The sequence below is a fragment of the Kitasatospora sp. NBC_00374 genome, assembly GCF_041434935.1.
Taxonomy (GTDB): Bacteria; Actinomycetota; Actinomycetes; order Streptomycetales; family Streptomycetaceae; genus Kitasatospora.
In genome coordinates this window covers 8,776,038-8,973,977 of record NZ_CP107964.1, presented here as the reverse complement: position 1 = coordinate 8,973,977, position 197,940 = coordinate 8,776,038, and the positions used below count along the sequence as shown (strand labels likewise).

General features: G+C 71.3%; 160 protein-coding genes, 4 tRNA genes and 23 pseudogenes (1 of these 187 cut by a window edge). 91 read left to right on the top strand and 96 right to left on the bottom strand.

What is annotated here, in order from left to right; all coding sequences use genetic code 11:
* The first annotated feature begins 1,006 nt into the window (after positions 1 to 1,006).
* The gene (locus OG871_RS39430) at positions 1,007 to 1,309 is read left to right on the top strand and encodes a hypothetical protein (protein ID WP_371493397.1); all 303 of its coding nucleotides are present in this window, start codon (positions 1,007 to 1,009) and stop codon (positions 1,307 to 1,309) included.
* A gap of 590 nt (positions 1,310 to 1,899) precedes the next feature.
* Here the strand turns inward: OG871_RS39430 and OG871_RS39425 are convergent.
* On the bottom strand, positions 1,900 to 2,097 hold the full coding sequence (locus OG871_RS39425) for a hypothetical protein (RefSeq protein WP_371493399.1): 198 nt from the start codon (positions 2,095 to 2,097) through the stop codon (positions 1,900 to 1,902).
* A 318-nt stretch (positions 2,098 to 2,415) separates the two neighbouring features.
* On the opposite strand from OG871_RS39425, the gene OG871_RS39420 reads away from it, so the two are divergent.
* The 3 genes and pseudogenes from OG871_RS39420 to OG871_RS39410 all read left to right on the top strand — a co-directional run bounded on the left by OG871_RS39420 (position 2,416) and on the right by OG871_RS39410 (position 7,094).
* Complete coding sequence (locus tag OG871_RS39420; protein ID WP_371493400.1) at positions 2,416 to 5,202, top strand: tetratricopeptide repeat protein; 2,787 nt, start codon at positions 2,416 to 2,418, stop codon at positions 5,200 to 5,202.
* Between the two features lie 613 nt (positions 5,203 to 5,815).
* Positions 5,816 to 6,466, top strand: a pseudogene (locus tag OG871_RS39415) (serine/threonine-protein kinase); the annotation flags it as partial.
* Between the two features lie 286 nt (positions 6,467 to 6,752).
* Complete coding sequence (locus OG871_RS39410; RefSeq protein WP_371493402.1) at positions 6,753 to 7,094, top strand: WD40 repeat domain-containing protein; 342 nt, start codon at positions 6,753 to 6,755, stop codon at positions 7,092 to 7,094.
* A gap of 132 nt (positions 7,095 to 7,226) precedes the next feature.
* On the opposite strand, the gene OG871_RS39405 is transcribed toward OG871_RS39410, so the two are convergent.
* The 4 genes from OG871_RS39405 to OG871_RS39390 all read right to left on the bottom strand — a co-directional run bounded on the left by OG871_RS39405 (position 7,227) and on the right by OG871_RS39390 (position 10,440).
* On the bottom strand, positions 7,227 to 7,496 hold the full coding sequence (locus OG871_RS39405; RefSeq protein WP_371493403.1) for a type II toxin-antitoxin system RelE/ParE family toxin: 270 nt from the start codon (positions 7,494 to 7,496) through the stop codon (positions 7,227 to 7,229).
* A complete protein-coding gene (locus tag OG871_RS39400) occupies positions 7,493 to 7,762 on the bottom strand; it encodes a type II toxin-antitoxin system Phd/YefM family antitoxin (RefSeq protein WP_371493404.1) in 270 nt (89 codons plus the stop codon). The genes OG871_RS39405 and OG871_RS39400 overlap by 4 nt, the downstream gene beginning before the upstream one ends.
* A 138-nt stretch (positions 7,763 to 7,900) precedes the next feature.
* Complete coding sequence (locus OG871_RS39395; RefSeq protein WP_371493405.1) at positions 7,901 to 8,491, bottom strand: transcriptional regulator; 591 nt, start codon at positions 8,489 to 8,491, stop codon at positions 7,901 to 7,903.
* Positions 8,491 to 10,440: a hypothetical protein gene (locus tag OG871_RS39390; protein ID WP_371493406.1), complete on the bottom strand. Its 1,950-nt coding sequence runs from the start codon at positions 10,438 to 10,440 to the stop codon at positions 8,491 to 8,493. The genes OG871_RS39395 and OG871_RS39390 overlap by 1 nt, the downstream gene beginning before the upstream one ends.
* A gap of 843 nt (positions 10,441 to 11,283) precedes the next feature.
* Between OG871_RS39390 and OG871_RS39385 the strand changes: the two genes are divergently transcribed.
* Positions 11,284 to 11,994 carry a hypothetical protein gene (locus OG871_RS39385; RefSeq protein ID WP_371493407.1) on the top strand — a complete coding sequence of 237 codons (711 nt, stop codon included), beginning with the start codon at positions 11,284 to 11,286 and terminating at the stop codon, positions 11,992 to 11,994.
* 1,006 nt (positions 11,995 to 13,000) lie between these two features.
* Here the strand turns inward: OG871_RS39385 and OG871_RS39380 are convergent.
* Positions 13,001 to 15,676: a tetratricopeptide repeat protein gene (locus tag OG871_RS39380; RefSeq protein ID WP_371493408.1), complete on the bottom strand. Its 2,676-nt coding sequence runs from the start codon at positions 15,674 to 15,676 to the stop codon at positions 13,001 to 13,003.
* A 291-nt stretch (positions 15,677 to 15,967) separates the two neighbouring features.
* On the opposite strand from OG871_RS39380, the gene OG871_RS39375 reads away from it, so the two are divergent.
* Positions 15,968 to 16,171: a hypothetical protein gene (locus OG871_RS39375; RefSeq protein ID WP_371493410.1), complete on the top strand. Its 204-nt coding sequence runs from the start codon at positions 15,968 to 15,970 to the stop codon at positions 16,169 to 16,171.
* A gap of 749 nt (positions 16,172 to 16,920) precedes the next feature.
* Here the strand turns inward: OG871_RS39375 and OG871_RS39370 are convergent.
* Positions 16,921 to 17,198 (bottom strand): annotated as a pseudogene (locus tag OG871_RS39370) (WhiB family transcriptional regulator); the annotation flags it as partial.
* A gap of 948 nt (positions 17,199 to 18,146) precedes the next feature.
* On the opposite strand from OG871_RS39370, the gene OG871_RS39365 reads away from it, so the two are divergent.
* Both OG871_RS39365 and OG871_RS39360 read left to right on the top strand, forming a co-directional pair.
* Positions 18,147 to 20,372 carry a trypsin-like serine protease gene (locus OG871_RS39365; RefSeq protein WP_371493411.1) on the top strand — a complete coding sequence of 742 codons (2,226 nt, stop codon included), beginning with the start codon at positions 18,147 to 18,149 and terminating at the stop codon, positions 20,370 to 20,372.
* Between the two features lie 439 nt (positions 20,373 to 20,811).
* Positions 20,812 to 21,381: a hypothetical protein gene (locus OG871_RS39360; RefSeq protein WP_371493413.1), complete on the top strand. Its 570-nt coding sequence runs from the start codon at positions 20,812 to 20,814 to the stop codon at positions 21,379 to 21,381.
* Positions 21,382 to 21,991: 610 nt separating this feature from the next.
* Here OG871_RS39360 and OG871_RS39355 read toward each other — a convergent pair.
* Complete coding sequence (locus OG871_RS39355) at positions 21,992 to 22,234, bottom strand: hypothetical protein (protein WP_371493414.1); 243 nt, start codon at positions 22,232 to 22,234, stop codon at positions 21,992 to 21,994.
* A gap of 557 nt (positions 22,235 to 22,791) precedes the next feature.
* On the bottom strand, positions 22,792 to 24,135 hold the full coding sequence (locus tag OG871_RS39350) for a tetratricopeptide repeat protein (RefSeq protein WP_371493415.1): 1,344 nt from the start codon (positions 24,133 to 24,135) through the stop codon (positions 22,792 to 22,794).
* A gap of 159 nt (positions 24,136 to 24,294) precedes the next feature.
* Between OG871_RS39350 and OG871_RS39345 the strand changes: the two genes are divergently transcribed.
* The 5 genes from OG871_RS39345 to OG871_RS39325 all read left to right on the top strand — a co-directional run bounded on the left by OG871_RS39345 (position 24,295) and on the right by OG871_RS39325 (position 28,395).
* Positions 24,295 to 24,933 carry a hypothetical protein gene (locus OG871_RS39345; protein WP_371493416.1) on the top strand — a complete coding sequence of 213 codons (639 nt, stop codon included), beginning with the start codon at positions 24,295 to 24,297 and terminating at the stop codon, positions 24,931 to 24,933.
* Complete coding sequence (locus tag OG871_RS39340) at positions 24,933 to 25,550, top strand: hypothetical protein (protein ID WP_371493418.1); 618 nt, start codon at positions 24,933 to 24,935, stop codon at positions 25,548 to 25,550. The genes OG871_RS39345 and OG871_RS39340 overlap by 1 nt, the downstream gene beginning before the upstream one ends.
* Positions 25,551 to 25,578: 28 nt before the next feature.
* Positions 25,579 to 25,737, top strand: coding sequence for a hypothetical protein (locus tag OG871_RS39335; RefSeq protein WP_371493419.1), 159 nt, complete (start codon positions 25,579 to 25,581; stop codon positions 25,735 to 25,737).
* Between the two features lie 385 nt (positions 25,738 to 26,122).
* Entirely contained in the window at positions 26,123 to 27,016 is an 894-nt protein-coding gene (locus OG871_RS39330) for a YcaO-like family protein (RefSeq protein WP_371493420.1), read from the top strand.
* Complete coding sequence (locus OG871_RS39325; protein WP_371493421.1) at positions 27,013 to 28,395, top strand: TfuA-like protein; 1,383 nt, start codon at positions 27,013 to 27,015, stop codon at positions 28,393 to 28,395. Before OG871_RS39330 ends, OG871_RS39325 begins: the two co-directional genes overlap by 4 nt.
* Here OG871_RS39325 and OG871_RS39320 read toward each other — a convergent pair.
* Positions 28,308 to 29,633, bottom strand: coding sequence for an MFS transporter (locus OG871_RS39320; protein WP_371503182.1), 1,326 nt, complete (start codon positions 29,631 to 29,633; stop codon positions 28,308 to 28,310). The two genes, OG871_RS39325 and OG871_RS39320, sit on opposite strands and share 88 nt — an antisense overlap.
* A gap of 960 nt (positions 29,634 to 30,593) precedes the next feature.
* Here OG871_RS39320 and OG871_RS39315 point away from each other — a divergent pair.
* On the top strand, positions 30,594 to 32,102 hold the full coding sequence (locus OG871_RS39315; RefSeq protein ID WP_371493423.1) for a carbohydrate binding domain-containing protein: 1,509 nt from the start codon (positions 30,594 to 30,596) through the stop codon (positions 32,100 to 32,102).
* Positions 32,103 to 32,888: 786 nt separating this feature from the next.
* Here OG871_RS39315 and OG871_RS39310 read toward each other — a convergent pair.
* Positions 32,889 to 33,170 carry a MerR family transcriptional regulator gene (locus OG871_RS39310; RefSeq protein WP_371503183.1) on the bottom strand — a complete coding sequence of 94 codons (282 nt, stop codon included), beginning with the start codon at positions 33,168 to 33,170 and terminating at the stop codon, positions 32,889 to 32,891.
* Positions 33,171 to 34,300: 1,130 nt separating this feature from the next.
* Here OG871_RS39310 and OG871_RS39305 point away from each other — a divergent pair.
* Positions 34,301 to 34,516, top strand: a complete 216-nt coding sequence (locus OG871_RS39305) for a hypothetical protein (protein WP_371493424.1) — start codon at positions 34,301 to 34,303, stop codon at positions 34,514 to 34,516.
* A gap of 166 nt (positions 34,517 to 34,682) precedes the next feature.
* Positions 34,683 to 35,243, top strand: a pseudogene (locus OG871_RS39300) (competence protein CoiA family protein); the annotation flags it as partial.
* Positions 35,244 to 35,851: 608 nt separating this feature from the next.
* Here OG871_RS39300 and OG871_RS39295 read toward each other — a convergent pair.
* Positions 35,852 to 36,253 (bottom strand): hypothetical protein, encoded by a 402-nt coding sequence (locus tag OG871_RS39295; RefSeq protein WP_371503526.1) that lies wholly within the window; start codon positions 36,251 to 36,253, stop codon positions 35,852 to 35,854.
* A gap of 552 nt (positions 36,254 to 36,805) precedes the next feature.
* On the opposite strand from OG871_RS39295, the gene OG871_RS39290 reads away from it, so the two are divergent.
* Positions 36,806 to 37,549, top strand: a complete 744-nt coding sequence (locus OG871_RS39290; protein WP_371493425.1) for a helicase associated domain-containing protein — start codon at positions 36,806 to 36,808, stop codon at positions 37,547 to 37,549.
* 145 nt (positions 37,550 to 37,694) lie between these two features.
* On the opposite strand, the gene OG871_RS39285 is transcribed toward OG871_RS39290, so the two are convergent.
* Together OG871_RS39285 and OG871_RS39280 are read right to left on the bottom strand one after the other, a co-directional pair.
* Positions 37,695 to 41,738: a trypsin-like peptidase domain-containing protein gene (locus tag OG871_RS39285; protein WP_371493426.1), complete on the bottom strand. Its 4,044-nt coding sequence runs from the start codon at positions 41,736 to 41,738 to the stop codon at positions 37,695 to 37,697.
* An 85-nt stretch (positions 41,739 to 41,823) separates the two neighbouring features.
* Entirely contained in the window at positions 41,824 to 42,186 is a 363-nt protein-coding gene (locus tag OG871_RS39280; RefSeq protein WP_371493427.1) for a CU044_2847 family protein, read from the bottom strand.
* Between the two features lie 198 nt (positions 42,187 to 42,384).
* Between OG871_RS39280 and OG871_RS39275 the strand changes: the two genes are divergently transcribed.
* Both OG871_RS39275 and OG871_RS39270 read left to right on the top strand, forming a co-directional pair.
* Positions 42,385 to 42,639, top strand: a complete 255-nt coding sequence (locus tag OG871_RS39275) for a hypothetical protein (RefSeq protein WP_371493429.1) — start codon at positions 42,385 to 42,387, stop codon at positions 42,637 to 42,639.
* Positions 42,636 to 42,791 (top strand): hypothetical protein, encoded by a 156-nt coding sequence (locus OG871_RS39270; protein WP_371493430.1) that lies wholly within the window; start codon positions 42,636 to 42,638, stop codon positions 42,789 to 42,791. Before OG871_RS39275 ends, OG871_RS39270 begins: the two co-directional genes overlap by 4 nt.
* 181 nt (positions 42,792 to 42,972) lie before the next feature.
* Here the strand turns inward: OG871_RS39270 and OG871_RS39265 are convergent, their stop codons facing one another.
* The gene (locus OG871_RS39265) at positions 42,973 to 44,334 is read right to left on the bottom strand and encodes a hypothetical protein (protein ID WP_371493431.1); all 1,362 of its coding nucleotides are present in this window, start codon (positions 44,332 to 44,334) and stop codon (positions 42,973 to 42,975) included.
* Positions 44,335 to 44,724: 390 nt separating this feature from the next.
* Here OG871_RS39265 and OG871_RS39260 point away from each other — a divergent pair, with 390 nt between their 5' ends.
* The 4 genes from OG871_RS39260 (at position 44,725) to OG871_RS39245 (ending at position 53,244) form a co-directional block, all read left to right on the top strand.
* Positions 44,725 to 46,851 (top strand): NACHT domain-containing NTPase, encoded by a 2,127-nt coding sequence (locus OG871_RS39260; RefSeq protein ID WP_371493433.1) that lies wholly within the window; start codon positions 44,725 to 44,727, stop codon positions 46,849 to 46,851.
* A gap of 1,032 nt (positions 46,852 to 47,883) precedes the next feature.
* A complete protein-coding gene (locus OG871_RS39255; RefSeq protein WP_371493434.1) occupies positions 47,884 to 48,645 on the top strand; it encodes a hypothetical protein in 762 nt (253 codons plus the stop codon).
* A gap of 76 nt (positions 48,646 to 48,721) precedes the next feature.
* Positions 48,722 to 50,134 carry a lanthionine synthetase C family protein gene (locus OG871_RS39250; RefSeq protein WP_371493435.1) on the top strand — a complete coding sequence of 471 codons (1,413 nt, stop codon included), beginning with the start codon at positions 48,722 to 48,724 and terminating at the stop codon, positions 50,132 to 50,134.
* Positions 50,131 to 53,244 (top strand): lantibiotic dehydratase, encoded by a 3,114-nt coding sequence (locus OG871_RS39245; RefSeq protein WP_371493436.1) that lies wholly within the window; start codon positions 50,131 to 50,133, stop codon positions 53,242 to 53,244. Before OG871_RS39250 ends, OG871_RS39245 begins: the two co-directional genes overlap by 4 nt.
* A 396-nt stretch (positions 53,245 to 53,640) precedes the next feature.
* Here the strand turns inward: OG871_RS39245 and OG871_RS39240 are convergent.
* A pseudogene (locus OG871_RS39240) lies at positions 53,641 to 53,909 on the bottom strand (type II toxin-antitoxin system RelE/ParE family toxin).
* A 129-nt stretch (positions 53,910 to 54,038) separates the two neighbouring features.
* A complete protein-coding gene (locus OG871_RS39235; RefSeq protein WP_371493437.1) occupies positions 54,039 to 54,824 on the bottom strand; it encodes an MATE family efflux transporter in 786 nt (261 codons plus the stop codon).
* A 137-nt stretch (positions 54,825 to 54,961) separates the two neighbouring features.
* On the opposite strand from OG871_RS39235, the gene OG871_RS39230 reads away from it, so the two are divergent.
* Positions 54,962 to 55,087: a hypothetical protein gene (locus OG871_RS39230; protein WP_371493439.1), complete on the top strand. Its 126-nt coding sequence runs from the start codon at positions 54,962 to 54,964 to the stop codon at positions 55,085 to 55,087.
* A 792-nt stretch (positions 55,088 to 55,879) separates the two neighbouring features.
* Here OG871_RS39230 and OG871_RS39225 read toward each other — a convergent pair.
* Positions 55,880 to 57,181, bottom strand: coding sequence for a hypothetical protein (locus tag OG871_RS39225; RefSeq protein ID WP_371493440.1), 1,302 nt, complete (start codon positions 57,179 to 57,181; stop codon positions 55,880 to 55,882).
* 781 nt (positions 57,182 to 57,962) lie between these two features.
* On the opposite strand from OG871_RS39225, the gene mscL reads away from it, so the two are divergent.
* On the top strand, positions 57,963 to 58,355 hold the full coding sequence (mscL, locus tag OG871_RS39220; RefSeq protein ID WP_371493442.1) for a large conductance mechanosensitive channel protein MscL: 393 nt from the start codon (positions 57,963 to 57,965) through the stop codon (positions 58,353 to 58,355).
* 607 nt (positions 58,356 to 58,962) lie between these two features.
* On the opposite strand, the pseudogene OG871_RS39215 reads toward mscL, so the two are convergent.
* A pseudogene (locus OG871_RS39215) lies at positions 58,963 to 59,354 on the bottom strand (hypothetical protein).
* 91 nt (positions 59,355 to 59,445) lie between these two features.
* On the opposite strand from OG871_RS39215, the gene OG871_RS39210 reads away from it, so the two are divergent.
* Both OG871_RS39210 and OG871_RS39205 read left to right on the top strand, forming a co-directional pair.
* Entirely contained in the window at positions 59,446 to 59,724 is a 279-nt protein-coding gene (locus OG871_RS39210) for a hypothetical protein (protein WP_371493443.1), read from the top strand.
* 581 nt (positions 59,725 to 60,305) lie between these two features.
* The gene (locus OG871_RS39205) at positions 60,306 to 60,848 is read left to right on the top strand and encodes a hypothetical protein (protein ID WP_371493445.1); all 543 of its coding nucleotides are present in this window, start codon (positions 60,306 to 60,308) and stop codon (positions 60,846 to 60,848) included.
* A 328-nt stretch (positions 60,849 to 61,176) separates the two neighbouring features.
* Here the strand turns inward: OG871_RS39205 and OG871_RS39200 are convergent, their stop codons facing one another.
* Both OG871_RS39200 and OG871_RS39195 read right to left on the bottom strand, forming a co-directional pair.
* Positions 61,177 to 62,193 (bottom strand): S8 family peptidase, encoded by a 1,017-nt coding sequence (locus OG871_RS39200; RefSeq protein WP_371493446.1) that lies wholly within the window; start codon positions 62,191 to 62,193, stop codon positions 61,177 to 61,179.
* A gap of 610 nt (positions 62,194 to 62,803) precedes the next feature.
* Positions 62,804 to 64,141 (bottom strand): hypothetical protein, encoded by a 1,338-nt coding sequence (locus OG871_RS39195; RefSeq protein ID WP_371493447.1) that lies wholly within the window; start codon positions 64,139 to 64,141, stop codon positions 62,804 to 62,806.
* A gap of 149 nt (positions 64,142 to 64,290) precedes the next feature.
* On the opposite strand from OG871_RS39195, the gene OG871_RS39190 reads away from it, so the two are divergent.
* Positions 64,291 to 64,884, top strand: a complete 594-nt coding sequence (locus OG871_RS39190) for a hypothetical protein (RefSeq protein WP_371493448.1) — start codon at positions 64,291 to 64,293, stop codon at positions 64,882 to 64,884.
* Between the two features lie 1,068 nt (positions 64,885 to 65,952).
* Here OG871_RS39190 and OG871_RS39185 read toward each other — a convergent pair.
* The gene (locus tag OG871_RS39185) at positions 65,953 to 66,546 is read right to left on the bottom strand and encodes a peroxiredoxin-like family protein (protein WP_371493449.1); all 594 of its coding nucleotides are present in this window, start codon (positions 66,544 to 66,546) and stop codon (positions 65,953 to 65,955) included.
* Between the two features lie 63 nt (positions 66,547 to 66,609).
* Here OG871_RS39185 and OG871_RS39180 point away from each other — a divergent pair, with 63 nt between their 5' ends.
* Together OG871_RS39180 and OG871_RS39175 are read left to right on the top strand one after the other, a co-directional pair.
* A complete protein-coding gene (locus OG871_RS39180) occupies positions 66,610 to 67,230 on the top strand; it encodes a TetR/AcrR family transcriptional regulator (protein ID WP_371493450.1) in 621 nt (206 codons plus the stop codon).
* 212 nt (positions 67,231 to 67,442) lie between these two features.
* Positions 67,443 to 68,018 (top strand): hypothetical protein, encoded by a 576-nt coding sequence (locus OG871_RS39175; RefSeq protein ID WP_371493451.1) that lies wholly within the window; start codon positions 67,443 to 67,445, stop codon positions 68,016 to 68,018.
* A gap of 135 nt (positions 68,019 to 68,153) precedes the next feature.
* Here the strand turns inward: OG871_RS39175 and OG871_RS39170 are convergent.
* A pseudogene (locus tag OG871_RS39170) lies at positions 68,154 to 69,274 on the bottom strand (IS630 family transposase).
* 168 nt (positions 69,275 to 69,442) lie between these two features.
* On the opposite strand from OG871_RS39170, the pseudogene OG871_RS39165 reads away from it, so the two are divergent.
* The 4 genes and pseudogenes from OG871_RS39165 to OG871_RS39150 form a co-directional block, all read left to right on the top strand.
* Positions 69,443 to 69,637 (top strand): annotated as a pseudogene (locus tag OG871_RS39165) (transposase); the annotation flags it as partial.
* A 56-nt stretch (positions 69,638 to 69,693) separates the two neighbouring features.
* Complete coding sequence (locus OG871_RS39160) at positions 69,694 to 70,035, top strand: hypothetical protein (RefSeq protein WP_371503527.1); 342 nt, start codon at positions 69,694 to 69,696, stop codon at positions 70,033 to 70,035.
* A 74-nt stretch (positions 70,036 to 70,109) separates the two neighbouring features.
* Positions 70,110 to 71,104: pseudogene (locus tag OG871_RS39155) on the top strand (IS5 family transposase).
* Positions 71,105 to 71,383: 279 nt separating this feature from the next.
* Positions 71,384 to 71,654, top strand: a pseudogene (locus tag OG871_RS39150) (transposase); the annotation flags it as partial.
* A gap of 631 nt (positions 71,655 to 72,285) precedes the next feature.
* Here the strand turns inward: OG871_RS39150 and OG871_RS39145 are convergent.
* On the bottom strand, positions 72,286 to 78,783 hold the full coding sequence (locus OG871_RS39145; RefSeq protein WP_371493453.1) for an RHS repeat-associated core domain-containing protein: 6,498 nt from the start codon (positions 78,781 to 78,783) through the stop codon (positions 72,286 to 72,288).
* A gap of 634 nt (positions 78,784 to 79,417) precedes the next feature.
* On the opposite strand from OG871_RS39145, the gene OG871_RS39140 reads away from it, so the two are divergent.
* Positions 79,418 to 83,359, top strand: coding sequence for a hypothetical protein (locus tag OG871_RS39140; RefSeq protein WP_371493454.1), 3,942 nt, complete (start codon positions 79,418 to 79,420; stop codon positions 83,357 to 83,359).
* Positions 83,360 to 83,688: 329 nt separating this feature from the next.
* Positions 83,689 to 83,979 carry a transposase gene (locus OG871_RS39135; protein WP_371493456.1) on the top strand — a complete coding sequence of 97 codons (291 nt, stop codon included), beginning with the start codon at positions 83,689 to 83,691 and terminating at the stop codon, positions 83,977 to 83,979.
* Between the two features lie 642 nt (positions 83,980 to 84,621).
* Here OG871_RS39135 and OG871_RS39130 read toward each other — a convergent pair.
* Positions 84,622 to 85,628, bottom strand: a pseudogene (locus OG871_RS39130) (IS5 family transposase).
* Between the two features lie 81 nt (positions 85,629 to 85,709).
* Here OG871_RS39130 and OG871_RS39125 point away from each other — a divergent pair.
* On the top strand, positions 85,710 to 86,813 hold the full coding sequence (locus OG871_RS39125; protein WP_371493457.1) for an acyltransferase family protein: 1,104 nt from the start codon (positions 85,710 to 85,712) through the stop codon (positions 86,811 to 86,813).
* A gap of 56 nt (positions 86,814 to 86,869) precedes the next feature.
* Here OG871_RS39125 and OG871_RS39120 read toward each other — a convergent pair whose 3' ends face one another.
* Positions 86,870 to 87,484: a transposase gene (locus tag OG871_RS39120; protein ID WP_371503525.1), complete on the bottom strand. Its 615-nt coding sequence runs from the start codon at positions 87,482 to 87,484 to the stop codon at positions 86,870 to 86,872.
* On the opposite strand from OG871_RS39120, the gene OG871_RS39115 reads away from it, so the two are divergent.
* Positions 87,464 to 87,643 (top strand): hypothetical protein, encoded by a 180-nt coding sequence (locus OG871_RS39115; RefSeq protein WP_371503534.1) that lies wholly within the window; start codon positions 87,464 to 87,466, stop codon positions 87,641 to 87,643. The genes OG871_RS39120 and OG871_RS39115 overlap by 21 nt on opposite strands.
* Positions 87,644 to 87,837: 194 nt before the next feature.
* Positions 87,838 to 88,413, top strand: coding sequence for a helicase associated domain-containing protein (locus OG871_RS39110; RefSeq protein ID WP_371493460.1), 576 nt, complete (start codon positions 87,838 to 87,840; stop codon positions 88,411 to 88,413).
* 26 nt (positions 88,414 to 88,439) lie between these two features.
* Here OG871_RS39110 and OG871_RS39105 read toward each other — a convergent pair.
* A pseudogene (locus OG871_RS39105) lies at positions 88,440 to 88,550 on the bottom strand (IS630 family transposase); the annotation flags it as partial.
* A 145-nt stretch (positions 88,551 to 88,695) separates the two neighbouring features.
* Positions 88,696 to 90,147 (bottom strand): hypothetical protein, encoded by a 1,452-nt coding sequence (locus tag OG871_RS39100; protein ID WP_371493461.1) that lies wholly within the window; start codon positions 90,145 to 90,147, stop codon positions 88,696 to 88,698.
* Positions 90,148 to 90,285: 138 nt separating this feature from the next.
* Between OG871_RS39100 and OG871_RS39095 the strand changes: the two genes are divergently transcribed.
* On the top strand, positions 90,286 to 90,537 hold the full coding sequence (locus OG871_RS39095; protein WP_371493463.1) for a hypothetical protein: 252 nt from the start codon (positions 90,286 to 90,288) through the stop codon (positions 90,535 to 90,537).
* Positions 90,538 to 90,591: 54 nt separating this feature from the next.
* A pseudogene (locus OG871_RS39090) lies at positions 90,592 to 90,727 on the top strand (transposase); the annotation flags it as partial.
* 323 nt (positions 90,728 to 91,050) lie between these two features.
* On the opposite strand, the gene OG871_RS39085 reads toward OG871_RS39090, so the two are convergent.
* Positions 91,051 to 92,004, bottom strand: a complete 954-nt coding sequence (locus OG871_RS39085; protein ID WP_371493465.1) for a PleD family two-component system response regulator — start codon at positions 92,002 to 92,004, stop codon at positions 91,051 to 91,053.
* Between the two features lie 268 nt (positions 92,005 to 92,272).
* Complete coding sequence (locus OG871_RS39080) at positions 92,273 to 92,482, bottom strand: hypothetical protein (protein ID WP_371493466.1); 210 nt, start codon at positions 92,480 to 92,482, stop codon at positions 92,273 to 92,275.
* Positions 92,483 to 93,120: 638 nt separating this feature from the next.
* Here OG871_RS39080 and OG871_RS39075 point away from each other — a divergent pair.
* The 4 genes from OG871_RS39075 to OG871_RS39060 all read left to right on the top strand — a co-directional run bounded on the left by OG871_RS39075 (position 93,121) and on the right by OG871_RS39060 (position 95,961).
* Positions 93,121 to 93,363, top strand: coding sequence for a hypothetical protein (locus OG871_RS39075; RefSeq protein WP_371493468.1), 243 nt, complete (start codon positions 93,121 to 93,123; stop codon positions 93,361 to 93,363).
* 530 nt (positions 93,364 to 93,893) lie between these two features.
* The gene (locus OG871_RS39070; protein WP_371493469.1) at positions 93,894 to 94,610 is read left to right on the top strand and encodes a transglycosylase family protein; all 717 of its coding nucleotides are present in this window, start codon (positions 93,894 to 93,896) and stop codon (positions 94,608 to 94,610) included.
* 326 nt (positions 94,611 to 94,936) lie between these two features.
* The gene (locus OG871_RS39065; RefSeq protein ID WP_371493471.1) at positions 94,937 to 95,101 is read left to right on the top strand and encodes a hypothetical protein; all 165 of its coding nucleotides are present in this window, start codon (positions 94,937 to 94,939) and stop codon (positions 95,099 to 95,101) included.
* Between the two features lie 95 nt (positions 95,102 to 95,196).
* Positions 95,197 to 95,961: an SDR family NAD(P)-dependent oxidoreductase gene (locus OG871_RS39060; protein ID WP_371503184.1), complete on the top strand. Its 765-nt coding sequence runs from the start codon at positions 95,197 to 95,199 to the stop codon at positions 95,959 to 95,961.
* A gap of 570 nt (positions 95,962 to 96,531) precedes the next feature.
* Here the strand turns inward: OG871_RS39060 and OG871_RS39055 are convergent.
* From OG871_RS39055 to OG871_RS39040, 4 genes and pseudogenes are all read right to left on the bottom strand, one after another.
* Positions 96,532 to 96,918: pseudogene (locus tag OG871_RS39055) on the bottom strand (transposase domain-containing protein); the annotation flags it as partial.
* Positions 96,919 to 97,059: 141 nt separating this feature from the next.
* Positions 97,060 to 97,917, bottom strand: a pseudogene (locus OG871_RS39050) (transposase); the annotation flags it as partial.
* A gap of 185 nt (positions 97,918 to 98,102) precedes the next feature.
* Positions 98,103 to 99,659 (bottom strand): phosphatidylinositol-specific phospholipase C domain-containing protein, encoded by a 1,557-nt coding sequence (locus tag OG871_RS39045; protein WP_371493472.1) that lies wholly within the window; start codon positions 99,657 to 99,659, stop codon positions 98,103 to 98,105.
* A gap of 116 nt (positions 99,660 to 99,775) precedes the next feature.
* Complete coding sequence (locus OG871_RS39040) at positions 99,776 to 100,066, bottom strand: hypothetical protein (RefSeq protein ID WP_371493473.1); 291 nt, start codon at positions 100,064 to 100,066, stop codon at positions 99,776 to 99,778.
* A gap of 27 nt (positions 100,067 to 100,093) precedes the next feature.
* Here OG871_RS39040 and OG871_RS39035 point away from each other — a divergent pair, with 27 nt between their 5' ends.
* A complete protein-coding gene (locus OG871_RS39035; protein ID WP_371493474.1) occupies positions 100,094 to 100,654 on the top strand; it encodes a TetR/AcrR family transcriptional regulator C-terminal domain-containing protein in 561 nt (186 codons plus the stop codon).
* A 256-nt stretch (positions 100,655 to 100,910) separates the two neighbouring features.
* A complete protein-coding gene (locus OG871_RS39030) occupies positions 100,911 to 101,372 on the top strand; it encodes a hypothetical protein (protein WP_371493475.1) in 462 nt (153 codons plus the stop codon).
* 325 nt (positions 101,373 to 101,697) lie between these two features.
* Here the strand turns inward: OG871_RS39030 and OG871_RS39025 are convergent, their stop codons facing one another.
* The 3 genes from OG871_RS39025 to rho all read right to left on the bottom strand — a co-directional run bounded on the left by OG871_RS39025 (position 101,698) and on the right by rho (position 104,664).
* Positions 101,698 to 102,030, bottom strand: coding sequence for a hypothetical protein (locus OG871_RS39025; protein WP_371493476.1), 333 nt, complete (start codon positions 102,028 to 102,030; stop codon positions 101,698 to 101,700).
* Between the two features lie 720 nt (positions 102,031 to 102,750).
* On the bottom strand, positions 102,751 to 102,957 hold the full coding sequence (locus OG871_RS39020) for a hypothetical protein (protein WP_371493478.1): 207 nt from the start codon (positions 102,955 to 102,957) through the stop codon (positions 102,751 to 102,753).
* A 177-nt stretch (positions 102,958 to 103,134) separates the two neighbouring features.
* The gene (gene rho / locus OG871_RS39015) at positions 103,135 to 104,664 is read right to left on the bottom strand and encodes a transcription termination factor Rho (RefSeq protein WP_371493479.1); all 1,530 of its coding nucleotides are present in this window, start codon (positions 104,662 to 104,664) and stop codon (positions 103,135 to 103,137) included.
* A gap of 392 nt (positions 104,665 to 105,056) precedes the next feature.
* Between rho and OG871_RS39010 the strand changes: the two are divergent.
* Positions 105,057 to 105,293: pseudogene (locus OG871_RS39010) on the top strand (transposase); the annotation flags it as partial.
* Between the two features lie 43 nt (positions 105,294 to 105,336).
* Here the strand turns inward: OG871_RS39010 and OG871_RS39005 are convergent.
* Together OG871_RS39005 and OG871_RS39000 are read right to left on the bottom strand one after the other, a co-directional pair.
* A complete protein-coding gene (locus tag OG871_RS39005) occupies positions 105,337 to 106,152 on the bottom strand; it encodes a hypothetical protein (RefSeq protein WP_371493480.1) in 816 nt (271 codons plus the stop codon).
* Between the two features lie 110 nt (positions 106,153 to 106,262).
* On the bottom strand, positions 106,263 to 106,457 hold the full coding sequence (locus OG871_RS39000) for a hypothetical protein (protein WP_371493481.1): 195 nt from the start codon (positions 106,455 to 106,457) through the stop codon (positions 106,263 to 106,265).
* Between OG871_RS39000 and OG871_RS38995 the strand changes: the two genes are divergently transcribed.
* Positions 106,456 to 107,451, top strand: coding sequence for a hypothetical protein (locus OG871_RS38995; RefSeq protein ID WP_371493482.1), 996 nt, complete (start codon positions 106,456 to 106,458; stop codon positions 107,449 to 107,451). The two genes, OG871_RS39000 and OG871_RS38995, sit on opposite strands and share 2 nt — an antisense overlap.
* 592 nt (positions 107,452 to 108,043) lie before the next feature.
* Here the strand turns inward: OG871_RS38995 and OG871_RS38990 are convergent.
* A pseudogene (locus OG871_RS38990) lies at positions 108,044 to 108,196 on the bottom strand (transposase); the annotation flags it as partial.
* A 125-nt stretch (positions 108,197 to 108,321) separates the two neighbouring features.
* Positions 108,322 to 109,542 carry an alpha/beta fold hydrolase gene (locus OG871_RS38985; protein ID WP_371493483.1) on the bottom strand — a complete coding sequence of 407 codons (1,221 nt, stop codon included), beginning with the start codon at positions 109,540 to 109,542 and terminating at the stop codon, positions 108,322 to 108,324.
* Between the two features lie 100 nt (positions 109,543 to 109,642).
* Here OG871_RS38985 and OG871_RS38980 point away from each other — a divergent pair, with 100 nt between their 5' ends.
* Complete coding sequence (locus OG871_RS38980; RefSeq protein WP_371493484.1) at positions 109,643 to 110,239, top strand: TetR-like C-terminal domain-containing protein; 597 nt, start codon at positions 109,643 to 109,645, stop codon at positions 110,237 to 110,239.
* Positions 110,240 to 110,363: 124 nt separating this feature from the next.
* On the top strand, positions 110,364 to 111,281 hold the full coding sequence (locus OG871_RS38975; RefSeq protein WP_371493485.1) for a hypothetical protein: 918 nt from the start codon (positions 110,364 to 110,366) through the stop codon (positions 111,279 to 111,281).
* 278 nt (positions 111,282 to 111,559) lie between these two features.
* Here OG871_RS38975 and OG871_RS38970 read toward each other — a convergent pair whose 3' ends face one another.
* Both OG871_RS38970 and OG871_RS38965 read right to left on the bottom strand, forming a co-directional pair.
* The gene (locus OG871_RS38970; RefSeq protein WP_371493487.1) at positions 111,560 to 111,913 is read right to left on the bottom strand and encodes a DUF1772 domain-containing protein; all 354 of its coding nucleotides are present in this window, start codon (positions 111,911 to 111,913) and stop codon (positions 111,560 to 111,562) included.
* Between the two features lie 45 nt (positions 111,914 to 111,958).
* On the bottom strand, positions 111,959 to 113,158 hold the full coding sequence (locus OG871_RS38965) for an RNA-guided endonuclease InsQ/TnpB family protein (RefSeq protein ID WP_371493488.1): 1,200 nt from the start codon (positions 113,156 to 113,158) through the stop codon (positions 111,959 to 111,961).
* A 50-nt stretch (positions 113,159 to 113,208) separates the two neighbouring features.
* Here OG871_RS38965 and tnpA point away from each other — a divergent pair, with 50 nt between their 5' ends.
* Positions 113,209 to 113,637 carry an IS200/IS605 family transposase gene (gene tnpA / locus OG871_RS38960; protein ID WP_371493489.1) on the top strand — a complete coding sequence of 143 codons (429 nt, stop codon included), beginning with the start codon at positions 113,209 to 113,211 and terminating at the stop codon, positions 113,635 to 113,637.
* 97 nt (positions 113,638 to 113,734) lie between these two features.
* On the opposite strand, the gene OG871_RS38955 is transcribed toward tnpA, so the two are convergent.
* Positions 113,735 to 113,872, bottom strand: a complete 138-nt coding sequence (locus OG871_RS38955) for a hypothetical protein (RefSeq protein ID WP_371493490.1) — start codon at positions 113,870 to 113,872, stop codon at positions 113,735 to 113,737.
* A gap of 38 nt (positions 113,873 to 113,910) precedes the next feature.
* Entirely contained in the window at positions 113,911 to 114,513 is a 603-nt protein-coding gene (locus tag OG871_RS38950; protein WP_371493491.1) for a maleylpyruvate isomerase family mycothiol-dependent enzyme, read from the bottom strand.
* Positions 114,514 to 114,633: 120 nt separating this feature from the next.
* Between OG871_RS38950 and OG871_RS38945 the strand changes: the two genes are divergently transcribed.
* Positions 114,634 to 115,551 (top strand): LysR family transcriptional regulator, encoded by a 918-nt coding sequence (locus tag OG871_RS38945; protein ID WP_371493492.1) that lies wholly within the window; start codon positions 114,634 to 114,636, stop codon positions 115,549 to 115,551.
* Positions 115,552 to 115,777: 226 nt separating this feature from the next.
* Complete coding sequence (locus tag OG871_RS38940; RefSeq protein WP_371493493.1) at positions 115,778 to 117,013, top strand: serine hydrolase domain-containing protein; 1,236 nt, start codon at positions 115,778 to 115,780, stop codon at positions 117,011 to 117,013.
* A 698-nt stretch (positions 117,014 to 117,711) separates the two neighbouring features.
* Here OG871_RS38940 and OG871_RS38935 read toward each other — a convergent pair.
* Positions 117,712 to 118,149 (bottom strand): hypothetical protein, encoded by a 438-nt coding sequence (locus OG871_RS38935; protein ID WP_371493494.1) that lies wholly within the window; start codon positions 118,147 to 118,149, stop codon positions 117,712 to 117,714.
* 213 nt (positions 118,150 to 118,362) lie between these two features.
* On the opposite strand from OG871_RS38935, the gene OG871_RS38930 reads away from it, so the two are divergent.
* On the top strand, positions 118,363 to 119,940 hold the full coding sequence (locus OG871_RS38930) for a hypothetical protein (RefSeq protein WP_371493495.1): 1,578 nt from the start codon (positions 118,363 to 118,365) through the stop codon (positions 119,938 to 119,940).
* Between the two features lie 279 nt (positions 119,941 to 120,219).
* Here OG871_RS38930 and OG871_RS38925 read toward each other — a convergent pair.
* From OG871_RS38925 to OG871_RS38885, 9 genes and pseudogenes are all read right to left on the bottom strand, one after another.
* Positions 120,220 to 120,393: pseudogene (locus OG871_RS38925) on the bottom strand (transposase); the annotation flags it as partial.
* Positions 120,394 to 121,019: 626 nt separating this feature from the next.
* Positions 121,020 to 121,601, bottom strand: coding sequence for an SMI1/KNR4 family protein (locus OG871_RS38920; RefSeq protein WP_371493496.1), 582 nt, complete (start codon positions 121,599 to 121,601; stop codon positions 121,020 to 121,022).
* A gap of 10 nt (positions 121,602 to 121,611) precedes the next feature.
* Positions 121,612 to 123,465 (bottom strand): DNA/RNA non-specific endonuclease, encoded by a 1,854-nt coding sequence (locus tag OG871_RS38915; protein WP_371493498.1) that lies wholly within the window; start codon positions 123,463 to 123,465, stop codon positions 121,612 to 121,614.
* Positions 123,462 to 124,376 carry a sensor domain-containing protein gene (locus OG871_RS38910; RefSeq protein WP_371493499.1) on the bottom strand — a complete coding sequence of 305 codons (915 nt, stop codon included), beginning with the start codon at positions 124,374 to 124,376 and terminating at the stop codon, positions 123,462 to 123,464. The genes OG871_RS38915 and OG871_RS38910 overlap by 4 nt, the downstream gene beginning before the upstream one ends.
* Positions 124,377 to 124,532: 156 nt before the next feature.
* Positions 124,533 to 125,084 carry a hypothetical protein gene (locus OG871_RS38905; RefSeq protein WP_371493500.1) on the bottom strand — a complete coding sequence of 184 codons (552 nt, stop codon included), beginning with the start codon at positions 125,082 to 125,084 and terminating at the stop codon, positions 124,533 to 124,535.
* A gap of 55 nt (positions 125,085 to 125,139) precedes the next feature.
* Positions 125,140 to 125,367, bottom strand: coding sequence for a hypothetical protein (locus tag OG871_RS38900; RefSeq protein WP_371493501.1), 228 nt, complete (start codon positions 125,365 to 125,367; stop codon positions 125,140 to 125,142).
* A gap of 59 nt (positions 125,368 to 125,426) precedes the next feature.
* Positions 125,427 to 127,364, bottom strand: a complete 1,938-nt coding sequence (locus OG871_RS38895) for a hypothetical protein (RefSeq protein ID WP_371493502.1) — start codon at positions 127,362 to 127,364, stop codon at positions 125,427 to 125,429.
* On the bottom strand, positions 127,361 to 128,206 hold the full coding sequence (locus OG871_RS38890) for a protein phosphatase 2C domain-containing protein (RefSeq protein WP_371493503.1): 846 nt from the start codon (positions 128,204 to 128,206) through the stop codon (positions 127,361 to 127,363). Before OG871_RS38890 ends, OG871_RS38895 begins: the two co-directional genes overlap by 4 nt.
* A 149-nt stretch (positions 128,207 to 128,355) precedes the next feature.
* Positions 128,356 to 129,039, bottom strand: coding sequence for a hypothetical protein (locus OG871_RS38885; RefSeq protein ID WP_371493504.1), 684 nt, complete (start codon positions 129,037 to 129,039; stop codon positions 128,356 to 128,358).
* Positions 129,040 to 129,192: 153 nt separating this feature from the next.
* On the opposite strand from OG871_RS38885, the gene OG871_RS38880 reads away from it, so the two are divergent.
* The gene (locus OG871_RS38880) at positions 129,193 to 131,601 is read left to right on the top strand and encodes a helix-turn-helix transcriptional regulator (protein ID WP_371493505.1); all 2,409 of its coding nucleotides are present in this window, start codon (positions 129,193 to 129,195) and stop codon (positions 131,599 to 131,601) included.
* Positions 131,602 to 131,677: 76 nt separating this feature from the next.
* Complete coding sequence (locus OG871_RS38875) at positions 131,678 to 132,691, top strand: DUF6801 domain-containing protein (RefSeq protein ID WP_371493506.1); 1,014 nt, start codon at positions 131,678 to 131,680, stop codon at positions 132,689 to 132,691.
* 120 nt (positions 132,692 to 132,811) lie between these two features.
* Here the strand turns inward: OG871_RS38875 and OG871_RS38870 are convergent, their stop codons facing one another.
* Complete coding sequence (locus tag OG871_RS38870) at positions 132,812 to 133,417, bottom strand: dihydrofolate reductase family protein (protein ID WP_371493507.1); 606 nt, start codon at positions 133,415 to 133,417, stop codon at positions 132,812 to 132,814.
* Between the two features lie 468 nt (positions 133,418 to 133,885).
* Here OG871_RS38870 and OG871_RS38865 point away from each other — a divergent pair, with 468 nt between their 5' ends.
* The 4 genes from OG871_RS38865 (at position 133,886) to OG871_RS38850 (ending at position 136,740) form a co-directional block, all read left to right on the top strand.
* A complete protein-coding gene (locus tag OG871_RS38865) occupies positions 133,886 to 134,437 on the top strand; it encodes a YceI family protein (RefSeq protein ID WP_371493508.1) in 552 nt (183 codons plus the stop codon).
* Positions 134,438 to 134,676: 239 nt separating this feature from the next.
* On the top strand, positions 134,677 to 134,859 hold the full coding sequence (locus OG871_RS38860) for a transposase domain-containing protein (RefSeq protein ID WP_371493509.1): 183 nt from the start codon (positions 134,677 to 134,679) through the stop codon (positions 134,857 to 134,859).
* 270 nt (positions 134,860 to 135,129) lie between these two features.
* Positions 135,130 to 135,834: a type 1 glutamine amidotransferase domain-containing protein gene (locus OG871_RS38855; protein ID WP_371493511.1), complete on the top strand. Its 705-nt coding sequence runs from the start codon at positions 135,130 to 135,132 to the stop codon at positions 135,832 to 135,834.
* Between the two features lie 153 nt (positions 135,835 to 135,987).
* Positions 135,988 to 136,740, top strand: coding sequence for a nitronate monooxygenase (locus OG871_RS38850; RefSeq protein WP_371503185.1), 753 nt, complete (start codon positions 135,988 to 135,990; stop codon positions 136,738 to 136,740).
* Positions 136,741 to 137,412: 672 nt separating this feature from the next.
* On the opposite strand, the gene OG871_RS38845 is transcribed toward OG871_RS38850, so the two are convergent.
* Complete coding sequence (locus tag OG871_RS38845; protein WP_371493512.1) at positions 137,413 to 138,612, bottom strand: YbfB/YjiJ family MFS transporter; 1,200 nt, start codon at positions 138,610 to 138,612, stop codon at positions 137,413 to 137,415.
* A gap of 125 nt (positions 138,613 to 138,737) precedes the next feature.
* Between OG871_RS38845 and OG871_RS38840 the strand changes: the two genes are divergently transcribed.
* The 3 genes from OG871_RS38840 (at position 138,738) to OG871_RS38830 (ending at position 141,055) form a co-directional block, all read left to right on the top strand.
* Entirely contained in the window at positions 138,738 to 139,682 is a 945-nt protein-coding gene (locus tag OG871_RS38840; protein ID WP_371493514.1) for a LysR family transcriptional regulator, read from the top strand.
* A gap of 129 nt (positions 139,683 to 139,811) precedes the next feature.
* Complete coding sequence (locus tag OG871_RS38835; RefSeq protein ID WP_371493515.1) at positions 139,812 to 140,621, top strand: MBL fold metallo-hydrolase; 810 nt, start codon at positions 139,812 to 139,814, stop codon at positions 140,619 to 140,621.
* 29 nt (positions 140,622 to 140,650) lie between these two features.
* The gene (locus OG871_RS38830) at positions 140,651 to 141,055 is read left to right on the top strand and encodes a tautomerase family protein (protein WP_371493516.1); all 405 of its coding nucleotides are present in this window, start codon (positions 140,651 to 140,653) and stop codon (positions 141,053 to 141,055) included.
* A gap of 94 nt (positions 141,056 to 141,149) precedes the next feature.
* Here OG871_RS38830 and OG871_RS38825 read toward each other — a convergent pair whose 3' ends face one another.
* Complete coding sequence (locus OG871_RS38825) at positions 141,150 to 141,317, bottom strand: hypothetical protein (RefSeq protein WP_371493518.1); 168 nt, start codon at positions 141,315 to 141,317, stop codon at positions 141,150 to 141,152.
* A gap of 467 nt (positions 141,318 to 141,784) precedes the next feature.
* Complete coding sequence (locus OG871_RS38820; protein WP_371493519.1) at positions 141,785 to 142,138, bottom strand: SgcJ/EcaC family oxidoreductase; 354 nt, start codon at positions 142,136 to 142,138, stop codon at positions 141,785 to 141,787.
* 145 nt (positions 142,139 to 142,283) lie between these two features.
* Between OG871_RS38820 and OG871_RS38815 the strand changes: the two genes are divergently transcribed.
* Positions 142,284 to 142,904: a TetR/AcrR family transcriptional regulator gene (locus OG871_RS38815; RefSeq protein ID WP_371493520.1), complete on the top strand. Its 621-nt coding sequence runs from the start codon at positions 142,284 to 142,286 to the stop codon at positions 142,902 to 142,904.
* A gap of 109 nt (positions 142,905 to 143,013) precedes the next feature.
* On the opposite strand, the gene OG871_RS38810 is transcribed toward OG871_RS38815, so the two are convergent.
* Positions 143,014 to 144,045: a nitronate monooxygenase gene (locus tag OG871_RS38810; RefSeq protein ID WP_371493521.1), complete on the bottom strand. Its 1,032-nt coding sequence runs from the start codon at positions 144,043 to 144,045 to the stop codon at positions 143,014 to 143,016.
* A 51-nt stretch (positions 144,046 to 144,096) separates the two neighbouring features.
* Positions 144,097 to 144,810 (bottom strand): SDR family NAD(P)-dependent oxidoreductase, encoded by a 714-nt coding sequence (locus OG871_RS38805; RefSeq protein WP_371493522.1) that lies wholly within the window; start codon positions 144,808 to 144,810, stop codon positions 144,097 to 144,099.
* A 189-nt stretch (positions 144,811 to 144,999) separates the two neighbouring features.
* Here OG871_RS38805 and OG871_RS38800 point away from each other — a divergent pair, with 189 nt between their 5' ends.
* From OG871_RS38800 to OG871_RS38785, 4 genes are all read left to right on the top strand, one after another.
* Positions 145,000 to 145,302 (top strand): muconolactone Delta-isomerase family protein, encoded by a 303-nt coding sequence (locus OG871_RS38800; protein WP_371493523.1) that lies wholly within the window; start codon positions 145,000 to 145,002, stop codon positions 145,300 to 145,302.
* Between the two features lie 164 nt (positions 145,303 to 145,466).
* Positions 145,467 to 146,075 carry an NAD(P)H:quinone oxidoreductase gene (gene wrbA / locus OG871_RS38795; RefSeq protein ID WP_371493525.1) on the top strand — a complete coding sequence of 203 codons (609 nt, stop codon included), beginning with the start codon at positions 145,467 to 145,469 and terminating at the stop codon, positions 146,073 to 146,075.
* Positions 146,076 to 146,151: 76 nt separating this feature from the next.
* Entirely contained in the window at positions 146,152 to 146,628 is a 477-nt protein-coding gene (locus OG871_RS38790; RefSeq protein ID WP_371493526.1) for an ATP-binding protein, read from the top strand.
* Positions 146,629 to 146,668: 40 nt separating this feature from the next.
* A complete protein-coding gene (locus OG871_RS38785) occupies positions 146,669 to 147,208 on the top strand; it encodes a hypothetical protein (protein ID WP_371493527.1) in 540 nt (179 codons plus the stop codon).
* A 23-nt stretch (positions 147,209 to 147,231) separates the two neighbouring features.
* Here OG871_RS38785 and OG871_RS38780 read toward each other — a convergent pair whose 3' ends face one another.
* Positions 147,232 to 148,341, bottom strand: coding sequence for a mechanosensitive ion channel family protein (locus tag OG871_RS38780; protein ID WP_371493528.1), 1,110 nt, complete (start codon positions 148,339 to 148,341; stop codon positions 147,232 to 147,234).
* A 642-nt stretch (positions 148,342 to 148,983) separates the two neighbouring features.
* Positions 148,984 to 151,017: an NAD-dependent DNA ligase LigA gene (gene ligA / locus OG871_RS38775; protein ID WP_371493530.1), complete on the bottom strand. Its 2,034-nt coding sequence runs from the start codon at positions 151,015 to 151,017 to the stop codon at positions 148,984 to 148,986.
* A gap of 449 nt (positions 151,018 to 151,466) precedes the next feature.
* Here ligA and OG871_RS38770 point away from each other — a divergent pair, with 449 nt between their 5' ends.
* Entirely contained in the window at positions 151,467 to 152,123 is a 657-nt protein-coding gene (locus OG871_RS38770) for a DUF4232 domain-containing protein (RefSeq protein WP_371493531.1), read from the top strand.
* A gap of 492 nt (positions 152,124 to 152,615) precedes the next feature.
* Here the strand turns inward: OG871_RS38770 and OG871_RS38765 are convergent, their stop codons facing one another.
* Entirely contained in the window at positions 152,616 to 153,581 is a 966-nt protein-coding gene (locus tag OG871_RS38765; protein ID WP_371493533.1) for an alpha/beta hydrolase family protein, read from the bottom strand.
* Positions 153,582 to 153,747: 166 nt separating this feature from the next.
* On the opposite strand from OG871_RS38765, the gene OG871_RS38760 reads away from it, so the two are divergent.
* From OG871_RS38760 to OG871_RS38750, 3 genes are all read left to right on the top strand, one after another.
* Positions 153,748 to 154,341, top strand: a complete 594-nt coding sequence (locus OG871_RS38760) for a TetR/AcrR family transcriptional regulator (protein WP_371493534.1) — start codon at positions 153,748 to 153,750, stop codon at positions 154,339 to 154,341.
* Positions 154,342 to 154,480: 139 nt separating this feature from the next.
* A complete protein-coding gene (locus OG871_RS38755) occupies positions 154,481 to 154,807 on the top strand; it encodes a hypothetical protein (RefSeq protein WP_371493535.1) in 327 nt (108 codons plus the stop codon).
* 186 nt (positions 154,808 to 154,993) lie between these two features.
* Positions 154,994 to 155,797 carry a hypothetical protein gene (locus tag OG871_RS38750; protein WP_371493537.1) on the top strand — a complete coding sequence of 268 codons (804 nt, stop codon included), beginning with the start codon at positions 154,994 to 154,996 and terminating at the stop codon, positions 155,795 to 155,797.
* A 447-nt stretch (positions 155,798 to 156,244) separates the two neighbouring features.
* On the opposite strand, the gene OG871_RS38745 is transcribed toward OG871_RS38750, so the two are convergent.
* The 13 genes and pseudogenes from OG871_RS38745 to OG871_RS38685 all read right to left on the bottom strand — a co-directional run bounded on the left by OG871_RS38745 (position 156,245) and on the right by OG871_RS38685 (position 170,297).
* Positions 156,245 to 157,261 (bottom strand): hypothetical protein, encoded by a 1,017-nt coding sequence (locus OG871_RS38745; protein ID WP_371493538.1) that lies wholly within the window; start codon positions 157,259 to 157,261, stop codon positions 156,245 to 156,247.
* Between the two features lie 712 nt (positions 157,262 to 157,973).
* Positions 157,974 to 158,069: transfer RNA gene (locus tag OG871_RS38740), tRNA-Ala, on the bottom strand.
* Positions 158,070 to 158,347: 278 nt separating this feature from the next.
* Positions 158,348 to 161,833: a hypothetical protein gene (locus tag OG871_RS38735; RefSeq protein WP_371493540.1), complete on the bottom strand. Its 3,486-nt coding sequence runs from the start codon at positions 161,831 to 161,833 to the stop codon at positions 158,348 to 158,350.
* Between the two features lie 2 nt (positions 161,834 to 161,835).
* Positions 161,836 to 162,456 carry a hypothetical protein gene (locus tag OG871_RS38730; protein WP_371493542.1) on the bottom strand — a complete coding sequence of 207 codons (621 nt, stop codon included), beginning with the start codon at positions 162,454 to 162,456 and terminating at the stop codon, positions 161,836 to 161,838.
* Between the two features lie 298 nt (positions 162,457 to 162,754).
* On the bottom strand, positions 162,755 to 164,602 hold the full coding sequence (locus OG871_RS38725; protein ID WP_371493543.1) for a hypothetical protein: 1,848 nt from the start codon (positions 164,600 to 164,602) through the stop codon (positions 162,755 to 162,757).
* 130 nt (positions 164,603 to 164,732) lie between these two features.
* Complete coding sequence (locus tag OG871_RS38720; RefSeq protein ID WP_371493544.1) at positions 164,733 to 165,200, bottom strand: hypothetical protein; 468 nt, start codon at positions 165,198 to 165,200, stop codon at positions 164,733 to 164,735.
* A gap of 223 nt (positions 165,201 to 165,423) precedes the next feature.
* Positions 165,424 to 165,576 carry a GNAT family N-acetyltransferase gene (locus OG871_RS38715; protein ID WP_371493546.1) on the bottom strand — a complete coding sequence of 51 codons (153 nt, stop codon included), beginning with the start codon at positions 165,574 to 165,576 and terminating at the stop codon, positions 165,424 to 165,426.
* 643 nt (positions 165,577 to 166,219) lie between these two features.
* A pseudogene (locus OG871_RS38710) lies at positions 166,220 to 166,641 on the bottom strand (hypothetical protein).
* Positions 166,642 to 166,669: 28 nt separating this feature from the next.
* Positions 166,670 to 167,676 (bottom strand): annotated as a pseudogene (locus tag OG871_RS38705) (IS5 family transposase).
* Between the two features lie 234 nt (positions 167,677 to 167,910).
* On the bottom strand, positions 167,911 to 168,477 hold the full coding sequence (locus OG871_RS38700) for an RICIN domain-containing protein (protein ID WP_371493548.1): 567 nt from the start codon (positions 168,475 to 168,477) through the stop codon (positions 167,911 to 167,913).
* A 450-nt stretch (positions 168,478 to 168,927) separates the two neighbouring features.
* Positions 168,928 to 169,038 (bottom strand): annotated as a pseudogene (locus OG871_RS38695) (IS5/IS1182 family transposase); the annotation flags it as partial.
* Between the two features lie 212 nt (positions 169,039 to 169,250).
* Positions 169,251 to 169,347 (bottom strand) — tRNA-His (locus OG871_RS38690).
* Positions 169,348 to 169,694: 347 nt separating this feature from the next.
* Positions 169,695 to 170,297 carry a hypothetical protein gene (locus OG871_RS38685; RefSeq protein ID WP_371493549.1) on the bottom strand — a complete coding sequence of 201 codons (603 nt, stop codon included), beginning with the start codon at positions 170,295 to 170,297 and terminating at the stop codon, positions 169,695 to 169,697.
* Between the two features lie 71 nt (positions 170,298 to 170,368).
* Here OG871_RS38685 and OG871_RS38680 point away from each other — a divergent pair, with 71 nt between their 5' ends.
* A complete protein-coding gene (locus OG871_RS38680) occupies positions 170,369 to 170,938 on the top strand; it encodes a GNAT family N-acetyltransferase (RefSeq protein WP_371493551.1) in 570 nt (189 codons plus the stop codon).
* A gap of 76 nt (positions 170,939 to 171,014) precedes the next feature.
* Positions 171,015 to 171,992, top strand: a complete 978-nt coding sequence (locus OG871_RS38675) for a transposase family protein (protein WP_371493552.1) — start codon at positions 171,015 to 171,017, stop codon at positions 171,990 to 171,992.
* A 546-nt stretch (positions 171,993 to 172,538) separates the two neighbouring features.
* Here OG871_RS38675 and OG871_RS38670 read toward each other — a convergent pair.
* The gene (locus OG871_RS38670; RefSeq protein ID WP_371493553.1) at positions 172,539 to 173,027 is read right to left on the bottom strand and encodes an SRPBCC family protein; all 489 of its coding nucleotides are present in this window, start codon (positions 173,025 to 173,027) and stop codon (positions 172,539 to 172,541) included.
* A gap of 54 nt (positions 173,028 to 173,081) precedes the next feature.
* Positions 173,082 to 173,888, bottom strand: a complete 807-nt coding sequence (locus tag OG871_RS38665) for a thioesterase family protein (RefSeq protein WP_371493554.1) — start codon at positions 173,886 to 173,888, stop codon at positions 173,082 to 173,084.
* 109 nt (positions 173,889 to 173,997) lie between these two features.
* Between OG871_RS38665 and OG871_RS38660 the strand changes: the two are divergent.
* The 3 genes and pseudogenes from OG871_RS38660 to OG871_RS38650 form a co-directional block, all read left to right on the top strand.
* A pseudogene (locus tag OG871_RS38660) lies at positions 173,998 to 174,966 on the top strand (protein-L-isoaspartate O-methyltransferase); the annotation flags it as partial.
* A 151-nt stretch (positions 174,967 to 175,117) separates the two neighbouring features.
* Entirely contained in the window at positions 175,118 to 175,579 is a 462-nt protein-coding gene (locus OG871_RS38655; RefSeq protein WP_371493555.1) for a hypothetical protein, read from the top strand.
* 316 nt (positions 175,580 to 175,895) lie between these two features.
* Positions 175,896 to 176,456 carry a hypothetical protein gene (locus OG871_RS38650; protein WP_371493556.1) on the top strand — a complete coding sequence of 187 codons (561 nt, stop codon included), beginning with the start codon at positions 175,896 to 175,898 and terminating at the stop codon, positions 176,454 to 176,456.
* Between the two features lie 114 nt (positions 176,457 to 176,570).
* On the opposite strand, the gene OG871_RS38645 is transcribed toward OG871_RS38650, so the two are convergent.
* Positions 176,571 to 176,663 (bottom strand) — tRNA-Ala (locus OG871_RS38645).
* Between the two features lie 213 nt (positions 176,664 to 176,876).
* Between OG871_RS38645 and OG871_RS38640 the strand changes: the two genes are divergently transcribed.
* Both OG871_RS38640 and OG871_RS38635 read left to right on the top strand, forming a co-directional pair.
* A complete protein-coding gene (locus OG871_RS38640) occupies positions 176,877 to 177,338 on the top strand; it encodes a hypothetical protein (RefSeq protein ID WP_371493557.1) in 462 nt (153 codons plus the stop codon).
* 166 nt (positions 177,339 to 177,504) lie between these two features.
* Positions 177,505 to 177,651: pseudogene (locus OG871_RS38635) on the top strand (alkanesulfonate monooxygenase); the annotation flags it as partial.
* A 528-nt stretch (positions 177,652 to 178,179) separates the two neighbouring features.
* Here the strand turns inward: OG871_RS38635 and thpR are convergent.
* The gene (gene thpR, locus OG871_RS38630; RefSeq protein WP_371493558.1) at positions 178,180 to 178,797 is read right to left on the bottom strand and encodes an RNA 2',3'-cyclic phosphodiesterase; all 618 of its coding nucleotides are present in this window, start codon (positions 178,795 to 178,797) and stop codon (positions 178,180 to 178,182) included.
* 225 nt (positions 178,798 to 179,022) lie between these two features.
* Positions 179,023 to 179,670 (bottom strand): glyoxalase, encoded by a 648-nt coding sequence (locus OG871_RS38625; protein ID WP_371493559.1) that lies wholly within the window; start codon positions 179,668 to 179,670, stop codon positions 179,023 to 179,025.
* 85 nt (positions 179,671 to 179,755) lie between these two features.
* On the opposite strand from OG871_RS38625, the gene OG871_RS38620 reads away from it, so the two are divergent.
* The 3 genes from OG871_RS38620 to OG871_RS38610 all read left to right on the top strand — a co-directional run bounded on the left by OG871_RS38620 (position 179,756) and on the right by OG871_RS38610 (position 181,091).
* Positions 179,756 to 179,920, top strand: coding sequence for a hypothetical protein (locus OG871_RS38620; RefSeq protein ID WP_371493560.1), 165 nt, complete (start codon positions 179,756 to 179,758; stop codon positions 179,918 to 179,920).
* Positions 179,921 to 180,154: 234 nt separating this feature from the next.
* A complete protein-coding gene (locus OG871_RS38615) occupies positions 180,155 to 180,331 on the top strand; it encodes a hypothetical protein (protein ID WP_371493561.1) in 177 nt (58 codons plus the stop codon).
* 157 nt (positions 180,332 to 180,488) lie between these two features.
* On the top strand, positions 180,489 to 181,091 hold the full coding sequence (locus tag OG871_RS38610) for a hypothetical protein (RefSeq protein WP_371493562.1): 603 nt from the start codon (positions 180,489 to 180,491) through the stop codon (positions 181,089 to 181,091).
* A gap of 355 nt (positions 181,092 to 181,446) precedes the next feature.
* Here the strand turns inward: OG871_RS38610 and OG871_RS38605 are convergent, their stop codons facing one another.
* Both OG871_RS38605 and OG871_RS38600 read right to left on the bottom strand, forming a co-directional pair.
* Positions 181,447 to 181,962: a GNAT family N-acetyltransferase gene (locus tag OG871_RS38605; RefSeq protein ID WP_371493564.1), complete on the bottom strand. Its 516-nt coding sequence runs from the start codon at positions 181,960 to 181,962 to the stop codon at positions 181,447 to 181,449.
* 290 nt (positions 181,963 to 182,252) lie between these two features.
* The gene (locus OG871_RS38600; RefSeq protein ID WP_371493565.1) at positions 182,253 to 182,432 is read right to left on the bottom strand and encodes an IS3 family transposase; all 180 of its coding nucleotides are present in this window, start codon (positions 182,430 to 182,432) and stop codon (positions 182,253 to 182,255) included.
* A 74-nt stretch (positions 182,433 to 182,506) separates the two neighbouring features.
* On the opposite strand from OG871_RS38600, the gene OG871_RS38595 reads away from it, so the two are divergent.
* The gene (locus OG871_RS38595; RefSeq protein WP_371493566.1) at positions 182,507 to 182,950 is read left to right on the top strand and encodes a hypothetical protein; all 444 of its coding nucleotides are present in this window, start codon (positions 182,507 to 182,509) and stop codon (positions 182,948 to 182,950) included.
* Between the two features lie 269 nt (positions 182,951 to 183,219).
* Here OG871_RS38595 and OG871_RS38590 read toward each other — a convergent pair.
* A tRNA-Cys gene (locus tag OG871_RS38590) sits at positions 183,220 to 183,314 on the bottom strand.
* 438 nt (positions 183,315 to 183,752) lie between these two features.
* Here OG871_RS38590 and OG871_RS38585 point away from each other — a divergent pair.
* Entirely contained in the window at positions 183,753 to 184,346 is a 594-nt protein-coding gene (locus OG871_RS38585) for an HU family DNA-binding protein (protein ID WP_371493567.1), read from the top strand.
* Positions 184,347 to 184,906: 560 nt separating this feature from the next.
* Here the strand turns inward: OG871_RS38585 and OG871_RS38580 are convergent.
* The 3 genes from OG871_RS38580 to OG871_RS38570 form a co-directional block, all read right to left on the bottom strand.
* Positions 184,907 to 185,167 (bottom strand): hypothetical protein, encoded by a 261-nt coding sequence (locus tag OG871_RS38580; RefSeq protein ID WP_371493568.1) that lies wholly within the window; start codon positions 185,165 to 185,167, stop codon positions 184,907 to 184,909.
* Positions 185,164 to 185,475, bottom strand: a complete 312-nt coding sequence (locus tag OG871_RS38575; RefSeq protein ID WP_371493569.1) for a DUF6247 family protein — start codon at positions 185,473 to 185,475, stop codon at positions 185,164 to 185,166. The genes OG871_RS38580 and OG871_RS38575 overlap by 4 nt, the downstream gene beginning before the upstream one ends.
* Before the next feature lie 311 nt (positions 185,476 to 185,786).
* Positions 185,787 to 186,407, bottom strand: coding sequence for a hypothetical protein (locus tag OG871_RS38570; protein ID WP_371493571.1), 621 nt, complete (start codon positions 186,405 to 186,407; stop codon positions 185,787 to 185,789).
* Between the two features lie 414 nt (positions 186,408 to 186,821).
* On the opposite strand from OG871_RS38570, the gene OG871_RS38565 reads away from it, so the two are divergent.
* Entirely contained in the window at positions 186,822 to 187,517 is a 696-nt protein-coding gene (locus tag OG871_RS38565; protein WP_371493573.1) for an alpha/beta hydrolase, read from the top strand.
* 47 nt (positions 187,518 to 187,564) lie between these two features.
* On the opposite strand, the gene OG871_RS38560 is transcribed toward OG871_RS38565, so the two are convergent.
* Positions 187,565 to 188,161, bottom strand: coding sequence for a TetR/AcrR family transcriptional regulator (locus OG871_RS38560; protein WP_371493574.1), 597 nt, complete (start codon positions 188,159 to 188,161; stop codon positions 187,565 to 187,567).
* Between the two features lie 64 nt (positions 188,162 to 188,225).
* On the opposite strand from OG871_RS38560, the gene OG871_RS38555 reads away from it, so the two are divergent.
* A complete protein-coding gene (locus OG871_RS38555; RefSeq protein WP_371493575.1) occupies positions 188,226 to 188,720 on the top strand; it encodes an SRPBCC family protein in 495 nt (164 codons plus the stop codon).
* A gap of 158 nt (positions 188,721 to 188,878) precedes the next feature.
* On the opposite strand, the gene OG871_RS38550 is transcribed toward OG871_RS38555, so the two are convergent.
* The 4 genes from OG871_RS38550 to OG871_RS38535 all read right to left on the bottom strand — a co-directional run bounded on the left by OG871_RS38550 (position 188,879) and on the right by OG871_RS38535 (position 192,625).
* Positions 188,879 to 189,835, bottom strand: coding sequence for a hypothetical protein (locus tag OG871_RS38550; protein WP_371493576.1), 957 nt, complete (start codon positions 189,833 to 189,835; stop codon positions 188,879 to 188,881).
* On the bottom strand, positions 189,832 to 190,374 hold the full coding sequence (locus OG871_RS38545) for an RNA polymerase sigma factor (RefSeq protein ID WP_371493577.1): 543 nt from the start codon (positions 190,372 to 190,374) through the stop codon (positions 189,832 to 189,834). Before OG871_RS38545 ends, OG871_RS38550 begins: the two co-directional genes overlap by 4 nt.
* Positions 190,375 to 190,493: 119 nt before the next feature.
* Positions 190,494 to 192,032, bottom strand: coding sequence for an MFS transporter (locus OG871_RS38540; RefSeq protein WP_371493578.1), 1,539 nt, complete (start codon positions 192,030 to 192,032; stop codon positions 190,494 to 190,496).
* Between the two features lie 53 nt (positions 192,033 to 192,085).
* Positions 192,086 to 192,625 (bottom strand): YbhB/YbcL family Raf kinase inhibitor-like protein, encoded by a 540-nt coding sequence (locus tag OG871_RS38535; protein WP_371493579.1) that lies wholly within the window; start codon positions 192,623 to 192,625, stop codon positions 192,086 to 192,088.
* Positions 192,626 to 192,788: 163 nt separating this feature from the next.
* Between OG871_RS38535 and OG871_RS38530 the strand changes: the two genes are divergently transcribed.
* Positions 192,789 to 193,493: a GntR family transcriptional regulator gene (locus OG871_RS38530; RefSeq protein ID WP_371493580.1), complete on the top strand. Its 705-nt coding sequence runs from the start codon at positions 192,789 to 192,791 to the stop codon at positions 193,491 to 193,493.
* Positions 193,494 to 193,768: 275 nt separating this feature from the next.
* Here OG871_RS38530 and OG871_RS38525 read toward each other — a convergent pair whose 3' ends face one another.
* Positions 193,769 to 194,491, bottom strand: a complete 723-nt coding sequence (locus OG871_RS38525) for a VOC family protein (protein ID WP_371493581.1) — start codon at positions 194,489 to 194,491, stop codon at positions 193,769 to 193,771.
* A 241-nt stretch (positions 194,492 to 194,732) separates the two neighbouring features.
* Between OG871_RS38525 and OG871_RS38520 the strand changes: the two are divergent.
* A pseudogene (locus OG871_RS38520) lies at positions 194,733 to 195,557 on the top strand (IS110 family transposase); the annotation flags it as partial.
* Positions 195,558 to 195,637: 80 nt separating this feature from the next.
* On the opposite strand, the gene OG871_RS38515 reads toward OG871_RS38520, so the two are convergent.
* Positions 195,638 to 195,946 (bottom strand): hypothetical protein, encoded by a 309-nt coding sequence (locus tag OG871_RS38515; RefSeq protein ID WP_371493582.1) that lies wholly within the window; start codon positions 195,944 to 195,946, stop codon positions 195,638 to 195,640.
* Positions 195,947 to 196,050: 104 nt separating this feature from the next.
* On the opposite strand from OG871_RS38515, the gene OG871_RS38510 reads away from it, so the two are divergent.
* Both OG871_RS38510 and OG871_RS38505 read left to right on the top strand, forming a co-directional pair.
* Positions 196,051 to 196,623 carry a TetR/AcrR family transcriptional regulator gene (locus OG871_RS38510; protein WP_371493584.1) on the top strand — a complete coding sequence of 191 codons (573 nt, stop codon included), beginning with the start codon at positions 196,051 to 196,053 and terminating at the stop codon, positions 196,621 to 196,623.
* An 87-nt stretch (positions 196,624 to 196,710) separates the two neighbouring features.
* Positions 196,711 to 197,634, top strand: coding sequence for a transposase family protein (locus OG871_RS38505; RefSeq protein ID WP_371493585.1), 924 nt, complete (start codon positions 196,711 to 196,713; stop codon positions 197,632 to 197,634).
* A gap of 65 nt (positions 197,635 to 197,699) precedes the next feature.
* Here OG871_RS38505 and OG871_RS38500 read toward each other — a convergent pair whose 3' ends face one another.
* Positions 197,700 to 197,940, bottom strand: partial view of an FAD-dependent oxidoreductase gene (locus OG871_RS38500; protein ID WP_371503186.1) — the final stretch only. Its footprint extends 875 nt past the window's final position; the window shows 241 of its 1,116 coding nt (coding positions 876-1,116); its start codon lies beyond the right edge, outside the window — the gene reads right to left on this strand; it ends in the stop codon at positions 197,700 to 197,702.

The following is a 197,940-nucleotide window of genomic DNA, read 5'->3' as shown; positions in this document are numbered from 1 at the left end:
GACGCGCCGCCGCTACGCGGCGGCCTGACGCTCCGCGCTCCGCGCCGGAGGCGTGGCGGCCCGCCCCTCCGGGGCGGTGGCCGACTGTGAGGGCGGTAAGGTTGCTGACTGTACGTTGTTTCTGCTGGTCAACGGTGTACTTCGCGCGGTTTCACGGGCCGCTCCTCCCTGATCTATCGCCAAGAGAGCAAGGGGCCGGCTTTCTCCGATTGAGAACCAGGGCGCTCTGTCAGATCTGACGATCCGTCATAACATCGATGATCTTCCCTTAGATGGTCTAGACCCATCTGGGCCATTTTAGGCCGTAAAGACGCTGGGAATCCGACCCAAAACCGTATCAGAATGCACCCGTCAGGGAATCCCGCCGCAAAGCCCATGCCCACCCATTGACGATGCGACGCGTTTCTTCGGTAGCAGTCACTTACCCCGGAGAATCACCTCCGTTTTTCGGTCTCCCTGCTCCGCAGTGACACCGAAACATGCCCTCCGAACGCTAATGCAAAAGCAGCATACCAGGACAGCGGGGCGGCCCCATGCGAAATCTGCAAACCCCAGGAAACGCCATGCGAAAAACCCATACCCACACCGCCCGGCAGCCCGGCAGCCCGGCAGCCCGGCCGAGCCTCGCCCCCACGGGACAACACCGCCCCGCCGTACTGAACCGCCGGCCTCGGCGCCGCCAGCGAGCACGCGGAACGTTCCAGGGCGACTGGAATTCGGATGCCCGACCGCACAGGCGTGACGGGTGAACTGCCGGGACGGGGACGGGCACTCCGAGCCTGTACAGCCGCCGCGCGCAACTGACAAGCTGTCAGCTTTCCGGTCCGGTCCACCACGAAATGAAGGAAGTGCCCACATGCGTCCGGAGACCCGCCCTCGTCCGGCCCTGCGCGGTGCACTCGCCCTAGCCGCCGCAGCCCTGCTGTCCGTCGGGCTGACCAGCTGTTCCGATGACCCGGACACCATGGCGAGCTGATCCGCCAAGGGCGGCAAGGAGCACACCCGGGTGATCGGCGAGGACATCCGCACGCTGATCCAGTTCTCCGGCGTGTCGGCCGGCAGCGCGCAGCGCTGCCAACTGGTCCTCGACCACGTCAAATCGGCAAAGGCGTACCGCCCCCTACCCGACGAGATCGCCCTCCGCCGCTGGGAGAAGACACTCGACAAGGTGCAGACCGCCGCCACGAACTGCGTACAGAACACGGACGCCGTCACCGGCGGCCCGAAGCTCTCCGAGGCCGGCGACGCCCAAAGCTCGTACAGCCTGCGGGCCGACCGGATCTCGACACTCGCCGGATCCACACCCTGACATCCCGGCACTCGGCAGCCCTCCGCCCTCCAGATCAGGACAGCAGACCACGAACTGCGAATCTGCATGCGACCGTCACCGGAAACCATCACCAAAACGTCACAGGAAATCGGCACCGAAAACGACCCTAAATACTCCCAGCTACCCTCCAGGTCCAGTAGCCCTGCTCCCCACTCCGGTGACAACAAACCGCGGATTCGCACGTTCAGAACGGCCATGCGAAAACACGATACAAACCCCATATGCACAAAACCCATATCCATCAAGGGGGCCTCAACCACTGCCAGGCGCGACCCCAGACATCCGAACAGCCGGCCCGCCACACCTGTCCCTCGAATAGCCCGGTGCGTCGGGCCGCTTCGACAACAGACCGGTGACAGGTGTGCGCCGGCCTGCAGCCACAGGGGCAGCCGTGCGCGCCGTGCCCCCTATTTTGATCACGGGGCTGATCACCACCTCCACGACCCTGGTTGCCCGTTCACCGTCGCTCGCGCGAACAGGGGAGTCGGTGTTCCGTTCGGCTGAGTGGGGCAGCAGCTCGTCTGTGGGGCCCGGCTGCCGGTGGTGGGTGCCAGGCCCCCGAGCGGGGGTCAGCTGAAGTGCTCGCTGACCCGCTGGATGATCCAGTCGGTGACCGAGCGGACGGCGCCGGAGGCGGCGCCCCGGGCAATCTGCCCGGTGAGGTGCTCGCCGGCGTCCGGGGCCTGGTGGGGCGCGGCCGGCTGCTCGGGGACCACCGCGGTGAGGGGGGTCTTCTCGCCTCGGGTGCGCTGCTGCTTGCGGGACATCAGGTCCTCCCCTTGCGGGTCGTGGTGAGTACGGGTCAGCCGGCCGGCATGACCACCACGATCCCGGGACACCAAGCCCAGGAGTCGATCTGCGGACGCACGCGGACCATCCCGGAAACCGCCCCCATCCACGCAGGTGAGCACTAGGGTGAGAAGCCGGTCCAGCGGACGATCACGGACCACCGCGGACGACTGCGGACGACTGTGGACGACTGCCGGTCGCCGGTCCGTGAACAAGGGGAAGCCACCCGGCTCGGCACGTGGAGCTCGCTCCCATGCGGCTGCCGGCGCAGCAGAGCGACAAGGCAGGGGGCCTCTATGCCGCCAGGACACAGCACACAGGCGCAGCAGGCCCTGCGTGACTTTGCGCGCCAGCTGAAGGGGCTGCGGATCGATGCTGGCAACCCCACTGGCCCGCAGCTGGTCAAGACGGCCGGTGGGGTCCTGAACACCAGCGTCATCAGCGAGCTTCTGGAGGGCAAGAACGGCACCTTCAGGGTCCCTTCCTGGGACAAGGTGGCTGCCTTCTTCAGTGCTTGTAAGGCTCATTCAGAAGGCGAAGGTTTTCCCCTGGAAGAGCCACTGGGGGATATTCGCCATTGGCGAAAGTTGCACGGCGTTCTTGTCAAGAAGGTCGATAAATTCGACGACACCAGCGAAAGGGCTACGGCTGGGCTTTCGAGTGGTCCTGCCTCGGCGGGCCAGGTGCCGGAGCCTGCTGGGCCGGTGCTGCCGCCGATCGCACCGCCGCGTGCGGTTCCTGCCGGGTTCACAGGCCGGGACGAAGACATGGAAGACCTGCTCGCCCTGCTGGACCCCTCGTCCGGTGCCGGCGCGTCGCCTGCGGGGGCCGTGGTGGTGGCATCGGTGCTCGGGATGGGCGGCATGGGGAAGACCACGCTCGGTCTGGCCGCCGGCTATCAGGCAGTCAAGCGGGGTCTGTTCACCGGTGTGCTCTTCCTCGACCTGCACGGCTACGACGAGACCAGCCTCGATGCGGGCCAGGCCCTTGACACCGCCCTGCGCGGCCTCGGCACCGACCCCGAGCAGATCCCGCCCGACACCGACCAGCGGGCCGCCCTCTACCGTGCGCAGCTGGCGGCGCGTACCCGGGCCGGGGAGCGGGTCCTCGTCCTCGCCGACAACGCCTCCAGTGCCGGGCAGGTCGAGCACCTATTGCCGGCGGGCGGTCCGCACCGGCTGCTGGTGACTTCCCGCGACGATTTCGCCGCCGTCCTGGGCGCGCGCCTGGTCGACCTCGATGTCCTCGCCCCCGAGCGGGCCGTCGAGCTGATGGACACGGCGCTGCACATCACTCTGTCCAAGGACGGGAGGATCGGTGCTGATCCCGTCGGGGCGGCCAGGGTCGCCGAGCTCTGCGGGTATCTGCCGCTCGCCCTGCAGATCGCCACCGCCCAGCTCGTCGCCGAGCGGAGCCTCAAGCCGGGTCGGCTCGCCGAGTACTTGGAGGACCTCGGCGAGCGGCTCGATCTCCTGGACGACGGGGAGCGAGCTGTGCGGACTGTCCTCGAGCGCTCGTACGGGCGCTTGGCTCCCACTCTCGCCGAGCTGTTCCGTCTCCTGGCCGTCAACCCCGGCCCCGACCTGTCCACCGAGACCGCCGCCGCGTTCACCGGCGTCACCAAGCTCAAGGATGTCCGCGCCCGGCTGATCGCCCTGTCCAAGGCCAGCCTGATCCGCCAGGACCCCGACACCGGCCGCTGGCGCATGCACGACCTCGTCCGCGCCTACGCCGGCGAGCAGGCCAGTCGGCACCCCGCCCACACCGCTATCGCCCTACGTCGGCTCCTGGACCACTACACCCTCGCCGCACAAGACGCGGCCACACATGTGGACCCGAGGACTGCGAACGATTCCCCAGCACGGCGTTTCTCAGGCCGCGCGGACGCGGTGGCCTGGCTGGACGCAGAACACGCCAACCTCGTCGCCGCCGTCCGCACCGCCTACGTCGCCGGCCACCACGACATCGCCCAGGACCTTCCCTCCTGTATCGGCACTTACCTTGGTCTGCGCCGACGGCTCGAAAACCACGTGGAAGTCGCCGAGATCGCCCTCAGGGCATCACGCGATAGCCGTGACCTGGGCGGGGAGGCCGACGCTTGGAACAACCTCGGCGCCGCGCTGGCGGACCTGCGGCGCTTCGAGGAGGCCGAGAACGCCCACCGCACCGCACTCACCCAGTACCAGGACCTCGGCGACCACCACGGCACAGCCACCGCCTGGAACAATCTCGGTAGCGCGCTGCAGGCGCTGCGGCGTTACGAGGAGGCCGAGAAGGCCCACCGCACCGCACTCACCCAGTACCAGGACCTCGGCGACCACCACCACGAAGCCATCGCCCGAGACAACCTCGGCCTCGTGCTGGGAGAACTGCGGCGCTTCGAGGAGGCCGAGAAGGCCCACCGCACCGCACTCACCCAGTACCAGGACCTCGGCAGCCACCACAGCGCAGCAATCGCCCGAGACAACCTCGGCGGCGCGCTGCGGAAGCTGCGGCGTTACGAGGAGGCCGAGAAGGCCCACCGCACCGCACTCACCCAATTCCAGGACCTCGGCGACCACCACAGCGCAGCAATCGTCCGGGACAACCTCGGCGGCGCGCTGCGGAAGCTGGGACGCTTCGAGGAGGCCGAGAAGGCCCACCGCACCGCACTCACCCAATTCCAGGACCTCGGCGACCACCACAGCGCAGCAATCGTCTGGACCAACCTCGGCTTCGTGCTGCAGGAGCTGGAACGCTTCGAGGAAGCGGAGCAGGCCCACCGCACCGCACTCACCCAGCATCAGGCCCTTGGCGACCACCACGGCGAAGCCATGGCGTGGAACAACCTTGGCACCACGCTGCGAAAGGCGGGTGAAGCCGTGCGCGCGGTGGAGGCCGGGGAGCGTGCTGTTGCCCTGTTCGAGGGCCTGGACGACCAGCGCCGCCTGGGGGAGGCACTGGATGAGCTCGCGGACTCCCTGCTCGCCGCCGGGCGTCCGGCGGTCGAGGTGCGGGCTGCGCGTGAGGTGTCGGCTGCGGCGTACCGCAGGGCTGGCGCCGAAGACGAAGCGATGAAGGTACTGGAGAAGGCGAACGAGTAGCCGACCTGGGAAGGGCGCCGTGCCGCCTCGCCTCCCGGAACACGGCTGAGGCGGCATTTTGGCACCTTGCTGAGTCTCCTACCGGTTTAGGTACCTTTCGGCGTGGATCAGGCGGATCTCCCAGTACGGGTTGTCCGGCCTCTCCTTCCGGGCCCGACGTAGCTGTCGGGGGTGGGTTTGGTGACGATGATCGGGTCGCGGCCGGACATGCGACGTCGGCTGTCACAGGGAGGGCACTCTACGGCGTCGACGGGGGCTTCCTCGCGGCCTTCCTCGGCGCGTACCTGCGCTCACACGGTTCCTGGAAGATGGGCTGGCCGTAGGCCTCGCCTCGCTGAATCTGCGGGCGGTCGATGCCGTCCAGGTCGGCGTCCCGGGGCCTGCCCCCGCGACCGGAGTATCGGCGGCCGCTGCGGCAGCGACGGTTCTATTTCGTGCTCAGGGCCCGTCGGTCAGGGGCACACTGGACCAGCGGCCGAGGATCGGATGGCCTGCTCTTGGGCTGACGGGTGATCAAGATGCCTTTGGGGAAGTAGTGGTGGAGCAGCTCAGGCTCGGCGATCCGATTTCGATCGGCGCCTACCGGCTGGAGGGTTTCCTGGGTGCGGGCGGGATGGGTGAGGTGTTCCTTGGCCGTTCGCCTGGCGGACGCCGGTTCGCGATCAAGGTGGTGCGTGCGGATATCGCCGCGGACGCGCAGTTCCGGCAGCGCTTCCGGCAGGAGGTCGAGGCGGCTCGGCGGATCGGCGGCTTCTGGACCGCCCCCGTCGTCGATGCCGACCCCGACGCCGTGCGGCCCTGGGTGGCCAGTGCCTACCTCGACGCTCCCAACCTCACCACCGTGATCCAGCGCTCCGGCCCACTCGGCGAACCGGACGTCAGGGAGCTCGGCGCCGGTCTGGCGGAGGCCCTCGCCTCCGTCCACCAGGCGGGTGTGGTTCACCGCGATCTGAAGCCCTCCAACATCTTGATCACCGGCGATGGCCCGCGCATCATCGACTTCGGCATCGCCAAGGCCGTCGGAGGTACTACTCTCACCGCTGCCGGCAGCGTCTTGGGTACCCCGGGATTCATGTCGCCCGAACAAGTCACCGGCACCGCCGTCGCCGAACCCAGCGACGTCTTCTCCCTCGGCGCGGTGCTCATCTACGCCACCACCGGTCGCGGCCCCTTCGGCGAGGGCACCGTCCACACACTCCTCTACCGCATAGTCCACGACCAGCCCGACCTCACACGCGTCCCCGCAGGCCTTCGCCCCGCCCTCACGGCCTGTCTCAGCAAGCACCCGCAGGACCGCCCCACCACCGGCGAACTGCTCGAACTTCTGCTTGGTGAAGGGCTGATGCCCCTCGACAGCCACACGCCCCCCCACTCCGACAGCACCCGCCACCCAGCCGGCCCCACCACCTCCGCCGCCACACCCAGGAGCCACCACCGAGCCGGTGCCGTCACCCCCGCCAGCACGGACGCCAGCCTCCGGCCAAGCATCCGGCCCGCCGAAGCTGAGCCGCCGCCGGCTCGTCCTCGGTACCCTCAGCGCAGTCGTAACAATGGCGTCCGGCGTGCTCGCGGTGAGGGCCGGCTTCCTCAGCGACGATCCACCGAACCTGCTGTTTACCCTCACCGGCCACACCAAGGACGTGAAGTCGGTGGCGTTCAGTCCCGACGGCAAGACCCTCGCCAGCGCCGACATCGGCGCCGTCCGTCTGTGGGACATCGCCAGCCGCACGGTCACGGGCACCCTCGACAGTGAGGACGTAAGCGCGCTCTCGGTGGCATTCAGCCCTGACGGCAGGACCCTGGCCAGCGGCGGAGGCTACCCAGGGGCCATCGACGTGTGGAAACCCTACGAGGGGCCGGTGTCCGAAGCGGCGTTCGTAGCCAGGAAGTAGTGCTCTCAGGCGGTTCGATCGGTTGGCCCGGGTGGCCCGGGTGGCTTACCTCAGGCCGCCGGTACCGTGCTGGTCACCTGGTGCGGGCGTCGGCGCGTCGCGTCGCGTGCGTGGCGTGCGTGGCGTGCGTGGTCAGTCGCGGTAGACGGTGGAGCGGTGGCCGACGTGGACGACCAGGACGAGCAGCTGGCCGCCGTCGACGGTGTAGATGACCCGGTAGTCGCCCACGCGCAGCCGGCGGGTCTCGGGTGAGCCGACGAGGGCGGTCGTGCTGTAGCCGTACGGGTCCTGCTCGAGGTCGGAGAGCTTGCGCAGGATGGTGATGGCGGTGGCGCGGGGGAGTTTGCGGAGCTCGCCGCGGGCGGATTCGGTGAACCGCGTCGCGTACTTGCGCTCGCTCACTCGGGCCTGGCCAGCGTCTCGGCCATCACGTCCTCCAGTGAGAAGGTCGGCTCGCCGCGCCGCTCGGCCACCAGGCGCAGGAGCTCGCGTTCCTCCCACTGTCGGTACTCGCGCAGGAGCTCTATCGGCACCACTGCCGCGACTTCCCGGCCGCGGCGGGTGATGACGGTGGGCTCGTCGCGTTCGGCGCGGTCGACGACGTCGGCGAAGCGTTCTCTGGCTTCCCGGACGGACACGGTCGGGGGCTCGATCGGTTGCTCGCTCATGTATCAAGCGTATGGAGTGTCCCGTGTGTACACAAGGCGGGTGACCGAGTTCGCCCGGTCGTCGTCGGCGCCCTTCCTCAGGCTGAGCCGCCGCCCGTCGGGCGCCGCACCGGCCGGTGCGGCGCCTGGGCGCCATGCTCAGGCGGCGAATCCGATGTGGGTGACGTAGGTGTAGGCGTCGTAGTCGGAGCCGAGGTCGGTGATGACCTCGTCCCAGATGATGTCGAGCATCTGGACGGCCGCGGGGTCGGTGGGGCCCTTGTGCCAGGCGTCGACCATGTCGTCCCAGGCGCCGCGGACGTTGATGGCGCGGTGCCGGATGTCGCGGCGGCGCTTGGCGGCGACGCCGCTCTGGTCGACGGGGTAGATCTCCACCCGGGTGCCGGCGCCGTTGTTGTTGAGGCGACGCTTGAGGTCGGTGACGATGTTGTGCCGCCGCAGGACCCAGTACGCGGCGTCCAGCATGTCCCGGTTGGCGGCGTTCGGCTTCTGCTTGCCGGCGATCCAGGCCCTGATGGTGCGCGGGGCGGCGGTGATGCCGGCGCGGGCCATCGCCTCGTAGCCGGCCCGGCTGCGGGTGAGGTAGCGCAGGCGGGCGTTCAGGCCGCGCCTGCTGGTGACGGGTGAGGCGATGCCGGTGACCAGTTCGTCCAGGCCCCTCGCGATGGCGAGCCAGCCGGGGATTCCGTTCGCGCCGTACTTCCCGAAGTCGGCCCAGCGTCCAGCCATTACTTCCCGCCCCCGATGGTGTAGGTGTCCTTCAGCTTCACTTCGGTGACCTTCCGGCCCTCCGGAAAGACGGTCCGCCAGTCACCGGTCAGGTGCAGTTCGTCGGTGCCCGTCATCTGCACCAGGGTGAGTCCGGCATCGCGGGCCTTCATGCCCTTCCACCAGAGATTGGCGAACGCCTGCGCCCGGATGATGTGCATCCAGTCGGGGCGCTTCATCTTGTGGTTGGCGGTGGACAGGCCGATCGTGGACACGAACTTCGAGTACATCGCCTTCACGTACTCCAGCGTGACGGTGTCGTTCTCGGCGATCGCGGTGTCGCGGGCGAAGGCGAGGGCGCGGCGGAAGTTCTCCAGGATGTTCTCCGTGGAGTAGGCGGTCCAGGCCTCGTGGATGACCGGAGCCTCGCACAGGGCGAGCTTGGGGCCGGCCAGACGCTGCAGCATCCGCATCGTGGAGCTGGTGAGCCACAGCGGGCCGGGCTCGTCCCGGTTGCCGATGGGATTCGGCAGGTCGGGGTGGTTCCAGGCGGGCGGGGTGACGAGGTAGAGGCCGGCCTGCTTCGGGTCCCACTCCCCCGACGTGTGGTGCTTCAGCTGCCCGATCGGCAGATGCGACTTCAGCGCGGACAGATAGGCGCCGTTCATGTCCAGCGCCGCCACCGTCAGCTCAGATTCGGCGCTCTTGATGAGCGCGGTGTTCTTCCACTTCGGACGCGCCTCCCACACCTGATCCGCCGACGCCTTCGACGCCTTCCTCAAAATGTCCGGCAGCGGCGGATGATCGGTGTGCTCATACCGCGCGCCGACCCGGGACGCTGCCAGCAGCGCCATCGCATCCGGGATCGCCTTCTTGATCAGCGCGGCGGTCGCGGCGTCCACGTCGCCGCCGTGCCGGGCGAGTTCCCGCTCCACCGGGCGGCGGATCAGGTCCAGCAGCTCCGCCAGCGACACCGACTCGGAGCTCTCGCCGCCCGACCGGGCCCGGGGCGCAGCAGGGGCCGATGGCGCCGGAGCGGAGACCGACGGGGCAGGGGCCGGCTGCTGCTCGGGTTCGGCGGCCGGGGCGGGAGTGGGCTCGGGCGGCGATGCCGCGTGCGGGGGCTGTGGGGCCTGCTGGGCGTCCTCGGCGGGGGCGACCGATGTCTTGGGTGTGGGGTCCTGTGCGGGCGGCTGGGTCGGGACGGGGGTGGTGGGGAGTTCGCAGAATCCGCCGACGTGGGTGGCGACGCCGGCCACGCGGTGGCGGACCGGGCGACCGCAGCGCACGCACGGGGCGGGAGCGAACTGGGCGATCTCGCCGGTGGGGCCGCGGTCGAAGTCCGGGACCGGGACGGCCTCGCTCAAGGTGGTGGTGCCGGCGGGGGTGAGCTGGGTGGCGGGGGTCTGCTGGTCGTAGCCGACGATCTCCTGCACACCATGCTCGCGGCAGCGCCCGACGGTGGACATCGGCGGGAACCTGCTGGTGATGACATCGCCGCAGGCGAGCTGCTGCCAGTACGTCGCCGGCACGAACAACGGCTCCGGCACCCCGGCATCAACCGCGGCCTCGGGAACCACCTCGGGAGCAGCCTTGGGAGCAGCAGCGGCAGCCTTGGGGGCCACAGGGGCAGCGGTCGCAGGGCGCGGGGGCCGCTCCGCACGCACCGGCTCCGACTCCGCGGCGGCCGGGGCGAACGTCGCCGACACAGGGCCGGCACCGGACTGCCGGGCAATGTAGGCCTCCGTGGCGCGAGTCGGCCCCGCCAGCAACTCCAGCACGTCCAAACCCCAGTGCGCCGCCAGGGCATCCACATCGTCCAGCGTCCACGCCGACGCCCCGGACTGACGACGCGACACCTTGTCCTGGGTCAGACTGATACCCGCGGCCAGCTGCGCCTGGGTCTCCTCAGTGACCTGACGCAGCGCCGCGACGGTGATGCGCAGCGTCTGCAGCGTACTCAATGACATAGGCCCACCCTACCCCACAATGATGCGAATTTTACATGAGGCATGAGAAATACGACTTCTCATTGTGATGCCTGCCCGCCCGGGCGGCGGGCACGGAGCGGACGCGGTTCTGGCTGCGGGCCCTCCAGACGGGTCCGCAGCCGTCGCAGGACAGCGGCCCGCCGGCGCACTTCCGCAGCGCCGGCCTCCTGCCAGCGTCCGGGTCACCGCCCGAGTCCAGCAGGGCCTGTGCTTCCCGCCGGGCGGACGGCGGGGTGCTCACGGCCGGTTCAACGAGTGTGGTCCGCTGCGGTGGCGGCAGCGCTGCTCGCCGGGCGGAGCGGCCGGCACCGCGGCACGCTCACCAACCAACAGCCCGGCAGGGTGAAAGCCCCCTGCCGTCCGGACCATCACCCGAACCGCACCCATCACACCACCAGCAACCAGGGAGCGGGACACCCCGGCAGTCTGGAGCAGTTCGTCCTCGAGACCTCCGAGTCCATGTACGCGCGACCAGCACAGTTCCCCGGCTGCGAGGCGAAGGCTCTGCCCACCCCTTCCGGGGGCCGAACCACGCCGCCACCCGAACGGAGCAGACCCGGGGCCGGTGAGAACGACCCAGGCCCCGTTCTAACCGGCCTCTGACCTGGGCATCTTGGCGAAACTCACCGGTTTTTGCCCGTCTGGCCGGGCAAACTCACCGGGCCCGGGAGCCACACTCACCGCCCCTGTTCAGGAAGCTCACCGGCCGGACCGCAAAACTCCCCACTGCAGACACCTCACGGTGCCAAGCCGTCAAGTTGATGTCCAGGTAGTTCATGGGGCGGTCGAACGGACCGGATCTTCGTGCGCCAGAATCGCGGCATGGCGATGGCGCGGCACTGGTACTCCTCGGCTCCCGTTGTGGACGGCCTCCCGTTGCTGGGCGAGCCCGGTTTCTGGGCCGCGCACCTGGTCGACCTGTGCGAGGGCGTGCGGCCGGAGGCCTTCGGCGTGGACGCCGCCGATGCCGGCGCCATGCTGGAGCACCTGCACGACAAGTCGGCCTGGCCTACGTTCACGGTCCCGCTGGAGGGCGGGTTCGCGATCGTCGTGCACTACAACAGCGGCGAGGAGTACACGAGCACGGACTATTTCCTGGTCAGCCCGGGCAGCACCGATGCGGTCCTGGCCAGCACGGATCAGGACCGCATCGGTCCCGGCCTATGCTGGCCGGAGCTCGCCGCGATCCTCCACGCCCCTGACGGGGCGGTCGGTGTGACCGATCCCCATGCCCGTCTGCTGCTGCTCATTCCGGCGCTGGGCGACGCCGGGGCACCTGCGGGGGCCGTGGACGTGGTCGTCGAGGCACTGATCGCCCGGGGTGCCCCGGATGGGTGCGAGCCGCTGGCCCGGCGCCTGCTCGCAGGACACCCGATGTGGGGCGCTCAGCCGTGGTCGTTCGACGCGGACGAGCGGAGCTGGATCTGCGACGGCGAGCACAGCCCGCGACAGACCCCGCTCGGCGACCACCTGCCGCCCGGCCGGCGAGCCGCGTTGGAGGCCTGCCTCGACTCCGCCGTGCCGGACGCTTGAACCCGTCAGGCAGCGGCGGCCACGACCGGGGCCGGGAACGCCGTCTGCTCGTCGAACAGGCGGCGGTTCTTGAGGCAGTGGTAGAGCTGGCCGAGCATGCGGTGCAACCGGCCGGTGTCGTCGACCAGGGCGACGTCGTGTGTCCGCTCGGCCCAGTCGATGCCGCAGTGGAGCCGGATGACCAGGAGCAGCGGACGCCCCGGCGGACAGGGCCCGCCCGCAGCTCCAACCCGCCAAGAAGCCGGGCGCTACCTCGTCAGGGGCACAGCCACCGCCCTCGGAGGTGCCATCGTCTCGTACGGGGCGCTGTGGATCCGGATGCACAGCTGAATCTCCGACCGTCGGGGCAGCCAGAGCCGGCTGCCCCGACGGTCGGATGGCGCGGGAGAACCGCAGCATGCACAGAATTTGGGACCGCCCGGGAGCTGCAGGACGGCATCGGCCCGGAGCTGGCCGCCGAGGTGCGGGAGCGGGTGGAGTCGATGGACGGCGAGCAGCTCACCCAGGCCATCCGGCACGCCCAGGGCGGCACCCGACCCCGCCACCCACCACCCCGCAGCTCCCTCCCACCGCACGCGGCCGCCACCAGGCAGGAGCGAAGAAGAGGCACAGCGCAGCGTCCCACCCGAGCGAACAGCCAGACCGTCCGGGGCAACGGGAATCCGGGCAACGGCCAGCACGAGCAACCAGGACGGCCAGCCCGGACCGAAACGGGATTCCGTCACCGGCAGCCGGTCACGCAACCACCCCGGCCCAGACCCAGCAGGCCGACGGCCGGACAGCAGGCACCGGCGAGCACCAGTCCTCGGACCGGGAAGGCCCCGGCGCGGGCAGCAGCAGCCCGGCGGGGCGGCAGCCGGTCTCCGGGACCTGACCACCGGTCGGTGCGACCCAGTCCGCCGGATCAGCTTTCGTCTCTTGAGACAGGGCCAGGCGCGGCAGGGTGATGACCGGAGCGAACGGGCACCCGCACCACCACGGCCGGACCAGCTGGGGCACGCGGGGCTTACTCCTCCGTCTGTCGGACGCCTTCAGCTTCAGCCGCCGACCTGTAGGCGTGCGCGAGGTTGTTGCGGGCCTTGTGGGTGTCGGGATGGTTCTCCCCAAGTACGTGTATCCGGTTGGCGAGGGTCTGCTCGAGCAGGGGGATCGCATGGTTCAGATCGCCCACTGACTGGTAGACGTAGGTGAGGTTGTGCCGGGCCAGGAGGGTCTCAGGGTGGTCCTCCCCCTGTACACGTATCCGGTCAGCGAGGGTCTGCTCAAGCAGGAGGATTGCGCGGCTGAGGTCACCCGCCTGCGCGTAGACGTAGGCGAGGTTGTTGCGGGCGGTGAAGGTGTTGGGATGGTTCTCGCCCAGGACCTGAACCATACCGTCGAGGGTTCGCTCATACAGGGGGACAGCCCGGTCCAGGTCACCCGCGCTGTCGTAGGTGTAAGCGAGGTTGTTGCGGGCTCCGAGAGTGTCGGGATGATCATCACCCAGTACCCGCACCATGTCGTCGAGGGTCTGCTCAAGCAGCGGGATCGCGCGGCCGAAGTCACCTGCCGCCTCGTAGGCGTGGGCGAGGTTGTTGCGGGAGCCGAGAGTGTCGGGATGATCATCACCCAGTACCCGCACGGTGTCATCGAGGGTCTGCTCAAGCAGCGGGATCGCGCGGCCGAGGTCGCCCGCCTGCCCGTAGGTATGGGCCAGGTTGTTGCGGGTGGCGAGCGTGGCCGGGTGGTCGGCGCCCAGTACCCGCGTACGGGCGGCGAGAGTCTGCTCGTACAGGGGGATCGCACGGCCGAAGTCGCCCGCCGATGTGTAGGCGACGGCGAGGTTGTTGAGGAAAGCGAGCGTGAGCGGATGGCGTACGCCCAGGACCCGCAGCATGTCGGAGAGGGTCTGCTCGTACAAGGGGATCGCACGGCGGAGGTCACCCGCCGCCTGGTAAGCGCTGGCGAGGTTGTGCCGGGACAGGAGGGTGTCGTGATGCTTCTCCCCCAGAACTCGCACCCGGTCGGCGAGGGTCCGCTCGTACAAGGGGATCGCGCGACCGATGCCGCCCGCCGCCTCGTAGGTGTAGGCAAGGTTGCTACGAGAGCTGAGGGTGTCGGGGTGGTCATCGCCCAGTACCCGTAACGAGTCCGCGAGGGTCTGCTCGATCAGGGGGATCGCGCGGCCGAAAGCCCCCGCCGAGACGTAGGCCCGCCCGAGGTAGTTGCGGGAGGCCAACGTGGCGGAGTCATCCTCACCCAGTGCCCTCAGCCGGCCGGCGAGTGAGCGTTCGAGATGGACGGTGGCACGGCTGACCTGCCCCTGGACATGGAGGAAAAGCCCGGCGTCACTGAGGAGCGCGGCGGTGGCGGCTGTGTCGGAGGACGGCGGCGCGTGGTGGCTCAGGGCATCGACGTGTGGCAGCAGAACGCGCCACCTGGCCCAGGCCCCCGGGTCCTCCGGGCTACCCGGGCGGGCCTCGTCCAGGAGGCGGGTGGCGTCGAGGAGCGCGGCGTTGATGGCCGTGTCCTGCCGGTGCGGGTCATGAGGGTCAGGCGTGCGGGTCAGGGCCTGGAGGAGTCGGTGGACGCTGAGGGTCCCGTCGCCCACGATGGTGATCATGCTGTAGGCGGATAGATGGCCGATCGCCCGAAGGACAGCGGGGGCAGAGCCGAGAGGGGAGAGAAGATTACGGGGGATACCGTCGGGTGCCCACCAGGCCAGGACACGCAGGAGATGCCCGGCGAGCGGCACGTCAGTGAGACGGTCGAGCGTGATACTCCAGACGCGGGCGACAGCGCGCTCGCTGTCCCGGCCCGCGGCCGTCTCCTGGTACATGTCAGCCGGATCGTCGGCGAGCAGGCTCAGGTAGGTGCGGGCAGTGATGCCGGTTTCGGCGATGTAAGCGCCCGCCTGTTCGATGGCCAGTGGCAGGCCGCCGAGTTCGTGACAGAGCTCGGCCGCACCGTCGAGGTCGGCGGTTCCGGTCCCGCCCCGGGTGAGGATGCGGGTGAGGAGCTCCAAGGCTTCCTCTGAAGCGAGGACGTCGAGGGGGACGGGAACGGCCGTGTCGTGCCAGCCGGTCGACCGGCGACTGGTGATCAGAATCCGGCCCGTGGTGGCACGGGCGAGCAGCGGGGCCAGGTGATCAGGATTGTCGACGTTGTCGAGGACCAGGAGCCAGCCGCTGTGGGTGGCCAGCCATTGCTTGGCCCGTTCGGCGAGCTGCTCGGCCGGGAGTTGCGCGAGCGCCGGCTGCAGCGTAGCGGCAAGTTCCGCCAGGCCTGTGTCGATACTGGCCGGACTGTCGGCGGTGATCCACCAGACCGGGTTGTCGACGCCGGTGCGGGTGGCGGCCCAATGCGCGGCCAGCGCGGTCTTGCCGACACCGCCCAGGCCGTGCAGCGCCTGCACAACCACGGTGCCCCCACCATCGAGGGCCGCGTCGAGCAAGGCAAGTTCGCGAGCGCGGCCGACAAACGAGGCATGCCGAACCTGCAGGCTCACCAACTTTGGCGGGGCATCGACCTTCGCAGCCGGGCGCAGCTCCTCCTGCGGCACGTAGATGATGGTCGTGTTGTCGCCGGTGCTGGCGATGCCGGTGAACGGCGCCCCCAGGGTGTTGATCGCGATCGCCCGGACGCCCGAGGCGATGGCATCGCCCGATCCCGGCCCGGTGCCCGGTGCCTGCTGCTCGGTCATGAGAGTGATCCACCCCCCTGGTTGCCGGTGGTGATGTCGCCCTCGAAGCCGTCACTCAGGGCAACAGCCCGCTCCCCCGGGGCCGTCACCGCTCCCGGTACCGTCAGTGCGCCCGGATCGGCGGGTGTCCGCCCGGCCGTCGAGGGCGCCGCAGTCCCCTGGTCGCCAGTGGTGATGTTCCCCTTCACCGGGCCCTTGACCGCCACAGAGCGAGTACCGGATGCGACAACCGTCGCCGGCGTCGGCGTCGAAGGAGCGGCGGTGAAGCTCTGGCCCCAAAGAACGGCAAGGGTGGCCAGAGCAGCACCCAGCGCCGACGCGACCGCCCACCGCGTACCCGCCTCCTCGATCAGCGAAGGCAGCACCCACAACCCGCACGCCACCGCCGGTACCGCGAACGCCGCCACAACCACCCCGGCAGCAACGAACCAACGCCACGAACGCCCCACCCTGCTCACCCCGAGCCTTCCGGTCTCGACCTTCCCCGTGATCTGACCTACCGTCACTTCACAGTCGCGAAACCACCGCTACTCGAGCACCAGTGGAACTCCTGACGGTATTCGGCCGGGCAGGCCCAGAGCGCACACGCCTGGACGGACGACACCAGGAACGGCCGGGCCCGGGCCGACCGGGCACCGAGGACCGGATCGGCACGGCCGCCCGGCAGACCCAGTAGCGGGAGCAACCGGCCCGGCGCAGCCAGGCCCGGAGCACCAGGACCAGCCAGGACAGGACGTTGGCCGTCCCCTGCCCGATCAGCCTGCTGAAGTCGGTACAGGGTAGAACCCCACTCGCTCCGTCCCGGAGACGCTGAATGGGTGCAGCGTTGCGTGCTCCCCGAGGCCCTCAGGGAGCTTGACGTTCTCCGCCACGATGACCTGCACGCCGAAGTCACTGTGGAGCGACTGGAAGAAGTGGCCTGCGACGTTGCGGGGCATCACGAAGTCCTCATCGGGCTCGCGGTAGGCGAGAAGCGGGGAGTCGAGGACGACAAAGCCGGGGTGGGGTAGGTCGCGTTCTGCTGTGTATCGCGCGAGGGCCATTGTGAATGCTGCGTGGATGACCGAGCGCATGCCCCTGCCACGGCTACCGCGGGCGCTGCCGTCCACGGAGATCTCAGCGGTCTTCTGATCGTAGGTAACGCGACTGGTCCCGGGAAGCTGCCAGGAGGTCAGGATCTCGTGCATGGCCCGCTCGAAGTCGGCGACGTCCGCTGCGGGAATCCCGTCCGGCCGGGCGGGCTCGGTTCGCCGCTCGTGTTCGGCGCGGGCCGCCTCCAGCAGATTTCGCCAGGACCCCACAGTGGGCCTGCGCTTGAGCAGGGCCCGGCGTTCCCGTTCCGTCATACCGCCCCAGATACCGTGCTCGATACGGGAATCTAGGGCCTGGGCGAGGCATTCGGTACGCACGGGGCAGCCGGCGCATACGGCCTTGGCGCGGTTCTGGCCGGCGCCATCCGTGACAGCTCGTCCGGGTCCGCACTCCGGCACGCCCCCCGGCGGGTCCAATCGGTCTCCAGCATCGCCTTGTCGCCGCCCTCTCCCCTGTCCCGGCCTCGCTCTCCACCCTACGCACTGCCCGGAACGCGACAGTACGGCCCGCCGGCGCACGGCGACAGGCCGTTGTCACCCTTTGAGTGACATCGGCACTGACGGGCCGTCAGGCTGTCGCTGTCGTGCTATCTGGCCAAGACCATGCGGTCGCCGGGCCCGACGGTCCCCGGGACACGTTCGACCCGACCGCGGGCCGAGTTGCTCCCCCGGGCCGACAGTTCCAGCCCTGCGCTGGCCGCACTTCCCGATCAGAGCGTGGCGTACGTCGAATGTGCCGGCCCGCCATGCTGGTATCTCGTCCGGACCACCCGCGGCAACGGGTGGGTCGCCCCCGCTCCCTCGAGATCGGCGCGGGGACCGAGTTCGCTCCGGTGTGCAACGCCAGTAGGATCACACCCCCAGGACGTCAGGAGCACGAGCGCAGGTGACCGTCGGCCGCCACCCAGGGGCCGACCCCTCGTTCCGCGTCACTGCGGGAGGCCAACAACCGGCCGGTTGAAGGTCCTGACACCGCCGCACCGCGCGCACTCACCCGCCCGCCACCTGACACCGGAGGTGGCTGACTTCGGAGTCCGCATCCGAGGATTCCCGGCACTCGGACCACAACGAGCCCACCAGCCACAGGTTCGGAACTGAGGATTCCCGGCATTCCGGGAGTTGACGAGCACGTCCTCCGGGGTGGCCGCACCTCCATTCCTTGGTGCACGTGCCCGCCCCCGGGACGGATCGGCCACCGGCCCGAGTGGTTGACCCATCTTGTCGGTTACATGTCGAAATGGCGTAATTCCGGACAGTCTGGCCAAGTACCGGTTACTCGCAGTCCTCGCGGATATGACGCAGTTGTCGAGATTGCTCGGTGCCGGACGCACAGGCGGTCGGGACGGGGGCGGGCAGCACTCTTCACGGTGGGGGTGGACGTGCGAAAGTACCTGGGTGCCCGGTGCCTTCTGGCCGGGGTGGTGGCGGTGTACGGGTTGGTGGCCGGGGGGAGCCAGGCCTCAGCGATCATCGGCGGCCGCGCCGCCCCGGAAGCGGCGGTGAAGGCCGCGGTGCCGCGGGTGGAAAGCGACCCGCTGTTGGCCAATCACTATCCCACCACCTGTACAGGCGCACTGATCGCGCCCGAGTGGGTCCTGACCGCGCAGCACTGCACCAACAAGAACGAGATTCAAGGGGACCCGTACGCTCCCCAGGGCATGCACGTGAAGTTCTCCGCGGCCGGGGGCCGGGCGGCCTTCACCGACGAGGTGCAGGCGATCATCCGGATGGACGGGTATCAGTGGAGCCCGGGGGTCCAGGATGTGGCCCTGCTCCGGCTGAAGACCCGGGTGGACCACATCCAGCCTTTGCCGATCCTGGCCGGTGGCTCCCTGGACCGGATGTCGACGGTCCGCCGGTACGGATACGGGCGGACGGCCGGGACCAGCGACAAGCCGTCGAGCACCTTGAACGTCTCGGTCGAGGGCCTACACACCTGGGCCTCCTACAAGTCCGTGCTCTCCCGGTGCGGGGTCGACGCCGGGAGCGGAGCTGACGCCTGGGTCCCGTCGACGGGTCTGTTCACCTTCGACATCGGCCAGGGCCGCTCCGCGCAGGGCGACAGCGGCGGCCCGGTGCTGGCCGACGTAGGCGGCGGAACGCTCGGGATCGCGGGGGTGACCAGCGCGACGATCGGCATCGACCCGTGCGGCGCGAAGACCGACACCGAACCCGCGGAGTACTTCGGCATCAGCAACCGCGTCGACGGGGGCAGCCGCGCCCTCGCCTTCATCCAGCAGACCACGGGACTGAACCTGCCGACCGTCGGTCTGCCGCCGGCCCCGCCGCAGAACCGGGCGCCGCTGGCGTCCTTCACCTGGACCCGGCTGGCGGGCGCGGGCAACCGTGTCACCCTCGACGGCAGCGCCTCCTCGGACCCGGACGGCCAGGTGACCGGCTGGCAGTGGTTCAAGGGCGGCACCCAGATCGCGGCAGGCGCACGGCCCACGCTGTCCCTGGGCGCAGGGACGACGCAGTCGGTGACCCTGGTGGTCACCGACAACCAGGGCGCGACCGCCAGCACCGCCCGGACGCTGAGTCTGCCCAACCGCAGCCCCGTCATCACTGCGGTGGCACCGCAGCAGGGATCCGTCACGGGCTCCAACACCCCGACGCTGTCCGCGACGGCCCACGACGACGACGGCGAGGCACTGCAGTTCTCCTACCGGGTGACCGGCCCGTCCGTCGACGTCTCCTCCGGCTGGGTGGCCGGCTCCTGGACTGTGCCCGCGCACAGGCTCGACCCCGGAACCGGCTACCAGTGGACCGTGACCGCCAAGGACCCCGTCGGCGCCACCACGAGCCGCACGACGTCGTTCACGGTCGCGATGCTGCCCACCGCGGCCGACATCGTGCAGACCTCCACCGGCGGCGGATACTGGCAGGTCGACACCTACGGAGCGGTGACCGCCCGCGGCGACGCCCAGGTGTTCGGTTCACTGCCCGGCCTCGGCATCAAGGTGAACAACATCATCGGCCTGGCCCGCACCCCCACCAACCACGGGTACTGGCTGGTCGGCCGCGACGGCGGCGTCTTCGCGTTCGGCGACGCCGGCTTCTACGGCTCACTGCCCGGCCTCAACATCCGGGTGGGCAACATCGTCGGCATGGCACCCAGCCGCACCGGCCAGGGGTACTGGCTGGCAGGAAGCGACGGCGGCGTGTTCGCGTTCGGCGACGCCGGCTTCTACGGCTCCATGGGCGGCAAACCCCTCAACGCACCGGTCAGCGCGATCGTCGCCACCCCCGTCAACGCCGGATACCTCCTCGCCGCCCGCGACGGCGGCGTGTTCGCCTTCGGCGACGCCGGCTTCTACGGCTCCATGGGCGGCAAACCCCTCAACGCACCGGTCGTGGACATCGACTCCACTCCCGACGGCCACGGCTACTGGATGACCGCCGAGGACGGCGGCGTGTTCGCCTTCGGCAACGCCGGCTTCTACGGCTCCATGGCCGGCAAACCCCTCAACGGGCACGTCACCTCCATGTCCGCGACACCCACCGGCAGCGGATACCTCCTCAGCGCCTGCGACGGCGGCATCTTCGCCTTCGGCGACGCCGTGTTCCGCGGATCCAGCCCGACCTACCAGTGCCGCGGAACATGACCACAGCGCTCCCCCGGGCCCGGCCGTCACGGCGTACCTGCTGATCGCCCACCAACCTCTGCCACCGCCCTGCGTTCCGGCCACTGTGAGGCGCCAGGGCCATTCCGTGGTCGTTCACCCGATTCGAGGCGACCAGGCGCAGCCGCAGGCGGGTCACCTGGTTGAAGCCGCGGGCCTTCGGCGAGCGCGACGGCGTCCTTGGCCTCGCGCTGCGAGAGGCGCAGCCCGGCGATCCCGTGGTAGCCGCCGGACGCTGCATGGTGCTGGCGAACCTGGGTGGTGGCGCGGTGCAGGAGTGCGTGCGGAGCGGTTCGTCGTCGCTACGCGAAGCGTGCGCCCCGCCGATCGTCGTATTTCCGGTCGCTGGTGATGGTGGATCAGCCGGGCACGAGTGCAGCGGCTGCGGCACGGGAAGCCCAGGACAGGAAGGGGGACACACATGGCAACATCAGCAACATCCGGCGGAAGCGGCCTGGCGCCCGGGTGGTGGGTGGCGATCGTGGTCGCGGTGATCACCGCCATCGGCGTCATCGTGGCAGCCGTCATCAACCACAACAACTCGTCCAAGAACCCGTCACCGCCGCCAGCGTCGAACTCCGCGTTCCCGCCGTGTGGCGAATCTGACCTCGGCGTCGACATTCAGCCGCCGGGGCCGCTCAGCGTCCACACAGTCACAACGCTGACAGCACACGTGAGGTGCACCCTGGCCAGCGGTGATCACCTCGCGTGGCTGATCACCCGCGATGGGATGGGATCGCCCGCCCCACACACGAACTACTACGGGCAGGGCGAGCTGACGGGCAGCACGGAGCCGCAGGAGCTGCCCATCGACTTGTCCAGCGCCGACGTCGGTTCCGTCCGTACGTACAGTCTCGTCAAGATGGACGACGCCGCGTGGCGGCAGTTCAACGACGCACGGGCCAAGAGGACGGACCACTCGGTCCTTAGCCAAGAAATGCCGAAAGGCTACCGCCGAGTGTCCCAGCTGGTCCAAGTCACCCGTGACTGAAAAGACCAGGCCGCCAACGCCAGCTCCGGGTCCAAGCAGGGCAAGGGCAACCTCGTCGGTTCGTCCAGGCGGCGCGGGCAGTCTGGCTGCCCGGCCGGAGGGCCGTCACCCAAGGCGGCGACCTCGGCCCGGATGCGCTCGCGTCCTTCCCCGCGGAGGTCTCCGGCGTCCGCGAGGTCCGCGGCCGCGCCGGCACGGTCACCTCGTCTCGTCAGCGTTGGGCGAGAGGATGGACACGAGTCGGCGCCGGGGCGGCCGGTGTGTACGTCCGGCCGCCCCGAGGTCGGCCCGCCGCGTATCGGCCCGGTTCGTGGGGGGGGTCGTTGCGGTCCGGTGCGCGAGCGGTTCCGTGCCGCGCCCGGCCGGATCAACGAGCGGTGCGTTGTAAGGGCACGGCCTGGGCCCTGGGACGGCGTCCGCAGGCGGTGACACGGGAACAGGGTGGTCCGGGAACGGTCTTCACGCCGCGGACCGGGCGGCTGGGCAGGCACCGCAGCCGGGCAGTGCAGGTCTACACGGCGGCCGGGGCGGCCTCGTGGTCGATGTGGCCGAGCTGAGTACGGGCCGCGACCCGGTCTTCGGCCGGGACCGTCGCCCAGTACGGGTCGGCTCACACCACGTGAGCGGCCCGGCGCTCGGCTTCCTCCAGCCGGCCCAACTCCGTGCGCAGTTCCTCTCCCACCCCGACGGCGGTGACCTCCAGGTCTCCCCTCCAGACCGGCAGGGTGGCAAGGAACGCGGCACGCTCCGCACGGGCGGCGGCGAGCACGCGCTGCGCGTCCTTCAGACCGGTGGGGAGCTCGAACGTCTTCTGCTTCTTGGCGACCCGGTGATCGTACGCGCGGGCGAACACATCCCCCGGGCAGCGCGGCCAGGCACGGCCCGCAGGTGCCCAACAGACCCACGAGCAGCAAGTGACCGGTCGTGAGGGCTCGCACCCCCGGATACGCCGCGGCCCGGCCGCCGGACGCCGGGACGCCGGGACGGTGAGCAGCACCGCGGCGCCGTCGGTCGTATCAGGCCGTTGCCGTGATGGGACGGGTCTGCGGCCCGGGCTGGTGCGGGGGCGGCGCACTGCCCGGACCCCCGCAGGGCTCGTGCGCCGCCTGGCCGTCATCGGCCCGTGCCCCAGATCTCGCAGCGCGGATCGTGGGTGGTGGTCACCATCACGGTACCGCCGATGGAGATGCGCCGGGTCCGGGTGACCGCGGAGTCTCTTCGGTAGGCCGGAAGCTTGGACGCCGTCCACCGGCTCGTGCACGGGTGACGGCGAGCCGGGCGGTGCGAACTCGACGGCTGCGGCGGGGTCCTCGACGTTGCATCGCCTCAGGATGCCCGCCTGGGGCGCCCGGTGGGGCGGGCCTTCACCCGCCTCGGCTACCGGGTGGTCCAGATGGCGCCGGATGGCGCTCAGCTGGGGCGGCGGTAAGCGACGGGTGCCAGCGTGCGGGCCCGCTCGCCCAGCGTCCGGGCGATCCTGTTGCCGGGGTGCTGGGCCACGCAGTGTCGCAGGGTGGCGAAGTGGTCGTCGCAGCGCGCGGAGCTGACGTGCTGGTAGTCGTCCAGGAAGGTGCCCCAGGTCGCGCAGGCGGCTTCGAGGTGGCCGAAGGCGAACTGGCGTTCCGCGAGGAGGGCGGTGGAGCGGGCTCGCGCGCGGCGCTCGGTGGGCGGGCGGTGGCGGTTGGACTCCTGCATGGCGGTGATGGAGCCGCCGAGGTCGCGCAGCTCGAACAGGACGTGGCTGGCGTGGTAGTGCAGGGCGGCGGGGTGGTAGCCGGCGACGTACGCCGATCCGGACGTCGCCTTGTCGAGCGCTGCTTCGGCTTCGGCGAGTTGGCGAAGGGCGGTGTGGCGCTCGCCGACGGCGGCTGAGGCGTGGGCCTGCTGGCCGACGAGGAAGGCCCGCATCCTCGGGCCGGCCGCCGGGGCTGCCTCCGCTGCCGCATCGGCGTACTGCCGGGCCTTGCGGCCGTGGCCGAGCCCGATCGCCTGGACGCTCATGCCGCGCAGGACCGTGCAGTACGTCAGGTGGTCCTCGGCGGCGCCGGCGAGGTTCAGGGCCTGGGTGTAGTACTGCTGTGCGAGACCGTGCTGCCCCTCGTCGACGGCCATCCAGCCGGTCAGGTAGGCCAGGTCGGCGGCGGCCGAGCACATCGCCTTCCTCGTGGCCTCGGAGGCGTCGCACTGCAGGTAGCGGGCGACGGTGCTGCCCAGGAACGCGGCCGCGAGCGGGCGAGCAAGGCGACCGCCGAACTCGTCGTCCATCTGGGAGAGGCGCTCGGCCATCGCGGTGACGGTGTCGACCTCGTTTGCCCCGATGCGGGTGCGGGCCTGGCGGGCGTGCTGGGCACGGCCTATGACGTCTGGCCAGCCGGGGACGGCCAGGGCGACGGAGTAGAGGCCGACGGCGCCGAGCACCGTCCTGCGGGAGGGGTCCATGTCTGCTCTCCAGAGCTCGATGAGGGCGGTCGCGGTGTCCGGCCGGTCGGGCACCTCGGCGCCCGGTCCGAAGCCGGCGGCGGCGCTCGTGACGGTCTGGTCGAGCTTGCGGCTGAGGGCTTCGAGGATCGCCGGCCGGACTCTGGCCCGCGGGGTGGTGCCGGTCAGCCAGTGGCAGACCGCGGTGTCGTCGTACTTGAGCCCCAGGCGCATCTCGGTGCCCACCGCGTTGACCGCGCGGGCGAACTGGCCGTTGTTCCAGCCCGTCTCACGGATGAGGTTCTGGAGGGCTGTGTTGCGGGTGTGGTCGGACATGCGTCGCCTTCCCCCGGAATTCAAGGATTTCAACCGTAGCCCCTGCGCGAGCCGTAGATGCGGGTTGTGACGGGTTGTTGACTCATCGTCAGCCGCCCGGGGCGATCGGGAATCACCAGGCCCTGGGCGGCTGTCGAGACGAGAGATCCGGAGGGGACGATGGACACCGAAGCGCTCGCGGAACGGCTCCCGGCTCGCGCGGCCTGGGAGGAGACGGGGACGGCCCTGCTGCCCGGCGTGCTGGCGCCGGACCGCTTCCAGGCCCTGGCCGCGGAGGCACGCGGGCGGCTCGACCTGGTCACCGCGCACGTGCACGACCACACCAGCTCGCACCGCGACGGCTCGTTCGCCTCGCCGGTCCACTGCGGCTTCGTCCCGCCCGGGCCGGTGCTGGAAGCGTTGGCCTACGACAAGGTGCTGCTGGCCCGGCTGCGCGAGGCGACCGGCATCGCGCGCCTGGTGCCGCGCGGCGGCGCGGTGGTCCTCTACCGGAAGGGCGACTTCCAGGGCATCCACACCGACTCGGTGAAGTCCACGGTCACGGTGGGGATCGCGCTCACCGAGGACCTGCCGGCGATGGGCTGGGCGCCGCGCCTGCGCAACGCCCACCCCGACCACCTGGGGGAGGTCGTGGCCAAGCACGGCATCTTCCCCGAAGGCGAGGGCTTCACGACGCTCGCGCACCCGTACGGCGACGGCAGCGTGCGGGCGTTCGCCGGCTACCACGTCCCGCACTGGCGCCCCCGGCTCACGCTGCCGGTTGGTCTGCTGGTCACCATGTCGTTCATGGACCTGTGATGGCGACGACGCTGCGTCAGACCTGGCTGGCGGAAGGCCAGGCCCCGGTGCCGGACGACCTGGTGGACGCGGGGCTGTGGGAGGAGATCGCGGCCGAGGCGAAGCGGTGCGAGCCGTACGCGGTGGTGCGGCACAACCAGCGCCCCGGGCTGCTGTCGATGCGCGACGGATCGATCACCTCCCCGCAGCGCTGCAGGGTCCACACCGGCGGGGCCGCGCTCAGCGCGCTGGCCATGTCGAAGGCGCTGGCGGAGGTGGCCGGGGAGGCGACCGGCCACCGTCGGATGACGGCGATCCGCTTCGGCCTGAAGTACTACGCGCCCGGCGACTACATGCACGTCCACCGGGACGACGGGAAGTGCGAGATCACCTTCAGCTGCGGCCTCACCCCGGGGCTGGGCGCGATGGGCTGGCTGCCGAACCTGCGGTATCTGACCACCGAGCAGGTCGCCGGCCGTCTCGCCGACACCCCTTACCCGGAAGGCGAGAAGTTCCCGATCCGCCACCGGGTCCTGACCGGATTCGACGGACGTCGGATCCCCCACTGGCGTACCCCGCTCGACACCGCGTCGCGCGAGGTGCTGATCACCATCTGCTTCACCGACCTCTCGGTGTAGCAGTCCGTCCAGCTCAAGGAGGAACACAGTGCCCGACATCACCACGCCCGGGGTCGTCGTCGACCCGGCGGACTTCGTGGCCGAGCTCCACGCCGAGGGCAACATGCCGCAGAACTCCGGCGGCGACCCGGCTGTGCCCGACTCCGCCTTCCCCGACACCCACACCTACGACCTGCCCACCGTCTGAGGCGGCCGGCAGCCGGTAGTTGAGTAGCTGACCGCCCGGCCGCCGGGCACCGCCCATGACCTGGGTGTCCGGCGGCCGGGCTTCGCCACCCCGAGGAGGAAAGGCAGCATGCGCAAGGCGTTCTTCGACGGCACCCACCGCACCCGTCACCCCGCCGAGACCTGGGCCGCCATCCGGCCGCTGCTGGCGACGTACGGGATCACCCGCGTCGCGGACGTGACCGGCCTGGACGACCTCGGCATCCCGGTGACCATGGCCGTGCGGCCCCTGGCCCGGACCCTGTCCGTCGCCCAGGGCAAGGGCGCGACGCTGGACGCGGCCCGGGTGTCCGGGGCGATGGAGGCGATCGAGATGGCACGGCGAACGCGCCGTTCCCGCGCCGTCGGTGCGCGCGCCGGCCCGGGAGATGGGGCTGCCCTACCCGGTGACCGCGCTGGAGTCGCACGCCGGCTCGCTGCTGACCTCCCGCACCGTCCTGGACTGGATCACCGCCCGATCGGCCGTGGACGACACCCCCGTGCCGGTCCCGGCCGCGTGCATACGTCTGGGCAGGGAGGTCCACGACCAGTGGCGCCTGCACCTGCCCAGCGCCTCGACCAACGGCCTGGCCTCCGGCAACACCCGCGCCGAGGCCGTCGTGCACGGCCTGTGCGAGGTGATCGAACGGGACACGATCAGCGACCTCACCACGCCCGGCCAGCCGTGGCTGCCGCAGCTCATCGACCCGGTAACCGTCGAGGACCCGCACTGCGCGGACCTGATCGCCCGGGTACGGGCGGCCCGGGCCTGGCTGGAGCTGTGGCACCTGCCGAACCGGTTCGGCGTCCCCGTCATGGCCTGCTACCTGTGGCGCGAGGACCAGCCCGCGCTGCTGGTCTCCGGCTCCGGCGCCCACTTGGACCCGCACGTCGCCCTCTCCCGGGCGATCACCGAGGCCGCGCAGTCCAGGCTTACCCAGATCACCGGCAGCCGCGAGGACATCCACCCGGCTGCCTACCGCGACACCGTTCACCGCGGCCCCGCCCCCGCCCCGGCCGCCGGGGCGGACTGGGCGACCATCGCCCGCCGGTACGTCGCCGGCTTCGCCACCGATGACGGGGAGGCCGGGCACCTGGCCGCGCTCGTCGCCCACACCACCGGCACCCACCCCCTGGTCGTCGACCTGACCTGGGGACCACACGCCTGCGAGGAGTTCGCGGTGGTCAAGGTCCTGGCGCCGCACCTGCGCTACGACGCCCGCCACACCATCCCCCGACCCACCCAGGAGGTCGCCGCGTGAGAGTCCACGTCTTCGCCGGCCCCACCCTGCCGACTGCCCGCGTCCGCGAGCTCGTCCCGGGCGCGGTGTGCCATCCACCGGTCCGGCACGGCGACCTGCTGCGGCTCGACACCGCCCCCGGCGACACCGTGGTGGTCATCGACGGACTGTGGCACCAGAGCGCCCCGGTGCGGCACAAGGAGATCCTGCTGCTGCTGGCCGAGGGCGTGCGCGTGGTCGGCGCCGCGAGCATGGGCGCCCTTCGCGCCGCCGAGCTCGCCCCCTACGGCATGACCGGCGTCGGCCAGATCTTCGACCAGCTGCGGACCGGGGTCCTGGACGCCGACGACGAGGTGGCCGTCCTGCACACCCCCGACGGCCGGCCGCTGGCCGAGGCGCTGGTGAACCTGCGGACCGCGTTCACCCGCTGCTCGGCGGCCGCTCTGATCAGCACGGACGACGCGCGCAACCTCGAATACCTCGCCCGGGCCCTGCCCTACACCCGCCGCTCCTGGGCGGCGCTCGGCCGCGGTGCCCGCGCGGCCGGCGCCACCGAGGCGTTCGAGACCGTCGACGCCTGGCGCCGCACCCACCCGTACGACCTCAAGCGCGAGGACGCCGAGCTCGCGCTCGCCCTGGTCGCGGCCGGCCTGGCGCCGGTGACCGGCGCCGGGCCGTGGGCGCAGGAGCCGTGGCGGACCAGCTTCGTACGGTACTGGGCCGCGACTTTCCGCCCCGACGCCGCCGCGGTGCCGTTCCTCGCCGTGCTCCAGCACCAGCAGCTCTACGACCCCCGGTTCGCGGCCCGGTGGCGGGCGCGGGTCCTGGCCGCCGTCGCCCGACGTCCGCCGACCAGGGCGACGCCGGATCTGGAGAGCGCCGCGTTGCGGGTCGCCGCCGCCGAGGGAGTGGACACCGCGGGGATGTCGGGACGGCAGCTGGCGTTCTGGCTCACTCCCGAGGAGATCCGGGACCTGGTCCCCGCCGAGTCACTGCTGAGGATGATGGTCCGTTCGGCCCGGCTGGACGGCGCCTGGTCGGCGTGGCCGTCCACCCGCGCCGAGGCCGGGGAACTGCTCGAGGCGGGCTTGGCGACCACCGAGGCGGTCGCCGCCGCGTTCGCGCTGAACGCGGCCGTCGAAGCCGCCGATGCCCGCCGCAGCACCGCCCACCTGGACCCGGACCGGATCGCTCGCCACCTGGCGGCCCGCTGGCACCTGGCGGCGGACGCCGACCGGGCGGTGCTGGACGCGGCGGCCCGCGACCGGGCGTTTCGGGACTTCGCGGGCGCCGTCGAGGTCGCCCGCGCCTTCTACCTCGGGGCCCGGGCCGCGGAGACGAGCTCGCCGCCGGTCGCCGTCGCCTCTTCGTCGGTGGTCAGGGAGAGCCAGCGCACCTGACGGAGCGCCAGTGGCACGACGGCGGCCGCCGCGATCACCAGGGCGCCTGCGGCGAGGGTGGAGTGGACCCCGAAGGCGTGGGAGGCCGGTCCCGCAAGGAGGTAGCCGAGGGGGACCGGCAGGATCTGACCGAGCGTCGAGTACGACATGGTGCGGCTGAGGCGATCGGCGGGGATGCGCTCCTGCACTAGGGAGGCCCACACGGTCATGCTGATCGCCAGCCCCGTGCCGGCCGCCGCGGTCGCGACGATGAGAACCGGCAGCGGGGCGGCCGCGGCCATCGCGCCCAGCGGCAGCGCCATCGACCCGATGCCCAGGCACACCACCCGCCCGACCCAGCGCGGCTTCCACAGCAGCGCGACGGCGGCGCCGGCCACCAGCCCGGCCGTGAACCCGGACACCACCGCACCCCACAGCGCCGCACCGCCCAGGAACCGGGCCCCGTAGACCGGGCCGAGCAGCTGATAGCCAGCCAGCCAAACCGGCACGACCAGGGCGGACTGGCAGACCATCACCCACAGCCAGCGCCGCGAACGGAAGTCGTCCCAGCCCTCGCGCAAGTCGGCGGTGAACCGCGCCTTCAGCTTCACCGGCCCGGCGCTCAGGTCGATCCGCGCGAAGAGCACCGCGGAGGCGGCAAAGGTGAGCGCGTCCCACCCGATCACCCAGCTCGGCCCAAACGCCGCGACCAGCACCCCGCCCAGCGCGGGACCGGCCACCTTCACCGTGTTCTGCCCGATCTTGAGCAGCGCGTTCGCCGCGTGCCGCATCTCGGCGGGCACGACCTCCACCACGATGCCACCGGCCGCCGGGGTGAAGAACGCCGACGCCGCCCCGCAGGCCGCCGACATCGCCACCAGGTGCCACACCCGGGCGGCCCCGGCCCACAGCAGCACCACCGCCAGCCCCTCCGCGACGGCGCAGACGATGTTGGACCACACCATGACCCGGGCCCGGGAGAGCCGATCCGCCACGACACCGCCCACCAGCAGCAGCAGGATCTGCGGCGCCACACTGGCCGCGAGCACCAGGCCGAGCGCGCTGGCGCTCCCACCGATGTGCAGCACCGCGAACGCCAGGCCGATCGGGGAAACCGCCGATCCGGTCCAGGACAGCAGGCGGGCAGTGACGTGCAGCCGGTAGGGGCGGATCGCCAGCGGCGCCCCCGCCTCCCGGACGCGGGCCCCCCAGCCGATCCGTGGGACAGATCCTGGCGCTTCCCGGTCCAGCAGCCGCACGTTTCGCAAGATCCAACTCCGCCCAGAGAACACGAAGTCCCGGCAGCGCTGGGCGCCACCGGGAAGCTCGCACCGACTCTAGAGCAACCCGAAGATCGTCTGTCGCAGACGCACCAGGACGCGCCTCGAAGCGATAACTTCCCCACCACGAACAGCCGTTGAGGACTGCCACGGACTCGGTCGGATCCGGCCCCCGACCCTACGCGGCCGCGTCGCCGGCACACGCACCCGCGGGGCCGGCCGCGGCGGCGAGCGGGTTACGCCCGAAGAGTGAGTACAGCTCCGCGCAGGCCGCACCTGGACGGCGACCTCCAGGCCGCGTCGGCCCGCGCGCACCGAGGCGGCGTTGCGTGATGTCAGCGCGTCGTACCCGGCGGTACGGCCCGGTTTCCCGACGCGTGTGCGGGCCGGGGCGAGGAGGGCGGTCTGGCGGGCGAGGACGCGACGCAGGCCGTCGGCGGCCAGGGTGACCTGGGGGTCGAAGCCGAGCTCGGCCCGGGAGCGGGTCAGGTCCGGGCGCCGGTTGGGGCGCGGTGGTTCGGGAAGGGCGTCAGTGGACGGGCTTGCGGATGTCGCCGCGGTCCCGGGCGGTGAAACCATCCCCTGAGAACATGCGCCGGGCGGACGCCGCCGCAGGCTTCCCACGGGCTGCCGGACCGGCAGTCTTAAGGCGGGCTCAACGCCGCGAGGGCGATCTCCTTAAGGCAGGCTCAAGGCGCGGACGACCTCCTTGACCTGGCACTTGGCCCAGTCCACCTTGTTGTCGACAGCACACGGGAGACCCGACCCCACGCGGGACTCCCGTGTGCTGCACGCCGCCGCAGCCCAGCCTCTGCGTGCGTCCAACCGAGAGTTGCGGCGGCAGATCAACTCACATTTCTAGACCGTATCTCACGGACCATCAGGAGTCGTCCGCACTTCGCGGACGCTCACTCCCCCGCACCCAGGAAACGGACTCCGATGTCATCCTCACAGCACCGCCGACGTGCCTCCCGCAAGACGATTGCCCTGGTCAGCGCCGCCACAGTCGCTCTGGGCGCAGGCACCCTGGTCGCGCTCGGGACCGGGGCCAACGCGGCAGACACCAATCTGACGGCCAATGGCGGCTTCGAGACCGGAGACCTGTCCCACTGGTCATGCTCGGCCGGCACCGGCGCAGTCGTCACCAGCCCGGCCCACGCCGGGTCCTACGCACTCGAGGCCACCCCGACGGCCAGTGACACCGCACAATGCAGCCAGACCGTCAACGTGCAGCCCGGCACCGCCTACACTCTCAGCGGCTGGGTCCAGGGCCAGAACGCCTACCTCGGGGCGAGCGGAACCGGCAGCAATGACCCGAGCACGTGGAACAGCTCATCCGGCTGGAGCCAACTCACCACGAGCTTCACCACCGGAGCCAATACCAACAGCATCACGCTCTACACCCACGGCTGGTACGGCACGGGCGCGTACCACGCCGACGACATCACTCTCAGCGGCCCCGCAGGCAACGGGACTCCCACCCCGACCCCGACTTCCGCCTCCCCCACCCCGACCCCGACCCCCACGCCCACGCCCACAGGCAGCCCGAGCAGCGGCTTCAAGTTCGCCCCGTATCTCGATGCCAGCTTCGGCAAGGATCTCAGCCAGATCGCCGGCGCGTCCGGGCAGAAGTACTTCACCCTGGCATTCCTCAACTCCAACGGCGGCTGCCAGGCCACGATGGCGGGCGGCGACGCCAGCTCCAACATCACCGGCCTGCGCAACGCGGGTGGCGACGCCCTGGTCTCCACCGGCGGCTGGAACGCGAACGACCTGGCGCGACAGTGCGGGACCGCAGACAGTCTCGCCGCCGCCTACCAATCGGTCATCGACGCCTACGGACTCACAGCAATCGACTTCGACATCGAGAAGGGCGACCAGCAGGACAACCTCACCGACCACTCGATGGCCGACCGCCGATCCCAGGCCATCAAGATCCTGCAGCAGAACGCAGCCAACGCGGGAAAGACCCTCACGGTCTCCCTCACCCTCGGGGTGCTGCCGGAGTCGGGGCTCAACGCCGACAACCTCTACATCGTCAAGTCCGCGATCAACGCTGGCGTCCGCGTCGACCTGGTGAACATCATGACCATGGACTACTACGAGAACAACGGCGGCGCCATGGGCGACCGCGCGGCCCAGGCCGCCCAGAAGCTGCACGACCAGCTCGCACAGCTGCTCCCCGGCAAGTCCGACGCGGAGCTTTGGTCACTCATCGGCATCACTCCGATGATCGGCCAGAACGACGACCCCAACGAGGTGTTCACGGTCGCCGACGCCCGCACCGTCCTGGCCTTCGCCCGGCAGCACCACGTCGGGCGACTGGCCTTCTGGTCCGTCGGCCGTGACCAGCAGGGCTGCACGGGCGGCGGCGCCTCCGCCAGCTGCAGCGGGATCGACTCACAGCCGTACGAGTTCACCAAGGTCTTCGAGCAGTACACCGGCTGATCACTGCCCTACCGCTACCCGCGGCGTGCCCCTTCACCAGCCTCGGACAGTCGGACCTGACTGTCCGAGGCACGGGTCGGCCAGCGCGACCCCCGGGGACCTGCTGGACATGCCGGCAGAACGGCGGTGTCGGCGTCCGGGGTCTCCATCCACCGGTACCTGCCATCTTCACCGCTTTCGGTGTCCGCCATGGTGACGTGGCCGACGACGACGCCCGCCACGAGAAGTTCGTCGTCGCTGTCTGCGTCGCGTACACCGTGACGGGCGTGGCGGTCCGCCGTCCGCTTCGTCTCCACGGACAGGCTGGTGCAATGCCCGCCTCGTCCGATCGGGGCCCTCTCCACGGCGGCGTCCAGCAGCGGACCGGTGTCCTGGTCGAGGTCGCCCACCACGTGTCCACGCCTCAGGCACTCGCGCGGCGCGGGCGGTCGCGGAGCGACCATCGGGCGGGTATTGCCCGCCGTGCGAGCGTGGGCACTGTCCGGTCAACGGCAAGAAGAAGGCCGGGCCCGTCCCACGCCGCGGGGCACGCGTCATGACCTGGTCAGACCGGCAGCAGATGAACGCCCCCAGGCGTCAACTCCACTGGGGCAACGAGCCATCGTTCCGGGCGGCCCCGAACTGCTCCCCGCCAGTCCGGCCGGTTACCGGGCCTCCGCGGCGGTGGAGGGCGGCCGACCCGCGATCGGCGGCGGGCGGCTCTTGTCGTCGGCGCCCCGGGGCGGCCTGCGGTGAGCGCCTGTCGCTCACCGCGGACCGGTCTCGTCGGCCGGGCGGGTAAGCGGGTCAGGTGTCGGCTGCGGGCTTCTGGCCGTGCTGGGAGCCGCGGAGCTGCTCGTTGATGCGCAGGGCTTCCTCGAGTTGGTCTTCGAGGATGACGATGCGGCAGGCGGCGTCGATCGGGGTGCCCTGGTCGACGAGGTCGCGAGCGCGCATCGCGATGCGCAGCTGGTAGCGGGAGTAGCGGCGGTGTCCGCCCTCCGAGCGTAGTGGGGTGATGAGGCCGTGTTCGCCGAGGGCGCGTAGGAAGCCGGGGGTGGTGCCGGTCATCTCGGCGGCGCGGCCCATGGTGTAGGCGGGGTAGTCGTCGTCGTCGAAGGAGTCGGGGGTGTCGGGGGTGTGGGGCCTGTCGGTCGTCGTAGTCACTGCACCTCTCTTGGTTCCTGGGGAACGCGTCGAGGGGCCCCGGCGCCGTAGTGGCTCCGGGGCCCCGAAGGGGAACAACACCATCTACCGGCCTGGGCCGGGTTTCGTGTTCCGCACTGCCCCGGGGGTGGGGGTGTGCGGGGATCGCGTATGCGTGACCGGAAACCACCGTCCTCGTACTCAAAAGGGGGTCTGCGGTGTCCGCCCGGGCGATTACCTACCTCACGGGCCGGGCGATCCTGATGGCGCTCTGTCCCTCCGTTTCATCCTCTGTACTGATCGGGATGTGCGAACTGCTCGGTACTGCTCACACGGGTACTTCTCGGTACTGCTGAACTTCAACCACCTGGTACTGCTGTGGCGGCCCTGACGGGCCGTCCGGTCCGGCAGTCAGCCCCGTCGCCCGTCCTGCTCACCTGCTTGGCTTGGAACCCCACTGCCGAACTCCCAGCACGCGCGCCCGCAGCCCTGGCGCCTTTGCTGAGATACCGCGTACCGCGACTGCCGGTACCGCTCAACTCGACTTCACCTACTGGTACTGCATCTGCACTTGCCGCGGTACCGCTCGCCGGTGGCCCCTGATACCTGCGGGCCACCCGGCCCGGCCGCCAGTCCCGTCGCCGTCCTGCACCTGCTCTGGCTCCGGAACTCCGCTGCCGTGCCGTTGTTCGCGTCACTGCTTCACGCCCACCAGCCCGGCGTGTCCTGCGTCCTGCTGAACTGCGGTACCGCTTCGTGGCAGGCCCCTGATACCTGCGGGCCGCCCGGCCCGGCCGTCGGTCCTGTCGCCTTACTGCACCAACCTGGCTTCGGGACCCCACAACCGTGCCGACCTGCGAAATTCGGTACTGCGTCCCGCCAGTTCGTGTCTGGCGGGTACCGCTTGACTGCGTCTGCGAGAGAAACACTAACCACAGCCCCGGGCAATGTCTACTCTGGCCAGCACAGATTTTTCGGTTCGCCAGGGGAAGGTAGTCTTCGCCCCGCAACGGCGCGGACCAAGCACCCCGCGGCCCGCAACGATGAGCGGCACCACGAAGGAGAGGCGACCGGTGGAAGGGCCACAGGCCGAGCCCGCGGTGCGCGCAGCTGCGCCGCACACCCAGGCGTCGCTGCTGGCCGCCATCACCGAAGCCGTCCGCGACCGGGACCAGCGGGGCCTTCGCCGGCTACTGGCCCGCTTCGCCGAACAGGCCACCATCACCGAGCTACGCGCCCTGCGCGACGCGCTCGACCCCCGCCGCAGCCGACGGCCGGGCCCCCGGTAGCCGGCACGGGCACAACCCCGCCGCCACGGCGTACCGGGTGTCAGGTGGCGCGGACGGCGGCGTCCCAGGTAAGCAGCGCTCCGCCGAAGCCCTCGACGGCGACATCCTCATGGGTCGCCCCGGATGAACGCCGCCACTGGTGTGACGGTTTCCGGGCGCGGGGTGTGTGGCGCCGTACCTGGTGGGGTGGACCGGGTGCAGGCAGGGGAAGGGACTGGGGGCGGGCTCGGGAGGGCCGGGGGCGCGTCGGCCGTTCAGGTTGTACGGGGAGGGGGAGGGTGTGGCGTTCACCGCGGTGCACGCGGAGCGGGGCCGGCTGGATGCCAGCCGGGACGATCTCGGGTGCGGCTGGGCCTGGGCGTTGGTGCACCGGGCGCGGCCACGCGTGCCGCTGGCCTGCCCGGAGTGCGGGCACGGCATGCACGCCAAGCTCTCCCCCACCCGGATGCGGTTCTTCGCCCACGACCCCGGGGCGCCGCGCTGCGCGCTCGCCGGGGAGTCGATGGAACACCACCTGCTCAAGCTGCAGCTCGCCACCGCGATCCGGGAAGCCGGCTGGTTCGCCGAGCTGGAAGTCCGCGCACCGCACGGCACCTGGCGGGCGGACGTGATGGCCTCCTCCCCCGACGGCGCCCGCCGCATCGCATGGGAGGCGCAGCTGTCGGCGATCACCGAGGACGAGATACGGGCGCGCACCGAACGCTTCGCGCGTGACGGTGTAGCGGTGTGCTGGGTGGCCACCCGGCCCCGGCGGTGGCTGGGATCGGTGCCCTCGATCCGGGTCACCGCGCCCGGCACCGCGCCTGACGGCGGGCCGGACGGTTGGGAGGTCGCCGCGGGTCTCGCCCGGTTCTCGGTGCAGGCGTGCAGGCGGTGGTGTGCGTGCTCGCGGGGGCACGGCGACTGGGAGAGCGTCACGGCGCCGCTGGGTGACTTCGTGTCCTGGGTCCTTGCGGGCCGCGTCGCGCCGTACCGGGCGCCCGCGGCCGGACGGTACCGGCTGCGCGCGGACGGGCGGCCGTGGCAGGGGCACTGGAGCGCCCCCGCCTACGCGGCGACGGCCGCCGAGCACGACCAGGCGGACCGCGAGGCGCTGGGGGTCGGTGCCTGGGTCGTGTCCATGCGGCCGACGGCCTCCCTGCAGGAGGTCGAGGACGGCGCAGCTGGCGCCGGACAAGCGCTGGCGGCTGGAGGAGATCGATCCCTGGTGGAACCCGGCCTGGCCGGTCACCTGGCAGCGCGCGTACGTCGCGGCCAGGGCGTGGTGGCTGGAGTCGGTTGGGGGGCCTCGTGTCACGGGCGTCCCCGGGGACGGCGTCGCACGCTCCGGCCTGATCAGTCCGGGGCCGATCCGAAAGGACTTCCGTGGCCCTCCTGCCAAGCGACCGCCCGCATCACCTGCTCCTCGTCGAGGCCGGTGATCGCGACGACCTGCTCGTACATCTGCTCCCCCTCCAGCGGGTCGAGCAGGCGCACCGCCCGGGTGATCTGCCCGGACCACAGCTCCTCCGGCACGAACGGGCGGCGCAGGTAGCCGACGGCGAGCTCGATCAGGTGCGGCTCGCAGCACGCGCGCAGCAGTCGCTGGCCGTCGAGGCGGGCGTCCATCGACACCGCCGAGGAGTCCGGCGCCCGCGAGACCACCAGCTGCCGGGCGGGCACCATCCGGCCGCAGCCGTCGCACAGCTCCGGCGCGTCGCCGGAGCCGACCCCCTCGGCGGCGTCGGAGTGGTCCATGTCTCCGGTGTACGCCCCCGCCCCGGCCGGCGCGAGCCACAGCCAGCGAGAGGCGACGCGCCGCGGCACAGCTGGGCAGGTGGCTCGCCGGCAGGGGCTGCGCGCTGAGGCCCGGCCGCCGGGGGGGGTGGACGGCCGGGCCGGGATCGGCGACGGGAGTGGACACCGTCCTCCGACCCCGACCGTACGACACACTCCCCCGCGGCGGCCGCAGGCGCGCGGCCGGCCCACGGTAGCCGCCGACCGGTCAGAAAGCCGCCAGATCCCACCCGGAGTGCATCCGATCCCGCACAGGAACCGAGACACCGCCCGAACGCACTCAGCGGCCACGCTCGTCCGGGAGCAGCACCTCGACGCGGCGGCCGATGCCCAGGCCGCTGCGCCCGGTGGAGGTGGCGACGATCCGGCGTTCGCGCAGCTGTCCCCAGCCCTGGCCCAGGCCGATCCAGGAGCTTGTCGTGACCTCGATCCGCGCTGCGGACCCGGGCCAGTGGGACGGGGTGAGGATGACGCGGGAGTATCAGGAAGGGAATCCTGATAGTCCCGGGCCTGATGGCCGCGCGCGCCGACCCGCCCGGGGAGGACGGGTTGGCCTGGGCGCGGGTATGGGCGAAGGGGCATGGTGGGTCGTTAGCGGCGCCGGCGCGGGCGCCGGTCGGCGGGTACGCGATCGGGACGTGGCTGTCGGAGCTGCGGGCGTCGGCCCAGGTGCCGGCGGGCGAGCAGGGGGCGCTGTCGCCCGAGCGGCGGCGGGCGCTGGAGGTGATCGACCCGTGGTGGTGCCCGGCCTGGCCGATCACCTGGCAGCGCACCTATGCGACCGCCCGGCTGTGGTGGCTGGAGTCCGACGGCCTGGTCGACTGGACCACCCTGCCGGCGGACACCGTGTACGAGGGTGAGCAGCTCGGCCGCTGGGTGCAGGCACCGAGGGCCGGCTGGCCCGGTCTGGAGGGGGACCAGCGGGACCTGCTCGCCGCGAGAGGCATCGAGGAGGACCAGGAGCTGGTGGCCGCGAAGGCCGCTGCCGAAGCGAAGCCGACGGTGTCCCGCACGGACCGGTTCGCCCAGGGCCTGGCGGCGCTGGCGGCCTTCGTCGAGCGGGAGCGGCACGCCAACGTCCGGCGCCCGCACAAGGAGCCGCTGGAGAGCGTGGAGGCCGGCCCCGGCGGTGAGGAGCAGGTCGTGGTGTCGCACTTCGCCTTGGGTACGTGGCTCAACAACCAGAAGGCCCGCCGGGCGAAGCTGACCCCGGGCCAGCTCGCGCAGCTCGCCGAACACGGCGTGGAGTGGGCGTGAGCGGGCCGTCCCGGAAGGGCCGGGCGGGTGGCCGGCTGGTGAATCTGTTTGGCGCCCGTGCGGCCGGGGGCACTGTTCGCGGCCCGGCCCGGCGCTCCTCCACCGCCAGGGCCGGGCCAGGACGGATGTCGGCGTGCTGGTGGGGTCATGCGGGGCAGATAGGTCCGACGGACTGTCCGGGCAGGTATAGCGCCTTTTCGTCAGGGGTGAGGTCACGGGCGACGGCCTCGCAGATTGTGCTGATCGCGGCCTCCGGCGCGGCGTAGGTCCACAGCCGGGCGGTGTGGTCCCTGCTAGCTGTGACGAGGGTGCGGCCGTCGGGGCTGAACGCCACCGAAGACACCCAGCCGGTATGGCCGGTGAGGGTGGTGATGGCCTTGCCCGTCGCCACCTCCCACAACCGCGCCGTGCTGTCCCTGCTGGCGGTGGCGAGGGTGCGGCCGTCGGGACTGAACGCCACCGAGTCCACGGAATCGGTGTGGCCGGTGAGGGTGGTGAGTTCCTTGCCCGTCGCCACCTCCCACAACGTGGCGTCGTCGCCGTCGGCGGTGGCGAGGATGCGGCCGTCGGGACTGAACGCCACCGAGTCCATGGAGTAGGTGTGGCCGGTGAGGGTGGTGACGGCCTTGCCGGTCGCCACCTCCCAGAGTGTGGTGTAGTCGCCGTCGGCGGTGGCGAGGGTGCGACCGTCGGGACTGAACGCCACCGAGGACACTGCGCTGGTGTGGCCGGTGAGGGTGGTGACGACCTTGCCCGTCGCCACCTCCCACAACGTGGCGTCGTCGCCGTCGGCGGTGGCGAGGATGCGGCCGTCGGGACTGAACGCCACCGAGTCCACGGAATCGGTGTGGCCGGTGAGGGTGGTGACGGCCTTGCCGGTCGCCACCTCCCAGAGTGTGGTGTAGTCGCCGTCGGCGGTGGCGAGGGTGCGACCGTCGGGACTGAACGCCACCGAGTCCATGGAGAGGGTGTGGCCGGTGAGGGTGGTGACGACCTTGCCCGTCGCCACCTCCCACAGCCGCACCGTGCTGTCCCTGGCGGCGGTGGCGAGGGTGCGACCGTCGGGACTGAACGCCACCGAGTCCACGGAGTCGGTGTGGCCGGTGAGGGTGGTGATGGTCTTGCCCGTCGCCACCTCCCACAACCGCACCGTCCCCTCGTTGCCAGCAGTGGCAAGGGTGTGCCCGTCGGGGCTGAACGCCACCGAGAGCACGGAGTAGGTGTGGCCGGTGAGGATAGTGACGTCCTTGCCCGTCGCCACCTCCCACAGCCGCACCGTCCTGTCCTCGGCGGCGGTGGCGAGGGTATGGCCGTCGGGGCTGAACGCCACCGAGTACACGGAGTCGGTGTGGCCGGAGAAAGTCATAAGTTCCTTGCCCGTCGCCACCTCCCACAACCGCACCATGCTGTCCCCGGCGGCGGTGGCAAGGGTGCGACCGTCGGGACTGAACGCCACCGAGGCCACTGCGCCGGTATGGCCGGTGAGGGTGGTGATGGTCTTGCCCGTCGCCACCTCCCACAGCCGCACCGTGCTGTCCCTGCCGGCGGTGGCGAGGGTGCGCCCGTCGGGGCTGAACGCCACCGAGTACACGGAGTCGGTGTGGCCGGTGAAGGTGGTGATGGTCTTGCCCGTCGCCACCTCCCACAGCCGCACCGTGCTGTCCCTGGCGGCGGTGGCGAGGGTGCGCCCGTCGGGGCTGAACGCCACCGAGTACACGGAGTCGGTGTGGCCGGAGAAAGTCATAAGTTCCTTGCCCGTCGCCACCTCCCACAACCGCGCTGTGCTGTCCCTGCCGGCGGTGGCGAGGGTGCGCCCGTCGGGACTGAACGCCACCGAGGCCATCCAGTCGGTGTGGCCGGAGAAAGTCATGAGTTCCTTGCCCGTCGCCACCTCCCACAACCGCACCATGCTGTCCCTGCCGACGGTGGCAAGGGTGCGGCCGTCGGGACTGAACGCCACCGAGTCCATGGAGCCGGCGTGGCCGGTGAGGCGGTGGCGCAGGGGAAGGTTCGCGGCGGCGTTGAGGCTGGTGGCGGCTTCCCCGGTCGGGCTGACGCGGTAGGCGGCGACCGCGAGGAGGGCGGCGAGATCGGGGTTGGTGCTGATCAGGGAGTCGGACTGGGCGGCGAGCTGCCGGGACTGGGCGGCGTGCTGGGCGGTGACCGCTGTCTGCCGCTGCCAGAAAGCCACCCCCGAGGCGATCAAGGCGAGGGCGAGGAGGGTGGCCAGGACGGTGTTGAGGCGCCTGCTGCGCCGGATGGCGGCCTGCTGGCGGCGGCGTCCGGCATCGAGGAAGGCTTCGAGTTCAGCCGGCAGGCGGCGGAGTGCCGACCAGTCGGTGCCCTCCGCGAGGACGGTTCCGGCGGGTAGGTCCTGAGGGTCGCGGTGTTCCTGCCAGCGGGCGTGCTGGATGCGGGCGCGGTGGAGCCAGTCGTGGAACCGGGCGTCCTGCTCGACCCAGCGGCGCAGGGTGTCCCAGTCGCGGATGAGCGCGTCGTGGATCAGCTCGGCCACCGGGGTTCCCTCCGCGTCGCCCGCCGGCTCGGGCTCGCGTACCCGGTCGGTGGTGACGATGCGGTGGCGGGAGAGTACGGCCAGGACCTCCTCGACGGCCTGTAGCGCCTGGGGTGTGCCGTCGGCGGCGGCCAGGTCGCGTAGCTCGTCGAGCGGGAGCTGCTGGCGTACCGCCGGGATGTGCAGGGCCTCGTTGGCGGGGCGGACCAGGGCCGTCAGGATCCTCTGTGCGACGTCCCGCTGTCGCTGGTCGAGTTCGCGGAGGGCGGCGTTGTACCAGTCGGCCAGGGCGCCGGTGACGGCGCCGATGCGGCGGTAGGCCTCGTGGGTGAGGCGGCCGTCGTGGTCGAGGCGGCGTTCCCACAGGCGGGTGAGGGCGACTTCGAGCAGGGGCAGCGCGGTGACCGGCGCCGCGAAGTCCGCGGCCGTGCGGGGGTTCAGGGCCAGGACGTCGGCGATGATCCGCTGTGCCAGTCCCGGCTCGAAGCTCACCTCCAGGTCGTGGGCGGGCCCGGTGACGATCGCGTCCAGTTCGCTGCTGGTGAGCGTGGCGGGCACGTTGAGCACGCCCCGCGTCTGCAGTGCGGCTTGCAGCAGTTCGGGGGCCAGCGCGGACAGCCGGGAGTAGAAGTCGTCGCGCATCACGAGGACCACGCTGAGCGTGGCGTCGGACCCGATCGCCTCGGTGATCCCGGCGAGGGTCTGAAGGGCCTGTGGTCCGGCGGTGGGCGCGAGGAGTTCCTCGAACTGGTCGACGACCAGCACCACGCGGTCGTGGGTCGCATCGGCGGCCAGCAGTCCGGTGACGGCCGCCCCGATCCCCGCTGTGGCGGCCCCCGGGAGGCCGGCCTGTTCGAGGGCGGCCGGCAGGTCCGGGCCCGGCCGCGCGAGCACCTGGCGCCAGCGGTCACTGCCCGGCAGCCGTCCGGCCGCCAGCGCCGGCAGCACCCCCGCCTGGACCAGGGAGGACTTGCCCGACCCGGAGGGTCCGAGCAGCAGCACCACCCGCCGCCCGCCCGCCAGGCCCGCCAGAACCTGGCGCACCGCCTCCTCGCGGCCCCGGAACCAGCGGGCGTGCTCGGCGGTGAACGGCTCCAGCGCCCGGTACGGCGACACGTCGCGCACGGCCAGTGCGGGCCACGCTTCGCGCAGCACCGCGGTCGGGGTGGCGTAGGCGATGCCCTGGCCGCGGTCGTGACTGTCGGGCGCGGTGATGGCGGTGAGCATGCCGACCACCAGACCGGTCGTCTCGTCGAGGATCGGCCCGCCGCTGAACCCGGTGGTCAGATCGTTGGCACCGGTCAGCTGCAGCAGATCACCGGCGTCGTCGGCGGCCAGCAGCAGCCCGCCGGCCGTGGCGGACCCGAAGTGACCGCCCGGCGGTGCCTGCGTGGGAAAGCCGAGCGAGCGCACCCGGTGCCCGCGGCAGCCCGCCGCAGACCCCAGCGGCAGCGGGGCCGTACCCGCCGGCACGTGTTCCAGTCGCACGAGGGCGATGTCCTGCTCCTGCGGGTCGCGCCACCCGTCCTCCAGCACCCGGCCCCTCACCGACGGGGCACCGGGCGCGCGCGGGAAGACCAGCGACACCGCGTCACCGGGACCGTAGCCGCCGTCCACCAGAACGTGCGCGCAGCTGATCAGCAGGTCCTCGGCGACCAGAAAGCCGGTCCCCACCACCGCCCCGTCCCCATCGCGGACCTGGGCGACAGCGGCAGTCAGAGCATCAGCTGCGGGGGCCTCGTGCCCGGCGTTCACAGGATCAGCCCGACGCCGGGTCGCCCGTCGTAAGGGCGGGCCCGGTGTCGGTGTCGTCCTTGCGCCACACCATCGTCACCGTCAGATGGCAGTTGGCCGCAGTCTTGGTGATCACCACCCCGGCCTCCGTGGAGAGATCGACCCCGAACTCGACCTCCACCTCCGCCGGCCCCGCGTCACGCAACCGCCTCAGCACAGTGCGCGCCAGGTCGGTGACCGGCTCCAGGGCCGCGCTCAGCCCCACCGGCAGATCACGGATCGCGTCCCCGACCCGGCCCGCCTTCACCGGCCCGGCCGCACCGTCCGCGGCCTCGACAAGGATCGAGCCCCCGCCGTCCAACGGCACCCGCGCCAACTGCTGCCCCACGTCGTCCCTCCCCCTGCCGCCGCCCCCACGACGACCGCACCCACACCGTACAAGCGCGGACACCCCGGAAAACGGCGAACTCCCCAACGGACCCGGGACATCGGGCCGGCCGACTGCAAGTGCGCCTACGCCACCACCCGGCAGAGGTGGCTGAAGTCCGACGGCCAGGTCGACTGGACCACCCTGCCGCTGGACACCGTGTTCGAGGGTGAGCAGCTCGGCCGCTGGGCGTGGGCGCAGCGGGCCGGGTGGCCCGGCCTGGAGGCTGACCAGCGGGACCTGCTGACGGCGAGGCATCGAGGCCGACGCCGAGCTGGTGGCCGCAAGGCCGCCGCCGAGGCGAAGCCGAAGGTGTCCCGCACCGACAGGCTCCAGCAGGGCCTGGCGGCGCTGGCGCAGTTCGTGGAGCGGGAGCGGCACGCCAACGTCAGGCGCCGCACAGGGAGCCGGTGAAGGCCGTCGAGGCCGGCCCCGGAGGTGAGGAGCAGGTGGTCGTATCGCACTTCGCGCTGGGCACCTGGCTGAACAACCAGAAGGCCCGCCGGGCGAAGCTGACCCCGGGCCAGCTCGCACAGCTCGCCGAACACGGCGTCGAATGGGCCTGACCGTTGCAGCGGGATTCTCGGGACACCCACGCGAATCCGGTGCACTGACGGGGTTGGCTGGTCAGTGACGGTCGAGCTTCCCTCGTAGATGGGAGCCCGACCAGGACGAGCAGCTCACACCCTCAACGGACCAGCCAGACGTTTCCCACTCGACTCACGAAATGTCCTGGTCAAAGCCCGCTCAGACCTCGGTCCAGAACCCAGAACTCACAGTGTGGTGCTTGAGCTGGCCGATCGGCAGGTGCGACTTCAGTGCGGACAGGTAGGCGCCGTTCATGTCGAGCGCCGCCACCGTCAGCTCCGATTCGGTGCTCTTGATGAGAGCGGTGTTCTTCCACTTCGGGCGCGCTTCCCACACCTGATCGGGCGACGCCTTGGACGCCTTCCTCAGGATGTCCGGCAGCGGCGGGTGGTCGGTGTGCTCATACCGCGCGCCGACCCGGGAAGCGGCGAGGAGCGCCATCGCGTCCGGGATCGCCTTCTTGATCAGGGCGGCGGTTGCGGCGTCCACGTCGCCGCCGTGGCGGGCGAGTTCCCGCTCGACGGGGCGGCGGATCAGGTCCAGGAGCTCCGCCAGCGACACCGACTCGGAGCTCTCGCCGCCCGACCGGGCGCGGGGCGCAGCAGGGGCCGATGGCGCCGGAGCGGAGTCCGGCGGGGCCGGGGCCGGCTGCTGCTCGGGTTCGGCGGTCGGGGCGGGAGTGGGCTCGGGCGGCGATGCCGCGTGCGGGGTCTGGGGGGCCTGCTGGGCTTCCTCGACGGGGGCGGCCGAAGTCTGGGTTGTGGGTGCCTGTACGGGGGTGGTGGTGAGTTCGCAGAAGCCGCCGACGTGGGTGGCGACGCCGGCCACACGGTGGCGCACCGGGCGACCGCAGCGCACGCACGGGGCGGGCGCGAACATCGCGATCTCGCCGCCCGGGCCGCGGTCGAAGTCCGGGACCGGCACGGCCTCGCTCAAGGTGGCGGTGCCGGCGCCGGTGAGCTGGGTGGCGGGGGTCTGCTGGTCGTAGCCGACGATCTCCTGCACACCGTGCTCACGACACCGCCCGACGGTCGACATCGGCGGGAACCCGCTGGTGATGACGTCGCCGCAGGCCAGCTGCTGCCAGTACGTCGACGGCGTGAACAACGGCTCCGGCACCCCGGCCTCAGCCGCGGCAGGCACCGCCGAGGCCTCAGAGACCACCTTGGGAGCAGCAGGGGCGGCCTTGGCGGGGCTCGGGGGCCACTCCGCACGCACCGGCTCCGGCTCCGGGGCAGCCGGGGCGAACGTCGCCGGCACAGGGCCGACGCCTGACTGCCGGGCGGTGTAGGCCTCCGTGGCGCGAGTCGGCCCGGCCAACAACTCCAGCACGTCCAGTCCCCAGTGCGCCGCCAGGGCATCCACATCGTCCAGCGTCCACGCCGACGCCCCGGACTGACGACGCGACACCTTGTCCTGGGTCAGACTGATACCCGCGGCCAGCTGCGCCTGAGTCTCCTCGGTGACCTGACGCAGCGCCGCGACAGTGATGCGCAGCGTCTGCAGCGTACTCAATGACATGGGTCCGACCCTACCCTGCCCAATGCGAATTTTCCATGCAGCATGAGAAATATGACTTTCTGTCGTGATGGTCGAGCGACGGTGCGAGGACCGATCGTTGTCCGGACGCCGGGCGGACCGTGACCGGGGACCGCGCGTTGATCTCCGCCGCCGCGGCTGGCGGCACCCGGCGGATCCGGATCCGGCCGGGGCGCCTCCGACCGGTGCGCGGTCACAGGCGACCGCCGAAGTCGAGAGAACGACCGCCAGCCCCCAGCACCCCCCGCGCGGCCTGGCGCCCGGATTGGGACCGACCTGGCGGGCGAGTGGTGCTGCCGGATTCGAGCCCGACACCTGTGCGCCGATCAGGTGGGAGTAGCAGCGTCATGTATGCAAGACGCGGGCCCAGCGGTGATCATCTTTGACATGGGCTCCACAAGAGGGAAGGACCGGTACCGGCGAGCGGCAGGCGTGGTTGCGGCCGTGGTGTGTGTGACGGGGGGCGTCTGGGCACTGGTGAAGCTGGGCACTGCGGAGCTGAGTACGTCCGAGCAAGTCGGGGTGTTGGGCCTCCTGCTGGGTCTGGTGCCGATCGGGGCCGGGGCGGTGCGGCTCCTCAAGCCCGTGGGCGAAGTCGATGTAGAAGGAGCCGCTGCCAGCCTGGCCGGGGCCGTGGAAGCCAGCGAGCTGGCGCAGCGCCTGCAGCTGCTCGGCGGGGACGATCATCCGATCGACGTCGGCTTCTCCTTCCGCAGTGCTCCTTCGCGTGTTGCCGAGCACGCCGGAGCGGCTGGGAGTCTGAGTGAGATCACCGACTACTACCGGCAGCTGCGGCCCCGGCGCCTGGTGATCACCGGTGCGCCCGGGGCAGGCAAGACCGTGCTGGCACTCGAGCTGATGCTTGGTCTGCTCGAGGGCCGCGGGCCCCATGACCCGGTGCCGGTGCGCCTTGCCCTGGCCAGTTGGGATACCACTGTGACGCTGGAGGAGTGGCTGACCGGCGAACTGGTCGACATCTACCGGCTCAGCCGTGGAACCGCTCGGGCGCTGGTCGAGCAGCGGCGGGTGCTGCCGGTTCTGGACGGTCTGGACGAGATGGACGCCGTCGGCGCCCCTCGCGGATCCTCGCGAGCAGCTGCGGCGCTGGCGGCCCTGAACGCGTACCAGGCCGGTCGCAGCAAGGCGCCGATGGTGTTGACCTGCCGCACGGCGCAGTACGAGGCGCTGGCCGGGAGGGCCCGGCTGCTGGACTCGGCCCGCGTGGAGGTCGAAACCGTCACTCCCCGGCAGGCTCATGCCTTCCTGGCAACCCGAGTGTGGGATCCACAGCTGTGGGGCCCAGTGCTGGACACCCTCGACCGTGATCCCAACGGCGCGGTGGCCCAGACGCTCTCCACCCCGTGGGTGCTGACGCTGGCCATCATCGTGTACGAGGCTGACGGCGACCCCGCCGGGTTACTCGACCTGGCTGAGCCGCATGACATTCGGCAGTACCTGCTCGACCGATTCGTACCGGCCGCGACTGACCTGCACGTGCGCGCGGGGAACACCGCCTACGAACCCGGGGACGTCGAACGCTGGCTGACCGTCCTGGCCGACTACCTGAACGACAACGCCCGCACCGGCCGCACCGTGGGCGGACAACGGCTCTCCGCCGCCGACTTGGTACTGCATCGGCTCTGGCCGATCACGGCTGGCCGAGTCAGAACTCTGGACACGGTCATGTGCGCGGCAACCGGGCTCGTGCTCCTGGTCTGGCTCGGCGCCGCCACCTTCGAGACGACGGAGATCGTCGCAGGCACCGTCCTGGCGCTGCTCGTAGGGTCCTGGATCGTCGTGGCCAGCAGGATCACCTGGCCCACCCCGAAGGGCATCGATCTACGGAGGCTGCGCACTCGTGCCGGGCGTCGTGCAACCACCGTTCCTCTCGCGGTCGCACTCTCGGTAGCGCTCGTATGCTCGCTGGCATTGGCCCTTCTCGCGGCTTACCCTGCGGACTACCCGCTGCCTGGCTACCCGCTGATGGATGCGCTGGCGAACGTGCTCACTGTGGCTCTCCCGATGGGGCTCATCGGCGGGCTTGCGTTCGGACTCAGAACCAATCTGGAGACAAGTGCGCCGCGCGGCGCAGTTGATGGCCCGAGGGACCTGGTCCGTGCCGACGCCCGGGCAGGGCTCACGGTCGGGCTCGGCGCCGGGCTTGCGGCAGAGCTCGCGCAGCTGGCCCAGGCCGGGTTGACGGACGGGGGCCTTTCGCTGCAGAACGCATTCGGGGGTATCGACGTTCTTGTCGTAACCCTGGCATTCGTGTGTCTCGCAGGCCTGCTGATCTGGGCCGGCGCGTGGCGCCGGTACGTGGCGACGCTGCTGTGCACACGAGGCCGCCTGCCATGGCAGCTCGGCCGTTTCCTCGACTGGGCATACGGTGCCGGCCTTGTCCGGGTGTCCGGGACGGCATATCAGTTCCGACATCGAGAGCTGCAGGACCACCTGGCCGGCAGAGTCAGGACGTCGCGACATGCGCCTGCGGTGACTTGACCACCCGCCCTGGTACACCAGCGCACCACAGGAGACGTACGACCAGCACCCACGGGTGGTCCAGCACGAGCTCCGCCATCACGGTGGTCGTTCCTGGTGAGACACCACAGCTTGCGGCCGTGCGCTTGGCCGTCCTGGCGTACCCTCCCCGTGTCGCGTAGGTCCATGAGCGCGTCCCGGAGCGCCCGGTCCGGTTGCTGTCCGGGGAGGACCAGATGCCAAGGCTCCCGCGGGGCGGCGTGCTGGAAGAGGGCGAGCGCCACCAGCACAGGGCCGGCCTCGTCGATCCCCGCTTCCACAGCCCACCAGAATCAGCACCGGAGGCAGGGGGAGGCTGGGGGGACCCGGTGCTCGGGTTCGACACCCAGTCGTGCCGCATGAACAAGGGTCGGGTCAGGACGGCGTCGCCGAGCCGCTGCGCGCGCAGCACGAGCCCCAGCTTCTGCGAGCCCGGATCGGCCGCATGCGTGTAGAGCACGCCGCCCTCCCGTGTGCCGCGGTCGAGCAGCCACTGCTCCAGCTCAGAAGGCACTTGTGCCCGACCAGCGGGGTGTCCTCCAGCGTGGCCTGGGGGCCGCACCTCGCGTCGACGGCGAGAAGGGCCACGGCGGTTCGTTGGCGGCGCTGGCGCGGCGCGGGCCTCGGTCGGCGGATACGCGATCGGACGTGGCTCTCGGAGCTGCGGGCCGCGGCCCAGGTGCCGGCGGGCGAGCCGGGCTCGCTGTCGCCCGAGCGGCGGTGTCGGGGAATGTCAGCAGGACGGCGTTGTGCTGCTCGCTCATCGCACTCCGATCGGGCCGGGACCGGCGGTGGCCGGGCTTCCATCGTGACCCTGGGTGCAGGGCGCTGCCACAGGAATGGCATTCGAACCCCGGACGGGGTTCGCCCGCCGCAACGGTCGGAGGCCACCCCGCCGCAACCGCCCACCGCTCGGCCGGAGGTCACCCTGTGTCATGGAAACCCGTCGAGTTGTCAGGTTGCGACCCGGGTGAAAGCATGAGAAGGCCCCTCTTCCATCGAGGGAGGTCCACGATGACCACCCCAACGAACAGCGGCGGATCCGACAACGGCCCAAGCGACAAGCCGGACCGGACCAAGGACATCCACGGTCCGCAGGATCCGCTGGTCGACAGATTCCGCCCGGACCCGGCCCACGCGCCCGTCCGAGGACTCACCCTCAAAGGCTTCCTCGGCGACAGCGACCGCGAAGGACACCGGCGGCTGTACCTGACGAAGAACCTCGACTACTACGTCGAATTCGCCACCGACGACGTCCTAGACAGCGCCGGTATTCCGCCGGACCGGCCTCCTTTCGTCGGAACGGAGGCAACCGAGGTCACGCTGAAGGAGGGAGCCCATGTCAGCTACACCCACAGCGCCCCGGTCCGCCCGTCGGACGACTTCGACCTCGACGTCCGCCGGGTGAGCCGGGCGGGCCCGAGGGGCCCGCAGCGCGGCCGAGGGCTAACACCACGGGGGTCACCAGCCGCCCTGGCGCGTCGTGCGGCCGGCCGCTTCGCTCCGCAGGAGGGCTGCACGTGCGGCGCCCCCTGTGGCCAGCAGACAATCGAGTTCGTCTCCTGCGCTTCGTGCGACGACACCTGCGTCTCGTGCGACGGGACCTGCGACCAGACCTGTCCGCAGTCCTGCAACGGCACCTGTGACGACACCTGCCAGTTCACCTGCGCTCCCACGTGCGCTCCCACGTGCGAGACCTGCTTCACCTGCAACACCTGCGGGGAAACCAGGTGCACCGTGTGCTGTGAAATTCTGACCGGCGTGGCCTGCGGCTGACGGTCGCCCGCCCGGCGTGTCACCACGCCGGCCGCCTTGCCGTTCGTAGCCGGTCCGCTGCTCCGAGGGAGACCACATGACGCGACGCGAACTCGCCGACGCGACAAGCACTTTCGGCGCGAGAAGCAGTTTCGGGTCGCCGACGGCCGACGGGCGAGACCCGGAGCCGCGCCCGTGGCGCAGCGTGCTCGACGGCGACCGGCGGGCGGCCGCGCTCGCCGCCGCCGATACCGCCGCCGAGCGCTGCGTGGATCGCGCCCGCATCTGCGAGGCGCTGGCCGGTGCCGCCCGTCAGACCCGCCTCCCCCGGACGATCGACTGGCTCTCCCCCGGGGTGGCCAGGGGAGACGCCGGAATCGCGCTGCTCTGCGCGTACATCGACCAGTGTCGGCCCGGACAGGGGTGGGACGAGACCGGCCACCACTTCCTCGTCACCGGGCTCGAAGGCATCGGGCAGAATGCCGCGCGGATCGGCTCCGGCCTCTACAGCGGGCTCGGCGGCACGGCGTTCGCCGTCGCCGCGCTCAGCCGCGACGGCACGCGCTACCGCCGTGCGCTCGGCGCCCTCGACGACGAACTGGTGCCCCGCGCACAGCTCATGGCCGCGCGGCTCGCCGAGGGCCGCCACGGTCGGCCGGTGAGCGACTTCGACCTGGTCTCCGGGGCGAGCGGACTGGCCGCCGGCCTGCTGCCGCGCGATCCGCACGGCTCGCTCGCAGACCTGCTCGGCGCGCTGGTCCACCTGGCCTCGCCGAACGGCGCGACGCCGCACTGGGCCACGCCGGAGGACCAGCTCGGTGACCCCGCGACGCGGCCCATCTACCCGTACGGCAACCTCAACTGCGGGCTGGCGCACGGGATTCCCGGGCCCCTGGCGATCCTCGCCCTCGCCCTGCGGGCCGGCCGTGAGGCACCCGGCCAGGCGGCGGCGGTCCGCTACCTGGCCGACTGGCTGACCGCGCACCGCCTCGACGACGCGTGGGGCGTCAACTGGCCGTCGGCCATCCCGCTGCCAGCGGCGCCCGGACGACCCCCGCCGCCGGACCCCGGCCCGGCGCGCAGCTCCTGGTGCTACGGCAGCCCCGGGATCGCGCGGGCACTCTGGCACGCCGGCGAGGCCCTGGACGACGGACAGCTGCGCGACTTCGCCGTCGAGGCCGTCACCCGCGTGCTGCAGCGGCCCGACGCCGCCCGCCAGCTCGCCTCGCCCACGTTCTGCCACGGCGTCGCCGGACTGCTCCAGGTGGTACTGCGCTTCGCCCACGACACCGGCCTGCCACAGTTCACCGCCGGGGCCGAGCAGTTGGTCGACCAGCTGCTCGATCACTTCGATCCCGACCGTCCGCTCGGGTACGCCGCGGTGGAACCGGCCGGCAACCGGGTGGACTCGCCCGGCCTGCTCGACGGAGCCCCCGGCGTCGTCATGGTCCTGCTGGCCGCCGCAACCGACACCGAGCCCACCTGGGACCGGTTCTTCCTGCTGTCATGACGGTCAACGACCCTGAGCACCGCCGCCGCGCGCAGCCGATCTACCGGCCGCTGGGCTGGGCGGTGGTGCGGGCACCGCTGCTCCCGGTGGACGCGCTCGCCACCGCCGGCGCGGCCACCGGCGGCGACACCCTGATGCCCGACGCGCCGCAGGTCCGCCTCGCCGTCGAGGTGGCCAGCCGTGACCTCGCCGCAGCCCTGCACCGCACCCGCCCCGACGACCCGGAAGCTCGGCGGGTGCGCCGCAAACTGACGCGCTACCTGATCCGCATGTGCACCCGGCCGACGCCCTTCGGTGTCTTCGCCGGCGTCGGCCTGGCCCGCTGGAGCGACCACACTGATCTGGCGCTCGGGCCGTACCCGCCGCGCACCCGCACCCGGCCGGACATGGCGTGGCTGCTCGGGCTCATCCACCGTCTGGAGGAGGAGCCGGAGATCCGCGCCGGCCTGCGGCTGGTCACCAACGCGGCGGTCGTCCTGCGCGGCGAGCACGCCCTGCTCCGCGACGCCGAAGCCGACGGCGCGGCGGACACCGTCTCGGTCCGGCTGACCCCGGCCGTACGGCAGGTGCTGGAGACGGCGCGACACCCGGTCGCGGCGGACGACCTGGCGGCCGGGCTCGCCGGGCTGGCGGGCGCGACCCCCGACAAGGCGGCCAGGCTGGTCGAACGGCTGCGGGCCCAGGGCTTCCTCCAGACCGATCTCCGACCGCCCCTCACCAACGGCGACCCCGCCACCCACGTCCGCGAGCGGCTGGCCGCCGTCCCCGGTGCGCGGGAGCTGGCCGCCGGGCTCGACCACCTGTCCCGGGACCTCGCCCGGTGGGACGCCCTCCCGCTCGACGCACGGGTCCGACCCTGGGCTGACCTGCTGGAACGCGCCGACGGGCTGCACCCGGCGGCGCCCGGAGACCCCGTCCTCCAGACCGACCTGGCCCTTCCCCTGGCCGGCCGGGGCCTGCACGCCGAGGTGGCGGCGGAGGCGGCCCGCGCCGCCGAGCTGCTGCTCCGGCTGAGTCCCCTCCCGGCCGGCCCGCCCCGCCTGGAGTCCTACCGGCGGGCGTTCCTGAGCCGTTACGGGGCGGAGCGCCGGGTTCCCCTGTTGGACCTGCTAGACCCGGACGTGGGGCTCGGACCCCCGACCGACTCGTCGGCCCACCAGCGCTCGACCCCGCAGCCGCCGCAGCGCAACCGGCTGCTGCTCGGCCTCGCCCTCGCCGCCAACCGGGAGCACCGCCAGAGCGTCGACCTGACCGACGAGCAGATCGAGGCACTCACCGTGTCCCGGCCCGATCCGGCCGCCTGCCCGCTCTCACTGGAGCTCGCGCTGTTCCTCACCGCCGCTTCGCCCGCCGCCCTGGACGCGGGTGAGTTCCGGCTGGTCGTCGGCCCCAACCTCGGCGCCCCGGCCGCCGGCCGTCACCTCGGCCGGTTCGCCGACCTGCTCGGCCCGGAGGCCCGTACCGCCCTCGACGAGATCGCCCGGGCCGAGCAGGAGGCCAGCCCCGACACGCTGTTCGCCGAGGTCGTCTACCTGCCGCACCGGGCGCGCTCCGCCAACGTCGCGATCCGGCCGGCGGTCCGGACCCACGAGATCGTGCTCGGCACCGGGCCCGGGGTGCCGCACCGGGACGCCATCCCGCTGCGCGAGCTGGTCGTGGGCCTGCACGAGGGCCGGTTCAGCGTCGAGTGGCCCGCCGCCGACGCCCGGATCACCGGGGTGCAGGGCCACATGCTCAACAGCATGGGCGCACCCGCCCCGGTCCGCTTCCTGCTGGACGCCGCCGCCGACGGGCGCTGCCAGCCCTCGCTGTTCTCCTGGGGCCCGGCGAACGGCTTCCCGTTCCTGCCCCGGGTCCAGTACGGCCGCACCGTGCTCGCCCTCGCGCAGTGGCGGCTCGACGCGGCCGACCTGCCCACCGGCGCGGGCGAGGAGTTCGCGGCCGCGCTGTCGGCCTGGCGGCAGCGGTGGGCCGTCCCGCATCTGGTCTACCTGTGCGTCGGCGACAACCGCCTGCTGCTCGACCTCGCCGACCCCGACCAGGTCGAGGTGGCGCGCGAGGAACTGCGGGCCCTGCGCGGCACGCAGGCGCTGCAGCTCCAGGAGGCGTTGCCGCAGCCGCAGGACGCCTGGCTGCCCGGGCCGGACGGCCGCCACGTCTGCGAGCTCGTCGTTCCGCTGGTGCGCGCGCGGGCCGCGGCCGTGGACCCGGCAGGGCTCGACGGGCACCCGGCCGGTCACGCGCACGCGGCCGCCGACACCGTGGCGGCGGGCACCCGGTTCCGGCCGCCCGGAAGTGACTGGCTGTACCTCAAGCTCTACGGCAGCCCCTGGCAGCAGGACGAGCTGATCGCGGGACCGCTGCGCACCTTCGCCGAGTTCGCCACCGCCGCCGGACTGGCCGACAACTGGTTCTTCATCCGCTACTCGGACACGGACAGCCACCTGCGGATCCGCTTCCACGGCGAGCGGTCCGCCCTGCTCGGCCCGCTGATGGACCAGGCCTGCCGCTGGGCGGAAGACCTGCTGGCGACCGGGGCCGCCACCAGGCTCGCCTTCGACACCTACGAGCGGGAGGTCGAACGCTACGGCGGCAACGACGGGGTACGGGCGGCCGAGGAGGTCTTCGGCGCGGACAGCACCTCGGTCGCCTGGCTGCTCCAGGCGGGCGAGGAGGAGGAAATCCCGCTCGACCGCACGGCGTTGGCGGTGAGCAGCGTCGACGACCTGCTCGACACCCTGGGCCTGTCCGAGCCGGAACGGCTGGCGTTCCTGCGCGGCGCCGCCGAGACCACACGCGAGGGCGGCGACGAGTACCGCCGCCGCGGCAACGACCTGCGCCTGGCCCTCGCCGGTCCGGACCGGCCCGACACCGAGGTCCTGCGCCTGCTGCTGGCCCAGCGCCGCACCGCCCTCGCCCCTGCGGCCGCCCTGCTCGCCGCACTGCGCCAGGACGGCAGGCTCCGGCGCAGCCACGGCGCGCTGTGCCGCAGCTACGTCCACATGCACCTCAACCGGCTCGGCCTGGGCCCGGCGGGCGACGGCGAAGGGCTGGTCCTCGAACTGCTGCGCCGCACCCGCGAGGGCCTGGCCAAAGCACCCGTCACTTGACGGCCGGGCGGTCGCCGTGGGTCAGTTCCCGGTGCGTGCCGCGTCGCGCAGCCTGCGCCAGGTGCGGGCCGCGCGTGAGGCGTCGGCCGCGGCGTACCGCAGGGCCGGTGCCGAAGACGAAGCGGTGAAGGTGCTGGAGAAAGCACGGCGCGTGGCCCACGCCGAGATCGAAGCCCTCGCCGAACTGGTAGGCACTCAGGTGCTCGGCGATCTCGCGCGGCGCCAGGCTGATATGTCCGTCGCAGTCGCTACCTGCTGGCCGGTATGTCGCCCTGTCCGCGTGGGTCAGGCGGATCTCCCCGTACTTGGGGGCGCAGCCGGTATCACCCGACGCCCTGTCGAAGGTCGGGGCACCGATACGGTGCTGGGCGCCTGGTGGGGGCGTCGGCGCGTGGGTCAGTCGCGGTAGATGGTGGAGCGGTGGCCGACGTGGACGACCAGGACGAGCAGTTGGCCGCCGTCGACGGTGTAGATGACCCGGTAGTCGCCCACGCGCAGCCAGCGGGTCTCGGGGGATCCGACGAGGGCGGTCGTGCTGCAGCCGTAGGGGTCCCGTTCGAGGTCGGAGAGCTTGCGCAGGATGGTGATGGCGGTGGCTCGGGGAGCTTGCGAAGCTCGCCGCAGGCGGACTCGGTGAACCGCGTCGCGTATTTGCGGTCGCTCACTCGGGTCTGGTCAGCGTCTCGGTCATCACGTCCTGAAGGCGGCGGCGGTGCCTGGTTGAAGTCGGAACCCCCTCCGCCCTGCCCGGCCGAGCCCGCCCCGCCGAACGGGGCAGCCCCGGCCCGCCACGGTCAGTTGCTTCTCCTCCGCGTGCCCGCCTGCGGCACGGTGGTCCCGGTCGGCTCTTGGCCGGGCTCAGCGCCGCGGCGGACTTGTGGGCAGCCAGCGGTGGAAGGTGGCGGCCAGACCGAGCGCGATGGTGCAGCTGGTGGCGAGCCAGGCCGCGCCGACGCCGGTGAGCCCGTACCGGGCATGAGCACGAGGACGAGGACCAGGAGCAGGCCGGCGAAGGCGAGCTGCAGCCCGGCCAGGAGCAGCAGGGAGCGGCGGACGCGGGCGACGTGGACGGCGGTGCCGAAGAGGATGTTGGGCAGGGCGGACAGTGCCATGAGGCGCATGACGGTGGTGCCGTGTTCGGCGTAGTCGGTGCCGAACAGTTGGAGGATCCAGGGTGCGGCGGCGACGGTGACGGCGGTGGCGGGGGCGATGAGGATGGTGGTGTGGCGGAGCATGTGGCGGGCGTGTTCGGCGAGTTTGTCGGGTTCGGCGGCGCCTTCGACGGTGAGGGACTGGCCCATGCTGTAGGCGGCTTGGTAGAGGGTGTCGGTGATGAGGTAGGCGAGGGAGTAGTAGGCGGTCTGTTCGGCTCCGAGGTGGGCGAGGATGAGCAGGGGCAGGGATTTGGAGACGGCGACTTGGCCGAGTTGGCCGATGTAGTCGGCTGCGGCGTAGGCCGCCATGTGCCGGCGCGGTACGCCGTGGGGGTGGGTGGTGTGCCGGGCGGCGGGCAGGGCCCGGACGAACAGCGCCGTGTTCGCCACGGTGACGGCGAGTACGAGGCCTACCGCCCAGGCCACCAGGATGCCGGCGGCGATGGCCAGGGCCGCGCAGACGGCCAGGGCGAAAGAAGATCAGGTTTTCGGCCAGGACCCAGCCCGGGCTGCGCAGACCGGTCAGCGCACCGTCCTGCAGGACGAAGATCGCATATGCCGCGGTGGCGAGGACGAAGAGCAGCGCCGGCAGCGGGCTGCGCAGTTCGGTCAGCCCGGGTGTGATGTGGGAGGCCAGCAGGACGAAGCCGGCGGCCACCGCTGCGCTGGAGGCGGCGGCGACGATGTAGCAGCGGATGACGAGGCGTCCCCCGCGGGGCCCGGCGGTGGGCAGGAAACGGATCAGGACGTCGCCGAGGTTGAGCGAGCCGAGCGTGGCCAGCAGCGTGGCCACCGACAGCAGGGCGTAGCTGCGGCCGACGGCTTCGGTACTGAACCACCTGGCCGCCAGGAGCCAGTACAGGCGCCGAGAGCGGCGGCCACCACCGAGCTGGCCGCCAGGATCCGCCCGTTGCGCAGCAGCACGCCGGGACCCGGCCCGGGCCCGCTGGCCGGCCGCATCCGCTCCCGCAACCGAACGAGAGGCGCGCCCTCCCTCACGCGGACCTCCCCGCTTCCACTCGGGACCGTGCTGGGGAGGCCCGCTCGCGTCCCGGCGCCGCGATCAACTCCGGGGCAGCGGCGGCGCATGCGGCCCGCGGGCGGCGCCGGCCGAGCACCGCAACCGCCACCCCGTCGTCGGACCCGTCGGGAGGGCGAGCGGTCGGCACCCGCCGCATCGCTCGAGAACCAGAGCAGCGCACCGTGCCGCCCGGTTCCGCCCTGGCGCCCTGATGGCGGTACCCGCACCTCCCACACAGCGCCAGGGCAAAGACCGGGAGCGGCAGAGTGCAGAGCGGAAACATGGACAAACCGTGCCAGGAAGACACGCATCGGGACGGAACCCACGCCCAAGCAGATCTCCCCACCGCCGAAACGGCGGCCCCCACGCGCCGGTGGAGCGGGGTGAGTTCCTCCGGGGCCGCCCCGACGGCCTCTGCGCCGCCGGCCGTGCAAGCACGGTGCAGGCCCGGCTGTCTGGATCAGGCGACGGAGTGGGTCACGGTGCCCGTGTAGGTGCCGGCCACCGCGGCCGCGGGGATCGTGATCACCACCGTGGGGCTCCAGCTCGTGGAGCTGTTCCCGTTGCCGGTGGAGGCGAAGGCGGATCTCGAACTGCCGAGCGTCTGTCTGGCCGAGGCGTCGCTCTGACCCGGCGAGGCCGTCACAGTGCCGTTCGTGCTGGTCGCCGGCCCGGACCAGTAGGAGACGTTCGAGGTGGTGATCGTCTCGGCGGCGGTGCCACCGCCGGTGGTGAAACTCGTGGCGGACACCGTCGCCGTCCACGTGCTGGTGGCCAGTCCTCGCCCGTCCGAGACGGTCACCGAGCCGACGGCCGCGCTGACGGTGCCGCCGGGTGCCGCGCTGCCGAGGGCCGCGGTGGACGGCAGGCTGATCGACGGCGTGCCCGTGGTTGGGATGACGCTGATCTGGGTGCTGTTGCTGCCGCTGGTCTCGACGGTGTCCACGACCGCGCGGGTGAAGCTGGCCTTGCCTCCGGATGCGGCCGCCAGCTTCCCCGAGGCGGTGTAGATCGCGCCGCCGCCGGTGATCTGCGTGCCGTTTCCCGAGACCGTGACCGCCGCGGTGTTGTTGCGGTCGGCGATGAACGAGAAACCGGAGAAGGCCCCCGTGGTCGGTGCGCTGAGGGTGGTCTTGCCCCCGGTCTGGTCGAGGAAGAACGCGCCGACGGTGGCCACCGGGCAGGCCACCGGGTAGGTCGGGCAGGCGAGGTAGATCGTCACGCCGGTGCCGTTCAGCTTCCCGCCGGAGATCGTCATGCCGGTGGTGACGACATAGGTGCCGGGATTGAGCGTCAGTGTGCCGGCCAAGTTCGCGATGCTGGTGTACACGCCGGGGCTGATCGTCTGGTTCCCGGAGATGTGGTTGACACTCGGGTACGGCGCGGCGGGTGTCGTGGGGCAGGCCGAGGCGGCCGGGCACTGAGCGAGGGCGGCGTACGGGTCGGTGACGGCGCTCTGGTTGGTGGGGGCCGGGCTGTACGAGCCGCCGCTCGCCGTGGCGAAGCCGGCCGGCGCGGCCGGGCCGCCGATGGTGCCGCCGGTCGCGGTGACCGTGGTGCCGCTGACGAGCGCGGCCTGACTGTTCGTCGAGTTGACCAGGATGCCGCCGGTGACGTGCATGCTGCCGGGGTGGGCGTACAGGGCGTTCGCGGCGCTCGGGTTGAGGACGCACAGGCTCGCCGTACACGCGGTCGCGGCCCGGGCGGTGCCGGACGGACCGGTCACGACCCAGGCCAGCGCGCAGGTGAGGGCAAGGACCATGGCGCAGACCGCGCGTGGCAGGCGGCACCGCCCCCGGTTGCGGACGTGTCCGCCCGTGACCGGACGGCCGGGACCCGGGTCTCGGGGCGCAGAGCGGCACACCGGCGCATCGCCCGGCCCCTGACCGCCGCCGACACGTCGACCATCGCCCGCCCGGGCCATGCCGACGAATCCGGCGGCGAGCCTCGCCGCCATACCCACCATCCTCAACATGACTCAAAACGTACCAAGTGCTCCATATTGGACAGCTGTCTTGCGCGAGGTGATGCCCGTTCAGCGTGTCGGGGCCCTGGCCGGACGTGCTGGCGCGCCACCAGGACAGTGGTCAGGACCTCCCCGCCGACGTCCGCACCGCTTCTGCCGAAAGCGGGACGAGATAGCGATAGCCAGGCAGAGTCCGACGGGCTGGTCGACTGGCCCGCGCTGCCGGTGGACACCGTGTTCGAAGGTGAGCAGCCAGGGCGCTGGGTGCAGGCGCAGCGGGCCATCTGGGCCGGTCTGGAGGAGGGCCAGCGCGACCTGCTCGCCGCGATCGGCATCGAGGCCGACCCCGAGCGGGTGCGGGCGGCCGCCGGGTGGGCGCGCCCCAGGGACGGGAGTGGACGGGGGTGGTGGCGGCGAACGCCACGACGGCTGCGGTGTGCCCGCAGGGGGAAGGAGGAACTGCGCGGCCGGGTGCCCGGCCGGTACGGCGCCCCGTCACCCGGGCGGCCCGCCGGCTGTGCCGGAGCCCGCCCGGCGCCACAGGCTGGGAGAAGGTACGACTCCGAGGAGGCCGCGGGTGCTGCACGGGTTCAAGAAGTTCATCATGCGCGGGAACGTGATCGACCTGGCCGTCGCCTTCGTGATGGGCGCCGCATTCGTCGCGGTGGTGAACAGCCTGGTGAGCGACCTGCTGACCCCCCTGATCGCGGCCATCTTCGGCAACCAGGACTTCTCGGCGCTCACCTTCACGATCAACGGCAGCGTCTTCCGCTACGGCGCGTTCATCAACGCGCTGATCTCGTTCGTGTTGATCGCCGCCGCGCTGTACTTCTTCGTCGTCGCACCGCTCAACACCCTCGCCGATCGCCGCCGCCGCAAGGCCGGTCTCCCAATCCTGGACGAGCCGCCGACCGAGCTCGAGCTGCTGACCCAGATGCGGGACCTGCTGCGCGAAGCGCAGCGTCGCTGAGCCTGCGTGACGGATCCTCCCCGGGCGAGCCGCACCCCGGGGAGGCTCTGTCCGTGCTACTCGGGCCGGCTGCACCGGATGGATGGCGTGGTGGTGTATGTGCCGCGTCAGCTGAGCGCGTGCCAATGTCCCAAGATGTGGATCACGTCGTGGTCCAAGACCTCGCGGAAGTCGCCGTACCAGGGGCCGATGGCGTGGAGCCAGAGGCGTCGCTGGAGGCAGACGAGGTCGTCGGCTTCCGCTTCGAGCTCGTCGCCGCCCCCGCAGGATCAGTCGCGGTCGAATGGCGGCCCAGCCCCGACCTGACCGCTCTGGGCGACGGGCCGAGGCAGGTGATGCCGTCGACCACTTCGCCCAGTCCGTGGCCGAGACCCCTACGGCTCTCGCCGCCGTTCTGCACAAGGCCGGCCTGCACGTCCTTACCCAGTTCGGCGGTTCATCATCGCGAATACCAGGCCCGTGGACCCTCTCGCCGCTCTCGGGCTCTGAACGCCCACCGGAACCTGGCGGTGAGGCACAGAAAGGTTGTCGCCACTGCGCTTGCCCCTTGTCCGGTGGGGGTCGGTGTGGGCCGACGGTTCGGCTCGAGTGCGCTGGTGATCCCCGGTCAGCGGCGGCTGGTGGCCAGGATGACGAGGAACTGGCCGCCGCCCGCCTCGATGTCGGCGGTCACCGGGAGTCCCGGCACCAGTCGGGAGAACCGGTCCACCATCTCGCGGCACCCCTTGCGCTCCAGTCTCCCGGCGACGGTGATTCAGCGGCGCGGGTTCGACCACGTACAGCCGGACCGCCGACCGGAAGGCGATGGCCACCTTGACCGCGCCCTTGCGGGTGTTGCACCCGCGGTGCGCGAGCCGCGACCTTGGCCTTCCGGTCGGCGGTCCGGCTGTCGACGCTGGGCCCCCGCGGGTCGTTCACCGACTTGTCGGGGTCGACCGCCTCGTCGCACACCCAGCACCGCCAGCCGTCGCGCTCGGCCACATCATCGAGAAGACTCACCCGAGCAAACAAGCCTGCCCGGCCGCCGTTGCGTCCCGCTTGGGTGCGGTTGCGTTGCGGTGTGCTGGGGACCGGCCGGACGATCGTCCGCATGACAACTGCACTTGACCGTGGCGAGCGTGACCAGCTCGCAGCCCTCGTCGAGGCTCTGTCGGCGGTGCCTGGCAACGATTCGAAGAGCGTGCGGGTGGACGAGACCCTGCTGGAGACCGCCGTCGCGCTGCTCGGGCAGCTCTCGGCCGCGTTCCGGGACGAGCCAATCAGCCGGGCCGCCGGCACCGTCGCGGACCGACTGCAGCTCAGCGTGCCGATGACAGCGATCCTGGCGATGAAGACCAAACTGGAAGCGGGCAACCTGGACCTCCGATAGGCCGGACTGCCGACCTCGGGGCGTCCCCGCGTCCGCCACCGCAGTCGCCTCTCGGTGGCGGACGCTCAGGCCAGGGAGGCGACGCCCCGCCCCGTGGTGGCCTGCGCGAGGCGGAGGCCGGTGACCGGGCCGGCGTTCAGGCGATCTGCTGGTCCAGGGCGGCCCGGAGCAGGGAGACCGCGTACTGCGTGTCCTTGGAGAGCCAGGGCTCACCGTCGGCGGCGTCGATGACCGACCGCCCTTCTGGCTCTCCCATCACCGGCCGGCGGCAGGGCGAGGGCCGCAGTGCGGGTGCGCTCCAGCCAGCCCATCACCTGGCGCAGCGTGGTGGGGTCGAGGTGGCGGGTGAGGTCGTGGACGGCCTGGTGGTCGGCGTCAGGAGGTGGAGGCCGGCGCGGGCGAGCTGTGGACGTCTGACGGCCCGGGTGGGTCGTGGCCGCGTCGGGTTCATCCTTCCGTGGCCACGTCCGGCACGGCAGCACGGTGCGTGCACGTTCCGGTCGGTAGCGTGCGGCGCAGCGCTGCCCGGCAGCGTGTCCGCGTCGCCCGGCGCGGACTGGCCCATGCTCGGAGGCATTCCTATGACCATCCTCGGTGGTGTACTCCCCCAGGTCGGGCAGGAGATTCCCTGCTCCAGCTACGCGGTCAACGTGCCGCTGCAGATCAATGTGCTTGGCCTCGTCACCCTGGACATCAAGGGCGGCATCAGGTTTCGCGTCGAGGAGAGTATCCCCGGCGACCTGGGCGGCGTGAAGATGAGGATCATCGGTGAGGAGTACAGTGCCGACTCCCCCATCCTGGGACGGGTCGTCCTTTCGCGGGCGGACGTCGACACCACCCCGCTCAGCCTGCTCGAAGTCACCAGCGCCATGCCGCCGGTCTTGCGCCACACTCTCTTCCACGACTTCACGCTCACCATCGAGAAGCCCCCGGGGGGCGGCGGCCCGGCGGTCCTGTCCAACTCCCGGCCGATGACCACCCAGTGCGACAGGCTCACCGTCTTCCCCCCGCAGGGCTCCGTCTACCAGCTGCAGCAGGCGGTCGACTTCGCCCCGGTCGGCGCCCCCGGGCAGGTCGTCGCACAGCTCCTGCCGTTCCCCATGATCAGGTCCCACAACCCCTGACCGGCATCCCCGCACGGCCGGCCACCGCATTGCGGCGGCCGGCCCGATCGCACAGACGGCGCGGCCTCGGCGCCCACACCCGCAGCCTCACCCGACGCGGCCGCCGACGGGGCCGGACCCGGGCGTGAGAACCGGACGGCGGCAACGCGCCGACGCCGGGAGTACCGTCCTCACCCGCATCCCCGATCGGCCGCTCCACGGCGCCCGTCACATCCGCAGCCCGGCGGCCTCCTCACCCTCGCGCCGGCCCAGCCCGGCGGCGCAGCGCGGCCGCCCGGCGATCGGCCCGCCGGTGTGTGGACAGTTGCCGTCCTCGGTTGTGTCGAGGTCAGGGCGTGGCGTTGTTGAACGCCAGGAGGTTGCTGGTTGGCGTCGGGACGGCAGTCAGCAGGTCACGTGTGGCCAGTTGCGTGATGGCGTCTCGGACGGTGGTGGTGGTCAGTCCGTCAGTCGTCGACAGTAGATAGGCGGCCAGGCCGGCGATGTGGGCGGCTGCCTGCGCCGTGCCGGACATGATGTTGGCAGTGTTCGGGCCGCCGATGAAGGCGGAGGGGATGTTGAATCCGGGGGCGAAGACGTCGATGCCCGGCCCGTGGTTGGACCAGAAGGCGCGCTCGTCTCGGATGTTGGAGGCGCCCACGGTGAAGGCCCCGGAGGCGCCGGATGGCGAGTAGTTGAGGGCGTCCTTGTTATCGTCGCCGGCCGGCACGACGACGAAGAGCCCTTGGCGGGCGGCGTCATTGACTTGTTCGTCGAGTGCGAGGTTTCGCGACTGGCAGGAACCGATCAGGGCGATGGACGGTCGTCCGGACGACTGGGCCTGTTCCGTCGTCCAGGCCAGGCCCTCGGCGATGTTCCCGGGGTTCGCGAGCATGTTGTCCGTCACCTTCACGGCGATGACCGACGCGTTCTTCGCGACACCGTACTTCGAGCCGGCGGCCGTGCCGGCCAGGTGGGTTCCGTGCCCGACGGTGTCGTCGTTTCCGCCGCCCGTCACGTTGACGCCCTGCCGGGCACGCCCTCCGAACCCGAGGTGGGCGGTGTGGACGCCGGTGTCCAGGACGTAGATGTCCACCCCTTCGCCGGCCCGCTCGTCGTACACGTACCTTTCGAACGTGACGGATGTCGGCTTCGGACGGTAGGAGATCCGGGCGATCCCCCACGGCGCGCCTGTCTGGGTGTTGATGGCCACCTGTCTGCTCCTGGCTCGATCGAAACGGCGGGACGGCCGGCGCCCATTGCCCGTCGGCAGCCACCGGTTCTGCGGACTGCGACTGCCCCGAGGGCCACTCAGCTGCGGAACCAGCACATCGCGACGACGAAAACGCCAGAGACCGTCCGACACACTACGCGTTCCTGCGACTACTCAATGCAATGACATGTCGCATCGAGTCCGGCTCGGTGCGACGACACCACTCTCACGTGTTCACGAGCAAGGGACGTCAACCACCGACCACGTCCGTGCTGGCGCCGCGCGGCGCCAGCCCTCCGACCTGGGTTCGCCCCCTCCCCCCGGACGGGGCGAGCCCGACCGCGGCCGCTCTCGTCGGGCACCAGGACCTCCAACCCGTCGCCACCGTGCCCAGAGCGTCAACCCTGCTCGGCCCCGTCGTCGGCCAGCTACCCGCAGCGACAGGCGCCCTGCCCGTGGCAGGCCGGCTGCTCCCGGCAACCGTCGGACTGCCCGCCCTCGGCCAGCTCCCCCTCATCGGCGGACTGCAACCGGCCGCGGGCGGCCTGGAGCAGCAGGCGGCGCGGGCACGGCGGGGACCAGTGCGAGCGGGAGCACCGGGCGGCCACCGTCCCGGCCCCGCCCCGGGCACAGCACCAGGGACCGGGGCGCAGCAGCCCGAGGAGGCGCAGGCTCCGGCGGTGGTCTCTGGGAGACTGCCGGGGGCGGTGCGCGCCGTCCTTCATTGCCTGCGGCGCGCACCGCCTTTGACGTCGTGGCGGGTTCAGGGTGTGAGGCGGGCCTGGCGGACGGTGCGGGCCGCGAGCTCCGGGCTGGTGTGGAACAGGGGCTCGCCGGTGGTGGTGTCGGTGAGGAAGAGTCCGTCGGTGATGGCGGCCCAGCGTGGGACGGCGCCGATGCCGATCTCGACCCAGCCGACGATCTCGCCGTTCTCCACCACGTAGTAGGCGAGCCGGTTGTTCTTCCAGCCGGCGAGCTCCCACCCAGGGCCGAGCTGTGGCAGTGCCAGAAGGACGTCGCAGTCCCCGAAGCCGCGCGCGTACGGGGACGGGGGTGCGGTCAGCACCCGGCTGGCGGCCTGCGACGGCCGCACACCACCGCCGGGCGCAGCAGAAGCAGGCGCGGGTGCGGGGGCGGGGGCGGGCCGCCGGCCAGCCGCGGGGACGGGAGCGGCGGCCGGGGCGGTGCGGTCCCGCAGATGCGGCGAGACGCGGGAGCGTACCTGCGGACTGTCCAGCACCCGCCGCGCCTCCTCCAGCTCTGCCGCCGACGGCCGACTTCCGAAGCGCCGATTCGAAACGGGCGGACTATCAAGGCGCTCGGCAGCGTCCGGCGCAGCCGGGCCGGGAGCGGCCGAAGGCTCATTGGTTGTCCCGTTCGCGGGGGCGGGGACAACCGTGTCCGGCCGCGTCTCGGGGGCCGGGTTTTCGAAGCGGCGATTCGAAAAGGACGGGCCGTCAATGCTTCGGGCCGGGCTGGCGGCGGCCGGGTCGGGCGCCTGCGCGGACGGCGGCGTTGGCCCGTCGGCAGGGGCTGGGACAACAGCGGTTGTCCCGCTTCCCGGGCCGGGGGTTTCGAAGCGACGCTTCGTAAAGACGGAGTCCTCGCGGTCCGCCGAGCCACCGCCGGGGGTCGGCGCGGCGGCGGCCTGGGCGTCGTCGTACGCAGCCTGCGCCTGCTCCAGGAGCTCGGCGGTGAACAGCGGAACGGTGCGGCGCAGCGTGGCGAGGGCGCGGGCCTGGTCGCCGTCGTCGAGGGTGCGCACGAAGTGGTAGGCGATGCCGGCGAGGGATTCGGCGAGTTCCAGGACGCGGCCGCGCGGGCCGGGCGCCTGGCCGTCGGTGGCGGCGGCCAGCAGATCCAGACCGGGCGGCGCCGGCGGCGCTGCGGCGGCGGTGGGCGACGGGGCGGCCGGCTTGGGGCGCTGGGCGATGCGATGGCGGGCGGCCTTGGACTTGCACGACAGATCGCAGTACGCCCGCGGCCGGCCCCTCGGCGCGGGAGGCAGCAGGGCGCCGCAGTGCCCGCAGGCGGCGCCTACCGGCTCCGGGGCGGGGGATTCTGAGGGGTCGTCTTTTCGTAGCGGCGCTTCGGAAGTCACGAGTGGATCTTAGCCACTTTCGAAGCGCGCTTCGTAAACCACTGCGCAGCGGCAGCGCGGATTGCAGCAGCGGGCAGCGCGGGCGGCGCTCCCGGTGGTTGAATCCGTGGTCATACCGTCACGTGAGGTAGCCGGAGGGGAAGTCGGGGATGGAGACGAGCGGCCACAAGGCGCCCCTGGCAGTGCCGTGCCCGCAGTGCAAGGCCCGGCCGGGGGTCATGTGCGGCAACCGCAGCGAGGTCCACCCGGTACGACACGGCGCAGCCCGGATCGGCCCCCCGGGCCCGCGAGCCATCGCACCGCGACCGACTCCCGCACCGGCCCCCCGCGCGCCGTGGGACGGCTACTACGACAGTGACGAGCCGCTGTGGGACGACGACTTCAGGCGGCCCGGGCCAACCGAGCTCCACATCGCCACCCTGGGACCCGGCGGCCCCGAGATCATGTGCTGCGCCGCACTGCGGACCGAGGACGGCTGCCCGGTCTGCGACCGCGCGTGCTGGCTGTGCGACGCGCCCGCGGGCCGGGCCTGCCACCGCCTGCCGACGGCAAGACGGCTTGCCGGCGTCGCCCATGCCGCCCGCCTGTGGAACCTCGACTCGGACGAGCGGGACGAGTACCTCGACGCGATCACCCGCCGCTGCCCGCACTGCCAGGCGCAGCCCGGGCTGCTGTGCCACACCATCCCGCAGGCCGCTACCCGCACCCACCTCGCCAGGCGCCCCCATCAACGACGTCGGTGAGCCCGCCCCGCCCGGCCACGGTGGGTGTCACGTTGGTGCGCCCGGCTACGGCGTACCGGTCCCGGAGGAACCCCCGGGGCCGAGCCGCCGACGCCCCACGGGCCCCGCCTGGCACCGCTGCGCCTCGTCCTCCTCGGCGGGGGCCGTCGGCTCCCGGAACGGGGCGCGCTCCACGGGCAGCAGCCGATCCCTCGCGGCGGGCAGCGGAGCATCGGCAGGGGACTCGGAGAAGGCCGCCACAGCGGGCGACGCTCAACAGACATACCGTCAGTGTCCCAGCCACAGCCGACCCGCCGTCACACAGCGCCGGACGCGCCGAGCTCGACCAACGGCATGGTCCGGAGCAACTGATCTCCTAGGGAGGCTGGCCCGGTCCACCGTCTCGTGGGCGGGGCCGGCCTCGTGTCACTTGCCGGTCATTCGTGGCCGACGAAAGCCCTCATCACCGTGACGTCCGAGGTCCGGGCAGATTCCCACCCCTGCAAGCGGTACTCCTTTGGTGGCTCCCCCATCGGATGGTGATGCCGAAGGGCGCCGACCAACAGTCCGTCTTCCCTGGGGTGCAGCGGCCAGTCTTCTGGCGGTCCTGGCTCTTCGATAGGGAACGGGTTCTTCGCGACAACACCGACGACCCAGCCGCGCCCCGACGGGCTCCACCCGTCCGTGGTGATCAACCCCACGACATCCAGGACAGTGCCCGGCCACTGAGCGAGTCTCGGCCCGATGGACTTCTCGGTGAGCGGCCGAAGGTAACCGCGTCGGGGTACCTCGAACCGCGCGTACAGGTGCTGCAGGGGCGTCGGATCGAGGGGGACCCCCTCAAGCTGGAACGAGATGCTGCAACGGATGACGCGCGAGCGACACGTCCGCGGTGATCGTGTAGAACCCGCCGTCGCAATGAGTGGTTTTCATCCTCGAAATTGCAGGTCACGGGGCCTGGTGTGGGGTGATGGTGGGGCGCTCGGGCTGGTCGGCGGCGTGATCGGTAGCAGGTGATCGTCTGCCGCGTGGCCGCTTCGTCGGAATCGCTCTGCCGGGCCGATCGCTGTCGGCACTCCGGCGGCAGGATCAGCCGTCGATCGCCGGCTCGCCGACCGGCGCCGTACGGTGTCCTGCGGCGAGCGCGAGGACCTGCTCCACGGACCAGTGGTCCGCGGCGTGGGCGCCGTAGTGCGCGGCTAGGACCCGGCCGTCGGCCGAGACCAGGAAGTCGGCGGGGAGGCCGTAGCGTCCGCCGAGGGGGCGGGCCGCCGGGAGTCGTTCGCGGCCGCGGAGGACGGCGACGAGGCTTCGGGCCGCTGCCCGGACGATCGTGGGCCAGACCCGCGGGTCCAGGAGGGCGCGGGCGCCGCGTTCGACGCCGTAGGCGCGGTAGATGGCCTGTCCGGGGTCGGCGACGAGCGGGAACGGCAGGCCGTCGACGTACGGCGCCAGCTCGGAGGCGGGGGAGTGGAAGACGGCCACCTCCAGCACCCTGGCGGCGCGCAGCTCCCCGTGTCGCACGGCGAACCTGCGGAGGTGGAGGTTGCAGACGGGGCAGCCGGCGAACCGGCGGAACTGCAGGTGGACGAGCCCGTCGGGGTACGGAAGCGGTACGGACGCGCCGGTCACGTCGGTCAGGGTGAGGTCCGGGGCGGTGATGCCGATCTGAAGGCGAGGCACGGGACTCCTTAGGTTTAGACCGTACGCCTAAAACTGTAGGCGTATGCCGTACGCTGTCAAGTCGTGCCACGACCACGCTCCCTGACAACACAGGCGATCGCCGCCGCCGCGATCACGGTGATCGACCGTGACGGCCTGGCGGCCCTGTCCATGCGCACCGTCGCCGACGAGCTCGACCGCCGGACCATGGCGCTCTACCGCTACGTGGAGGACCGCGAGGAACTCGAGTGCCTCGTGGTGGAACTCGCCCTCGGGACCGTCCTGGACCGCGCCCGGGCGGCCCCGGAGGCGACCCCGCCGCGCGAGCGGCTGCTGGCGCTCATGGGGCTGATGCGCGAGGCGGTGGGCGCCCATCCCGGTGTCCTCCCGCTGGCCGTCCGCCACCACGCGGGCTGCCTGCCGGCCCTCCGCTGGGCGGAGCACGTCCTGGAAGCCCTCCGGCGGGCGGGGTTCGACGGCGCCGGGAGCCGGAGTGCGCTTCGGACCCTGACGTCCTACGTGATCGGTGCCCTGGAGACCGAGCACCGGAGCGGCCCGCACACCGACATGGCCAGTCGCACGGCACTGCCGGCCCCCGACGCCTTCCCCCTGCTGGCAGCCGCGCTCACCGGGCAGCAGCCCGACCCCGGACACGAGTTCCTCGCCGGTGCGGAGGTGGTGCTCCGCGGTCTGGGCATCGATTGAGCGGTTTCCAACCTGAAGTTGCTGGCCACGGGGCTGGTATGGGGTGAGCGTGAGGTGCTCCGGCTGTTCAGGATCGTGATCGCTAGTGCTGTGACCGAGAAGGTTCACCGGGTTCGCGTCGACGCATGCCGACCTGGTCGCGGACCTGGTGAGGTCGGAGTAGTCCATACCGGCATCGGGCGGTGTCGGATGGCGTGGCTACCATGCCCGGCATGGGCTACACCACGACATTCACTGGTCAGATCGCCGTCGAGCCGCCGCTCAACGAGCAGGAGAACGCCTACCTGCGGAAGTTCGCCGGCACCCGGCGAATGAACCGTGACAACGGCCCCTACTTCGTCGACGGCACCGGCCACGCGGGACAGGGCCGCGACGCCGACATCCGCGAGTACAGCAAGCCCCCGGAGGGCCAGCCCGGCCTGTGGTGCCAGTGGGAGCCGACGGATGACGGGGCAGCGATCGAATGGAATCGGACCGAGAAGTTCTACGACTCACCCGAGTGGATGGCATACCTGATCGATCACTTCCTCAAGCCGGGCGCCCACGCCCAAGGCAAGCCGGGGTTCGAGAGCTTCACCTTCGACCACGTACTCAACGGTGTGATCGACGCGCAGGGCGAGGAGCACTGGGACACTTGGCAGCTAACGGTGCGTGACAACGAGGTGTCCGCGTCCGGGCCCGTGGAGCCCGAAACGGTGTGGCTCTGCGGAGGCTGCATCAAGGTGATTGCTGATGAGGACACCATCTGCTGCCCAGGGGCGGAACCGATGCTGTCGTACGTCGTGTAAGAAGCGACCCCGAAAGCGGACGTAGTGTCAAGTTTTTGCAGGTCAGCACGACCGATCCGGCGCATCCCGTGGTCTGGTTTTCCAGCAACGACCTGTGACCACTTCCGCCAATGCATCGCTCAACGAGGTGCTTGATCACGCGGCAAGAACGGCTCGTCCGCCCCAACGGAGGCCCTTCTCGCTGCGGACGCGGGCGCGTTCGCGGCGCTGTGCAGCCAGGACGTCTGGGTGTCGGGCGTTGGTGTTGCGCCAGCGCAGGTAGCCGTGCAGGGCTCGGGTCTGGACCGTGTGGTTCGGGTGGTTCGAGTTCGCCAGGGTGAACTGCCGCAGCGGTCCGAAGTGCGCCTCGATCGGGTTCGCCCAGGATGCGTTGGTCGGGGCGAAGCAGAGGTGAACGTTGTTGTTCTTCGCCCAGCGCAGGATCTTCTTGCCGTTGTGGGCGGAGAGGTTGTCCAGGATCACGTAGACCGGGGCGCCGTCGGGGCGCGTGGCCCGGATCGAGCGGAGGGCTGCCAGGGTGTTCGCGGTGCCCTTGCGGCGGCGGTTGACGCCCCAGAGGGTGTCGTCGCCGATGGAGTAGCAGCCGTGGAAGTAGGTGACGCCGTGGGTACGGTGGTAGGTCGCGGGCAGGCGGTCGGGCCGGCCCTGCTCGGCCCAGCCGCTGCCCGCGGTGGGGGGCGGATGCCGAGCGGACCGAACTCGTCGAACGCGAACGTGCGGTCCGGGAAGTGCTCCAGGACGTGCTCGATCCGGTCGAGCTTGGCGTCCCGCTCGGGGTCGGTGGACTCCTTCCACGTCTTGGTGCGCTGGAAGGTGACGCCTCGTCGGGCGAGCAGGCAGCGCAGGGCCTCGCGGCCTATGCGGATCACCCGGCCGTGGACCCGGCGCAGGTAGGCGAGCAGTTTGCGGATGGACCAGCGGGTGAAGGGCTGCCCTAGCTTGGCCGGGCGAGTGGTGGCCGTCTGGACGACGAAGTCTTCGTCGTCAGGACTGAGCAGGCGGGGACGGCCTCCCGCCCATCGAGGGTCCAGAGCGGCCAGGCCGATCTCGTTGAACCGGTGGATCACATCCCGCACCGTGTCCTCGTCCGCCTGCACGAGCTGGGCGATCACTGGCACCCGGTTGCCGCCGGCTGATGCCAACAGCATCATCGCCCGCCGGTAGCGCACGGTGTTCGTGCTGCCCCGACGCACGATCCTCTGTAACTGCTGGCCCTCTTGGTCCGTCAGTCTCCTGACCTTGACCGGCTCCGCCACCACGCCTCCCCGCACCGGTTCGATGTCGCCAACATCCAACCGCTACCTGCCTCGCAAGCGCCAACCCGGTGAACCTTCTCGGCCAGAGCACTAGGGCCTGTCTGGAGTTGAAATCTTTGTGGGCTGATTCGGCTATCGAACTGGTGCTTGGCTGCTGGAACCGCCGGTGTGACGCGACGCCAGCTGGGCGACAGTGAGTGGGAGTTGATCGAGCCGTTTCTGCCGGTCGGACAGTACGGCCCGTACCCGCAGCGGCTACGTGAGCAGTTCGAGGGCGTGGGGTGGCGGTTCCGGACCGGCAGCCAGTGGCGGGAGATGCCGCGGGAGGAGTTCGGGGCCGGGCAGACAGCCTACGAGCGCTTTGCCTACTGGCCCAGAGTGTCGCCTCTGGCAGAGCTGCAGGGCATTATGCTCCTTCCATGTGGAGTGAGTCGAACAACTATGGCTTCGAGGACGAGCAGGACTACCTGCGGTCGATCAAGCAGGACGACAGTTACACGTTCACGTACCCGTTCGAGTACATCGCTAAGAACCACGGGAACGACAACTACGACATCGGCACAGCGGACATGGTGGTCCGGCTCCAGTGGACCGACATGGAGGCCGGGTACACGATGGCCTACGACGTCCCCGAGATGTACAAGATCGACCCCGCTGAGGGGAACGGCGATGCAGCGAGCTTCTACGAGACCGACGTTTACTGGAGGCTAGACAGCGACCTCGACGGCATGGGGATCGGCGTCGACCTTCGTGCCTTCTAGAGGGCCTGTTTGGAGTCGTGATCAATTGCCCGGTTCGCCCACCGCGGGCCGGGCGGGGCTGGTAGAAAGCTTCCGTGACGCGACGCGAACTGAACGACAGTGAGTGGGAGTTGGTCGAGCCATTCCTGCCCGTCGGCCGGTATGGCCCGTATCCGAAGCATCTGCGTGAACAGTTCGAGGGCGTCATTTGGAAGTTCCGCAGCGGCGGCCAGTGGCGGGAGATGCCCCAGGAGTTCGGGGCCTGGCAGACGGTCTACGACCGCTTCGCCCAGTGGCGTGACGGCGGCGTGTTCGCCGTGCTGATGGAGGCGATGATCGCCGAGGCCGCCAGCCGTGGACAGGCGGACATGTCGCTGGTCAGCGTGGACTCCACGGTCGCCCGCGCGCACCATGATGCGGCCGGGATGGTGGCGGACCCCGAGGTGCTGGCGGCCCTGGAGGAGGCGGCAGCGGAGGAAAAGGGGCAGCGGAAACCGGGCAAACCGCCCCGGTGACCGTCGAGTCGGCGTCGCTTGCGGCGGATCGCGCCGAGCGTCGACGGCTGCGGCGGCGCCGCCGGGCCCGGCTCAAAGCCGCGGAGCTCGGGCGCTCGCGCGGCGGTCTCACCAGCAAGGTCCACCTCGCGGCGGACCGGCGCTGCCGCCCGCTGGCCTTCGTTCTCACGCCGGGGCAGGCCGCCGACAGCCCGCGGTTCGTCGCGGTGCTGGAGAAGGTCAAGGTGCGAGGTCCGCTCGGCCGTCCGCGCACCCGGCCCGCCGCGGTCGCCGCCGATAAGGCGTACTCTTCGCGGGCCAACCGCGCCTACCTGCGCAGACGCGGGATCAAGGCGGTGATACCGGAGAAAGTCGACCAGGCCGCGAACCGCAAGAAGCGCGGCAGCGCCGGCGGCCGACCCGTCTCCCACGACGCCGAGCATTACAAGGAGCGCAACACAGTGGAACGTTGCATCAACAAGATCCGGGCCTGGCGGGGCTTGGCCACCCGATACGACAAGACTCCCGAGAGCTACATGGCGGGGCTACAACTGCGCGGATCCATCATCTGGATGCGCAGCCTCGGTCCCGCCTAATGATCACGACTCCAAACAGGCCCTAGACGGGATCTGGCGGGGTGCGTGCTTCCGGTGGGAGGGCGGTGGCGGGTTGCCTGGTGGTCGGCGCGGCGCCCGGGCTCGTTCCCGCCGGTGACGGCGAAGGTGCCCCGGTGCGCGCCGTTCGGTGCGGGTGAGTGAGAGAGCCGGGATGGGCATGGCGAAGGGGGTCACGCGCAAGGCCGTGGGGTCGGTGGCGGCCCGGCGGCGGGCGCGGGAGTTGCGCAGTAAGTACGAGGCCCGTGATCTGGCGCTGCTGGCTACAAGAACGCCGTCGTCGAACATGGAGCCACGCAGGGCATCGACGTCGAAATCGTCCGCCGCGACCCCGCCACCAGGGGATTCGTCGTCCAGCCCCGCCGCTGGGTCGTCGAGCGCCACCTTCGGCTGGCTCATGAACCACCGCCGCCTCGCCCGCGACTACGAAGCCCTCCCGGCCCGCTCCGAAGCCATGGTTCACATCGCGATGATCAGCCTCATGACTCGCCGACTCACCAGCGAATCCACCCCGACCTGGCGCGGAACCTGAGCCCCGAAGTCAGGGACGAAACGCCCAGTCAGAGATGGTGACCAGCGCAGTGATGCTCCCGCCTCACATGGTTGGGCGGGAGCATCACTACTTCGACTCAAACCGCCGGTTCAAGGATCCGGCCCATTAGAGCTGAGGCATTCGAAGCTGGCACTACCTTTCAATCAGTCCTTGACTTTTTCGAATACGACGCCAGCGCACCAATCATCGGGATCACCGAGAGTACACAGGTCCGTCTCGGCCGTAGATTGGTTTCGAACTGAGACTAGCTTGGTAATGCTCCCCGCTACCAAATCCGCATACTTCGAATCAAATTCGAGCGCTACGCCCGTATTGGCGGCGCCTCCCGAATCCGATATCACCCATTTCCCATCCCCAGATATGAGATGGTCCATCCTGCCCGGGCTTCCGTCATAGGGGAAGTTGCTCACAGAGAACCTGCCGTCAGATTCAAAGGTGATCCTCGAGCCGACTGGAGACTCCCACGTTCCCGCCACGGTGGAGCCACTGAGGGCTGGGCCACTCGCACGGGGATCACTGGCGCAAGAAGTGAGGAGCGCCGCGCTTGCCAGTGTCGCAGCGATAACTATGATTCCATTCCCGGGGGCCGAGCGGTACAGTCTGCCCGATTTCATCGCTCGCCATGCTCCTTTACGTCAAATGAGATGGTCTGAGTCCAATTGTAGTGCTGGACGATCGTGGCACCGACACCGGAGGTCGAGTCATGCGTTTCCCCGCAGGCGTGGTCATGGCAGAATGACACCCAGGTTGTGGAATTCGATGCCCTAATATTAACAGTGACCGTTCGATTCTTGGAATCCACCTGGAGGACTTGATATTCCTCAGTGTATGAGCCAAGTATCGCATCGGCATCATTGGTTCCAATTGCGCCATTCGTAAGCAACGAAATCCCATCCATCCAGCTTCCGGGCCGACTTGCCGAAATCCACGGGGCGTCGGGGTCGAAGTGGGATGGCTTCGACTTATACTGCTTGGCTATTTTATAGAGCAGGGAAATGTTGTGGTCGTCGGTCGCGAGCTGGCGCACAATGTTTGAATTTGGGCCGAAGTAGAGGTCATGGTATGCGCCGCCGACCTCCAGCGCCCACATGTTTGCGAGATCGTATGGATCGAGCCTATTGAGGGCATCAGAAAACCCTGCCGGATAGTTGGGCGCGCTCAGCTGACCATAGTAGTGGGCGAGTGGTGCGCAATTTCCTTCGATCAGGCTAAAACCCTTGCAGCTTGATATCGCCGAGTCGCCCTTGATTTGTTTTGCGAGAGAGAGCTTGAGTTTCGACTTGACCGCTCCGACCTGAGCTTTCTTCTCCTCATTCCTGGCTTCCTCGGATAGACCAGACTGCATGCGCGGGCGATCCACGGCGTTGCAGGTATCGAGGCAGTGTGAAGTTGTAGCTATTAGTCCGGTGGGGTCGCTCTTGCCGATGGGGTTGCTGCCGGCGTAGTTGTAGCCGCCGAGCTGTTGGGCATCAGCGGCATCGAAGAGCGGGTCGGGGCTGATGAAGCGGCCGGTGACCGGGTCGTACTGGCGGGCGCCGAGGGTGGTGAGGTTGCTGGCGGCGGAGGTGGGGGCGTTGAGGAAGCCGCGGTTGTCGGGCCAGGTGGCCGGTGTGCCGCGGGGTGCGCCGTAGGGGGTGAACTGGCGCCAGGTCGGCGTCTGGCAGGTGTAGTCGAGGACGAGGCCGGCGCTGCCGTGGGGGTCGGCTATTTCGAAGCGGTAGTTGGTGCCGGTGCCGGTGCGGACGGTGGTGCCGCCGCCGGGCAGCGGGTAGTACCGCGTGCCGGTGAGGGTGCTGGTGGTGGTGTTGAGGGTGATCTGCTGGCCGGGCAGGTAGAGGGTGGTGGTGCCGGTGTCCTTCTGGAGGAGGACCTGGCCGTCGGCGCCGTAGACGTAGGAGGAGTTGCCGGTGGTGCCGCCGGTGATCGTGGTGAGGCGGCCGGCGTCGTCCCAGGTGAGGGTCTGGGTGCCGGTGGCGGGGGTGGTGCGGGTGGTGGTGTTGCCCGCGGTGTCGTACTGGTAGATGCTGTTGGCGCTGGTGGAGGTCAGGGTGTGCGCCTGGCCGGTGCCGTTTCCGTTGTAGGTGTAGGCGGTGGAGGTGTCGGCTCCACCGGTGGTGGAGTGCTCGGTCTGGCTGGTGCGGTTGCCCAGCGCGTCGAACGCCCAGTCCGTCCAGTAGGCGCCGCCGCTGATCGCGTCACCGACCTGGGAGTGCGCGGCACCAGTCGGGGCGGTGGCGCAGGAGTCGGTGGCGGTCCAGGCCTGGGTGAGACGGTCGAGCTGGTCGTAGCCGTAGCACTGGGTCTCGGAGGTCGCACCGAGCCGGGTGGAGACCTGGCGGGTGATGTTGCCGGCCTTGTCGTAGTCGTAGTGCTGCTTGTCGACGTCGCTGGCGGGGCTTCCGGTGGTGGCGCGGGAGACGAGCTGGTCGGTCAGGCGGCCGGTGTGGTCGTCGTAGGTGTTGGTGATGAAGCCGAGGTTGCCCAGCGCGCCGAGGGTGGTCTGGTTGACCCGGCCGTAGGCGTCGTAGGTGGTGCCCTGCGCGTAGCCGTAGCTGGCAGTCGCAAGCCCGTTCGGGAGGTCGAGGGCGGTGGCGTAGGAGTGCAGGACGGTCTCGGCCGGCAGGCCCGCTCCGAGGGGGGAGACGTCGCTGTAGGGCAGGCCGGTGTTGGTGGTGTAGTCGTGCTTGAACGTGTAGTTCTTGCCGAGCTGCGTGCCCTCGGTCGCGGACGGGATGGTGATGGTGTCGCCGAGGGATTCGCCGAACTTGTTGAAGCCGAGGGACTGGGTCACGTAGGCGGCGCCGCCGCTGTACGACGTCGTCGTGGTGGCGTGGCCGATCGGGTAGCCCATCGAGGCGACCGCGTTGTTGTCGTTGTCGTAAACCCAGGCGGCGATCTTGTTCGCGTCCGTCTGGCCGGTCACCGGTGCCGTGTAGGTGGCGGTCTTGCGGTTGAGGACGTCGTAGGTGGAGCTGACGGTCTTGCCGCGGGAGTCGGTGGTCTGGATCAGGTTGCCGGCGGGGTCGTACTGCATGGTGCTGTTGCCGGCGTCGGGGTCGTTCTTGGCGGTGGCCTGGCCGAGCAGGTTGTAGGTGGTGGTCCAGGTGGAGCCGTTGGCGGCGACGGTGTTCTGCTTGCCGTGGCCGTCGAAGCCGTAGGTGATGGCCTGGCTGGTGCCACCGGAGAGGGTGTAGGTGCCGGTGAACGTGTCGGCGGGCGGGGTGAGGGTCGGGCGCGCGGTGTAGTCGTCGAGCTCAGTAGTGCGGCCCAGCGGATCGGTGACGGTGGTCTTCACGGTGCCGCCGGCCGGCGGCACCACGGTGGTGCGGTCACCCCCGTAGACGGTGGTCGTGGTCTCCTGCACCGCCGCGTACTTCAGGGAGTCGGTCCTGACCGCGCGGCCGAGGCCGTCGTACGTGGTGACCTGCTGGTTGGGGATCTGCGAGTCCTGCACCGAGGCCAGCGCAAGGTTGGGCAGCGTCCCGGAGTCCCAGTAGGCGTTGTTCTGCTTGCGGACCCAGCCGCGGGAGTCGTAGAACGACTCGGTGACCATCCGGCCGCCCTGCGGCGTCGGCGTCTGCGTCTGCCGCACCCGGCCCAGCGAGTCGTAGACCGTCACCGACGTCGCATAACCGAGCTGCTCGTTCAGCTTGTCAGTGGTGACACCGGACAGGCCCGTGCTGGAGACGGTGTAGGTGTACTTGATGTTGGCCGGCGCCGGGCTGGTGCGGCTGTTGGTCCACACGGCGGTGAGTCGGCCGAGTGCGTCGGACTGGCCGGTCGCGGTGACGCCGTTGGCATCGGTTGCGGCGATGGTGAGTCTGCGGGCCGGTGCCAGGGCCGTCCTGACGCTCTGGTTCCTGGCGTTGGTGACCGTGCTGCCGGTGGTCAGGCCGACGGTGTCGACCGTGTAGGCGGTGGTGGTCGCGTTCCCGTTGGCGTCGTAGGCGACCAGCGGTCGACCGTAGGTGTCGTAGGTGGTGCGCTTGCTGGTCACCCAGCTGTAGGCGCCTCCACTGTGGTCGACGGCCGTGCGCACCATGGTGGGGTTGCCGACGGTCGGTGGCGCGCTCTGCGGGAAGGCGGTGTTGAAGGTGGGGTCGTCGTAGGAGGTGCGGGTCGCGGTGATCACCTGCGACGGGCGGTTGACCGTGGCAGGTGCGGTCAGGGTGTTGTATCCGGCCGGGACGGAGGCGATGGCGCCCTGGGTGAAGCCGCCGCAGGCCACGGACACGCTCTCCTGGGAGGCCACCAGGCCGATCAGGTTGAGGGCGGTGTTCGCTGGGGCGTAGGTGGAGGTGGTGCAGCGGTCGTAGGCGGCGACGGCCGGGACGGTGTGGCTGTAGCTCGCCGTCGGCAGGCCGAAGTTCACGTCGGCCGGGTCGGTGATGTAGGTGTTGTCCGTCTCGCCGACACGCCAGGTGGTGGCTCCGCCGGAGGTGACGGCCTGCCGGGTGTAGGTCTCGGCGTCCTTGACGGTGGTGGCCTTCAGGGCAGGCAGGCCGGTGCGGTTGCGGGTCGCGGTGGCCGGTGAGATCCAGTAGGACGTGATGGTCAGGTTCTCGACGGCGCCGGTGTCGCCCTTGTAGGCGGTGGATTCCAGCTGGCTGCCGGACAGCTGGTCGCTGTCGGTGTGCGTGCCCCCCTGGGAGTCGGTGAGGGTGACGGTGCGGGTGGAGGTCGGGGTCAGATAGTCCCCGTCCATGCCGCGGTGGTAGCTGGCGGTGTTCTTGGTCTTGCGGTCGTTGGCTCCGTCACCGGCGTAGGTGGTGACGGTGGCGTAGCCGCGGAACTGCCCCCAGGTGCGGTACTTGGGCTGGACGACCTCGTTGTCGTCGTAGTGCCAGGCCGCGCCGCCGCCGTAGCTGTAGGTGGTGGCCTTGGTGGTGGCGCCGCCGGTCTGGTCGGCTTCGAGGACCTGGGTGACGGCGTACTTCTGGAACCAGTCGGTGATCGGTGCGCTGTAGAACGGCGGCGTCCAGTTCACCGGATAGCAGGAGGCAGTGTTGGTGGACGGGTTCGCGGAGGCGATGGAGGCGGGGGTGCAGGGGTTGGGCAGGCCGTAGGAGATGCCGGTGACCGTGCCGAGCTCTCCGGTGATGGAGGTGAGGCGGTAGCGGAACATTCCGGGGAAGTTGGTGGTGTCGACCCGGTTCTGCATCGTGGTGCCGCCGAAGACGGTGGGCGGCAGGGCGATCGGGCTGCCGGAGCCGCCGCCGGTGGTGTCCTTGCCGGTGCGGACGACGGAGGCCAGCCACAGGGTGGGCGAGGTGCCGTCACCGGTCGGCGGTTCGGACTGCGTCAGGTCGTAGGTGTCCACCGGCAGGTACGTGCCCGCCGGGACGGAGTACTGGCTGGTGGTGATCTGCTTGAGTCGCACGGTGGAGAAGAAGGCCGGCGAGTGCGAGGTGCAGGTCGCCCCGCTGTTGCAGATCAGGTCGAACGGCACGTCCGGGTACTGGGTGCCCGCGTTCGACGCCGAGATCGGATCGCAGGTCGCCGCGGTGCAGCGCGCGCCGGTGGTGAACGCCACCTGGTCGGGGACGGTGCCGAAGGCGCCGCCGTCGTTGAACCCGTAGTCGATCCGCGCCAGGTAGGAGTCGCGGACGTACTTGGTGTTGGAGGCGCCGTTGTTCTGGCCGTAGTAGTTGGTGTCCTGGTTGTACCAGTAGGACATGGCCTGGCCGTGGACGTCCTTGGCGTAGTCCAGGTGCCACTTGTAGGCCATCGTGCACACCGACGACGTGAAGCCCGCGGCGTTGTAGCAGGGGTCGCCCGGGTGCGCGGAGTACACCGGCATGGAGTCGACCGAGTTAGTCACCGGCTTGCCGGCGCTCCAGCCGGGCAGCTGGTTGAGGCCGAAGGAGTACACCGTGCCGGAGCGGTCGGCGACCGTCCAGTAGTCGGTGTTGTACGTGCCGGTGCCGTTGTTGGCGCCGGTGACGTGGGTGATCTTCTCGCCGTGGTCGTTGACCGGCTTCCACACGGACTGCGCCGCGTCCCATACGAGCGCCGACGACGCGCCGTTGAGCGACAGGCTCAGAATCGGGCCGGCGTAGCACTCGTCGTTGGTCTCGGACGGGGACGCGGTGCCTTCCGGCTTGTCGGCGCAGGAGGTGAAGGTCTGCTCGATGTAGGAGTCCGGGGAGGACCAGCCGTCGCCGATCCAGGAGGCCTGGGCCTGGGTGGAGGCGGTCTTGCCGTCCACGGTGGCCGAGTCGTAGCCCAGTGAGACCTTCGGCGTCAGCGAGGTCGAGGCGCCGGGGGTCCCGATGGGGTAGGAGTAGGTGAACGAGCCACTGTTCCCACCACCCGTCCAGCTGCCGCTCGGCGCGAGAGGGGTGGCGGCGTAGCTGCCGGTCGCGCCGCCCTCCTGGCCGGTGGAGTCCGTGGCGGCCAGCACCTGCGGTGCTTGCGTGGTGGACGCCTTCAGAGCGGTCGTGCTCTCGGCGGACCAGGTGGCGGAAATTGCCCGGCTCGAGTCCTCCGTGGTGGAGGTCTTGGTGGCAGTGGTGGGGGCGGCGCCGAGGTCGACCTCGGCCGACACGGATGCCGTCTTCGCGTCCCGCTGGGTGGTGAGCGGTGTCTGGACCCGGCAGGCGGGTACCTCGGGCGTGGTCAGTGCGCAGGCCGGCAGTGAGACCAGGTGGAGGCGGGAGGCGTAGTTGCCTCCGTAGGCCTCTGCGAAGGTGGAGTAGTCGACGCCGACCCTGACGCTGCCCTGCCCTGCGGTGGTGGGCTTGACGGTGAAGAGCACGCCGGAGATGCCGAGGTCGGCCGACTTCTGACGGTCCAGCACGCTGATGCCGACCTCACCGGGCCCCTGGTAGGCGCCGGCAGCGGGCTTGGCGGCCTGGACCCACACCGGGGTACCACTCGCCGTCTGCTTCGCGCCGTCGGACTTATCCGTGGGGGCGGCGAGGTGCACACTGCCGCTGGTGGCCTTGGGCCAGGCGGTGGCGTGCGGGGTGTAGGTCTTGCGGGCTTCCCCGCCCGGCGCCTGGCCCGGTTTCGGGTTGAGGTTGCGAACGCCCTTGACCGCCTTGGCGGACGGCGCCGCGGGTAGCGGCCCTCCGCTCGCGGGGACGGCGTAGGCGGGCGCTGCCACCAGCGCCGACAGAAGAGCCGTGACGGATATGAAGGGCAACCAGGAGCGCCCTGATATGGACGATTTACGGGATCCATGTGGTCGACGGGCGTCGACGGGTATGCGCATGGCGCGTGGGCACCTCTGTCGTCAGCTGCGCGCGGGCAGCACGGAACACCGGCGTGATCACCGCCGGTGCGTTGACTATGGCAAGCCACCTGACTGCGAGTCACCACCTGATGGGCCCCCACCTGCCACTTTGACAAAACCTTTACCGAGGACTTCTGTCTCATATCGGACATAGGGTCTGCAATCCTGCGTGCCGAGTCGACCGGCGGACATCGCCGGATTGTCGCCGAGCCTTCGCCCTCCCCGCGGAGGCCGTTTCGGCCCTGGGCCGTCACCATCGGCTTGGCAAAGGCTTTATCAAGTTTTCAAACGGCATCTCCGACATAGTGTCAGGAATCCCCTCAAGGCGTGATCGCAGTGCAGGGAAGCGCGTTCGGAAGCAGGGGCTCTGACGTGCAACTCTTCCCGCGAGGCTGCCGCAGGCAGCACCGACACGACTCTGTGAGAGGCGGGGCTCATTCCCGTGCCAGCACCCACACCACGCAGCCGCATCCTCGCGGCGGCCCTCGCCGGGGCACTAACCGCGATGACGCTCACCGCCCTGGCCGCACCCGCACACGCCGACCCCGCGACAGCCGCCCCGGAGGCTGCTCCGACCGCCGCGCTGACGGCCGACCAGGCCTCCGCCAAAGCCCGCGCCACCGGCAAGGCCGTCCCCGTCGACGCCTCGACCACCGCAACAGATCAGCTGACCGCCAACCCTGACGGCAGCCTCACCCTCAATCAGGCCCTCGCCCCCGTCCGCAAACGCAAGGACGGCGCCTGGAAGCCACTCGACACCACACTCGTCAAGCGCGCCGACGGCTCCATAGCGCCGGCCCTGACCACCAGCGACCTCACCCTCTCCAAGGGTGGCAACGGCCCCCTCGCCGTCATGAAGTCCGGCACCCGGTCCTTGTCGATCACCCTGCCGGACGCGCTCACCAAGAGCCTTCCCTCCCCGGCACTCGACGGGCCCACCGCCACCTACAGTGTGCTCGCGGGCGTGGACCTGAAGGTCACCGCCGACCCGCAGGGCGGCTTCTCCGAAGTCCTCGTGGTCAAGGACGCCGCCGCCGCCGCGAACCCGGCTCTCAAGTCGCTCGCCTTCACCACCAGGACCAGCGGCATCGGCCTCACCGCGGATGCGGCCGGCAACATCGCCGCCAAGGACCCGCACGGCAAGGTGGTCTTCTCCGCTCCCGCCCCCGTGCGCGGCGTGTGGGACTCCGCCGTCGACACCGCGGCCCCCACCGTCACCGACCCGACCACCGGCACCACCCTCGACGCCCGCAGCGGCAGCCCCGCGCGCTCCAGCGCCGCCGCCCCGGGCGCCACCGCCCACACCGCACCCATCGCCGCGACCGTCACCGCCGGGTCGATCACCCTCACCCCCGACCCCGCGCTGCTGTCCGGCCAGAACACCGTCTGGCCGCTGTACATCGACCCGACGTACTCCAGCGCCGGCAGCCCGCTGTACGACTGGACCTACGTCAACTCCACTTTCCAGACCACCAGCTACTGGCACACCTCCGACGCCACCGGACTTCGCGTCGGCTACAACGGCTGGGAATCCCCCAACTACGTCGGCCGCGCCTACGCCCGGATGGGTGTCCCCAGCAGCATCTACGGCGCCCAGGTCACCTCCTCCCGGTTCTACGCCACCGAGACCTGGTCCCCCTCCTGCACCGCCACCCCGGTCGAACTGTGGTGGACCGGCGGCATCACAGGCTCCACCACCTGGAACAACCAGCCGAACTGGACCGGCAAGAGCGACACCCAGACCGTAGCCAACGGATACTCCAGCAGCTGCCCCACCGCCTCCGTCGGCTTCGACACCACTTCACTGATGCAGTCCGCGGCCAACGGAAACTGGGGAGACGTCACCCTCGGTCTCAAGGCCTCCAACGAGTCCGACAAGTACGCGTGGAAGAAGTTCCAGCCGTCCACGATGTACATGTCCACCACCTACAACCACACCCCCACCACGCCGGCTCCCCTCACCACCTCGCCCCAGACCTCCTGCGGCGGAACCCCGACCGTGATCGGCAACGGCGACGTCAGCCTCTACGCCGGCGTCAGCGACCCCGACGGCGGAACCCTCGGCGTCGCGTTCACCGCGGTCAAGAGCTCCACCGGCGCCGTCATCGCCTCCAGCACCACTGGTTCGCTGTCGGCGACCTCCGGTACCACCGCCTCGCTGATCATTCCCAGAGCCACCCTCGCCGCAGCAGCTGGCGGCGCCCTGACCAACTTTTCCTGGAACGTCGTCGCCAGCGACGGCATCGCCAACAGCCCCACAAGTGCCACCTGCACTTTCACCTTCGACCCGACCGTCCCCGGCGCCCCGAGCATCTCGCAGCCCGCCACCTCCTACACGGTCGGGACCACTGCCAACTTCAGCGTCACGGCGAACCCCACCGGCATCGTGCCCTCCAGCTACCTCTACCAGCTCAACGGCGCCGCCCCCGCCACCGTCGCCGCCGTCTCCGGCAACGCGACGGTGACCATCAAGCCCACCCGGCGGGTCAACACTCTGACGGTGACGGCGATCTCGGCCGGGGGGAATGTCGGTGACTCTGCCAGCATCGTTCTCAATGCCACCGCGCCCGCAACCGCGGCGGAGAACGACCTGACCGGCGACACGCACCCCGACCTCGCGGTCGTAGGCAACCGGGCCAACCTTCCGGCGGGCCTGTGGATGTCCTCCGGTACGACAGTGAACACACTCAATGCCGCCGCAGACAACATCGGCGCACAAGGCACTGCGGTCAACACCAACGGCAACCCGAGTGATTGGAACGGTCTCCAGGCTGTCGTTGGCCACTTCGCCTCCGGCGACGGGTTCAACGACGTCCTCGCCTACAACCCCACCACCGGCACCGGCACCGTTCTTTTCGGCAGCGGCGACGGCTCCGCTCTCTCCCCCGCGACCGGTGCCGCGGTCAACGTCATCGACAAGGCCTTTACCACCGGCTCCGGATCCAAGGCCACCCGGATCGCCAGCGCCGGCTCCCTCTACAACACTCTCAACGACGAGCCCGTCAACGGCTTCCCCGGGCTGCTCCTCATCCTCGACGGCTCCCTCCAGGTCGAACAGGCCGCCGTCACCACGGGGACCTTTACGGGCACCGGCGGAGCCATCGACGTCTCCGACACCAACCCCACCGGCACCGGCAACTGGACCGGCTGGACCATCACCACCACCCTGGTCAACGGTCTTCCCGCCCTCTTCGCCCGCTCCGACGCCGGCGGCCAGCTCTACTACTACAGCCCCCAGAACCTCCTCGACCTGCCCATGGGCAACCCCGTCACCCCCCTCCAGGTCGCCTCCAGCGGCTGGGACGCCACCAGCAAGCCCGCCTTCCAGGCCGCCGACATCGACCGCAACGGCACCGCCGACCTCTGGGCCGTCGACGCCAACGGCAAGGCCTCCCCCTACCTCTTCAACGGCACCACCCTCACCCCCACCGCCAACCAGACCCTCGTCACACCCACCCACACCTGGGCCCTCAACGACAACACCACCAACGGCGCAGCCGTCACGACCGCCAAGGACACCACCGGCACCACCCCGCTCACCGGGCAGGCCGGCGCCACCTGGAGCACCAAGGACATCTTCAACCCCGACGTGCGCCTGAGCGGCACCAGCACCGGCGTCATGAGCAGCAGCTCCGCCGCCCTGTCGCCTTCGGCGGACTTCACAGCCTCGGCGTGGGTGAAGGCGGACGCGACGGGCGGTGTGCTGCTCTCGCAGGACGGCACCCAGTCGGCGGGCTTCATCGTGTACGCGGACAGTGCGAGCAAGCAGTGGTACTTCTGTATGTCGCAGGCCGACAGCAGTGCCTGGGCGTATGACTGCGTCCACGCCGGCGCGGGCGGTGGTCTCGTGCAGATCGGCACGTGGACGCACCTGACCGTCAGCTACAACCGCACGTCCAACGTCATGGCGCTGTACCTGAACGGCATCGAGACCGTCTCCGGGCTGCACAGCCCCGTGGCCGGGTTCACCGGCGGCTTCCGGGTCGGCGACTACATGTACCAGGGCAGCCACGTCAGCCCCTTCAAGGGAGCCGTCTCCAACGTCCAGGTCTGGGCCGGCACGACCCTCAACCCCAGCCAGGTCGCACTGCTGTCCGGTACTCCCGGCTACGTCCTGTTCCCCAGCGACGACACCAACTACTCCAGCGGCAGTACCTGGACCACGAACCGCGCCGGCATGACCTTCACCAACGGTCTCCTCACCATCACCAAAGCCGCCGGCGGCACCTGGACCCAAGGCGCAAGCGGCTACCCCAACGCCGTCCTGACCCTCCAGTCGGACGGCAACCTCGGCATCTACCAGCAACCTGCCCACACACCCGGCACGGCCCTGTGGGCCGTCGGAACGGCCTCCCCCGGCGACAGCATGTTCCTCCAACCCGACGGCAACCTCGTCATCTACCGCTACGACGGATGGCCCATCTGGGCCTCCGGCACCGTCAACTAACCACCCCCCGCACAAGCACCCGTTCATAGCTGCCCGGGCCGACACGGCCCGGGCAGCCGGGTGTGGGACTCCAAGGGCGGCGGAGGGAAACTGGGGGTCCAGTTCCGTCACCCGGTGCCTCAAATACCAAGCGGCCCCTTAGCTTGACTCTGTCGGTGATCTTGGTGGTCCCCGGCTGAGCAGGGTGATCAGTGGGCAGGTTCGTGGCTGTGGTGCAGGTCGACCCAGTGGCGAGGTGCGCGTTGTCCGTCCGTCCCCGTTCCGGCGAAGAGGTTCCCGCTCTGACTGTGCAGGTCGCACGGGCGAGCAATCCGAAGGGGACGACGGCGATGTGGGTACGGGACCGGCTGGACGGGCTGTGGCACGACGAGGACTTCGCCGGCTGGTACCCGCGCGACGGCCGTCCCGGTCTCTCGCCCGCCCAGCTGGGCACCGTCTGCGTGCTGCAGTTCCTGCTCGGACTGTCGGACCGTCAGGCAGCCGAAGCGGTCCGCTGCCGCATCGACTTCAAGTACTCCCTGGCCATGGATCTGAACGATCCCGGCTTCCACCACAGCGTGCTGACCGACTTCCGCGAGCGCCTCACCCAGGACGACGGAATCCTGATAGTCCCGCCATGATCGGCGCGTGAGCGAGTACTCGTGACCGGGGCCGGGCGAGGCCGGGAGGCTACGCCAGGTGGGGTGGATGGGTGCCGGTTGGCTGTTCTGCGCTGCTGCGCAGAACAGCCAACCGGCGCCCCGCCTGTCGTCGCCGTAGTGGTTGAGCTTGCTGGTGGCGCCTGCCCAGGTGCCGTCGGCCTGCTTCTTGGCGGTGGTGAAGGCGGTCAGGCGGTGGGCCGGGTCAAGGGCCCATTCCTGCTTGGTGTCTCCCTTCTCCTGGGCGGCGACCTTGTCGTTGGCCCAGTAGGTGTTGGTGGCGCCGGTGCCGGTCTTGGTGGTGCGGCCGAAGGCGTCGTAGGTGAAGCCGGTGTCGGTCAGACGGTCGGCGCTGTCGTAGGTGTGGTTCTCGACGACGGCGCCGTCGGTGGTGCAGGCGGGTTCGGTTCGTTCCGGAACGGGGCGGGCGGGGTGGCAGGGTGGCCGGGGCCCGCTCTGTGTACGGATGTGGTCCTTGTTAACATGCCCTGCTTGGCACAGCGCCCATCTAATCCTTGGATCATTGATGTCACTGCCTCTCAGCCCCACGCAACGAACTCAGCGGCTGGACTCCCTCACCGGCCTCCGATGGTTCGCGGCGCTAGGGACTGTTCTGAATTCAGATCATGGTGTGGGCTTCAGGCTGCGGAGCCAAATGATGGAGCCGCGCAGGTGGAGACCTGCTTCGAAGCTGGCGGGCGTCTTGTCGTAGCGGGTGGCGAGGCCCCGCCAGTCCTTGATCTTGTTGATGGCTCGTTCGACGGTGTTGCGATCGCGGTACAGATCGGCGTCGTGGCTGACGGGCCGTCCGCCGCCTCGGCCTCTCTTCTTGCGGTTGGCGGCCTGGTCGTCCTTCTCCGGGATGACTGCCTTGATCTGGCGTCGGCGCAGGTAGGCCCGGGTGGTGCGAGCGGAGTAGGCCTTATCGGCGGCCACCGCGTCGGGGCGCGTTCGGGGCCGGCCGATCGGGCCGCGTACCTTGATCTTGTCCATGACGGCGGTGAACCGCGGGTTGTCCGCGCTCTGGCCCGGGGTGAGTACGAGGGACAGTGGGCGGCAGCGCCGCTCGGCAGCCAGGTGGGTCTTCGTGGTCAGCCCGCCGCGCGATCGCCCCAGCGCGGCCGCCTTGAGCCGGGCCCGGTGGCGTCGGCGTAGTTGGCGCTTCGCCTCCCGCCGGGATTCCTCCGCCTCGTCGGTGTCGTCGCCCCGGCCCGCTATCGCTCCGGTTCGTCCCTTCGCAACAGCCCCTTTTCCTCCGCGACGGCTTTCTCCAGCTCCTCCAGCAACTCGGCGTCCACGACCATCCCGGCGGCGTGATGGTGCGCACGAGAGACGGTGGAGTCCACGCTGACCAGTGACAAGTCGACCTGGCCGCGCGCGGCGGCCTCGGCGATCATCCCCTCCATCAGCGTCTGGAAGACTCCCGTGCGCGCCCAGGTGCCGAACTGGCCGTAGATCGTCGACCAGTTGCCGTACCGCTCGGGGACATCCCGCCAGGGACTGCCCACCCGGAACCGCCACATGATCGCGTCGAACTGCCGCCGCAGGTCCGGGATCGGCCCCGTCGCCGCCATCGGCAGGAACGGCTCAACCAGCTCCCACTCACTGTCCGTCAGATCGCCGCGCGTCATGGACTCGTTCTACCAGCCACCACACCACCGAGGAGCACGAACCGGCGCAATCATGATCTGAATTCAGAACAGTCCCTAGCGGTGTTCATCTACCACAGCGGGCAGATATGCCGGGTCCCCTATCTCGGTGACTACACCCTCTACGGAGACTCCGGGGTGGCGTTCTTCTTCGTACTGTCGGGCTTCGTGCTGGCCTGGTCGTTCTCCGACGAGACCAGGATGCGGGTGTTCTACTGGCGCCGGCTGGTGCGCATCTGGCCCGCCCTGGTGGTGAGCGTGGCCTTCGCCTATGTGGCGCTGCACCAGGTGTGGTCGGTCGCCCACCAGGACGTGTTCCTCGCCGTGAGCCTGCTGCAGGCATGGCACCCCAACGTGCTGCTGACCGGCAACCCGGTGTCCTGGTCGCTGTCGGCGGAGGCGTTCTTCTATCTGATCTTCCCCTTCGTCATCCGCCCGATCATCAAGGCCAAGCCGGTCGTCCTGGCCGCGCTGGCCGCGCTGCTGGTCGGTCTGGACCTGGGTTTCCGCAAGTGGGCGTTCGACTACTACCTCCCGCACCACAACGACACCTTCCACCTCCTGGTGGTGCTGCGCATTCCGCCGTACCGGGCCCTGGAGTTCCTGCTCGGCATCGTGGTGGCAGCCGCGATGCTCAGGGGCTGGCGGCCGCGCATTCCGATGAGCGTCGCGCTGCTGCTGGTCGCGGCCGACGTCTACGCCATCAAGTGGGCCATGGACCAGCAACTGCTCGGAATGTTCTGGTGGAACCAGCTGATGACCCCGGCCTTCGCGGTGCTCATCATCTCCGCCGCGGGGCGGGACCTCGCCGGGAAGCGCTCCGTGTTCCGTTCCCGCTCGCTGGTGGCACTGGGGACCTGGTCGTACGCCTTCTACCTGATCCACCTCACCGTGATGAAGTGGCTGGAGCCCCACGTCAAGATGGTGCAGGGCGAGCGCTGGCAGAACCTGGTGCCCCTGTGGACCTTCCTGTCCGTGGCGGTCGTGCTGTCGTGGCTCTGCTACCGCTTCATCGAGCATCCCGCGGACAAGTGGCTGCGGCGGATCGGCCCGAAGAACCCCCGCCGGCCTGCCGTGCACGCGGTGCGCGTGCCGGCCCCGGGCCCGCTGCCCGAACCCGCGGCCGCCACCCCGGTGGCCCAGGGGGCAGCCGCGGGCGGCCAGTAGACCGTCGGCGGGCCGCGCGCCCTGCACCACGGCGGCCGGCCGGCCGGGTACGGCGGTCACAAGAATCCAGGGAGGACAGGCGCCGCGGACAGCCGCGCCAGGAGCGCCCACCGGCTCACCGGGCAGCCCAGGCCATCCACGGCCTGAGCTGCCCGTGCCCTTCGGCGTTCCGCCCTTTTCGGGTCACCGGCGCCGGTCCTGCCCCGCCCGCACCCCGGGGGCACGGCCGCCGCAGGACCGGCGCGACACTTCCTCCATGAAGTCCACCACCGCCTGCCGGCACGTGAGCACGTGCTGGCAGGCGGTGGCGTGTGGGCGGGGCCGCCGAGGCTGCCACGGTAGCGGCAGCGGCGCATGCCATGGCCGTGGGCGAACTCGTTGATGGTGCCTTCCACTCCGGAGCGGACCGCGTAGCGGGCCTTCCAGTGGGGCGTCTGCTGCTCGGCGCGGACGCGGACTTGCAGGTCGCGGAGTTCTCGTGGGGGAAAGCCCACGTTGCGGGCTCGGGAGTTCGTGCAGCGGGGCCGGTCCGGACACGGCTGGCACTGGCTCGTGGTGAACCGCGCCACGATCAAGGGTGCCGCGGTGGGTGAGGAGGTCGGGTAGGGGCCGTGCCAGCCGGCGCTGACCTGGCCGTTCGGGCAGGTGACTTGTCGGCGGTCGAAGTCGATGTGGAAGTCGTCCCGGTCGAAGCCCTCGTTCCGGCGATGTTGGCTGGTGGGGTTGTCCGGGAGTGGTCTGCTGACGGTGACCTGGTGTTCGCGGGCGGCTCGCTCCAGGTGGACCAGGGAGGTGTAGCCGCCATCGACCAGGTGCTCGGCGGGCAGTAGTCCGCGACGCTCCCAGCGGCTGTGGATGCCGGGCAGGGCCTGGGCATCGTTGGTGGCGGCGGAGGTAGTGGCCACGTCCGTGATCACGTTGACGCTGTCGGAGGCGCACGTCTCGGTGAGGTGGGCGGCGAACCCCTTCCAACGGCAACCAGCTGCTCACCTCCCGGGCCTACGACGGGCTGGCCAAGCTGCTCATGGCGCTGCGCGCACACGACGCGGCCGCCGTCGAGCGCCTGGCCCTGCCCCAGTCCGAGACCCGGCCCCCGCGTGAGCCGAAGCACGCCGGGGAGCCGGACGAGTTCCGCTCCGCCGGCGGAGAGGCGCAGCTGCTCCAGTTCTCCACCCAGCGGGATCCGGCGGTGATCGCGGCGTTCGTGCGGACCCGGGTGCTGGAGCCGGAGCGGGCCGAGTTCCGGCGGGGCCTGGAAGAGCTCCTCGCCTACAAGGAGAAGTTCGACGACGTCCGGGTGCCCTACGCCTACGTCGCGCCGTCCGGGCACCGGCTCGGGGTGTGGGTGGCCGACCAGCGCCGCTACAAGGCCGCCGACGTCCTCGACTCGGAGCGCGTCAAGGAACTGGACGCGCTCGGGATGGTGTGGTCTGCATTCGACACCGCCTTCACCGACAACCTCGCCGCGGTGGCCGGGTACTCGGCCGAGCACGGGCACGCCTGCCCGCCGAACGAGGCCGTCTGGAGTGGCAGGCCGGTCGGGGTCATCATGAAGAACGCCCGCACCGCGCAGCGCCGCACCGAGGCCCTAGTGCTGTGACCGCATAGGTTCGCCGGGGTGCTCGATCAAGCGGCGAGTAGTGGGCGTCCGCCCCAGCGGATGCCCTTCTCGCTGCGGATTCGAGCGCGTTCTCGGCGCTTGGCGGCCAGGACGTCGGGGTGGCGGGCGTTGGCGTTTGGGGTTGACCCGCGCATCAGGCGGTGTAGGGTGCGCAGTTTTCTCGCCCGCAGGCGGGCGGCGAGCAACTGGATGGTGGCTGTTGGGGGCTTGACCGGCGCCTCCAATCGCCTACAGTCCGGCGTCACGCCCTCGGGCGCCGTGTCAGATCCCGGTCCAGTAGGGGACGTCCTCGCTGTCGGACGCCTGAAGGTCGCCGTATCGGTCGATGAGTGCGGAGAGAAGGAAGCCCATGCCGATCACACAGACGAGCACGCCGGTGGCGACCATCGCCGTACCGGTGCCACTCAGAGTCTTGGTGGCGGGGTCGGCAGCGGTACCACGGGCGAAAGCGGTGAAGGCGTAGGAGATCAGGCCGATGCCGGCCAGGAGCCCCAGGATGCCGGTGATCACCGCCCGTCGGGGCCGACGTTCTCGGGCGCCGTCCGAGGCGACCGGGCCGGACACCACCGCGAGGCCGGGAGGCGGAGAGTGCGGAGTCGCGGAAGGTTCGGAGCGCGCCGCCGTCACGGCTGCTTCCCCGGCCCGTTGTTCCGCCAGCGCGCGGACCTCCGGCCGGCGTGCGACGTCAGGTGTCCGGACACCCGACAAGGTCACGGCCGTCTCGGGACCTGGCCCCAGGATGCCGTCCGAATCAGCGAAGCCGACGCTGGTGTCCACGCTGTCCACGCGGACAACGCGGCCGGGCACGACACCGGACCCCGCGGCCGGAGACACCGGGTCGGCGGCATCCGGCAGACCCATCCGCCGGCGCAGCGCCGCGAGGTTGGTGGCGTGGGCGTCGAGTTCGGCGTCGGCTGTTTCGAGGAGGTGGTCGTACTGCCACAGGGGTGGTGTGGGCGGTGAGGTGTCGTCGGGGGTGGCGGTGCCGGTGGTGGTGGTGTCGTCGTGTGGGTGCGGGTCGCGTGGGAGCCGGCGGTTCTGCCAGGCCCGGTAGTGGGCCGCGGCCAGTTGCTGGGCCTCGATGCGCAGCTGTTCGGCCTGGTCGCGTTCGTGGCGGGCTTTGGCGAGGAGTGTCTCGCTGTGCTCGAGGCGTTGGCGGGTGTCGGCGAGTTCGGCCTGGACGGCGGTGAGTTCGCGCTGGTCGTGGGTGCCGGTGGCGGCGCGGTCGCGTTGGTCTTCGAGGTGTCGGCATCGTTCGCCGAGGGTGGCGACGGCGGTCAGGAGCATGAAGATGATCCGGGTGGTGTCATGGACCATCTGGACGGCCTGGAGTTGTCCCTGGCGGGCGTCGTCGAGTCTGAGCTGGATCTCGGCCGCGGAGTCGGTCGCCGCGGTGGGCGGTGCCGCGGTGGCGGCGAGGGCCGCTTCCTCCGCCGCGGCGAGCAGTTCTTGGCCTCGCACCAGGGCCAGGTGCCGTTTGACCGGGTCCTTGACGAGGGCGGTGACGAGTTCCTCGAGGAGCCAGCTGGGGATCAGCCGGTGGCCGGAGCGGAAGTCGCCCCAGCGGGTGTGGCCGTAGCGGAAGCGCTTGGCGAGCTCACGCAGGCTCAGCCCCGTGGTCAGATCGCGCAGCCAGCCGGCCAGCGCCTCGGCCGGCGGCGTGTCGCCGTCCAGGCCGTCGAACGGTTCGCCGCCACTGTCCGCCTGCGCCATCGCCAGTCTCCCCGTGTCCGCACTGTCCACGACTTTCCCCGGGCCGACCAGGCACTCTCCGCTGCGGCCGAGACGGACAATCAGACCACGAGCGCATGCTGGCCTTCACCCCAACGCCGAAACCCGATGGAGGAATTCATGCGCTCGCGCAACAAGCGCAGGCTGGACGCGATCGTCTTCTTCGCCGTCCTCGCGGCCGCCGTACTGATGACCGTCGCGGGGGTGCGCACCGGGGACCTGGCCACCGTCTGCGTCGCCGTCGGGGGCCTGTACGGCGCCTGGACCGGCAACCACCGCACCCCACCCACCCCCGACACCGAACCACCAGCAGCAGACCCCGGCACACCACCGACCACCCACCACACCGCGCCCGACACCGACCAGCCCTGACCACTGGTAAGCCACGGGCGGCCAGACGGCTCGCCCCCTCCTCGGCTTCGACACGAGATCCGGAAGATCATCTGCACCACCAGCGGCCGTCGAAAGCCCCAACTCCCGATACCGCAGAGCCGCCAGCCCCTGCGGCCACTTCCCCAACGAGCACGAGCAGGCTGCACTCAAACAGCTCTACCTGGCCACCTCGCCCGTACGCCAGCGACGCAGCTGGCCGGCAGGGTGAGGAGAAGCAGACCGACGCAATCGGCGAAGGCTTGGCCGCTGTCGCGTACGCGCTGCCGGACGTTGCCGCCGCGATCCGCGAGCAGACCGAGGCGCAGCGGTAGTCGACGCGGGGAAGGGGTGCCCGGCCGTCGCTGGCCTGGCACCCCTTCGAGATCGGCTCCGGGATCGCTTCGGACGCAAGTGCACGTGGTCCATGTGCCGCCATTCGCCGGCGGATGCCGGGGGCAACGGTCGACAAGGCGGACAACCCCGACACGGCACCGGTGCGTTCCTCGGAGGTCGCTATCGGGGTAGGGCGTAGAGGCGGCGCTCCAGGTAGATCTCCACGAAGACCGCGACCTTCGCGCGCAGGGCCCAGGGGTCGAAGGGTTTGACGATGAAGTCGACAGCGCCGGCGGCGTAGCCGCGCATGGAGTACTCGGGGTCGTTGCCGATGGCGGTGAGGAAGATGATCGGGATGTCGCGGGTGCGGGCGCGGCGTTTGATGTGGGCGGCGGTCTCGTAGCCGTCCATCTCGGGCATCTGGATGTCAAGGATGATGACGGCGAAGTCGTCGGACTCCAGGAGGGCTTTGAGGGCTTCCGGGCCGGAGGAGGCGGAGACGACTTCGTGGTCGTGGGTGCCGAGGACGGCTTCGAGGGCCAGGAGGTTGGGGTGCTGGTCGTCGACCAGGAGCACCTTGGGCTGGCCGGTCAGCGTCGGCCTGGTGGCGGGGTCGACCAGCTGGACCAGTTCGGGCTCGGGTAGGAGGGTGCCCTGCTGGTTCTCGACCACGGCGAGCTGGCGCTCCAGCAGGTTGCAGCGGACCTCGGCGAAGGCGGCGCGCTGGCGGGTCTCCTCCAGTTCGCGGCTGAGCCGGGTGACTTCCATGGCGAGGATCTGCCGTTCGGTGAGGATCTTCGCCATGTCCTCGTCGGGCACGATCGGGAGCGCCTCCGCGGTCGGCACAGGATCCTGGTCCGTCTCCAGCCGCTTCAGGCGCAGGTCAAGGTCGGCGATGAGGTGGTGGTAGTCGTCCAGGGCGTGGTCGAGTTCGTCCTTACGGGCGCTGGTGCGCCTGGCTTCCTGGTCGGCGGCCTTCAGCTGGCCTTCGAGTTGCTGGACGGCCTGGCTGATGGAGGCGCTGGTGCGCAGGGCCGCCAGGCGCAGGCCGCGAAGGCGGTCGTGGGTGGCGGGGTCGATCTGGGTGCCACGCTCCTCGGCGACGTGGCGGAAGAGGTCTCGATGAAGTCCCACTGGGGGATGCGGGTGCCGCCTAAGTAGCGGGAGAGGGTGCCGGGGCTGATGTAGCAGCGGGTCGCGTAGCGGCGGGCGGACAGGGCCAGTTCCAGGAACAACTCGCGTAGGGCTTCGGCGAAGGCCCGGCACTCGCTGTTGAGTTTGTCGTCCAGCGGCTGAAGCCCGCCCATTCCCACCCCTTTGACCGGCCCGTCCGGTACCGGTTCGCCTTCAAGCCCCGCCACCCGCTCGGGCGGCCACCCCATGCCCCCCCGGTGCGCAGCGGTCACGGGGACGATTCCTCGCACTCGGTCTCCGGGCCGGCGACGAGCCGGTCGAAGAACGGGACCGCGACGCCGAACGCTCCGGCCCCGTACAGGACGCACTGCGCGGTCGGCGAGCCGGACAGCCGGCACAGCACCCCCGCCCCGATCCCGGTGAGCATGGCCAGCAGCAAGACCAGCGCCGACCTCATGGACAGCAGCGAACGCCGCACTTCATACCTCCGCACAAGCCAGCCCGAGCCACCTCGGCGCGGACCCAAAGACTCGATCAGCAGAACGAGTTGGCAGAAGCATCTCGGAGGCCTGGAGTGTTGCGCGCCCTGCAACACCCCCGCAACAGCGGACGACAACACACCGGCAACAGCCAGCGTCGGCGTGCCTGCATAGTTCCGGGACTCCGTGATCCGGCAGTCCCGTCGGTGCCCGGGGCGGGCGCCCGGCGGGACGCGCAGGGCGCCCGCGCCGTGGGCCTCGCGGTCACCTGCTGCGGAGGGGGCGCCCGCCTGGCTGCCGTTGGGATTTCCGGCCGCGCCGATACAGTTCCTCGGCGACCACGGCACAGACCACAGCGGTACCAACGAGGACGAGCGGCGCTGGCGACGTTAATGGGGCGCGACTGTTGGAGGCGCTCGCCGGGTGGGAGCCGTGGACGCCGGCGGTCGCGGCGCTCCTGCCGGCGGTGGTCGCGGTGCGCGGACTGGTGGGGCTGCGGCGGTCGGCGTCCTCGGAGGTGCCGGCGGCCGTACCCGGCAGGGTGGGCACCGTGGCTGACGGAGGGTCGGGGGCGGGGTCCGGCAGGCACTCGGCGCGAGGCGTCGCGGGGACGTTCCTGCGGTTCAGGGACCTGACGATGGTCAACCCGACGACGGCGCTGTACTTCGCCGCGATGGTGACGGGAGGGGGCGCCCGGGTACGCGGCGGCGGGGCCGCGTTGCGGCCGGGGGTGTGCGCGGCCTCGCTGACGTGGCAGCTGTTCCTGGCGGTGGTGGGGGTGTCGATGGGCGCATGCCTCTCGCCGAAGGCGCCGCGACTGGCCTACTGCGCCGGGTACGGGCTGGTGGGCCATTACGCTGTGCGACCATCCTGGGCGTGATGGGTGACGGCTGTGGCTGGTGCCACCAAGACAGGCGGCGGAAGCGGGAACTCCGCTTGATTCGGTGACGGATCGTCATATGACGATCACTTCGGGTGGAGCTCGCGGGCGGCTTCGATGGGCATTGGTGTGATCGGGGGCGCGTTGCCGGCCTCTTCGATCATGAAAAACCCCCTCAAAAGCTGTCATTTCCGGCGAGACTTCTTGATCCTTACCGCCGGTAACAGTCAACTGGCCTGCGCCGTAATGGAATTACTTGATGACTGGCCACAACCGCCCGTAGCTTCTTGGGCGGTGCAACGAGCACCACCCGGGTTCACCCCGAAGCACGGCCCGCCGGCTGACCCCGGTGCGAGGGCCGTGCCCGCCGACCGGCCGAGCTCGGAACGGGCCGGCGGTGAGCGGGGAGACCGGGCGGCACGGGCACGTCGGACACGTGCCCGGCCGTCCAACGAATGAGGTGAACGAAACATGGGCCCCACCGGGGCCTGGTTCCGCATGCCTGCCTGGGGCTTGTCGAGAGGATGTTCATGACTTCCGGTCACGAGACCATCGCTGCCACCACCTCCACCAAGGCCCCCACCAAGCGCAACCGAGTCCGCGTGGCCGTCGTGGCCGGCGCCGCCGTCGCGGCTCTGCCGGTGGCCGGCCTCGTCTCGGCCCCCTCGGCCTCGGCCGCCTCCGCCTCGACCTGGGACGCCGTCGCCCGGTGCGAGAGCGGTGGCAACTGGTCGATCAACACCGGCAACGGCTTCTACGGCGGTCTGCAGTTCACCGCCGGCACCTGGCGGGCGTACGGCGGCACCGCGTACGCGCCGCAGGCGAACCGGGCCAGCAGGGCGCAGCAGATCACCGTCGCCGAGAAGGTGCTCGCCTCGCAGGGCCCCGGTGCCTGGCCGGTCTGCTCCAGGAAGGCCGGTCTGACCAGGGGCGGCGCGCCGGCCCAGGTCGACACCGCCACCGAGGCCAAGCCCGCTCCCAAGTCCAAGCCCGCCCAGGCCCGGCCGGCCCAGAAGCCCGACCGGAGCTCCACCGACGCCACGCGATCGGCGCGGACCCCGACCCCGTCGTCCCCGGTCAACTCCCCCGGCGCCCCCACCGGCACCTACACCGTCAAGAGCGGCGACACCCTCAGCGAGATCGCGGTCAAGTTCGGCACCGACGTGTGGAGCCTGTACACGAGGAACATCCGGACCATCGGTGGCGACCCCGACCTGATCTTCCCGGACCAGGTGCTGGACCTCTGACTCCGGGTCGGACCACGGCCGGCCACCCCTCCGAGGGGCGGCCGGCTCCGGCGCGTGGGCCCTGGTGTCCGGCGCCGTGCCCGGGCCCCCGGCGGGCGACCGGGCTGGAGGGCCCCGGTGTCCGCGTCAGTAGGCTCGCAGGGCGGCGAAGCTGATCAGCGGCCCCGAGTTGACCGGCTCCCCCGTCGTCGACACAACACCATGAACCGCGAGCGCGGGCTGAGCGGCGTCAACAGCTACGCCCGCGAACTGGGCTTCGACCCGGCGGTCCGGCCGGCGCGGACGCCGCCTGGCTCGACCTGTGCAGCGGCGCGGGCCGGGCACAGGTGGAGGCCGCGCGGGCGCTGCCCGGAGCGGCCGAGTTCACCGGCGTCGACCTGGTCGGCCCGCTCGCCACCCCGCCCGACCTGGCCGCGCTGCCTGCGCTGCGCCTGGCGACCGCGGCGCTCGCGGGAATCGCCGTGAAGGACTGGCGTCCGATCGATTGTTGAACGTTGAACGCGATGTCCGAATACCGCCGGACTCGTGATCGCCGGCGTCCGATCATCGAGTCATGTCCGAGAACACGACAGCGAGTTCGGGGAAGATGACGATGAGCACGACCATGGTGGCCGCACGGCTGGCGGGCAAGGTGGCGCTGGTGACCGGCGGCAGCCGGGGAATCGGCGAGGCGGTCGCGCTGCGGCTGGCCGAGGAAGGCGCCGACGTGGCGCTCACCTACCGGGAAGGTGCCGAGCGCGCCGAGGCGGTCACGGCCAAGATCGAGGGAATGGGCCGCCGCGCCTGGGCCGTACGGGCGGACAGCGCCGACCCCCGGGCGATCCGGGAGGCCGTGGACGCGGTGGCGACGCGGTTCGGCCGACTCGACATCCTGGTGAACAACGCGGGCGTCGGCGTGGTCGGCCCGATCGAGGAGATCGACGAGGCCGACATCGACCGGGTGCTGGACGTCAACGTCCGGGGGTCGCTGCTGGCCTCCAAGGCGGCCATCGCCCACCTGGGCGAGGGCGGACGGATCGTCACCATCGGCAGCTGCATGGCCGAGCGGGTCGCCTTCCCCGGTGGCTCGGTGTACGCGACCAGCAAGGCGGCACTGTCCGGGCTGACCAAGGCGCTGGCACGGGAGCTCGGGCCGCGCGGCATCACCGCCAACCTGGTGCACCCCGGTCCGACCGACACCGACATGAACCCGGCCGACGGGCCGGGCGCCGACTTCCAGGCCAGCTTCACCGCGCTGGGCTCGTTCGGCACCCCCGCGGACGTGGCCGGCACCATCGCCCACCTGGTGGGCCCGGAGGGCCGGTACATCACCGGTGCCGCGATCGCAGTGGACGGCGGCTTCGCGGCCTGAGACCGGCGGGCCCCTCTGGGGCGCGGCCCCGCCCGGGCGGTGAACCGCCATCCGGGCCGGGCTGCGCGGTGGTCCGCGCTCCGCGCACGCCCGCGGGTCATCATCGACGGGGGCCGCGAAGGACCCCGGGAAACCGAGCGCAGCTCGAAGTCCGGCAGGCCCCAGGTAGCAGCGGCCGCGTGTGTGGCCATCTCGGCCCCAGTGCCCTGCTCGACATCGGCCGGCAACGCAGAGCATCAGGTATTCGGCGCATGAACCGACCAAGGGCGGTGTCCACGATCAAAGTGAGTTCCGCGCCGCCCTTGACGGAGCGCCAGCTGACCTGCGACGACTGCGTCTCTTCCACCCCGACTATTAGACGCCCCGACCCCGGAAGATCACCCACCCCGTTCACGAAATCTCAGCAGCCATCCGCGCCACAGCCCACACCCACCAGCAAGCCACCCACCGACAGGGCTATCACCGAACCCGCCACATGCAGGAGACCCCTCAAAGGAACAGCACCACTCTCACCACACCCACGAAACCCCCAGCCCAAAGACCGCCGGCCAACTCGCCAACACCATCAACCCGCCAGTGCCGGTAGCACACGCCCGGTGTTGAAGGTCGCGCCAGCGGCACCGCGAGCACGTGGAAGAGCATCTCCAGCGGCTTCGGTCCCAGTCGTCTGCGCAGGTGGCGCAGGGCAGTCTCCGAAGGGGCATGTACGTCGAGGCCCGCAAGGCCGGCGACGAGCTTGTCCCACACGCGTTGGTAACCAAGCCCTGGAAACAGTCCCAACGCCAGTACGAAGTAGATCCCGACGCGGGACGGTAAGGCTCGAACGCGCTGCTGGACGGTTCCGGTCTGCTCCAGCACGTCGTCGACGAGCTCGAACGGCAGGAACTGGGTCAACCCGCCGAGGTGGCCGGGAGCGAAGGCGCCCTCGGCACGATCGTGGTGCGTGTCAATGTGCAGGTGGCAGGCTGGCTCGACAACGGGATCCTCTGAACGGGACAAGTCTTGGTCGGCTCTCCTCCTACCAGGGGATTCCGCCCCATGTGCCCATCTTGCGAACGCACTTGACAGTGCGGCAACAGGCCTAACTTCGTGGCATTGCCGGTTGTAGAGGTTGCGCTGGGCGGAGCTGTGGCGGTCGCCGGCCTTGCGCGGGCGGTTGTAGTGGGCCCGGGCACCAGGCGAGGCGGTGAGCGAGGCGAAGGCCCAGACGTAGCCGACCGCGGCCAGGCGCTGGTTCTTGACCCGGCGGACCATGACCGCGTGGCTCTTGCCGGAGGCGCGGGTGACGGGCGCCGATCCGGCGTGGGCCTTGAGCGCCTTGGCGTCGGCGAAGCGGCTGCGGTCGTCGCCGATCTCGGCGAGGACCCGGGCGCCGCTGAGCGCCCCGAGGCCGGGGAAGCTGGTGATGACTGCGGCGTCGGGGTGCTGCTCGAACAGCTCGACGGAGGCTTCGGCGAGGTCGTCTGCGGCGGTGCAGACGGTCTCGAACTTGCCCAGCAGGGCCAGGGTCTGGCGGCCCATCGCGGTCTCGACCAGCGGGAGCTGGCGCATTTTCGGGACGCGGAGGGCGGCGTGCAGGCGCTCGACCTCGGCTTCGATGCCGCGCTGGCGGCCGGCGCGCTTGAGCACGGCCTTGAGCCGGCGGGTGAGGCGGGCGGCCTGGCCGGGGGTGGGTGCGGTGGCCAGCAGGGTGCGGGCCAGCGGCGCGGTGAGGCCGCCGGTGATCGGCTGGACGGCGGCGAGGTAGCCGGGGAAGTACTCGCACAGGTGGGAGCGGAGCTTGTTGCCGGCCTGGGTGCGGTCCCAGACGGCGTCCTGCTGGGCGCGGGCAAGGACGGCGACGGCCTAGGCGAGTTCGCTGTCGGCCGGCAGCTACCGGTGGGCGTCGGCGTCGGTGCGCAGGATGTTCGCCAGCACCATCGCGTCGAGGTGGTCGGACTTCTTGCGCGAGACGCCCACCCCGGCCGGCCCCACGGGCGGTTCGCCGACGACGTGCAGCCGTGTCGTCCAACGCCGAGCTCGAATTCCGGTTCATTGCCGGCCCTCGCTCGAAAGGTGGGTAACCGTGTCCGTGTACGGCTCGAACGGCCGGGCCCGGCCCGACGCGGTGCAGCGTCGGGCCAGGTGGCGGGGTGGTCCGGTCAGGCCGGGCAGTTGCCCAGGACGACCTTGCCGCCCGACTGCGAGGCGGTCGCCGGATCCACCATCAGGCACAGGTTCGTCCACTTGTTGATGAACCGGAGGGCCGACTGGTTGGCGAGATTGGTGGGCATGATGTTCCACATCTGGTTGTCGGAGATCCAGCGGGTCTCACAGGGCCACCAGAACAGTTCCATCCCGGCCGACGGCGGAGTCCCGTTGTTCCACGGGACGGTCAGGCACTGGCCGTTGGCGGCCTTGATCCAGTAGTAGCCCAGGCTGTCGAAGGTGGACGGATAGGCGGCCTGCCACTGCTGGCTGCTGGGCGGGTTGCTCTGGCAGGCCCGCTGCTGCACCACACCGCCCTGCCCGGAGCTGTCGAACTGGGGCCCGCGGGTCATGCACCGGCCGTACTTGCTGTCCACGTAGGTCTTGTCAGGCTTGACCAGCCAGATCGCCGGGCTGGTGCCCCGGGCGTCGTAGTAGGCGTTGCGGGCGATGATGTTGTGCACCAGCGCCCAGCCGGGGTAGTCCATCATGACGATGCCCAGCCGGCGGTTGGCGGTGTCGTTGTTGAGGTAGTTCATCAGCCGCACGTTGACGCCGTCGACCCAGACCATGTCCTTGCCGCGCAGGACGCTGTAGCCCCCCGCGTACTCGGAGGGGACGAGGTTGAACGGTGCCCGGGACGCGGAGGTGTAGGTCACGAAGGTCTGGTTGGCGGGGGCCGAGCCGGCCGCGGCGAGGTTCTTGCTGACCAGGCTCCACTTGGCCGGGGCGTCGGTGGCGTTCCAGGTGTCCTCGGTGTGGTCCGAGAAGCCGTTGAGGCCGTAGGAGCCTCCGTTGTCGGCGTTGAAGACGGACAGCACGATCTTGCCGCGGGCCTGGCCCAGCGTCGGCGGTTCGCTGCGCTTGCCGTTGTTGTAGAACAGGCCCGCGTACTGCTTCGCGTAGGCGTCGAAGAGGGCCGTGTGGCTCGCCGTCGGATGGTCGTCCGAGCAGCTGCCGATGGAGCCGTCGCACTCGGCCCGCAGGCGCATCAGGAGGGTCTCGCCCTTGTGGGCCGAGAGGAAGGCCTTCGCCTTGGTCAGGACGTCGTCGAAGTTGGCGTTCTGGTAGAAGGTGCCGTGGTGGATCACGAACTTGTCGTTGATGATGCGGACCCGGATATCGACCGCGCGGATCCCACGGTCCAACTGCGCGGACAGCGTCGCCGCGCTGTCGCCGAAGTCCTGCTGCGTCTGGGCGCTGGAACCCCCGTGCACGGCCAGCGTCTCGTGGGTGCCGGGAATGGACATCGCCGTCAGCGGCGTGGTCGCCCCCACCTTGCCCATCCAGTCCTGCTGGTCGGCCGAACCGAGGTTCTGGAAGGCGTCGCGGTTGTCCTTCCCCTCGGCCAGGGCGGCGTGCGGTATGGCCAACGGGGCCACGGCCAGGGCGAGGGTGGCGACGGCGGTCACCATCGCCGTCCGGGTCAGGCGGCGCAGGCGGGGCAGGCGGGGCAGGCGCCGCAGAGCGGCGCAGGCCGGGCGGGCGGACGTGGCGGAGGTGTGGGGCATGGCCACCTTTCGGGGGAGGGGAAGGCCGCAGGCACGGCCGAGGCCGGGCGCGTAGCTCTGTTCACGAGAACGGGCCGCACTTCGACGTCGGTTCAGGAGGCGGTAAGCGGTCGCGGCTAGGCCGGAATGCAGGTTCTGACGGCGCCCAGGCCCTCGGCGGCCTCCAGGAGGAGCGGGCCAGCGTGGGGCTGCTCGACGAGGGCCTGGGCGTGGTAGAGCGCGTTCTCCAGGACGGCGGCCGGGGCGCGGATGTGGCGCAGCGCGGCGAAGGCGTCGGCGGCCTGCCCGGCGGGCCGCAGGGCAGGCTGTGGGGCGTCCGGGGTGAGCCGGTGGGGCCGGGACGGCGGCGAGGTGGCTCCAGGGCGGCTACTGGCGGCCCTGGGGGCGCTGCTGGGGGCCGAGGGCACGGCCCGTGGGACCAGCTCCTCGCGCTGATGGTCGACGCGGCCTACGCGCAGGCGCAGCTGCCAACCCCGGCCCCGCCGCACTGGCGGTCCTGCCTGGACCTCTCGGCCCGGGCGCAGTGGCGGCTCTACCAGGAGCACCCCTGGCTGGCGGCCACGATGAACCTCACCCGGCCGCTGCTCGCACCGAACGGCATGCGCCATATCGAATGGGCCCTGGCGGCACTGGAGGGCCTCGGCCTCGACGCCGGCGCCCGCATGCACGCGGCGGTCTCGCTCTTCGGATTCGTCCGGGGCTGCGCGGTCGACCTCGCGGCGGAACAGGAGGCGGGTCACGCCAGCGGTGTCACCAGCGACCAGTGGATGCAGGTCCAGGAGGCCCGGATGGCCGCGCTGCTGTCGGACGGCACCTTCCCGGCGTTCACCACCGCCCGCACCGACCCCGGCCTGGACCTGTCCGCCGAATCCCTGTTCACCTTCGGCCTCGACCGCCACCTCGACGGCTTGGCGGCCCTCATCGCCGCCGCGGGCGACCAGTCGAACTTCGGCGAGACGAGCAGCGCGGTCGTCAATCTCCAGCGAGACTGGTGAAACCTCGCTGAGACAGGACAGCCCGGCAGCGACCGGGGCTTGTCCCACCGGGCCACGGCCAGCAGCACGGCTCGGGCGCAGCGGCGGGCGGCACGACGGCCGCTGCGGCGGGTCAGGGCCGGCGAGCGGCGGCACCTTGTCCTTGCGGTACGCGTTCCGTGATCATGGGGCGATGAGTGATCAAGCCCCGGAACCCGCGTCGACGAGCTTCCCCATGGAGCGGTACTTCCGCCTGTGGCACTACACCGTCAGCCACATGACGCTGCTGCTGCGCAGCGCCGCCTGGCACGAAGGCGAGGAGACGATCGATGTCTGGTTCGACGGCGTGCTGGCCGTGAACCTGCACGAAGGCTTCGGGCCGCTGACCATCCGCCCTGCGGACCCCGACGAGCGCGAACGGCTGCTGACCCACGCGGCGGGCCTCATCCACGATCCCGTGCACCGGCCACCGCTGTGCCTGATCCTGGCCTCCGGCCAGAACGAGGGGTCCATCGTCTGCGCCCACGTACGCGTCACGGCCACAACCCGCGGCCCCGGCATCGCTGGCGCGCCCCCGGTCGACGCCGACAGCGGGCGCCTGCTCTGGAGCGCCGGCCCCACCGGCAACCCCACACCGAGGCACAAATACACCCTCCACGAAGCCGGACACGCCTTCCTCCAAGCGCAGCACACCAAAACCGGACCCAAGGACAAGGAGCAGGAACACGACACGACCTGATCAACCACCCCCGCCCGCCCCGGACATGGCACGGAGGCCGGACGCAGCAGTCCGAAGAGAGGACGTCCCAACACCAACCCCGAACCTCAGTCACTCCAGTCACTGACACACCCTCCGACCAGCACAAACACCCAGTGACCGAAACGGTGTGACAACCCCGGCACCCGCCAGGCCGCAGGGGCCTGACAGTCGCGGTGGGGTGCCGGCCCGGCGGCTGCGGCAGGCCGGGACGACGGCCACCACCGGGCCGGCGACACCGCCGACACCGCGACCGGGAATCCCGGCGGGCAGGCGCAGCCGGGCTGCGCCCGGCACTCAAGGTGGCTCAGCCGTCCACGCAGGTGTACGAGCCGTCCGCCTGCTGGGCGATCCGGCTGCCGTCGCAGCTCAGCATCGGCGCTACCGCCGCCACCCGGAACGCGCCGAACATCAGCAGCGTCACCGCGACCATGGCGACTGCGATCCGGCCGCGCCCGGATGCTCGTATGCCGACGGCCGTTCCGGCGAACAGCAGCAGCACGCCAGACCCCAGGAGCAGCGCCGCGACGTCGGAGGTGTTGTCGTGGAAGCCCGCGAAGAGTGGACCCTCCGCTTCCGCGGTGAAGAGCGTGCTGGACAGCATCAGCGCGGCCGACACCGTCAGCAGCGCCGGTGCCAAGCACCCGATTGACCGTCTTTCCACACCCGCAGGACGGCACCACCCCCCTCCCGGTTCCAACCCCTCTGCACATCCCGCCCGCCAGGAGCTGCCGGGAGTGCGGACGGACAAGCCGGAGCGGAACGGGGCACGGCCGTCGATCGCCGACGGCCCGCCACCGGTGCAGGCAGACGCACAGCAGCACGGCGTTGCCGTACAGCATCTACTCGAAGTTCGGCACCCGGCGGCCCGGACGGCGGACGGCGGCAGACCGGGACGGGGCAGGCCAGCGGCGGACCGGGCGCGCAGCTGCGGGCAGGGCGGCGCAGCGCCAGGCCGGGCGGAGGTCGCCCGGGACGGACCACCGCCAACACCGCCCCCGAGGCCGCGACCGGGAGTCCCGACAGGTATCCACCGGAAATCCTGGACCGCCCGACCGGCTCTTCCCGAAGGAATAGCAGCCGCGTTCGGGAGCGGAATACGGCGGGCATTCACGACGACCCGTCAATTCAACGGGGTGACCGGACCGCGCCCGGCGGCCCCGAGAGGGCCCCGGCGGCCGGGAGAACGACCACCATGCGTCACCGAACCCGGAACGCACGGACACCCCGGACACGGTCCGCACGGAGCGGCTCAGCCCTCGCAGTGGTTGGACCAATCCGGATGCGGAGGCCGGAAACCCCGAAAACACGCCGATTCACGCTCATGCCGCGAGATAAGGTCACACCCACAGGGGCAGGCTCATGGGGGGTCGAGGATCTCGATCCGGCCGGGCGAACCGGGCTCGCCCTGGGGGCCGTATCGGGTGAACAGGTGCTGCAGCCGCTCGCGGTGGCGGATCGCGAAGTCCTCCAGGCGGGCCTGGTAGGCCGCCTCGTAGCCGTCTTGGCCGTCGGGCAGGGTCGAGACACGGTCGGCGACGGGCGCCGTGCACTCACCAGTTCGCACGAGGAGGCCCGATGCCACGTGGCTGGGGCCTGGCAGGTGGTCGCCGGTAGCGGGCCCGCCCCGGTTGGGTTCCTGTCGGCTGTGCAGCGCTTCGTGGTCCACGCTCCCGGCGTGACCTCCGCAGTCCCGGTCGGCCTCTGCCCGCGCGGCCGCTCTGGTCGGCGGCTTCCCGACCGGTCACGCTGCGCGGGCGGGCGAATTGGCGATCACCTGGCGGAGGAGGTCGGAGTTGCTTTCGGTTCGCTTCAACCGGTCGAGGAGCAGCTCGGTGGCAGGCTGGGTGTCCAGGCCGCTGAGGACCCGGCGCAGGGTCCAGGTGGCGGAGGTACGGGCGGGGCCGAGGAGGAGTTCCTCGCGGCGGGTGCCGGACGCGCGGACGTCGACGGCCGGGTAGAGGCGCTTGTCGGCGAGGCGGCGGTCCAGTCGCAGCTCCATGTTGCCGGTGCTCTTGAACTCCTCGAAGATCAGGTCGTCCATGCGGGAGCCGGTGTCCACGAGGGCGGTGGCCACGATCGTCAGTGAGCCGCCGTTCTCGATGTTGCGCGCTGCGCCGAAGAGCTTCTTCGGATGGTGGATCGCGGCGGAGTCGAGGCCGCCGGTGAGGGTGCGGCCGGTGGCGGGGGCTGCGGTGTTGTAGGCGCGGGCGAGCCGGGTGATCGAGTCGAGCAGGACGACGACGTCGTGGCCGAGTTCGACGAGGCGCTTGGCGCGCTCGATGGCGAGTTCGACGATGGCGATGTGGTCGCGGGCGGGCCGGTCGAACGTGGAGGCGATGACCTCGCCCTTCACGGAGCGCTGCATGTCGGTGACTTCCTCTGGGCGCTCGTCGACCAGGACGACCATCAGGTGGGCCTCGGGATGGTTGCGGGTGACCGCTGCCGCGACGGCTTGCATGATCATTGTCTTGCCGGTCTTCGGCGGGGCGACGAGCAGGCCGCGCTGGCCCTTGCCGATCGGGGCGATGAGGTCGATGACTCGGCCTGTCAGGTGCTTCGGGTCCGTTTCGAGGTGCAGACGCTCCTGCGGGTACAGCGGCGTCAGTTCGGTGAATGCGGGCCGGAGTTGGGGCTCGCCTGCGGCGCGGCCGTTGACGGTGTCGATGCGGGCCAAGGACGGCCGGTTATCGGCAGTGGTGTGGGGGCGGGTGGCTCCGGTCAGGACGTCACCGGGCCGCAGGCCGAGGGCCCGGACCTGGGCGGTGGACACGTGCTGGTCGGCGGGGCCGGGAAGGTATCCGGAGGTACGCAGAACGGTGTGGCCGTCGCGGATGTCCAGGACGCCGGCGACCGGTACGAGGTCGCCGTCCGCAGCGGCGGGCACCTGCGACCGGCTGCGGGTGCGCTGCGCCGGCGGGGTAGGTCGAGCACCGGGGCTGACTGGTCGGTGGCCGGTTGCCGGACGGCCGGCGGAGCGCGTGATGGTGATCGCCTCTACGAGCTCGCCCTTGCGCAGCCGGGCGGCGCCGGGGACGCCGAGCGTCGAGGCGAGTTGCTGGAGGTCGGGCTTCAGCAGGCTGTCCAGGTCGGTCGTCGCGTTCGGCTCGGACTTGGTGGTCCGGGGGGTGGTTGAGGGTTCGGTTGCTGTGGTCACGAGAAGGTACTCCGGTTGATGTGGTGTTGAGGGGTGCGGCAGCCTCCAATGGGCGCTGCCGTCACTGGTCAGAGCGGTGTTCAGAGCGGTGTGCCCCGGTCGGCGAGGTGCCGGCATACGGGTCTGCCCGGTGGCTGCGCGGTTTTGTCTCGGTCCACGCGGCCGCCGAGGCTGCACGTGTCACGCGCGACCGCGATCGGGCACGGCGGGGATCGCTGCGAGTTCCGCCCTGTGTGGCCTGGGCCCTGAACGCTCGCAAGATCTGTGCCGCTGTGGGGTTCCCGGGCGGCATCGGGCGGGGCCTGGGCGGGACGGGCTCGGCGGTGTGGCTGGACCGTGCCTGTCAGGCCTGTGAGGGGATGGGTCAGGCGTTCCGTGAAGGAGGCCAGGTGGTGGCAGAATGCTGAACTTGCCGAGTCTCCAGGCAAGCACCCCTGTTAGGCCATCCGCCAGTGTAGCGTCCCGTTGCCGAGCGCGCCAGGTGCGGTCGAGCGGCGTCCCGTGGCGAGGACGTCCGCCGCTCCTGGGAACGACCAGCCGAACCGCACAGGCTCACCCCAGCCCGCGTCCGCCGTGGGTTCAGGAACCTCCGCGCGACCTTGCCCTGCCCGGCCCGAGTGCCGAAACCGACCCGGCCGGGCCCAGGCCGACCACTCGGCTCGAAGAACAAGCAGCCCGCCGCCCGCTACGACGTGGGCAAGATCGTCAGACGCCCCGGGAGCATCATCGAACGCGACCGGGTCAGATCCCGACGAGGGTCGTGGGAGATTGCAATTTCGACTCCACGGGTCAGGTCGCAGTGGGGATGTAGCGTGTTGCTGCGAGCTTGGCAAGCGTCCGAAGTTTCGCGAAGTAGGAGGCGCAGTAAGCCGAGTTGATCAGGGGAACGATCTTGTCGAGGTCGGCGATGCACGACCAGAGGTTGGCGATGCCGTTGTCGTCGAGCCCGCCGTTCAGCTCCCTCTGGATGAGGCCGGCGACGTTGGCGTCCAAGAGGATCAGCTCCACGCCCACAATGTCCACGCCGCGGAAGCCGTCGGGGAACAGAGCGCGCCGATGTTCCTCCGACAACCGGGCGAGTCGGTCTTCAGGCTGTGCTCCGCTCATGCGGACGGCTGTCGTCTCTGCCGCGGACGGTAGGCGAAGGAGCAGGGAGACGGCATCGAAGACGGCACGCACCATTGCGACGGCTTGGGCCTGTAGGAGAGCGGCACTTGTCACGGAGCCCTGCGTGAGCCTGTCTCGCAGCAGTCGGCTGCGGTCGAGTTCGGCGGCGAGGCCTGCCGTGATGAGCCCCGCGTCGGCGGCCCGCTCGATCAGGTGCCGCAGTGGCTTGTCGATGGCCAGACGCTCGGCGAGGACGTTCTCCAGGGCGAGCAGGGAATGCGTGACGGCGACGGTGGCGAACTCGTACCGGTAGTAGGAGTGTCGGATGAGCTCGCGGGACGTTTCCAGCGCGCTCATGACGTACATCGACGCGCCGTTGGGCAGAGCGAGGTCGGCCACCAGGGCGTGCATGTCCGCATAGTCGAGGACGACGTCGCGGGCACGCGGGTCCTGTACCGGCAGAGGGAACGGGCCGGGCAACGGCGGCAGGGTCGTCACCAGTGCAGTCTTGTCATCTGAAGGTCTCGGTGCCAGCGGATTTGTTCGGGGCGGTTAGCGACCCGGTGCCGCACGTCGCTACTGGCCCGGTCCGGCCTTAAAGCACAAGCTCAGGCGACGTTCGCCCTGGCGATGACTGCGCAGAAGCGGATCGGCACGACGGCCAAGGTGCGCTGTGGTGCGGACAGTTCGCTCTTCTCCGGTGCACGCAGGTGGCGACGGCAGTCCCGGGTGAGGCGGCCGGCATGCACGACCGGCAGCCAGCCACGGGGAATGATCACCACCGGTCCTACGATCCTGCGCATGCCTTCCATCACCGCACTGCTCACCGGGCCGGTCCACGCCCCGCACGCCGCCTTCCCCGAGCTCGCCCGGCTGCGCTCGGCCGCCGTCGCGGGGAACTGGTCTTCCGTCAGCACGGTGTTCGCCGGCCTGGACGGCGACGACGCGGCGGTCGCCTCCCAGGTCGTCGCGGAGAGTCCGGGCGCCGACACCATGCTGGAGGCGGCCCTGGCCGCATCCGGCGAGGGCCCCGACAAAGTGCTGGCACGGTCCCTGCTGGCCCACCACCACATCGCAACCGGCTGGCGGATCCGGACCCACGCACGGGCCCGGTACGTCTCGCGCGAGCAGTTCACCCGGTTCCACGGGCACCTGCGGCAGGCCGAACTGCTGCTGGCCGATGCCGTGAGCGTCGACCCGGGCCACACGCTCGGCTGGTACCTGCAGCTGATGACCGCCCGCGGGCTGCAACTCGGCCAGGGCGAGGCACGCCGCCGTTACGACAGCCTCGCCGCGGTGGACCCGCGCCACTACCGCGCGCAGAGCCAGTTCCTGCAGCAGCTCTGCCCGAAGTGGGGCGGCAACTGGGAGGCGGCACACGCGTTCGCCCGCAAGTGCGGGCGCACAGCCGCCCCCGGCGGGCTCGGGCACCTGATCACGGTGGAGGCCCACCTGGAGCACTGGATGTGGGCAGCGGAGAAGGCTGACCTCACCTACTGGGGGCGGCCGGGGGTACGCGAGACCCTGGCCAAGGCGGCCGCAGCCTCCGTGTGGCACCCGGACTTCCGGCCGGGCTTCAGCTGGATCAAGGCCCACACCGCTCTGGCCGCCGCCTTCGCCTTGTCGGGCCGGCACGCTGCGGCCGCACCGCACTTCGCCGCGTTGGGCGGGTTCAGTGACACGTACCCGTGGTCGAGTGTCTCCGGCCTGTACTGGCTGCTGTGGCGGCGGCACCGGATCGCCGCGCTGATCGCCGCGCCGTTCGCCAAGCCGGTCAGCGCACCGGCGACGGCCTGAGCCGCCACGGCCGACCGCGCCGGGGCCGATGTCCGTGCCGGCTGCGCGCCGAGGAACCCTGCCGCGCCGTACACACCGCCCTCGCCACACTCGGGCGACAGGCAGCGGAAAGGCCGGCGCCGTCCCTTCGACGGTGCTGGCCTTCCGCGCGAGCCCTCTGGCGCGCGACACCTGGCAGGGCGCAGCGGCCTGCCGTGTCGGGACGGCCGGTTCCACGCCGGGAGGATCACCCGCGAGGAGGAGCACGGCTGCGGCGAAGAGGACCACCACCGCTCCGGCAGCGAAGAAGACCGCCGCTTCCGCTCAGAAGACAGTTCCTGGCGCCGGGAGGAAGGCCACATCTGCCAAACAGGTCGGCCGCCGCACATGCAGGTGAACCGAACAGGCCGGGCCCGGCACACGTGCCGGTCCGGCCGGGGCGGCCTGACCGGCGCGGTCGGCGAGCTTCCGAACCAGAGCCGTAGCCGCGAGGGGGATTTCGCGGCCACGGGCTACAGGGGTCAGGAGTTGGGTGCCTGAGCGGTGTCCGCTGCCGGTTCCTGGTCGGCGTCGAGCTTCCCCATTGCGCGGGAGGTGCTGATTAGAAGTCATCTCATTTGGTGAGCCTGCGGTGGCAGATGAAGGTGGCGGCGATGGTGGCGAAGGCTGCGAAGTGGTCGGCTTTGCGTTCGTATCAGCGGTGGCGCCGACGGAATCCGCCGAGCCAAGCGACGGTCCTCTCGATCACCCAGCGGTGGCGGCCGAGGTGAGTGCGTCACCTGCGGGTGGCGGCCTTCCGGCTGTCCACCGCGCGGTGTGCCTCGGCGGGAACGACGCTCGGCGGATGGTCCGCGGCCGGGGGCCCCGTCGCGGTGTCGGGTCGTCAGCTCCTCAGGCGGTCGCCTTGAGGGTGTCGTCGAGCCAGTCGTAGATGCGGGCCTGGGTCAGGCGCATGGCGCCGGGATGGCAGTGGGCGCCGGCGCCTTCCTCGGCGGTGAACACCATCAGGGTCTTGGGGCAGGTGAGGTGGTCGTAGAGCTGTTCGGGCTGGCCCTTGAAGAACATGTCCTCTTCGGCGTCGCAGACCAGGGTGGGGCACTGGATCCGTTCGGCGATGCCGTCGGCGAGGGTGTAGTCGAGGTAGGAGGCGTTGAAGGCCCGGGGGGTGTCGACGCCCATGACGTACATGCCGTGGTTGATCGCCCAGCGGGCGATCGGGTCCTTGGCCATGATCTGTTCGAGGGCGGCGTCGAGTTCGGGAGCGGACTGTGCGCGCAGGAGCCGCTCGGCCTCCTCGCGGGTGCCGGGGATGTTGCGGACGGAGGTCTGGCCGAGGTCGTAGAGGCCGTCGACGGCGATCAGCGCGGCCAGGCGGTGCTCGAACGCGGCGGCCCTGGGGGCGAGGACGCCGCCCATGCTGATACCGAGGAGTGCGATGCGGTTGTTGTCGACGTCCGGGAGGGTCTCGGCGAAGTCCACGACGGGGGTGATGACGTTCTCCCAGTCGGGGCGGAACACCAGGCCCTCGTGGTGGCGCGGCCCGGGCATGCCGGGGCCGTCGAAGACCAGCACGGTGTAGCCGCGCTCGACGCCGGCCATCGCCCCGAAGAAGTGCAGCTCCTCCGCGGTGCCGTCGAAGCCGTTGTGCATGATCAGCGTCGGCCGCGGGGTCCCGGAGTCGTCGACGCGGTACAGGTAGCCCGGCAGGGTGGTGGCCTCGTACGGGATCTCGACCGGCTCGATGATCGGGGTGAACAGCGCGGCCGCCGCTCGGAAGCAGGCCACGCTGCGGTCGTAGGCGTGGTCGTGACGCGGGTCGCAGGGGTGGCCGTGCAGGAAGAACTCGGCCGACCGGTAGTAGTTCGACGCCCGCAGGAACCCGTCCCGGGCACTCACCCGGTGACCGGCCGCCAGTGCCTTCTCGGCCTCGCCGGACACCCGGTCGGCGGTGGCCAGCCACTCGGTGTACCAGCTGGCGTAGTCACCCTCGGTGATGCGCTCACCGGTGGCGACGACCTCGCCGAAGTCGGCGCCGCCGTAGGCGATGTGACTCATCGAGCGCAGGGTCTCGTACCAGAACTGGATGTTGTTCGGGAACAGCAGCTGCTTCATCGGACACTCCTCAGGACCCTTAAGCACGGATCTGTGCTTACGGCGAGAACTGTAGCCCCTCCGGATACTCGAAGCAAACATCTGTGCTTACGATGTGGGGGTGACTCCGAAACAACCGACCACACGCATCCGCAAGAGCCCCGAACAGGTCCGCGCGGCCGTCCACCAGGCGGTCATCGACCTGCTCTGCGACCCGGAGGGCGAAGACCTCAACATCCCCGCGATCGCGCAACGCGCCGGCGTCAACCACACCAGCGTCTACCGGCGCTGGGGCAGCCTCGACACACTTCTGGCCGACATGGTCACCACCCGCCTCGAACGCGACTCGCCGCTGAACGACACCGGCACCCTGCGCGGCGACCTCCTCGCCTGGGCCGAAGCCAGCGTCGCGAGCATCCGCACACCCGAAGGGCGCGCCCTCGTGCGCGCCGTCATCCTGTCCATGCCGAACAGCGCCCAGGCCCAGGACGAGCGTGCGCAGCACTTCCGGCGCCGGATGCACTCCATCGAGCAGATCCGCCGGCGGGCCACGGCCCGGGGCGAGAACCCACCACCCCTGGAGCAGATCCTCGACCAGCTCATCGCACCGTTCTACCTGCGGGCGATCTTCGGCATCGACCCTCCGGCCACCGGCTACCCCGAGCTCCTCGTCGACAGACTGCTCGGCAGCGCACGTGCGGGTTCTGCCGTCGACTGACGCGCCGTGGGCGCGGACGGAGCCGTTGTTTACCGGACCGGACGCCGAAGCGGGGCGGGGCGGGCCGCTGGGCGGTCGCGGTCCCGGGAGGTCTGCTGTCGGGGGGATGTGTCAGAGTCTGCGGATGCTGAAGATCGTGGTGGAGACCGAGAACGGGGAGCGGCACGTCGGTGTGTCCGCCGAGGAACTGGCCGGGCTGGTCCAACGGATCGGCGGTGACGGGGACCGCTTCCTGGTCGTCCAGCGGATACCCGATCTGCCCGACGTCTTCACGCAGGTCTGGCACGAGGCCGGCGGGGACTACACGCTGCAGCACCGCGCCGGCCCCGCCGGTCAGCACTTCCAGGTGATGGTCGACAGTCCCGAGACGGTGACCGCGGCAATGACCGGCTGGGCCGCCCGGACGCCCGGCTGGGACACCACTCTGGCCTGGTCGCTGCTGGACCTGGGCCCCACCCCCGAGGTACCGCCGCTCGACCTGGACGACGACGACCGCGCGGTGTTGGAGCAGCGCCTCCGCGAGACGCTGGCCGGCGGCTACGTCACCCGCGCCGCTCTGGCGGAGCTCGCCGAGGACTACCTGGTCACCGCGGAGCGCCGGCCCGTGTCGCGTGAGCAGGCGCGGGTGCTGGCCGACCGGATGTGGCTGGAGCGCCTGGCGGAGCAGGCCGACTGGCAGGGCGAGACGGACCCTGAGCGGCTCACCCGCGCGTTCACCGCCCTGCAGGAGGCCGGTATCACCGCCCGCGAGCACTTCGCCTGCTGCCGCAGCTGCGGCCAGTCCGAGATCGGCGGCGAAGGCGGCCCCGACACCCGCGGCTTCGTCTACTTCCACACCCAGTGCACGGACTCCGCCGCGGCCGGCCACGGCCTGACGCTCCTCTACGGCGGCTTCGACGGCTCGCCCGCAACCACCACAGCCATCGGCCACGAGGTCGTGGCCGCCCTCGAAGCAGCCGGCCTGCGTACCGACTGGGACCACGACCCCGGCCAGGCCATCACCATCACCCCCCTGGACTGGCGCCGCCGCCTGGTCGGGTAGGTCAGCCTCGTCCAGGCAACCGGGAGACGGACCACAGGAAGACGTCATCAGACCTTCTGGCACGTCGGACGGCGACCATCTCCCCTGCCCCGTCATCGCCCTGTAAGAGGAGCGGCTGCTCGCCGCGAGGGACTCCACGCGGAGCACGGCGGCCAGCGTGAGGATGCTTGCCGCAGGACGTTCGTTGTGCGGTGCGTGGAGCCCGATCAGCTGTCCGGTTCCCGGCACCGAGCGAGCCCCGGCTCCGCCCTACGGACAGCGCCGCGCCGGCCGCGAGATCAGGCCGGTTCCTGCGGCTTGTCTGCCGTCGGGGATGGAGTCGTCTCCCGCAGGGCGAGGACGGTGAGGAGGGCGAACGCCACCGCGGCGGCGAGGGTACGGGCGTCGTTGAACAGCTCCCAGCGGCGCAGGATGCCCGCATGGTCGGCCGGTGCTGCGGTGGCGGCCCACTGCTTGATGAGGCCGTTGATCGGGACGTTCCCGAACCGGGTGATCAGGAAGGACGCGACGGTCAGGAACCCGGCCGCAGTCGCGAGGATTCGCGGCCTGCCGCGCGTGAGGGCGGCCAGGGCGAGGGAGCTGAGGGCGGAGACCGCCATGGCACCCTGCACCGTGATCCCGTTCATCTTCATCAGCTCGGCGTGACTCCTCCCCCGGCTGAGGCCGGGGGCTTCTCGCTATGCCGGTACGGCTTCGCGACGGACCAGCCCGGCCCGTAGAACATTGAGTGCTCCCACGGTGTCAGCGTGCGCGTGGTGGCCGCACCGCTGACAGTGGAACTTCTCCTGTGCGGGCCGGTTCTCCTTGGCGACGTGCCCGCATTCGGGGCAGGTCCGGGAGGTGTTGCGGGGGTCCACGGCGATCAATTCCCGTCCGGCACTTTCAGCCTTGGCGTGCAGGACCGCGAGGAACACCCCCCATCCGGCGTCGGCAATGCTGCGGTTGAGTCCGGCCTTTGAGGCGGACCCGTTGGGCAGGAAAACGCCCGGCTGATCGGGGTCGGGCTTCGGCTTGGGGGCCTTGCTCATGTTGCGGATCTTGAGGTCTTCGTGCGCGATGAAGTCGTGCGCGCGGACCAGTCCAAGGGCGGTCTTGTGGGCGTGGTCGAGGCGTTGGCGGCGGACCTTGCGGTGGAGGTCGGCGACCTTGGCCACGGCCTTGCGGCGGCGGTTGCTGCGCCGCTTGCACCGGGCAAGGGCCCGCTGTGCGGCTTCGATCTTCGCGGCGACGGTGCGGGCGTGGCGCGGGTTGGGCACGAACTCGCCGTTGGAGTCGGCAAGGAAGTTGGCTATGCCCAGGTCGATGCCGACCACGCTGCCCGTCGCGGGCAGCTGCTCGGGCTGGTCCTGCTCGGCGGTCAGCACGACGAACCACTTGCGGCCCTCGCGCTTGACACTGACGGTTCTGACCTTGCCGACCACGGCCCGGTGCTGATTGACCTTGACGTGTCCGACGCCTTGGAACCGGACGCGAGTGACGGGGTCGTGCGGGGTGGAGTCCCACCGGCAGCCGTCCCCGTCTTTCGGGAACTCGACCGTGTCGAACCAGTTCACACCCCGGAACCGGGGGTAGCCGGGCGTCTCACCGGACTTGACCCGGCGGAAGAACGCCGCGAACGCCTTGTCGAGACGGCGGAGAGTCGCCTGCTGGGAGGAGAACGACCACCGGCCCTGACGCTCCGGGTCGAATGCCCGGATGTCCTTGAGCTGCGCCGACTGCATCCCGTACTTGACGCTCGTCTTCGACGGGTGCCGGTAGGCGTCGCGGCGTTCCTGCAACGCCCCGTTGTAGAGCGAACAGTGATCCCGCAGCATCTCGGCGAGTGCCTGTGTCTGACCCACGGTGGGCCGCATGAGGAACTTGTATGCACGGATCATCCGGTCCACCCCCTCCCGGTGCTGACGATTGATCATACTACGCTTGGCCCATGTCACCACGTTGGGAACCAGACCCCGATATACGGCGGGGAAACCATGTCGTCTCCAACCTGCACGCACACTTGGTGTTTGTCACCAAGTACCGGCGTGAGATCTTCAACGACGAGATGCTGACGCGCTGCGAGATGATCATGCGCGACGTGTGCGACGGCTTCGGCGCGGAGCTGCGGGAGTTCAACGGCGAGGGCGACCACGTCCACCTCCTGGTGCACTACCCGCCGAAGGTCTCCGTCTCCAAGCTGGTCAACAGCCTCAAGGGCGTCAGCTCCCGCTACCTGCGGGCCGAGTACACCGGGCGCATCAACCGGATCGGCATGGGGTCCGTCTTCTGGGCACCCTCGTACTTCGCGGGGTCCTGCGGCGGCGCACCGCTCAGCATCGTCAAGGACTACATCGAGAACCAGAAGCGCCCCGTTTGACCGTCACCACGGAGGCGCAGAGACCTCCGGCGCTCCGCGCCTCCGTGCCAGGGATCGCATTCCCGCCCGGCCTGAAGGCCGGGATTCCCTGCGAAGATCAAGGATGGAAGTCGAGTCTCATCTCGAGTGGCACGGCGTTGAAGGTCGGGACGAGGTTCGCGGCGCCGTAGCCGAAGGCGCCGGCAAGCAGGCCGGTGGAGAACAGGGACAGTCCCTGGAGGAGTCGGGTGCGCATGAATGCCTCTCCCCTGGGGGCGCGAGCGGTGTCTGCGTTCAGACGGCGGTGAAGCGGCTTCTCGCCTCGCCCCGGAGCCGGCCGGGCGGAAGCCTGCGGCCGAAGGCGAGCAGGAGGAGGTCCTGGGCGGCGCCGTACACGGGGGAACCTGATCCGTACGACCAGTCCAGATCCTCGGCACACAGCCGCACTCCGCCGACGTCGGCGCCGAAGAACCTCAGACCGCTGGGTCGGATCCCTTCGAGCAGCACCCGCAGCCGGTCCTCGGGGACACGCCGGTCCAGGCCGAGGGCGATCGTGATGTCCAGGCCGTGCACCACGTCGTGGCCGAGCGCGGCTTGGAGTCCACCGACCGGCGGAGTCCAGGGGTGGTGAGCGTTCTCCCGCAGGAACGCCGCGAGTTCGACCGCGGAATGGGCAGCCGCGTCCCGGCGTGCGACACGGTCGGTCATGCGGTGCAGGCTTCCCCGGGCCCTGGCCAACTCGCCCATCGTCGCTGGCAGGGAGAGCCGGAACCCCATCGACATGTGGGCTGCGACCTCACGGACCCGCCATCCCGCGCAGAGGCTCGGCTCGTCCCACTGGGCGGGCCTCAGGCGGTCGAGCAGATCGGCCAGATCCTGGCGTTCCGCCGCGATCATGGCCCTGACCTCGGCGTTCCTGCGCCTTCGAGATATCGCATTCTCCATGTGATCAACTCTGCGGTCCGGCCGAACCGCATGTCCAATAGATGGATGTGCTGCGATCTAGAATCAGGAGTTATGGAGCTTCGCCAGCTGCGCTACTTCGTCACCGTCGTCGAGGAGGGCGGCTTCACCCGCGCCGCTGCCCGACTGCACCTGACCCAGCCGGGGCTCAGCGCCCAGATCCGCCAGCTCGAGAAGGAGTTGGGGCAGACCCTGCTCGACCGGTCCAGCCGGTCGGTGACGCCGACCGAGGTGGGCCGGGCCGTCCTGCCCTATGCGCGAGCGGCGTTGGCGGCTGCGGACGCGGTGCGGCACGCGGTGGACGAGCACGCCGGACTGCTGCGCGGCCGGGTCACACTCGGACTGGTTCCCGGCGCCACCGGGCACGCCTTCGACGTCGCCTCATTCCTCGCGGACTTCCACGACGCCCACCCCGGCCTGGAGATCGCACTGACCGAGGACGCCTCGGATCGGATGCAGGCCGCGCTCCTGGCGGGTGAGATCGACATCGCTCTCCTCGGACCCCCTGGCGAAGAACCTCCGCCCGGCCTGTCCTACCGGACGGTCATCGACGCTCCGCTCGGCGTCGCCGTCGCAGTCGGCGATCCGCTCCTCGCCGACGCCGACCGCACCGATGTCCCCCTGACGGATCTGCGGGACCGCCCGCTGATCTGCCTGCCGCAGGGCACCGGAGTCCGGGCAGCGCTCGAACGCGCCTGCGCGCAGGCCGGGTTCGGGCCCCGGGTCGCCTTCGAGGCGGCGGCCCCCCACGTGCTCGCCCAGCTCGCCGTCCGGGGCCTGGGTGTCGCCGTCATGCCCATCGACGAGGAGACGCCGGGCATGGCCGCCCCCCTGCACACCCTGCCGATCGTCCAGCCCCGGATCCGTGCCCGCATCGTCCTCGCCTGGCCGGCCGCCGGGCCCGCAAGCCCGGCGGCCCGGGCGCTCCTCGCCCGGCTGCACGACGCCCTGCCGAAGGCACCCACGCCGTAGGGCAGGACGTCTCTTCCGGATCTTGCCTGCCCCGTACGTCCGGCAGAATCCGGATGGCTGGCGGGCCGTCCCCGACCTGAGGCCTACCCATCCAGGGGGAGACGCCACGGCAGGGATCGGGTGCGGACGGTACCTGGGGCGGAGGACCACTTCCGGAGCGAACTGACAGAGTGTCACGTAGTTGGGCGGACGCCGAAGGCACCGCCCGTTCGGAAGGGCGGGGCACATGACGGGGAACAGCGGCATGCAGTCGGACCGCGGCACGCCGGGAACGTGCCAGCGCCGTCGGCGACTCCGGATGGCCGTGACGGCGCTCGCGGGCGCGGGCCTGCTGGCCACCGCGGCACCGGCAGCGACCGCGCAGGGCACCCCGGTCGACGTCGGCCCGAGCCCGACGGCCGGGAGCAGCGCCCCCCGGGTGGACCGGGGTTCCTTGGACGCCGCGGTGGCCGCGATGGTGAAGCAGGGCGGCGCCTCGGCCGCGCTGGGCGCCGTCCGGGAGGGCTCCCGCCCGACCTGGAAGGGCGCGGCCGGCACCTCCGACGTCGCGACCGGCGCGCCGGTCGACGAGAACGGCCGCTTCCGCATCGGCAGCGTCACCAAGGCCTTCGTGTCCACGGTGGTCCTCCAGCTCGTCGGTGAGCACCGGCTGGGCCTGGACGATCCGATCGAGCGCTTCCTGCCCGGCGAGGTGCCGAACGGCGCCGCCGTCACGGTGCGCCAGCTGCTCAACCACACCAGCGGTCTGCCCAACCACACCGATGACCCGGCGTTCGACTTCACCAAGCCGGACTGGGCGGAGCGCGGCCGGTGGAAGGACTACCGGGCCCAGGACCTGGTCGACATCGCCAACAGGTTCCCTCCGCTCGCCGCTCCCGGCACCGCTTGGAACTACTCCAACACCAACTACGTCCTGGCCGGGATGATCATCGCGAAGGTGACCGGACACACCTGGAATGAGGAGGTGGACCGCAGGATCGTCCGCCCGCTCGGCCTGACCCACACCTCCATGCCCGTCAGCTCGCCGTTCATCCCAGGCCCGCACGCCCACGGCTACCTCCAGCTGCCCGCCGGGCCGGCCGACGTCACCCTGGAGAACCCCTCCTGGGCCGGCCCGGCCGGGGGTGGCATCTCCACCACCGCCGACCTCAACCGGTTCATCGCCGCCCTGCTCGGCGGCAAGCTGCTCCGCCCCGCCGAACTCGCCGAGATGCAGCGGACCACCGGCCTGGGCGACGGCAAGGACTACGGTCTCGGCCTCCAGCGGTACGACACGCCGTGCGGGCTGTACTGGGGCCTCACCGGCGGCATCCCCGGCTACCACACCGGCATGTTCGGCGCGGCGGACGGGCAGCGCCAGTTCGCCATGTCGGTGAACTTCTACGGCTCCTCCGACCCGGCGGCCAGCGGAAAGGCGTGGCAGGACCTCGTCGACGCCGGGACCTGCGCCGGCCGGGGGTGAGCGACCGGCAGGGTCACCCGTAGGCCTTGTCTGACAATTCCCGACGGGCGCGCATTGTCAGACAGGGATGCGCCACCAGGTCTTCCTCACCGACACGCCCGTCGCCGGCGGCGGGTCGCTGCCACACCTGGTGTCGGCGTACGAGCTGATGTGCAGAGCCACGTACGGGTGGGTGACTCCTCCCCCGGCCAAAGCCGGGGGAGGAGTCACGCCCGCTCCCCCGTCGCCGTCGCTGGTGCTGATCTACCTGATCTACCGCACACCACCGACACCCAGCCGCCGCCCACCGCCCTGGCCCGTCGGCGCCGACCTGCGGGAGGCGCGCGGCCACCCGGCCACGGGGAGGGCCACAGCGGCCCGGGAGCGTCCAGGCAGGGCCCGCCGGACCCGGAGCGAACCCGAGACCGCACCTACCCCCCACACCCACCAACCCACCAACACCAAAGACAAGGGAACAAGGGGAGGGAGAGGGTAGTCGGCGATCCAGGGCAGGCCGAATCTTGGGTCTGAGCTGGGGAAATGTCGAAACGTTGGCACGAGATCCTCCCGGGGCAGCACCCGGGGACGGCCCCGGGGAGACACCCGGGGAGTTCCGGCGGGCTCTTTCGCCTCGCCGGGCCCGTACGCGCGCCTTGACGGCGGCTCAGACACTGCCCGGGACACTACCCGCCGCGGGCCGCCGGCGTCCTGAGTCGGGCTCAGGCCCGCAGGGTGCCGGTCCCGCCAGTCGTCGGCGTCGGAGCGGCTTGCAGCCGACGGCGCGGCTCGGCTGGCCGACCGGGCGCCGGGGTATGGGCGGCGGCGAGGTACTGCGGGATGACGGCGGCCAGGCCCTCGGCGGCCTCCAGGAGGAGCGGGTCTTCGGCGGGCCGGTCCAGCAGCGCCTGGGCGAGGTGCAGTGCGGACTCCAGGACGGCGGCCGGGGTGCGGATGTGGCGCAGCGCGGCGATGGCGTCGGCGGCCTGTTCGGCGGGTCGGGGCGTTGTTGGGTGGGCCGGCGGGTCCGGAGCGGGCGTGGGGCGGCCGCCAGGGCGGCTGCTGGCGGCCCTGGGCGGGCTGGGGGCCGAGGGCTGCGCCTGCGCCGGGGCCGGGGCCGGGGCCGGGGCCGCAGCGGGCGGCCGGAGAGGCAACGACACCAAGCGCCTCGCCGAGGCCGACGGTGTGTCCGGTGCGCACCGCGCAGCGCTGCGACACACGAGGTTTCTCATGACCTCGCTACCTCGAAGTGATCGGATCGGGGTATCTAATTGTGGTTTGTCATGATTTGTCCGTCAGGTGTCCTGTCATGCTGGTGACTTGTCGCTCGGGGGGTGCGGGGCGCTTTGTTGTGAGGAGAGGTGAACCCGCGGATGAGTGCTCGTACTCGTGGACAGGGCGACCTGCCGTGGTATCGGATCAGCCGTCAGTGGCCCGTGGCCGTGTTCAACAGGGCCCTGGACGGTGGGACGACTCCGGTTCCCGCCGTCGTCGCGTCCGATCCGGTTGACTCGGGTGGACAACGTGGGGAGCGCGGTGTGGGGGTGGCATCGCTGGGGTGCGCGCTGCTGTCCGGTATGGCGCTGCTGGCGGCCACGGCTCCACCGGTGGCCGCCGCGCCGGTGGAGGCCGTGCCAGTGCAGGCGCGGCGGGCTGATCCGTCGCAGACCTTCACCTTCACCGGCGCTCCGCAGACCTTGACGGTTCCGGCGGCGGCGGTGGTGACGATCACCGCGGACGGCGCGGGCGGCGCCGACAATACCGGCACCGCCTGTTCCGTCACAGGGGCCGGTGGGGCGGGGGCGCGGGTGGTGACCACCCTGCCGCAAACCACCGCCCCGACGACCTTCACCATCAACGTCGGCGGCACCGGCGGCAAAGGCTGCAACGGCGCCGGGACGCCGGGTGCCGGCGGGTTCAACGGCGGCGCCCCGGGGGGGAGTTATCCGGCCAGTGGGTTCAAATTTGAAGGTCCGGGTGGGGGCGGGGCCTCCAGCATCAGCACGGGCGGCTCCCTGCTGGTGGTCGCCGGGGGCGGCGGTGCCGCCGGCGGCACCGGAGCAGGCTCCACGGGGGGCAACGGAGGCAACGGCGGGACAACGCCGGATGCCACCGGCGGTACCGCAGGAACTGCCACCGGCCCCGGGGCTTCGCCGGGGCAGGGCGGGGGCGGCGGCAGCACCAGTACCAGTACGGGGGGTGCCGGCGGGGCCGCAGGCACCGTTCCATTCTGTGCGGTCACGAACGGCGGGTCGGGGAGCGGGTTCTCCGGTGCCACGGTCGGTACCGGTGGCACCGGGGGCAGCTTCGACGGCGGCTGCGCCGCCACTGCCGTCAGTGCCGGTGGTGGCGGTGGGGGCGGGTACTTCGCCGGTGGGGGTGGCGGCAGCGGCGCCGTCAACAACACGGGCACCGCGGCGGGTGGGGGCGGGGGTGGTGGGGGTAGCAGCTTCGCCACCCCCACGGGTACAGGCACGAGCTATGCGCTTTCGACACTTGGGACGGCGAACCACGACGGCCAGGTGATCATCTCCTACACGCTCCCGTCCTTGACCATCACCAAGACCCACACCGAGGACTTCACACAGGGGCAGGACGGCACCTACACCATCACCGTGGGCAACGCCGTCGGGGCCGCCCCGACCACCGGCGCCGCGGTCACCGTGTACGACACCCTGCCCGCCGGGCTCAGCGCCGACAGCATCAGTGGCACGGGATGGACCTGCACCCTGGACATCCTCACCTGCACCCGTAGCGACGTCCTCCCCGCCGGGAGCAACTACCCTCCCATCACCCTGCAGGTCGACGTCTCCTGCGGGGCCCACGCCGAGGTGACGAACCGCGCCACCGCCCTCGGAGGCGGCGACACCACCAGCCACACCGCCACCGACCTCACCAAGATCACGCGCCACGAGCACCACGAGCGCTGCGAGCGCCACGACCACTGGTAACCCAACCGACCTGTGCCAACGGCGGGGCACGTCCATGAGGACGTGCCCCGCCGTCCACCACGATGTGCCGCTTGCGGCCATGATCTTCTTCCCTCCGTCGAACCCTCGCGTGGAGGCCGGCACCGACGCGGCCGCCTTCACCGCCTGCGCGTCGATGATGCCCGCGGTCGGCTCCTGATCCCGGCCCGCCGCCTCACGGACCCGGTCACGCAGCCGGTCGTGGAACTCGCGGACCAGGCCCTTGTCCCGCCAGCGCCGGAAGAACGCGTAGGCACGGTCCCATGCGGGGAAGTCCGCGGGCATCGCCCGCCAGGCGATACCGCCCGCGACCAGGTAGCGCACCGCATCCACCATCTGCCGGTGGCAGTAGTCCTCCGGCTGCCCGCCGGGGCCCTCCAACCACCCCGGGACCGGCCTCGCATTCCGCACCACCGCCCACTCCGCGTCGCTCATGTCGGACGGATACCTCGGTCGCCTGTGCGGACGATCCGCGGCATTCCCGAACCGGCAAGCGAGACAATCACACCTCAGGGAAGCCGAGTTGGACGACACCGAAGCAGACTCGGAAGACTGCAGCACCAGGGCCTCCTGTTGCTCGGTTGGATTCGACACCCCCGAGCTGTACGGGGGTGGGCGCTTCCGATGGTGTGTAGATGTGCAGTTCGTCGCTGATGCTGACCGTCCCGTACCGGTCGGCGAACGCCCGGTAGTCCGCGGACAGTTGGAAACCGAGCGCGCCGGGCCCGGGCTCCCACGGGACTGGGACCACTCCGCCCGCAGGCGGCGGCCCGATCACCGAGCCAAGCCGGCCCAGCGACGGACCCGGTGCGGTAGCCGGACCAGGAAGGAGCAGCAGATCCGGGCATGAGGAACCCGGCGTCCCCGCAGCGACATGCGACGACCCGACCCGTACGGCAGCGGGACATTACGGGCAAACCGCCGAGCCACTCACCGACGGCTCACCGCTGACGAATCGAGGTCAGACTTGGCCGCAACCTCCGCATTCGCCGTCGGCGGCTCCGGTGATGCGGGGCCGCCGCGTCGCTGAACCCTGCCCCGGCGGAGCGGGAGCGAGTCGCTCAGCCGCCGATGTATGACCCGGAACCGTACTGCTCGACGTCGCGGCGGTACCGGTCCTGCCAGTGCAGGAATTCGTGGCCATTGCCGCGGAACCTGCGCTGCAGCTCGCGGGGAAGGCCTCCGGTACAGGCTCTGGCCAGTAATTCCACGATCCCGTACGGCAGGACCGTCAATTCGTCCCCGTATACGTACACCGGCCACTCGGCGCTCGACTCGCCCTCGACGCGCCACAGGTAGTAGACACCACCGTCATCCATGCCCCAGTGGATATACGCCTCACCGTCACCCAGATCTTCGGCGATGTACGGCTTGGCAGCAGCCCGGCGAAACGCCCCGGTGATATCCACCATACTGGTGCTGTACTGGTGGCCGGGCGCCTCCGCCGGTGCCGCGATCAGCAGGAAGTCGTCAAGCGACCCGGCGCCGTAGACCGCGAGGAAGTCCAGGTAGTCCGGCGGCAACTGGACCCCCAACGCGGCCTCGGCCTCCGCAACCCCCTGTAGGTCCAGCGCCGCCCCGTCCGCGCTGGCCGGCGATGGCGGGAGAACCCGCCGCAAACGTTCAAGCGCATCGCTTGTCATCGGTTCTCCCCTAATCCGTCGGGCCCGTCGGAACCGGACTCACCGGATTCATTCGATCGTCGAATACACGCCCGAGGTTGTGCCACTGACCGTTCTTGATACTCCAGATCTTGTTCTCAATCAGGACGCTCTCCCTATCGATGCCCCGAGTTCCGTCGCGGTAGACCCCTTGGGCGGTAATCACGAATTCGTACGGGACCGTCCTGTTCCCGGCGTAGTGCGGTGTCACCGTATAGCGGACCACCTGGTGCTTCTTGGCGATCGCGTCGAAGACCTCTCTCTCGAGGTCCTCCATGTGGGGAGTCATCCCTGGGTCCCCGGCCGTGCTGGGAGCGGCGTTCGCCGCCCTGGAACAGGTGGCGAGGTTGTCCAGGTCGGTACCGCTCCCGCTCAGCCGGTTGGCGAGCAGGTGGCAGTTGTTGATCCACTTCGCTGGATCCCCGTTTCCCAGGTAGCGGCTGTAATTCCTGGCCCAGTAGTACCCGGGCGGGCGGGGGTCCTTTTCGGTGCTGCTGCCCTTGTTCGCCGCGAGGTACTCCTCGTCGAGGCAGGCGTTCATCTGGCTCGCCCGGTTCCCGTTCGCGCCGTCACGCTTGCCGAGGTCGACCCATCCCTTGCCACCGCGTCGGCAGTCTTCGGGGTCCGGACGCTCGTCTCCTCCCTCCGGACCGGCGCTCGGTTGGGACCCCGAGGAGGCGGCTGCTTCCTGGATCGTCGTGATCCCGTCGATGGGGAGCTGTTCGCCGTTGCGGTACGCGACGAGCCCTCCGGATGCGAAGACCTCCGGAGCCGGGCCCGCGGCCGCGGTGGGCGCTTGTACCCGTAGCGCCGTGTAGTGCCCGTTGGGTTTGCGAACCAGCCCGTCGTAGGTGAAGGAAGGGCTTGCCAGAGTGGCCGCCCGCGCGGCCGGGAGCCGCCTGACGGCGTCGGGCGTCAGGTACGCGGTTCCCGGGCGCAGGTCGACGGTGGTGCCGGCCTGCTTCCCGTACTCCTTCAGGGCGGAGACCCGTGGCTGCTGGTAGGGGGTGTCGCCAGTGTCGTCGCCCTGGCTCACGGGCCGGCTGCTGGTTTGCGGAGGCGGGGCGGGCGCGTCTCCGCCCTGGTCCATCGCCGCCGCCGGGTTCGACGCAGTGGTGGTGAAGCTCTGGATCACCTGCGCCATCTGCCCGAGCAGTTGCTGGCCCCGGGACTGGAGCTGCTGTGCCTTCGTCTTGAGGTCGGAGGCCTTCGTGTCATTGGCCTTGGAGGCGGCGTCGAGCTGGGAGGACCTGGCGTCGACCTGGGAGGCCTCCTGCCGGATCTGGCTCTCCTCGCCCTGGATCTTGTCCTCCACGGCGTTTTCCTGGTTCTTCTGGGTTTCCAGTCGGCGCGCCTCGGCATCGAAGGTGGCGGCCGCGTTCGCCTCGGCAGGCATCTGGAACGTGTGCGGCTTGGCGTTGTGGGCGGCGATCTCACCGTCCACGGCCTTCGCGCGCTCGTTGTGGCCGCTGATCTCCTGGTTCACCGCGGCGACCCTGGCGTTGAGCGCCGACTTGCTGTCGCGAATGGCGGCGGACTCCTTGGTGATCCGCTCCGCCTCGGCGACCACGTCCTTCTCCTGCTGCGCCAGCTGCGCCGCCTGCCGGTTCGCGTCGTCGATCTCCACCAGGAGGGTCGCCAGGGCGGCTTCGAAGCCCCGGGGCGCCACCAGCGGAACGGGGGCTAGCGTGCCCACCGGTGCCGTGACCGCCGCAGCGCCGGTCGCCGCAATCGTCTGCGCTCCGATGGCGACGATCGGCGCCAGGAGCGCCACCAGCACGAGGTGGACGACGCGGGGCAGCGTCCGCCGGCGGCGCGCGGCCGCCCTGCGCGAGGACGGGGTCATCCGGTCACCTTCCCGGCGAGCTCGTCGGCGATCTTCGAGGCGGTCGACGCACCGTCACCCGCCTGGCAGACGGCGACCTGCACCAGGCTTGCGCCCTTCACCCTCGCCTGGTGGAAGCAGGCCCAGCCCGCGGCGCCGTCCTGCGCCGCGGCCCACACCACGGCGGCCTCTGTAGCGGGGCGCGCCGTGTAGGCCCACTTCGAGCTGCGGCCGGCCTGGTCGGCGACCGTGGCGGACGGGCACTTGGCGAGACCGTCGGTGAGCCTCTGGAGGGCGGTGCCGGCCGTGTCGGTGTCCGGGAAGACCCCGAACGTCTGGTTCACGGTGTAGGCGCCCGTACCCCCGGCATCCTGGTAGGTCGCCGACAGGAACGCCTTCCACGCCTGCCCGTAGACCGACTGCGTCGTCGGCCCCGCCGCGACGGCGCACTCCGACGGCGCCACGGCGAGCGCGGCGTGCGGCCGGTTCGACTGGGGGCCGGCGACCACCGTCGTCCCGGCCAGCCCGCTGACGCTGTCAGCGCTGAGGAGGTCCGCCTGGACGGTCCCCTCGGCTATGTGCGGCGGAAGGCCCGTGGGCTGCTGCGGCCACACCCACCACCCGATGCCGGCCAGCACGAGGCAGGGCACCACCGCGGCCAGCAGCAGCCGCCAGTGGCGCAGTGCCCGAACGCGTCGGCGCGCACTCGGACCCTGTGGACGCGAGGGGCGCGGGGCCGATGCCTGTTGCTGCGGCGCGGACGGCGTGGCCGGGACGGGGGCGGGTGGCGTCGAGGTGCCGGGCGACCCGTTTCGCGCGGGCGGGGCCGAGGAGCCGGGCCGACCGAACTGCGGCGGCACCGCCCTTGGGGTCTGCTGCCAGGTGGGGGGCGCCGGCGCCGCCGGATCCGGGTTCCAGTAGTGCTTTGTCATGCCTTCCTCCCGTGTCGTGGTGTTCCTGCCGGCGCCGTTCGACGCAGCCCCGAATCCGCCTCGGGCAAGGTGTGCCGAAGGCCGGGTAGTCGCTGGACTGGCGACCAGGTGGAGCCGTCATGCGTCGACGAACGGATTCGTGGGTCCGACGGCCGGTCAGCGCTGCCGTACGGTGGCGAACTCGCAGCCGGGGGTGCAGAGGGTGACGATGCCGCTCCAGCTGCTTTGAACGCGGCCGCGCGTCTCGGAGTGGGTCATCGGCTTTTCGCGCAGATTCGGCTTCCGGCACCGTGGGCAGTCCCCTGGCCGGGCCGTTCCCCACGGCTTCGCCGGGTCGAGGGCTCGGAGCGATGGGGCGAACAGAAGTACGGCGATCGCCATGGCGATGATTCCGGCGACGAGTGCGCCGGGATGGCCGGCCTGCTGCCGGTGGAGCATCTCCTGGTAGCTGTACGAGTGCGTCAGCGCGCCGTTGACGAACTCGTCGCAGATGTCGCCCGGCGACATCGTCGTGCCGTTGCACCGGGGCGCCGACGTGTCGCCCGGGTGGCCGGGGTAGACGGCGAAAGCCAGCACGAGGCCGAGGGCGAACAGGGCCAGCAGCACGATGACCGCTATGGCCCGGGACCTTCCTGAACTACGTGACTCCCGCTCCTTGACGGCTCGTTGGATCAACTTGTCCGCAATGCCGGTGGTCCGAGTGGACATGCCGGATCTCCTCCGAGTGCGGTGGTGCTGTGCGGTTGGCGGTGTCGGACGTGCGTCAGCGGTGGCACGAGGAGGCGAGGACGAGGAGCAGGATCGCGATGACGATGAAGGTGAGGCAGCTGTTGCCGCCGTCCGGGTTCTTGGTGTTGGTTTCGACCTGGCCGCCGGGGGCGAGGCCCGCGTGGCGGTCGGCGTAGTGCGCGATCTGCTGCTGCTCACCCTGGGACTCGGTGCCCCAGGACGTCTTGAAGCCGCACTCGCCGCACCGGTAGCGGTATGCCATGTCAGTTCCTCGACTCTCGTGTTCCGATGGTGGGTTGTCCGCTGCGGGCGCCCAGGAGATCAGCGCCAGCGCCAGCAGACGGTGTAGCCGAAGGCCGGGTAGTCGCCGGATCGCCAGTAGGTGGATCCGCTGGTGCCGCAGAACGCGGTGTCGTAGGGGGTGCTGGTGCGTCCGGTGACGTAGACGTTGGATCCGCCGCAGCTGCCGACGTTGGTGAAGGTGGAGCCTGACTTGAGCAGGCATTCGTTGACGGTGGCGTAGCCGGCGTCGTCCGGGTAGTTCATGGACAGGCACAGCAGGACGTCGAGGCCGGAGTGCCCGGCCGTGGGCATCGAACGCCAGTAGTTGTAGTGCGGCCAGTTGTCGCACTTGGTGTGGTCGGAGGTGCCGCGGTAGACCGCCAGGACCTTGAAGTTGCCGGTCTGGCAGGCCTGTGTCGACCAGGCGTCGGCACCGGGGGCCCCGAAGACGCAGTCGCCTTGGCGGGCGTGGTAGGCGGTGCCGCCGGAACTCTGGTAGCTGAGGCACAGGACGCGGTCGTACAGGCTGGACGAGACGCTCTCGTCGCTGTTGGTGACGCTGTCGCAGCTGTTCAGGTCGGTGCTGCCGGCGTTGATCCGTACGACCTTGAACGTCCCGGAGGCGCAGTCGGTGGCGGTCAGGTCGGCGTGGCCGCTGGTGCCGGAGTCGTAGAAGCAGTCGCCGACCTGCGCGGTGCCGATGGGACTGGTCGGCGTCGGGGTCGGTGTCGGCGTCGGTGTCGGTGTCGGGGTCGGGGTCGGGGTCGGGGTCGGTGTGTCCGGGGCGGAGGTGGTCCCCGCTGGTTGGGTGGCGGGCGTCCACGCGGGGCTGTGGGAGGCGTACGGGGTGTAGGAGCTCGCCGCTCGGGCGCTGTCGGCCGCTCCGGAGGCGTCGGCCTCCGAGGAGTGCTGGTTGCTGACGATCACCAGCAGGAGGGCCAGGCCGGCGGCGAGGGCGCCTACCGCCCTGCCGACCTTGGCCGCCGCGGAGGTGGGTGGCTTCGGTGTCCCGGTGATGGTGGGCGGTCGACCGGTGCCCGGTCGGCCAGGAGGCAACCTCGTGTGCCGGGGAGTCCTCGGTGTGGTGCCGGTGGACGCGCCGACTGCGGCCGAGGCAAGTCGCTCGGCCCACACATCGGGGGCCGGTCGTCGCGCCGGGTCGGGGTCGAGCGAGGCGCGGGCCAGGTCACCGAGTGCGGGACTGATCGCGCCGAGGGCGGCGGGCTCGGTGGCGGTCTGGTCGCGGGCGAAGATGCGGACGGCGAGCAGGGCGAGTTTGTAGACGTCGCTTGCCCGGGTGGCCCGCTCCTCGCCTGCGGGGACCTGCCAGTCGGGGGTCTCGGCCTGCGGCAGTACGGTCGCGCCGTGCAGGCGCATGGCGTCGCAGTCGATCAGGAAGCACGCGGGCTCGGGCGCCAGGCTGAAGAGCAGATTCTTCGGGGAGACGTCGCCCACGGCGATGCCCAGCCGGTGCAGTCGGTCCATGGTGGCAGCCAGGTCGGCGAGCAGGAGCAGCCGGTGCCGGTCGCTGACCGCCAGTCCGATCCCGGCGACGTAGGCGTCGTCGTTGAGGAGGTACTCCGTGCTGGCCAGCCGCCGCGACCCGGTGTTCGCGCTGGTCAGTGTCCGGAGCATGAAGTGGAAGCGGTCGGGCACGGCGCGCATGAGGAACCCGCAGGCCTGTCCCTGGCGCTGGACCACGGCGGCCGGCCACGCGGTCTTCTCGCAGAGCCAGCGCCCCTGTGCTCCGGTGAGCCGGCCGGGCAGGGCCGCGGCCGCGTCGAGCGCGGCGGCGTCGAGCTGGGGCAGGACGGAGGGGCTGTACTCCTTGTAGACGATCTCCCAGCCGCCGTCGGCAGCGCCCTCGTTGATGCGCTTGTTGAGCACCTGGTGGACGGAGCCCTGGCCGCCCTGCCCGAGTTGGTGACCCAGGGCCAGGGCGGCGACGTCGACCGGGGCTGCGGGGTCGGTGCTCACCGCGGCTGCGCCTCGTTCCGGGGCCAGAGGGCCAGCAGGGTGCGGTCGTCGTCGAAGGTCTCCCGGGTGAAGTCCAGTACGTGCCCGAGCCACAGCGGTGGCGGTGGCGTGCTGAGGTGCTGGGCGAAGTGCGCGCCGACCCGGCCGTCGCCCTCCCCGAGCGGGTCGCCGAAGCCGTCCGTGCCGACCAGCAGCGTCCAGGGCGCCTCCAGCCGTCCGGTGGCCGTTTCGAGCCGGTCGGGGATCAGGGGCAGCGGGGACACCTCGTTGGTGACCAGCAGGGTGTCCGATCCGGTCTTCGAGCCGAACAGCGGCCGGTAGCGTCCTTCGGCTCGATCGAGGATCCAGGCTCCGGAGTCACCGATCCGGAAGAGCTCGACGCTCAGGCCCTTGGCGGTGGGGCGGACCGCGCCGGCGACCAGGGTGGTCGCATACAGGCGGGCCACCTCGGCGGGGCCCGGCTCTGTGACGCCCAGCCGCCATTGCGCGAGCTGCCGCAGCCGTTCGGCGGCGTGCGCGGCGACGTTGGCGGGGTCGAGCGGCCCCGGTGTCCGGTCGAGCAGGTGCAGGATCCGCTCGACAGCGGCCCGGCAGGCCTCGACGGCGCCCTGGTGCGACTCGGAGGCGCTGGAGACGCCGTCGGCGACGGCGAACACGATGCTGTCGGTGGCCTCGTGCACGGCCGCACGGGCCGCGTCCTGGCGCGGCTGGCGGTAGTAGCGGTGCTTGGCGCCGCGTACCGAGGCGAACCGCAGGGTGAGAGCGTCCGTGGACCAGCCCTCGCACTCGCTGTCGGGGAAGTCGAAGGCGTACTGGCTGGGTGGGCGGGCCTCGAACTCCATGCCCGCAACGCCCACCGTGATCCGCTGCCACGGCGCCGGACCCGGTTCGGACGGCGCTGAGGGCGGAGCCTGGGAAGGAGGTGGCGGTGGCGGCGTGAGCGGGCCGGGCGCGGGTGCCGGGTGGGCCGGGTTCTCCCGGTGGACCGGTGTCACAGGCCGACCTCGTCGATGGCCATGGTGAACTGGTCCGGGCGGTTCACGACCAACTGCGGATTGGTCGAGTTCAGAGCGTGCCCCGATGCCACCAGGCTCGCGGTGAGGGAGTGGAAGAACTCCGAGATCGCACGTCCGACGTCGGCACCGGACTTGGCGATGAAGGCGAACTGGGGACGGGTAGCGACATCGACCATGGTCTGCGCCTGAGCGTCGCCGATACCGCAGGCGATGATGTTCGGGGCGGCCGGGGTCTGGCTCCGGTCGGTCAGGGCAGCGTGCGGCCTGCGCCAGGCGGTTCCGTCGGTGGGCAGGCCGTCGCTGAGGAAGAAGACCACCGGGCGGTGCACCTTGTAGCCCTCGCCGCGGAGCCACTGCACATCCGAGGGGATCCGCTGCAGCAGGTCGTCGAAGACGGCCCGGTAGTTGGTCACCCCGCGGATCGCCACCTGGGGCACGGTGGTCTCGGTGCGCATGTCGGCCACCGCGAGCCGGACCTGTACGTCGTCGGAGAAGCCCAGCACGGCCAGCCGGAGCTTGGCCGCGATCATCGGCTCCGCGCGCAACCCCTCGCACAGGGACGCCACGCCGCCCCCCAGTTCGCTCTGGTACGGCGCCATCGAGCCCGACTCGTCGGCCACCACGTAGGCCGGCAGCAGGACGCCCTTCGTCTCCGCCATCAGAAATCCGCCTCCTTCACTTCCACGCACGGATGTTGCGGGCGTGTCCGCTGGGGCCGCAGGCAGGTCCGCCAGGGCCGCAGGACTGGTGGCCCGCACCGCTGATGCTGGCGTTTCTCCGGGGAAGTGCACAGGTCAAAGCACTGGCCATAGATGACCAGTTGTCAGGGTAGGCTCACGCCTGTTCCGGATCGTGGGGAGAAGGGCCAGGCTGTGGCGGAGACGCTCGGGGCGTTAGTGCGCCGCCTGCGGAAGCAGGCCGGCATGACGCAGTTTCAGCTGGCGGAGCGTGCCCAGTTGGGCGAACGTACGATCGGCAGGATCGAGAACGACAAGCCCTTCGACCACCGCCTCGGAACCGTCGCACGACTTGCGGACGCGCTGGAGGCCGGCCCCGAGGACCGCCAGCGGCTGACGGCGGCGCTCGGCGGCGCCGAGGAGATACCACCGCAGGAGCCGCTCGACCCCCCGTCCGCACCGGCGCGGGCGCACGGCCCGCTTGCCGACGCCGCCGACGAGTTGGCCAGGGAGAGCAAGCGACGCTGGCGGCGCGAGGAGGCCCAGCACCGGGTGCACCATCCTTTCGCGCTGCCGGTGCGTTGGCGGCAGGTACCCGCGGGAGTGTCCGACCGGTCGGAGAACACCCAGCGCCTGGCCCCGGGCGACACCTCGTCCGACGTGGACCTGAGCGGCGACCTACGCCGCGTGGCCGAGGTCTACCGGCGGATCCGGTCCGGGCGGCTGGTGGTTCTGGGCCGTGCCGGCTCGGGCAAGTCGATCATGGCGGTCCGGTTCGCCCTGGACCTGCTGGACGCCCGGGCACGGTCCGAGCGGGTGCCGGTGATCTTCAGCCTCGGCTCCTGGGACCCGACCGCCGTCGCCCTGCGCGACTGGCTGATCGACCGGCTGCTGCGCGACTACCCGCATCTGGCCCGCCGGGTCCCGAGCGGGAAGTCGCTCGCCGCGGACCTCCTCGACGACGATCTCATCCTGCCGGTCCTCGACGGATTCGACGAGATCGCGAAGGGCTTACGCGGCGAGGCGCTCGATGCGCTCAACCTCTCCCCGCTGCCGCTCGTCCTGACCAGCCGTCAGGGCGAGTTCGCCGAAGCGGTCCGGTCGGAACACGCACCGCTCGCCTCGGCCGTCGTCCTCGAGCTGTGCGACCTGACCCTCGACGACCTGCGCAACTACCTGCCCCGGACCGATCCGGCGTTCCCGGACCCTCCCGGCCCCGACGGGCCCGGCGCGACCTGGGACACCGTCCTGGACGAAGCGCAGCTCACGGAGAGCGCGGGGGGCGCGAACCTCGCCGCCGCCCTGAGCACCCCGCTGATGATCGCCCTCGCCCGGACGATGTACAGCGACACCCCCGATCGCAAACCGGGCGAACTACTGGACACCACCCGGTTCCCCGACCCGCACGCCATCGAGGAACACCTCCTCGCGGGCTTCGTCCCCACCGTCTACCGGCGCCGCGCCCCCGAACGGCTCGACAACGGCCGTCCCCACCGTGCGCAGTGGGACCCGGAGCGTGCCCAGCGGTGGCTCGGTTACCTCGCCCATCACCTGGTGCGGCTCGACCGCGAGCGACAGGACCTCGCCTGGTGGGAACTGGGCACCAGCATGCGCCGCTCCTCGCGCACGCTCATCATCGGATTCCTGGCGGGACTGGCCTTCGGCGTCACGACCGCCATCGGGAACCTACCGGTGGACCTGGTCGCGACCTCGCACGGGCTCAGGTTCGCGATCGTGCGCGGACTGGTGGTCGGGCTCCTGCACGGACTCGCGGCCGGACTGCTCTTCGGGCTCGTGTATTGGTACGCCTCCGAGCGCGAGGCCTTCAAGCCCTCTCCCGTACGCATCAAGCTCTCGGGCGGGACCAGGCAGACACGTGGGAACGCCCGCGCCAGGTTCATGGTCGGGCTGGGCTGCGGGCTGGCTGCCATGGCCATGTTGGTCCTCATCGACGAGGGCGTGGTCGCACCGCTCGGGCTCGGGGACGGCCAGAGCGGCGACGGACTCATGACCGGACTCGTATTCATACCCGCGATCGCTCTCGCGACCGGGCTCGTGTTCGCCCTGATAGCCCTGCTCGAAGCTCCCGTCAGAACCGAGTCCGTCGTCAGCCCCGCCGACCTGCTGGACATAGACCGCCGCAATGTGGCCTTCCACCTTGTCACCTGGGCACTCGTGATCGGACTCGAAGTCGGGCTTCTCAACGGGATCGTGTACGGGCCTGTGCGCGGACTCGAAGTCGGCACCGTGTTCGGACTCGAAGCCGCCTTCGGAGCCGGGCTCGGGTACGGGCTCAGCCTGACCGCCTGGGGTCAGTGGGTGGCCCTGTCCCGCATCTGGCTACCGCTGACCGGGCGACTGCCCTGGGCACTGATCGCCTTCCTGGACGACGCCCACCAACGCGGTGTGCTCCGCCAGGTCGGCGCGGTGTACCAGTTCCGCCACGCCCGGATCCAGAGCCACCTGAGCCGGGCCTTCCAGGAGCGTCACGAGCCCCACCGACGGGGACCGTCAGGCAGCAGGGACCCGGCCCGGGCCACATGACCAGGACGCATGCGCGGTCCCCGGGATCCGCGCCAATCGTTCAAGCACCGATGCAGACGTGCAGTGGAGGGTGACCATGAGTGCCAGGTACGGTGCGCGAAGCACACGGATGCGGACCGTCGTCGCGGTGGCGACGGTATGGGGAGCCGCGAGCGCAATCGTGGGCGTCCTCGGGACCGGAACCGCAGCCGCGCAGCCGGCCTCACCCACGCTGAGGTACACCTGTAATTTCCCGACGATCGGCGGCCAGCCCATCACCGCGAGGATATCCACGGACATCCCCACGTCGATCGCGGTCGGCGAGTCCAGTCCGCCGTTCGCCATCAAGGCGGCGGCCACGGTGGACGCGTCCTTCACCTTCGGGCTCCGCTACATCCTCGGTGTGAGGATCATGGAGGGCTCCCTGGACGCCGAGACCACCGTCACCGCGCCCCAGGGCGAGATCGGCATCCCCGTGCACCTCACCATCACCAGGACCAGCATCCCGGCATCCGGTTCCTTCGACATCCCGGCGACCGGCACCGCACCCACGCTCACCTTCACCAAACCGGGCAGTGCGAGGATCACCGCCGGCAACTTCACCCTGCACCTCGTGCCGGAGGACGCGAACGGCAACATCACCAGCCCGGGCAGGACCAACGTGCCATGCACGCTGAACACCGGACAGGACAACGTCGTGACGACGTTCGACATCACGGCGCCGAGGACGACGACCGGCCCGGCCGCCACGGGAACGCCCGGCACCCCCAGCGCAGGCAGGCCAACAGCCCCGGCTGCCGCCACACCCACCGGCCCCACCGGCTCACCCGCGTCCGACGGCTCCGGCACCGCGACCGCCACGCAGAGCCCCACCAGCGACGGCTCCGGCACCGCGGCCGCCGTGCCCGCCAGTGCTGCGACGCCGGACCCGACGAGATCCACGATCAATGCTGCGGCGACGACTACCGCCACGACCGGCGGCGGCCAGGGCACCGGCAGCGTGATCCTCCTGCTGGCGGGCGTCCTTGCCGCAGCCACAGCGACAGCCGCAGCCGCCTTCCGCTTCGGCCCGCAGCTGAAGCGCCGACGCGCGTCCGGCCACCGCTACTGAACCTCCCCGGGTTCGGTGGAGATCTCAGCTCAGGCCTTCGACGATGTATCCCTCGTCTGGCTACTGCTGCGCCGTGGAAGTTCCACCGACGGACGCTGGACGTAACCGCGGCGCAGGACGTCAGTAGCTGTCGTAGCCGGGCTTACCGTTCGGCCGGTAGACGCCGATGACGGTGCCGCCCTTCGTCGCCGAGACACTGACCGGCTCCAGCGCGGTAGGGATCGCTCCGTCGGCGAACAGGCGCTTGCCGGTACCGATGATCACCGGGTGGATGGTCAGCCGGTACTCGTCGACGAGGCCGTGCTGCATGAGGGTCTGGGCGAGGTTGCCGCTGCCCACGACGTTGATGTTGCCGCCGTCGGACGCCTTCAGCTTGCGTACGGCATCGACGATGTCGCTCTCCAGCAGCGTGGAGTTCTGCCACTCGACGGACGTCAGGGTCCGAGACGCCACGTACTTGTGCATGCTGTTCATCCGATCGGTGAACGGGTTCTCGGGATCGGCGGTTGGCCAGTACGACGCGAAGATCTCGTACGTCTTGCGGCCGAGCAGCATCGCGTCGGAGTGCTCGTACCAACCGGCGATGGCCGTGCCGACCTCGTCGTCGGCGACCGGCTTCTGCCAGCCGCCGTGCTTGAAGCCACTCCCAGCGTCCTCGTCCGGACCGCCCGGCGCCTGCATGACGCCGTCGAGCGTCAGGAACGTGCAGACGATGATCTTGCGCATGGTGTGCTCCCTTCGTCGATGGGTAGTCCGTGCAACCGCCGGAAACTCGTCGGCGCCGCGGCGCAGCACCAGTCTGCGGCCATGACGGAGAACCCCGGGTTCGGCGCGCTGCTGGCGTCGTTACTGGACCTCGGAGGGCTCAGCGCGCAGACGTTGGCCGACCCTGCTGGGGTGACCGCAGGCCCTGCGTACCCACCGGCAACGGACTCGTCATCTACGGCCTGTGGGAGTCGGGAGCAGGCCATGCAGAAGTTCGTGACTCCTCCCCGCCCTGAAGGGACGGGGAGGAGTCACGGTGCGAGGAAGGACGGCAGTGGCAAGCCGATGGCCCGAGGTCGCTGGGCAAGGTGCACTCTGCCGCCGCCCCGTGCGTCTGGCCGGGCCGGGAAGCGGTCGCGCCCTAGCGTGAGTCCGGAACGATCCGGGCGAACCGTCGCCTGGATCCCGTCTTGCGGAGGAACCTCAGCCATGACCGTCACCGGCCCCGAACTCACCGGGGACTACGTCCTTGACCCCGCCCACACCCGGATCGGCTTCGTCGCCCGCCACGCCATGGTGACCAAGGTCCGCGGCGCGTTCCACCAGTTCGAGGGCACCGCCCGTCTGGACGGCACCGATCCGACCCGATCCACCGCCCAGGTGGTGATCAAGGCCGAGAGCATCGACACCGGCGTCGAACAGCGCGACCAGCACCTGCGTACCAACGACTTCCTGGACGCCCCCAACTTCCCCGACATCACCTTCCGCACCACCGCGGTCGAGCCCCGCTCCGACACCGAGTACCGGGTCACCGGCGACCTCACCATCAAGGACACCACCCGCCCGGTCACCATCGACTTCGAGTACGGCGGCAACGCCGTCGACCCCTACGGCAACCTGCGGGTCGGCCTGGAAGGATCGGTGACCATCTCCCGCAAGGAGTTCGGCGTGACCTGGAACGCGGCGCTGGAAGGCGGCGGCGTTCTGGTCGGCGACAAGGTCGTCCTGGAATTCGACATCTCCGCGATCAAGCAGAGCTAGCAGCCCGGGACCGGCCGCCGCACCCGGTCGGAGGCGGCACCGCACAGGAAGCGACCATGCGGCGCGCGGACCGTGGCCGCCGGGTCGGATGCCGTCCGCACCCGCTCGGCAAACGTCGTGCGGGTGCGGACGGAACTCGGCGATGAGGCCGTCGATGAGGCCCTTGATCTCGTCCCTCACCACCTGCGACTGCGAGCACTGCACCATCGCCTGGCCATCTGGGCGGGCTGACGCAGGTCGTGCCGTTCGAGCTCGTCGACGCGGTCCTGGAGGAGACCGGCTGTGTGCGGCGCCGGCTGCGTGACCTGCCCTCGCGAGTCGGGGTCTACTTCCTGCTGGCGATGTGCCTGTTCCCGGAGGTCGGCTACCGGCTGGGGTGTCGGCCTGGACGTCGCCGGGCCGACCGCGAAGGCTCTGCGTGACCTGCGGCGCCGGGTCGGCCCGGCACCGGTCCGCCGCCTGTTCGAGGTCCTGACCGGGCCGCTTGCGCAACCGGCCACGCCCGGGGTGCGGTTCGGACGTTTCCGGACGGTCTCGTCAGTCCGCCCCGCGAGCGTCCGAGCCCGTGGTCGCCAGGCTCGGAGAACACACGGCCCGGTGGCTCGACCTGCCCAAGCCCAAATAGTCGACCGGTCGGCTACACTTTTCTCGAGAGGCCGAGTTGGACTCCAAGCCACTGACAGGAGACAGACATGCCATCGATCTTGATCGTGCTGACCGGTGCCCGGCACTGGACGCTGAAGGACGGCACCGCGCACCCGACGGGGTTCTGGGGGGAGGAGTTCATCGAGTCGCACCGGGCCTTCACCGCGGCCGGCGCCCGGGTCACGCTGGCCACGCCCGGAGGGGTGCGGCCGATCGTGGACGAGCTGAGCCTGGCCCCGGCGATGAACGGCGGCGACGAGGCCAAGGTCGCCGGCTTCCGCGCCTACCTCGCCGAGGTCGACGGGTTCCTCGCCGCGCCCCGGCGGCTGGAAGACATCAATCCCGCGGACTACGACGCCGTGTTCGTGCCCGGCGGCCACGGACCGATGCAGGACCTGGCCGTCAGCGACACGCTCGGCCGACTGCTGGTCTCGCTGCTCGACACTCCCGGCAAGGTGGTGGCCTCGGTCTGCCACGGCCCGGCCGGCTTCCTCCCCGCCCACCGCGCCGACGGCAGCTGGGCCTTCGACGGCCGGCACCTGACCGCGTTCACCAACGACGAGGAAACCCAGGCCGGCTTCGCGGACAAGGCCCCCTGGCTGCTGGAGGACCGGCTGCGCGCGGCCGGCGCCAGGTTCGACGCCGGCGCCTCGTGGGGCAGCCACGTCATCGTCGACGGCAACCTGGTGACCGGACAGAACCCCGGCTCCACCGTCGCCGCCGCCCACCGCGTGCTCGACCTGCTCGCCTGACCACACCCATGGTGACGCGATCGCCCGCGGCGCGAGCAACCCCGCTCGCGCCGCGGGCGATCCCTGCCCAGCGCACCGATCGGCACCACCACCGCCACACCAGCCGGAACGCCTCACCACACCAGTGGCGAGCAGGTGCGCCGCCCCGACACCATGACCGGCTGGGCCAGAACCCGGATCAGTGAGCTGTTCGACCCGCAGTACCCCATCGTGCAGGGCCCGTTCGGCGGTGGGGTCTCCACGGTCACGCTCGCCACGGCGGTGTCCAACGCCGGTAGTCCGGGCTCCTTCGGTGGTCACCACCTGCAGCCCGACCAGCCCGACGCCACAACCGGTGCGCTTGCGGCGGCGACCCGCCGGCCGTTCGCGGTCAACCCGTGGGTGCCCACCGCCGACCAGCCGCGCGGCATCGACGAGGAAACCTTCCAGGCCGCGCCCGCCCGGCTGCGCCCCGGTACGACGCGCTGGGCGCGGACCTGCCGGAACACCGCCCCCAGACGCTGCCGGACTTCGACGAACAGGTCGAGGTCGTGCTCGAACACCGACCACGCGTGTTCCGCTTCGTCTTCGGCACCCCCAGCGCGCGAGTGCTCGCCGAGTGCCGCCGCCGCGGGATCATCACCGTGGGCGCGGCGACCAGACCTCGACGAAGGGCGCGCACTGGAAGCAGGCGGCGTCGATTCGGCACGGCGTTCCCGGCCACCGAGCAATCCGCGGCACCGGCGGTGCACCGGGAGGTCCTGCACCCGCGCCCGGTACAGACGGCTCCCACGCGTTCTCGGGCCGGCACGGCCGCGGCATCCGCCACGGCTTCCTCGACGCACTCGCGACCGCGACCGCGTTCCGACCGATCCCAGGCGCGGGCGGCCGGGATCGGTCAGTACGGCTGTCCCCCGTCACGGGTGAACCCGGCCCTGCTCCGCTTCCCCGCCGCGCTCCGGTCCCGATAGGAAGATCACCGAGCGTGACCACCTGACGGGAGCGGGCGGCACATGGGCAACAGTCGGATCGGATCTGTGATGCGGGCGGGCGTAGATCGGGACAGCGGCCGCCCCTTGTACTCGGCGTGCAGAGCACACCATCGGCATCAGCGGCCAGCCGCGCTGACCGCAGTGCGCAGCGTCAGGTGGGCGACGTCGTGAGCACCACGTTGTACGAGGCGGTCGAGTCCGAAGGTGAAGGACACGAGCGGTACGGGTTTTTGAGGAGCAGGTCGAGCTTGTCGGCCCAGGCGTCGTCGTCCTCCGCCAGGGTCTCTGTGGGGAGGGTGAGGCGTGGCGGCCGGCTTCCGGCTGGAGTGCGCGGGCGTAGGCGCGGCGGGCGTCCGGGGTGACGGGGACGGGGTTGGGGGCGAAGAGGTTGACGCCGAACACCGCGCTGCTGGCGCGGACTTGGGTGATCTGGGCGGCGAGGTCGGCGGGGTCTTGCAGCCGCCGACGAGGAAGCCGAGTCCTCCGGCCCGGGCTGCGGCCTGGACGAGGGCGGGGGTGCTGGGGCCGCCGGCCGTCGGGGCGGCCCACACGGGCCGGTCGGTGTCGATGACGGTCAGGTCACCGGGCATGGCGTGACTCTCCACGTTCAGGCGGTGGGGGTGTGGTGGGTGAGGTGGTGGGGGAACCGTACGCAGCAGGCGGCCGCGGCGCAGGCGGCGGCGAGCACCAGGGCGGCGCCGAGCAGGAGTGCGGAGTGGTAGCCGTTGCGCAGCAGCGGTGCGGCCAGCAGGGGGCCGAGGATCTGGCCGAGGCTGTAGCCGGTGGTGAGTAGGGCGATGGCGCGTGGGATGCGCAGATGGGTGCCGATGGCGAGGGCCATGGTGCTCACGCCCATGAAGGTGGCGCCGAACAGGATGGCGGCGGCGAGCGCGGGGACGCTGCCGGCGGACAGGGCGGGCAGGGCGATGCCGACGGCCTGGAGGGCCAGGGAGATCGTCAGCAGGGCCGGGCGGGACATGCGGCGGGCCAGGCGCATCCACAGGGCGCACGAGGGCAGCGCGGCCAGGCCGACCACGATCCAGGCGCCGCTGCTGATCCAGCCGGGTGCACCCTGCTGGAGGGCGGCGACCAGGAAGGTCCCGGCGATGATGTAGCCGATGCCTTCCAGGAGGTAGCTGGCCAGCAGGGCGGTGAACCAGCGCCGGGTGCGCGGCCGTTCGGCCGGCGCCGTGGCGGCGGGAGCCGCGGCGCGGGGCGCCAGGCCCCAGGCGGCGGCGGTGAGCAGCGCGGTGAGCGCGGCGCAGGCCGACCAGGCCGCCTGCCAGGAGCCGGCCTGCTGCACCGCCACCACCGTCAGCCCGGAAAGGGCTATTCCCGCGCCGACCCCGCCGAAGGCCCAGCCGGTCATGTGCTCGGCGTGCGCGGCGAGCCCTGCCAGCATGGCGCTCGTCGCGATCATGAAGACGAGGGCGCTGGCCGCGCCCGCTGTCAGCCGCAGCGCCCGCCATGCGCCGTCGTCGTGGGTCAGGGGCATCAGGGCGAGGGACGCCGTCAGGACCAGCAGCCCGGCACGCAGGGTGGTCGCCGACCGTAGTAGCGCGGGGGCGGTGATGCCGAGCAGGGCGCCTGCCAGGTAGCCGAGGTAGTTCGCGGTGGCCAGCGAGGCCCCCAGGCTGTCCGACATCCCGGCCTGGGCGTGCATGAGCGGCATGATCGGCGTGTACGCGAACCGGCCCACACCCATCGCGGCGGCCAGGGCCGCCGCGCCGCGCAGCACGGTCGGCCACGGGGAGCCGGCCCGCGCTGTGGCGCGGGTGTGGTTGGGCTGTGCGAGCTCCTGTTTCATGGCCACTTTCTTTCGCGGTCATCCCCGTGCGCAAGGCTTCCCTCTCGACGCTAGGCGGCGCGCACAGTGCGCGGAAATGCCGGTTACGCTGCATCCATGTTCCCCAGGCATCGCGCGAGGCGACGGTGATCGCGCCCGGCCCCGCAGGCACATCCGGCATCGAGCTGCGGCACCTGCGGGCGTTCGCAGCGGTGGCCCGGCGCCGCTCGTTCACCCAGGCCGCCGAGGAACTGCTGATCACGCAGCCGGCCCTGAGCCGCACCGTCGCCCAGCTGGAAGCGGCCCTCGGGGTGCGACTGCTCGACCGCTCGTCTCGCGGCGTCGCGCTCACCGACACCGGCGCCGAGTTCCTCGTCCATGTGGAGCGGACCTTGGCCGCGTTCGACGCGGCCCTGGCCGCGGCCCGTCACGAGTTGACCCTCAGGCTCGGTTTCAGCTGGCTGCTGCCCGATCCCTGGGCCCAGCGCGCCATCGCCCGCTTCGAGCGCGACAGCGGGGCACGGGTCGAGCTGGTGCGCTGCGACGATCCGCTGGACGCCCTCGACCGCCAGGGTGTCGACGTGGCCTTGGTGCGCGGCGGCAGACCGGTCGGGGCCGCCGTGCGCACGGTGCACCTGTACGACGAGCAGCGCGTCGCCGTCCGCGCCCGCGAGGAAGCCCCGGGCGGCGGGCCGCAGGCCTCCCACAGCCATCCCCCCAAGGCCGTGGCCGACGCTGTGCGCTGGCAGGACGCCCCCGAGTGGACTCTGGTCGTCAACACCGCCAGCGGCACCACCGGCCCCTGGTGCTGGCCGAACGGGGACGGCCCGCGTCGGTACGTGGAGACCGCGAACTTCGACGAGTGGCTCGAATCGGTGGCCGCGGGACGCGGTCTCGGCATCGTCCCCGACGTCGCCGAACGCCGCATCCGCCACCCCGCGCTGCGCTTTCGGCCGCTGACGGGCGCACCGCCCAGCCCGGTCCGCCTCGCCTACCGCCCAGAGGCAGGAACCGGCTCCGCGCTGCTGCGCCGCTTCCTCGACGCGGCACTCGAAGCAGCCGCGACCTCCAGCCATGCAGGTGAGGCATAGCCGCAGCCGGAACGGCATTTCCGCTGGCGCCTGCTATCTCCCTACGGTCGACGCGAGGGAGGGGGCGGCCCAGGGCCCGCCCCCTCCCCTCCCCTCCCCTTCCTGCCCCGGCCAAGGAGCTGCAGCAGCATGGCGTCGCCCTCCCCCCTTCTTCCCCGTCACGACGGCTCGGCCCTGGTGGTCGGCGGGCCCACGACCGTTCTCGACCTCGGCGGGCTGCGCATCGTCTCCGACCCGACCTTCGACGCCCCGGGCCCGCACGGCTACCTGACCAAGACCGAGGGCCCGGCCCTTGCCGAGGACCGGCTCGCCGACGTCGACCTGGTCCTGGTCAGCCACGACAACCACGCGGACAACTTCGACGACCGCGGCCGTACCTTCGCACTGGCCGCCCCGCTGCTGCTCACCACCACGGGCGGCGCCGGCAGGCTCGGCGGCGGCGCGAAGGGCCTGGCCGCCTGGGACACCCACACCCTCGCCCGCCCGGACGGCGGCGAGCTGACCGTCACCGCCGTTCCGGCCGTCCACGGCCCCGAAGACGGCGAGCGCGACCCGGACGGCGAGGTCAACTGCCAGGTCGTCGGCTTCGTCCTCGCCGGAGCCGGACTGCCCACCGTCTACATCAGCGGCGACAACGCCTCCATCCGCACCGTCACCGAGATCGCCCGCCGCACCCCACGCATCGACGCGACCGTCCTCCACGCCGGCGCCGCCCGCGTCCCGGGCAAGTTCCGCGAACGCCCGGTCAGCCTCGACAGCGTCCGCGCCGCCGCGGCCGCCGCGATCCTCGGAGCCCCCGTCAACATCCCCGCCCACTACACCGGCTGGGCCCACTTCACCGAAGGCCGCGACGCCATCGAGCACACCTTCGACGACGCCGGCCTCACCTCCGTCCTGCGCATCGCCGACCACGGCACCTGGCTCCCCCTCAAGCCCTGACCGGCCCTCACCCGCAGGAGCTGCTCGCCATGCCCCTCGTACGCATCGACATGATCCGCGGCCGCACCCCCGAGAGCATCCGGGCCATCGCCGACGCCGTCCAGCGGTCCCTCGTCGACGTCCTGAAGATCCCCGAGCGGGACCGTTTCCAGCTCGTCACCCAGCACGACCCCGACGAGATCATCGCCCTGGACGCCGGACTGGGCTTCCAGCGCACCGCCGGCACCGTCATCGTCCACATCTTCACCCAGCGCGGCCGCAGTACCGAGGACAAGCGGCTCGTCTACCGCACGCTCGCCAAACAGCTCGCCGAAGCCGGTGTCAACGGCGAGGACCTGTTCGTCGGCTATTTCGAGAACGGCCCCGAGGACTGGTCGTTCGCCGACGGCCGCGCCCAGTACGTCGAAGGTGACCTCCCGGCCCCCGGACACTGAACCCGCACACCATGCGCGGCCGGCGGTGCACCGCCGCCGGTCCCCCCGGCCGAGCCGGCCGACCGAGGTGCCGCACCCGCCGCGTGCCTGTGGGTCAGGCAGGCTCGGGGATCGGCTCCAGGAGCTGGGGCCCGTTGTTGCGGACGTTGTCGACCGCGGTGCCGACAGGGGTGGCGGTGAGTTCGCCGACGGCCGGGGTGTGGTCGTCGGGGTCGGTGCGGGCGGGTCGAGCCAGGCGTCGACGTCCGCCGGCGAAGCACAAGCCCCTGCATCGCCCTCAGCCGACCCGCGCGACCTTCGGTCAGTGCCTGGGTGAAGCAACAGCGCCCCGACGCCCCCAGGTTGTCAGCCCGGTCGGCGACGGTCTACGTGGCTGGCTGGCGCCGGGTCGGGCCCGTCGTCGACGTGACCGAGCTGGGTACGGGCCCCGACCCGATCCTCCACCGCAAGCCCGCCCAGTACGCATCCACCCACACCACGTACGCGGCCTGCCGCTCGGCCTCCTCCAGCCGGGCTGACTCCGGCGCTGCGGCCGGCTGTGGTCGCCTCCGGACCGTTCCACGCCGGCAGACCGGCAGGTAGGCGGCACGCTACGCGCGGACGGCGGCGAGCGCCCGCTGCGCGGTCATCAGTGCGGCTTCGAACGTCTTCTGCTTGGCCACCCGTCGATCGTACGCGCGGACGGCCACGCAACCCGGCCGCTACCTCGGCCTTCGGCTAGCCAGCCGGCTAGTGTTCGGCCTCGACGCGGGAGACGTGGTACTGGCGGATTCGCCAGCCGGTGTCGTGGAGGCGGAGCACCAGCGACAGATTCACACGGGCCTCCCAGTCGTGCGCGTCGCTGAACGTGACGGCCGCGAAGCCTCCGGCGACCTGCTCGCCGATCGTGTACGTGTGCAGGACTGTCACTTCGGCCCTTCGGCCGGCCGGTACGGCTTCGTAGTAGTCCCGCACCGCGCCCCGGCCTGTGAGGACGGCGGGTCCGAAGCCCTGGAAGAGGGCGTCCGGGGTGAACAGATCGGCCATGGCGTCGGGCTGGTGGTCGTCGAAAGCGGACTTCCAGCGCCGAAGGACGTCATGCATCGGATGGCTCATTGCTTCAGCTCTCGTCTGCGAGTGGGTGTGCGGGCAGCGGACCCCTGCGCTTGGTCGCGGAGTGGCCAACAACCACGATCACTAGTCGACCGGTCTATTATCAATGTAGATGAGCGGTCGTATACTTGCAACCATGGGACGGACCAGTGATGCCAGGGAGAAGATCATCAGCGCCACGCAGTTGCTCATCGAGCAGCGTGGCTACTCGGCGCTGGGCGTGGCCGAGATCTGCAAGACGGCCGGGGTGCCCAAGGGGAGCTTCTACTACTTCTTCGAGTCCAAGGAGGCTCTGGCGCTGACCGTGCTCGACGAGCACTGGGCCGGCCAGTATGGCGAGTGGACCCGTGTCCTGCGCGGCGACGCCGATCCTCTGCAGCGGCTGCGGCAGCTCTTCGAGGAGACCGAGGCGAGCCAGCGCGCGGGGCAGCAGAGCTGCGGCACCGTCTCCGGCTGCCTGTTCGGGAACCTCGCACTGGAGTTGAGCAATCAGACCGAAGCGATCCGCCGGCGCCTGCAGGAGATCTTCGACGCCCAGGTCGACATGGTGGAGTCGGTCGTCGCCGAGGCGCGTGGGCGCGGCGAGGTCGATGTCGCCGACACCCGTGAGGCGGCACGGTCGGTCGTCGCGCAGCTTGAGGGTCAGGTGCTGTTCGCCAAGCTCTACAACAACACGTCCCGGCTGAGCGTTCTGTGGGCGAATTGCCTGGCTCTGCTGGGCGCCCGGATGCCGCAGGTGGCAGCGGTCGAGGTGTGAGCACTGGTCCGCTTCCGGCGGGTCGGAGCGTCGGGCGCCGGAGTCCCGTTCCCAGGTTCGGGACCGCCGGCGCCTTGGGGTGCGTCGTGCGTCGCGCGCCGAGGGGAGTTCAGACGTGTGAGGCCAGTCTCCGCAGGATCTGGGCGGCGGGCTCGGCGGTGGCCTGGCGGTACCCGGTCCCGGCCCACAGATTGATCCGTTCGGGGTCCCCGGCCGCGGTGGCGGCCTGGCGCATCGGCCTGGTCAGATGGTGCAGGGCGGGATAGCCGCAGGGGGCGAGGTCGCTGTAGTGGTCGGTGAACCGGTTGGCCAGTGCCCGCGCGGGCCGGCCCGTGAACGCCCTGGTCACAACGGTCCGGCGGCGCTTCGGGTCGGCCAGGGCCGCCTGGTGGGGAAGCGAGGTGCCGGCTTCGTCCGCCCGCAGCAGGACCGTGCCGACCATGACCGCCTCGGCCCCGGCGTGCAGCGCCTCGGCCACGCCGGCCGGGGTGGCCAGCCCGCCCGCGGCGACGAGCGGCAGCGACACCGCCGCCCGGATCCGCCCCAGCAGCTCGGTCAGCGGGACGGAGGCCGGAACATGCTCGGGAGTGAGCGTGCTGGAGTGCCCTCCGGCGGCCGACGCCTGTACCGCCAGGACATCGGCGCCCGCGTCCGCGGCCAGGCGGGCCTCCGCCGCTGAGGTGACCGTCTGGACGACCACGGTTCCGGCGGCGCGCAGTGCGGCGATGACGGCTGCGTCCGGGACGGCGAAGGTGAAGCTGACGACCGGGACCGGCACGGACAGCAACAAGTCGATCTTGTCCGACCAGTGGTCGTCGTCCTCGACGATTCCCGCCGTCCGGACGTCGAGTTCGTAGGCCCGGACTTCGGGGGCGATCGCGGCGGCATAGCGTCGGAAGGCCTCCGGATCGACCGGCAGGGGGTTGGGGGCGAAGAGGTTGACGCCGAAGGCGATGTCGTGACGTCGGACCTCGGCGATCTGCTCGGCCAGTGCGTCGGCGGTCTTGTATCCGCCCGCGAGGAATCCCAGCCCGTTCGCCCGGGCCGCCGCGACGACCAGTGCGGGGGTGCTGGGGCCGCCGGCCATCGGCGCGGCCAGAACCGGGTTGTCCACGGCGAGAGCGTTGAGTGGCGAAGTCATGGAGTGCCTTCTTCTCCTTGCGAGATGGGGACGGACTTGGTCCGGGAGCGATCAGTGCCCGGCGCTCTGGCCGCCGTCGACGTGGAGGATCTCGCCCGTGACGAACGGGGCGTTCTCGAGGTAGACGACCGCGTCGACGATGTCGCTCACCTCGCCCATGCGGCCGAGCGGATGCAGCGCCGCGAGAGCCGCACGGTTCTCCTCGGGGTGCATGGGTGTCCTGATGACGCCCAGCGCCACGGCGTTGCTGCGGATGCCGCGGCCGGCGTACTCGATGGCCAGCGCCCTGGTCGCGGACTGCAGCCCCCCTTTGGTCAGAGAGGCGAGTACGGAGGTCACGCTGGAGCTGGCCTGGTCGGCGAGTGTGCTCGTGATCTGCACGACGTGACCGCCGCCCTGCTCGAGCATGCGCTCCACCGCGAGCTGGGTGATGCGGAAGAAGCCGGCCAGGTTCACGCCGAGCACCGCGGCGTAGTCGTCCTCGGTGTAGTCGGTGAAGGGCTTCGCGACGAAGATCCCCGCATTGTTGACCAGCGTGTCGATACGGCCGAACCGCTCGACGCCGGCGGCGATGACGCGCTCCGCGGTCGTGCGGTCGGCGATGTCGCCCTGGATCGTGACGACGCCGGGGTCGTCCGACGCGGCGATGTGGCGCGAGGTGGCGACGACGCCGTAGCCCAGCTTGCGGTAGGCGGTGACGATCCCGGCTCCGATGCCCTGGGACGCGCCCGTCACGACCGCGACCTTCTGTACCTGCGTGCTCATGGTGACCTGACCTTCTTCAAGGGGACGAGGAGGGCCCGACTGGTAGCCAGGCGGCCGTCCATGTCAAAGTAGACGACCGGTCGGGTAATTTCAAAGGCCTGTGTGCACCGTCAGCGCGCAGGGCCTGCGCCCGCAGCCGTGCGTCGTCGCGAGGGGACGAGAGCCCCGCAGAGAGAAGGAGAAACCGCCATGAAGGAGTTCCTGGTCGAGCTCACCACCACCGTTCCCGAGGGCACCGACCCTGCCGAGGTGGACCGTCGCCGCGCCGACGAATCCGCCAGGGCCAGGGAGCTGGCAGCGGCCGGCCACCTCGTCAGGCTGTGGCGCCCGGTGGGTGAACTGCGCAGCATCGGCCTGTGGCGGGCCGCCGACGAGGGCGAGCTGTACGGGGAGGTGCTCGGTACGCTGCCGCTCTGGCCGTGGATGACCTCGGTGGTGACGCCCCTGGAGTCCCACCCCAACGACCCGGGCAGGGCCGCCGCCACCACCTGAGCCCCACGAACGGGGCTCGTCGCCGCCTGACGGGCCCCGTCGCTCCCACCGGAAGCGCAGCGTCCGCTTGACGCTAGACGACCGGTCGTCTATTTTGGAATAGCCGACCAGTCGTCTATTCCCAGTCCGATTCAGAATCCCCAGAAACGAACGGAGCCATCGCCGTGGCCACCCCCGTCAAGCTTTCGATCGTCTACTACTCCTCGACCGGCACCATCACCGAGATCGCCAAGGAACTGCGCGACGCCGGTGAGAAGGCGGGCGCCGAGGTCCGCCTGGTGAAGGCCGCCGAGCTGGCCCCGCAGGCGGCCATCGAGGCCAACCCGGCCTGGGCGGCCAACCACGCCGCCACCCTGGAAATCCCCGAGGCGACAGCTGAAGACATCGACTGGGCCGACGCCGTACTGTTCGGATCCGCCACCCGTTTCGGCAACCTCTCCTCGCAGCTCAAGCAGTTCATCGACACCCTCGGCGGACTGTGGGCGGAGGGGAAGCTGGCCGACAAGGTCTACAGCGGCTTCACCTCGTCCGCGACCCCCCACGCCGGCCAGGAGACGACGCTCCAGGCGCTCTACACCAGCGTCCACCACTTCGGCGGCATCGTGGTCGCCCCCGGCTTCACGGACCCGGTCAAGTTCGCCGACGGCAACCCCTACGGCACCTCGCACGTGGACGGCCAGGGCACGAAGCCGGTGGACGAGACCACCCGCGCCGCCGCCCGTCACCAGGCCCAGCGCGTGGTGCGGATCGCCGCGCAGCTCAAGGCAGCCTGACCACCCACCGGCCTAAGTCAGGGCAGCCCGGCGCCGCCACACCGGCGGCGCCGGCGCCCCCGCCGAGGAGACCCCCATGTACGCCGCCACCGCCACCGACCGAACAGCCGCCGAACCCGCGTCGTATGCCACGCCCGGCGTCCTTCCGGCGACCTGCACCGGCGAGGTGGCCTGTGCCTGGAACCTGCCGCACCACCCCGAGTCCGCCGGCACGGCGCGCCGCATCGCCCGCACCGTCCTCGACGCGTTGGGCGCCGACATCGACACGGCCGACGTGGTCCTGATCGTCGTGTCCGAACTCGTCACCAACGCCGTCGAACACGCCCTGCCCCCCGTCACCCTCCACCTCGAGCAACGCACGGAGTCCGGCGCCCTGCATGTCGAGGTCGACGACGGCGGCCCCGCCCCCGAAGACCGCGCCCGAGCCGCCGGCCGCGATCCGGAAGAGCACGGCCGCGGCGCCCCCATCATCGCCCTGCTGGCGATCGCGCACGGCGAACGCGCCCTTCCCCGCGGCGCGGCCCACTGGGCAGACCTCCCCATCGCCGCCTGAACACCGCCAGCAGTGGGCCGGGCCCGGTGTCCCGGAGGCGATGCTCGCCACGCCGGTCACGTCGTTGCCGGCGGACCCGTCGGGGTGGGCGTTCGAGGTGAAGTGGGACGGGGTGCGGATCGCGGTGGGTCTGGACGGGCGGGGCGGGTGGCGGCTGGTGACCCGCAACCGCCGGGAGGTCGCCAGGCAGTATCCGGAGTTGGAGGTCCTCACCCGGCTGCTGAAGGGCCGTCGGCTGGTCCTCGGCGGGGAGATCATCGCACTCGATCCCGCCACCGGCCGCCCGTCCTTTCACCGCCTCCAGCAGTGGCTGTCGCTGCGCCGGCCGCAGGCGACCCGCGCCGCGATGCACACCGTTCCCGTCACCCTGGTGCTGTTCGACGTGCTCGCCGACGGCGACCAGGACCTCACCGGGCCGGGCTGTCCTGTCTGCAGCGCCGCCGCCGTCTTGAGCAGCTGCCGAGCGGTGTCCTGTTCGTCCGGCCCGACCTCGACTGCGAGATCGAATATCTCGGCCGCACCCCGGCAGGCCACCTCCGCCACCGTCTGGCGTGGCCTGCGCGGAGCCCAGTCCTGCTGACCCCTGGCTAGCCCCCGCGCCGGCTACCGCCGCTGGTCCGCCAGCACCTCGGACGACGCTTCCCACTGGTGCAGCACCGGCGGGAGGGACGACGGTGCGCCCGCCCCGTCCTGCTGCAGCGAGACCGTACGCGTGGGCGCGGGGATCGAGATGCCCTCCGTCCGGTACCGCTGGTGCAGGCGCTTGATGAACTCGTGCTTGATCCGGTACTGGTCGCTGAACTCGCCGACGCCCAGGATCACCGTGAAGTTGATCCTGGAGTCCGCGAAGGTGTGGAAACGGACGGCGGCCTCGTGGTCGGGCACACCACCGCTGATGTCGGCCATCACGCTGTCGACGACGTCGAGGGTGACCCTCTCCACGTGCTCCAGGTCGCTGTCGTAGCCGACCCCGACCTGGACCAGGATCGACAGCTTCTGCTCGGGCTGGGAGTAGTTCGTCATGTTCGTCCGCGCCAGGCGGCCGTTGGGGATGATCACCAGGTTGTTCGACAGGTTGCGCACCACGCTGTTGCGCCAGTTGATGTCGACGACGTACCCCTCCTCCCCGCTGGTGAGCCGGATGTAGTCACCCGGCTGGACCGTCTTCGAGGCGAGGATGTGCACACCCGCGAAGAGGTTGGCGAGGGTGTCCTGCAACGCCAGCGCGACCGCGAGACCGCCCACCCCGAGGGCGGTGACCAGCGGGGCGATGGACACCCCGAGGGTCTCCAGGGCCACGAGAACGCCCATCGACAGCACCACGATGCGGGTGATGTTGACGAAGATGGTCGCGGACGCCGCGACGCCCGTCCGGGACGCGGCCACCGACTGCACCAGCCCGGCCACCACCCGGGCCGCGCTGAGCGTCGCGATGACGATGAGCACGGCCGTCAGCGACTGGTCGACCAGCCCCCCGATCCGCGCGGTGAGCGGCAGGGCCGAAGCGGCCACCGCGGCCCCGGCGATCACGGCCGCCCAGGGGACGATGGTGCGCAGCGCGTCGACGATGATGTCGTCCCCGCTCCACTTGGTCCTGGTCGCGTGCTTGCCCAGCCACTTCATCAGAGCCCGCAGCACCAGGCCCGCCACACAGCCGGAGGCCAGCGCGATGCCGGCCACCACCCAGTCGTGCAGGACCAGGTCCCGGGTCACCGTCCCGCCCCCGCAGTGTGGAGGGCGAGGGAACGGGCCGCCGCCGGCCGCCGTACGTGCTGTGTCGTCACCTTGTCGCCTGTCAGGTCGTGTTGTGCGCTGCCGCGTTGGAGCGGACGTACGCATTCCGAACGGACTGCCATCCTGCCCCATGGCCCGGCTGCCGCCACAGCCGGACCCCGGCGTTCCGGCCGCTCGGCCGCTCGGCGGGGCTACTCCGTCCGTGCGGCAGCGGGGTCGCCTGTTTCGGGCGGTCGACGCGCCCCAGCCTTCGGCGGGAGGGCCCCCTCTGCACCGCCGAGGCACGCTCCCGCCTCCCCCGCCATGGGCAGAGGGGCCCGTCAATTCCGCCCACTGATCAGACGTGGTCCAGGAACAGGCCCTAACCGCAGGACGACGCGGAAGTCGACCGGAACCGTCACCAGCCCCAACGTCAGCCACCCTGTCCGGACCGGCGTGGTCATCGCGGTGCCCGACACCCGCTGCTGCGCCGGTCAGGTCCCCGAGAGGCGGCCAGGCCGGTGGTCGGGCCGCCCTGCCCCGGCGGCGGCCGGGGCAGGGCGAGGCCAAGGTTCCGAGGCGGGTGCCCCCCGGGGCCCGTCGCAGCCGGTCTCGGGCACTGCCGCTGGTGGGCTGTGACGATCAGGCGAGGTGGTCGGCGACGGTGGCGGCGAACTCCGCCGGCGAGACGATGCGGATTCCGAGCTCCTCGGCCTTGGTGCGCTTGGAGCCGGCCTTCTCGCCCGCCACGAGCAGGGTGGTCTTCTTCGACACGGAGGAGGATGCCTTGCCGCCGGCGCGCTCGATCAGTTCGTTGACCTCGTTGCGGGACAGGCCGTCCAGCGGGCTGCCGGCCATGCTGCCGGTGACGACCACGCTCTGTCCGGTGAGCGGCCCCTGGGGACCGTCCTCCTGCGGGCCGGCGTTCGAGGGAGCGGTGGGCTCGGTGACGGCGGTGCCGACGTTCTGGGCGATGAGCTTGTCCAGGACCGGGGCCAGGTCGGCCAGCTCCGCGACGATCACCTTGGCCTTCTCCACGCCGATGCCGTCGACCTCGGCGAGGGCTTCGGCGTCGGCGGCGCGGATGGCGGCCATGGAGCCGAAGTGGGCGGCGATCCGGCGGGACATCGTGCGGCCGGTGCCGCGGACACCGAGCGCGCAGAACACCCGGTTCAGCGGGGCGTTGCGCGCGGTTTCGATGGCGGCGAGGAGGTTGTCGGTGCTGGTGTCGCCCATCCGCTCCAGCGCGAGGAGCTGGTCGCGGGTGAGGGCGAACAGGTCGGCGACGTCCTCGACCAGGCCGGCGTCGACCAGCTGCACGGCTCGGGTGCCGCCGAGGCCCTCGATGTCGAGCTGGTCGCGGCCGACCGCGTAGCGGATGGACGCGACCGCCTGGCAGCCGCGGCCGCGCGAGCAGCGCCAGCGCTGCTCGGAGGTGTCGATGGGGTCCCCGCAGCGCGGGCAGGCCTCGGGGAAGGCGATCGGCTGCTCCGCGCCGGTGCGCTGGTCGACGAGCGGCGCTTCCACCCGTGGGATCACGTCGCCGGCGCGGTAGACGAAGACCTGGTCGCCGAGGAGGAGCCCGCGGCGGGTGATGTCGGCCGGGTTGTGGAGCGTGGCGTAGGTGATCGTGACGCCGTCGATGACCACGGGCTCCAGGACGGCCCGGGGCGCGATGATGCCGGTCCGCCCGACGTTCCACTCGACGCCCAGCAGCCGGGTGACCTTGTGCTCGGCTGCCAGCTTCCGCGCGACCGCCCACCGCGGCGCCCGGGAACCGGACCCGGCCTGCTGCTGGTCGGTGGCGGTGTCCGCCTTGATCACGACGCCGTCGATGCCGAACGGCAGCGCTGACCTCAGTGCGGCGACCTCCTCGACGCGCTGCTGGACCTCCTCCACGGTCGCGCAGCGTTGCGGGTGGGCCTCCGTGGTGGCGGCGGTGTTGGCGCCGAGCTCGGCGAGGCGGCCGAGCAGGGCGGTGTGGCCGAGGTCGTCGAGGCCGATGGCACCGTAGGCGAAGAACGTGAGTTCGACCCGGTAGGGGCGGTCCTTGGCCCGGAGCGTCCCGGCCGCGCCGCTGCGCGGGTGGGCGAAGGGCGTGGCGCCGTGTGCGGTGCGGACCTCGTTGGCGTGGTCGAACTGGTCCTGGGTGAGCAGGACCTCGCCGCGCAGCTCCAGGTCGAGGGGCTCGGTCAGCCGCGCGGGCAGGCCGAGGACGGCGTCGGCGGAGTGGGTGATGTCCTCGCCCGCGAGACCGTCGCCACGGGTGAGGACCTGGACCAGGGAGCCGGCGCGGTAGCGGGCGGCGACGGCCAGGCCGTCGAGCTTGGGCTCCACGCACCAGCCGTCGACCGGACGGCCGAGGCGGCGCTCCAAGCCGGCGGCCCAGGCGGCGAGTTCGTCGGCGGAGAAGACGTTGTCCAGGCTGAGCATCGGCACGCTGTGCGGGACGTCGCCGGTGGCGGCGCCGCCGGCGACCTTGCCGGTGGGCGAGTCCGGGAGCACCTCGTCCGGGTGCGCGGCCTCGTACGCCTCGATGCCGCGCACCAGGGCGTCGTACTCGTCGTCGCCCAGCGGCGTGGATCCGTCGGCGTAGTAGGCCGCGGCCGCCTGGACGGCGGTGGCGACGGCGTCGGCGTAGGCGCTGGGGGTGGCCAGTGGGGCAGCGTCGGTCATGGGTCCATCATCCCGACCAGCACTGACACACGGATCCGCGTGCCCAGGTGGCGCCCGCCGCGGCGGCCTCAAGTCCCGCTCCGGTCGCTCCGCTGCCGGATCCGCGCCCTGCTCACCCGTCACATCAGTCACAGAGGCGATGTCGCAGGCCTGAGCCTGCGTTTGTCGCGGTTGTGGTCAAGGTGGTCCGGGTCACGGGTCTGTCCCGGCGGTGGTCGACGGCGACGGCGGTGCGCGGCGGTGGTGTGGTCCGGCGTCCGGGCAGGTCGGCGGCGGGGTGCGGCACGGTACGGAGGGCGGCGGCGCGGGTGGTTCCGGCCGTACATGTCACAGCACTGTTCTGGGGGCGGCCCGGGCGGAACGGTTCGTCCGGGCGGGCGGTCCTGGTCTTCGGAAACCCGCTCGCACCAAGCACCAGGCACCCGCCGCACCACCCGGAGGAATACACCATGCGCGTCAGCAAGCTCGCGTTCGCCGTCCTGGCCGTCGCCGCCGCCCTCTCGCTCACCGCCTGCCAGGACGACGAGACGGGCACCGCACAGGCCCAGACCGCGTCCACCGGCGCCTCCCCCAGCGGCGGTCCGGCCTCCGGCGGTCCGGCTTCGGGCGGTCCGGCCTCGGGCGGTCCAGGGAAGGGCAGCACGCCGCCCACCGCCGCACCGGCCGGCTCCACCGGGGCCGGGAAGACCGCCAAGTGCCGGACCGCGGACCTGACCATCACCGCCGCGGACCGCACCATCACCGGCGACGCCGACAACACCGTCGTGGTCGAGTTGAAGAACCACAGCGGCAAGGACTGCACGCTCTCCGGGTACGCGGGCGTCGACCTGAAGACCTCCGCGGGCACGCTGTCCGCGAAGCGCTCCGGCGAGCCGGTCGTCGCGGGCGTCGTGAGGAGCGGCAAGTCGACGTACTTCGGCATCAGTTACCCGGCCAACACCTCGGGCGGCTCCGGCGTCCGGATCACCGGCCTGGTGGTGACCCCGCCTGATGAGACCCAGTCGGTCACCCTGCCCTGGCCGGGCGCCGGCTCACTGCCCGTCACGGACGGCAGCGGATCCCCGGTGAGGATCGGCCCGATGGGAAGCGCCGGCCAGGGCGAGTGACCGCGGGCGCCCCGCCCGGCCCGGCCCGTCGGTGGCGGCCAGCCCCGCATCCCCGCTCCGTGAGTCCGCTGCTTGGCCCTTGGCCGCGCTCCACCCCCGACCTCCGAGTATGGCTCTGTTCACGAGTACCAGCAGCAGTTGTTCACCGGTTCGAGCAGCGTCTGCGGTCGGCTGCGATTCGAACAGTGCAGGAGACTGGGCAGCGCCGAGGCAGCCGATTTCGGCTGAGGACCCTGTGTGTCGAGGCACTTCACGCCGGCCGGCCAGCCGGACACCGGTCGTCGAGTGCCAGCCCGCTGACTGACCCCGTGCGCCCCTGCCGGCTTGCGCGGCAGGGGGACTTTGCTGCGCCGTTCTCTTGCTCACGGCTCCCGGGCCCGGGCTTCACCGCGTTCGTGCCGCGCGAGGGGCTGCGGCCCCTGCGCGACCCGGACGCGGCGAGCCGAACGACGACGGCGCGGGCCGTCCGATACGGGACGTGGCGGCGGGGGGCTACTTGGATTCGACTCGTCCTACCGGGTCGGGGCCGGTCGTCAGTGCCTCGCAAGCGGTCTGCCACGTGGGGGCGCCGGGGTGGAGCTGGGTGTGGAGGTAGGCCGCGGTGAGCCGGGCGAGGGCGGCGACTCGCTCGGGATTCTCGTCGGTTGTCTCGGCGGCGTCGTATCCGGCGATCCCGCCGAGTCCGTGCTCCGCGTCGAACAGGGTGAGCAGGGTCTTGGGGCCGGGGGCGAGGGTGTAGGGGTCGGCGTGCCAGTCCGGCCCCATGTCCGTGAAGTGGAGGGGGTCGTCCTTGTCGCCGGCGACGACCAGCGCGGGTGCGGTCATGGTGGAGAAGTCGACGGCCCCGATGATCGGCCACTGCTCGGCCATGGGTCCGTTGAGGGCGTCGCCGCCCCTGCCGGGCGCGGCGAGCAGCACGCCCGCCTTGATCCGGGGCTCGACGAGGTGCACCACGTTCCCGGTGTCGGGGTCGGTGAGCCCGGCGCCCAGCAGGAGGGCGGCGGTGAAGCCGCCGAGCGAGTGTCCGACGAGGGCGACCTTGGTGTGGTCGATCCGTCCGGCGAGCTGCGGCACGGTGTGCTCGATGACGTCGAGCCGGTCGAGAATGTGCGTCATGTCCTCGGCGCGGGAGCGCCAGAAGTCGGGTGCGCCGGGGGCGTCGGCGACCAGGTGGCTCAGTGTCCTTGAGGTGAGGTGAGTGGGCTGGACGACGACGAATCCGTGTGCCGCCCAGAAGTCGGCGAGCGGTGCATAGCCGTTGAGCGAGGAGAGGTTGTTCGAGGGGCCGTGGCCGTGGGAGAGAAGGATGACGGGGAGGCTGGTCCCGGTCGCGGGTGCGGAGACGCGCACCTGGAGGTCCACGGGACGTCCGGGCACGGGCAGGACCACGGGGCTGAATGACAGGACCGGGACGGGCGAGCCCAAGGCGTCGGCGCTGGTGGTGGTGGATGTGCTCACGATGGTGGTTCCCTTTCGTGGTGCCTGCCGCTCCCGGTCTCCCTGCGACCGGGAGCGGAGAAGACAGTCAGGGCATCCCGTTTCGGATATCCTGAAACGGAACGTTGCTCCACTTAATATCCGGAGCGATGCTCCGTTTTGTCAAGCGGTGTCGAAGGAGAACGTGATGACCGAAAGCCCTGCAGGGGAGGTGCCGTCCCGAAGCAAGCGGGCCGACGCCCAGCGCAACCGGCAGACGGTGCTCACCGCCGCCGCCGAGGTCTTCGTCGCCTCCGGCGTCGACGCGCCCATCCGCCAGATCGCAGCCCAGGCAGGCGTCGGGATGGCCACGATCTACCGCCACTTCCCGACCCGGGCGGATCTCGTCACCGCCGTCTACCGCCACCAGATCGAGGCATGCGCCGAGGCCGGCCCGAACCTGCTGGCCAGCACCGGCTCACCGCTCGACGCGCTACGCCAGTGGATCGACCTCTTCGTCGACTTCCTGGTCACCAAGCACGGACTCGCCGACGCCCTGCAGTCCGACAGCGACCGCTTCGCCGCGCTGCACGCCTACTTCCTCGACCGCCTCTTGCCCGTCTGCGCCCAACTGCTCGACGCCGCGGTCGAGGCCGGTGACATCAGGGCCGGCACGCAGCCCTACGAGCTGATGCGCGGCATCGGCAACCTCTGCATCGGACGCGACAACGATCCCCGCTACGACCCCCGACGCCTGATCGCCCTCCTCCTCCAGGGACTTCAGCAACCGCAGACGTCCTGATGCCGACGAGCGGACGTCGCGACCTGCTCCCTGCACTCTCCGAGATGCCGTCCGTCACGGTCCCGGCCAATGCGCTGTCCCGTAGGTCGACGGCTGCGGCCTCGCGGCATACCGGCGCCGGTTGTTGACCATGTTCGATGTGGGGGCGTTCGTGTTCCAGTTGCGGTGCGAGGCGGTCCGTTGGGTGGACGACGAGCCGTGGCCCGGAGTGGTGGAGGTCCGGTTCGCGGACGCGGCGGGACGGCGCTGGTCGCTGTTCGACAAGGCCCCGGTCTTCGCGGCCCCGGGCGGGCTCGGCCCGCACTCCGCCTACCCGGTGGAGGTCACCGTCGCCTGCGTGGTCGTCGAAGGCCCCGTCCTGCCGCAGGACGACGAGGTCGTCACCGTGTCCACCTCGCCTCACGGCGTCGCGACGCCGGACGGACGCGAGGAGTTCACCGTGAGACGGGACCGGCTCATCCGCTGAGCGCGAGGTCCTGGAGCCGCGCGACGCCGAGCATCTGATAGTGCGGATCGCCCGCCCGGGACACCGCCCGGTCCGGCCGCCGGCCCGTTCCCGTCCAGTTCCCACCCGGCGGGATATTCCCGACGGGGGTACCCCGTTCGGCCCCATACTGGCCCCTGCCCGCGTCAGTTGAGGAGAAGGAAACCCATGCTCTCGAAGCGTCTTGTCGCCACCGCCGTCGCCTGTTCGGCCCTGATCGTGGGAGCGAGCGGGTGCGGCCAGGACAAGGCCCCGGCCGCCGCCACCGCGTCCGCGGCGGCCTCCTCCACGAGTGCGGGCGCGGCCGGGCACCTGGACACCGGCAAGCTGACCGCCGCCGAGATCGAGAAGCAGGCCCGCGACGCGATGGCCTCACTGTCCTCGGTCAAGGTCGCCGGAAACCTGGTGACGGACGGCCAGAAGATGACCCTCGACCTGGCGACCGACACCAAGGGCAACTGCCAGGGCAAGGTCGGCATCGCCGACATGGGCGAGATCGAGATCATCCACACCGCCGGCGTGAGCTACATGAAGCCCGACGCCGCCTTCTGGAAGGCCATCGGCGGCCGCGGAACCAACCCCCAGGCCGGCGCGATGGCCGCCGAACTCTTCAAGGGCCGCTACCTGACCGGCGCCAAGGACGACCCCAAGCTCGCCGGGCTCGCCGCCATGTGCGACCTGGTCAAGGCGATGACCGACGACGAGGAGACCGACCCCGACGCGGTGAAGGGCGCCGCCGCCACCGTCAACGGCGTCAAGACCTTCACCGTGGTCACCACCGACGACGACGGCGCGAAGACCACCGCCTACGTCGCCACCGACGGCAAGCCCTACCTGGTCAAGGTCACCCACGACGGCAAGGAGCCCGGCGAGATGGTCTTCAGCGACTTCGACAAGCCCATCACCGTCCAGGCCCCGCCGGCCGACAACGTCATCGACTACTCGCAGTTCAAGGCCAAGCTCACAGCCTGACGAACCACCACCCGCCGCCGCGGGCGCCCCGGGCGCCCGCGAGACGAGGTACGCAAGGGAGCAGGCCCGCCGTCCTGCCCGGACCGCGGGGCGGCGCTGGTCAGGTGGCCGCGTCGGTGTCCGGCGGCACGCCCGGGCCCGCTCGTGATCCAAGCCGCCACGGGGCCTGCACTTCGCACCTCCTCCTTCGAGGTGTCTTCAGGTGTCGAAAGGGATCCAGGCCCGGCGTCCGGGCAGCGGACCGTGACGATCGTGGCGGCCCCGGGCTTGATCCACCCGACGGACAGCGGAGACCAGCGGCCTCGGCCAACGGGCGGTGCCCACCGGTGAGGTGTGCGTCTCGTGCGGGCGGGCACCAGCGGGCTGGTCACCGGCCCTCCTCCCCGGGCGGTGCCGGGCCCACTCGTGCGCCCGGCCCCGGGGCACGGGGCTGCCCCGTGCCCCGTGTCACCGCGCGTACGCCTTGCGGCACATGTCGACCAGGTTCCCGGGCAGGCCGTACCGGCCGCCCTGCGCGCAGACGTCCGCCGGCGCGAAGGGCGGCTGCTTGGAGTGCGGCGGCTTCGGTTCCCGGGGCCGGGTGGGCCCGGAGGCGCGGCCGGAGGAGCGTGCGGGCCTGGAACGGGAAGGTGCGGCCGGAGGGCCGGGCGCGACATCGGCGCCCCGGTACTCGGGCTCCAGGGCATCGTCCGGCTCCGGCTCCGGCTCCGGCTCCGGTTCCGGGGCCGGCGGCGGGGTGGGGATCGGAGCGGCGGCCTGACCCAGCGGCGTGGCAGCGGGCTCGGGCATCGGTACCGGCGCGTGCTCCAGGGCCTGCAGGACCGGCGCGGCGGTGAGCTCGGACGCGGTGATCCGCTCGGTCCGGCCGCGCTCGGGGGCGATCCGCTCGGCCCCGGTGACCACCGCGGCGGCAACCACCAGGGCGAGCACGGCACTCCGCCGGGCCGCCGGGGCGGAGAGCGCCCGGGCGCCCGAGGCGGCCGTGCGCGCGGCCGCGCCCGGGCCTCGGCGGAGATGGCCGGCCGGCACGCCGGCGGACGCCGCAACGGCGGTGCCCGGAGCCGGGCCGGCGGCGGCTTGCCGGGCGGCCAGCGCCTCGCAGACACGGGCGTTGATGGTCGTGTGCCAGTAGGCGAGGGCCCCGGTGAGGGACCACACGGCCGCCGTCTCCCGGTAGAGCCGGGCCGCGAGCCGGTGGTCGCCCGACCGGTGCGCCAGGTAGGCCCGGACCTCCTGCACCCGCAGCACGTCCGGGTGTTCGGGGCCGGCTTCTGCCGCCAGCTCGTGCTGGAGCTGCTCGGCCAGCTGCCAGGCCTCCGCCGTCCGCCCGGCCCGGACGGCCGCCCCGATCCGGCGCATGGCCGGGGACGCCTCGCCGTCGGCCAGGCCGTTCGCCAGCCCGGGCGGCGGCGAGACGGCCGGGCCGTTGTCGGCCGCCACAATGCCCTGTCTCGGTCGCGTCATCTGCGCTTCCTCCCGTCGTCGGGTCAACGATGGCGGCCACGGGGCGCTACGGGTGGGAGGCCCACGGGCCACGACCAGGTGATTCACCCGAGGTCCACCGCACCGGTCCGCCAATCTGCCTGCACCCCGACGCGCCGGCGCGCGCTCGCTCACGCGCTCGACGGCTGGGGGATCAGCTGCCCGAGCGGAGATCCAGGTGGTCGGCTGCCCTTCGATCAGACCGTAGGAGCCCTGGCCGTAGAGAGTCGCGGTGACCTTCGGTACGCCGATCGGGGAGTGCTCGTTGACGAGGCACCCGGTGTCGCCGTCCCCCACCCGCCGGCCCGGGTGGTGGTGCCGATGACCGCGGCATCCGGTCATGCCGAGCCGGCTATCGAGCGTCGGCGAAAGGCCGGGCAGGCGGAACCTACCTGACTCGGCACCAGGGGTGCTTCGAGGCCGGGCTGCTGCCGCCGGGTCATCGTGAAGGCCGTCGAGCACCGTCATTGCCGCCTCGGGACCGGGCGGCGCGTGTCCGTGAGCCTGCGTGGTGGGGCCCGGCCGCCGGGGGTGTGCGGCCGGGCCGGGATCGGCGGCGGGATCAGCGTGGACGTCCCGTCCCCGGCTGCGACCGTACGGCACACTCCCGCCCTGGCCGGCGTGGACGCGCGGCCGAGCTGCAGGTGAGGGAGACAGACCGTGCGGGCGCCGTGTGCGCGGCCCGGCGCAGGGGCGGAGAGGGCAGGATTCGAACCTGCGCGGGCCCCAGGGGGACCCTGCTCGGCCATCGCTGGCCAGGCACCCGATGAACCGCTCCGGGCACCTCTCCCTGTCCGGGACCCATCTCGCGTTCCCTGACGTGCCCTCAGGATGCCCCGGGCACCTGACCCGGTGCTGACGCCCGGCTGACCCCCGCACCGTCCCACCCGGCCGCCGCCGGCTCCGCGGCCCGGCACGGGATACGGCGCTCTGCCTGCTGTCAGGCGGCGACCCGGGGCGCCCGGCGGTGCGACGCCCACGCGCGGGCGAAGGCGCGGGTGCGGTGCGGGTGCGGGTGCGGGCCGCGGGGGGCCTCGCCGGGCGCCGGAGCCGGCGCCGGGCATGGCCCTACGACAAGATGCGGCTCAGCACCTCCGGGCCGGACTCGGCGACGATCGCATCCCCGCCCTGACCACCGCTCTCGTCGGCGGTCCGCCTCGGCCCCAGCTCCAGCCCCGGCACATCCAGCAGCTGGGAGAGCCCGGGCGCCGCGTGCGTGGTGGGGGCCATCCCGTCGGGCAGCGGCGCCGTCGGCACGTCGTGCGGGTGGACGTGCGCCTTACCGACGACCAGCACGTACTTCCCCGCCCGTTCGACATCCCCCGCGATGGCATCGGCCGCATAGGTGTTGAAACGCCCCGCGCGCTGGAAGGAACCCCAGGGTCCCGGCGGGTTACCGGTCGTCGGAAGCCCGTCCACGAACTGGACCCGTACTCCCTGCACCTTGGCCTCCTGCACCATGGCGTGCAGATCGTTGCCCTCCAGCGAGTTCCAGCTCCGGTCGTACCGCTCGATCATCAACTTGAGCTCCGGCGGCATCGCCTTGTCCTGCGGGGAGCGCAGGAACTCCTCCATGAGCGGCTGGAAGCTGTCACCGCGCAGCGCCTCCAGGTAGACGGTGCTGACACCCGCCTCGTGCAGAGCCGCCATGTTGTCCTTCAGGAACGGCCAGGTCCGCGAAGCGGAGTGGCCCTCCCCCAGAACGAAACCGTCGTGCTCCGCAAGGACGGCACGGGCGCCGGAAATGGCGTTGTGGGCATCTCCGAGCACCCTGTCGACGTTGGCCAGGGCGTCGTGAGGCAGGCCGGCCGGCTGCCGCTCCGCGTTGGCCGCCACCATCTCGTCGAGCTGCGCGCGGCGGGCGTCCTGTCCGTTCCAGTAGTCGGCGGTCCGGTAGTCCTGGCGCGCCACCAACTCGATCCGTTCGTGTCCCGTGGACTCGAACTTGTAGGACGGCAGGGTCCTGATGGCCTCCTCGGTCGCCTTCAGGAGGTTCTTCCTGACCGGCGACGCAAGGTCGTTGAAGGTGATCGGGTCGAGGTCGGTCTTGAACGTCTTGGTGCGCTTGTTCAGATGGGTGCCCTCGAGAGGGCGCTGGGCGGCCCCTTTGCCGGTCACCGGGTGCAGGTGCGTCCCCCCGGGGCTGTTGTGCGGCAGGCCCGGAAGCAGCGCGGACAAGCTGTTGGGAGTGCTGGGCACCAGCAGCTTCTCCGCCTTGTAGAGCACCTTCTGCAGCGCGGACTTCTGATACGGGAAGACGAGCGACGGCCCGGCAGGATGCTCGTGCAGGGGGCGGGCCTGCCGGCCGGTGTCCGGCCGCCCCGGACTGCCCTCCACCCGCGCGGGGGACGACTCGACGCGGCCCGGCATGGCGTGCGCCGGCCCCGGGCGGACGGGGCCCGTCCGGAAATCCGCCGGGACATGAACGCTCGGATGGCCCGGCTGCGCGGTGGGACGTGCGGACGAGGAGGCCGCCGTAGCCGGGGCAGGTGCGGTAGCACTGCTGTGCAGGACCGGTGTCGGGTGAATCTCCGGCATGGCACTCACCGGCCGGCCGGCACCGGAGGACGGGCTCTCGGCCGGGCTCGCGAGCCGGATCTCGTCGGCCCCGGACCCGATCGGACGGACCGGCGCCTCCGGAGAAGCAACGGCCGCGACCTCCGTCTGCGGCAGATGCACCTGCGGCAGATCCGCCGCATGCTGCACCCGCGGAGCAACCTCAGCCACCGGACGTACCGGCCCAGTCTCCACCGGCACATGCACCTGCGGCAGATCCGCCACATGCTGCACCCGCGGAGCAACCTCAGCCACCGGACGTACCGGCCCAGTCTCCACCGGCACATGCACCTGCGGCAGATCCGCGCCAAGGCGGCCGCCGCCCGCCGGGACGGGCGTCTCGTGCGCTGCCGGCGTGCCGACCGTCGCAGCCTCGTGGAGCGGCGGCAGCGAGGAGGAGTGGCTCGGCACGGGCGCCACGGAGCTCTCGTGGGGGACCGCAGCCGGCGCCGGCTCGTGCGTCGAAGCGGGGCCGACGTGCTGAGCAGGCGTCCCCTCGGACACGGGCGCGTGCGATCCGGCCGCCGCCGGCTGCGCCCCCTCCGTCATCGGCGTGTGCGTGCCACCGCCGTGGGCGGGCGAGGCCTCGCCATGTGCGGAAGGTGCGCCGCCCTCCGCGAGGGCAGACGGACCGTGCGCGGGCGTGCCACCCTCACTCCCGTGGGCGGCGGACGTCGGCGAGCCGCCGCCCGTACCGCCGTGCTCCGACAGCGGAGCCGCCGGGTGGGACTGGCCCTGCGACTGCGCGGCACCGCTGCCGTCGGCCGCGTGCTGCGCCGCGCCGCCGACCGGCTCCGTCGCCGGTCCGTGCGTACCACCCGCACTGGCAGGGCTCGCCTCCGAGCCGGCCGCCGGGTGCTGGCCGGGCACGCCGTCGTGCGTACCGCCCGCCGGTGCACCGTGCGCGGCCGACGGGGGAACCTCCGCCCCGGCCGCGTGCTCGGACGCCGCAGGCATCGCACGGCTGCCACCGGTGCCCCCACCGCCCTCCGCCCCGGCCGAGTTGCCCGAGGCCGCCGACGGCGGCTGCTCCGGCCCGTGCGCCCCCGCGGCCGTCTCCGGACCCCCCGCACCCGGGACCCCGCCGTGTGGGACCTCCGTCACGGGGGCCTTGAAGTGCTCGTTGACCGCGGCGCCCGCAGCATGCAGGCCGGCGGCGCTGGCTCCACTGAGACCGGAGCCGAGCAGGCTGTGGCTGTCCACCGTCCCGGTGGTGACGGCCTGGGTGACGACGTCCGCGCCCACGCCGACCGCCGCGCCGGTCGCCATCTTGCCCGGGACGGTCCCCAGCGCCTTGCCTACGCCCAGCTTGGAACCGGCCGCGCCGATGCCCTTGCCCAGCAGGTTGCCGGAGGCTCCCGCCACGGCGCCGCCGACCACATTCTGGCCGAGCTCCTTCATGTCGAGGCCCTTGCGGTGCCCCTCCAGGACCTGGATGCTCTGCGCGAGCAGGTTGATGGCCGCCATCTGGATGGCCTGCTTGGCGGCGAACTTCATCGCCTCCGTGGCCAGCTTCTTCAGAATCTGCTGGACGACGGTGCGGCTGATGCCGACCATGACCGGGATCTGAGCCAGCGACAGGCCTGCGGTGAACGGCGCCTCCACCTCGGCCGTGGCGATCTCGACCGCGAGAATGCCCAGCTGGGCGATGATCTGAATCTTCGCCGTCTCGGCGGAGTTGGCCATCGACTCCAGCATCTCGCCCATGCCCTCGCAGGCCTTGGCCAGGCCGGGGAAGACGCCGGGCTGGGCCTCGCCCTTGCCAACGGTGAACCGGTCCCAGTACTGGGACAGTCCGGTGGCCGCCACGCCGACCTGACCGGTCAGCGCGCGCTTGACGGCGGCGTCGGCCGACTCCTCGACCTCATTGAGGGTCTCGGCCATGGTGCGCCAGTGTTCGGCCATACCCCGCAGGCTGTCCTCGTCGGCCTCGGGCCAGCGGGTGCCGGACAGCAGCAGCAGAACCCACTGGAGGGGCTCAGGGAGCTCGGTAGCCATGGTCAGCGCCTCCCGCCGGTGTGCACCATCGGGCCGACGTGGGGGGCGGGCAGGGTCGGCGCCACGGATACGGGTGCCTGCGGCAGCGCGGCCGCCGTGAGCGGGTTCATCGGGCGGTAGGTGTCGAGCTCCTGCATACGGCCGTTGAGGCTGCCGACGACCCGCTGCTCGGCGGTCTCGTAGTTCTGCGCCATCAGCTTCAGGCCGTCCGCGATCCGGTGCAGCGCGGCCGGGAGGCCCTTGAGGCCCTTCAGCGTGCCGGCGCTGTACGCGAGGTAGCCCTTCTCGCCCTCGGCGAACTGGTGCCCGGCGTGGTCGTTGCCCCAGGGGTGGGTGGCGTTCATGCTGGTCAAGTAGCTGTCCAGGGCAAGGTACGCCGCGGAGACCCGGTCCGTGGCGGCGAGCATCGGGGAGACCGCCGCCTGGTACTGCTCGGGGGTGACCTCGAAACCCGTCCCGGCGTTGGCCTTCGCAGCGGCGGCGGCAGCAGCAGCAGCAGCGGACGCCGCCGAAGCTGCCGGAGCCGCCGAGCCGGCCGCGAGGGTAGCCGTCCCCATCGCCGCCGAACCGGCCCCGAGAGTAGCCGTCCCCATCGCCGCCGAACCGGCAACCATGGTCGCCATCCCATCACCCGGCGCACCATGCGAAAGGGTCCCCACACCCGCCCGACTCACGACCTCCGTCGCCATCCCACCGTCCGGCGAACCGGTCGCCCTCGTCGCCGTCTCAAGCCCCTTCGCAGGAACCGGCGTTGGTGTCCGCACCTCGCCTGGTCCATGCACCTTCGTACGAAACAGATCTTCCATGACGCCTTCTCCCCGCCTTGTGCCGCCTGCCGGTCGGGCGACCGGCGAGCGGATATTGCTGCGCGCGGCGGCCGACGGGCCGACAGCACGCGTTACACGTTCTCCCCGCGGCCGGTCACGGCCGGGGACTCTCCTCCGGCACGGACGGCCTCGGGGCTGCCTTGGCGGGAGCGGGCTTGTCGAGCTCCCCCGCGGCCGCCAGCTTCGCCAGGGCAGCGCGCAGCTGAGGGCTCGGCACCTGATAGCCCCCCTCCTCCCGGAGCTGCGCGGGCTTCCCGCCGGTGTCCGCTCCGTTCGGGGCCCCCGCTCCGATGCCCGAGGCGCCCTGGCCGGGCGCGCCCTGGCGGCGCGCGGCCGCCGCGCCGGTCTGCTCCAGGTACGCGGCCTCTGCGGACGGGCGGCCCTCCGTCTGCCCGACGCCAGCACCGGCACCCGCACCCGCACCGCCCACGCCGGTCACCGTCCCCGTCCCCGTCTGGCCCCCGTTCCCGGCCTTGGGCCCCAGCACCACGCTGGTCAGCTGGGTGAGGAGATCGCCCGCGGGTGCCGGTGGGCGCTCCTCCCCCGCAGCCGCGGCCTGCGGGGCACCCGCCCGGCGCTGTTCGACCGTCACGGTCCGGGCATCGTCCAGCCAGCGCTGGCGCGCCCGCTGCGTCTGCCCGTCGCCGAGCTGGGCCTCGGTGGCCTGGCCGTGCACCCCGGAGTCGGCGAGTGCTTCGTCCTGCTCCGGCGCCTGCTCGACGACGAGGCCTGCCCTGCGCCTGCCGCGTGATCCCTTCTTGCCCCCGCCATGGCCCATGCCGTGCATGCCGCCCATGCCGGGCCCCCGCCCGGCGGCGCTCGCTCCTGCGGCAGCGCCCGCCCTCGTGCCGGTACCGGCCGTACCGGAGGCCGGCGTCTGCCGTGTCATGCCGGGTGCGGCCTGCCCGACCGTTCCCGCCCGGCCCGCCGCCCCTGCGGCCCCCGCCGCCGTAACGGACTGCGTACCGAGGCCCGCGCCTGCGAAGGAGGGCATGGACCCCGCCCGCGCCCGGCCCGCCGACCCGCCCCCCGCACCGAGCGCACCGGCCGCACCGGCCGCACCGAGCGATCCCGAGGACGAGCCCGCCGCAGCAGCCGGGTCGCCGACACCGCCGGAGGACGGCCCGCCCTGCGCGCCGGTACCCGCGTCGGCGCCGGTGAAGCCCGCCAGGTTCAGGCCGGGCGGGGCGCCGGCCCCCGGACGGCAGGCGGCAGCCCCCGGCACCTCCGCCGAGGCGAACTCGGACCGCAGTGTGCCGGGGCCGCCCAGCCCGGCGAGCACCGGCCGGGCCGCGACGGCCGAGGCCCCGCCCGCGGCGCCGTCAGCCGGGCTGTCCACGCCGGCGGCAGCCGTCGCCGAGTAGGCCGTGCCCACCCCGCCGAGCAGGCAGACCTTGCCGGCACCCGTCATACGCTCGACCTGGCCCGCGCTCTGACGGAGCATCGAGTCGACGTCGGCGCCGACCTGTCCGGCGAACTCCTTGCACGAGTCGGCGGTCTTCCGGACGCCCTCGGACTGGGCCGCGACCTCGGGCAGGGCGCCGGGCAGGCCGGCGTCCAGGTACTCCTTGGTGGACCTGAGCTGCTGCACCATCGCCGTCTTCGCCTGGGTGACGGTGTCCGACGCGCCGCGCAGGCACCGGGCCATGGTCAGTCCGGTCTCCAGCGTGGTGACGGCGTGGGCGTTGTCGTGGCCGGCGTACTTCTCCAGGTACTGCTGGAAGGTGTCGGCGGCCGCCCCGGACATGTGGGCCATCGCCTGCTGCGCGCTCGCCACGATGCTCCGCACCCGGGGGTCGGCCGCGGTGTTCCACGCCTCCCAGGCCGTGGCGAGTTCGGCGAGTCGGCCCTCGTCGGCGTTCGGGAAGGCGATGCCCGACCCGTTGGGGCTGCTCTGGACGGTCTTGAGCACCTCGGCCAGGTCGGCAGGCAGCTCGATCATGACTGGTCACTTTCTGGGGCGAACCGGGACGTCCGGTCGTGGAGGTACAAGCAGGCACAAGGCAGGCAGGCACACAGCTACCGGCCGGTGCAGGCAGGCGCAGGCCTTGCCGGTCGGCGACCGGACCGGGCTAGACCGCCGGATTCCCCCGCACCGGCGGCGCGGGCCTCGCGAGCGGCAGGGCCTGAACACCTGGCGTCTGAACACCTGGCGTCTGAACACCTGGGGCCTGCCCGCCGGCCGCCTGCCCGCCGGCCTCGCCGAGGATGCCCAGCAGCTCGGCGGCATGGCCGTCGTCGGCCTCGCGGTAGTGGCGGCACATCAGTAGCAGGTTGTCCGCCATCGCGGCGGAGTTCTGGAGGTACCGGCGGATGCCCTCGACGGCCTGCTTCTGGTGCTCGACCAGGCCGCCGACCCCGGACCCGCCGCCCAGCAGGGCCGCACCCACCGACTCGGTGCCGTACTCGGCCCGGGAGACCCCCTGCACCGCGGCCTCCACCTCGGCGGTGTGCGGTTCGAGTTCCGCGACCAGGCTCCGGATCTTCCTCGCGGCCGCCTCGACCTCCTGGAGGTCGATCCTGAACTCCCCGCTGCTCATCTGACTCACGCTCACCAACCTGGCTGGACCGTCGTCCCCGCTGACGCTGGTGGCTGACGATCCCTCATGCTGGTAATGGATCCATAAGCAGGCTGTAAGTGTCGCGCCGGCCGAAGCATGGTCACAACCGAGCGGGCCCCGCCCCGGCGCGACCCTACCCAGCCCCTGCCCCGCACACAACGGAGCGGCTGCGGCATGGGCGGACAGGGCTACAGCGCCCGCGTCATCGTCCGGTGTGCGGGATGCCCGCGTCGGGGTACTCGGGGCCCTCGGCGCTGTAGCCGAGCCGCTCGTAGAAGCCCAGCGCCTGGACCTGGGCGTGCAGCTCCAGCTCCGTCGCGCCCCGCTCCCGTCCGGCCTGCTCGATGGCGGGCACGGGGGCGGGGTGCGCCGCCGCGGGCCGGCGACCACCCCCGGGAGCGGCCACTAACCGGCACCCAACGCCCTGCGACCTGCAACAGCAGCCGGAGCTCGCGCCACCACCCGGCGCCGGCACCCGACCGGGACGGCGGCGGGCCCACGGCGGCGGCCGGGAGCAGCAGGCCCTCGCCGCCGCCACAGCGGGCACCCGCGGCCCGCAAGCTCCGCCGAGCCGGTGTGCCCGCCACCGTCCGGTGCGGCTGGTGCCGGCGCACCCTGGCCCGACGACGACACTCCGGTAGACCCCGGTCCGTGCATCTCCCGGATCTGGCCCACCGCCCACTGCCCGGCCAACTCCCTCACCACCTGCGACTGCGAGCACTGCACCGTCCACGGCCCCCTGCCCGGCCACACCACCCACCCCCGCACCCGGACCGGATGAACCCGAACCCGAGCAGCCGACCAACAGGACCGCACCGGTGATGGGAAGGAGCCCGGACGGGCTTTGACGGCCAACAGGAGCAGCAGGCGGGTGTGCGGTCGTGGATGGCGGGGGTGATGCGGTCGGGGGTGTTGGCGATGTGGGTCGGCTCGTGCCAGGACAGGTCGATGTGGGCCGACGGTTCGGCTCGACGTGAGTGTGCGCTGGTGATCCCCGGTCAGCGGCGGCCGGTGGCCAGGATGACGAGGAACTGGCCGCCGCCCGCCTCGATGTCGGCGGTCACCTGCAGCCCCGGTACCAGTCGGGAGAACCGGTCCACCAGCCAGTCCGCCGCCTCCTGGGCGTCCTGCCTGGTCGGACAACGGCCCACCATCTCGCGGCCCCCTTGCGTTCCAGCCTGGCGGCAACGGTGATCAGCGGCGCGGGTTCGACCACGTACAGGCGGTCCGGCCAGGCGATGACCACCTTGACCGCGCCCTTGCGGGAGTTGCACCCGCGGTGCGCGAGCCGCTCGGCGACCTTGGCCTTCCGGTCGGCGGTCCGGCTGTCGACGCTGGGCCCCCGCGGGTCGTTCACCGACTTGTCGGGGTCGACCGGCTCGTCACACACCCAGCATCGCCAGCTGTCGCGCTCGGCCACATCATCTAGGGACTGTTCTGAATTCAGATCATGGTGTGGGCTTCAGGCTGCGGAGCCAAATGATGGAGCCGCGCAGGTGGAGACCTGCTTCGAAGCTGGCGGGCGTCTTGTCGTAGCGGGTGGCGAGGCCCCGCCAGTCCTTGATCTTGTTGATGGCTCGTTCGACGGTGTTGCGATCGCGGTACAGATCGGCGTCGTGGCTGACGGGCCGTCCGCCGCCTCGGCCTCTCTTCTTGCGGTTGGCGGCCTGGTCGTCCTTCTCCGGGATGACTGCCTTGATCTGGCGTCGGCGCAGGTAGGCCCGGGTGGTGCGAGCGGAGTAGGCCTTATCGGCGGCCACCGCGTCGGGGCGCGTTCGGGGCCGGCCGATCGGGCCGCGTACCTTGATCTTGTCCATGACGGCGGTGAACCGCGGGTTGTCCGCGCTCTGGCCCGGGGTGAGTACGAGGGACAGTGGGCGGCAGCGCCGCTCGGCAGCCAGGTGGGTCTTCGTGGTCAGCCCGCCGCGCGATCGCCCCAGCGCGGCCGCCTTGAGCCGGGCCCGGTGGCGTCGGCGTAGTTGGCGCTTCGCCTCCCGCCGGGATTCCTCCGCCTCGTCGGTGTCGTCGCCCCGGCCCGCTATCGCTCCGGTTCGTCCCTTCGCAACAGCCCCTTTTCCTCCGCGACGGCTTTCTCCAGCTCCTCCAGCAACTCGGCGTCCACGACCATCCCGGCGGCGTGATGGTGCGCACGAGAGACGGTGGAGTCCACGCTGACCAGTGACAAGTCGACCTGGCCGCGCGCGGCGGCCTCGGCGATCATCCCCTCCATCAGCGTCTGGAAGACTCCCGTGCGCGCCCAGGTGCCGAACTGGCCGTAGATCGTCGACCAGTTGCCGTACCGCTCGGGGACATCCCGCCAGGGACTGCCCACCCGGAACCGCCACATGATCGCGTCGAACTGCCGCCGCAGGTCCGGGATCGGCCCCGTCGCCGCCATCGGCAGGAACGGCTCAACCAGCTCCCACTCACTGTCCGTCAGATCGCCGCGCGTCATGGACTCGTTCTACCAGCCACCACACCACCGAGGAGCACGAACCGGCGCAATCATGATCTGAATTCAGAACAGTCCCTAGGAGACTCACCCGAGCAAAGTAGCCTGCCCGGCCGCCACCCTGCGCACCAGGGCCTCGGCAACCAGGACCGGCAGCCGGAGCAGCGGAGCGAGGGCGGTCGCCACCCCGGCGGCCAGGAGCAGCCGGAGCTCAACACCCCGGGTTCGTGATCACTGTCAGAGCGGCTTGATGGCCGTGATCCACGCCTTGTTGGCGGCGACGACCCCTGCGGTGCCGCCGCTCCACTGCCGGGCGGGGGCCCCGTTGTCGGTACGCCAGTCGGCGATCTCCAGCAGTGACGCCGAGTTGAGGTTGGACAGCCCGAGCTCCTTGCGAGGCCCGATCTGGCCCACGTACAGCCAGCCCTGGTTCCAGCCCTCGGTGCACTCCCACTGGCGGGCGGGTGCGCCGTCGTCCCTGCGCCAGTCGGCGATCTCCAGGCACTTCTTGGAGTTCCGGTTGACCAGCATCGTGATGCCGTGTGCCTGCTTGAAATCCCAGAGCTGGTGGGCGCCGCCGGTGCACTCCCACTGCCGGGCGGGGGCCCCGTTGTCGGTACGCCAGTCGGCGATCTCCAGGCACTTCCCGGAGTTCGCGTTGACGACGGTGGTGGACGACGGCCCGGTGAAGCCGCCGCCCGCCGCGGAGGCCGGGGTGACCGGCAGCACGGCGAGGAGCGCGACGGCGGTGCCGGCGACGGCCGCGGCGGTGCGCGGACGGTCGAGCGGTGTACGGCTGGTCATCGGAGTCCGATCCCTTGAACGAGTCGTGAGCGCAGGACGAGCTGGGATCGCCCGGGTGTGGATCGCCCCGGTCCCGTGTCGGCCGGGCGTCGAGACCACGCTCGATCAGCCCGCCCCCTGTTGCCCCGGCCACCTGCCGGGCTGCCGACACCGGCGCATCATAGGGCAGCCGACCGACAGTCGATCAAGTCCATTGTCGCGCCTGCTCCTGCTCCTGCTTCGGGGCCGGGGCCGCACAGGGGGGCCGACGGGCCCGGGGGCACGCGGGCCCCGAGCCCGGGCCGGGTTCAGTGATTCCCAATCGGGTTTTTCAAGGGAATGCGTGACGGTGCGTGAGTGTGTCACCCGCTGCGAGAGCGCTCCGGGGTGCGGCTCGACGGTGAACGTGCGGTGGTCCGTATGAGGGCCCAGAGAACGTCGAGGCGGCGCCGGGCCAAGGCGAGGACGGACCAGGGCGGAGATGCGGAGCCTGACGCAGGTCTTCACGATGCGGTGGGCGCGGGCCGCGGTCAGGTTGTGGGTGCGTCCCGGCAGGGCCCGTGAGATCCACCCGAGCTTTCCCTCGTCAGCGTCTGCCGCACCCGCGACGGCGCACCGCCCAGCGCCCGCACGGTGCAGAACCTCGTCCTCGAATCGCACCACGCCGACGCTGGTCTGGGGGCCCGACAGTCGGCCAGGGGCGCAGCACACGGCCGTCCCAGCCTAAGGATGCGCCTGGCGGCAGTGGCACCGGGCCCGAGCCGTGAGATGAAGGCATGGGTCGGGTTGCGGGGCGGAGAGGGCAGGATTCGAACCTGCGCGGGCTCCCGAGGGGACCCTGCTCGGCCATCACTGGCCAGGCACCCGATGAACCGCTCCGGGCACCTCTCCCAACACCGGGGAGCCGTGGTTCCAGCTCCCTGACGCGCTCTCAGCATGCCCCGCCGCGCTGACCAGCCGCTGACACCCCACTGATCCCGGGCCCACAGCGGGCAGCACGTCCCACAGGAGCGGCCGGGCGGACGGGGGCCGGCAGGGTGAGGAGCGGCGGCGAACCATGGCGCGCCTTCGAGCAGCGGCGGGCACGGGCCCTGGGTCAGATACTTCTCTGCAGCCGGTGGGACGGCCGGAGCGGGCACGCGGGGCGCAGCCGGAGCGCCCCGCGGGGATCTGCAACCCAGTTCCCCGGCGGCGAACAGTTCCCGGCTCGGCCCAACGCCCTCACGGCCAACGTCCGGCTACTCCCAGGGGTCGTTCCCCGATGCCCAGGCCGCCGCCTCGTCCGTGTTGTGCAGGAAGCGCGGGTCCGCCATGTCCTGGAGCGAGTCGTCACTGATCGGCCACTTCGGCCACTCGTTGCGCAGCAGCTTGAGCAGGAACTCGGCCATCCCACAGCGATACACCGACCACTCAAGATTCCCACGTGAGTACACCGCGACCCGCCATCGGTCTGGGTCCGGATCAGTCGTGATCCAGCAGAGGGTGTCGGCTGCGGCTGTCCATCCCCAGATGAGCAGTTCCTCGAGTCGGTGCTGCCCCTCATCCGCGGGACCCCACCGGTTCACCGCCTCATCCGCGAGCGCTTCCTCGGAGAGCCGCGAAACCGTGTTCCCATGCTGCTCGTCCGAGGTGACGGCGGGGATTTGGATGCCGACCATCTGCTCGATCGAGCCGCTGCCGAATTTGGCGACAAAAGCCCGATAGTCGGCGGGGAAGGAACTCCCGTAGACCTGCTCCACCGCACTCCAGTCGACCGTGTCCCCACAGGTCGGCCCGATGCACGACAGCAGTTCTCCGATGCCCGCCATGGCGGCGGCTGCGGCGGACTGATTGCCACTCACTCTAACGAGTAGCCGCACGATAGTGACGCGATCTTGATCGTGCGGGAGCCCCGCGACTTGAGCGCTGGTTTGTGGCGGTGCTGGCCTGGCAGGATCGGCTCGTGATGAAAACCTCGGTGACTATGCGCGAGCTTGTTGTCGGTGACTGCCACGCTGTACATGCCTTCGCCAGCCTGCCGGAGGCTTGCCGCTACCAGGCGTGGGGGCCGAACACCGAGGAACAGACGCGGGACTTCGTCCAAAGCGCGGTGGATGCCCGGTTGCAGTCCCCGCGGGCGAGATTCGTGTATGCGGCCTGCCTCGACGGTGAACTCGTCGGTATCGGCGAGTTGAAGGTTCGTAGCCTGGCCCACCGTCAGGGCGAGATCTCCTATCTCGTCCATCCTCGGGTGTGGGGTCGAGGCGTGGGCACAGCCATCGGCGGGGAACTACTCGGCACAGGGTTTGGGCTGATAGGACTGCACCGGATCTATGCGACCTGCGATCCTCGCAACGTCGCATCGGCCCGGGTGCTGGGCAAGCTCGGCATGACCCACGAGGGCCGGCACCGGCACACCGCGCGGATCCGGGACGGCTGGCGTGACTCCGACGTCTTCAGCATCCTCGGCCAGGAATGGGCGCACCGGCCCGGGCCTGAATGATCGGGGTATCGGTGGCCAGGCTCCGGCAGCGGCCCTGGTGCCGGAGGGCGAAGAGCCGCGCGGGATCATCTGGCGTGTGAAGTCAAGCTGGGCCCGCGCGGCCTGTTCTGATTCTGCCCTGTGCGGGATCTCGAAGGAACACCTGGGTGCGCTGATCACCGAGTTGGCCGGGCCGTGGACCGCCGCCCGAGACTCCGAGCTTGCCAAACGGCGTGGCCATGGTCGACTGCGGGCGGCCGGGGCCGGGCTGGATCACCAGTTGGTCTTCGTGGACCGGGTCCTGGTGACCTTGGTGGTGCTGCGCTGGGCGCTGTCGCACAGGGTGCTCGCGGTGCTGTTCGGAGTCTCGCCCTCCACGATCGACCGGGCGGTCGGAGAGATGCGCCCGCTGCTGGCCGCTCGCGGCTTCGCGGTGCCGGATCGGCCCGGGATCAGGCTCAGGACCCTCGCGGACGTGTTCGCCTATGCCCAGGCCGAGGGGATCACGCTGCGGATCGACGGTACCGAGGTGCAGGTACGCCGCCCGAAGGCGGGGCGGCTGGGCCGTAAGGCGTTCGTGTCGGGCAAGAAGAGGCAGAACACCGAGAAGGCCACGATGATCAGCGACGAGCAGGGGCGGGAGCTGTGGCTCGGGGCGATCCGCCCGGGCCGTATGCACGATGCCACCGCAGTACGCACCGAGGGCATCGAGGAGCAGCTGCGGCTGCACCCGAAGGTGAAGGCCGAAGTCGACTCCGGCTATGCCGGCCTGGCCCGCGACTTCCCCGGCCAGGTCAGCGCCCCGCCGAAGAAACCAGCGGCGGACGCCGGGCCGTCCGAGCGCAACTTCTACGACCACACGCGCCGCCGCCAATCCCAACGGCGGATCATGGTCGAGCACGCCAACGCAGAGATCAAGCAGTGGCGGTCGCTGCAACGCTGGACCGGCGAGCGCGACGACCTGCCTGAGGTCATCGCCGCAATCGGCGCCCTGGTCTCCGACCGCAGCGCCAAGCGCCCGACCCGCAGAAGGCCGAGCACGGAACTCGACCTCGTCCGCGCGACGGCCTGCTGATCCACCCCGAGCCGAACCGCCAGGCCAGCACGTCCCAAGCCCTATCGTGCGGCTACTCGTAAGGCTCCCATTGTGTCGGGGCATCCTTGCCCGGCGCACTGTCGGCCGCACCGGCGGGGGCTTCGGGGGCCGCGAGCTCGGTTGGACGGCGCCCCTCGCGGCGACCGGGGGCGGCCTGACGGATTTCAAGCTCCCGCCGCGCGCCGCAGACGTTTTCACCTGCGCCGACCAGCACCAGCCCTATCACGATCTACAACTGCCGCGTCGGCGCCACCGTCCAGCCATGCGCGCTCATCAGGCCCGGGCTACCCCGGCCAACGCACATCATTCACCGCTGACGACCTTGGGGGGTGTGGCGACGGCCTGTCTGAAGGTCGCCATGCTGAAGGTGCGTCTTCACAGCGAGACCGAAATCGCGCGTGTGGCGCAGCAGGCGCTGAACGACCGGGTGCGGCTGCTGCATCCGGGGTCGACCTTGGAGGAGAGCTTCCTCGGTCACCGCATCAAGGTGTCAGGTCCCCGGACCGGCAGGGGCATCAGCCGGGGTCAGGCGGCCGGGGCACCCGCCGCGGCTGTGGCCAGCCGGGCCAGGGTGGTGCGGATGCCTGCGCGGTTGACCTCGATCCGGCGCGCGGGGCCGGTGCCGGCGAAGACCAGGCCCAGCAGTTCGGCGGCGCGGGCGCCGCGGCCGGTGCGCAGGTCCTGCCAGGACTCGGTGACCCGGGTGCCGGCGCCCTCGGGCTCGAAGCGGTACCGCCAGCGCGCGATCGGCAGGCCGAGCACGTCCACGTCGAAGGTGAACTCGGCGCCCGGCGCGGCCACCGTCACCCGGCCCGTGGTGAACCACACGAACAGGCCCCGCCGGTTGAACCCGACGAACCGGGTGCCGGGCCGGGCGGCCGGGCCGGCCAGCCAGACCCGGCGGCACTCCGGGCTCCACCGCCCCATCGCCCGCAGGTCCGCCACCAGCCGGTAGAGCGTCTGGGGAGCGGCGTCGACCAGGATGGACTCCTCGATCTCGAACTGACGCGGCATCGGCTTCTTCCTGACGAAGGGGTGCCCGGCGGACCCGTCCGGGCTCGGGTGCCGTCAGCCGCGGGCGGCGACGAACAGGCTCTGCGAGGCGCGGCCGATCGGGCCCCGCTCGTCGTGGAGCCCGGCCTCCGCCGTGCCGATCCCGTCCGGGGCGACGGCGGTCCGGGCGTCGATGCAGACCCAGTCGCCGACAGGATGGCGGTGCAGGTTCACCGTCAGGTCCGGGTTGACGAACAGGTGCGAGGTGAAGTCGAGTTCGTTGCTGACCCCGTTGATGGAATCCGCCGCCACCAGCACCCGCTCCAGCGGGTCGGTCTTCTCCCCGGCCACCAGAGGAACCCGCATCCGCAGCCAGCAGGCGGCCGGCCCCCGCTCCAGGAAGGATCCGGCCGCGAACCGGAACTCCATGGCGGTGTGGTAGCCCTGCTCCCAGGGCACCGCGAAGAACGGCTGCGGCCGGGAGCGGCCGGGCGGCGCCACCACGGGCTCCGGCGCGACCCCGGGCACCGAGCCGGGCGCCGTACGGATGCTCAGCGCGGTCGCCCGCATGACCTCCGTACCGCCGTCCACCGCCAGCGAGACCCCCACCAGCTCCACGCTGCGCCCCGCCCGCAGGACCCGGGTGGCCACCGTCAGCGGCCGCAGCGGCACCGGCCGCAGGATCTCGAAGGTCATCCGGGCCACCCGCAGGTCCTCCCGGGCGCCCGGGCGCAGCAGCACCGCCCGGCCCAGCAGGGCGGCGGGCGGCCCGGCGTGCTGGCTGTCCACGTCCCACGGCCCCCGGGCGTACCCGGTGGGGGCGAACCGCTCCTGCGAGAGCTGCTCGAAGAACGCCTCGGCCCCGCTGCCGGTCCCGGTCATCGCCTGTCTCCCGTCGGTCGCCAGCAGCAGGCTACTGGCTGGTAGTCGCCGCTGTCCCGGGTTCCGGCCACCCGCCCCGCCTCGGAAGTCCTCGGCACTCCCTGCGACGATGACGGCCCCGACCTGGAAGGACGCACGTGAAAGACGCCGGCGAAACCGCCCCGACGGACGATCGACGGGACCCGGCAGTAGCAGCCGGTGGCGCGGCGGAGCCGGCCGTCTCCGCCCGTCCCCCGCGGTTCTCCCGCCTCCTGGCCGGCGCCGCAGTCGCCGCGACCGTAGTGGCTGCCGTGACGGCGGTGGCCGTCTCGGGCCTGGCCGGGCAGCCCACCGCCACACCGGCCGTCACTCGATCGCCCACCTCGGCACCCGCCGATTCGCCCACGCCCTCCGCGTCCCCCACACCCTCGCCGACACCGGCACCCTCCGACTCCCCGTCACCATCGCTCATTCCCGCCCCCACCGCAGCGAAGACCGACACACCGTCGCCCACCACCACCCGCAGCCGTCCCGCGCCCACACACGCGGCGAACACCCCAGGGCCGCGGCCGACCAGCAACGACCCTGCCCCCGGCTGCAACTGCACCATCGTCCACCCGGACCCCGGACCCCAACCCACCTGCGGAACACCGAGCAACCCCTGCCACGCCACCCCACTCCCGAACACCCCAATCCCCACTCCGCACTGAACACCCGCACGCCCATCGCAGCGCGACACGGGAAGCAGGCCCCGCGACCCGCGGCCGCGGGGACAGGGCGGCGGCCTGCGGTCCGGGCGGGAGAGGCGCACGGCGCAGCACGGGCGGGCGGGATGCTCGCGGACCTGGACGTGGCCGACGGGATGCGCGTGCTGGACGTCGGGACGGGCGCCGGCTGGAACGCCGGCCTGCCGGCCTGGCGGCTCGGCGGCGAGCGGGTGGTGACCGTCGAGGTGGATCCGCGCCTCGCCGCGGCCGCCCAGGAGCGCCTCGCGGCCCGGGGCCTGCACCCGCACTGCGTGGCCGGGGACGGCGCGGCCGGGTACCCGGACCGGGCGCCGTACGACCGGATCGTCGTGACGTTCTCCGTGACGGACGTTCCGGCCGCGTGGGTGGCGCAGACCGCGCCGGGTGGGCTGATCGTCGTGCCGTGGGGGCACCGAGTTCGGCGGCGAGGCCGTCGCCCGCCTCACCGTCGCCCCGGGCGGTGTCGCGCAGGGCCGCTTCACCCGGTCCTCCGCGTTCATGCGCATGCGCTCCCAGCGTGGCGTGCGGCCGCCGTTCGACGCCTATCTGAAGGGCCGGCCGTGGCCGGCCGACGGCCGCCGTTCCACCACGGCGCTGTCGCCGGCGCTCACCGGCGGCTGGGTCGAGCAGTTCGCGATCGGCCTGCGGGTCCCCCACGTGTTCTGGCGCAGCGAGCGGTACGAGGACGGCACCTACACGCTGTGGCTCTACGACTCCACCGACACCCGGTCCTGGGCGAGCGCCGACTGGGAGCCGGACCGCAGCACGTACGAGGTCGTGCAGGCCGGCCCGCGGTCGCTGTGGGGCGAGGTCGAGGCCGCCTGGCGCTGGTGGGACGCCCAGGGCCGGCCCGGCTTCACCCGGTTCGGCCTCACCGTCGACGCCGCCGGCCAGCACGCGTGGCTCGACAGCCCCGACCACCCCGTGGGCGCGCGGTGCTCCGGCGGGGGGCGGCTCGCGGTGTGAGGCGGTGCCGATCGAGAAGGTCCGTCCCGTCCCGGCCGCGGCAGGTGACACGGCGGCCGAGCCGGCGGCGGTGCGGATGGTGCGTGCGGGTCCTGCCCGGGCCGGGGCGCGCAGGGCGGACCGGTCCGGACGGGTGCGGTACTGGAGAGGATGGGCTCTCCCGCGAAATCATGTGACGGACGATCGGACACGTGTGCTCTAATGCGCTGTCACGCCGTCCACGCACCACCTGCGAGTGCGACCTCAGAACCGGGAGCAGTACCGGCCGATGAACGCTGTATGCCCCCGATGCGCCGAGTGCGACCAGACCGTGAGCGTGCCGCACGCCTTGACCGACACCGGCCACCCGCTCGCGGCACCGGAGCACGGCCTGCTCCTGCCGCCACCGCCACCGGCGCCGGCGGCGGTCGAGCGCGCCAAGCCCGCCATCGCGCTCTACGCCGCGGCGGCCGTGATCACCGTCCTCGGGCTGAAGAACATGGCCGACAGCCTCCCCGACCTGCGGGACGCCAACGCGTCCTACCGCATGGGCTACCTCCTCGGCCCGCTGATCCTCACCGTGCCCTTGGCGCTGGCCGGGCTGGTCGTGCAGCTGGCGACGAAACGGCGGCGGGTCAAGGTGGCCGAGGACGCGGCCCGGAGGCGGCGCGCGGTCTGGGAACGGTGCCACCGGGTCTGGCAGGCGGCCTGGTTGTGCCGACGGTGCCGGATGGCGTTCTTCCCGAAGGGGGCGATCCGCCCGGACTTCCCCGCCTCTCCGGCCATAGCGGTGGCGCAGCTTCCGATGTGGGTGACGACGACAGCCGAGCGTGAGTTCAGCGTGCCGGAGCCTGCCGAGCGTAAGTTCGCCGTGTCGGAGCCTGCCGGTCCGCGCTGAACCCCGGACCGGCCGGGGATCCGCCCGGCGCCGGCGGGGGCGATCGGGCGGAGCCTGCGCAGGAGGCCGTGCCGCGACGTACCGGGTCGGCGTGCACGGCCCGGCGCGGTGGGACGGAGGGCAGGATTCGAACCTGCGCGGGCCCCAGGGGGACCTGCTCGGCCATCACGGGCCAGGCGCCCGGTGAACCGCTCCGGGCACCTCTCCCAGTGCCGGGAGCCGCGCTCGCGCTCCCTGACGTGCCTTCGCGGTCCGAAGCGATGGGGCGTTCGTCGACCGGTGGACGGGCGATCGATGAACTCGCTTGGTTGCTGCTCCCGTTGGTACCGGTGAGGGCCCGCCGGGCGGGCGCCGGACGGGCTGCGGCCCGGGTGCCCCGGGCGGCTGACGAGGCCCGGTCCCGACCAGTCAGGAGCAGACATGAACAAGATCAAGGCCGCCGTCACGGCCGCCGCCGTCCTCGCCGGAATCGGGCTGAGCGCGGCTCCCGCGTCGGCAGGTGACATCGGTGTCCCCGCCACCCCCGCGCACTGCGGCAACAAGCAGTTCGGCGGCACCTTCCTGTGCGGCGGTGCCTACGGTGAGGGCGGGACCTACTTCGGCTTCCGGGACGGCACCAGCGAGATCTTCGTGATCGGAACCGACCACGCCGTGTGGACGCGCTGGACGATCGGCAGCTCCGGCAAGCTGAGCGCCTGGACCTCCATGGGCGGCTATTTCACGAGCAAGGTCGAGATAACCCGCCAGACCCTCGGCGGCGCCTTCACCATCACCGCACGCGGCAGCGACAACCGCACATGGTCCCGCGACCGTGACCAGAACGGGAACTGGAGCGCCTGGTACACCCACGGCACGTCGTCGGCCGGCACCGGCAACGCCTGATCGTGGTGGGGGGTCCCGGAGAATCGGTCCATGACCGCTCCGGGGCCTCCCCCTCGCGCGTCGGGTGCACGTGGATCTGGCGCGGGTGTGCGCGGCCGGCTGCCGCCGTCGGTGGGTTCCGCAACACCTGGCGCGGGCAGTACCGACCGCAGGAGCGTGTCCGTCCGTGGCTCTCGCCGTCCATCGGTGCCTGCCCACCAACGGCGACAGCCGGCACATCACCGGCGGCGGGCACGGGTACACGCCCGGCACGGCCGGGTCGGACCGGCCGCCGGGTGTGGCGTACCTGGAGCAGATCGCCCGCGGTGCCGAGTAGTACCCGGGCCTCCCACCCACCCGGGAGCCTCGCCTGCGAGGGTGCGGCGTCGTGTCCGCGGTCGCCGGACTGCCGGCGTGAAGAGGTTCACGCGGCGTCCTGTCCGATCGGCCCCGAGCGCGCGGAAGGGATGGGGGACCCGAGGGAGTCCCCGTGGACCTGATGCTCACCCAGCCCGACTCCCCCGAGTACGTCCTGTACGCGTTCGCCGGCGAGCTCGGCGTGATCACGACCGACAGCGTCGGGGGACGGCCTGAGCGCCGGCACCATCGCCCTGCTCACCGCCGCCTACTTCCCCGACGAGTACCGCCTCACCGTGACCCGCCTCTACCGCCGCCGCTACGGCCGGGCCTGGGAGCGGCTGGTCTGACGCACAGCCCGACCGGCGACGCCGCCCCGCGCCGCGAACGAGAACGGTCCGCCCCGTACTGCTCGCGGGACGGGCCGGTGCTTCTCAGTGCAGACGGGACCGTACCGCATCAGACCGGCCGACAGCCCCCGCGCGAGGAGGCGCCCGCCTGTCGGCTACGGCTCGGCGGGAGCGCCGTTGCCCCCGGCCCGGCCCGCGGCGCCGAATCGCCACGCCTCGATGTCGCGGTAACGGATCGGCCCAGGGCCGCGGCCGATGTTGCTGCCGACCAGGTGGAGACGCTCGGTGCGCCACGGTCGGCCCACGAACCCGGAGAGCCCGGCCGCGGCCTGCGGCACGCTGGTGGAATCGTCGCGACGGGACCGCGCCAGGGTCAGATGGGGGCGCAGCGGGCGGTTGTTGAACTCGATCCCGCAGGACCTGGCCAGGTCCCGGACGTCGGCGGCGAGCAGGTGCAGTCCCTCCAGGTCCCCGTCGATCCCGCTCCACAGCAGTCGCTCGTCGAAGTGGCCGCCCCCACGCAGCCCCAGCTGCAGAGCGGGGTGCGACGCCGCCCGGCCGGCCAGCACCGACCGCAGCAACGGCACTGCCGTGGAGGGCAGCTCACCGAGGAAGGCCAGAGTGATGTGCCAGTCCTCGATCCGGTTCCACCGCAGCCGCGGGTACCTGGTGTAAGCGGGCTGCAGGACCCGGGCCAGCTCGTCCTTGGCGTCGTCGGGCGGAGCCAACGCCACGAAGACACGCAGGGTCGAGGGCTCGGGGGGAACGTCCACCAGGGATTTCTAGCACCCCACCAGCGTTCCCGGCCGGGGAGGAGACCCGCCTGCGGCGCAGCCACCCGGCAGCGCCGGTCAGGACGGCGTGCCGGCACCGTCGACCGGAACGTCGCCGACACTCCCCGGCTCCCCGCCGCGCCGCGCCGCGGCCGACCGACGGAAGCACCGGCCCGGACAGCGTCCACCAGGCGCCGCACACCGGCACCGGCGGGGGCCGGGGAGTCAGGACGGCGTCGGGGCAGCCTCCCAGGCGAACCCGTCAGGGTCGGTGAAGGTGCCGGCGGTGCTGCCGAGGACGATGCGGTGCGAGCCGGCGCCGTCGGCGGGGACACCGAGGTCCTTGGCAAGGGCACGGCGCTTGTACAGCGCCAGCTTGACGGGGCCGGACTGTCCAGGGGCGAACTCGGTGTACTTGCCACCGAAGCTCTTGGCCACGGTCAGGCCACGGCCGACGTAGGACTGCTTGGTGGCCTTCACGTCCTCGACTCCGAGCAGCAGGACGACCTCGTCGATCTCGCGGGTGGCGGGGCCCGTGTCCTTCTTCGCCGAGGTCGCGATCTTCCAGATCGTCCCGTCCGGTGCCTGGACGACGCCACCGTAGCCCCACAGCGACTTCGCGGCAGGCTTCAGCACCGTGGCGCCGGCGGCCACTGCGGCGCCGACGAAGCCATCAACGGTGCCCGGCCCGGACACCGTGAGCGCCAGAGTGAAGCCGCGGAATCCGTTCGAGTGCGCCTCGGACGCCCGCAGGCGTATGTACGTGTCCACGCCGAAGTCGCTGTAGAAGCGGCGGGCAGCCTCAAGGCCGGCCACCTCGACGGTGACGGACACGAGGGATGTGTGGGCTGTGGTGGAGGTGGTGGTTGCCATGACCAAGACGCTAGGAGGTGCACAGCCACCAGGGCTTCTCGAATCCTGACCGGTCCTGAGACCTGGTTCAGAGCGGGACCCCGCGGTGTTCAAGGACGGGGAGGATGTCAACCGGTGGACCACCGCCCGCCGGCACCTCGCCACCACGGCGGACGAGGCCCTCCCCGGGGAGAACGGCGTGGCCGCCCACAGCGCCGTGCCCGTCCCGTTCGCGGCCGCCGCAGGGAGTGAGGCCGTACGGATGGGATGACCGCTTACGGCTCCCGGGCCTACTCGTCCCTGCCCCGGACCCGACCGGACAGACACCGTCCCAGTGCCCCGTCGTGGTGCCGGGAAGCCCCGCGACCCCGGCGTTACCGCCTCGGGATGTCCCGCACGAGCCGCTCCCGCGCCAGGTGCGCGGCCCACACCTCGCCCGGCGCGGTCCCCGGCCAGACGATGGCTTCCCCGGTGGCCCGGGAACGGCGTCCTCGTTGCGCAGGGCATGAAGAAGATCACCGCGCTCGGCGCGGAGGACTCCGACGTCCACACCCCCGCCGGATGGAAGCCGCTCCCTGCGGGCACGCGCCGTGACCTGCTGCTCGGTCCGGCGCGGGCCCTGGACGCCGGGCCGGGGAGCGGCCGAGAGCAGCGCAGGGCGGCCGGGACGATGGGGCGGTGACCGAACTCTGGCGGCCGGCGGACTCCCGACGCCGCAGACATCCCCGACCACGTGACGCCCAGCGTTTGACCGGGGGTCGAGTCGGGCGTGCGATGGAAGGTGGGCGGGGCGGGTGCGGGATGCCCGTTCCGCGGCGGACCGGGACGGAGGCGCAGCCATGTACGTCCGCACCATCTACCTGACCGGTGATCCGGCGCTGGCCGACAAGGCGCTGGAGGGGCTGAAGGCGGAATCCGTCGGACTGCTCTCCGGTCAGGCCGGCTACCGGGGGTTCAGCATCTTCTCGGACCGGCGGCTCGGAAAGATCCTGCTGGGTTCGTGGTGGGAGAGCGCGCAGAACGAGCGGGACAGCTACACGGCGCTGCACGACCAGCGCCAGGAGCTGCTGACCGTATTCGGCGGCACGATCAGCGTGGCCAGCTGGGAGGCCGCAGTGTCCCGCCGGGGCGACGCGCAGCCGGGGGCGGGGTTCCGGCTGGTACGCCTCGGGTTCGACCCGGCGGCGGTCGACCGGCTGGTGGAGGCGTTCGAGGCGACCGCGCTGCCCGGGCTGGAGTCACTGGACGGGTTCGTCGGCGGCGCACTGCTGATCGACCGGACGCGCGGAACCGGGAGCGTCGGCGCGATCTTCCGCGACCGGGCGGCGCTGGAGGCCACCCGGGGAGCGCAGGCGCGGCTCCGCTCGAAGGCGGCGGAGGCGTCGGGCGTGCAGGTGCAGACACTCGAGGAGTTCGACGTCGAGCTCCTCGACCGGCCGTAGGCCGGCAGGGGCTCGGGAACCGCGGCAGCCGGCTGCCCGCCCGCTCCCGGCACCCGGCCCGCGACGAACCGGACCGGACGACCGGACCGGACCGGACGCAGCGCGGTCGGGGGCGTCCTGGGGCCCCGGTGGGAAGGGCGCAGCGCAGCGGGCCCCCGGCCGCCCCGGCGCCGGGCGCGGAGCAGTTCGCCGTCCGGCGCGGGCGCGAGCACCTGCTCGACGTCGGCCGGGTCCACGCCGTCTTCGTCGCCGACGCCCGCAGGCGGGGCGAGGCCTGCGGCCCGCTCGACCTCCTCCCCGCCGTCGGCACCGAACAGACCGCGGCACAGCTGTGTGGATGGCGGGGCGTTGCTGGTCATGTCTGGGGGTCGGGATCGAGCTCCTTGACCAGGAAGACGGCGGGGTCTGCGACTTGGTGTTCGGCGCCTGTGTCATCGGTGTAGAAGTAGCGATCCAGGTAACGGACGGTGGGCCGGTACCCCAAGCGGGCGTAGAGTGCTGCGGCTCGCGGATTCCCGTGATCGTCGACTCCCAATCCGATCAGGCGTGCGCCTCGTTCGGCAGCAAGCTGTTCGGCGTGGCGGATCAGGGCGCTGCCTGTCCCGCGGGACTGCAGCGCATCGACGACGTGCAAACCGTTGATCTCCGGGCAGCCCGCTATGACGGCCCGCACTTCTGGTGCCGCGCATCCATCCCAACGGACCTCGCAGGTTCCGGCCAGCCGGGCGGCGTCCAGCCAGGCCACCAGGAACGTGCTGGTTCCCGCGAGCTGTCGGGCGAACCGCTGAGCGTGGTAGGAGATGGCGCTCGAGGAGGGCAGGCGCTCTTCCAGCGCATCCAGATCTTCTTGTCGGCAGGCCTTGATGTGCATGGGCATCATGATGCTGTCCCGTCCGGCGCGGAGACGACGCATTTTCGCCGGTGGGCTCGGTCGAGCTGTCCCGGGCTGACCCTGCCGTGTCGGCGGGAGTTTCCGGAGTCACCGACGGCCGAGGAAGATCCTTCGGGTCAATCGGTTGGGAGTACTCGCAGACCGCGGCGTCACGGAGTGAGTTTGTAACCGGCCGTACGTGGGGAATGCGAGCTGGACGCCGTCACAGTGGTCGCGGGGCGGGGTCCAGTGGTGACTGAGCCTTCCCCCGGGACGTGAACACCGGAGTTTCATGCGGCGAGGGTGATCCTACGGGACGCCGCTGTCTGCTGTTCGAACTGGATCGGGCTGAGGTAGCCGAGCGTGGAGTGGCGTCGGCGGAGGTTGTAGAAGGAGATCCAGCGGAACACATCCAGCCTCGCCTGTTGCTGGCTGGCCCAGCGCGCTCCGTGCATCAACTCCCGCTTCATTGAGGCGAAGAAGAAGGTGGGCGGGGCGGGTGCGGGATGCCCGTTCCGCGGCGGACCGGGACGGAGGCGCAGCCATGTACGTCCGCACCATCTATCTGACCGGTGATCCGGCGCTGGCCGACAAGGCGCTGGAGGGGCTGAAGGCGGAATCCGTCGGGCTGCTCTCCGGTCAGGCCGGCTACCGGGGGTTCAGCATCTTCTCGGACCGGCGGCTCGGGAAGATCCTGCTGGGTTCGTGGTGGGAGAGCGCGCAGAACGAGCGGGACAGCTACACGGCGCTGCACGACCAGCGCCAGGAGCTGCTGACCGTATTCGGCGGCACGGTCAGCGTGGCCGGCTGGGAGGCCGCGGTGTCCCGCCGGGGCGACGCGCAGCCGGGGGCGGGGTTCCGGCTGGTGCGCCTCGGGTTCGACCCGGCAAGGCGCCCCGGGAGCGCCGATCTGACGCCCACCAGGGCGCGGGCGCATGGTCAACAGCCAGGTCAGGGACGGGCGGTGACGATCCGCAGGTCCCGCTGATCGGTGGGCCGGCTCCCGGCGGCTCCTGTCGCGCCGGGGTGGTCGGGGGCCGGTGGCGGGGCGGTCAGGGTCGGCGGCCGGATGCAGGGCGCGGGGGCGGCGTGCGATGGGCCAGTGTGCGGCGGGCCGGTGTGCGCAGCGTCGGCCACCCGGTGGTGGGTGGCGGCCGCGACGGTCCGCGTCTTCGGCCCGGCCAGAGGTCGGGAACGCGGCCGAGTCGGGCGGGACGCCACGTCCGGGGGCGGCTTGGTCCACCGGCCGGAGAGGGGCGGAGAGGGCAGGATTCGAACCTGCGCGGGCCCCGAAGGGCCCTGCTCGGCCGTTGCCGGCCAGGCACCCGATGAACCGCTCCGGGCACCTCTCCCAGCCAGGGACCCTCGCGTTCCCTGACGTGCTCTCAGGATGGCCCGGCGGCCTGACCGGGCACTGACACCCGACTGATCCGGGCCGCGCCCCGAGCAGGCGCAGCGGGACCGGCCGGGGCGGGCTGGTCCGGGCCGGCACCGAGGGCAGGGCCCGGCGTGAAGGCTCGGGGCGCGGCCGGACGCGGAGCAGCCAGGGCAGTTGGCGGCCCCGGGGGTGCTGGGTGGGCCCGCCACGTGCAGGGCCGGGTCCGAGGTCGGGGCTCGCGTGCGGCCTGTGGGCGGCCGAGGTGAGGGGCGCAGGGCGCTCACCGGGACGGCGTGGCGGGGAGGTTGCGTGGTGTGCGGCCCGCGCCGGCGGGCGGAATGCCCGACCGGCCCCTATGTTGGGGATGAAATAGCACAAAAACCCCATCGAATTCGGTTTTGGAGTCGTCGTCATGAACAAGGGGCAGCTCGTGGAGGCGGTGGCCGGGCAACTCGGCAGCCGCAACGCCGCCGAGGACGCCGTGGACGCGGTGCTCGACGTCATGGTCCGCGCGGTGGTGGCCGGGGAGCGGGTGCAGGTCACCGGGTTCGGCACGCTGGAGATGGTCGAGCGCGCCGGCCGCTACGCCCGCAACCCCCAGACCGGCGAGCGCGTCAGGGTCAAGAAGACCACCGTGCCCAGGTTCCGCCCCGGCCAGGGCTTCAAGGACCTGGTCTCCGGCGCGAAGAAGCTCCCCAAGGCAGGACCCGCCGTCGCCAAGGCCCCCAAGGGCTCCCTCACCACACCCAAGGCCACCGCCGGCTCCCCCGTCGCGAGGAGGGCCTCCACGAAGCGCCCCACCGCCACCGCCGCGCCGGCGGCACCAGCCAAGAAGACCGCCACCAAGAAGGCCACGACCACGGCGAGGACGACAGCCACCGCCCCTGGGACGAAGAAGACGACCGCCCCCGCCAAGAAGACCACCACCGCCAGAAAGACCGCACCCGGGGCGGGCAAGAAGACGACCACGCCCGCCAAGCGGACCACCCGCCGCGCCACCACCTGACCCGAACGGGCGCCCCGGCCCGGCACGAGCCCCGTGCCCGCCATGCGGTCGATCGCGCCGACGGCGGGCCCGGCACGCCGGGCTAAGACGAACGCCGAGCCCCCGCTCCACCGACTTCCAGTCGAGCGGCCGCCGGTCCCCCCGCCAACCGGTCAGCGCGACGACTTCCTCGGCCCACGACGGCTCATCGGATTCCACGGCACGGCATCTGGCCCTTGATCTGATCGTCGCGGACCGCGCCGAGTTTGCCAGCCCCGCTCCCTGTGACGGGCCCACGGTCCGGCTCCTCCAGTGGGCCACGACTTCGGCCGGACACCCGTTCTGCTGGCTCGTGGAACCTTCGGACCCGGACCAGTGGCCGGTCTTCACTCGTAGCGACAAGTGGGATCCCTGGGAGCGCTTCGACTGTTCCTCGGCGGAATTCATCCATCGGATACTGACCGATCCGCAGCACCCCTACTCCCTCGCGGAATATTTCGAGACGCCCTGGTTCACCTCTGCCGAGCAGGTCGAACAAGCCGAGGCGGACTTCTGGGACTCCCTGGGGTCTCGGTGAACGGTCAGCCGAGCCAGACGATGTCGATGACGTGGAGGCGCCCGGCCATCCGGTTGACCAGGTAGACCAGGCTCAGCTGCCCGATGGAGGCGCAGCGCACGTCTTCGCCTTCGGGGTCGGTGGCGTCCCACTGGGGCCAGCCCCAGGGGGTGCGGGAGGCGATGTCGAGGAGGTCGCCGACCATCTGCTGGGCGTGCGAGGGGAGGTTGACGAACGTTTTGCCGGCGTTCGGGGACAGGCGGGCGGGCCAGACCGGGTCGCTCACGGGCGGGTTCCGAGGAGGTCGGCCAGGTCGGTGCCGTCCTCGTCGTCCATGCCGGCGGCGACGAAGGCGTCGACGGCGGGTGCGCTGTCCAGGCGGACCTGCCAGGTGCGTACGACGTCGTGCAGTGGGGAGAGGTCGTAGGTCTGGCGGGAGTCCTCCAGTGCCTTGGCCCAGTCCCGCTCGAACGCCGGCAGCCACCGGGCGGTGCGCTCGGGGCGCTCGGCGCGGATGCGGGCCAGCAGCCGGGCGGCGGCGCGCGGGGCCGGGGCGGGCGGCGGGGCTGGAAGATGCTCGGGCTGGGCGCTCACTGGGGGTCCTCCACTTCGTCGTCCGTCACGGTACGGCAATCGGGTGCAACCGGTAGCGGGCACAAGGGGATTCTCCCGCCGTCGGTCGATTCGAATGCGCCGGACGGCCGCCCGCCCGACCGGACGCCGGGCCGCGTTTCGCACCCCGGGAACGGGCGCAGGTCCGTGTCCCGCCCTGGCTCACCACGGCGCCGCCGGGGCCCTGGGAATTCCCCGGTCCTGTGACTGAGCGCTTCAGTCGGCGAGTTGAGCATCTGCCGGGCCGGTTCGCGCAGGTCGATGGTGGATTCGGCTCGCCGCGCGCGTACGCCTCAGAGCATCCGCTCGGCCGTTGCCGCCCGTGCTCGCAGCGCGTCGGCCTCCTCGTGCTGCCCCTGGGCGGCCAGGATCCGTGCCCGGTACTCCATCGCGTACCCGTCGCCCAGCTCCTCGGCGTGCAGGAATGCCTGTACGGCCCGCTCCAGGTCGCCTCGGTCCCGGAAGGCCACCCCCAGCGCGGTGATCGGGAACGCCTCGTCCTGCGCGAGGATCACCGACGCCCAGCGTTCGACACCGGCCGCATCGCCGCGGTCGAGCGCCTGCTTGACGAGGCCCAGCATGGCGTCCGGATCGCCGAGCGCCGCGGCCTTCTCCCAGACCACCTGTGCGCGGTTCGCGTCACCGGCCACCGCGTGCAGCATGCCCAGGTTGTAGGCGGCGACCGCGTTCCCGGCTGCCCACGCCCGGCCCCACCAGTGCAGCGCGCCGGCCCGATCACCCTTCAGGTACAGGGCCGCCGCCAGGCTCCCCATCGCCACGTCGTCGCCCAGCTCCGCCGCGACCGTCAGCTCGGCCAGCTCCTCGTCCGGCGGCATCCCGGCCCCGCCGACCGGCAGCCGGACCGACACCAACTCCTCGTTCGGCTGCGACCGCCGACGGAACCACCAAGCCATCAGCAACCACCCCAGCGGCACAGCCGCACCGATCCCCGGCGTGCGGGCAAGCGAACACCTGTCACCCGGCGATCATGCCAGGCCCGTGGAAGGAGGCCGTGGGCAGCCCGCAGGCGCTACGGCGGTCAGCCGTCGGCGGTGCCGTCCGTCCGGTGCGCGAGCCCGGACGGCTCGTGCGAGGGCGGTGGCTCGCTGGGCCGTGGCGTCGGTTGCGATGCACGGTGGCGGGTGGGGAACGCCGAGGTCGTCAGCCCGGTGCGGTCCCTGGGCGGGGTGCCGGCGATGGCGTCGGTGCCGGTGCGGCGCTTCGCTCGGCGGGCCCGCCGGCGGCGCCGTCGCGGGTTGGAGTGCCTGGCTGGTGGGTTGCGCAGCACTATGTGCAGGGGGGCGGTCGAGACCGACGTGGAGGTGGCGATGAGGGTCGTGTTCGTGCACGGGGCGTGCGTGCGGGACGGGGCGTGGTGGTGGCACCGCACCGCCGAGCTGCTGCGGGAACGGGGGGTGCCGAGCGTGGCTCCGGCGCTGCCGAGCTGTGGCGAGGCGGGCCTGCCCGGCGGCGTCGGCGGTCCGGGGCTGCCCGAGGATGTTGCCGCGGTGCGGCAGGTGCTGCGGGCCGGCGACGAGCCGACCGTCGTGGTCGCCCACAGCTACGGCGGCATCGTCACCGCGGAAGCCGCTGCGGGAATCGGGTCGGTGCGCCACCTGCTGCTGGTCTCCAGTTACCTGCCCGAGGTCGGGCAGAGCCTGTCGGAGTTCGGGGACGGCGGCCCCGCCCCGTTCCTCGACGTCGACCCCGACGCCGGCACGTTCGGGGTCCGGCCCGAGCTGCTCGTGGACACGTTCCTGCAGGACTGCGACCCCGAGGTCCAGGCGCAGGCGGCGGACCACCTCGCCCGGCAGAGCGTGCAGGTGACCGGGCAGCCGGTCGGGGCGGCCGCATGGCGGCTGTTGCCCTCGACGTACCTCGTCTGCGCTCGGGACCGGGGAACCCCGGCGCCGCTGCAGCGCGAGTTCGCCCGCCGGGCCGGCAGCGTCGTCGAGCTCGACGCCGGCCACCACCCGTTCCTGTCCCGGCCCGCAGCGGTCCGGGACCTGCTGCTGACGCTGTGAACAGCGGTGCGCCGGGTGGGCGGACCTCCGCCCTTCGCCCCGGACCGCTACCAGGTGCGGGTGTGGGCCAGTAGCGTCGCCGCGGATTCCTCGGCGAGGTCCTCGGCGTACGGCGGCAGCGGGCGGCCGGCGCGCAGATGTCGGCGGACCACGGACAGCGGAAGGTCGATCAGGGCCAGGATGACGCGGTCGCGGTCCTGGGTGCCGGCCGCGCCGAGTGCTTCGGCGAGGGTGGCAAGGGAGCCGAACACGCGCTGGTTGCCCAGGTCCGCGCGTTCCTTGTGTTCCTCGGACCAGTCGGCGCGGCCGAACTCCTCGGGCCCGTACAGGAGGAGCGAGGCCTCCTGCGGGTGCGCGCGACTCCAGGAGACGACGTGCCGGGCGGCGGCACGGGCGGCGAGCCGGGGGTCGGGGTCGCTGCCGAGCGCGGCGAAGTACCCGTCCTGGAAGCGCTCGACACTGCGCAGCCACACCTCGGCGAGCAGGGCCGGCCGGCCGGGGAAGCGGTGGTACACGGATCCGCTCGGCGCGCCGACCGCCTGGGCGACGGCGGTCATGGTCACGTCGGCCGGGCCGCCGGCGGCGGCGAGGAGGACCGCGGCGTCGAGGATCTGACCGGTGTCGAAGCGGGGTGGTCGAGCCATGAATCAGAGGGTAACCTCCAGAACAACTAGAGAGAGTTCTCTAATTTACGTCCGAGGGAGACCCATGCCCGTCTACAACGTCCACGAACGCGTGCTGACCGCCGAGGCGAGCGAGGTGGGCGCGCTCATCGACAGCCTGTCCGGCGGGACGGCCGACCGGCCGGACATGCTGTGGCCGCACTCGAAGTGGCCCGCGGTGCAGTTCGACCGCCCGCTGGCGGTCGGCGCGGTGGGCGGCCACGGACCGGTCCGCTACACGGTCGCCGCGTACGTGCCGGGCACCTGGGTACGGTTCGCCTTCAGCGGGCCGCGCGGCTTCGACGGCTTCCACGAGTTCGCGGCGCTGCCGCTCGACGGGGAGCGCACGGTACTCCGGCACACCCTCGCGATGCGGACCGGCGGCCCGGCACGTCTGAGCTGGCCACTGGCCTTCCGCTGGATGCACGACGCCTGCCTGGAGGACGCCCTGGACCGCGCCGAGGCGGCCTGCACCGGCACGGTGTCCCAACCGTCCCGCTGGTCCCCGTACGTCCGCCTCCTGCGCTCGCTCGCCCGCTGACGACGCGACCCCGCAAGGGGTCGGTGATCGTAGGCGGTCAGCGGCGCAGGACGGGCCGGCCGTGCGGTCGTCGTGCCGGATCGCGGCGGTCGGCCAGGGGATGCGCTGCGCGAGTTGTGCACCCGCCGGGCCGGCGGCGGCCGACCGGCCCCGCCGGCCTACGGGGTGTCCTGCGACACCAGGTAGGCGTCGTACTCGATCACCGAGGGCACCGGCACGTTGAGCTTCCCGGCCGACTCGGTGAGAGTCTCCTCCTGGCCGAGGAGTTGCCCGGACACCGGATCGACGATGAACGTGTACCGGGTCGGCAGACCGCCGGCCGCCGAGTCCGCGGAGAAGGCGACGCCCGGCCTGCCCGCACGGTCGACCACCTCCCCGGTCACCGCCACTTCGGGCAGGTCGGCCAGCAGCCGCAGGAGCGCGGCCCGCTGCCGGGGCGACAGGACCCGTTGGGTGACCAGGTCGTGGACCGCCTGGGAGGCGCCCAACGGCCCGTCGATCCCCGGCGTCCGACTCCGCAGCCAGGCCCGCAGACCGTCCGCGGTCACCGGCACCGGGCCCTGCAGCGTCGCATCCGCCGTCTGCTCGGTCGCCGAGCCCGGGCCGTCGTCCAGGAGGAACCGCCTCAGCCGCGCGCCCTCGGGTGACCGGACCAGGTCGAACTCCTCCGGCACCACCTTCGAGAACGATCCGCCGGAGTCCGTCCTCGTCCACAGCGCCCACTGCCGCCACCGCAGATGCGACCGCTCCCCGCCCGGGCTCTCCGGGAGCGTCTCGACGCGCCGCGCGATCTCCTCCAGCTCCGCCGCCGCGCCACGGCGGGAGTCCTCGGCCGCCAAGTGATAGGCCAGCGGCGGCGGGGTCGCAGCGAAAGCAACGGGCGTCGCGCCCGGCCACACGGCCACGGCGCCCGACACCACTGCCGCCACCGCCAGCGCGGCCACCGCCGGACGCGACCGGAAAGCCGCGCGGGCCGGTGCGCGCCGAAGGGCGGGAACCGGTGCGTCCCGGAGGATCCGCTCCAGGCCACGCTCGGCCGCCTCGGTGCCCGGCGTGACTCCCGCTGCGGGGTCGGCGGGGCCCATGAGGTTCCTGACGCTCCTGCTCGTGCTCATCCTGTTGCCCCCACAGCCTCTCGACCGATGGTCTCCGGTGTCTCTCCGGCGCCGCCGACGGTCTCCAACGCCCGGGCGAGCCGCGCGCGGGCCCGCATCAGGCGCACCGAACAGGCAGGCGCGGAGCAGCCCAGGACCCGGGCCGCCTCGCGGACCGTCAAGCCCTCCCAGCCGATCAGCGCCAGCACCTCCTGGTCCGAGGTCCGCAGCGCCGCCCAGGCCCGGTGCACGACGTGACGCTCCGTCACCGCCTCTCCGACATCCCGGGCGGTGACGGTGGCGTCGACGGCCAGATCGCGGTGCAGGTCCTCGGCGCGGCCGACCGCGCGCCGGTGGTTGGCGACCGTGTTGCGGGCGACCGTGTAGAGCCACGGCAGCGGCGCCCCGGCCGGCAGCGTGTCCATGCGGCGCCACGCGACCGCGAACACCTCCGCGGCCAGGTCCGCCGCGTCGGCGGCGCCGACCCGCCTGATCATGTAGCGATACACCGCGCCGTAGTGCTCGCGGTACACCCCCCGGAACTCTTCCCGCTCCCCCACCGTCACCCCTCGACCGATCGCTTCACCCGGTCTATGTGTGACCGGCCCCGGATCTAACACCTATCCGACCTCGTTTCATCTACCGCTGGTCGAAGGTGCCGCCCCGTACAGAGTGGCCGTCAGGAACCGGACACGCGCGCCCTCGCCGTGCGTCCCGATACCCCCGGTGAGCGCCCCACCCGGCCAGGGTCACGGGCGGTCCGGGCGTTCCGGGAAGCCCTGTTCCGGCTGGGGCGCAGACCCAGCACGGTGGCGATGAACGCGGCCAGGGTGAAGGCTGCGGTGGTCACGAACGCCGCGTGTGTGCCGGGGACGAACGCGCCGGGCACGTCACCCGCGGCCTTGACCGAGACGACCACGGCGAGTCCGATCGCGCCGCCGAGCTGCTGGGTGGTCTGGAGCAGTCCGGACGCGGATCCGGCGTGCTCGGGTGCGACTCCGCCGACGATCAGGGACGCCGCGGGCATGAAGACCAGTCCGGCGCAGATGCCGTTCAGCAGCAGGGGGGCGAAGACGGCCGGGACGTAGTTGCTGGTGGTGTCGAGGTCGGCGAGCCAGACGAAGCTGCCGGTCAGGCCGAGGGTGCCGATGAGCAGGAGCGGTCGCTGTCCGAAGCGTCCGACCAGCCGGGGGGTGATGCGGGACAGGCCGAAGATGGCCAGGGTCATCGGCAGGAACGCCAGGCCGGCGACCAGGGGGCTGAAGGCGAGGACCTCGTGGAGGTACTGCACGAGCAGGAAGAGCGTGGAGATCTGTGCGCCGAAGACCAGGGTGACGATCACCAGTCCCCCGATCCGGCGCCGGCCGCGGAGCAGGTCCGGTCGCAGCAGTGGGTGGGTGACGCGGCGTTCGGTGCGGGCCAGGACGGTGGCGAGGGCTGCGGCCAGGACGAGGCCGCCGATGGTCTGCGGGGAGGTCCAGCCCTTGTCGGGTGCTTCGGTCAGGGCCCAGACCACCGCGATGGCTGCTCCGGTGGCGGTGACGGCTCCGATGAAGTCGAAGCGGCCGGGGTGGCGCGGGGTCTCGGTGACGAACCGTCGGGCCAGGGCGAGGACCGCGATGCCGATGGGGACGTTGATGAACAGGGTCCAGCGCCAGGAGCCGTATTCGGTGACCAGGCCGCCCAGGACCAGGCCGAGGGTGCCGCCGCCGACGCTGACGGCGGAGAACAGGGCCAGGGCCCGGTGGCGGGCCGCTTCGTCGCGGGCGCTGGTGGTGACCAGGGCGAGCACGCCCGGTGCCGTCAGGGCGGCGCCGATGCCCTGGGCGGCCCGCGCCGCGATGAGCATCGTCGGGGACTGGGCGAGACCGCCCAGGAGGGAGGAGAGGGTGAACAGGGCCAGGCCGGCTTCGAAGACCTTCAGGCGGCCGAACGCGTCCCCGAGGCGTCCGCCCAGCAGGAGCAGTCCGCCGAAGGCCAGTGTGTAGGCGTTGAGGACCCACGACAGCGATGCGGGGCCGAATCCGAGGTCGGTGCTGATCTTGGGGAGGGCGACGTTCACGATGGTGCTGTCGAGCAGGAGCATCAGCTGCGCGACGAGCACGACGGCGATGCCGATCGCGGCGCGGCGGGAGCCGACGGGCCGGCCGGCCGGGACCGGGCCGGTGCGGGGTGCGGTCGGCGGCCTGGTGCGCCGGGTGAGGGAGACGGTGGGCATGGCACTGGTCCTGTTCTGGTCGGAGCCCGATGGGTGTGGGCGTGCTGCTGGTCCTAGGCGGGGGTTTCGCCGGTGGCGGTCAGGACGGCGCGGCCCAGGATGTGGGCGGCCATGGTGAAGCCGAGGAGGGCCGGGGTGGCGTCGGCCGGAACGCCGATGGACTCGACGTCCAGGGCGTGCACCACGGTGAAGTAGCGGTGGGGGCCGTGGCCGGCCGGCGGGGCGGCACCGATGTAGCGGGCGGCGCGGGCGTCGTTGGGCAGCTGGAAGGCGCCCTCGGGCAGGCCGGAGCCGGTGTCGTCGCCGGCGCTCTCGGGCAGGTCGGTGACGGTGGCGGGGATGTCGGCGACCGCCCAGTGCCAGAACCCGGATCCACTGGGGGCGTCGGCGTCGTAGACGGTGACGGCGTAGCTCTTGGTGCCTTCGGGGGCGCCGCTCCAGGACAGCTGCGGGGAGGCGTCCTTGCCGCCGGGGACGCCGAAGATGCCGGAGTACTGCTCGGGCGGCAGGGGGGCGCCGTCGGTGACGGTGGTGCTGGTGACGGTGAAGGACGCAGTCTCGGGCAGGCGGGCGAAGGGGTTGTTGGCGCTCATGGCGTGATTCCTCTCAAGCGGTGCTGTGGAGTGCCGGCGGTGGGGTCGGCACAGGCCGGGGCCCGCCGCATCGGGCGGGTAGGGGGTCACTCTGTTCCCCCCACCACAGAATCGACAGTATCACTGATAATCGATTATTAAGGGGTTCGTCTATGATGGGCTCATGCCTGAGACGATCCACATCGCGGCCTCGCCCGGGAAGCAGATGCTCTCCGAGCAGGTCTACGCACACCTGCGGGACGCGATCATGCGCGGCCAGTACGGCCCCGGCGCCGCCCTGAAGCCGCAGGACCTCGCCCGGGAGCAGGGCGTCAGCCTGGCGGTGGTGCGCGAAGCGCTGGTACGGGTGGTCGGCGAGGGCCTGGCCGACCGGCTGCCCAACCGCGGCTTCGCCGTCCCCGCCTTCTCCGACCAGCGCTGGCAGGACATCACCCAGGCCCGCCGGACCATCGAACCGGTCGTACTGCGCCTGTCGATCGAGCACGGCGACCTCGACTGGGAGAGCCGCGTACGAGCCGCCCACCACCGGCTGGCCCGCACCCCGACGCACGTGCCCGAGGAGGGCGAGTCCTACAGCGCCGCCTGGGCCGAGGCGCACCGGGTCTTCCACCGCACCCTGCTGGAGGGCTGCGGCAACCCTGTCCTGCTGGAGACCTTCGACCGGCTGTGGACCGCCAGCGAACTCGCCCGCCGCTGGGCCGCCCAGCTCAACCCCCGCCGCGACGCCCTGGTCGAGCACGCCCGGCTGGAGGAGGCGACACTGGCCCGCGACGCCGACACCGCCGCCGAACTCCTGACCCAGCACCTGACCATGACCAGCGCCGCGCTCACCACCACCCCGCACGAATGCGAAGGGGATGGCTGCTGACGACGCCACTGCGGGAAGGCCCCGGCTGCCGCCACCACAGCACCGTCAACCTTCGGCCCGGGCTCTGAGAATCCGGACTTCCAGTCCTTCCGGAGCTCCTACGTCACCCCCCTGATCGAGCGGCTGGAACGCCCGCTTCGCCCAGGACCAGGTCGGCCACGACTACGCGTCCACGACCGCGATCTCCACCGACGCGTGGTGGCCGGTTGCCTCGCCGTATTCGGTTACAGCTTGGTGCGCGATTGCCTGGGGCAACGCGTTCGGACGGAGTGGCACTATCGGGGGTACTGGGTAAGGCCGAACAGAGCGCCGGTGGGATCGCGCAGGACCACGTCTCCGTTGGGGTCCTGGCGAACTTCGGTCGCACCGAGCTGTTGGGCCTGCTTGGCGTCGGCATCGGGTCTGTTGCTGGCGAAACTGACCCGCCAGAGTGATCGCTGCGCCGTTGGTTTCCCTGGCGGCGGGCCGGTGGCGGCGGTGGAGTTGTTCGGCAACCGGAACTCGGTGTGCTCAGGGTTGGAGTTCCAGTGCAGGGCTGGTCGGTAGAAGGCGGCGGCCTGCTCGGGGTGGTCGGTGAGAAGGCTGATGCCGGCGAAGGTGCCCGGTTCGTGGGTCAGCTGCATGCCGGTGTGGGTGCCGGGCTGCCAGAGTGACAGTGGTGCGCCGACAGGGTCGAGGGCGACGGCGGCGTGGCCGAGTGTCCCGACCCGGGTGGGTGCCACGATGATCTGGGCGCCCAGGTTCGTGAAGCGGGTGGCGGTGGCTTGGATGTCCGCCACGGTGACGTTGATCGTCCAGTAGGGTGCGCCGGGGTCCTCGGCCGGCCCCAGGGCGGCGACAGGTTGTCCGCGCAGTGTGCAGAGCCTGTAGCCGTTGGGGTCCGGTGGGGCGACGGTCCAACCGAACAGCGCGGTGTAGAACGCCGTCGTCGTCTCCATGTCGGGGGTGCCGAGGTCGATCCAGCTCACGCTGTTCTCGGGGTGCCGCGTGATGTTCATCGAGATGCCCTACTTTCTTGGTCGTGGGTTCGAACTGGTCACTCGTAAGATCAGCGGAACCCAGGGGCTCTGGGTATGGCTGTCATCGGGTCGCCGTCAGATGGCTTGAAAGGCTTGGCCGCCCAGAGCCCCGCGACGACTCGACCGCCAATTGGGAGATGCGACTCGATCGCTGTGTAGGGCAACGTCGGCGAGGTCGTCTGCTGGGCAGAGGTAGCGCGACGAGCTGGCGGAGGTGACCGTGCCCCGGATATGGGCCGGAGTGGACATCGGCAAGGAACACCACCACTGCGTGGTGATCGACTCGGACGGCGGGCGGCTGCTGTCCCGCCGGGTCCTGAACGACGAGACCGCCCTGTTGGAACTGATCGGGGACGTCCTGGCCCTCGACACCGATGTTCTCTGGGCCGTCGACCTCAACCACGGCGGTGCCGCGCTGCTGATCGGACTGCTCCTTGGCCACGACCAGCCGATGGTCTACATCACCGGACTGACCGTGCACCGCGCCTCGGCCTCCTACCGAGGCGAGGGCAAGACCGACGCCAAGGACGCCTTCGTCATTGCCGACCAGGCCCGTATGCGCCGGGACCTGGGCCTGCTGCGGCCGGGCGACGAGGTCGCCGTCGACCTGCGCACGCTGACCGCTCACCGCACCGACCTGGTCTGCGACCGCACCCGTCAGATCAACCGGCTCCGTGCTCAACTGCTGGAGATCTTCCCGGCATTGGAGCGGGCGCTGGAGCTGACCAACAAGGGTCCGGTGGTGCTGCTGACGGGATACCAGACTCCGGCGGCGATCCGCCGCAGCGGAGCGAAACGGATCGAGACGTGGCTGCGCGACCGCAAAGTGCGCGGCGCCGCCGCACTCGCCAAGGTTGCGGTGGAGGCGGCCGAGGCCCAGCACACGGCACTGCCCGGCGAGAAGCTGGCCGCCTCGATGGTGGTTCGCCTCGCGAAGGGGGTGATGGCCCTGGACGAGGAGATCGCCGAGATCGACGCCCTGATCGAGGCCCGGCTCCACGAGCATCCGAACGCCGATGTGATCCTGAGCCTGCCCGGCATGGGCAAGCCTTTCCGTTGGGGCCGCCTCGCCCCGGCAGTGGAGCGAGGCGGTGTCCAGAGCCGACTCGGCGGCGACCTGCGGTGTCAGGTGTAGTAGGGCGAGTTCAGGTCGATGCTGGCGTCCTTGACGATGTCGCCGTCGAACAGTCGTGTCGTTGCCGGGGCTCCGGCCCGGCGGGCTTCTTCGGCGAAGGGGCCCTGGGCGAAGGCCAGGGCGTTCTCGGCGCTGTCGAACTCGTAGAAGCCACCGATGGTGTGGGTGCCGATCCCGGACAGCCACGTCTTGCGGATCAGACCCGGCGCGGTCTTCAGGGCCACGTTGACCTGGTGCCAGTCGAACTGCTCGAACGGCACTGCCGCCTGGATCTCGGTGTAGAGAAACGTCTTGCCCATCACGAACCTCCGGTTTCGGGGCCTGCCCGGCCCACGTCACTAGTACGTGCGTCCTAGTAGTGTGAGCATGGAGTAGGATGGCCGTACTAGTCAAGGGGGGTGCGATGGCCGCGGACACGAAGTCCCGCATGATCGGCGCAGCGATCGGGCTGCTGCAACGCCACGGCCTGCCTGCGATGTCCTTCACCGACGTCCTGGCCGAGAGCGGTGCCGCGCGCGGGGCGATCTATCACCATTTCCCGGGCGGCAAACAGCAACTCGCGCTCGAAGCCGCCCGCCGCAACGCGGAGGACGTCCGCGGCCACCTGCACGAACTGCCGGCCCGCACGCCACGCGAGGTTGTGGAGGCGTTCCTCGGCAACGTCCGCCCCGTGGTGCAGGCGTCCGCCGGGGGTGGCGGCTGCGCAATCGCGGCGGTCACCGTCGACGGCGGTGCGGCCATTGCCGACCAGAGCAGCCTGCGCACTGTCGCCGCCGAAGCGTTCACCGGCTGGGTCGGCGAGCTCACCGGAAAACTCACCCAGGCCGGAATGAGCTCATCCCAGGCCGCCGATCTGGCCACCCTCATGATCGTCACACTCGAAGGCGCCCACATCCTCTGTCGCGCAGCGGGCAGCATCGCGCCTTTCGACAGCGCCGCCGCGGCCCTGCTCTCCGCTATCCCGAGCCCGGGCTGACCCGTGTCAGACCACAGCAACGTGGCGCGCTGTAACGATCATGCTTCTGTCATGACATGAACAGGGCCGTGCGGGTTGGGTGTTGTTGTGACGCAATACCTTGGCCGCACGGCCTTGTCCCATCGTCTCTTCACTGGCCTTCAGCGCCGTCGACTCGGTTCGCTGATCGCAGAGTTGGCCCAGGCATGGATGGCCGCCGAGGAGGGCCGACTGCACGAGCGTCGAGGCCGCAGCCGGTTGCGTGCGGCCGGTGCGGGACCGAATCACCAGCTGGTGTTCACCGACCGGGTCATCGCCACGCTGGTCGCCCTGAGGTTCCAGCTCCCGCACGGGGCGCTGGCCTTGCTCTACGGAGTGGACCGCTCCACGATCACCCGGGCTGTCCACGAGGTCCGTCCCCTTCTGGCCGCTCGTGGCTTTGCTGTTCCCGGACAGGGTGACCTGCGGCTTCGCACTCTCGCGGACGTCTTCGCCTATGCGGCGGCCGAGGATGTCGAGCTGCGGCTGGACGGCACGGAGGTCCGGGTTCGACGACCCCGGGCGAACAGGCCAGGCCGTCGCGCCTTCGTTTCGGGCAAGATGCGGCAGAACACCAAGAAGGCCACTGTCGTCACTGACGGACAGGGCCGTACCCTGTGGGCCGGGGCCTTCCGACCCGGCCGAATGCACGACCAGACAGCCGTGAAAACCGAGGGAATCTGCGACCTGTTCGAACAGTACCCCCAGGTCAGAGCCAAGGTCGACGCGGGCTACCGCGGACTTGCCAAGCAGTTCCCCGACCAGGTCCAAGCCCCGCCGCTCAAACCGAAGAAGGGCGCCCCGCCCGAAGACGTCGCCGGCTGGGACGCGGCCCGCCATCAGCAGTCTTCGGAGCGCATCCGCGTCGAGCACGCCACCGCTGAACACAAGCAGTGGCGAACTCTCCAGCGTTACCTCGGACGCCGCGAGTACTTCGACGAGACCTACGCGGCAGTCGCCGCCTTGGTCTCCGACCGCGCCGCCGAGAGGTGAGCACCAATCAGACAACCCACCAGACCAACACGCCCCGACCTCATTCGCACACAAGGCCGTTACATTCAGGCAGGTTGGAAGAAGGCGAGCATTTTCTGGCTGGCGTCCGGCGACGCCAGGATTTCCTGGATGTGCGCGGACTGCCGGCCGGCAGCGCTGGTGCGTTCGAACATCTCGCGTTCGTACTCTTCGACGGCTGCGGGAAAGTCGTCCGGGTGTGCGGCCAGCGCGAGGCCGAGCAGGGCGCCGTCGAGCAGCGCCATGTTGGCGCCCTGCCCCACCGGCGGCATCAGGTGCGCGGCATCG

Bases quoted from the DNA above. Each gene is read 5' to 3' on its own strand.
- OG871_RS39425 (WP_371493399.1), bottom strand. From the start codon at position 2,097: ATGTCCCGCAAGCAGCAGCGCACCCGAGGCGAGAAGACCCCCCTCACC.
- OG871_RS39420 (WP_371493400.1), top strand. From the start codon at position 2,416: ATGCCGCCAGGACACAGCACACAGGCGCAGCAGGCCCTGCGTGACTTT.
- OG871_RS39410 (WP_371493402.1), top strand. From the start codon at position 6,753: ATGGCGTCCGGCGTGCTCGCGGTGAGGGCCGGCTTCCTCAGCGACGAT.
- OG871_RS39400 (WP_371493404.1), bottom strand. From the start codon at position 7,762: ATGAGCGAGCAACCGATCGAGCCCCCGACCGTGTCCGTCCGGGAAGCC.
- OG871_RS39395 (WP_371493405.1), bottom strand. From the start codon at position 8,491: ATGGCTGGACGCTGGGCCGACTTCGGGAAGTACGGCGCGAACGGAATC.
- OG871_RS39390 (WP_371493406.1), bottom strand. From the start codon at position 10,440: ATGTCATTGAGTACGCTGCAGACGCTGCGCATCACCGTCGCGGCGCTG.
- OG871_RS39385 (WP_371493407.1), top strand. From the start codon at position 11,284: ATGGCGATGGCGCGGCACTGGTACTCCTCGGCTCCCGTTGTGGACGGC.
- OG871_RS39380 (WP_371493408.1), bottom strand. From the start codon at position 15,676: ATGACCGAGCAGCAGGCACCGGGCACCGGGCCGGGATCGGGCGATGCC.
- OG871_RS39360 (WP_371493413.1), top strand. From the start codon at position 20,812: ATGGCAACATCAGCAACATCCGGCGGAAGCGGCCTGGCGCCCGGGTGG.
- OG871_RS39350 (WP_371493415.1), bottom strand. From the start codon at position 24,135: ATGTCCGACCACACCCGCAACACAGCCCTCCAGAACCTCATCCGTGAG.
- OG871_RS39345 (WP_371493416.1), top strand. From the start codon at position 24,295: ATGGACACCGAAGCGCTCGCGGAACGGCTCCCGGCTCGCGCGGCCTGG.
- OG871_RS39340 (WP_371493418.1), top strand. From the start codon at position 24,933: ATGGCGACGACGCTGCGTCAGACCTGGCTGGCGGAAGGCCAGGCCCCG.
- OG871_RS39315 (WP_371493423.1), top strand. From the start codon at position 30,594: ATGTCATCCTCACAGCACCGCCGACGTGCCTCCCGCAAGACGATTGCC.
- OG871_RS39310 (WP_371503183.1), bottom strand. From the start codon at position 33,170: ATGGGCCGCGCCGCCGAGATGACCGGCACCACCCCCGGCTTCCTACGC.
- OG871_RS39295 (WP_371503526.1), bottom strand. From the start codon at position 36,253: ATGGACCACTCCGACGCCGCCGAGGGGGTCGGCTCCGGCGACGCGCCG.
- OG871_RS39290 (WP_371493425.1), top strand. From the start codon at position 36,806: ATGGCCGCGCGCGCCGACCCGCCCGGGGAGGACGGGTTGGCCTGGGCG.
- OG871_RS39265 (WP_371493431.1), bottom strand. From the start codon at position 44,334: ATGTCATTGAGTACGCTGCAGACGCTGCGCATCACTGTCGCGGCGCTG.
- OG871_RS39255 (WP_371493434.1), top strand. From the start codon at position 47,884: ATGACCACCCCAACGAACAGCGGCGGATCCGACAACGGCCCAAGCGAC.
- OG871_RS39250 (WP_371493435.1), top strand. From the start codon at position 48,722: ATGACGCGACGCGAACTCGCCGACGCGACAAGCACTTTCGGCGCGAGA.
- OG871_RS39245 (WP_371493436.1), top strand. From the start codon at position 50,131: ATGACGGTCAACGACCCTGAGCACCGCCGCCGCGCGCAGCCGATCTAC.
- OG871_RS39225 (WP_371493440.1), bottom strand. From the start codon at position 57,181: ATGGTCCTTGCCCTCACCTGCGCGCTGGCCTGGGTCGTGACCGGTCCG.
- OG871_RS39210 (WP_371493443.1), top strand. From the start codon at position 59,446: ATGACAACTGCACTTGACCGTGGCGAGCGTGACCAGCTCGCAGCCCTC.
- OG871_RS39205 (WP_371493445.1), top strand. From the start codon at position 60,306: ATGACCATCCTCGGTGGTGTACTCCCCCAGGTCGGGCAGGAGATTCCC.
- OG871_RS39190 (WP_371493448.1), top strand. From the start codon at position 64,291: ATGGAGACGAGCGGCCACAAGGCGCCCCTGGCAGTGCCGTGCCCGCAG.
- OG871_RS39175 (WP_371493451.1), top strand. From the start codon at position 67,443: ATGGGCTACACCACGACATTCACTGGTCAGATCGCCGTCGAGCCGCCG.
- OG871_RS39160 (WP_371503527.1), top strand. From the start codon at position 69,694: ATGTGGAGTGAGTCGAACAACTATGGCTTCGAGGACGAGCAGGACTAC.
- OG871_RS39140 (WP_371493454.1), top strand. From the start codon at position 79,418: ATGACGCTCACCGCCCTGGCCGCACCCGCACACGCCGACCCCGCGACA.
- OG871_RS39135 (WP_371493456.1), top strand. From the start codon at position 83,689: ATGTGGGTACGGGACCGGCTGGACGGGCTGTGGCACGACGAGGACTTC.
- OG871_RS39110 (WP_371493460.1), top strand. From the start codon at position 87,838: ATGGCGCTGCGCGCACACGACGCGGCCGCCGTCGAGCGCCTGGCCCTG.
- OG871_RS39100 (WP_371493461.1), bottom strand. From the start codon at position 90,147: ATGGCGCAGGCGGACAGTGGCGGCGAACCGTTCGACGGCCTGGACGGC.
- OG871_RS39095 (WP_371493463.1), top strand. From the start codon at position 90,286: ATGCGCTCGCGCAACAAGCGCAGGCTGGACGCGATCGTCTTCTTCGCC.
- OG871_RS39075 (WP_371493468.1), top strand. From the start codon at position 93,121: ATGGTCAACCCGACGACGGCGCTGTACTTCGCCGCGATGGTGACGGGA.
- OG871_RS39070 (WP_371493469.1), top strand. From the start codon at position 93,894: ATGACTTCCGGTCACGAGACCATCGCTGCCACCACCTCCACCAAGGCC.
- OG871_RS39060 (WP_371503184.1), top strand. From the start codon at position 95,197: ATGACGATGAGCACGACCATGGTGGCCGCACGGCTGGCGGGCAAGGTG.
- OG871_RS39045 (WP_371493472.1), bottom strand. From the start codon at position 99,659: ATGCCCCACACCTCCGCCACGTCCGCCCGCCCGGCCTGCGCCGCTCTG.
- OG871_RS39035 (WP_371493474.1), top strand. From the start codon at position 100,094: ATGGTCGACGCGGCCTACGCGCAGGCGCAGCTGCCAACCCCGGCCCCG.
- OG871_RS39030 (WP_371493475.1), top strand. From the start codon at position 100,911: ATGACGCTGCTGCTGCGCAGCGCCGCCTGGCACGAAGGCGAGGAGACG.
- rho (WP_371493479.1), bottom strand. From the start codon at position 104,664: ATGCCGGCACCTCGCCGACCGGGGCACACCGCTCTGAACACCGCTCTG.
- OG871_RS38995 (WP_371493482.1), top strand. From the start codon at position 106,456: ATGCCTTCCATCACCGCACTGCTCACCGGGCCGGTCCACGCCCCGCAC.
- OG871_RS39000 (WP_371493481.1), bottom strand. From the start codon at position 106,457: ATGCGCAGGATCGTAGGACCGGTGGTGATCATTCCCCGTGGCTGGCTG.
- OG871_RS38985 (WP_371493483.1), bottom strand. From the start codon at position 109,542: ATGAAGCAGCTGCTGTTCCCGAACAACATCCAGTTCTGGTACGAGACC.
- OG871_RS38975 (WP_371493485.1), top strand. From the start codon at position 110,364: ATGCTGAAGATCGTGGTGGAGACCGAGAACGGGGAGCGGCACGTCGGT.
- OG871_RS38970 (WP_371493487.1), bottom strand. From the start codon at position 111,913: ATGAAGATGAACGGGATCACGGTGCAGGGTGCCATGGCGGTCTCCGCC.
- OG871_RS38965 (WP_371493488.1), bottom strand. From the start codon at position 113,158: ATGATCCGTGCATACAAGTTCCTCATGCGGCCCACCGTGGGTCAGACA.
- tnpA (WP_371493489.1), top strand. From the start codon at position 113,209: ATGTCACCACGTTGGGAACCAGACCCCGATATACGGCGGGGAAACCAT.
- OG871_RS38955 (WP_371493490.1), bottom strand. From the start codon at position 113,872: ATGCGCACCCGACTCCTCCAGGGACTGTCCCTGTTCTCCACCGGCCTG.
- OG871_RS38950 (WP_371493491.1), bottom strand. From the start codon at position 114,513: ATGATCGCGGCGGAACGCCAGGATCTGGCCGATCTGCTCGACCGCCTG.
- OG871_RS38945 (WP_371493492.1), top strand. From the start codon at position 114,634: ATGGAGCTTCGCCAGCTGCGCTACTTCGTCACCGTCGTCGAGGAGGGC.
- OG871_RS38940 (WP_371493493.1), top strand. From the start codon at position 115,778: ATGACGGGGAACAGCGGCATGCAGTCGGACCGCGGCACGCCGGGAACG.
- OG871_RS38930 (WP_371493495.1), top strand. From the start codon at position 118,363: ATGAGTGCTCGTACTCGTGGACAGGGCGACCTGCCGTGGTATCGGATC.
- OG871_RS38920 (WP_371493496.1), bottom strand. From the start codon at position 121,601: ATGACAAGCGATGCGCTTGAACGTTTGCGGCGGGTTCTCCCGCCATCG.
- OG871_RS38915 (WP_371493498.1), bottom strand. From the start codon at position 123,465: ATGACCCCGTCCTCGCGCAGGGCGGCCGCGCGCCGCCGGCGGACGCTG.
- OG871_RS38910 (WP_371493499.1), bottom strand. From the start codon at position 124,376: ATGACAAAGCACTACTGGAACCCGGATCCGGCGGCGCCGGCGCCCCCC.
- OG871_RS38905 (WP_371493500.1), bottom strand. From the start codon at position 125,084: ATGTCCACTCGGACCACCGGCATTGCGGACAAGTTGATCCAACGAGCC.
- OG871_RS38900 (WP_371493501.1), bottom strand. From the start codon at position 125,367: ATGGCATACCGCTACCGGTGCGGCGAGTGCGGCTTCAAGACGTCCTGG.
- OG871_RS38890 (WP_371493503.1), bottom strand. From the start codon at position 128,206: ATGGAGTTCGAGGCCCGCCCACCCAGCCAGTACGCCTTCGACTTCCCC.
- OG871_RS38885 (WP_371493504.1), bottom strand. From the start codon at position 129,039: ATGGCGGAGACGAAGGGCGTCCTGCTGCCGGCCTACGTGGTGGCCGAC.
- OG871_RS38880 (WP_371493505.1), top strand. From the start codon at position 129,193: ATGACCAGTTGTCAGGGTAGGCTCACGCCTGTTCCGGATCGTGGGGAG.
- OG871_RS38875 (WP_371493506.1), top strand. From the start codon at position 131,678: ATGAGTGCCAGGTACGGTGCGCGAAGCACACGGATGCGGACCGTCGTC.
- OG871_RS38870 (WP_371493507.1), bottom strand. From the start codon at position 133,417: ATGCGCAAGATCATCGTCTGCACGTTCCTGACGCTCGACGGCGTCATG.
- OG871_RS38865 (WP_371493508.1), top strand. From the start codon at position 133,886: ATGACCGTCACCGGCCCCGAACTCACCGGGGACTACGTCCTTGACCCC.
- OG871_RS38855 (WP_371493511.1), top strand. From the start codon at position 135,130: ATGCCATCGATCTTGATCGTGCTGACCGGTGCCCGGCACTGGACGCTG.
- OG871_RS38850 (WP_371503185.1), top strand. From the start codon at position 135,988: ATGACCGGCTGGGCCAGAACCCGGATCAGTGAGCTGTTCGACCCGCAG.
- OG871_RS38845 (WP_371493512.1), bottom strand. From the start codon at position 138,612: ATGAAACAGGAGCTCGCACAGCCCAACCACACCCGCGCCACAGCGCGG.
- OG871_RS38835 (WP_371493515.1), top strand. From the start codon at position 139,812: ATGGCGTCGCCCTCCCCCCTTCTTCCCCGTCACGACGGCTCGGCCCTG.
- OG871_RS38830 (WP_371493516.1), top strand. From the start codon at position 140,651: ATGCCCCTCGTACGCATCGACATGATCCGCGGCCGCACCCCCGAGAGC.
- OG871_RS38820 (WP_371493519.1), bottom strand. From the start codon at position 142,138: ATGCATGACGTCCTTCGGCGCTGGAAGTCCGCTTTCGACGACCACCAG.
- OG871_RS38815 (WP_371493520.1), top strand. From the start codon at position 142,284: ATGGGACGGACCAGTGATGCCAGGGAGAAGATCATCAGCGCCACGCAG.
- OG871_RS38810 (WP_371493521.1), bottom strand. From the start codon at position 144,045: ATGACTTCGCCACTCAACGCTCTCGCCGTGGACAACCCGGTTCTGGCC.
- OG871_RS38805 (WP_371493522.1), bottom strand. From the start codon at position 144,810: ATGAGCACGCAGGTACAGAAGGTCGCGGTCGTGACGGGCGCGTCCCAG.
- OG871_RS38800 (WP_371493523.1), top strand. From the start codon at position 145,000: ATGAAGGAGTTCCTGGTCGAGCTCACCACCACCGTTCCCGAGGGCACC.
- OG871_RS38790 (WP_371493526.1), top strand. From the start codon at position 146,152: ATGTACGCCGCCACCGCCACCGACCGAACAGCCGCCGAACCCGCGTCG.
- OG871_RS38785 (WP_371493527.1), top strand. From the start codon at position 146,669: ATGCTCGCCACGCCGGTCACGTCGTTGCCGGCGGACCCGTCGGGGTGG.
- ligA (WP_371493530.1), bottom strand. From the start codon at position 151,017: ATGACCGACGCTGCCCCACTGGCCACCCCCAGCGCCTACGCCGACGCC.
- OG871_RS38770 (WP_371493531.1), top strand. From the start codon at position 151,467: ATGCGCGTCAGCAAGCTCGCGTTCGCCGTCCTGGCCGTCGCCGCCGCC.
- OG871_RS38760 (WP_371493534.1), top strand. From the start codon at position 153,748: ATGACCGAAAGCCCTGCAGGGGAGGTGCCGTCCCGAAGCAAGCGGGCC.
- OG871_RS38750 (WP_371493537.1), top strand. From the start codon at position 154,994: ATGCTCTCGAAGCGTCTTGTCGCCACCGCCGTCGCCTGTTCGGCCCTG.
- OG871_RS38745 (WP_371493538.1), bottom strand. From the start codon at position 157,261: ATGACGCGACCGAGACAGGGCATTGTGGCGGCCGACAACGGCCCGGCC.
- OG871_RS38735 (WP_371493540.1), bottom strand. From the start codon at position 161,833: ATGGCTACCGAGCTCCCTGAGCCCCTCCAGTGGGTTCTGCTGCTGCTG.
- OG871_RS38730 (WP_371493542.1), bottom strand. From the start codon at position 162,456: ATGGCGACCATGGTTGCCGGTTCGGCGGCGATGGGGACGGCTACTCTC.
- OG871_RS38725 (WP_371493543.1), bottom strand. From the start codon at position 164,602: ATGATCGAGCTGCCTGCCGACCTGGCCGAGGTGCTCAAGACCGTCCAG.
- OG871_RS38720 (WP_371493544.1), bottom strand. From the start codon at position 165,200: ATGAGCAGCGGGGAGTTCAGGATCGACCTCCAGGAGGTCGAGGCGGCC.
- OG871_RS38700 (WP_371493548.1), bottom strand. From the start codon at position 168,477: ATGACCAGCCGTACACCGCTCGACCGTCCGCGCACCGCCGCGGCCGTC.
- OG871_RS38670 (WP_371493553.1), bottom strand. From the start codon at position 173,027: ATGCCGCGTCAGTTCGAGATCGAGGAGTCCATCCTGGTCGACGCCGCT.
- OG871_RS38665 (WP_371493554.1), bottom strand. From the start codon at position 173,888: ATGACCGGGACCGGCAGCGGGGCCGAGGCGTTCTTCGAGCAGCTCTCG.
- OG871_RS38655 (WP_371493555.1), top strand. From the start codon at position 175,118: ATGCGCTCCCAGCGTGGCGTGCGGCCGCCGTTCGACGCCTATCTGAAG.
- OG871_RS38640 (WP_371493557.1), top strand. From the start codon at position 176,877: ATGAACAAGATCAAGGCCGCCGTCACGGCCGCCGCCGTCCTCGCCGGA.
- OG871_RS38625 (WP_371493559.1), bottom strand. From the start codon at position 179,670: ATGGCAACCACCACCTCCACCACAGCCCACACATCCCTCGTGTCCGTC.
- OG871_RS38615 (WP_371493561.1), top strand. From the start codon at position 180,155: ATGAAGAAGATCACCGCGCTCGGCGCGGAGGACTCCGACGTCCACACC.
- OG871_RS38610 (WP_371493562.1), top strand. From the start codon at position 180,489: ATGTACGTCCGCACCATCTACCTGACCGGTGATCCGGCGCTGGCCGAC.
- OG871_RS38605 (WP_371493564.1), bottom strand. From the start codon at position 181,962: ATGCACATCAAGGCCTGCCGACAAGAAGATCTGGATGCGCTGGAAGAG.
- OG871_RS38600 (WP_371493565.1), bottom strand. From the start codon at position 182,432: ATGAAGCGGGAGTTGATGCACGGAGCGCGCTGGGCCAGCCAGCAACAG.
- OG871_RS38595 (WP_371493566.1), top strand. From the start codon at position 182,507: ATGTACGTCCGCACCATCTATCTGACCGGTGATCCGGCGCTGGCCGAC.
- OG871_RS38585 (WP_371493567.1), top strand. From the start codon at position 183,753: ATGAACAAGGGGCAGCTCGTGGAGGCGGTGGCCGGGCAACTCGGCAGC.
- OG871_RS38570 (WP_371493571.1), bottom strand. From the start codon at position 186,407: ATGGCTTGGTGGTTCCGTCGGCGGTCGCAGCCGAACGAGGAGTTGGTG.
- OG871_RS38565 (WP_371493573.1), top strand. From the start codon at position 186,822: ATGAGGGTCGTGTTCGTGCACGGGGCGTGCGTGCGGGACGGGGCGTGG.
- OG871_RS38560 (WP_371493574.1), bottom strand. From the start codon at position 188,161: ATGGCTCGACCACCCCGCTTCGACACCGGTCAGATCCTCGACGCCGCG.
- OG871_RS38555 (WP_371493575.1), top strand. From the start codon at position 188,226: ATGCCCGTCTACAACGTCCACGAACGCGTGCTGACCGCCGAGGCGAGC.
- OG871_RS38550 (WP_371493576.1), bottom strand. From the start codon at position 189,835: ATGAGCACGAGCAGGAGCGTCAGGAACCTCATGGGCCCCGCCGACCCC.
- OG871_RS38540 (WP_371493578.1), bottom strand. From the start codon at position 192,032: ATGCCCACCGTCTCCCTCACCCGGCGCACCAGGCCGCCGACCGCACCC.
- OG871_RS38535 (WP_371493579.1), bottom strand. From the start codon at position 192,625: ATGAGCGCCAACAACCCCTTCGCCCGCCTGCCCGAGACTGCGTCCTTC.
- OG871_RS38530 (WP_371493580.1), top strand. From the start codon at position 192,789: ATGCCTGAGACGATCCACATCGCGGCCTCGCCCGGGAAGCAGATGCTC.
- OG871_RS38525 (WP_371493581.1), bottom strand. From the start codon at position 194,491: ATGAACATCACGCGGCACCCCGAGAACAGCGTGAGCTGGATCGACCTC.
- OG871_RS38515 (WP_371493582.1), bottom strand. From the start codon at position 195,946: ATGGGCAAGACGTTTCTCTACACCGAGATCCAGGCGGCAGTGCCGTTC.
- OG871_RS38510 (WP_371493584.1), top strand. From the start codon at position 196,051: ATGGCCGCGGACACGAAGTCCCGCATGATCGGCGCAGCGATCGGGCTG.